Here is a 167,565-nt window from a genome sequence, read left to right as displayed (position 1 = left end):
TTCCCCGCTTACCTCCAGCAGTTGGACATGGAGTCCAACGGCAAGTCGGTGGACCGCGAGGGCCGGCCGGTGAGCTGGCAGACCGGCCCGGTCGTCTGGGGGACGCCCGGCACCAACGGGCAGCACGCCTACTACCAGCTGCTCCACCAGGGCACCAAGACGATCCCGGCCGATCTGATCGGCTTCGCCAACCCGGTGGCCGACCTGCCCCCGAAGCTCGCCGCCCACCACGACCTGCTGATGGCCAACCTCTTCGCCCAGGGCCAGGCGCTGGCGTTCGGCAAGACCTCGGAGGAGGTGGCCGCCGAGGGGGTGGCGCCGGAGCTGGTGCCGCACCGGACCTTCCCCGGCAACCGTCCCACCACCACCATCCTGGCCGCCGAGCTGAGCCCCTCGGTGCTCGGCCAGTTGATCGCGCTGTACGAGCACAAGGTGTTCGTCCAGGGCGCGATCTGGCACATCGACTCGTTCGACCAGTGGGGCGTGGAGCTGGGCAAGGTCCTGGCCAAGCGGGTGGAACCGGCGCTCACCGAGGGCGCCGCCGTGCCCGGCCTGGACGCCTCCACCGCCGCGCTCGTCGCCACCTACCGTTCGCTGCGCGGGCGCTGACCCGCCGTAGGGCGCTGACCCCCGTAGGGCGCTGAGACGCCGCGGGACGCCTCTCAACGCCGGACGGGCCGACCGGGGTTCTCCCAGTCGGCCCGTCCAGGTCGGTCTCATGGGTGCCGGTCAGGGTGACGCTGGCGGGTACAGCTCGCGCGGCAGGCCCGCCGCGGCGGCCCGGTCCAGCAGCCACAGCGTGCGCCGGCGGCCGTACGCGCCCGCCGCCGGGGCCTGGATCTCCCCGGCGCCCGAGAGCGCGATCGTCACCGCCTTGGCCTTGTCCTCGCCCGCCGCGAGCAGCCAGACTTCCTGCGCCGCGCGGATCGCGGGCAGGGTCAGGGAGACCCGGGTGGGCGGCGGCTTGGGCGCGCCGCGCACCGCCACCACCGTCCGCTCGGTCTCCCGCACCCCGGGCAGCTCCGGGAAGAGCGAGGCCACATGGGTGTCGGGGCCGACGCCCAGCAGCAGCACGTCGAAGGACGGCGCCTCACCGTGGTTCTCCGGCCGCGAGGCGCGGGCCAGCTCCTCGGCGTACGCCTCGGCGGCCGCCTCCACATCGCCGCCCCAGGGGCCGTCGGAGGCCGGCATCGGATGCACCCGGGCCGGGTCGAGACCGACCGCGTCCAGCAGCGCCTCCCGGGCCTGGGTGACATTGCGGTCCGCGTGCCCCTCCGGGAGGAACCGCTCGTCGCCCCACCACAGGTCGAGCCGCGACCAGTCCACGGCGTCCCGGGCCGGTGCCCCGGCGAGCGCGGCCAGCAGGCCGTTGCCGTTGCGACCGCCGGTCAGCACGACCGAGGCGGAGCCGCGGGCGGACTGGGCGTCCACGATCTTGGTGATCAGGCGGGCGGCGGCGGCCTGCGCCATCAGCTCCTTGTCGCGGTGGACGACCACCTGCGGAGCGGTCACGACGCCGCCTTGCCGGCGGTCCTGTCCCCCGCCTTGTCCGCTGCCTTGTCCCCCGTCTTCTCCGCTGCCTTGCGAGCCGCCTTGGCGCCGGTGTTGTCCCCGCTGTCGCTCTTCTCAGCGCTCTTGTCGGTGCTCTTGTCAGCGGTCTTCTCGGCGGTCTTGTCGGCGGGGGCCTTCGACGGGGCGGCCTTGCGGGCCCCGCCCGACCGGCTGTCCCCGCCGGACCCGGCCCGCGCCGTCGCGCGCTCCGCTCCGAGCACGCCCTTGCCGAGCCGGCTCACCCCGTACCGCACCGCCGAGGCGTAGGTCTCGTCCGGGTCGAGCCGGCGCAGCTCCTCCGCTATCAGCTCCGACTTCTCACGGCGCTGCAGCGCGACATGCCGGTCGGGCTGCCCCGGCATCGCCAGCTCGGCCAGCGACCCGTTGGCCCGGTCCAGGCAGATCTCGCCGTCGGCCGTCTCCAGCCGCACCGCGGTCAGCCCGGGGCCGTCCGAGACCTGCCGCTGGACCGGGACCCGCAGCCGCTCGGCGAGCCACAGCGCCAGCAGCTCGCTGCTCGGGTTGTACGCCTCACCCTCGACCACCGCGGAGGTGATCGCCGAGTGCTTCTGGTCCAGCGCCGCGGCCAGCACGCTGCGCCACGGGGTGATACGGGTCCAGGCCAGATCGGTGTCGCCCGGGGTGTACGTCCGGGCCCGCAGCCCGAGCGTGTCCACCGGGTCCTCGGTGGCCTGGGCGTCGGTGATCCGGCGGGTCGCCAGCTGGCCCAGCAGGTCCTCGCTGGGGTGCTCCGGCGCGTCCTCCGGCCACCACACCACCACCGGGGCGTCCGGCAGCAGCAGCGGCAGCACCACCGACTCGGCGTGGCCGGCGAGCTCGCCGTACAGCCGCAGCAGCACCGTCTCGCCGGTGCCGACGTCGCCGGCGATCCGCACCTCGGCGTCCAGCCGGGCGACCCTGCGGTCGCGCGGCGAGCGCCCCGGCCGCTTGATGACGACCAGGATGCGCGACGGGTGTTCCTTGGACGCCTCGCTCGCGGCCTTCAGCGCGTCGTAGTGATTGCCCTCGTCGGTGACGATGACAAGGGTGAGCACCATGCCCACGGCCGGTATCCCCGCCGCCCGCCGCGCCTGGACCAGAGCGGAGTTGATCTGGCTTGACGTGGTGTCGGTGAGATCGATGTTCATGGCCGGCGCCAGCTCCGTCCGTCTCGTGCGAGCATCTCGTCCGCCGCCTTCGGCCCCCAGGTGCCCGCCGTGTACTGCTCGGGCTTGCCGTGCTGCTCCCAGTACTCCTCGATCGGATCGAGGATCCGCCAGGACTCCTCCACCTCCTGGTGGCGCGGGAAGAGGTTGGCGTCGCCGAGCAGGACGTCGAGCAGCAGCCGCTCGTACGCCTCGGGGCTGGACTCGGTGAAGGACTCGCCGTAGGCGAAGTCCATCGTCACGTCCCGGATCTCCATGGAGGTGCCGGGCACCTTGGAGCCGAACCGGATGGTGACGCCCTCGTCCGGCTGCACCCGGATGACCAGGGCGTTCTCCCCGAGCTCCTGGGTGTCGGTGGCGTCGAAGGGGGAGTACGGGGCGCGTTGGAAGACCACCGCGATCTCCGTGACCCGCCGCCCGAGCCGCTTGCCCGTGCGCAGGTAGAAGGGGACGCCCGCCCAGCGGCGGTTGTCGATCTCCAGCTTGATCGCGGCGTAGGTGTCGGTCTTGGAGTTGGGGTCGATGCCCTCCTCCTCCAGATAGCCCGGCACCTCGCTGCCGCCCTGCCAGCCGTGGGCGTACTGGCCGCGCACGGTGTGCTTGCCCAGGTCCTTGGGCAGCTTGACGGCCTTGAGCGCCTTGAGCTTCTCGGTGACCAGGGCGTTCGCGTCGAAGGAGATGGGCTCCTCCATGGCGGTCAGCGCGAGGAGCTGGAGCAGGTGGTTCTGGATGACGTCGCGCGCCGCGCCGATGCCGTCGTAGTAGCCGGCCCGGCCGCCGATGCCGATGTCCTCCGCCATGGTGATCTGTACGTGGTCGACGTAACTGCGGTTCCACAGCGGCTCGAACATGGTGTTGGCGAAGCGCAGCGCCAGGATGTTCTGGACCGTCTCCTTGCCCAGGTAGTGATCGATCCGGAAGACGTCGCTCGGCCGGAAGACCTCGTGGACGACCTGGTTGAGCTCCTGGGCGCTGGCCAGGTCGTGGCCGAAGGGCTTCTCGATGACGGCGCGCCGCCAGGAGTCGCCGGACCCGGAGGACAGGCCGTGCTTCTTGAGCTGCTGGACGACGGTGGGGAAGAACTTCGGCGGGACCGACAGGTAGAAGGCGAAGTTGCCGCCCGTGCCGCGCGCCTTGTCGAGTTCCTCGATCGTCTCCCGCAGCTGGTCGAACGCCTCGTCGTCGGAGAACTCGCCGGGTACGAAGCGGAAGCCCTCGGCGAGCTGCTGCCAGACCTCCTCGCGGAAGGGGGTCCTGGCGTGTTCCTTGACCGCGTCGTGAACGACCTGGGCGAAGTCCTCGTCCTCCCAGTCGCGGCGGGCGAAGCCGACGAGCGAGAAGCCCGGCGGCAGCAGGCCGCGGTTGGCCAGGTCGTAGACGGCCGGCATCAGCTTCTTGCGGGACAAGTCGCCCGTGACGCCGAAGATGACCAGGCCGGACGGCCCCGCGATGCGCGGAAGCCGCCGGTCCCGGGGGTCACGCAGCGGATTGGCTCCGCTCGTGGAAAGTGACAAGGTCTCTCACGCCTCCGAAGGTGCGAGGCGGCCCAGCTCCGCCTCAGTGGACTTCAGCAGGTCGTTCCAGGACGCCTCGAACTTCTCGACGCCCTCGTCCTCGAGGAGCTGTACAACGTCATCGTACGAGATACCGAGGCGCTCCAGCGCGTCGAGATCGGCCCTGGCCTGCTCGTACGTGCCGTGGACCGCGTCGCCGGCGATCTGGCCGTGGTCGGCGACGGCCTCCAGGGTGGCCTCCGGCATGGTGTTCACCGTGCCCGGCGCGACCAGCTCGTCCACGTAGAGCGTGTCCTTGTAGTCCGGGTCCTTGACGCCGGTGGAGGCCCACAGCGGGCGCTGCTTGTTGGCGTTCGCCCGGTCCAGGGCGGCCCAGCGCTCCGACGGCGGGGTCGACTTGTCGTGGGAGCCGAACACCTCCTCGTACGCCTGGTACGCGAGGCGGGCGTTGGCCAGGGCGGCCCGGCCGCGCAGCGCCTTGGCCTCGTCGGTGCCGAGCTTGTCGAGGCGCTTGTCGATCTCGGTGTCCACGCGGGACACGAAGAAGGACGCGACCGAGTGGATCTTCTGGAGATCGAGACCCGCGGCCTTGGCCTTCTCCAGACCGGCCAGGTAGGCGTCCATCACCTCGCGGTAGCGCTCCAGCGAGAAGATCAGCGTGACGTTGACGCTGATGCCGAGGCCGATCGCCTCGGTGATCGCGGGCAGGCCGGCCCGGGTGGCCGGGATCTTGATGAAGGTGTTGGGCCGGTCCACCAGCCAGGCCAGCTGCTTGGCCTCGGCGACGGTGGCGTGGGTGTTGTGCGCCAGGCGCGGGTCCACCTCGATGGAGACCCGGCCGTCCTGGCCGCCGGTGGCGTCGTACACCGGCCGCAGGATGTCGGCGGCGTCCCGGACGTCCGCCGTGGTGATCATGCGAATGGCTTCCTCGACGGTGACCTTGCGGGCCGCGAGGTCGGCCAGCTGCTGGTCGTAGCCGTCGCCGCCGCTGATCGCCTTCTGGAAGATCGACGGGTTGGTGGTCACGCCCACCACGTGGCTCTGGTCGATCAGCTCGGCCAGGTTGCCGGACGTGATGCGCTTGCGCGAAAGATCGTCGAGCCAGACCGCGACGCCTTCGTCGGCCAGCCGCTTGAGTGCGTCTGTCATCGGGATTGCATCTCCTACTCGTCGCTACAAGGTCGTATACGGCGTCAGCGCTCGGCGGTCTCGAGCGACGCGCGGGCCGCGTCGAAGACGGCCTCCGCGGTCAGGCCGAACTCCCGGTAGAGCACCTTGTAGTCGGCGGAGGCGCCGAAGTGCTCCAGCGAGACGATGCGGCCGGCCTCGCCCACGAAGCGGTACCAGGTCAGGCCGATCCCCGCCTCGACGGCCACGCGGGCCTTCACCGACGGCGGCAGCACGCTGTCCCGGTACGCCTGGTCCTGCTCCTCGAACCACTCGACCGAGGGCATGGAGACCACGCGGGTCGGGATCCCCTCGGCCTCCAGCCGCTCGCGCGCCTCGACGGCGAGCTGCACCTCGGAGCCGGTGCCGATCAGGATCACCCGCGGGGTGCCGCCCTCGGCCTCGGCCAGGACGTAGCCGCCCTTGGCCGCGTTCTCGTTGGGCTCGTACGTCGGCACGTTCTGCCGGGTCAGCGCGATGCCGTGGGGAGCCGGCTTGGCGGTGTGGCGCCGGGTGATCTCCTGCCAGGCGATGGCGGTCTCGTTGGCGTCGGCCGGGCGGACCACGTTCAGGCCGGGGATGGCGCGCAGCGCGCTCAGGTGCTCGACCGGCTGGTGGGTCGGGCCGTCCTCGCCGAGGCCGATGGAGTCGTGCGTCCACACGTAGGTGACGGGGAGCTTCATCAGGGCGGCGAGGCGGACGGCGGGCCGCATGTAGTCGGAGAAGACCAGGAAGGTGCCGCCGTAGATACGGGTGTTGCCGTGGAGCGCGATGCCGTTCATGGTCGAGCCCATGGCGTGCTCGCGGATGCCGAAGTGGACCGTACGGCCGTACGGGTCGGCCTCCGGCAGCGGGTTGTCCTTCGGGAGGAAGGACGAGGACGCGTCGATGGTGGTGTTGTTCGAGCCGGCGAGGTCGGCGGAGCCGCCCCACAGCTCGGGCAGCACCCCGCCGAGCGCCTTGAGGACCTGGCCGGACGCCTTGCGGGTGGCCACGTCCTTGCCGGGCTCGAAGACCGGGATCGCCTTGTCCCAGCCCTCGGGCAGCTCACCGGCGATGATCCGGTCGAACTGGGCGGCGCGCTCGGGGTTGTTGTCCCGCCACTCCTGGAGCTTCTTGTCCCAGGCGGCGTGGGCCTCGCGGCCGCGGTCGGCCAGCGAGCGGGTGTGGGCCAGGACCGACTCCTCGACCTCGAAGTGCTTCTCCGGGTCGAAGCCGAGGACGCGCTTGGTGGCCGCGACCTCGTCGGCGCCGAGCGCCGAGCCGTGGGCGGCCTCGGTGTTCTGCGCGTTCGGGGCGGGCCAGGCGATGATGGTGCGGGCGGCGATGATCGAGGGGCGCTCGGTCTCCGCCTGCGCCGCCTTCAGCGCCGCGTACAGCGCGTGGACGTCGAAGTCGCCGTTGGCGCCCTGCTCGATGCGCTGGACGTGCCATCCGTACGCCTCGTAGCGCTTCAGCACGTCCTCGGAGAAGGCGGTCGCGGTGTCGCCCTCGATCGAGATGTGGTTGTCGTCGTACAGCGCGACCAGATTGCCGAGCTTCTGGTGGCCGGCGAGCGAGGAGGCCTCGGCGGAGATGCCCTCCTCCAGGTCGCCGTCCGAGACGATCGCCCAGATGGTGTGGTCGAAGGGGGAGGAGCCCTCGGGCGCCTCCGGGTCGAAGAGGCCGCGCTCGTAGCGGGCGGCCATCGCCATGCCCACCGCGTTGGCGATGCCCTGGCCCAGCGGACCGGTGGTGGTCTCGACGCCCGCCGTGTGGCCGTGCTCCGGGTGGCCCGGGGTCAGCGAGCCCCAGGTGCGGAACGACTTCAGATCCTCCAGCTCCAGACCGAAGCCGCCCAGGTACAGCTGCACGTACAGCGTCAGCGAGGTGTGACCGGGGGAGAGGACGAACCGGTCACGGCCCACCCATCCGGTGTCGGACGGGTCGTGCCGCATCAGCTTCTGGAAGAGCAGGTACGCGGCGGGGGCCAGGCTCATGGCGGTGCCGGGGTGGCCGTTGCCGACCTTCTGCACGGCATCCGCGGCCAGGACACGGGCCGTGTCCACGGCGCGCTGGTCCACATCGGTCCACTCGAGGTCTGTGGTAGTCGGCTTCGTGCTCACCCTGAGTCAGGGCTCCTCTCCACAATGTCGATATCCGGTGACGATGCGTACACCGGCTTTGTCGAGCCTACCCCTGGAAGAACGGTCATCTTTTCGGGCGAGTACCCGACATCAGGGGAACGAATGCCGGAGATGCGGCATTCCCTCGACCGCCGTGACCACCGTGAACACGAGCCGACCCCGGCGGCGGGCGGAGTATCGCGGGCGTCTAGAGTGGCGTGGTACGCGCAAGTCTTTACCGGCTCTTCATGTCCGGTGCTTGCTGGTTCTTGCTTCTACCAGGGGTGTGCGTGACGGCCGTCGATTCCCGTCCTGCGGGGGTGCTCGATACGAGCCAGAGCCACCGGCCGTTCGGTGCCCGCGTCAAGGCGTTCGTGGCACTGACCAAGCCGCGTGTCATCGAGCTGCTGCTCATGACCACGGTGCCGGTGATGTTCCTGGCCGCCGGGGGCGTACCGGATCTGTGGCTGGTGCTCGCCACCTGCGTCGGCGGCTATATGTCGGCCGGCGGCGCGGCCGCGTTCAACATGTATTACGACCGCGACATCGACGCGCTCATGGCCCGCACCTCGCAGCGGCCGCTGGTGACCGGCATGGTCTCGCCGGCCGAGTGCCTGGTCTTCGCCTCCGCCCTCACGGTGGGGTCCACGGCGTGGTTCTGGTTCCTGGTCAACCCGCTGTCCGCGATGTTGTCGCTCGGCGCGCTGGCTTTCTATGTCGTCGTCTACACGATGTGGCTCAAACGGCGTACCGCGCAGAACATCGTCTGGGGCGGCATCGCCGGTTGCATGCCGGTCTTCATCGGCTGGTCCGCGGTCACCGATTCGGTCTCCTGGGCCGCGGCGATCCTCTTCCTCGTCATCTTCTTCTGGACGCCGCCGCACTACTGGCCGCTGTCGATGAAGGTCAAGGACGACTACGAGCGCGTGGGCGTGCCGATGATGCCCGTGGTCGCGGGCAACAAGGCGGTCGCCCGGCAGATCGTCCTCTACAGCTGGGTGATGGTGATCGTCTCGCTGCTGCTGTGGCCGCTGGGCTACACCGGCTGGTTCTACCCCGTGGTGGCCGCGGCGCTGGGCGCGTTCTGGCTCAAGGAGGCGCACGCGCTGCAGGCGCGCGCCAAGGCCGGGGTCACCGGGCCTGGCCTCAAGGAGATGCGGCTGTTCCACTGGTCCATCACCTATGTGTCGCTGCTGTTCGTCGCCGTCGCCGTGGATCCCTTCCTGCGATGATTACCGGCCGGTAGCATCGGCCTCATGGCAGACACCACGCAGACGGACCCGGAGGACCGGGCAGGCGAGACCGCGTCGGGCGAGACCGCGTCGGGCGGGACCGCGTCGGGCACGGACAAGAAGGCCGACAAGGCGGCCAAGCGGCTCGCCCGCCAGATGACGGCCTTCGCCCAGCGCCACGGCGGCAGCGCCGAGGGCCAGCTGGCCCACATCGGCCGCGGCACCGTCCGCGTCGCCCTCGTCGGGGCCGGCGGCGACTGGGGCACCCTGGTCGCTCCCTCGTACGACACGGCGCGCCGCGCCGCGGAGGCCGCGGGGATCACCCTGCGCGAGGACTTCGACGGCGAGCTGGCCGCGAAGGTCCGCACCGGGCCGTACGAGTGGACCCGCATGGCCGGCATCCAGCTCGGCGGCCCCCGCAACGCGTAACCCGCACCACGGCCGAGGTCCCGCGCGCCGGGTCCCGCCCCGCTCCGCCCCTGGCCGCCGCCGGGGGCGGTCTTGCCGACGGCGGCCGGTGCGGGCCAGGCTCGGGGGCGGGCCCGGCGACACCTCATACCGTTTCGCCCGTTAAGCCCTTCGATGCCCGACGGCGAGGAGGCGGCGGTGAAGGACGAGGCGACGGGCACGTCGGCCGACCTGGTCCCCTCGGGCGTACCGGAGGAAACCGAAGGCGCGCTCGCCGCCGGGCGGGGGCGGCTCGCGCGGGAGGCCTGGGCGAACGCGCTGCCGCCCCTCGTGGACCAGCACAGCCACGGCACGCTCCACGGCGAGCTGGGCCTCGGCACGTTCGAGGCGCACCTCGCCGCCGCCGTCGGGTCCGGCACCCCCGCACCCCCGGGCACCACCTTCTTCGACAGCTGGACCGGCCTGGCGGTGCGCCGCTGGTGCCCCCCGCTGCTCGGCCTGGAGGCCCACTGCGCCCCCGTCCGCTATCTGGCCCGGCGGCGTGAGCTGGGCGCCTACCGCGCCTCGCGGCTGCTGCTGCGGGGCGCGGGCATCGGCACCTTCCTTCTGGAGTCGGGGCCGCCGGGAGAGCTGACCTCCGCCGCCGAGTTCGCCACGGCCGCGGACGGCCCGGTCCACGAGGTGGTCCGCCTGGAGCCGCTGGCCCGGGAGGCCGCGGAATCCTCCGGCTCGGTCGACTCGTTCATCCGCGACACCGCCGAGGCCCTGTACGCCGCGGCCGGGCACGCCACCGCCTTCGCCGTGGGCGTCACCTTCTGCGACGAGACCCCGCCGGACCCCCGGGAGGTGCGGCGGGCGGCCGACCGCTGGCTCGGCGGGTGCGTACGGGAACGGGCCCGGCTCGCCGAGCCCGCGCTGCTCCAGCACCTGCTGTGGTGCGCCGTCGCGACCGGCCTGCCCGTGCAGCTCCACTGTGGCGACCCGCAGGCGCTCGCGGGCTTTCTGCGCGCCACCGCGGGCGGCGGGACCGATCTGGTGCTGCTGCCCGCCCGGCCCCACCACCGCCGTGCCGCCCAGCTGGCCGCGGCCTTCGCGCACGTCTACGCGGACGCGGGGCCCCGGCCGGGGGAGACCCTCGCCGAGGCGCCGTTCGGCAAGCTGCTGTTCTCGACCGGGGCGCGGGCGCTGCCCGAGCTGTATGTGACCGGCGCCCGGCTGTTCGCGCGGGCGATGGCGCGGCTGGCGGCCGAGTGGGTCGCCGACGGCGTGTGCACCCGGCCCGAGGCGCGGCGCATCGCCGCGCTCGTCGCGGCCGGGACCGCGCGCCGGATCTACCGGCTGGACCCGGCGGGCTCGGCGACGGGCTGAGCCGGGGCGGGGGCGGGGACCGGCGCGGGCAGCTCGGCCCGCTCGCGCTGCGCGAAGAACACCCGCAGGACCGCGATCCACACCAGGCAGGACCCGAACATGTGGATGCCGACGACCACCTCGGGCAGGTGTGTGAAGTACTGGACGTATCCGATCGCACCCTGGAGGAGCAGCACGGCCAGCAGGTCGAGCACCGCACGGCGCTGGGCCGCCGGGGCATTCACGGCGCGCAGCGTGAACCACAGGGCGACGGTGAGGCCCAGCACGATGTAGACGAAGTCCACGTGAAGCTGGGTGATCTCCTGCCAGTCCAGCGGGATCCGGTGCACCTCACGGGCGTCACCGGCGTGCGGACCGGCTCCCGTGACCACGGTGCCGATCAGGATCAGCGCCAGGGTCGCGCCGACCAGCAGCCAGGTCATCTGGCGCACCGGGCGGGCCACCAGGTCGCGCGGCGCGCCGTCGCCCTCGCGGGAGCGCTGCCAGACGGCCATCGCGACCGTGAGGAGCGCGGTGGACAGCAGGAAGTGGGAGCTGACGATGTACGGGTTGAGGCCGGTGAGCACGATGATGCCGCCGATGACGGCATTGCCCATGATGAGCCAGAACTGGACCCAGCCCAACCGGGTGAGGGAGCGACGCACCGGAGTGCGGGCCCGGGCCGCGATGATCAGCAGGCCCACGAACACGCACAGCACGTACGTCAGCATGCGGTTACCGAACTCGATGGCGCCGTGCATGCCCATGTCGGCGGTGGGCGTCAGGCTCCCGGAGGTGCACCTGGGCCAGGTGTCACAACCCAGCCCGGACTCGGTCAGCCGCACCGCGCCGCCGGTGACGACGATGACCACGGCCATCACCACGGTGGCCAGCGCGGCCCGCTCCACAAAGCGCGCGGAGGGCTGCCAGCGTCGGGCGATCAGCTCGAACGGATTCAGCGAATTCGGCACGCGTCCCATCGTAGGCGGGTGCTTGTGCAGCTTTTCACGAGGGGGGTGTGGGGGGAGTCGCTCCCCCGGAATGTGGCAGCACGAGGGGGTGTGGGGGGCGTTGCCGAGCGACTCCCCCCACACCTCGCGAAGAAGGCGCGGACTAGTTCGTTCCGGCGGTGAGCTCGCTGAACAGCTTGTTCGCCGAGGCCGAGGCGAACTGGCGCTGGAGCTCGGCGCGGGCGATCTGCCTCTTGAACTCGCCCTCGAAGCCGGTGAATCCGGCGTTGTGCATGGTGTCCGTGATCCACGTGGCGAACGCCTGGTAGTTCCAGATGTGCGGCAGGCAGGTCTCCGAGTAGCCGGCGAGGAGGCTGGAGTCGCCTTCCTCGGCGTGGCGGATCACGGCGCGGGCGAAGACCTCCGCGTCGTGCAGGGCGAGGTGGATGCCCTTGGCGCTCATCGGCGGGACGATGTGGGCGGCGTCGCCGAGGAGGTACAGCCTGCCGTAGCTCATCGGGTCGAACACCACGCCGCGCAGCGGCACGATCTGCTTGGAAAGGATCTCGCCGCGCGAGGGAGGGGTTCCGAAGCGGGCTTCCAGCTCGCTCCAGACGCGCTCGTCGGGCCACTGTTCGGGGGTGTCGTCGACCGCGCACTGGAGGTAGATGCGGCTGGCCCCGGGGCCGCGGGGGATCATGCCGGCCAGGCCCAGTTCGTGGATCGCCATGCCGGACGGGCTGGTCGGGGCGGCGGCCAGGGCGCTGAGCCAGGAGTAGCCGTACTCGTGGGAGTACTCGGTCAGTGCCGTGGTGGGGATGCTACGGCGGGACACGCCGTGGAAGCCGTCGCAGCCGGCGATGTGGTCGCAGCCGATGGCCCGGGCCGATCCTTCGGCGTCCTGGTAGCGCACGACAGGGTGGCTTCCCGTGAGGTTCTCCAGGGTGACGTCGGCGGCTTCGTAGCGCAGGTCGCCGCCTTCGCGCAGGAAGACCTCGGTGAGGTTGCGTACAAGGACCTGCTGGGGGCAGTACAAGCTCTCGTCGGCGTCCTCGTCCATGTCGATCGGCATCGCGTGGCCGTCGATGTAGAAGCCGCCCTCGCTGTGCGAAATCGGGTCGCCCGCCAGGACCTCCTCCAGGCCCCACTCGCGGAACATGCGCACTCCGAACGTGTCGACGGTCCCGGCGCGCTGGCGCTGCTCGACGTAGGCGCGGGGATGCTTCTCCAGCACGTCGCAGTCGATGCCGTGGCGCAGCAGGAAATTGCCGACGGTCAGGCCGGCGACGCCGGCTCCGATGATGACGACTGCCGTGTCCTCGTGGGTCGTGGGCATGGGTGTGCGAGCCTCCGTAGCTCAGGGCGGTGGACCGGTTCGCCGCAGGGCCACCACCGGCGGCGTGGCCCGGGTGGTGCGGCGTCGTCACCACCCTCCGACGACCCCTGCCGTGCACACCACCGGTGAATGGACAGCGAATACCGGAAACCCGCCAACCTGGGGACGAGGCTGTCGCGGGGCGCCTGGGCCGCGCGGGCGCCGGCGGTCAGGAGAGGTGGTGGCGTAGTCCGGCCTGGTAGCGGCCGGGCGTCTGACCGACGACTTCGGTGAAGGCGTCGATGAAGCTGGAGGGGTTGGACCAGCCGCACGCCACCGAGGTCTCCGTCACCGACATCCCGTCGGTGAGGAAGGCCAGCGCGTGGTGGATGCGCAGGATGGTGCGCCAGCGGTGGAAGCTCATGCCCAGCTCGGTGTGGAACAGGCGGCTCAGCGTGCGTTCCCCGGCCCCCACCCTGCGGCCCAGTTCGGCAAGCGTCGTGAGCTGGGCCGGGTCCTCGTGCAGGAGCGCGGTGGCGGCGCGGAGCCGGTCGTCGTTGGCTTCCGGCAGGTGGAGGGAGTGCTCGGCGGCGTCGACGAGCTCGTCCACGACGACGGTGAGCAGCCGCCGGTGCGCACCGGGGCGCCGCTCGGGGCGGTCGGTGAGCGCGAGGAGCGCTTCGCGCAGCAGCGGGCTGACCGCGAAGACGCTGGGGTGGTCCACGAGGTGTGCGCACAGTTCGAGCGGGACGTGGACGAGGCGTGCGTCGGTCCGGCCGTAGAAGCGGTGGGAGTGCGCGAAGTGCGGGGGCGTCCAGGTGACGCGGTTGGCCGGAGCGACCCACGTTCCGCGTTCCGTGGCGGTGGCGAGCGCACCGGAGGCGGCATAGACGAGTTGCCCCTCGGCATGCGTGTGGGGAGCGAGCCGGTAGCCGTGGGGCAGCCACGCGGCGCCTTGGAGCGGTCTCGCATCCGGGGCGGACGGCGTCGGGTCCGCGGGGCGCTGGACGGTCATGAGGCCACGTGGAAGCCGCTACTCCCAGCGGAAGAAGCGCGCCGCCGCCCCGAGCCCGAGCACCGCCCACACCGCCAGGATCCCCAGGTCGCCCCACGGCACCCCGGCCCCGTCCCGCAGCACGTCCCGCAGGCCGTCCGAGAGGGCGGAGACGGGCAGCAGCTCCAGCACGCCGCGCGCCGCGTCCGGGAACTTGTCCAGGGAGACGATCACCCCGCCGCCGACGAGCAGCAGCAGGAAGACGAGGTTGGCGGCGGCGAGGGTCGCCTCGGCCTTGAGGGTGCCCGCCATCAGCAGGCCGAGGCCGGAGAACGCGGCCGTGCCGAGGAGCAGCAGCAGGGCCACGGTGAGCGGGTTGCCGTGCGGGGACCAGCCCAGGGCGAGCGCGATCACCGTCAGCAGGGCGACCTGCAGCACCTCGGTGACCAGCACCGAGCAGGTCTTGGCGGTCATCAGGGCCCAGCGGGGCAGCGGGGAGGCGCCGAGCCGCTTGAGGACGCCGTACCGCCGCTCGAAGCCGGTGGCGATGGCCTGGCCGGTGAAGGCCGTGGACAGCACGGCGAGGGCCAGGACGCCGGGGGTGAGGAAGTCCACGGCCTTGCCGCCGGAGCCGGTGTCGACGATGTCGACGGTGCTGAAGAGCACCAGCAGCAGGGACGGAATGATCACGGTCAGCAGCAGCTGCTCGCCGTTGCGCAGCAGCATCCGGGTCTCCAGGACCGCCTGGGAGCGGATCATGCGGGGCAGCGGGGCGGCTCCCGGCTGGGGGGTGAAGGTTCCCGTGGCGGTCACGCGCGCAGCTCCTTGCCAGTCAGCTCGAGGAAGACGTCCTCCAGGGTGTGCCGCTCGACCGAGATCCGGTCCGGCATGACGCCGTTCTGGGCGCACCACGAGGTGACGGTGGCCAGCAGCTGCGGATCGATCTTGCCGGTGACGCGGTACGAGCCGGACGTCAGCTCGTCGGCCGTGGAGTCGGCGGGCAGCGCCTTGAGCAGCGAGGCGAGGTCGAGCCCGGGGCGTCCGGTGAAGCGCAGGGTGTTCTCCGCCCCGCCGCGGCACAGCTGCTCGGGGCTGCCCTGGGCGATCACCTTGCCGCCGTCCACGATCGCGACGTCGTCGGCGAGCTGCTCGGCCTCGTCCATGTAGTGGGTGGTCAGTACGACGGTGACGCCGTCCCGGCGCAGGTCGCGCACGAGTTCCCAGGTGGCGCGCCGGGCCTGGGGGTCGAGTCCGGCGGTGGGCTCGTCGAGGAAGACCAGTTCGGGGCGGCCGACGACGGCCATGGCGAGCGCCAGGCGCTGCTGCTGGCCGCCGGAGAGCCGCCGGTAGGGCGTGCGGCCGCAGGAGCCGAGGCCGAGCCGCTCGATGAGGTGGTCGACGTTCACGGGGTGGGCGTGCAGGCCCGCGGTGTGGCGCAGCATCTCTTCTGCGCGCGCTCCGGAATAAACCCCTCCGGACTGCAGCATCACGCCGATCCGGGGGCGCAGCGCCGCCGCCTCGGTGACGGGGTCGAGGCCGAGGACGCGGACCGTGCCGGCGTCGGGCCGCCGGTATCCCTCGCAGACCTCGACGGTGGTGGTCTTGCCTGCCCCGTTGGGGCCGAGCACGGCGGTCACGGCGGCGCGCGCGACGGACAGGTCGAGCCCGTCCACGGCGGTCTTCGAGCCGTACCGCTTGACGAGGCCGACGATGTCGACCGCGGGCTCTTCTCGCATGTCCGGCAGTCTACGAAGCGCTCGGCGGCTGCCGGCGGGCAGGGCGGTGCCCGGACGTCTGCCTGGACGTCTCCAGGGACATCTTCCCGGCGTCTCCCGGGCCGTCTCCCGCACGTTTCCGCAGGTGGCCCCGGGGCTCCCGGGCAGGTGCTCGCACAGGTGCTCGGGCAGGCGCCCGGGCAGGTGTTCGCGCAGGCAGGCTTAGGTGTGCCTTAGTGACGCACTCCACCGGGGTCCGGGCGGGGCCTCGCTTGTGCCTCCCCGGAGAATTACGCAACAATGGCGTTGTGAAATACGCGAGCGAAGCTCCGGCGGGACGCGCGGTCGAGCAGACCGCGCGATCTGCCGTGCCGGTGCCCGCGCCCGACGAGCAGCACGGCACCCGTAACCGGGTGGCCCGCTCCATCCTCGACCACGGCCCGTCCACCGCGGCCGAGCTGGCCCTGCGGCTCGAGCTGACCCAGGCGGCCGTGCGCCGCCACCTCGACACCCTCGTCGCCGACGGCGTCGTCGAGCCCCGCGAGAAGAGGGTGTACGGGGCGCGGGGCCGCGGCCGCCCGGCCAAGGTCTTCGCGCTCACCGACTGCGGGCGGGACGCCTTCGACCAGGCGTACGACAAGCTGGCCGTGGACGCCCTGCGCTGGATCGAGCAGAGCGCCGGCGGCGGCGAGCCGGGCCGGGCGGCGGTCGCCGCCTTCGCGCGCGCCAGGCTGGCCGCCCAGGCCGCGGCGTACCGCGAGGCCGTCGAGGCCGCGGAGCCGCAGTCCCGGGCCCAAGCCCTCGCCCGCGCACTGTCCGCGGACGGGTACGCTGCTACGGCGCGAAGCGCACCGGTCGGCGAACAGCTCTGCCAGCACCACTGCCCGGTCGCCCACGCGGCCGAGCGGTTTCCGCAGCTGTGCGAGGCGGAGACCGAGGTCTTCTCCCAGCTGCTCGGGACTCATGTGCAGCGTCTGGCCACCATCGCCCATGGCGACGGGGTGTGCACGACCTTCATCCCCGGGACCGGCAGGGCCGAGAAGACGCCCCCCAGCAAGACTTCCAGCACAACGTCCAGCACGACCAAGACCACCACAGCATCTGCCAGCACGGCCGGGAGGAACCCCGAATGACTCTCCCCACGGAGACCGCTCACCCCGAGCTCGAGGGGCTGGGCAACTACGAGTACGGCTGGGCCGACTCCGATGTGGCCGGTGCCTCCGCCAAGCGCGGCCTCTCGGAGGACGTCGTCCGCGACATCTCGGCGAAGAAGTCCGAGCCGGAGTGGATGCTGAAGCTCCGCCTGAAGGGCCTCAAGCTCTTCGAGAAGAAGCCCATGCCGACCTGGGGCTCGGACCTGTCCGGCATCGACTTCGACAACATCAAGTACTTCGTGCGCTCGACGGAGCAGCAGGCCGCCTCCTGGGAAGAGCTGCCCGAGGACATCAAGAACACGTACGACAAGCTGGGCATCCCGGAGGCCGAGAAGCAGCGCCTCGTCGCGGGTGTCGCCGCGCAGTACGAGTCCGAGGTCGTCTACCACAAGATTCGTGAGGACCTCGAGGAGCAGGGTGTCATCTTCCTGGACACCGACACCGGCCTCAAGGAGCACCCGGAGCTCTTCAAGGAGTACTTCGGCTCGGTGATCCCGGCCGGCGACAACAAGTTCGCCTCGCTGAACACGGCGGTGTGGTCCGGCGGCTCCTTCATCTACGTGCCGAAGGGCGTGCACGTGGAGATCCCGCTCCAGGCCTACTTCCGGATCAACACGGAGAACATGGGCCAGTTCGAGCGGACGCTGATCATCGTCGACGAGGACGCGTACGTCCACTACGTCGAGGGCTGCACCGCGCCGATCTACAAGTCGGACTCGCTGCACTCCGCGGTCGTCGAGATCATCGTCAAGAAGGGCGCCCGCTGCCGCTACACGACCATCCAGAACTGGTCGAACAACGTGTACAACCTGGTCACCAAGCGCGCCGTGGCCTACGAGGGCGCGACCATGGAGTGGGTCGACGGCAACATCGGCTCCAAGGTGACCATGAAGTACCCGGCCGTCTACCTGATGGGCGAGCACGCCAAGGGCGAGACCCTGTCGATCGCCTTCGCGGGCGAGGGCCAGCACCAGGACGCCGGCGCCAAGATGGTCCACATGGCGCCCCGCACCTCGTCCAACATCGTCTCCAAGTCGGTGGCGCGCGGCGGCGGCCGCACCTCCTACCGGGGTCTGATCGAGATCGGCGAGGGCGCGGAGGGCTCCAAGTCCAATGTGCTGTGCGACGCGCTGCTGGTCGACACCATCTCCCGCTCGGACACCTACCCGTATGTGGACGTCCGCGAGGACGATGTGTCCATGGGCCACGAGGCGACCGTCTCCAAGGTCAGCGACGACCAGCTCTTCTACCTGATGAGCCGCGGCCTGTCCGAGGACGAGGCCATGGCGATGATCGTGCGCGGCTTCGTCGAGCCGATCGCGCGCGAGCTTCCCATGGAGTACGCGCTGGAGCTCAACCGGCTGATCGAGCTGCAGATGGAAGGCGCGGTCGGCTGACGCCGGCGCCTCCCCCGATACCCGCGGCGGCCGTCCCCAGGGAGGGCCGAGGTACGTCACGAGAAAGCGAGCTGTACAGCTGCCATGGCTGAAACCATTCCGGCCGGATCCACCACGGACGGTGCCATCCAGGTGGGCCAGCCCACCGACGCGAGGGTCGGCGCCATCGCGTCGTACGACGTGGCCGACTTCCCGGTGCCACACGGCCGTGAGGAGGAGTGGCGGTTCACCCCGCTGGAGCGCCTGCGCGGTCTGCACGACGGCACCGCCAAGGCCACCGGCGGGCTGCGGGTCGACGTGAGCGCCCCCGAGGGCGTCACCGTCGAGACCGTGGACCGCACGGACCCGCGTGTGGGCAAGGCGGGCAAGCCGGTCGACCGGGTCGCGGCTCAGGCGTACAGCTCCTTCGAGAAGGCCTCGGTGGTCTCCGTCGCCAAGGAGACCGTGCTCACCGAGCCCGTGCGGATCTCCGTGCACGGCGAGGGCGGCACCGCCTTCGGCCACCAGGTCGTGGAGGTCGGCGCCTTCGCCGAGGCCGTCGTGGTCATCGACCACACCGGCGACGCGACGCTCGCGGCCAACGTGGAGTTCCTGGTCGGCGACGGCGCCAAGCTCACCGTCGTCTCCATCCAGGACTGGGACGACACCGCCGTCCACGCCGGGCAGCACACCGCGCTCGTCGGCCGCGACGCCACGTTCAAGTCCGTGGTCGTCACCTTCGGCGGCACCCTGGTGCGCCTCCACCCGCGGGTCATCTACGGCGCCCCGGGCGGTGAGGCCGAGCTCTACGGCCTGTACTTCACCGACAACGGCCAGCACCAGGAGCACCGGCTCTTCATCGACCACGACACCCCGCACTGCCGCAGCAACGTGGCCTACAAGGGCGCGCTGCAGGGCAAGGACGCCCACGCGGTCTGGATCGGCGACGTGCTGATCCGCGCCGCCGCGGAGGGCACCGACACCTACGAGCTCAACCGCAACCTCGTCCTGACCGACGGCGCGCGCGTCGACTCCGTGCCGAACCTGGAGATCGAGACCGGCGAGATCGTGGGCGCCGGACACGCCAGCGCGACCGGCCGCTTCGAGGACGAGCAGCTGTTCTACCTGATGGCGCGCGGCATCCCCGCCGACGAGGCCCGCCGCCTGGTCGTCCGCGGCTTCTTCGCCGAGCTGGTCCAGCAGATCGGCCTCCCGGAGCTGGAGGAGCGCCTGATCGCCAAGATCGAGGCCGAGCTGGAGGCGTCCGTCGCATGAGCCAGACCTTCGTACGCGCCTGCGCGCTGAGCGAGCTGGAGGAGGACACCCCCAAGCGGGTGGAGCTCGACGGCGTGCCGGTCGCGCTGGTGCGCACCGAGGGCGAGGTCTTCGCGGTCAACGACATCTGCTCGCATGCGAACGTCTCGCTGTCCGAGGGCGAGGTGGAGGACTGCCAGATCGAGTGCTGGCTGCACGGCTCCAGCTTCGACCTGCGCACCGGCAAGCCGTCCGGCCTCCCCGCGACGCGCCCCGTCCCCGTATACCCCGTAAAGATCGAAGGGGACGACGTGCTCGTCTCCGTCACCCAGGAGTCCTGAGGCACCCATGGCAACGCTTGAGATCCACGACCTGCACGTCTCCGTCGAGGCCGAAGGCGGCCCCCGCGAGATCCTGCGCGGGGTCGACCTGACCGTGAAGCAGGGCGAGACCCACGCCATCATGGGCCCCAACGGCTCCGGCAAGTCCACGCTGGCGTACTCGCTCGCGGGCCACCCCAAGTACCAGGTCACCGGCGGCACGGTGACCCTGGACGGCGAGGACGTGCTGGCCATGTCCGTCGACGAGCGGGCCCGCGCGGGCGTCTTCCTCGCCATGCAGTACCCGGTGGAGGTCCCCGGCGTCTCCGTCTCCAACTTCCTGCGCACCTCGGCCACCGCCATCCGCGGCGAGGCGCCGAAGCTGCGCACCTGGGTGAAGGAGGTCAAGGAGGCCATGGAGCGCCTTTCGATCGACCCCTCCTTCGCCGAGCGCAACGTCAACGAGGGCTTCTCCGGCGGTGAGAAGAAGCGCCACGAGATCCTCCAGCTCGAGCTGCTGAAGCCCCGTATCGCGATCCTCGACGAGACGGACTCCGGTCTGGACGTCGACGCGCTGCGCGTGGTCTCCGAGGGCGTCAACCGCGTCCGGGAGAGCGGCGAGGTCGGCACCCTGCTGATCACCCACTACACGCGCATCCTGCGGTACATCAAGCCCGACCACGTCCATGTGTTCGCGGCCGGCCGGATCGCCGAGTCGGGCGGCCCGGAGCTCGCGGACAAGCTGGAGGAAGAGGGCTACGAGGCCTATGTGAAGGGCGGCTCCACGAGTGAGTGACGACGACCGCGGCCGCTTCGGCGGCGAGGGATTCGGAGGCGCAGGGACATGACACAGCTGCCGGGCCTCCTCGACACCGAGGCGATCCGCAAGGACTTCCCGATCCTGGACCGGCAGGTCCACGACGGCAAGAAGCTCGTCTACCTGGACAACGCGGCGACCTCGCAGACGCCGCGCCAGGTGCTCGACGTGCTCAGCGAGTACTACGAGCTGCACAACGCGAATGTGCACCGCGGGGTGCATGTGCTCGCCGAGGAGGCCACGGCGCTGTACGAGGGCGCCCGGGACAAGGTGGCCGCCTTCATCAACGCGCCGAGCCGGGACGAGGTGATCTTCACCAAGAACGCCTCGGAGTCCCTCAACCTCGTCGCCAACATGCTGGGCTGGGCCGATGAGCCCTACCGCGTGGACAGCGAGACCGAGATCGTCATCACGGAGATGGAGCACCACTCCAACATCGTCCCCTGGCAGCTGCTCTCGCAGCGCACGGGCGCGAAGCTGAAGTGGTTCGGCCTCACCGACGACGGCCGTCTGGACCTGTCGAACATCGAGCAGGTCATCACCGAGAAGACCAAGGTCGTCTCGTTCGTGCTGGTCTCCAACATCCTGGGCACGGTCAACCCGGTCGAGGCGATCATCCGCCGCGCCCAGCAGGTAGGCGCCCTCGTCGTCGTCGACGCCTCGCAGGCCGCCCCGCACATGACGCTGGACGTGCAGGCGCTTCAGGCCGACTTCGTGGCCTTCACCGGCCACAAGATGTGCGGCCCGACGGGCATCGGGGTGCTGTGGGGCCGCCAGGAGCTGCTGGAGGACCTGCCGCCCTTCCTCGGCGGCGGCGAGATGATCGAGACCGTCTCGATGCACTCCTCCACCTACGCCCCCGCGCCGCACAAGTTCGAGGCCGGTACGCCCCCGATCGCCCAGGCCGTCGGCCTCGGCGCGGCCGTGGACTATCTGACCTCGATCGGCATGGACAACATCGCCCGCCATGAGCACGTGGTCACCGAGTACGCGGTGCGCAGGCTCCTGGAGGTCCCCGGCCTGCGGATCATCGGCCCGACCACGGCCGAGGACCGCGGCGCCGCGATCTCCTTCACCCTCGGCGACATCCACCCCCACGACGTGGGCCAGGTGCTCGACGAGGAGGGCATCGCGGTCCGGGTCGGCCACCACTGCGCCCGGCCCGTCTGCCTGCGGTACGGAATTCCCGCCACCACGCGAGCGTCGTTCTATCTGTACTCCACCCCGGCCGAGGTCGACGCGCTGGTCGAGGGCCTGGAGCACGTACGGAACTTCTTCGGGTAGGGGCGTGCCGCGTGAAGCTTGATTCGATGTACCAGGACGTGATCCTGGATCACTACAAGCACCCGCACGGGCGGGGCCTGAGAGACGGGGACGTGGAGGTGCATCACGTCAATCCGACCTGCGGGGACGAGATCACTCTCCGGGTGCGGCTCGACGGGCAGAGGATCGAGGACGTCAGTTACGAGGGCCAGGGCTGTTCCATCAGCCAGGCCAGCGCGTCCGTGCTCAACGAGCTGCTGGTCGGCAAGGAGATCGCCGAGGCGCGCAAGATCCAGGAAACGTTTCTGGAGCTGATGCAGTCCAAGGGCAGGACCGAGCCGGACGACGCGATGGAGGAGGTGCTGGAGGACGCGGTCGCGTTCGCCGGCGTCTCCAAGTATCCGGCCCGGGTGAAGTGTGCCCTGCTGAGCTGGATGGCGTGGAAGGACGCGACCGCCCAGGCGCTGGGCGAGGGCGCCGAAGGGAAGATCGCATGAGTGACAACGTGGAAACGGCGACCAAGCCGGCCAGTGAGGAAGAGGTCCGCGAGGCGCTGTACGACGTCGTCGACCCGGAGCTGGGCATCGACGTGGTCAACCTGGGCCTCGTCTACGGCATCCACATCGACGACGCCAATATCGCCACCCTCGACATGACGCTGACGTCCGCGGCCTGCCCGCTGACCGATGTCATCGAGGACCAGGCGAAGTCGGCCACCGAGGGCATCGTCAACGAGCTGCGGATCAACTGGGTCTGGATGCCGCCATGGGGTCCGGACAAGATCACCGACGAGGGCCGCGAGCAGCTCCGCGCGCTCGGCTTCAACGTCTGACGACACCCCGGCCCGAGCCCCGAACGGCCCCCGCGCACCGCTTGAGTTCCAGCGGTGCGCGGGGGCCGTTCGCGTGCTCGCGGGATCCCGGGCGAGCGAGTTGTGTACGCTCGTACGCATCGTTGTGTACGCTCGTACGCATGGGATATCTGACGCTCGCCGGGGCCATCACCGCCGAGATCCTCGCCACCACCTCGATGAAGTACAGCGAGGGCTTCAGCAGACTCTGGCCCTCGCTGGCCACCGTGGCCGGCTATCTGGTCGCCTTCGCCCTGCTCGCGCAGACACTCAGGACGATGTCGGTGGGCACCGCCTACGCCATATGGTCCGGGGCCGGGACCGCCGTCGTCGCCGCGATCGGGATGCTCTTCCTCGGCGAGGCCGCCACCGCCGCCAAGGTGCTCGGGGTGCTGCTGGTGATCGCCGGAGTGGTCGTGCTCAACCTCGGCGGGGCCCACTGATGGCCCGCCGCTACGACCCCGGGCGGCGGCAGCGCATCATCGACGCCGCGGCCGCCGTGGTCCGCGCACGCGGCATCGCCGGGCTCAGCCACCGGGCCGTGGCCGCCGAGGCCGATGTGCCGCTCGGCTCCACGACCTACCACTTCGCGACCCTCGACGACCTGCTGGTCGCCGTGCTCCGGCAGATCAACGCGGAGTGGCTGGCGGACGTCGAGCGCTGGGCGGAAGGCGTCGATCCGGAGACGGAGCCGGCCGACGAGCTGGCCCGCTGGCTGGGGGAGCTGCTCACCGGGGAGCGGGCGCGGCTGGAGCTGGAGTACGAGCTGTACTTCGCCGCGCTGCGCCACGAGGCGGCGCGGCCGCTCGCCGCCGAGTGCCTGGACGAGATGGGCCGGATACTGACCCGGATCGTCCCGGACGCCGCCACGGCGCGCGCGGTGGTGGCCCTGATCGACGGGCTGACCCTCCAGGCGCTGCTGACCGACCGCCCGTACGACCCGGAGGGCGCGCGGACGGCGCTGGCCCGGATCATCGGCGGAAGCGGTCACTCCGGGGCGTGAACCTCACCGCCGCCGGGCCGTCCCGTCGCCGCCCGGTCGCCGTCCGGCCCGGACGCCGTCGGCCAGCCGCAGCCGAAGGCGGCCTCGATGAAGCACTGCTGGTACGCCGCCCGCGCGCCCTGGTGCAGGGCGCGCGCCAGGACCTCGGGGGGCAGGGAGACGCCCCGGGACCAGCCGTGGTGAAGCAGCGACACGACGAACCCGGCGAGGAAGGCGTCCCCGCAGCCCATCGTGTCGGACAGGGAAGCGGGGTCCGCGGCACGGGCCGGCGCGGCGGCCGTGGTCCGGCCGTCGTACGCGATCGCCCCGTTGAGCCCCCGGGTGGCGAGCGCCATTCCGGCCCCCCGCCGCACCGCCTCGGCGAGCAGCGCGCGGGTGGCGGCCTCGTCCAGGTGCGAGCAGGACAGCAGCGCCAGGTCCACATGGGGGCAGACGCGGTCGAGGTAGGCGGGGGTACGGAACTCGTCCTCGTCCGAGAAGTCGAAGCTGACCAGGGGACCGGCCGCGGCGAGCGGGGCGAGGTCGGCCTCGGTGTGGGAGTAGACGCTGGAGTGCACCAGGGAGAACGACGCGGCGTAGGCGAGCAGCTCGGGGGTGAGGGCGAGGGGTTCGCGGACCGCCTCGCCGCCGGGGTCGTAGCCGAGGAACACCCGGTCGCCGTCCCGCACATGCAGGGTGGAGACCGAGGTCTCGCCGTGGCGCACGACGCTGCGGTCCGTGGCGACACCCTGCGCGGCCAGGGCCGTGCGCAGGGAGGCGCCGAGGTCGTCGTCGCCGAACACCCCCAGGTAGGCGGCGTCCAGACCGAGTCGGCGGGCGTAGACGGCGACGTTGACACAGTTGCCGCCGGGGTAGTCGGTGCCGCGGTCCACGAAGCGGTCGATGGTGTTGTCGCCGAAGCCGAGGACGTTCATCAGGGTCTCCCGAGGTGCGGGCCCGGTGCGCGAGGACACGGCGCCCGCCATGGGCGCGCCGGTGCCGGGGCACCGGCGCGCTGGGCGGATGGACGAGGGGGAACCGGTCAGCGGGCTCAGTAGTCCATGACGCGGTAGTAGCGGCGCAGGTCGAGCGAGTGGTCGCGCACCCGCTCGAGGTGCTTGCTGACCCGGTCCATCACGGTGTCCATGACCAGGGGGGCGAGCAGACCGCGGAACTCCGGGCTGATGCCCTCCAGGGGGTAGTCGCGGGTGTCGAAGACGGTGACGTCCTTCGAGATGCGCTTGGCGAAGGCCTCGGCCCGGTCGGTCAGCGCCCGGGTCTCGTCCTCACCCTGGAAGACGACCACGCTGGTGTTCTCCTCCAGGAGTTCCAGCGAGCCGTGGAAGAACTCCGCGCTGTGCACCCGGGTGGTGCGCAGCCACTGCATCTCCTCGAGGATGCACATGGAGTACAGGTAGGTGAACCCCCACAGGTTTCCGCCGCCGATGAGGAAGTGGTAATCGGTGTCCTTGTGGGCCTCGGCGAAGTCCGCCGCCACCGGCTCGGCCCGCCGGGCGACGTCCACCAGGATCCGGGGCAGGCCGCCCAACTCGTCGGCGAGGCGCTCGTAGCCCTCGAACTCGCCTCGGCGGGCGAGCAGTCGGCCCATGAACAGCAGCATCTGGACGTCGAACGGCCAGGCCTTGGGCTCGGAGATCAGCGCGGTGTCGACGCTCTGGGCGATGGGGGAGTCCGGGTAGCCGGTGAAGCCGATCGTGTGGGCGCCGTGGGACTTGCAGTAGTCGATGGCGCGGAGGCTGTCGTCGGTGGTGCCGGAGACGGAGGTGAAGACGGCGACGGTGCGCTCGCCGAGGCGGGCGTCGCCGGAGACGACGAGTTCGGCGGCGATGGCGGCCCGGACCGGCAGCGTCGAGGTACGCCGGGCGAGGTGCTCATAGGGCCACATCTGCGCGTACGTGCCGCCGGCGCCCACGAGGAGGACGTTGTCGTAACCCTCGTCGAGCAGGCGGTCGACGACCTTCTCGATCTCGGGGCGCAGCGCCACAAGGCTTTCCGTCTGGGCGACGAACTCGGCTTCGTTGAACTTGAGCACGGTGATGACTTCCTCAAGGGTTGTTGCGAACCGGCCGGCGCGTGCCGCTGAGCCGGTGTTCGAGGGGCGCGGGACCGGATGGGGTCAGGACGCGCGACGCCGGGAGAACAGCACGTTCGATCCGGCGATGATCAGGCCGCCGACGAAGATCAGCGTTCCCATGACGTTGACCTGCGGGGGCACGCCGGTACGGCTGGCGCTGTACACCCACAGCGGGAAGGTGACCGTACGGCCGGCGTTGAAGCTGGTGATGACGTAGTCGTCGACGGACAGGGCGAAGCACAGCAGGGCGCCCGAGGCCACGCCGGGCAGCAGCATCGGCAGGGTGACCAGCCGGAACGCCGTCCAGGGTCCCGCCCCCAGGTCCCGGGCGGCCTCCTCGAGCGTCGGGTCGTGTCCCACCATGCGCGCCCGTACGGTGATGGCGACGTAGGGGATGCAGAACGCCACATGGGCGATGACGATCGTCCAGTAGCCACGGGGCACGCCCATCACGATGAACAGCGACAGCAGCGCGGCGCCGAGGGCGATCTCGGGGGCCGCGATGGCGGCGAACATCAGCAGGTCCACGGAGCCTTTGCCGCGGAAGCGGTAGCGGCCGAGCGCCATGCCGATCGGGGTGCCCAGGAGGGTGGCGACCACGGCGACCACCAGGGCGATGGTGAGGCTGTTGACCAGGGCGGAGGTCAGGTTGGGGATGGCGAACAGGTGCTCGTACCAGGTGAGGGTGAAGCCCTGCCAGGTGAAGTTCACCTTGCTGTGGGTGTCGTTGAACCCGAACAGGATCATGACGGCGATCGGCAGCAGCAGCCAGGCCAGCACCAGACCGGTGTACAGGGTCAGGGTGGGGCGGCGGCCGCGCCCGGCGCGGCGTGGCCGGGGCGTGGCGGGCGCTTCGGCCGCGGGGGCGACGGTGGTGGTCATCGCGCGGCCGCCTCCAGGACCTTCTCGGTGCCCAGGGTCCGGGCGTAGGTGAAGACGGCCAGCAGCAGCGCGCCCATGAGCACGAAGGACAGGGCGGAGGCGGCCGGGTAGTCCAGGTTGGTGAAGTACTCGGTCTGGATGATGTTGCCGATCATGGTCGTGGAGGGGCCGCCGAGGATGCCGGCGTTGACGTAGTCGGCGCAGGAGGGCACGAAGGTCAGCAGCACTCCGGCGAAGACGCCGGGCAGCGACAGCGGCAGCACCACCCGCAGGAAGGTCTGCGTCCGGGAGGCGTACAGGTCGGTGGAGGCCTCGATCACCTTGGGGTCCACCCGTTCCAGGGCGACGTACACGGGCAGCACCATGAAGGGCAGGAAGTTGTAGGTCAGGCCGCCGATCACCGCGTAGGGCGTGGCCAGCAGGTGGAAGTCGGCGGAGAGCAGCCCGATGTCCTTCAGCGGTCCGAGCACCACGCCGTGGTCGGCCAGCACCACGTTCCAGGACTGCGTCCGGATGACGAAGGAGACGAAGAACGGCAGCAGGAGCAGGAAGAGGAACACCGACTTGTGCCGGCCGGCCCGGAAGGCGATCCAGTAGGCCACCGGGTAGCCGATGAGGGCGCACGAGACGGTGGCTATGGCCCCGTAGGTCAGGGACCTGACCAGCTGCACATGGTAGGTGCGGACCACGTCGGCGTAGGTGCTGAAGTGGAACGTCTGGCGGAAGCCGTCGATGAAGTCGCCGGTCTGCAGCGACAGCGACACCATCACGATCACGGGGGTGATGAAGAAGGCGGCCAGCCACAGCCAGCCAGGGAGGATCATCAGATAGGGGGCCAGCGCGTCGCCGGGGCGGCGCCGCCGCCGGGTCACGCCTGGTAGATCGGTTCGAACAGCGCGTTCCACTGCTTCTCCTCCTCTTCGTCGAGCACCCGCAGACGGCGCAGCTTGGACTGGTCGGCCTTGGTCGGGAAGACCAGGGGGCTGGTGCTCAGGGCCTCGAGCACGGTGCGCCGCTTGCCGGTGGCGGCGGCCGCGTCGCGGGCGACGACCGGTTGCGCGGCGGGAACGGGGCTGACGAACTGCACGGTCTCGCTGATCTTCGCGGCGACCTCGGGCCGGAAGGCGTAGTCCATGTAGGCCAGCGCGTCGACGGGATGGGCGGCCGTCGAGGGGATGCAGAGGTTGTCGGTCCACAGCAGACCGCCCTCGTCGGGGATGACGAACTCCAGTTTCGAGCCGCTCTGGTTGGCCTGGAACACATCGCCCGAGTACACGAGCGAGGCCGCGAGGTCGCCGCGCTGGAGGGAGGACTGGTAGGTCGCGGTGGAGTAGGAGCGGACCATCCCGGCGTCGCGCTGCTTGCGCAGCCAGGCCGCCGCCTTGCGCCAGTCGGCATGGGTGGAGGTCTCCGGGTCCACGCCGACGGCCAGCAGGCCGATGTTGCCCATCTGCACCGCGTCGTTCCACATGCCGACCTTGCCGTGCAGCTTGGGGTCCAGCAGGTCCTGCCAGCTGGTGATCTTCCGGCCGACCAGGGCCGGGTCGTAGCCGATGCCGGTCATGCCGGACTGCCAGGGGACGGTGTAGACGTTGCCGTGGTCGTAGGCGGAGTTCTTGAACGCGGCGCCGCCGTACTTCGCGAAGTTGGGCAGCCGGGTGTGGTCGAGGGGGGCGAGGTAGCCGAGTTGGATGTACTTGCCGAGGTAGCTGTCGCCGCCGACGACCATCAGGTCGTAGCCGATGCCCTCACCGGAGGCGAATTCGGGCTGGATCTTGCCGAACCAGGAGGCGCTGTCGTCGATCAGCTCGTTGTAGCTGACCTTGATGCCGGTCTCGCGGGTGAAGGCGTCGAGGGTGGGGTGCCTGCCCTGATCGTCGGGGTCGACGTCGATGTACTGGGTGTAGTTGACGAAGTCCAGCTTTCCGGACCGCTTCTTCCCGGCCCAGAAGTCGGAGACGGCGGCGGCGATCTCCGCCTTGCCGGTGGGCACGTGGACGCGGGCGCCGGGGACGCTGCACGCGGTGAGCGGGGCCAGCGCGGCGGCGCCGAGCGCGGCGCGCAGCAGGCCGCGCCGGGTGCAGCCGCGCGGGGTCAGCCCGCGCGGCCGGGGCGCGAAGGGTGGGGAGTGCTCGGGCATGGTGGTCCGCCTGTCGTCAGCGCGAGGTGAGGGAAACCGGGTCCGCGGCGGTCGCCGCGGCGGCGGGGGCGGTGGTGAGCAGGTAGGAGTGGTCGGTGGCCCAGGAGAGCCAGACGATGTCGCCGCGGGCCGGGGTCGCGCAGGCGGAGCCGTCGTTGGGCTGGAAGACCGTCATCTCCGCGCCGGTGCTGGTGTCCACCGTGTAGCTGGTGGAGGTGCCGAGGTAGACCACCTCCCGGACGGTGCCGCGGATGCGGCTGGCGGTGTCGGTGGGCTCGGTGGTCAGCGTGATCTTCTCCGGCCGCACGGTGAGTTCGACGTCCTCTCCGGCGGCGTGGGAGCCGCGCAGCGGGACCGTGATGCGCTGGCCGTCGCCGAGGTCGAGCACCCCGGTCCCGGCTTCCGCGGCGGCCAGGCGGCCGCCGATCAGGTTGGAGGTGCCGATGAACCCGGCGACGAACGCGGTGGCGGGCCGTTCGTAGACCTCCTGCGGCGGGCCGACCTGCTCGACCAGCCCGCGGTGCATCACCGCGATCCGGTCGGACATGGTCAGCGCCTCGGCCTGGTCGTGCGTGACATAGATGAAGGTGATGCCGACCTCGCGCTGGATGCGCTTGAGTTCCAGCTGCATGGCCTGGCGGAGCTTGAGGTCGAGGGCGCCGAGGGGTTCGTCGAGGAGCAGCGCGCGGGGGCGGTTGACCAGGGCGCGGGCCAGGGCGACGCGCTGCTGCTGGCCGCCCGAGAGCTGGCGGGGGCGGCGGTCGGCCTTGTCGGCGAGTTCGACGGTGTGCAGGATCTTCTCGACCCGGTCGCGGATCTCGTCCTTGGGGACGCGCTTGCGGCGCAGTCCGAACGCCACGTTGTCGGCGACGCTCAGGTGCGGGAAGAGGGCGTAGGACTGGAAGACCATGTTGATGTCGCGCTTGTTGGCGGGCACCCCGACCATGTCGTGACCGTGCAGGAGGATCTGGCCGGAGGTCGGCTCCTCGAACCCGGCGATCATCCGCAGGGTGGTGGTCTTGCCGCAGCCGGAGGGGCCGAGGAGCGAGAAGAACTCGCCCTCGCCGATGGCGAGGTTGACGCCGCGGACGACCGCCGCGTCCCGGGCGCCGGCGCCGCCGAAGTCCTTGACCACGTCGACGAGCGTGATGGCGGGGCCGGCCGTCGGTGGCGGCGAGAGGGTGTCGGTTGCCATCCGTGATACCTCCGGTGTTCGGGGCGTGGGGTCGGGGCGGGCGAGGGCAGACGGGTGCCGTGGTCGCCGGGAAAGGCAGGGTTGTGGGGGCGTCGGTGGATCTTGATAACGTTACCAACGAGCCAGACCTTACCCACGGACCCGCGTCGTCCGTCAATGGTTGAATGGCCTCGAATTTCATCGGCCGGTTCCTCGGCGTCCGCCGAGCCGTCACCTACGAAAGATCGCCCATGCCGAATCCCCCACCACCGCCGCGCCGCGTCACCATCCCCGACGTCGCCCGGCACGCCGGCGTGGGACAGGCCACCGCCGCCCGGGTCCTGGGCGGATACGGCTCGTCCAGCGCGGCCACCCGGGAGCGGGTGCTGGCCGCCGCCGCGGAACTGGGCTACAGCACCAACGCGGTGGCCCGCAGCATGATCAGCGGACGCACCCACACGCTGGGCGTGGTCGTCGCCGACGTGGAGAACGCCTACTTCGCCCGCGCGGTGCGCGGCGTCACCGACGTCGCGGCCAAGGCCGGCCTGCACGTCGTCCTCGCCAACAGCGACGAGAAGGGCGAGACGGAGAAGTCCGCGGTGCAGATGTTCATCGAGCGGCGGGTGGACGGCCTGGTCGTGGCGCCCGCCGCGACCGATCACGAGCACCTGGACAAGGCCGTCGCCGCGGGCATTCCCGTCGTCCTCCTGGACCGCGCGCTGAGCGGCGCCGGGCTGGACACGGTCGTGGTGGACAACCGCGGGGCCGCCAAGGCGGCGGTGACCCGGTTCACCGAGGCGGGGCACACCCGCATCGCGGTGGTCACCTCGGCGTCCCCCGACGAGAACGCCACACAGCTCGCGCCCGGGGCGGACATCTGGACCACGACCGAGCGTCTCACCGGCTACCGGCAGGCCCTGCGGGCCGCCGGTATCCCGCGCGGGGCGGAGCTGATCCGGCACACCGGATACGACCGGACCTGGGCGCGCTCGGCCGTACTGGAGCTGATGAGCTCCCCCGACCGGCCCACCGCGCTGTTCACCACCGACAACGTGGCCACGCTCGGAACCCTCGACGCACTGCTCGACCTGGACGCCCACATCCCCGGCGACGTCTCGGTCATCGGCTTCGACGACGCCGAGTGGGCCACGCTCGTCCGGCCGAGGCTGAGCGTGGTCAGCCAGCCGGTGCAGGAACTGGGCGGCCTGGCGGCCGACATCCTGGTCCGCCGCATCAACGGCTCCACGGCCCGTCCGCGCAGGCACACCCTCCCCACCGCCTATGTCCCGCGCGAGTCCACCGGTCCCGCGCCCGCGCGCGTGCGGCCGCTGCGGGCGCCGGGGGAGTGAGGCGCCCGCCGGCGCGGTACCCCGCCCGGCTCATCGGCGGAGGCGGTCATTCCGGGGCGTGAACCCGTCCGGCCCCATCGGGGAACAGCGGGTGAACACCCGACCCCGAGGGGAGCTACGGAGACCCGTGACCGACCCGCCACCGCCGCACCAACCCGAGTCCGACGACGCGGCGCTCATCGTCCGGTCCCTGGATCACCCGGAGGCCTTCGCGCGGCTCTACGACCGGTACGCGCCGGACATACACCGCTATGTCACCCGCCGCCTCGGCGACGGTGTCGCCGACGACATCACGGCCGAGACCTTTCTGATCGCCTTCCGCTCCAGGTCCCGGTACGACGTGACGCGGACCGCCGCCCGCCCCTGGCTGTACGGCATAGCGGCGAACCTCATCGGCAGGCACCGCCGCTCCGAGGTGCGGGCCCTGCGCGCCCTGGCCCGCGGCGGCACCGACCCGGTCGCCGAGTCCTGGGTGGACCGCGCCGACAGCCGGGTGGCCGCCCAGGCGGCGCAGGGGCCGCTGGCCGGCGCGCTCGCCGGGCTGTCCGCCGGGGACCGGCACGTCCTGCTGCTGATCGCCTGGGCGGACCTGAGCTACCAGGAGGTCGCGGACGCGCTGCGCATTCCGCTCGGCACGGTCCGCTCCCGGCTCAACCGCGCCCGCCGCAAGGTGCGCGCCGCGCTCGGCGGCGCCGACCCCACCCTCGTACATGACGTCCAGGAGGAGGCTGTCTGCCATGGATGAGGTCACCGCCGTGCGTAACTTCCGGGCGAACGCGCCCACCCCCGACCGGGCCCGGCTGGCCCCCGGGCGGCAGACCGTGCTGGACGCCGCCGCGCGCGGCACCCGCGTCCGGCGGCTGCGGGCCGACTGGCGGCTCGCGTCGCTCGGCGTGGCCGCCGTCGTCGTCGCCGCCGCGCTGGTCGCCACCCAGCTCGGGCCGGCTACCGGTGGCCGCGTGCAGGCCGGGACGCCGCGGTCTTCGAAACTGGACAGGGTGATGGAGAAGGCCGCGTACACGGTCCAGGAGCACAGCAAGGTCCGCGAGCCGGGTCCGCACCAGTGGATCTACACCGAGTCGGCGCGCGAGAAGCTGCCCACCGGGCCGGGCCTGATGGCCGAGAGCATCGAGGGCGTGGGTACGAAGCGCGGCGCGCTGGTCTACACCGAGCGCTGGTACCGCTACGACGGCCGGAAGTCGGCGGGCTTGAGCAAGGAGGACAAGCAGTTCCGGATCAAGGACGTCGATCCGGACAGCGATGAGCGGACCCCGCGGGAGTGGTACCGGCTGTTGTCCTCGCTGCCGACCGATCCGGGCGAGCTGCTGAAGACCCTGCGGAAGGAAAAGATCGTGGACTCGGAGGGGGCGACCCAGGCGGAGCACGACTTCACCGAGGTGCGGGGACTGCTCGGAAGCGCCCCGCTGATCCCTCCGGACACCCAGGCCGCGCTGTATCGCGCGCTGGAGAAGATCCCGGGGACGAAGGTGAGCGACGGCCTGGTCAAGGACGCGGTCGGGCGCGATGCCATGGCCGTGACCTTCTCCAATCCCACAGGCATCGTCCTGTACCGGCACGAGCTGCTGCTCGACCCCGTGTCGTTCGACTACGCGGGGTACCGGAAGGTCGCGGTCACGGACTTCACCATGCGTCGCGGCGAGCGGATCACCTACCCCGACAAAGGCAAGGAGGCGAGCCGGCCGGAACGGGCCGAGGCCGACAAGGGCGGGAAACCGGCCGAGTTCAAGGTCGAGAAGGGCCAGCTGTTCGTCAACGAGGCGATGGTGAGCACCGCCGTCGTCGACCGGGCCGGCCAGAGGTGACCGGGGGAGGCGGACCGGGCGGGGAGGCCGGAGGGGCGGGCGGGATCGGGCCGGCGGGACCGGCCGATGAGACCGGTTCGCCTCCCGGGCCCGCCTCCGGTTAGCGTCTGACCATGACCGACGCAGCCATCACCACCAGCACCACCAGCACCACCGGCGCAGCCGCCGCCGGCCTCGCCACCCTCGCCGAGGACGGCACCGTCCTCGACACCTGGTTCCCGGCCCCCGAGCTGGTCGCCGAGCCCGGCCCGGCCGGGACCGAGCGGCTGAGCGACGAGCGCGCCGCCGAGCTGCTGGGCGCCACCGTCCTGAAGGCCGTCGGGCCGGACCCGCGCCGCGGGGTCGAGGTCGTGGCCGTCCGTACGGTCATCGGCTCACTGGAGGACAAGCCGCTCGACGCGCACGACGTCTACCTGCGGCTGCACCTGCTCAGCCACCGCCTCGTCAAGCCGCACGGCCTCAGCCTGGACGGCCAGTTCGGCCTGCTGGCCAATGTGGCCTGGACCTCGCTCGGCCCGGTCCCCGTCGACCAGGTCGAGCGGGCCCGCCTCGCGGCCCGCGCCGAGGGGCTGCAGCTGTCGGTGACCAGCGTGGACAAGTTCCCGCGGATGACCGACTACGTGATCCCCGCCGGGGTGCGGATCGGCGACGCCGACCGGGTCCGGCTCGGCGCCCACCTGGCCTCGGGGACCACGGTCATGCACGAGGGCTTCGTCAACTTCAACGCCGGGACGCTGGGCACCTCCATGGTCGAGGGCCGGATCAGCGCGGGTGTCGTGGTGGGCGACGGCTCGGACATCGGCGGCGGGGCGTCGATCATGGGCACGCTGTCGGGCGGCGGCAAGCAGACGATCTCCCTCGGCGAGCGCTGCCTGCTCGGCGCCGAGGCGGGCATCGGGATCTCGCTCGGCGACGACTGCATCGTGGAGGCGGGCCTGTATGTGACCGCGGGCACCCGGGTCACCCTGCCGGACGGCACGATCACCAAGGCGCTGGAGCTGTCCGGCGTCAACAACCTGCTCTTCCGCCGCAACTCCACCACCGGCACCGTCGAGGCGCTGCCGCGCAGCGGCTCGTGGGGCGGGCTCAACGAGGCGCTGCACAGCCACAACTGATCCGTACCGCCACAAGCACCGCCGCGAGCACGGCCAGAACTGAGCCGTACAGCCACAGCTGAGCCGTAACGAGTGAGCCCGGCGCGGGCGGCCCCGGTCATCGGGCGGGGGCCGCCCGCGCCGGTGCGTTAGGGCTTCAGCCGGACGACCTGCGGGTCGTGGTCGCTCGACTGGTCCGCGAACTCCGCGTTGACGTGCACGATGTCGTAGTCCGGGCGGCGCAGCGCGCGGCTGGTGAGGATGTGGTCGAGCACCTGCGAGTTGCCGTTGTAGACGTAGCCGTAGCGCTCGTCCTTCCGCGCCCCGGTGACCAGGTCGGTGAGCACCCCGCCCGCGGTGAGGTCGGCCAGGGCGGGCGAGAACTGGTAGTCGTTGAGGTCGCCCGCGACGACCACCCGGGCCCGCGCGTCCACGGCCAGCAGCTTCTTCGCGAAGGCGTTGACCGCCTGGGCCTGGCCGGTGCGCTGGGCCTCCGAGCCGCGGGCCGGGGGCTGGAAGCGGCTGTCCAGGCCCTGGTCGCCGCCCTTGGAGTTGAAGTGGTCGGCGATCACGAACACCGGGCGGCCGCGGAAGGAGAACTGCCCGACCAGCGGCTTGCGGCTGTCCTTCCAGACCGGGTTGCCGGGGTCGATGCGGCCGGGGGAGGCCGACAGCGCCGCCTCGCCGTCCTTGTCCGTGACCCGCACCGGCGTGGTGGCGTCGCCGCCCGCGACATCGGTGAAGGAGACCCGCTCGGGGTTGAAGAGGAAGGCGACGCGGATGTTGCCGCCCGGCTGTCCGCCGTCCTGGTCGTCGGCCGGGTCGATCTGCCGCCACTCGTACGCCGGGCCGCCGGCCGCCTTGATCGCGTCGGTGAGCTTCTTCAGCGTGGCTCCGGCGCTGGTGACCGCGTCGTTCGTCGGGCCGTTGTCGTCCTGGACCTCCTCCAGGGCGACGATGTCGGGCGTGGCCAGGTTGTGCACGAGACCCGAGGCGAGCCGGTCGAACTTGGCCTGCGCGGTCTTGGGGGAGAGGTTCTCCACGTTGTACGTGGCGATGGACAGCTCGTCGGCCTTCTGCGCGCGGGTGGTCTCCCGGGGCAGGTTCCCGTCCTCGAGGGAGCCGAGCGTGGTGGCCTGGATCTCGTAACCGCCGAAGTTGTCGTAGTCCAGCGGCCCCGCGGTGGTGCCGGTCAGCGCGTCGCCCACGTCGGCGACGGGGAAGGGGCGCTGGGCGAACGGGATGAGGGAAGCCACCTTGACCCGGCCGGAGTTGGGGTCGCGGTAGGAGCTGTAGAGCGCGCCGCCGCGCGCGGTCCGGGCGTGGCCGGGCTCGGCGGTGACCCACAGCTCGTTGTACGGGGTGGTCGCGCCGACGACCGGGGCGTCCTCGACCGAGACGCGCATGCCCTCCAGCGACTCGTAGCGGTCCAGGGCGTAGGAGTTCGGGCGCAGCCGCAGCCCCTCGATGGAGCCGCCCCCGGCGTCGGGGGCGTAGCGGTCGGGGACGGTGGCGGGCTTGAGGGGGAAGGCGGCGGGCAGCTCGTTGCCCGAGGACTCGACCGTCCAGGTCGCCTTGGTGAGCTCGGTGACCGACTGCAGCCCGGCGTCCGCGCCGCCCGGGTAGTACTCGCTGACCGTCCCGGAGACCCGCACCGCGTCCCCGACGGCGACCGAGGGGGTTTTCGAACCGGTGAAGACGAAGATCGCCTCGCTGGTGGCCCGGTCCCGGTCGGGCCGCGGGTCCTGGATCCAGAAGCCGCGGGACGAGCCGAAGGCGCGTACCGCGGTGACCGTGCCGGGCACCTCGGACACCTGGGTGCCCGCGAACGGGGATATTCGGGTGCTGCCCTGGATGTCGTGGATCCGGACCTCGGCGGCGGACGCGGACTGCGGGGCGGCGAGCAGCCCGGCCGCGAGGGCCGAGGCGACGACGGCGGTGACGGCGGCGGGCCCGCGCACGGCGCGTGGGGACATGGTGTTGCCTCCGATGTGGAGTGACCAGGGGGGAACAAGCCTCTACGCGCGTCAATTTCTTGCCTCGCCAGGGCCGTTGTCAAGGGATGGCCGGTGTACGGCCCGGGTCGGGGGAGTGAACCGGAGCGCCGTGGGGCACCCGGCGCGCTCCGGCGGCCGCGGCGCCGGCCGCCGGTGCCGGGCGCCGGGACGGTGGCCGAAAGCGTGGGGCGATGGCCGAAACAGCGGGCCGGTGCGCCCTCGGCGCCACATCGGGACGAAACCGGCCCCGCCTTCCGTCTAGGCTGGGACCGGTCGCGCCCGTGGCGCTGCGCCCTCCAGGCTCGCTCCACCCCCGTGCCTCTCGTTCATCCGTCTCGTCCGTCTCGTCCGCTCACCAGCTTGATCCGCTTCATTCGCTTCATTCGTTTCATCCCGCTCCCGAGGAGTTGACTCCGCCGATGCCCGGAGACCGCCCCACCATGCCGCCCGTGCGGCTCCGCTCCGAGGCCGAACTCGCCCGCGACGCGCTCACCGCCCCGCTGCTGGCCCGCGCGGTCCGGCTCGCCCGCTGGGCCGGGCCGAGCAGGCCGGTCGCCGCGGGCGGCGTGCTGACCGAGCCCGACCTGCGGGCGGCGGCCGAGCACCTGGGGCTCGGGGCCGAGGAGGAGGGCCCGGGGTATGTGGCGGAGGCCTGGCAGCTGGCCGTCGACACCGGGCTGATCGAGGTCCGGGAGCCCGCTGAGGAGGCGGCCGCCGGTCAGGAGGCGGACGGGGACGGGGACGCGGGCGGGGAGGAGACCACGGGCGTGGCCACCCCCGGCCAGGAGCTGCGGCTGATCACCGAGGGCAGCCCGCGGGACGTCCTGGACATCTGGCTCGGCGGCTTCGAGACCGTACTCGCCGACGCGGCGGCCCCCGACCTCGCCGAGATCGTCGACCAGATCGGCGACGACGGCGAGCTGGACCTCGACGGGATCGACTGGAACCCCGAGGAGGAGGCCGACTTCCTGGACGGGGTGCTGGGCAATCTGTATCTGCTGACCGCCCTGGACGAGCAGGACTCCGGCCGCGCCGTGCCGCTGCCCGCCCTCGCCGCCGCCATGATCGTCCCCGACGACATGGAGGAGCCCACCGACGACATCCTGGAAGAGATCTCCGAGGCGATGGTCCGCCTCGACGACCAGTTCCGGATGCTGGAGCCGACCGGCCTGGTGGAGTACCAGCCCGTGGACGAGGCGCTGATCGAGGAGGTCGACGGCGAGGGCCGCTTCCCCGAGACCGCCGAGTCGCCGCACGGCCCCGACGAGGAGGACTTCTCCCGGTACGGCATGGTCAGGCTCACCCCGCTCGGCGTCTTCGGCGTACGCACCCGCATGCTCGACGCCGGCATCGACGCCCCGGCCGTCGGAGACCTGGCAGGCAAGGGCGCCGAGGTCCTGCTGGACGCCCTGCCCGGACACCCGGAACCGGCCGCGCGCGCCGAGGCCGAGCAGTGGCTGGCCCGCCGTACGCCCGACGAGGCCGCCCGCGAGCTGCTCGCCGCCGCCCGCGGCGACGACCCGGGCGCGCCCCTGCGCCGCCTGGCCTGCCAGCAGACGCTCTCGCTGGTCGGGGCCGCCGCCGAGCCCGCGCTGCGCGAGGTGCTGGACGACCGGCACCTCGGCGGCCTCGCCCGGGTGTGGCTGGCCGAGCGGGCCATGCCCGACATCCCGGAGCCGTCCGAGGAGATGGTGTTCTGGCTGACGGTGGACACCATCGCGGCCCAGCTCGCCGCGGACGGCGACTCCGCGGAACTGCGGGACCTGGTGCGCGGCCTGGTCGAGCAGTCGGGGAGCTTCTTCGACTCGGCGTGGCGGGTGGACCACCCGGCGACCGCCGAGGTGCTGGAGGCGATGGGGCGGCTGCACCCGGACAAGAAGGCCGCGAAGCAGGCGCGGAAGGCGGCTTTCAAGGCGCGTTCGCGCGCCTGACACCTCCGCGGGGGCGATGGCCGCGGTGGTCACCGGCCCGGAGGACGGCGCCAGAGGTTCAGACCGACGGCGCCAATCGGTCCTTCGATGTCGCGTCCAGTTCAACTGCTGTTCGGTCAGGAGCGGGAGCGTAGGCCCGCAGTCGGTGGACAGATCTGGCCATTCAGGAGATGAAAGATGCCGCTCACCCGCAGAGACTTCGCGAAGAGTTCCGCGTACACCGGGGCCGGGGTCGCCCTCGTCGGCAGCGCCGGGGTGCTCGCCACCGCCCCCGGCGCGCTCGCCGCCGAGCCGACCGAGGCCGAGGCCACGGACGCGGCCCGGCACGGCGGCTCCCGGCTCGGCTACGGCCCGCTCGTCGCGGACCCGAAGGGCATCCTCGCTCTGCCCGCCGGATTCAGCTACCGGGTCATCACCCGCACCGGCCAGACCAAGCTGGAGTCGGGCGAGTCCACCCCCTCCAACCACGACGGCACCGCCACCTTCCGGGGCACCCGCGGCGCCACGCTGCTCGTCAACAACCACGAGCTGAAGGGCCCGCGGGCCGACTGGCCGCACCCCGTGCCGCTCATCGAGGGCCTGGTCTACGACCCGGCGGCCTCCGGCGGCTGCACCGTCGTCGAGGTCTCCAAGCACGGCGACCACGTCACCGAGTGGGTGGGCATCGCCGGCACCTCCACCAACTGCGCGGGCGGCAGCACCCCCTGGGGCACCTGGCTCACCTGCGAGGAGACCGAGGACAAGGCCGGGAAGAACGGCATGACCAAGGACCACGGCTACGTCTTCGAGGTCGACCCGCTGGACCGCCGGGCCAACCGCGACCCGAAGCCGATCAAGGCGCTGGGCCGCTACGCCCACGAGGCCGTCGTCGTCGACCCCAAGCGCGGCCACCTCTACCTGACCGAGGACGCCTCCGGCCCGAACGGCCTCTTCTACCGCTGGGTGCCGCCGCGCGGCTTCGAGCACGGCCGGGGCAGGCTGCGCACGCTCGCCGACGACGCGGGTGTGCTCCAGGCCCCCAAGTGCTTCGACGCCGGCGGCAACTTCGTCGACGACCTCTCGCGCGCCACCAGGACCGGCACGGTCTACGGCGTCGACTGGGTGGACGTGCCCGACCGCGACGCCAAGACGGTCTCCGTGCGCAAGCAGTTCACCGCCGGCCAGGTCACCCGCGCGCGCAAGCTGGAGGGCATGTGGTGGGGCGACGGGGGCGCGTACATCGTCTCCTCGTACGCCCGCGAGGAAAGCCCGGTGGCGCACGACGGCCAGGTCTGGTTCTACGACCCGAAGCGGCGCACCCTCACCCTCAAGGTGCTGCTGGGCGTCAACCCCGACCCGGCCGAGGACGGCGCCTTCGACGGCCCCGACAACATCACCGTCTCGCCCTACGGCGGCCTGGTCATCGCCGAGGACGGCGAGGGCGTCCAGCACCTCTTCGGCGCCACGGACGACGGCCGCACCTACCCGATCGCGCGCAACGAGCTGAACATCGGCACGAAGGAGGAGCCGGAGTACAGCGAGTTCACCGGCGTCTGCTTCTCGCCCGACGGCCACACCCTGTACGCCAACATCCAGACCCCGGGCATCATGCTCGCCATCACCGGCCCCTGGCGCCGCCAGCGCCCCCGCGGCTGACCCGCGGCCCGGTCCACTCCGGCCCCGCCCCGGCCCGCTGCGGCCCCGGTCCGGCCCCGCCCCGGCCCGCTCCCGTGTCCTGCGGGGGCGGGCCGCGTCACTTCCGGGGCCCTCGCTCGTTGTACGGGCTACGGGACGGCCCGGGCCGGAGCGCCGATCCTCCTCCCTCTTCGGCGCTCCGGCCCGGGCCCCCCGGTCTTCGGGTCGCCGGGTCTTCGGGTCGCCGGGGAAGTACGGAGCGTCAAAACGCGTAGCGGCTCACGGTCTCCGGGTGGATGACGAGACGGACCCAGTCCGCGGTCAGTATCTCGGAGAGGGCGTCGGCGCGGGCCGGGTCGCCGAGGTCCCAGTAGCGAGCGGCCAGACGGCCGCACAGGTCGTGTGCTCCGTCGGATTCCACCGTGGTGCGGCCGGCGACCGACAGCCAGCGCTCGGGTTCCCCCACCGGGGCGGCCACGACGATCGAGGCGCGGGGGTCGCGGCGCAGACGCCGCACCTTGAGCGAGTCGGGGGCGGTGAACAGCTGGATCGTGCCCTCGGCGGTGGCCTCGAACCACACCGGCCGGGGCTGTGGCGGCAGCGGCCCCGCGGCCACGGTCAGGAACCCGTGCAGGGGGCGTCGGAGGAACTCGAGGTCCTGGGCGGTCAGCGAACTGGCGTCGGTGCTCATCACAGCCCTTCCGTTTACGTCGAAGTTCTTTCAGACGCCGATTGAACACGGCCGACTTGGACGATCCCATGGGCAGGAAGCCGAATCGCCTGCGTATTCGTCTAACCTCGCTGAGGTGGACGTGTTCAGTGACCTGATCCGTGGGGTGCGAGCCCACGGTTCGTTGTTCGGCAGTTCGACCCTGTCCCCGCCCTGGGCACTCCACTTCGTGGACGGCGCGCCGCTGACCCTGTGCACCGTCCTCACCGGGGCGGGCTGGATCGTGCCGGAGCACCGTCCGCCCGAGCCGCTTCGCGCCCGCGAGACGCTCGTCGTGCGCGGCCCCGCGACGTTCACCTTCGTCGACGAGCCGGGCACCCTGGCCGAACCGATCGCGTGCGGCGAACACTGCGCGACGCCCGAGCAGGGTGGGATGCGGCACCGGCGCGGCTGGAACGACCCCGGCGGGGACGCCGGTGCCGGCGGCGATGCGACGACCCTGATCGTCGGCGCCTATCCCGTGCACGGCGAGATCAGCCGCCGACTGCTGGACGCGCTGCCCGTCGTGCTGCGCGTGGGCGGCGGGGGAACGGCTGACGCCGTGCTGGACCATCTCGCCGCCGAGGTCACCGTCGACACCCCGGGCCAGCAGGCAGTACTCGACCGCCTGCTGGACTGGATGCTGGTCTGCACGCTGCGCGAGTGGTTCGACCGGCCCGGCGGCGAGCCCCCGGCCTGGTGGGCCGCCCAGCGGGACCCGGTGGCCGGCGCCGCGCTGCGCCTGCTGCACGCCGAACCCGCGGCTCCATGGACGGTCGCCGCGCTGGCCGAGCGCATCGGAGTGTCGCGTTCGACGCTGGCCAAGCGGTTCGCCGACCTGGTCGGCGAACCGCCGCTGACCTACCTCACCCGCTGGCGCATGACGCTCGCGGCAGACCTCCTGATCGAACAGGAGGCCGCGACCCTCGCGGATGTCGCCCGCACGGTGGGTTACGCCGACCCGTTCGGTTTCAGCGCGGCGTTCAAACGGGTCCGAGGCGTCAGCCCCAGCGCATTCCGGCGCACCGCGACCACTGCCTCCCCGGCGGCCGACGGCATGCTCAGAGCGCCCGGCCGGCGGGCTTGACCATGCCACGGACCGTACGGGAGTCCACGTACTCGCCCATCGCGGTCATCTCCCACTCGCCCGAGAACTGCTTGATGAACTTCGCCATCATGACCCCCGTGCGCGGCTCGGAGTGGGTCAGGTCGAAGCGGACCAGCTCCTCGCCCGTCCCCGCGTCCAGCAGGCGGCAGTAGGCCTTGGCGACATCGGTGAACTTCTGGCCGGAGAAGGAGTTGACCGTGAAGACCAGGCCGGTGACCTCCGGCGGCAGCCCGCCGAGGTGGACCGTGATGGTCTCGTCGTCGCCGCCGCCCTCGCCGGTGAGATTGTCGCCGGAGTGCTGGATCGCGCCATTGAGGATCGCGAGCTTGCCGAAGAAGCAGGCGTCGATTTTCTTGCGGTCCGCGCCGAAGGCGATCACGGACGCGTCCAGGTCGATGTCCTTGCTGCGGAAGGCGGGCTCCCAGCCCAGGCCCATCTTCACCGAGGTCAGCAGCGGCCGGCCGCCCTTGACCAGCGACACGGTCTGGTTCTTCTGCAGATTGACGCGGCCCTTGTCGAGATTGATCTTCCCGGCGCCCGGCGCCGGAGCGGCGGCGGGAGGAGCGGCCGGGGAAGCGGGCGGCGGGGCGGTGGGCATGGGCGGGGGCTGGAAACCGGCGGGCGGGCCGGAGGGCGGCGGAGCCTGGACGGGCGCGGCGGCGGGGGCCGCGGGCGCGGCGGGCTCCTCCACCGTCACGCCGAAGTCCGTGGCGATGCCCGCCAGCCCGTTGGCATAGCCCTGCCCGACCGCGCGGACCTTCCACGCGCCATTGCGCCGGTACACCTCGACGACCACCAGCGCGGTCTCGGAGCCCAGCCGCGGCGGGGTGAAGGTGGCGATCACGGCGCCGTCGTCGGCGCCGCGCACGGTGGCGGTCGGCTCGGTGCCCGAGAACGTCGCCCCGGGCGCGTCCAGGCTCGCGGTCACTACGATCTTCTCGATGTCGCCCGGCACGGCGGCCGTATCGACGGTGATGGTGTCACCCGCCCCGCCGGACCCGGCCCGGTGGGTGACGCCGGGGCCGGCGGGCTGGTTGTAGAAGACGAAGTCGTCGTCGGAGCGCACCTTGCCGTTGGCGGTGAGCAGCAGGCCCGACACGTCCAGCCGCACCGGGGCGGTGACGTCCACCGCCACGCGCGCGACGGGCAGGGGGAGGTTCGAGCCGGGAGTCATAGCGGTCATGCCCGGGTAACGAACCTCCCCGCTTTACGGTTCCTTGACCTGCTCCTCGATCTGCTCCTCGATCTGTTCCCTGACCTGCTCCCCGGCCTGCCGCCCGACCCCGCGGGGGACGGCGCGCCGCACCCGGCATCATGGCCCGCATGACCACCGCGCCCGACCCGCTGCACACCCTGGCCCGCACCCACCTGCCCGCGGACCTCGCCGACCGCTGGACCGCGCTGCTGCGCCCGGCCGCGCACCTCCGGAAGGCCGGGCCCGCCGACCCGGTCGTCGGCCTGCTCGGCGGACTGCCCCGGCTGCCGGAGGGGGTGGACTGGCCGGTGTGGGAGGGGCACGGGCCGCTGGCGTTCGTGGCGGCGGTCGACTGCGCCGCGCTGCCCGGGGAGGCGCTGGACATACCGCTGCCCGCGGACGGCGTCCTCGCCTTCTTCTACTACGGCGACGAGGACGACGACGCCCTGGTCGACACCGCCGACCCGGACACCTGGCCCGGCGCCCGCGTCCTCCACCTCCCGCCCGGGTCCGCCGCCGCGCCCGAGCGGCCCGCGCCGGCGGGGATCACCCCCTGCCCGGCGGTGGACCTCACGGTCCGCACCGCCCCGAGCGCCCCCGACTTCGACTCGCTCGCGCTGACCGCCGCGTTCGGCGAGGGCGAGCTTCCGGACGCGTTCCAGAGGGCGGTGTGGCGGCACCAGAGCGGTGCCGCGCACCAGATCGGCGGCCACGCCCAGTCCGTCCAGACCGCCGTGGAGATCGTGGTGGCGCATGGCGCGCTGGGCGGCCGCGAGGTGTCGTGGGAGGACCCGAGGATCGAGAAGGAGGCGGAGGGCTGGGTGCTGCTCGCTCAGTTCGACTCCGACGAGGACGCGGACATGATGTGGGGCGACGCCGGGGCGCTGTACTGGCTGATCCGCCCCGACGACCTGGCCGCCGGCCGCTTCGAGCGGGCGATGTTCACCTGGCAGTGCTGCTGAGGCCCACGGGGCTCGGGCGGTCCCGGCGACCTCTGCCGGGAGAGACTGGCTCCGTCGTCGATCGCCCGCGTCGAGACCGCGTTGAGGGAGACTCATGGACCTGCCGCCGGTGCCCGCCCGTGTCACCGCAATGATCACCTCCGGAAAGCTGCCGCGGGAGTTCACCGCGTTCTTCACCCCCGCCGGAGAGCTGAACGACGCCACGTACTGGTCCGATCTCGCGTCGGCCGTGGAGGCGCACCTGGTGACCGGGGCCGTGGACGCTGTGGACGAGACCGCTCGGGGTGCCTTGGCGCTCGCCGGGGCGTACGCCTGCCTGGACTCCCTGGAGGACGGCACGGACCCGGACCAGATGGACGAGGACAGCGACCGGGCCATGGAGCTGCTGCGGGAAGCCGAGGCCCACGGCGTCGACGAGGACGAGACCGCCGAGCTGTGGGAGTACGCCGAACACATCCGGAGCCTCGCGGCCGAGCTCAGCGATGAGCTGGCGAAGTCGGAAGCCTATGTGGCCGAGCACGGGGCGACGCCGCGGGGCCGGCTGGACGCGAAGCTGGGGCAGGCGTACGAGCTCTACTCTGCCGGCGACCGGGCCGCGGCACTCGCGCTGTTCCGTGAGGTGGCCGAAATCAGCCCGTGGGACCGTGAGTTCAGCGGCTGTCTGGATCGCATCGACATCGGCTGGTGCCGTCTGCTCCACGACGCGGCCCGGGTCGAGGGCCCGGATGCGGCGCGGGCGATATGGCGGGAAGCAAGGGCGCATTACCGGGCGGCGAAGTTTCCCATCACCATGCACGCCTGGCCGTTGGTCGAGATGCTGTTGGGGCAGGGGGTGCCGGACATCATCGAGGTGATCATTCACGAGTGGCTGGAGGCCGCGAAGGAGAACGGAAGGTGGGAGGTGCCGGTGACCGAGGACGAGCAGCGGGTCTTCGAGCTGGCCCTGGCCGAGATCGAGGCAACTGCCCCCAAGGGCTGACGCGCCCCCCGCCCAGCGGAAACCGGTCACCGACCAAACCTTCGGCGAGTGCCGAAGTATTGAGGCATGATGGAGGCGTGACCGACGCCCCGCCCCCCGCCGCCCGCCTCGCCGCCTTCGCCGCCGCCTTCGCCGACGAGACCCGGGCCGCCATCTGCATGGCCCTGCTGGAGGGACGCGCCTGGAGCGCGGGTGAGCTGGCCCGGATCACCGGCGTGGCCCCCTCCACGGCGAGCGGGCATCTGGCCCGCCTGCTGGACACCGGGATCTGCGTGGCCGAGCGGCGGGGCCGCCACAGTTACGTACGGATCGCCGACGCCGAAACGGCGCGCCTCGTCGACTCGCTCGCCGCGCACGCGATCCCCGGCCGGGACGCGGCCCACGCGGCGCCGGTCGTCGCCGCCCCCGACCCGCTGGCCGGCGCGCGGACCTGCTACGACCACCTCGCCGGCCGGCTCGGCATGGCGGTCACCGACGCCATGGCCGAGCGCGGGCTGCTACGCACGGACGGGGTGTTCGAGCTGACCGAGGCGGGGCTGGAGTGGTGCGCCCGGGTGGGCGTCGACCTGGCCGACGGGGGCCGCCGGCCGACCGTGAACTCGCGCCTGGACTGGACCGAGCGGCGCGGTCGGCCGCTCGTCAGCTCGTGCCTGGACTGGACCGAGCGCCGCCGCCACCTGGGCGGGGTGGCCGGTGCGCGGCTGTGCGCCCTGGCGCTGCGCCGGGAGTGGGTGGAGCGGCGGGACGAGGGCGGGCGGGCCCTGCGGGTGACGGACGCGGGGGAGCGGGCGTTCGGCGAGCTTCTGGGGATAGGGCCGGACGCCTGGCGCTGAGCCGGCCGGCATGCGCCGGCCGTCGCGGCACGTGTCGCCACAGCCTGCACGGCACCCGTCGCGGGACCCGCCGCCACACCCCTCACGGCACCCGCGCCACACCCCTCACGTCACCCGTCGCGGCAGCCGTCACGAAAACCGTCACAGCAGCCGTCGCGACAGCCGAACATTTCGGTGGACACCAAAATGTCAGCCGCCTAGGCTCCCCCACATGAGTTCCCGTCTCCGCTCACCCGGCGTCCTCACGGCCGGCGCCGCCACCTTCTCCGTGTTCGCCTGGGCGTCCGCGTTCGTCTCCGTCCGCAGCGCGGGCGCCGTCTACTCTCCCGGCGCGCTCGCGCTCGGCCGATTGCTGGCCGCCTCGCTCGTGCTGTTCCTCCTCGTGGCGATACGCCGCGAGGGCCTGCCTCCCCGGGGCGCCTGGCGCGGCATTCTGGTGTCCGGGGTGGTCTGGTTCGGCGGCTACATGGTCGCGCTGAACTGGGGCGAACGCCTGGTCGACGCCGGGACGGCGGCCCTCCTGGTCAACGTCGGACCCATCCTGATGGCGCTGCTCGCGGCGCGGCTCCTCGGAGAGGCGCTGCCGCCCAGGCTGCTCGCCGGGATGGCGGTGTCCTTCGGCGGGGCGGTGGTGGTCGGCCTGTCGACCTCCTCCGGGCAGGGCGGCGGCACCTCGCTGCTCGGCGTGGTGCTGTGCCTCCTCGCGGCGGTGGCGTACGCGACCGGCGTGGTCGCCCAGAAGCCCGCGCTCGCGTACGGGACACCGCTCCAGGTCACGGCGTACAGCTGCCTGATCGGCACGGTGGCGTGCCTGCCCTTCGCCGGGCAACTGGCCACCGAACTCCCGAAGGCCCCGACCTCCGCGACGCTCAACATGCTGTACCTCGGCGTGGTGCCGACCGCCCTGGCCTTCACCACCTGGACCTACGCTCTGGCCCGCACCCCCGCCGGCAAGATGGGCGCGACCACCTACGCCGTCCCCGCCATCGTGGTCCTGCTGAGCTGGCTCTTCCTCGACGAGGTGCCCGCCTGGCTGACCCTCCTCGGCGGCGCGCTCTGTCTGGCCGGCGTGGCCGTCTCCCGCTCCCGCCCGTCCCGCGCGCCTGCCTCGCAGGCCGCAGCGTCCGAGCCCGCGCCGGAGTCCGCCGACGCGCCCTGACCCCCGCGTGGTCAGCTTTGCCGTGGGTGCACCCGGCAGTTGGTGTGGAGGTATTGGGCAGGGCCGTTCGCGAAGTCGTAGATCGCGACCGTCTGGGTGTCCTCCACCGGACCCGCCGGCGGCATCAGGAAATGGGTCTCGCTCACCGGGAGCAGCTCATACCTGATGCGGTCCGGCTTCCGGAGGAACTCCGCCTGCATAGGATCGAGGACCAGGGTCAGGTACAGCCTTCCGCCTTCCGCCGACACCTCGTACCGTGCGCCGGGGCGCCCGTAGACGCCCTGGTACCTGGTCGGGTCGAGGTTCAGCGCCGGGCCCGGTGCGGGCAGGTCCGGGATGGTGACCGTGCCGAGGCCGGTCAGGATCTCGTTGAACACCTCACGGTAGAAGCTGTCCCTCGGCCCGCCGTTGGTCAGCATCGTGAGGGCGGTGTTCGAGTCGGGCAGGAGCCGTAGCCGAGCGTTCTGGCCGATCGTGCTGCCGTCGGTCGCGTAGACGGTCTCGCCGTGCCAGTCGCACACGATGAGGCCGAGTGCCCATGCCGGCCCGAACACGTGGGGATCCGGTACGGGCACCCGCGACCGCAGCGTTTCCCGAACACTCTCGGCCGAGACAATGCGCTTTCCGCTGGGCGCCGTGCCGTCGTTGAGGAGGAGGTGTGCCATGGCGAGCACCTCCCGGGTGGTCGAGGTGATGTTTCCGCCGGGGCCGAACGCACGGGGCAGGTGGCGCACCGGTGTGAGGATGGGGCCCTCGTCCAGGGAACGGAGCAGGTGCCCGGTCGCGGCGCGGGCCTCGTCCACCTGCTCGTGCCAACTGTTCGTGCTGGTCAGGCCCATGGGTTCGAAGAGGCGGCGGCGCATGACGTCGTCCCAGCGCGCGCCGTCGCGCACCTCCAGGATCCGCGCGAGAATCGCGTACCCCAGCGCCGCGCTGTAACCGTGCGTGCGGCCCAGCGGAAAGACCTGGGGCGCGTCGGCGATGTTCTCGACCATGCGCGCGTAGACGTCGTCGCCTTCGCCGGGGTCGCCGTAGGCGTCCTCGATGCCGCTGGTGTGGTTCAGCAGGTGGCGAGGGGTGACTTTGGCGCTTGCCTCGGGATCGGCCACCACGAAGCCGGGCAGATAGGTGCGCACCGGCTCGTCGAGGTCGACTTTCCCCTCGTCGACGAGTTGCATGAAGGCCAGTGCGGTCCATGTCTTGGTCATGGAGCCGCATTGGTAGACGGTGTCCGTCGTCGCGGGTTCCCGCGTTTCCACGTCCTTGACGCCGACCGCGAGTTCGGTCAGCTCTCCGTCGTGGAGCACGCCGATCGCGGCGCTCGGGATCGCGTATTCCGCCAGGAGTTCGGCGACCCGGGCCCGGATCCTGGGTACGTCGAGCGTCATCGCGGGAGGCCGACCGCGTTCGCGGCGTCCGCTTCGCGGTACTCCGTCGTGGCGTAGGGGCCGGCGTATGCCTCGAAGAAGTCCCGGACACCGTCGAGGGAGTCGTGGGTGATGACGTTCACCGCCGTGGCCCCGTCCTTGCTCGCGATCGCCAGCTTCCATGTGGCGCCTTTGGGGAGGTTGGCGTGTGCCTTCTTCAGCCCGTTCCAGAACTTGCCGTCGTCCGAGACCGTCGACACGGCCATCACGTACATCATGGGGTCCTCCTCACTTTCCGAGCGAGGAAAAGCTACGTTGCGTTTCCGGCTGTGTCAACAAAATTGAGGGCCTAAGTCCCCTGTAGAGCAGCATCGTTGCAACAGCCATGCGAACGAATGCAACTACCTCAATCAAGTCGTTGCAATGTACTGTTGCTGAACGCAAGGAGAGGAGGCGCATCGGTGCCAGGAGGCAGGCTGACCCACGAGGACCGCCGGAGCATCGCGGCGTGGCTGGCCGAAGGGCTCGGATACGCCGAGATCGGCCGACGGCTCGGCCGGCCGACATCCACGATCAGTCGCGAGGTCGCACGCAACAGCGCCTCCGGCGACTATGCCGCCGACCACGCGCAGCGGGTCTCCGACCACCGTGCCCGCAGGCACAAGCCCGCCCGGTCCGCCGGACCGGCGATCGACGAGCAGCCGGCCGAGAGGGTGCGCGCATTCGTGGACCAGTTCGCCACACTGCTGGCCGCGACCGGCCTGCCCCGGATGACCTCCCGGGTGTTCGTCTGCCTGCTCACCGCTGACGCCGACGGCCTGACGGCGGCCGACCTGGTGCGCCGGCTACAGGTCAGCCCCGCGTCGGTGTCCAAGTCCATCGGCGCCCTCGAAACCATGGAACTGGTGGTGCGCCGACCGGATCCCGGCGGGCGCCGCGAGCGGTACATCGTCGACAACGACGCCTGGCTCCGGGCGTGGCAGGCCGACACCGGCGCGCACTCCGAGATCGCCACCGCCGCACGGCGTGGCATGGAGATATTCGGCGCCGACACCACCGCCGGCACCCGGCTCGACGCGATGGGCCGGTTCTTCGCCTGGCTCAGCGAGCAGATGAGCGGCAGCACCCTCACCGCGACCGCCGTGTACGACGCGCTCACCGTGCTGGCCGCCCTCGTGCATGCCGATCGACCACTCACCCTCGCTACGCTGGCCACCGCGCTCGGCTGGCCCGAAGACCGCGCCACCGCCGCCCTGGACGCCATCCGGCGGCAACCGGCCATCGCCGATCCCCTCGCCCTGAGGACCGTCGGCCCCCGGACGTACACCCTCGTCACGCGACCGGACCGCCTCAGCCCGGCGCAACGCGAAGCCCTCCACCGGGGTCTGTGATCCCGTGGCGCCGCTTGACCTTGACACAGTGGCAAGGGCTTCACTGCAGTCAAGGAAGCGGTCCCGAGGACCATGCCGAAAGGGGACAGGAACACGATGCGCGCTCTCCAGGGGCTGGAGAACAGCAGCCCGTCGGTGCGGCTCCAGGCGGCGCTGGCGGTCGGCACGAACCCGGATCCGCAGTTCATCGACAAGCTCATCGACCGATGCGCGATCGAGCCCGAGTTCTACGTGCGCGAAATGCTTACGTGGGCCCTCACCCGCCACGCGTCATCGCTGACCGTCCCCAAGCTCATCGACGAACTCCGCTCGGAGCGGGCGCAGGCACGAAGCCAGGCGTTGCACACCCTGTCCAAGATCGCGGACCGGCAGGCGTGGCCGGCCATCACACGGGCGCTCCTGACCGACCCCGACGACGAGGTGGCGCGGACCGCCTGGCGAACAGCGGTCGTCCTCGTGCTCGAGGGCGGAGAGGCCGAGTTGGCCGGGGTGCTGGCGACACAGCTCGGGCGCGGCGAGCGTGAGACGCAGTTGAGCCTCAGCCGGGCGCTGATCGCGCTCGGTGAGGCGATCATGCCGACCCTGCGCGCCGCGATGACGGATCCCGACCCTCGCGTGCGTCAGCATGCGATCGCCACGGAGCGGCTGTTGCGCGACCCGGACGCCGGATTCGAGTTCGCCATCGAGGAGGCGAAGCGCGTCGTGGCCCTCGGCGCGAGCGGCCAAGGGGGTGCTGGGCAGGGTGCGGATCGGTGAGGTGGCACAGCGGTCCGGGGTCAGCGCCCGCATGCTCAGACATTACGAGTCGCTCGGCCTGCTGCGGCCGACGGACCGTACCGAGGTCGGCTATCGGGAGTATTCCAGCGACGACATCCGGCGGATCTTCCACATCGAGAGCCTGCGGTCCTTGGGGCTTTCGCTGCGTGAAGTCGGGCGCGCGCTGGACGACCCCCATTTCACGCCCTCGCAGCTCGTGGACGACCTCATCCGCCAGACGCGAGAACGCCTCGCGCGTGAGACCGAACTGCTCACCCGCCTCGGCCGGATCGATGCCGCCGAACCCGCCGACTGGGAGGGCGTCCTCCGGATCGTCGCACTCCTCCAGGCCTTGCGTTCGGAGAGCGCCGGGATGCGCCAGCGCGCGGCCCTGGCCTCGGCCGGAGAGGTTCCGATGCCGGTGGAGGCCCTGGTCGAGGCAGCGCTGAACGAGACCGACCCGCATGTCGCCGGAGCCCTTCGATGGGCGCTGGCGCAAGCGGGCGAGGGCGGATTGGCGCTGCTGGCGGAGGGCCTCGACTCACCGGTGGCCGAGGTGCGGAAACGTGCCGTCCAGTCCATCGCCGAGATTCCGAACGACGAGGCGACGGCGCTTTTGAGGGCCGCACTCACGCACCCCGACATCGCGGTCCGCAGGTACGCCGCCCTTACGCTCGGACCGCGCGGAGCGGCCGACGCGGTCCCGACGCTCCTCGACATGATCGTCGAGGAGGCCAACGACGCCGACGCGGCCGACGCGCTGAGCGCGCTGGCGAGCGATCCCGCGCTGGCGGATCGCATCGCCGCCAGGCTCGTCGACCGCCTCGCCTCCGGCACGGTCGGAGCACCCGCACGCCAACGGCTGACCCAGGCGCTCGGGGACATCCCGGGCGCGGTGGCGTCAGGTGCGCTCGCGGATCTGGCCCATGACGAGGACCGCGTCGTCGCGCTGACCGCGACGTCCATTCTCAAGCGGCGCGACGCGGATTTGCGGTGAGTATGGGACAACGACACGCCATGGCGTCGGCGTGTCGTTGTCTCATACTCACCGCAAACCGGGCTGTCAGCGGGAGTCCGACGGTTTCGCGCCGACCGAGATCTCGGCCCACACGGTCTTCCCGGGCGCGCCGCCGGGGCGGGGCCCGACGGCCCAGCGCTCGGCGAGCAGCGATACGAGGTAGAGGCCCCGGCCGGTTTCGGCGTCCGGCCCGGCCGTGGTGAGGGTGGGCAGCTTCTCGGCCCGGGTGTCCGACACCTCGATGCGGATCACGGCGCCGGGGGCGGCGGGTGGCGCGATCAGCCGTACGTGGAAGTCCCGCCCGGGCACGCGGCCGTGGCGTACGGCGTTGGCGGCCAGCTCGCTCGCGATGAGCGTCGTGGTCTCGTTGGGGCCGGAATCGTACGGGTAGCCCCACGCGGCCAGCCGGTGCGACACGAGCCGCCGAGCGAGGCGCGCGCCGCGTGGGGTGGAGGTGAAGCGCATGGCGAACTCACGGGGCGATGGAGGGAACTCTTCCGGGCGTGTCGCTCGTGAGGGGGCATTTTCGGTCGTCATGGGCGTCAGCCTGGCGGGGGTGTGCCTAGCCTTTCCAGGAAGCGCGCGTGTACGGACAGTGCCTGTACGAACACGCGAAGTGCGACGGGAGGGGCGTGACATGGCAGGTACGGAGCGGTCCGCGTTCCTGAGGGGGTTCGGCAAGCAGCTCAAGCTGTTCCGGGAACGGGCCGGGCTCACCCGGGCGGAATTGGGCGCGCTGGTCGGATACAGCGTGGACCAGGTGGCGTCGGTCGAGTGCGGGCGGCGTATCCCCAAGCCGGAACTGGTCGACAAGGCGGACGAGGTGCTGGACGCCGGTGGCGTCCTGGCGGCGATGAAGGAGGAGCTGGCGCAGGCGCGGTATCCGGCGTTCTTCCGCGACGCGGCGCGGTTGGAGGCCGAAGCGGTTGAAGTTCAGGCGTACGACACCCATGTGATCAAGGGGCTGCTGCAGACGGAGGACTACGCGCGAGCCGTCTTCGGGATGGACCGTCCTCCGCTGAACGAAGAGGTTGTCGAACAACGGGTCGCCGCAAGGATGGAACGGCAGACGATTTTCGATGCGCGGCCTGCGCCCCTTTTGGGCTTTGTCATCGAGGAATCCGTCTTGCGACGTCCGCTTGGCGGGGTGCAGGTACTGCGCGGGCAGTTGGAGCACTTGCTCCTCGTCGGTGAGAAGCGCAATGTGGAGATCCAGGTGATGCCTCTGAGCAGGGAGGACAATGCCGGGGTCGATGGGCCGTTCACTCTGATGACTCCCAAAGGCGGCGAACAACTCGCGTACCTCGAAGGTCAGGGTCGGAGTGCCCTGGTCACCGACCGGGAAGAGGTCCGTGCCATCGCCGCGCGTTATGGGATCATCCGGGCCCAGGCTCTCACACCACGGGAGTCGTCCATCTTTATCGAGAAGTTGTTGGGGGAGCTATGAGCAACGACATACGCGAACTGGCGTGGTTCAAGAGCAGCCACAGCGGTGCACAGGGCGGCGATTGCGTCGAGGTCGCCGCCCGCCCCGACACCGTCCACGTCCGGGACAGCAAGAACACCACCGGCCCGATCCTCACCGTCGCCCCCGACGCATGGGCCGAGTTCATCGCGTTCGCCGCGCGCCGCTGAAACCGGCCACCAGAAGGCGCTGACCGCCGGAACGACAAATGGCGGGGAGAACACTCTCCCCGCCACTTTCAACCTATAGCGCACAGGGGGCCTTGCCGCAAGGCCCCCGTCGTGGCGCAGAATCCTCGGCCGGAGCCAGAACCTATGTGGCATGGGGGGATTCTCGTGATTGACGTGATCATCGCCGGTGGCGGGCCGACCGGCTTGATGTTGGCCTGTGAGTTGCGGCTGCACGGCGTGCGCGTGCTGGTGCTGGAGAAGGAGGCGGAGCCGGTCACGTATGTCCGGTCGCTCGGGCTGCACGTGCGCAGCATCGAGGTGATGGACCAGCGGGGGCTGCTGGAGCGGTTCCTCGCGCACGGCAAGCAGCACCCGCTCAGGGGTTTCTTCGCCGGTATCACCAAGCCGTCGCCCAGCCGACTGGACACCACGCATCCGTACGTCCTCGGGATCCGGCAGCCCGTGACCGAGCGGCTGCTGGCCGAGCGCGCCACCGAGCTGGGGGCCGAGATCCGGCGGGGGTGCGAGGTGGTGGGGCTGAGCCAGGACGAGGACGGGGTGACGGTCGAACTGGCCGATGGCGCGCCGCTGCGCTCGCGCTACCTCGTCGGGTGCGACGGTGGCCGCAGCGCGGTGCGGAGGCTGCTCGGCGTCGGCTTTCCCGGCGAGCCCTCCAGGGCCGACACGCTGGTGGGGGAGATGCAGGTGGCGGTGGCGCAGGAGACGGTGGCCGCCGTGGTGGCCGAAGTCCGCAAGACCCATCTGAGGTTCGGGGTCGGGCCGTTCGGGGACGATGTGTACCGCGTCGTGGTGCCCGCCGAGAAGGTGGCCGAGGACCGCTCGGTCCCGCCGACGCTTGAGGAGTTCAAGCGACAGTTGCGGGCGTACGCGGGCACCGATTTCGGTGTGCACTCACCGCGCTGGCTGTCCCGTTTCGGCGATGGCACCCGGCTGGCCGAGCGCTACCGGACCGGCCGGGTGCTGCTGGCCGGGGACGCGGCGCACATCCATCCGCCGATGGGCGGGCAGGGCCTCAATGTCGGCATCCAGGACGCGTTCAACCTCGGCTGGAAGCTGGCCGCCGAGGTGGGCGGCTGGGCGCCGGAGGGGCTGCTGGACAGCTACCACGACGAACGGCACCCGGTGGCCGCCGAGGTGCTGGACAACACCCGCGCGCAGGCGGAGCTGATGTCCACGGAGCCTGGGGCGCAGGCGGTACGGCGGCTGCTGGCCGAGCTGATGGACTTCGAGGAGGTGAACCGCCACCTGATCGAGAAGATCATCGCGATCGGGGTCCGTTACGACTTCGGTGAAGGGCATGAGCTGCTCGGCCGCCGGATGCGGGACGTGGCGCTGAAGGGCGGCGGTCGCCTCTACGAGCTGATGCACGGCGGCCGGGGACTGCTGCTCGACCAGACCGGCCGGCTGTCGGTGGAGGGTTGGGCGGACCGGATCGACCACGTCGTCGACCACGTCGTCGATGTCGGCGAGGAACTGGACGTGCCCGCCGTGCTGCTGCGGCCGGACGGCCACGTGGCGTGGGTAGGCGACGACCAGGGGGATCTGCTCGGCCACCTGCCCACGTGGTTCGGCGCCGCCGCCGGCTGAGCCACCGGCTCACCGTGGAGGCGCCCCGGGGCGCTATGTGTCCGTGGGTTCCTGCGGCTTCGACGTTTCGGACGGCAGGGTCCACACGGCGGCCCAGCAGCAGGCCCGCACCACGAAGGCCCCGGCCACCGCCCACCACAGGCTGTCCACGCGGACGTCGGACAGCCAGGCGATCAGGTACCACACCAGCGTGTCCTGGATCAGGCCGACGATCGCCAGGATGGGCAGCAGGATGCCCTGGTGCGGGTCCTTGGGCGTGGCCCAGATCGCGGTGCTGATGCCCGCGAAGAGGACGAACGCGAACAGGTAGCCGAACAGCGAGGAGGTGCCGGTCTCATCGAGGGTGATCCCGGGCAGCGTGGCGGCCAGCGCGACTCCGGGAATCAGCCCCACCTGCTGTCTTCGTATGTCTTTCATGATCGGGACTATGACAGACGGCGCTCCCCCTGGGAATCGGCCAGCGCGGCCGACATCCAGTCGGCGGTCCCGGGCAGCCAGTCCGCGAGGGCGTTGCCGAGGAGGTGTTCGCCGTGCGGGACGAACAGGTAGTCGCCGTGCGGGGCCAGGCGGGCCAGCGGCTCGCCGTTGGTGACTCCCGGGATGACGTCCCGGCCGCCGTCGACCACCAGGAGCGGGCAGGCGATACGGGGTGCCAGGGCGGTCAGGTCGACGCGGGCGGTGAAGCCGCGGGCCGCTTCGGTCCCTCCGGCGCGCCGGGCGAGGAGATCCTGGAGCGGGGGCGGGAAGGCCTGCCAGTCGAGGCGGAAGGGGCCGCTCACGGTGGCGACGGCGGCCACGCGGGGCTCGTGGGCGGCGCTTTCCACGACGTAATAGCCGCCCAGGCTGAGGCCGATGAGCCCGACCCGGTCGATCCCGAGGGCGTCCACGACCTGGCCGATCACCTCGTGGTAGTCGGGCCGGACCGTGGTGGTGGCCGTGAGGACGCCCTGTCCGGGGCCGTCCATGGTGAACACCGCCAGGCCCCGGCGCAGCAGCGCCGAGGTGACCAGGTGGAACTCCTCCTTGCCGGAGTCCAGGCCGGGCACGACGACGACGGTGGCCGGCGCGTCGACAGGGCCGCGAAGCCAGCCGGCGAAGGCGGGCCCCTCGAGCCGGCGGGCGCCGGGGTCCAGGAGTTCCAGGGCACGGCCCATGGCGGCGTCGGCCTCGGCGGCGGCCGAGGCCTGGTCCGGGTGCGGGGCCAGGGTGGCGAGGTGGAACCAGCGCGCCGCCGTCTCGTAGTGCTCGCCCGCCGAGACCGGGGAGGCGGCCCGTTCCGCGCGGGCGAGGTGTTGCCGGGCGGCCCGCGTGAACGCCGGTCCCCAGTCGTCCACCGAGGTCAACCCGTCGGTGACCCGCTGGTATTCGTGGAGGTCGAGACCGGCGCCGGCGGCGCGGGTCAGGTTCTCCGCAGAGAAGTCGGCGATGGTCATGACCGCACCCCCGTGGTGAGGACGGCCTTGCCCCGGATCCGGCGCTCCCGCAGGTCGACCAGGGTCTCGGCGGCCTTCGCCCAGTCCTCCGTACGGTCGATCTCGGGATGGAGCCGTCCGTCGCGCACCAGCCGCACGAGGGTGGCCAGGTCGCGGCCGTACGGCGCGCCGGCGTAGTGGAAGTGGCGGATCGTGGCGCCTTCCGGGCCGCTGAAGAAGTCGAAGAAGTCGAGCGTCGCCGGGGTGCGGCTGGCCTGGCCGAACCAGATCAGCGTGCCGCCGGGGGTCAGGTGGGACAGCGCGGCGGGCAGCCCGGCGCCGCCGGTGGACTCCAGCACCACGTCGAACGGGCCTTCCGCCTTCGCCACGTCGTGCACGGCCGCCGCCGCGCCCAGGGCGAGCAGCCGCTCGGCGCGCGGCTCGGTCGCGGTCACCACGGTGACCTCCGCGCCCGCGCCGGCGGCCAGCTCGGTGAGGTAGTGGCCGACACCGCCGGAGGCGCCGGTCAGCAGAACGCGCCTGCCGGCGACGCCGCCGGCGGTGCGCAGCAGCCGGAGGGCGGTGATGCCGGCCAGGGGCAGGGCCGCGGCGACGACGGAGCTGACGGCGTCGGGCAGTTCGGCGAGCGAGTGGGTGGGCACGGCCGCGTACTCGGCCCAGCCGCCCTTGGGCGGGTGTCCCACGACGCGGGTGCCGGCCTGGGGGCCGGAGCCGTCGGCGGCCGCCTGCACCACCAGGCCGGCGATGTCCTTGCCGGGTATCAGGCCGGGCTTCGGCCGCTCCAGGAGGAACGTCTCGCCTCGGTTCGGGGCGAACGCCTCGACGCGGATCAGCGCCTCGTCGGGGGCCGGAACGGGCGTGGTGTCCTCGGTGAACTCGACCGGGCGCGCCGGATCTCCCGTGGGGATGAGTCTCTTCATGCGGCTCAGGTAACCGGCGGGGGCGCGGGACGATCCAACAACCGACCGGCCGAGCCGACAACCGATGGTTGTCTCCTATGGTGAGGGGCATGGATCTCGATCTGGCACAGGTCCGCGCCTTTGTGCTCGCCGCCGAGGAGTCGCACTTCGGGCGGGCGGCCGAGGCGCTGTCCATCTCGCAGCAGGCGCTGTCCAAGCGGATCGCGCGCCTGGAGGCCGGGCTGGGCACCGCGCTGTTCCGGCGCACCGGCCACGGGGTCGAGCCGACCGGTGCCGGGGACCGCTTCCTGGAGCCGGCCCGGCGGGCGCTGGCCGCCGCCGACCGGGCGGTGGCCGCGGCCCTGGACGAGCGTCGGCCGCCGCGGGTCGATGTGTGGGGGCACCTCTACGCGCCGATGCGGACGCTGGCGCAGGTGGCGGCGGGCAGCGGGGCACCGCCGCTGGAGCTGGGACACGGGCGTGACCTGCCGTCGGTGGCGGCGGCGCTGCTGCGCGGCGACATCGATGCCGCGTTCGGCCGCGTCCATCCGCCCCTGCCCGCGGGGCTGACCCACCGGCTGGTGCGGCTGGAGCCGGTGGACGCCGTGCTGAGCGCGGACCATCCGCTCGCGGACGAGCCCGCGCTGAGGCCCGGGCAACTGCGGGACAGCGTGCTGTGGACCCCGGCGGCGCTGCACCGGCTGGACTTCCTGCACCGCTTCGCCGAGCGGTTCGGCATCCGGCACCATGCCGAGGGCACCAACCTGGGGCTGGACGGTTTCCTCGCCGACGTGGCCGCCGACCCGCGCCGCTTCTCGCTGATGCCGGCCGATGTGCCGCTGCCCGACGACCCCGGGATCCGGTCCGTGCCGCTGGTCGAGCCCACGCCGCTGTACGCCTGGTCGCTGCTGTGGTGCGGCGGGAACCCCCGGGTGGACGCCCTGCTGGGCGCCCTCGCGGCGGAGGCGGGGCGTAGCCGGTGGCTGGAGTACGACCCGGCCGAGGACTGGCTGCCCGAGCCCGCCGGCGAGCCTGCCTGACACCCCCTGCCCGACACCCCCTGGTGCCGGGCCCGGCACCGACCCTGCCTGACGCCGAGCCAGGCGCCCGACCCGGGGCTCAGCGCCGGTCGCGCGGGTGCCGGGTGCCGGGCCCGGCGCTCAGCGCCGGTTGCGCGGGTGGTCGCGGGCCGTGCGCTCGTTGCCCCTGCGGTAGTTGCCGGTCCAGCGGGCCATGACCTCCTGCGGGTCGCCCGCCTCGGCCTCGGTCTCCGCGAGGAAGCGCGCCGCGCGGGTGCCGCGCAGGGTGGCCGCCGCGCGGCCGTGGTGGGTGATGACCACGCTGCCGTCGCCGCGCTGTCGGTAGGCGAAGCCGGACGGTGCGGGCATCGGCGCTCCCTTCGGCCGTTGGAGAGTGGCCCGACCGTACCGGCCCAGGAGCGCTCAGGGCGACGGGATTTGGTCTCCGGCCAGGTGCAGGCCGGAGATCCGCTGGTGGAGCGCGGCCAGCGGGGCGGCGAGGTGGCCGGGGCCGGTGGCGGTGGAGCGCGGCGGGGGCGCGCCGGTGACGGTGAGGGCGTGGCGCCAATAGCGCAGGGGGAACGAACCGGGACGGGTGCCGTGGCGGAACCGGGCGCGCAGGTGGGCGCGGAAGGCCGGGGTGTCGTCGTGGCCGCCGACGCGGGCGTAGGCGCGTACGAAGTGGTCGAGCGCCTCGGCGTGGCGGGCCGGGCAGCCGGTGGCCAGGGCCTCGGTGGCCAGGGCGCAGGCGTCGACGACGCCGGCGTAGAACGAGGCGACGTCGCCGACCTGGTGGCGCTGCGGCTGTCTGCGCCGGCCGTCCCCGGTGGCCAGGGCGTGGAGTTCGGCGTAGCCGAGGACGGTGGCGGCCGTGGGGGTGTCCGGCGGGGCGGGCACCGCGCCCTCGACGACGGCTCGGGCCAGCCGGGGCGGCAGGTCGGCCGGGAGCGCCCAGTGCCAGTAGCGCACCAGGCTGTCGTGGGCCTCCTCGGGCCTGCCCACCCCGGCGAGCAGGGCGAGGCGGCGCAGCCGCTCCGGGCCGGGACAGTCGTCCAGGGCCCGCAGCATTCCCTGCCGCCATGTCGCCTCGCGCAGCCGCGCCTGGACGGCGTCCAGTTCGTGGGTGACGAGTTCGGCGAGCGAGCGTTCGCCGGTCATCACGGCGGCGATGGCGGCGATGGGGGTGTCCAGCGCGCGGAGGCGCTGGATCAGCCGGAGCCGGGACAACGCGTCGGCGGTGTAGCGGCGGTGGCCGCCGGGGCTGCGGCCGCTCTCGGGCAGCAGCCCGATGTCCGAGTAGTAGCGGATGGTCTTCACCGGCAGCCCGGTGCGCGCGGCCAGCTCGCCGATGCCCACCGTGTCCCCGCCTCGTGTGCCGTGTGTCACAACTGGTTGAACCTCCACCGCGTGGGAGCCGTTAGCGTCCGCGGCGACCGCCGTGCCCGGGGTGTGCCCGGGGCCCGTGCCCGGGATGTGCCCGGGGGTGTCCGGGGTGCGCCCGGGGCGGCACTCGCCGAGGAGGATCATCACATGCGCGTTCTGATCGTCACCGCCGGTTCGCGAGGGGATGTCGCGCCGTTCACGGGTCTGGGGCGGCGCCTTCTGGACGCCGGGCACGAGGTCGCCGTGGCGGCCCACCCGCCCTTCGCCGGGCTCGTCGCCGGCTGCGGTCTCGACCACCGGCCGCTGCCGGGTGACCCCCGGGAGCTGATCCGCGCCAGGGCCGGGGCGGCGTCGCCGGAGGAGGCGCGGGAGGTGACCCGCGCGTTCCTGGAGCGGCTCGCGGACGGGGTGGTGGCGGCCGTGGAGCGCGGCACCGATCTGGTGCTCACCGCGTTCGGCCCGGCGCCCTTCAGCCGGGCGGCCGGTGAGGCGTTCGAGGTGCCCGTGGTCGGCGCCTATCTCGCACCGGCCTTCCCGACGAGGGAGTTTCCGCTGCCCGGCGCGCCGGACGCCGGCGCCCCGGGGCCGGACGGCAACCTGGCGGCGGGGCGGGCGCTGCTGGCGGCTGCCGGGGCGCTCCAGGAGGGGGCCGTGGCCCGGCTGCGCGCCCGGCTGGGGCTGCCCGCCGCCCCGTCGGCGGCGCCGGGCGGGGACATCCGGCCGGTGTTCCACGGCTTCAGCCCGCTGGTGGTGCCGCGCCCGGCGGACTGGCCGGACCAGGTGGAGGTGGCGGGGTACTGGTGGCCCGCCCGGCCGCACGGCTGGCGGCCCCCGGCCGAGCTGACCGACTTCCTGCGGGCCGGTCCGCCGCCGGTGTTCATCGGGTTCGGCAGCATGGCGCCGGGGGAGGGGGAGCGGCTGGGCGAGCTGGTGGTGGCGGCGGTGGCCCGCGCGGGGGTGCGTGCGGTGGTGCAGGCGGGGTGGGCGGGGCTGAGCGCGGTCGGCGACGACGTGCTGGCGATCGGGGACGTGCCGCACGACTGGCTGTTCCCCCGCACGGCCGCCGTGGTCCACCACGCGGGAGCGGGCACCACCGCCGCCGGGCTGCGCGCGGGGGTGCCCGCGGTGCCGGTGCCCGTCATGGCCGACCAGCCGTTCTGGGCGGCCCGCCTGCACCGACTCGGGGCCGCGCCCGCCCCGCTGCCCTTCCAGGCGCTCACCGCCGGGTCCCTCGCCGTGGCGATCACGGCCTGCGTGGCCGAGCCGGCGCACCGGCGCCGGGCGGCCGCCCTTGCGCGTCGCGTCGCCGCGGAGGACGGTGCCGCGGCGGTGCTGGCGCGCGTCGGTGTGTTGCGCGAGGGGTGACGGCTGCGCGCGGGCGGCCGCCGTCCTGCGGTGGTGCTCTCCCCGTACGCCGCCCCCGTTGCGCTTCCAGGGGCTCATCGTCGGGTCCCTCGCCGCGGCGATCACGGCCTGCGTGGCCGAGCCGGCGCACCGGCGCCGGGCGGCCGCCCTTGCGCGTCGCGTCGCCGCGGAGGACGGTGCCGCGGCGGTGCTGGCGCGCGTCGGTGTGTTGCGCGAGGGGTGACGGCTGCGCGCGGGCGGCCGCCGTCCTGCGGTGGTGCTCTCCCCGTACGCCGCCCCCGTTGCGCTTCCAGGGGCTCATCGTCGGGTCCCTCGCCGCGGCGATCACGGCCTGCGTGGCCGAGCCGGCCCACCGGCACCGGGCGGGCGCCCTGGCGCGTCGCATCGCCGCGGAGGACGGCGCCGCGGCGGTGCTGGCGCGCGTCGGCGTGGCGCCCGGGTCGGCGCAGCACCCGCCCAGGCGCAGCGCCCGCCCAGGCGCAGCGCGCGCGACGGGTGACGGGTCCTCTCCCCGTACGCGTCAGCCGGGAAGCGGGGACGAGGTCGTGCGGCCGGGTTTCACGCCCTCCGGCGGGTAGTCGCAGTCGATGCTGGTCACCTCGCGGTCGCCGTCCTCCGAGTCCACGACCACCACTCCGGTGCAAGCCCTGCCGTGTTCATCGGTCCAGGTGAAGATCTCGCTCTTGTCCGGGTCGGCACATCCCGTGAGCACGGCCAGGGCCACCAGCGACCCGATGACCCCTGCCGACCAACGCACGCTCATACGTCCCCCTGTCGCCCATTCGTGGCCACCGGTCCCGAGGGTATGACACGTCAGTGCGGCCAGATGGGCGGATTGGTGCAGAAGTGGCCGCCGAGGTGGGCGTGGTCGGGGTTGCCGGGGTCCAGCTCGCCCTGTTCGGCGAGGAGCTTCGCGGCGTACGGCTCCGAGTCGTCCTGCGGTTCGTAGCCCAGGGCGCGGGCGGAGCCGAGGTCCCACCACAGGCGGGTGTTGGCCGAGCTGCCGTACACCACCGTGTAGCCGACGTCCTCGGCGGTGAGGGCGGCGTGGAGGAGCCGGGCGCCGTCGGCCGGGCTCATCCAGACCGAGAGCATGCGCACCGACGTGGGCTCGGGGAAGCAGGAGCCGATGCGGATGGCGACGGTCTCGATGCCGTGCTTGTCCCAGTAGAGGGACGCCAGGTCCTCGCCGAAGGACTTGGACAGGCCGTAGAAGGTGTCCGGGCGGCGCGGGGTGTCGATCGGGATGAGCGCTTCGGCGGGCACCGGGGTGGTGGCCGGGCGCGGGGTGAAGCCGACGGCGTGGTTGCTGGAGGCGAAGACGATCCGGCGGACCCCCGCCTCGCGGGCCGCCTCGTAGAGGTTGTAGGTGCCCTCGATGTTGGCCCGGAGGATCTTCTCGAACGGGGCTTCCAGGGAGATGCCCGCGAGGTGGATGATCGCGTCGACGCCCCGCACGGCCTCCCGCAGCGCCTCCTTGTCGGCGAGGTCCGCGGTGATGGCGTCCGGCTCCCCGTCGATGGGCAGGAGGTCGAGGAGGCGCAGCCGGTAGCCGTAGGTCGCGGGCAGCAGCTCCCGCATCAGGGTGCCCATGCCGCCGGCGGCGCCGGTGAGGAGAACGGTGCGGGGAGCGGGCATGTGGGGATCTCCTCCGTCAAGGATGGAAATTCATGCGGAGATGCTGTTCATAAACATGGACACGCTAGGGAGGGGGCGGGGGTGAGTCAAGGGGCGCGTGAGGCGGTGTCGGGCGGGTGTCCGACGCGTCTCCACGGGGGTGCGCGCGCCTTGACCGGCGCGGCCGGGCTGCCCTACCGTGGCAGCGTTCAAGAATATGGATGACGATCAGAAACGTGTATGCGCCGGTGAGTTGACGGCACGTCGGCACACAGGACAGGGAGAGCCCGTGACCTCAGCCTCACTCGCCGAGCGCCTTGACGGCCTGCTGTTCTTCCCCGTGACCGCCTACGGGCCCGACGGCGCCCTGGACCTCGACACCTACCGCGCGCATGTGCGCGGCGGGATCGAGGCGGGGGCGGCCGCCGTGTTCGCGTGCTGCGGCACCGGTGAGTTCCACGCGCTCACCCCCGAGGAGTTCCGCGCCGTCGTCGCCGCCGCCGTGGAGGAGGCCGCCGGGCGCGTACCGGTGGTCGCCGGGGCGGGCTACGGGACCGCGCTCGCCATCCGGTACGCGCGGCTCGCCGAGGAGGCCGGGGCCGACGGGCTGCTGGCCATGCCCCCGTACCTGGTCGTCGCCTCCCAGGAGGGGCTGCTGCGGCACTACACCGCGCTCGCGGGCGCGACGGATCTCGACGTCATCGTCTACCAGCGCGACAACGTCGTCCTCACCCCGCCGACCGTGGTCGAACTCGCCAAGGTGCCCGGCATCATCGGGCTCAAGGACGGCCTCGGCGACCTGGACCTGCTCCAGCGCATCGTCAGCGCGGTGCGCGCCGAGGATCCCGAGGGGAAGTTCCTCTACTTCAACGGGCTGCCCACCGCAGAGCTGACCGGCCTCGCCTACCGCGGCATCGGCGTGCTGCTCTACTCCTCCGCGGTCTTCTGCTTCGCCCCCGAGATCGCCCTCGCCTTCCACAAGGCCCTCACCACCGGCGACGACGCGATGTGCAACGCGCTGCTCGACGGCTTCTACCGGCCGCTGGTGGAGCTGCGCAACCAAGGGCGCGGCTATGCCGTCTCGCTGGTCAAGGCGGGGGTGCGGCTGCGTGGCCTGGACGTCGGCGAGGTGCGCCCGCCGCTGTCCGAGCCCAGCCCCGCCCACCTCAAGGAACTGGCCGAGCTGATCGAGCGCGGGCTGGCCCTGGTCCCCACCTCCGAAGCCTGACCACCCCGAGGGGAAAACCGCGTTGAAAGCCTCCGCCTTCGTCTACCCCTGGGACGTCGTCGGCGACCCGGACGCCGCCCGCCGCATCGCCGACCTCGGCGTCCAGCAGGTCACCCTCGCCTCCGCCTACCACTCCACCCGCGCGCTGACGCCGCGCCACCCGCGCCACCGCGTCGTCACCGCCCGGCACGCCGCAGTCCTCTACCCGCCGGACCCCGAGCGCTGGGCGGACCGCCCGCTGCGCCCGTACCGGCAGTCCTGGGTGGAGGGCGCCGACCCGTACGGCGAGGCGGCCCGCGCGCTGGCCGACGCCGGGCTCGAGGTGCACTCCTGGGTGGTCCTCGCGCACAACTCCCGCCTGGGCGACGAGCATCCGCGCACCTCCGTGCGCAACGCCTACGGCGACCACTACCCCTGGGCGCCGTGCGTCGCCCGCCCCGAGGTGCGCTCGTACGTGGTCGACCTGGCCGCCGAGGCGGCGGTGCGGCCCGGCACCCTCGGCACCGAGCTGGAGTCCTGCGGCTGGTACGGGGTCGCCCACCTGCACGCGCACGACAAGATCGGCGGGGTCCCGCTCGGCGGCGCGGCCCAGTACCTGATGTCGCTGTGCTTCTGCGACAGCTGCCACGCCGGCTACGCCTCGCTCGGCGCCGACCCGGAGGAGCTGCGGCGGGCCGTACTGCGGGCCCTGAGGCCGGTCTGGGCAGGGGAGGCGGGCCAGGGTGGCGGCGACCGGGCCGCCGAGTGGGCCGAGGTGGAGAAGCTGCTCGGCGGCGACCACGCGGCCACCTTCGCGGCCTGGCGCGACCGGGTCGCGGCCGAGTTGCAGCGGGACGCCGTCGCGGCCGTACGGGAGGCGGCAGGCGGCCCGTTCCAGGTGCTGCTGCACGCCGACCCGGCGCCCCACCGCCTCGGGGCCAACGCCGGGGTGGACCCGGCGGGCATCCTCCGCCACGCCGACGGGGTGGTGCTGCCCTGCACCGGGAGCGACGCGGCGCGGACCGATGTGCTCACCCCCTTCGCGCCGCACAGGACCGAACGCACCACCCTGGCCGCGAACTTCACCGTCGTGGCCGGCATGGGCGGCAGCCCCGCCACCCTGGAGGCCGACGCCACGCACGCGGCCGGGCTCGGCGCGGACGAAATCCGCCTCTACCACGCGGGACTGGCCTCCGACGCGGACCTCGCGGCGGTGCGCACCGCGCTCGAACGCCTTCCCTGACACGCCCCCAACTCACCAGGGCCGCTCGGGGAACCGCATCGCAGCAAGCGTTTTCTGTCAGAACCGTTGACGAACCCCCCGGGCGGCCCTAATTTCATCGCGTCGTACTCCGTACGTCATATATGAGACGCGATATGTGAGATCTGAGAGCCCCATGGACATGACGCCGAGCCCGGTCCCCTCCCGTACGCAGTATGTACTGGAGGCGGTCAAGCACGCGATCCTCACCGGACGGCTGCGGCCCGGCCAGCCCCTCGTCGAGACCGAGCTGGCCGCCCAGTTCGGCGTCTCCAAGACCCCGGTCCGGGAGGCCCTCAAGACCCTCGCCGGCCGGGGGCTCGTCGTGATGAGCGAGTACAAGGGCGCGACCGTGCGCACCGTCGACACCGCCATGGCGCAGGCCGTCTACGACGTCCGGCTGCTGCTGGAGCCCGAGGCGCTGCGCCGCACCGTCACCACGCGCGCCGACCTGGCCGGCGCGAGCGCCGCGCTGGAGCGCTCCGACGCCGCCGCCGACCCGGCCGGGCGCTCGCTGGCCAACCGCGACTTCCACCGCGCGCTCTACCTGCCCTGCGGCAACCCGCTGCTGACCGGGATCCTCGACGAGCTGCGCGACCAGGCCGCCCTGGTCTCCGCCGTCGCCTGGCAGGCGGTCCCGTCCTGGGAGCGGGAGGCGCGCGAGCACCGCGAGATCCTGGCCCGCGCGCTCGACGGCGACGCGGACGGCGCCGCCGAGGCGCTGCGCGACCACATCGCCTCCTTCGTCCGGCGCGCCTTCCCGGAGGCCGCGGGCGAGGGCCCGGTCGCGGGCGCCGGAAGCCGGGCCGCCGAGGCGGCCACCTAGACCGCGTGGGCGCGTGCGTCGAGGGGACGGTCCCGCACGCGCCCACGCGCCCCACCCCCGTACCGCCCCGTACCGCCCCCGTACCGCCCCCGTTCCACCCCGCACCGCCCCCGCACCGGCCCCGCTCCGCCCCCGCTCCGCCCCCGCTCCACCGACGACCGTCACCGGCCAGACCAGCCCCACCAGCCCGACCAGCCCCACCAGCCCGACCGGCCCGGCCAGCCCGGCCGGCTCGACCAGAAGGGAAAGGCTCCGTATGGACTACTCGCCACTGAGGGCGGCGCTCGCGGATGTCGTGGCGATCCCGGTGACTCCGTACGATGCCGAGGGCGCCGTGGACCAGGACACCTACCGGGCCCTGCTGCGCCGGCTCCTGGACGGCGGCGTCAAGGCCGTCACGCCCAACGGCAACACCGGCGAGTTCTACGCCCTCACCCTCGCCGAGCGCCGCCTGGTCACCGAGCTGACCGTGGCGGAGACCGGCGACCGGGCCGCCGTCCTCGTCGGCGTCGGGCACGACGTGACCACCGCCGTCGAGGCCGCGCGCCACGCCCGCGAGGCGGGCGCCGGGATGGTGATGGTGCACCAGCCGGTCCATCCGTACGTCTCCCAGGACGGCTGGGTCGACTACCACCGCGCCATCGCCGAGGCCGTGCCCGAGCTGGGGGTGGTGCCGTATCTGCGCAACCCGCTGATCGAGGGGTCCGCGATCGCCCGGCTCGGCGAGGCCTGCCCCAATGTGATCGGGGTCAAGTACGCGGTGCCCGACGCCGCGCGCTTCGCCGCCGTCGCCCGCGACGCGGGGCTCGACCGCTTCGTGTGGGTGGCCGGGCTGGCCGAGCTGTACGCGCCCTCGTACTGGGCCGTCGGCGCCACCGGCTTCACCTCCGGCCTGGTCAACGTCGCCCCGAAGGTCTCGCTCGACATGCTGGGCGCGCTGCGCGCCGGGGACTACCCGGCCGCCATGAAGGTGTGGGAGCAGATCCGGCGGTTCGAGGACCTGCGCGCCGCACAGCAGTCGGCCAACAACGTCAGCGTCGTGAAGGAAGCGCTTGCTGCGCTCGGCCTGTGCCGCCGCGACATCCGCCCGCCCGGCAGCGCGCTGCCCGAGCCGCAGCGCGCCGAAGTCGCCGCGCTGATCCAGGGGTGGGCGATATGACGCCCCCCGCGCCCCCCGCGACCCCCGAGCCCCCCGCGACCCCCGAGCCCCCCGAGCCCCCCGCGACCCCCCGGAGAAAGAAGCCGGAGGAGCTGCGCAGCCACCAGTGGTACGGCACCGAGGGGCTGCGCTCCTTCAGCCACCGGGCCCGCACCCGCCAGCTCGGCTACCTCCCCGAGGAGCACCTCGGCAAGCCGGTCATCGCGATCCTCAACACCTGGAGCGACATCAACCCCTGCCACGCGCACCTGCGGGACCGCGCCCAGGCGGTCAAACGCGGGGTGTGGCAGGCCGGCGGATTCCCGCTGGAATTCCCGGTGTCGACGCTCTCGGAGACCTTCCAGAAGCCGACGCCCATGCTCTACCGCAATCTGCTGGCCATGGAGACCGAGGAGTTGCTGCGCTCCTATCCGGTGGACGGCGCGGTCCTCATGGGCGGCTGCGACAAGAGCACCCCCGCGCTGCTGATGGGGGCCGCCACCGCCGACCTGCCGACGGTCTTCGTGCCGGCCGGGCCGATGCTGCCGGGCCACTGGCGCAACGAGGTCCTGGGCTCGGGCACCGACATGTGGAAGTACTGGGACGACAAGCGGGCCGGGCTCATCGGCGACTGCGAGATGTCCGAGCTGGAGAGCGGCCTGGCCCGTTCGCCCGGCCACTGCATGACCATGGGCACCGCCTCGACGCTGACGGCCGCCGCCGAGACGCTGGGGGTCACGGTCCCCGGCGCCTCCTCCATCCCGGCCGTCGACTCCGGGCACGACCGGATGGCCGCGGCCTCCGGGCTGCGTGTCGTCGAACTGGTCTGGCAGGACCTCACGTTATCCGAGATCCTCACCCGGGAGGCGTACGAGGACGCGGTCGCCACCGTGCTGGCGCTCGGCGGCTCCACCAACGCCGTGATCCACCTGATCGCGATGGCCGGGCGGTCCGGGGTGCCGCTCACCCTCGACGACTTCGACCGGATCGCCCGCACCGTGCCCGTGCTGGCCGACCTGCGCCCCGGCGGCCGCTACCTCATGGAGGACTTCCACTTCGCGGGCGGCCTGCCCGGCTTCCTGGCACGGCTGGGGGACACCCTGCACCTGGACCGCCCGACCGTCGCCCACGCGTCCCTGCGCGAGCAGCTCGACGGCGCCCTGGTCCACGACCCCGAGGTCATCCGCCCGCTCGACAACCCGCTGGCGAGCGAGGGGGGAGTGGCGGTGCTGCGCGGCAACCTGTGCCCCGACGGCGCGGTGATCAAGCACATCGCCTGCGAGCGCCACCTGCTCGAGCACACCGGCCCCGCCGTCGTCTTCGACGACTACAAGTCGATGCAGGCCACCATCAACGACCCCGCGCTCGGCATCACCGAGGACAGCGTGCTGGTGCTGCGCAACGCCGGCCCGCTCGGCGGCCCCGGGATGCCCGAGTACGGGATGCTGCCGATCCCCGACCACCTCCTCAAGAAGGGGGTGCGGGACATGGTGCGGATCTCCGACGCGCGGATGAGCGGCACCAGCTACGGCGCCTGTGTGCTGCACATCGCGCCCGAGTCGTACGTCGGCGGCCCGCTCGCCCTGGTCCGCACCGGCGACCTGATCACCCTTGACGTCGAGGCGCGCACGCTGCGCCTGGAGGTCGACGACGCCGAGCTGGAGCGGCGCCGGGCGGCCTGGACCCCGCCCCCGCCCCGGTACACCCGCGGCTACGGCGCCCTGTACCAGGAACAGATGACCCAGGCCGACACCGGCTGCGACTTCCGCTTCCTCGCCGCCCCCGGCGCGGACCCCGAGCCCTACGCGGGCTGACCACCTGTCGGCTCACCTTTTGCACGAGATGCCGAACGACATTCGGTAAGCGCTTCACCCGCCCGACCGCGCACCCCTCGCACCCACGCCCCACCGCGCACCCCGCGCAGCCCCGCACCCCCCGCACCCCTGAGAACGGAGAAGCAGTCATGGCCGACGCCGTGGCGAAACAACCCCGGGTCCCCCGGCCCCGTACGGGAGGCTCCACCCGCCGCCTCCCGTATCTGCTGATCGCCCCCGCCGGGCTGCTGATGCTGGGCTTCATCGCCTATCCGATGCTCAGCGTCCTCTACTACAGCCTGCAGAACTACAACGTCACCAAGCCCTGGCGGAACGGCTTCGCGGGCCTGGACAACTTCACCCGGATCTTCACCGACGACCCGCAGTTCTGGGACACCCTCGCCTTCAGCGGCAGATGGGTCGTCACCGAGGTGCTGCTGCAACTGGTCCTCGGCCTGGCCCTCGCCCTGCTGGTCAACCAGACCTTCATCGGCCGCGGCATCGCCCGCGCCCTGGTCTTCTCGCCGTGGGCCGTCTCCGGGGTGCTGACCACCACCATCTGGATGCTGCTCTACAACCCCTCCACCGGCATCAGCCGCTACCTGGCGGACGCGGGCATCGGCAGCTACGGCACCTCGGTGCTCTCCGACCCCGACACCGTCTTCTGGGCGGCCGTCCTCGCCGAACTGTGGCGCGGCGTCCCGTTCTTCGCCATCCTCATCCTCGCCGATCTGCAGTCCATCCCGAAGGACCTGTACGAGGCGGCCTCGGTCGACGGCGCGGGGCGGGCCCGGCAGTTCTTCCACATCACCCTGCCGCACCTGAAGGACGCGATCATCCTCTCCACGCTGCTGCGCGGGGTGTGGGAGTTCAACAACGTCGACCTGCTCTACACCCTCACCGGCGGCGGCCCGGCCGGACAGACCACCACCCTCCCGCTGTACGTCGCCAACACCGGCATCGACGGCCACGACTTCGGCTACGCGGCCGCGCTCACCACCGTCGCCTTCGTGATCCTTCTCTTCTGCTCGATCCTCTATCTGCGCCTGAGCAAGTTCGGAGGCGACAACAAGTGACCACCGCACTCGCGGAGAAGGGCCTCGCGCCCGCCCCCGCCGCCGCCCCCGACGCCGACCGGCGCGGGAAGCGCGGGCGCGGGCTCGACGACGGCGTGCCGCGCCGGCAGATCTACCTCCCGCTGGCCCTGTACCTGCTGTTCACCCTGATCCCGTTCTACTGGATGCTGCTGTTCGCGCTGCGCCCGGCCGGCTCCACCTCGCTGGTGCCCTGGCCGATGACCGGCGAGCACTTCGCCAAGGTCTGGAATGAGCGGAGCTTCGGCACGTTCTTCCAGAACAGCATGATCGTCGGGGTCTCCTCGCTGGTGATGACCACGGTGGTCGCCCTGGCCGGCGGCTACGCCCTGGCGCGCTTCGACTTCCGGATCAAAAAGGGCTTCATGCTCGCGCTGCTGGCCTCGCAGTTCATCCCCGGCGCGCTGATGCTGGTCCCGCTCTTCGAGATCTTCAAGAACCTCCAGATGATCAACTCGCTGGGGAGCGTGGTCATCGCGGAGACGGTCTTCCAGCTCCCGCTGTCCATGATCCTCATCAGCGGGTTCATCAGGAATGTGCCGGTGTCCCTGGAGGAACAGGCCTGGGTGGACGGCTGCGGACGCTTCCGCGCCTTCTGCGCCGTGGTGCTGCCGCTGCTGCGGCCCGGGCTGATCGCGGTGGGCTCCTTCGCCTTCGTCCACAGCTGGAACCACTTCCTGTTCGCCCTGATGTTCCTCAGCTCCCAGGACAAGCAGACCATCCCGGTCGGCCTCAACACGCTCATCGGGGCCGACAGCGTCGATCTGGGAGCCCTCGCGGCGGGCGGCGTGATCGCCGCCGTACCGGTCGTCATCGTGTTCGCCTTCATCCAGAAGTGGCTGATCACCGGCTTCAGCGCGGGCGCGGTCAAGGGCTAGCCATGGAACCCACACCCCTCGTCCTCGCCGGTGCCCGCGGCCACGGCCGCCGGCACCTGGAGAACATCCGGCGGCTCACCGCCCAGGGCCTGGTCCGGCTCGCCGGGGTCTGCGAACTGTCCCCGCTGACCGCCGAAGAGCTGGGCGACGGCCTCGGCACGCCCGAGCAGTCCACCGACCTCGCCGACCTCATCACCCGCAGCGGCGCCCGGATCGCCATCGTCTGCACCCCCATCCACACCCACGCCGACCTCGCCCTCGCCGCCGCCGGGCGCGGCGCCCACCTGCTGCTGGAGAAGCCGCCCGCCCCCTCCTACGCCGAGTTCACCCGCATGGCCGAGGGCCTGCGGGAGCGCGGCACCGCCTGCCAGATCGGCTTCCAGTCGCTCGGCTCCCACGCCCTGACCGCGATCGGGAAGCTCGTCTCCGAGGGGGCCATCGGTCAGGTCACGGGCATCGGCGCGGCCGGGGCCTGGGCGCGCGACGAGGCGTACTACACCCGCGCCCCCTGGGCCGGGCACCGCAGGCTCGACGGCCGCGACGTCATCGACGGGGTGCTCACCAACCCCCTCGCCCACGCCGTCGCCACCGCCCTGCGCATCGACGGCGCCGACCGCGCCGAGGACATCGCGTCCATCGAGCCGGAGCTGTTCCGGGCCAACGACATCGAGGCCGACGACACCTCCTGCGTACGGATCCGCACCACCCGCGCCACCACCGTCACCGTCGCCGCCACGCTGTGCGCCGAGCGGCCCGGCGAGCCGTACGTCCTGGTCCACGGCGACCGGGGCCGGATCACCTTCTGGTACAAGCAGGACCGGGTGCTCGTGGAGCGCCCGGGTCACGAGCCCGAGGCCACCGACCACCCCCGGACCGACCTCCTGGAGAACCTGGTCGCGCATCTGCGGGACGGCACCGAGCTGCTCGTCCCCCCACCCAGCGCCGGCGCGTTCATGCGCGTCGTCGAAGCCATCCGCACCGCCCCCGATCCGGTCCGGCTCCCCGCGGACGCCTGGCGCACCGAGCCGGGCGTCGGCGCGGCGCCCTCGGCGAAGCGCCGCGTGGTGCCGGGCATCGACCGCCTGGTCGCCGCCGGCGCGGAACGCCTCGCCCTCTACTCCGAACTGCGCGCCCCCTGGGCCGCACCCCCCGCGGAGGTCCCCCACCCATGAACCGTTCCCTGACCAACCGGCCCCCCTGCACCGTGCTGCGCTGCGACGGGCGGCCCGTCGGCACCTACACCCACCGCCCGCAGCTGCCCCGTACCCTCTCCCCCCGCCCTCACCTGCACCCCGTACGCACCCTGGCGGGCATCACCGTCACCGAGTCCCGCCCCGCCGACCACCCGCACCACCTGGGCGTCGGCGTGGCCGTCCCCGACGTGGCCGGGCGCAACTTCTGGGGCGGCCGCACCTACGTACGCGGCCAGGGCCCCACCGAGCTGGACAACCACGGCTCCCAGCGCCACCTGGGCTGGCTGCTGCGCGACCCGGACGGCTTCGTGGAGGAGCTGTCCTGGGCCGCGGGCGGCCGGCAGATCCTGCTGGAGCGGCGCACGGTCGCGGTGCGCACCGTCTCCCAGGTCGCCGACGGCTGCTGGGCGCTCGACTTCACCACCGCTCTCACCAATGTGACGGGGGAGACCGTCACCCTCGGCAGCCCGGCGACGGGCGGCCGCCCCGGCGCGGGCTACGGCGGCTTCTTCTGGCGCGCGCCGCGCCGCCCCGAGCCGCCCCGGGTCTTCAGCGCCGACGGCGAGGGCGAGGCCGCCGTGCACGGCCGGGCCTCCGACTGGCTGGCGCTCGCGGCCGAGGACTGGACGCTGGTGTTCGCCGGCGCCACGGGCGACACCCGGGCCGACCCCTGGTTCGTCCGCACCGGCGACTACCCCGGCGTCGGCTCGGCCCTCGCCTGGGACCGGCGGCTGGCCATCGCCCCCGCCGACACCGTCACCCGCCGCATCGTCACCGCGGTCGCCGACGGCCGCCTCGACCGCGAGGCGGCCGCCCGTATCGGGGCGCAACTGTCCGACAAGGGGGCGACCGTATGAGCCCGGCCGCGAGCGGGCCGGTGTGGCGGGCCGACCGGGGCGACGGCACCTACCGCAACCCCGTGCTGAACGCCGACTGGTCCGACCCCGACGTGATCCGGGTCGGCGACGACTACTACCTCACCGCCTCCAGCTTCGGCCGCGCCCCCGGGCTGCCCCTCCTCCACTCCCGCGACCTGGTCAACTGGCGGCTGATCGGGCACGCCCTGGAACGCCTCGAACCCGAGGAGGCCTTCGCCGCCCCACGCCACGACCGCGGGGTGTGGGCGCCCAGCATCCGCCACCACGACGGCCGCTTCTGGATCTTCTGGGGCGACCCCGACACCGGCGTGTACCAGGTCAACGCCGCCGACCCGCGCGGCCCGTGGACCAGGCCGCACCTGCTCAAGGCGGGCAAGGGCCTGATCGACCCCTGCCCGCTGTGGGACGAGGACGGCTCGGCCTACCTGGTCCACGCCTGGGCCAAGTCCCGCGCCGGGGTCAAGAACCGGCTCACCGGCCACCGGATGAGCCCCGACGGCACGGCTCTGCTGGACGAGGGCCGGCTGATCGTCGACGCGGACACCATCCCCGGCTGGTTCACCCTGGAGGGGCCCAAGCTCTACCGGCGGGACGGCTGGTACTGGATCCTCGCCCCGGCCGGGGGCGTGGAGACCGGCTGGCAGGGGGCGCTGCGCTCGCGGGACTTCTTCGGCCCGTACGAACACCGGATCGTGCTGGCCCAGGGCGCCACCGACGTCAACGGCCCGCACCAGGGCGGGTGGGTGGACACCCCGGCGGGCGAGGACTGGTTCCTCCACTTCCAGCAGCGGGGCGCGTACGGGCGCGTGGTGCATCTGCAACCCATGGAGTGGGCCGAGGACGGCTGGCCCGTCCTGGGCGACCGGGGCGAGCCCGTCGCCTCGTACCGCAAGCCCGAGGCGGAGCCGCAGCCCCCCGAGGCCCCGGCGACGGACGACGGCTTCCCCGGCGGGCGGTTCGGCCGCCAGTGGTCGTGGACCGCCAACCCCGCCCCGGGCTGGACCACCACCCACGGGGGCGACGGGCTGCGGCTGACCTGCCGCCGCACCGCCGACGCCCACGACCTGCGGCGGCTGCCCAATGTGCTGGTGCAGCGGCTGCCCGCCGAGGAGTTCACGGTGACGGTCGGGCTGTCCCTGCACAGCGAGGTGCCGGGCGCCAAGGCCGGACTGGCCGTCCTCGGCGACGCGTTCGGCTGGATCGGCCTGGAGCGGACGGTGGACGGCACCCGCCTCGTCCACCGCTTCGCCGACGTCGCCACCGAACGGGAGCGCGACGCCGAGCACCCGCGCGAGGCACCCGGCGGGCGGGCCCGGCTCCGGATCGAGGTCTCCCGGGGCGCCCGCTGCCGCTTCCTCGCCGACACCGGCGACGGCCGGCAGCCCTCGGGCCCCGTCTTCGCCGCCACGCCGTGGCGCTGGGTCGGCGCGCTCCTGGGCCTCTTCGCCACGGCCCCCGAGGGGCAGGGCCCGCCCGGGCACGCCGAGTTGACGGATTTCCGCACGGCTCACTAGGAGATGCGCACGATGAGAACACATGCGATACCAGCGATGTCCCGCAAGGGCGGCAAGGCCGTACGCGGCGCCGCGGCCGTGGCCGTGACGCTCGCCCTCGCCCTGTCCGCCACCGCGTGCGGGGGCGACGGGTCGGACTCCGGGTCGGAAGGGTCCGGCAAGGGCAAGATCGTCTTCTGGGACAACAACGGCGGCCCGCGCACCGCGATCTGGAAGCAGATCATCGCCAAGTTCGAGAAGAAGTACCCGGACATCGAGGTCGAGTACGTGCCGATCCCGATCGCCGACGTCCAGTCGAAGTACGACACGGCCATCCAGGGCGGCGGCGACAGCCTGCCCGACATGGGCGGCGTGGGCACCGCGTACCTGGCCAACCTCGTCGCCCAGGACGCCCTGGAGCCGGTCGCCGACCGCATCCAGGACAGCCCCCTCAAGGGCAAGCTGGTCAAGAACATGGTGGACAGCGTCCGGTCGGCAGGCGGCGACGACAAGGAGATGTTCTCCGTCCCGACCTCCGCCAACCAGGGCACCCTGTGGTACCGCACCGACCTGTTCCAGGCCAAGGGCCTGGACGCGCCGACCAGCTGGGACAACTTCTACAAGGCCGCCGAGGAGCTGACCGACAAGGGCGGGAACGAGTTCGGCTTCACCCTGCGCGGCGGGGCCGGGTCCATCGCCCAGGCGATGGAGATGATGTACGCCCAGTCCGGCATCACCACCTTCTGGGACGGCGACAAGACCACTCTCGACGACCCCAGGAACGTGGCCGCGCTGGAGAAGTACGTCGGCCTCTACAAGAAGGTCACCCCGGCCGCCGACCTGAACAACGACTTCACCAAGATGGTGGCCCAGTTCGACCAGGGCGACATCGGGATGCTCCAGCACAACCTGGGCAGCTACACCGACCATCTGAAGGCGTTCGGCAAGGACAAGATCGCGGGCGTGCCGATGCCGCCGTCCGCCGACGGACAGCCGCGCACCATCGTCTCCAACCCGGTCGACGGCCTCGGTCTGTTCAAGGCGAGCGAGAACAAGGCGGCGGCCTGGAAGTTCATCGAGTTCGCCGCCTCCGCGGAGATGAACAGCCTCTGGAACCAGGACGTCGGCGCCATCCCCGCCAACGTGGACGCCGCGGACGACGCCTGGATCAAGCAGGCCCCGCCGACCAAGGCGGCGCTGGAGTCGCTCAGCGACCCGCGGACCAAGGTGGTGCAGCTGCCGTACTACCTGCCGGACTGGAACACCATCAGCAAGGCGGACAACGAGCCCGACTTCCAGAAGGTGCTGCTCGGCAAGATGACCGCCAAGGAGTTCTGCGACAAGGTCGCGGACGAACTCGACAAGGCCCAGGCGGACTGGAAGAAGCACAACTGACGCGCGATCGCGCCGCGGGCCGGCCGCCGCGCCGGCGGCCGGCCCCCGCCCTGCCCCACCCGTCCCTCCCACGTCCGCAAGGAGCCGGAACATGCGCACACTCGGATGTCATGCTCGCGTCGCCTCGCTCGTCCCGGTGCTCTGCTGCGCCTCCCTGGCGCTCGCCGCCGCCCCCGCCACGGCGGCCCCCGCAGCCCCCTCGGCCCCCCTGCGGGGCACAACCCTCCCGGCGGGCGACGGCTGGGCCTCCGCCGACGGCGGCACGACCGGCGGCGCCAGGGCCGACCGGGCCCACACCTTCACCGTCACCAACCGGGCCCAGCTCGCCAAGGCGCTGGACGGCGCCGACGGCAGCCCCCGGACCATCTACGTCAAGGGCACCATCGACGCCAACACCGACGACTCCGGCAAGCCCCTGTCCTGCGCCGACTACGCCACCGACGGCTACACCCTGGACGCCTACCTCGCCGCCTACGACCCGGCCACCTGGGGCGACGCCCAGCCGTCGGGACCGCTGGAGGACGCCCGCGCCGCCTCGGCCGCGCAGCAGGCGAAGCGCGTCAAGCTGGCCGTGCCCTCCCACACCACCCTCGTCGGCGTCGGCCGGGACGCCCGGCTGCTGGGCGCCGGCCTCCAGGTCACCGGCGCGGACAACGTCATCATCCGCAACCTCACCTTCGAGGACGCCTTCGACTGCTTCCCGGCCTGGGACCCGACCGACGGCGCGGACGGCGCCTGGAACTCCGAGTACGACAACCTCGTCGTGTACGGCTCCACCCACGTCTGGGTCGACCACAACACCTTCACCGACGGCCGCCGCCCCGACAGCGCGCAGCCTCGCTACTACGGGCAGCTCTACCAGCAGCACGACGGCGAACTGGACGTGGTGCGCGGCTCCGACCTCGTCACCGCCTCCTGGAACGTCTTCGCCGACCACGACAAGACGCTGATGATCGGCAACAGCGACAGCGCGGGCGCCACCGACCGGGGCAGGCTCCGCGTCACCCTTCACCACAACGTCTTCAGGAACATCGTCGAGCGCGCCCCGCGCGTCCGCTTCGGCAAGGTCGACGTCTACGACAACCACTACATCGCCCCCGCCGACGGCTACTCCTACAGTTGGGGCGTCGGCGTCGAGTCCCAGCTGTACGCCGAGGCCAACGCCTTCACCCTGCCCGGCTCGGCCGACCCGGCCAAGGTCATCAAGAAGTGGAAGGGCACGGCGCTGACCGAGAAGAACAACTACGTCGGCGGCAAGCCGCTCGGCCTCCTCGCCGCCCACAACGCGGGCGTACCCGGCGAGCAGCTGGGCGACGACGCGGGCTGGACGCCCACGCTGCGCACCCGCGTCGACGCGCCGGGCGCGGTGCCCGGGGTCGTGGACCGGCGCGCGGGCGCGGGCCGCCTCTGAGGAACCGCCACCCCCCGAGCGGGGAGGTCGGGCGTCACCTGGCCCCGCCCGGCCTCCCCTCCTCGCGTCACCGGGATCGGGGGCGGGTCGCGGCGCGCAGGACGTGGGCCGTCGAGCGGCGTGGGCGCCCGTCCGGGGCGCCGCCGGTGTGGCTGTCGGCGCGCTCGCCGGTGTAACGGGCCAGCAGCCGGAGCGCGTCCACGTCCTCCAGCGCGGCGAAGCCCACCCGCCGCAGGTCCGCCGCCAGTTCCTCGGGCGCGAAGTAGCTCAGGAAGGGCTCGCCGACCGCGGCCACGCGCGCCGCGCGGGCGCGGTGGGCGGCTCGGGCGCGCGGCGTCATGGCGCTCGGCGGCTCGCTGTAGTCGAAGACCGCCTCCGCGCCGCCGGGCAGGCCGGCGAGGTATCCGAGCGTGCCGAACACCGCGTCGCGGGTCAGATACGGCACCACGCCCAGCCAGCTGAAGAACGCCGGTCGCGCGGGGTCGAATCCGGCCGCCGCCAGGCCGTCGCCCAGGCTCTCCCGTTCGAAGTCGACCGGCGCGAAGGTCAGCGACGGGGGCAGCGGGATGCCGGCGCGGGACAGGCGTTCGCGCTTCCACTGCTGGGTGGCCGGGTGGTCCACCTCGAAGACCGCGAGACCGGCCGCCTCGTGCGGATTGCGGTAGGCGAAGGTGTCCAGCCCGGCGCCCAGCACCACGAGTTGGCGCACGCCGCGCGCGACGGCGGCGGCCAGATGGTCCTCGGCGAAGCGCGAGCGGGCGGCGATGAACAGCCGGAAGGCCCGGCGCTCGGGCGCGGTGGGGCCTTGGTCCGGTTCGCCGAGCAGTTCCCCGGCGTCCGCGTCGAGCAGGCGGACGGCCAGCGGATCACGGAACAGGCAGCCGTGGTCCAGCGTCTGGTGGGCCGCGCGGAGCGCGGCGACCCGCCGGGCGGTGCGGCTGGGGCTGCGCGGCTGCATCTCGGGCCTCCCGTGGCCTCGATCGGAGAACTAGTTGCCTGAGGCTACCGCATTCGGATGTTGTCCGTGCCGTCCTGCGGTCCGGCGTGAGCCGTCCATGCGCAGTCCGACCGCGTGAGCCGTCCCATGCGCAGTCTGACCGCCTTCGACCGGCGAGGGGGCCTCTCCGGCCACGAAATGATCAAGGTTTGACCCGGGCCCTCCTGCGGCCATCCCGATTTCGTAATCTAAGAATTCGCGAGTGCGCGGCAACCTAAGCTGAGGTTGGCGGCAACTACGGCTTGGAATGGGTCGGACCAGGATCCCCCGGCCCATTCCCTGGACGCGGAACAGGAGTTGCCATGGGGCTGAGGCGCAAGCGCGGTCGCCACCGCCGCCGTAAGGACCGCACGCTGCCGCTGGGCAGCGCCGTCATCGTGGCGTCGGCGGTGGCAGGGGTCTATCTGACGGCCGCGCCCGAGGGCGCGAGCGCGGTGGTGTCGAGCGTGTACGTCTCGCCCCAGGGCGACGACCGGGACGCGGGCACCCTCGAATCCCCCTTCCGCACGCTGGAGAAGGCCTTCTCGGTCGCGAAGGCGGGCACGGTCATCGAGGTGCGCGGCGGCACCTACTACCCCGCCCGGACCCTCCACAGCTCGGTGGACGGCACCGCCCGCGACCGCGTCGAGCTGCGGCCGTACCGCGCCGAGCAGGTCCGGGTCGACGGCTCGCGGCTCAGGCCCGGCTCCGCGCTGCTCGCGCTCAGTGCCGACAACTGGACCGTCACCGGCATCGAGTTCCGCAACGCCCCCGGCGGCGGCCTGGTCTGCACCTCCTGCGCGGGCACCGTCTTCACCAACCTCTCCACCCACGGCAACGGCGACACCGGGCTCACCCTGCGCGGCAGCGGCAGCGACCACAACGTGATCCGCAACCTGGATTCGTACGACAACCACGACGACGCCACCGGCGGCAAGCAGGCGGACGGCATAGCCATCACCCACGGCTCCGGCCGGGGCAACCTGATCACCGGGGTCCGGGCGTTCAACAACAGCGACGACGGCGTGGACCTGTGGAGATGGGCCAGCCCGGTCACCATCGAGCACACCTGGTCCTTCGGGAACGGCGAGAACCGCTGGCACATCCCCCACTTCCGGGGCGACGGCAGCGGATTCCAGCTCGGCGGCGACGCCCCGACCCCGTCGCCCGCCCATGTCGTACGGAACTCCGCCGCCTGGGGCAACACCCAGTACGGCTTCGCGGCGCTGGGCAACACCGGCGCGATCCGGGTCCGGCGCACCACGGCGTACGGCAACCAGGCCGCGGGCTACTCCTTCCCCGGCGCCCACGCCCGGCTGGAGCGCAACCTCGCCGTCTCCAACGGCCGGGCCAAGGCCGACCCGGAGGCCACGGCCGTCTCCCGGGGCAGCCACTGGACCCCGGGCCGGAGCAGCGGCTGGAACCCCGGCGCGGCCACCCCGCCCTTCGTCACCACCGACCCCGTCACGGCCCGCGGCGCCCGGCGGCAGGACGGCTCACTGCCCGTGACCAGCTTCCTGGTCGTGGCCGACGGCTCCGAGGTCGGCTCGACGATGGAGTGACGCCGGCCCGTCCTCCGGGCGCGCACCGCTCCTGCCCGCGTCCCGTCAGTGGTGACCCATGATGGGGCGCGGGCGGTACGGTGCCTCCAGGCGGGCCACTTCCTCCTCGTCGAGGGCCACCTCGACCGCGGCGACCGCGTCCTCCACATGGCCGACCTTGGTCGCGCCCACGATCGGCGCGGTCACCGCGGGCTTGCCGAGCAGCCACGCGAGCGCGATCCGCGCGGGGGGCAGCCCGTGCTCCTCGGCCACGGCGCGGGTGGCGTCCACGATGTCGAACTCGGCCTCGCCGTACCAGGTCTCGACCAGCGGGTCGTCGCTCGCCCTGGCCGTCCGCCCGGTGCGGTTCCGGTCGCGGGTGCCGGTCAGCAGCCCGCGGGCCAGCGGGCTCCAGGGGATCACCCCCACCCCCTGGTCCAGGCAGAACGGGTTCATCTCCCGCTCCTCCTCCCGGTACAGCAGGTTGTAGTGGCTCTGCATCGACACGAACCGGGGCCGGCCCGCCGCCTCGGCCGTGTACTGCGCCTTGGCCAACTGCCAGGCGAACATGGACGACGCGCCGATGTAGCGGGCCTTGCCCGCCCGCACCACGTCGTGCAGCGCCTCCATGGTCTCCTCGACGGGCGTCTCCGGGTCCCACCGGTGGATCTGGTAGAGGTCCACGTGGTCGGTGCCCAGCCGGCGCAGCGAGGCGTCGATGCCCGCCATGATGTGCTTCCGGGACAGCCCGCGGTCGTTGGGGCCCGGCCCCATCGGCGAGTACACCTTGGTGGCCAGGACGTAGTCGTCACGGCTGGGGAAGAACTCCCGCAGCAGCTCGCCCGTGATCTCCTCGCTCCGGCCCTTGGAGTACATGTCGGCGGTGTCGAAGAACGTCACGCCGCCTTCGACCGCCCGCCGCACGATGGGCCGGGCGGCGTCGATGTCCAACTGCCACTTCCGGTGCTCGGGGTCGCCGTAGCTCATCATCCCCAGGCAGATCCGCGAGACCTTGATACCGGACCGCCCCAGGCGCGCGTACTCCATGCGTCCCACCTTTCACTCGACCGCTCACAGCAGACCACCGACGCGCCCGTGTGTCAGCCCGGCGTGACGAAACCGCACTCGTATGCCGCGATGACCGCCTGGGTGCGGTCGCGCACGCCGAGCTTGGCGAGCACCGCGGCCACATGGGTCTTGACCGTGGCGGCGCCCACCGTGAGCCGGCCGGCGATCTCCGCGTTGGACAGCCCCGCGGCCATCAGCCGCAGCACCTCCGCCTCACGCTCCGAGAGCCGGCCGCGCAGCGCCCGCGCCGAGGCGGCCTGTCGCCTCCCGTCCGCGTGGGCTGCGGCGAGCGCCCGTACCGCGGCGGGGAACAGCAGCGAGTCGCTGCGCGCCACCAGCCGCACCGCCTGCACCAGTTCGTCCGCCCCGGCCCGCTTGAGCAGGAAGCCGCTGGCCCCCGCGCGCAGCGCGTCGTACACATGGCTGTCGTTCTCGAAGGTCGTCACGACGATCACGCACGGCGGCTGGGGCAGGGTGGCCAGGATCTGCTCGGTGGCGCGGATGCCGTCGATCTCGGGCATGCGGACGTCCATCAGCACGATGTCCGGGCGCAGCTCGCGCACCAGCGGGACGGCCTCGGCTCCGGTGCCCGCCTCGCCGACGACCTCCAGGTCCGGCTCGGCGGTCAGGATGGCGCGCAGCGCGGTGCGCACCATCCGCTCGTCGTCGGCGATCACCACGCGCAGGGGAGGCGACGCCGGGACGGGAGCCGGCGCGCTCACCGGGCCGTCCCCAGGGGGAGCCGGACCGTCAGCCGCCACCGGTCACCGGCCGGGCCCCAGGCGCAGCTTCCGCGCAGCAGCGCCGCGCGCTCGGCGATCCCGCGCAGCCCGCGGCCGCCGCCGGTGCGACGCCACCGCGCGGCCCCGCGCACCGGGTTGTCCATCACGATCTCCAACTCGCCTTCTCCGTCGGCGCGTTCGGTGATCAGCAGATGTACCGGCACCCGGCCCGCGTGGCGCAGCACGTTGCTGAGCCCCTCCTGCACGATGCGGTACGCCTCGCGGGACACCACGGGCGGCAGCCGGTCCAGCGGGCCCGGGGCCGTCAGGTGGACGGCGACGCCCGCCGCCCGGGTCCGGGCCAGCAGCCCGTCCAGATCGGCGAGGGTGGGGGCCGGGGCGGGGCGGCTCCCGCCGGCCGCCGCTTCCTCGCCCTCCCGCAACAGGCCGAGCACGCTGTCGAGTTCCCCGACCGCCCCGCGCGTGGTCTCCTCGATGGCGGCCAGCGCCTGCCGGGCGAACTCCGGATCCGTGTCCAGGACCTTGCGCGCCGCGCTCGCCTGCAAGGTCACCGCGCTCAGCGCGTGCCCGACCGAGTCGTGCAGCTCGCGGGCCAGCCGGTTGCGGGAAGCGAGGCGGGCGGCCCGCTCCTCCGCGGCCGCGAGCCGGTCGGCGGGCGTGGGTCCGAGCAGCACGGGCGCGCAGCGGGTCAGCAGTGCCCCGGCGCCCGCGGCCACCGCTGCCAGGGCCGCCAGCAGCAGGACGCCGGCGGCGGGGGCGAGCGCGCGGGCGCCGTCGAAGAGGGCCGGCCAGCCCAGGCCCCTGGCGTACGAACCGTCGGTGAACGGCAGCGCGACCAGCAGCGCCGCGGCGGGCGGCAGGGCGAGAGTCATCCCGCTGACCAGGCCGCCGAGCGCCAGGTGCAGCCCGTACCACACGGCCGTGCGGCTGCGCGCGTCCCAGGAGGTGGCGGGGCCGGGCGCGAGTTCGGCGGAGGCGGGGAGCCCGCACAGCGAGCGGGCCGCGGTGGCCTCCAGGGGGCGTACGAGCGGGAAGAGTGCGGTCGGCACGGCCAGCGGCACGGCCAGGGCGTACGCGGCGAGCTGCCACCACAGCGACTCGAGGGGCCGGGCGCCCGGCACGACCGCCACCAGGACGGCGCCGGTCAGCAGGTAGTACGGCATCAGCAGCGCCCCGCCGAGCACCAGGTGCACCCAGCGCAGTCGGGCCCGCCGCCACCGCACCGGGGTCACGCCACCCGGCGCGGCGCGGCGCACTCGCCGAAGAAGCGGGCACCGGCCACCAGAACGAGCAACCCGACGATCACCTGGACAGCGTAAGTCACGTCCATCAGCCCGGTGGTCGCCCGCGCCGCCGGGGGAGCCGGGCCTCCGGCCGGTGAAGGGGGCAGGGGCGCGGGAGCCAGGGCGCGGGTCAGAGACGGCGGGTCGCGAGGGTGAGGCGGTCGCGGGCGTCGAACAGGGCGTCCTTGATCATCTGCTCATGGGTGGGGGTGAGCCGGGCCACAGGCACCGAGCAGCTGATCGCGTCCCGCGAGGGCGTGCGGTAGGGGATCGCGACGCCGAAGCAGCGCAGCCCCAGCGTGTTCTCCTCGCGGTCCACCGCGTAGCCCTGCTCGCGGATGACGTGCAGCTCCTCGATGAGCTTCTCGCGGTCGGTGATGGTGTGCTCGGTGAGCGCGCCGAGGGTCTCCGGCAGCATCTTGCGCACCTGCTCGTCGGGGTAGGTGGCCAGCAGGGCCTTGCCCAGCGAGGTGGAGTGGGCCGGCAGCCGGCGGCCGACGCGGGTGAAGGGGCGCAGATAGTGCTGGGACTGCCGGGTGGCGAGGTAGACCACGTTGGTGCCGTCGAGGCGGGCGAGGTGGATGGTCTCGGTGGTGTCGTCCGAGAGCCGGTCCAGGGTGGGCCGGGCGGCGGCCACGACCTCGTCGCCGTCGATGTAGGAGGTGCCCACCAGCAGGGCGCGCACCCCGATGCCGTAGCGGGTGCCGGTCGCGTCGGTCTCCACCCAGCCGAGCTCCACCAGGGTGCGCAGCAGCATGTAGAGAGAGGACTTGGGATAGCCCACGGCCTCCTGGACGGCGGCCAGGCTGTGCATGCCGGGCCGGCCGGCGAAGAATTCCAGCAGCTCGACCGTGCGGACCGCCGATTTGACCTGGGCCCCACCCGTCTCGGCAGTTGACATCGCCTTGACCCCTTTGTTCGAACAGCCATAGAGTCCCGACAGAATTCATCATCAGGGACAGCGTTCAGCATATCGAACAACAGTCGAGGTGCGGGACGCAAGCAGCGCCAACTCAGCAGGAGGAATCCCCGGTGTCAGCACCAGTGTGGAGCGTCGACCCCCGAACCGGGAAGCAGCGCGAGCAGGTCGCGGTCGAAGCCACCGCCGAGGAGATCGACCGCGTGGTGCGGGCTGCCCACGCGGCGCGCGAATCCCTGGCCGACCGGACGGTGCGCGCCGCCTTCCTGCGCACCGCCGCCGACCGCCTCGACGAGGCGAAGGACCGGCTCATCGAGGCGGCCGACGCCGAGACCGCGCTGGGCCCCGTCCGGCTCACCGGCGAGCTCGCCCGCACCACCTACCAGCTGCGGGCCTTCGCCGACATCGTGGACGAGGGCGCCTTCCTCGACGTACGCGTGGACCACGCCGACGCCACCCAGACCCCGCCCTGGCCCGACCTGCGCCGCTACAAGGTGCCGCTCGGCGTCGTCGCCGTCTACTCCGCGAGCAACTTCCCGCTCGCCTTCTCCGTGCCCGGCGGCGACACCGCCAGCGCGCTCGCCGCCGGCTGCCCGGTCGTCGTCAAGGCGCACCCCGACCACCCCGCCACCTCCGAGGTGGCCGCCTCCGCGCTGCGCCGCGCCGCCGAGGAGTCCGGGCTGCCCGCCGATGTGATCTCGGTGGTCCACGGCTTCCAGGCCGGCGTCGAGCTGGTCAAGCACCCGCTGGTGGCCGCCGCCGGCTTCACCGGCTCGATCCGGGGCGGCCGCGCCCTGTTCGACGCCGCGGCCGCCCGGCCGGTGCCGATCCCCTTCCACGGCGAGCTGGGCAGCCTCAACCCGGTCGTGGTCACCGAGGCCGCGGCCGCCGAGCGCGCCGAGCAGATCGGCTCGGGCCTCGGCGGGTCGATGACCCTGGGCATGGGCCAGTTCTGCACCAAGCCCGGCTTCGTCCTCGCGCCGGCGGGCGAGGCGGGCGACCGCCTGGTGAAGTCCCTCACCGAGGCGGTCAGCAACAGCGAGGCCGGCGTGCTGCTCGACCACCGCATGCGCGACAACTTCGTCGCCGGTGTCAAGGAGCGGGCCGAACTCCCCGAGGTGGACGCCCCGGTCACCCCCGGCTCCGGCGGCGAGCACACCGTCAGCGCCGGCTTCCTCACCGTCCCCGCCCGGCTGCTCGCCGAGGAGGGGCCGCACGACGTGCTGCTCGAGGAGTGCTTCGGCCCGGTGACCGTGCTCGCCCGCTACGAGAGCGACGAGGACATCAAGGCCGTGCTCGGGCGGCTGCCGGGCAACCTCACCGCCACCGTCCACCTCTCCGAGGCCGAGGGCGCGGGCGCCGAGGGCCGGGCCGGCGAGCTGCTCGCCGAGCTGACCCCGCTCGCGGGCCGCGTCCTGGTCAACGGCTGGCCGACCGGCGTCGCCGTCGCCCCGGCCCAGCACCACGGCGGCCCCTACCCGGCGACCACCTCCACCTCCACCTCGGTCGGCGGCACCGCCATCGAGCGCTGGCTGCGGCCGGTCACCTACCAGGACGCCCCGGCCGCGCTGCTGCCGCCGGAGCTGCGCGACGAGAACCCGCTGGGGCTGCCCCGCCGGGTGAACGGGCGCCGCGAGGCCTGAGCCCCGGAGCCTGTCGTACGACGCGCGCCGTACGACAGGGTCCGTACGACACGCGCCACGGCACACCGTGGGGCGGGACCGGCCGGTCCCGCCCCACGGTCGGTGCCCCACAGGTCGGCCCCCCCTGGGCGTACGCGCCCGGCGAGCGCGGCGCTCAGCCGGTCGCCGTCCCGTCCGTCATGCCGTCCGTCGTCCCGCCCGACGTGCCGTCCGCCGGCCCCTCCGCGGCGCCTTCCGCCGTCCCGTCCGCCGTCCCCTCCGTGGTCCAGGCGCGCAGCGCGCGGGCGATGTCGCGCAGCGGAATGCCCGGGCCCGCGATGTCGCGCATCAGCGCCAGGACCTCCGAGCCCTTGACGTCCCGGGCGAGGGTCAGGCCGTTTATCGTCAGCACCGCCCGGGTCGCGGCCCACGCCGCGTCGGCCTGGGAGTGCTCCAGCCAGGGATGGCGCAGCAGCGTGTCCAGGACCGCGGCCGCCTTCAGATGGGCGCCCCAGTACACGTCCTGGTTCAGCATGTGCGCGCCGTGCCGGTGGACCGCCGCCAGCGGCACGCCGTAGTCGTCTATGGCGGGCGAGCCGGGGATGTCCGCGGTCGCCTGGAGCAGGGTGGGGAAGTCGATCGGATGCCCCGGCGACGGGGTCAACACGCGTCCTTCAGGCACGTGGCCGGGTCGAACCCCATCTCCTTGCTGGTGCTGCGGGGCCGGGCCGCCAGCTCCTCGTTGAGCTCGTCGAACTCGCCCCTCCAGCGGTGCAGCGAATCCCGGAACGCGGCCAGGAAGGCCTCCCGCGTCTCGTCCCGGTCCAGCGCGAGCCGCGCCCGCCCGTACGCCTGCGGCGTCATACCGACGGCCGCCGCACGGCGCCGGATCTCCTCGTGTTCTTCTTCGGTGAGCCGGAGGATGAGGTTGGCCATGTTGGGGAGACAATCACCCCGAATCAGGTGATCGCAATCCCCGGGGGGAATGAACCGGGGCCCTCAGCGGTTGACCCGCTCCATGCGCGTAGAGATCTGGTCCGACATCGTCTGCCCCTGGTGTTACATCGGGAAGGCCCGTTTCGAGGAGGGCCTGGCCGCCTTCGACCACCGCGACCGGGTCGAGGTGGTCCACCGCTCCTTCGAACTCGACCCCGACCGCCCCAAGGGCGACACCGTGCCGGTGCTCGACATGCTGACGGCCAGGTACCGGGTCCCGCGCGAGCAGGCCCAGGCCATGGAGGCCCGGGTCGCCGAGGCCGCGGCCGACGCCGGCCTCGGCTACCGCGCGGACCGGGACCACGGCAACACCTTCGATCTCCACCGGCTGCTGCACCTCGCCAAGGCCCGCGGCCGCCAGGGCGACCTGCTCGACCTGCTCTACGCCGCGAACTTCGCCGAGGAACGATCCGTCTTCGACCCCGCGACGCTGGTCTCCCTCGCCGCCGAGGCCGGGCTCGACCCCGACGAGGCCCGCGCGGTGCTCGACGACGACAGCGCCTACGCCGACGCCGTGCGCGCCGACGAGCGCGAGGCCGCCGAGCTGGGCGCCACCGCCGTGCCCTTCTTCGTCCTCGACCGCCGCTTCGGCGTCTCGGGCGGCCAACCGGCTGAGATCTTCACCCAGGCGCTGCGCCAGGCCTGGGAGGCCACGCAGGTCAGCGCCGAGAAGTAGCCGACAAGCAGCCGAGAAGCGGGGCACGCCCGGGGACACCGGACGGACCTCCTTGATGGACGCGGGGGTGAACGCCTCCCATAGTGGATGGGCATGGAGCCCCTGGGAGGCGCGGAATTCGCGCCGCAGACGACGTACCTCAACAACGCCTCCACCGGTCTGACCCCCGCCCGGGCCGTGGCCGCGATGAAGGAAGCGCTCGACGCCACGGCCGGCGGAGGACCCGCCGCCGACCTGGCCTGGGAGGCGGTGGAGGAGGCGCGCGCCGCCTTCGCCCGGCTGACCGGGGTGCCGGCGCGGCGGGTCGCCGCGGGCGCCTCGGTCGCCGTGTACGCCGCGCTGGTGGCGGCCTCGCTGCCCGCCGGGGCCGAAGTCCTGTACGCCGAACGCGACTTCAGCTCGCTGGTGAACCCCTTCACCATGCGCCGCGACCTCAAGCCGCGCGCCGTGCCGCTGGAGGAGCTGGCGGACGCGGTGCGCCCCGGCACCGCCCTGGTCGCCGTCAGCGCCGTGCAGTCGGCGGACGGCCGGATCGCCGACCTGGACGCCATCCGCGCGGCCGCCCGCGCCCACGGCGCCCGGCTCCTGGTGGACGGCAGCCAGGGCGCCGGCTGGCTGCCGGTGGACGCCGACAAGGCCGACTACACCGTGTGCGTCGGCTACAAGTGGCTTCTGTGCCCGCGCGGGGTCGCGTTCCTGACCGTCCCCGAGGACCTCGGCGGGCTCACCCCGGTCTTCGCCGGCTGGGCGGCCGGCGAGAAACCCTGGGACAGCTGCTACGGGCCGGTCGAGGAACTCGCGCACTCCGCCCGCCGCTTCGACCAGAGCCCCGGCCTGCTGTCGTACGTGGGCGCCGCGCCCGCCCTCGCGCTCATCGAGGAGCTGGGCGTCGACGCCATCGGCGCCCACGACCGCGCGCTCGCCGACCGCTTCCGGGCCGGGCTCGCCCAGCTGGGACACCGGTGGGTGGACGCCCCGGGCTCGGCCATCGTGTCCGTGCCGGGGCTCGGCCACGCCGCGCCCCGCCTCGCCGAGGCCGGCGTCGTCGTCTCGGCCCGCGCGGGGAATCTGCGCGCCTCGTTCCACCTCTACAACTCCGCGGCCGATGTGGACCGGCTGCTCGACGTGGTCTCCGTCCTGTCGGCCACGGCGTAGCGGGAGACACCCTCTGACCACCCCTGGCCGGGGGCGGGCCCGGTGGTCCGGGCCCGCCCCCGGCCAGGGGGCCGGGTCACCGTACGGGGGTGAAGTCCCGCGCCCCGATGAACTCCGGCCGCCGGACGGGCGCCGCGAACGGCTCGACCGCCGTGTTCTCCACGCTGTTGAAGACGATGAAGACATTGCTGCGCGGGTACGGCGTGATGTTGTCGCCCGACCCGTGCATGCAGTTGCAGTCGAACCAGGTCGCCGACCCCGCCTTGCCGGTGAACAGCTTGATGCCGTGCGCGTCGGCGAGCTTGGTCAGCGCCTCGTCCGAGGGGGTGCCCGCGTCCTGCATCTGCAGCGACTTCTTGTAGTTGTCCTTGGGCGTCGCGCCCGCGCAGCCCAGGAACGTGCGGTGCGACCCCGGCATGATCATCAGGCCGCCGTTGGTGTCGTAGTTCTCGGTCAGCGCGATCGAGACGGACACCGTCCGCATGTTCGGCAGCCCGTCCTCGGCGTGCCAGGTCTCGAAGTCCGAGTGCCAGTAGAAGCCGGAGGCGCCGAAGCCCGGCTTCACGTTGATCCGGCTCTGGTGGACGTACACGTCGGAACCGAGGATCTGGCGGGCCCGGCCCACCACGCGCGGGTCGCGGACCAGGTTCGCGAAGACCTCGCTGATCCGGTGCACCTCGAACACCGACCGCACGTCCTGCGACTTCGGCTCGATGATCGAGCGCTCGTCGGCCCGCACCCCGGGATCGGAGATCAGCCGGTCCAGCTCGGCGCGGTAGACCGCGACCTCGTCCGGGGTGATCAGCTCCTCGATCGCCAGGAAGCCGTCGCGGTCGAAGTCGCTCAGCTCGGACGGCCGCATCGGGCCGGGCGCCCCGGGCTCCGACCACACCACCGGGTCCACCCGGGGGGTGACCGTCTCGGAGCTGCCTCGCGTCGGGTACAGGTCTGCGACCGTGGTGGTCATCCGGATCAAACCTCCTCCGGCTCGGTGATCAGGGGATACACGCCGTTCTCGTCGTGGTCCTCCCGCCCGGTGATCGGCGGGTTGAAGACGCAGACGCAACGGAAGTCGGTCTTCGGGCGCATCGTGTGCTTCTCGTGCCCGTCCAGCAGATACATGGTGCCGGGGGTGATCCAGTGCTTCTCGCCGGTCTCGTCGTTGGTGAGCTCGGCCTCACCCTCCACGCACAGCACGGCCTCGATGTGGTTGGCGTACCACATCGACGTCTCGGTGCCCGCGTAGAGCGTGGTCTCGTGCAGCGAGAAGCCCACCCGCTCCCTCGCGAGGACGATGCGCTTGCTCTCCCAGGTGCCCGATTTGGCCTTCACATGCCGTTCGGTGCCCTCGATGTCCTTGAAGGATCGGACGATCACGGTGGATGGTCGCCTTTCTGTTCGTGATCCGGTGTGGGATCCGGTGTGGGATGAGATGGATGGGATGTGGGGGTGCCGGGTGTGCCGGGGGTGACGCGGGCGCCCCGGGGAACGCCTCAGGCGGTCTCGCGCACCGCGCGGGCGAGGGTCCGCAGCCCCTCGTCCAGCTCCTCGGGGGAGACGGTCAGCGGCGGCAGCAGCTTGACGACCTCGCTCTCCGGGCCCGAGGTCTCCACCAGCAGGCCGAGCTCGAAGGCGCGGGCGCACACCGCCGAGGCGCGCGAGCGGTCGGTGAACTCCAGGCCCCAGACCAGCCCGCGGCCGCGGTACTCGGCGCCCAGCCGGACGTGCTCCTCGCAGATCGCGCGCAGCGCCTGCTCGACCTGCTCGCCGCGGGCCAGCGTCTGCTTCTCCATCTGGCCGTCCGCCCAGTACGTGTTCAGGGCCGCGGCGGCGGTGACGAAGGCCGGGTTGTTGCCACGGAAGGTGCCGTTGTGCTCGCCCGGCTCCCAGACGTCCAGCTCGGGGCGGAACAGCGCCAGCGACATGGGCAGCCCGTAGCCGCCGATGGACTTGGAGAGGGTGACGATGTCCGGGGTGATGCCCGCCTCCTCGAAGGAGAAGAACGGGCCGGTCCGGCCGCAGCCCATCTGGATGTCGTCGACGATCAGCAGCATGTCGCGGCGCTTGCACAGCTCGGCCAGGCCGCGCAGCCACTCGGCGCGCGCCACGTTGATGCCGCCCTCGCCCTGCACCGTCTCGACGATGACGGCGGCGGGCTGGTTGAGGCCGGAGCCCTGGTCCTCCAGCAGCCGCTCGAACCACAGGAAGTCGGGCACCCGCCCGTCCAGGTAGTTGTCGAACGGCATCGGGGTGCCGTGGACCAGCGGGATGCCCGCGCCGGCCCGCTTGAAGGCGTTGCCGGTCACGGCGAGCGCGCCCAGCGACATCCCGTGGAAGGCGTTGGTGAAGGACACGATGGACTCGCGCCCCTTGACCTTGCGGGCCAGCTTCAGGGCCGCCTCCACGGCGTTGGTGCCCGTCGGCCCCGGGAACATGACCTTGTACGGCAGGTCGCGCGGGCGCAGCACGTTGTTCTGGAAGGACTCCAGGAAGGCGCGCTTGGCGGTGGTGCCCATGTCCAGACCGTGGGTGACGCCGTCGCGCTCGATGTAGTCCAGCAGCGCGCGTTTGAGGACCGGATTGTTGTGGCCGTAGTTGAGCGCTCCGGCCCCGGCGAAGAAGTCGAGGTAGGTGTGGCCGTCCTCGTCGTACATGTAGCTGCCCTGTGCGCGGTCGAAGACGGCGGGCCAGCCGCGGCAGTAGCTGCGCACCTCCGACTCCAGGGCCTCGAAGACGCTCAGGGCGGGCGGGGTGATGGTCACAGCGATCTCCTGGGAGAGGGGTGTGAGGGGGGTGAAGAAGTCTTGGGCGAGGGCTCGGGACGAGGGGTGGGGCCTCAGGTGGAGGCGGCGAGCGGGCCGATGCGGTACAGCACCTCCGGCTCGTGGCCGCCGTCGGGGAACAGCCCGCCGTCGAACAGCACCTCGCGTTCGACGGGCGCGCCGTGCCGTTCGGCGAAGGAGGTGAACAGCCGGTTGGAGGCGGTGTTGTCCGGGGTGATCGTGGTCTCGACGTTGTGGATGTCCGACTGCTCGGCGACGCGCGCGGTCAGCCCGTCCAGCAGGGCGGCGGCCAGCCCCCGGCCACGCCACGCCCGGTCCACGGCGACCTGCCAGACCACCAGGGTCCGGGGGCGCTGCGGGCGGAGGTAACCGGTGACGAAGCCGACCGGTTTCCCCTGCGCGTTCCGGGCCACCACGGAGGTGGCGGCGAAGTCGCGACACCACAGCAGATAGCTGTAGGAGGAGTTCAGGTCCAACGTCCCCGAGTCGCGGGCGATGCGCCAGATAGCGGTTCCGTCCTCGATGCGGGGGGCCTCGAGTGTCAGTCCTTCCGGCATTTCTCTTCGGGCACCTGCAAGGTCTGCTTGTGCGGCGGTCATGCGGATTGAATTTACCCAGCACAATCTGAAATTGCATCGAGGTGAGGGGTTACCCGAAGAGGGGTGGGTGTGATATCGCGCGGGGACGCGCGTGCGCACGAGAGGGTTGTTGAAAAGTATTGTTTTGTCAGGGAGTTACCGGGGCGAAACGGTCGGCGTGTGGAGTGTGTCACATTCGCGTAACGGCCGGGTGACGCCCTCGAATTGCAGCGCTTCCGGGTTACGAAATCTCGGCGTTTAGGAGTCCGGAAAGCGGGCAAACGAAGATGGGAACCTGTATTCAAAAAGGTGCTCTCTTTATATCCCGACGAGCCATCGGGAATTCACCTGGGTTCCCCCGGATTGCCTCGCCTCACTTGGTTGGGCGGACTTTGTGGAATCCGTCCCGGACGGCGAAGGCGCCCGAGGGGCCGTAGCCGCTGGCCGAGTAGCGGTCCCCGGTGATCTCCCGCTCGCCCTCGGCGTGGTCGTACTGCCCGGCGAAGACATGCCGCCCCGCGGGCACCGTGGCCCCGTCCTTCAGCGTCCAGCGGTACACCAGCGCACCGCCCTCGTCGCGCACCGAGACCTCGAGGTCGTCCTTGGGCAGCGTGCTCCAGGAGCCGGTGGTGAGCACCCCTCCGGTGTGCGCGACCCGCAGCTCGACCGTCAGCGAGGTCAGCGGCTTGCCGTTCGTCACGATCACATCGCTCTGCGCCCAGTACGGATTGGACCCCGGGTCGATCTCGCCGCTCGACCGGACCACGGGGTCGGCGAGGTGGTTTGGACCGACCGCGGTGGGGGAGGCGGTCGGAGTGTGGCGCTGTGACCCGTCCTCCGTCTCCCGCCCCGTCCCGCCCCGCCCCGCGTGGGCCGGCGGCGCGGCGGGCTCGCTCGACGTCCGCACGGTCTGCGGCCGCTGCGCCGGCTCCGTGGCCAGCACCACGATCCCCGCGGCCGCGACGGCCGCCGCGAGCCCGGCGACCGGGCCCGCCACACGGGTCCACCCGCGCCCGGCCCCGCGCCCGGGGCGCCCCCGGCCACCCGGCGCCATCCCCGCGCTCACCCGGGCCAGCATGCGGGCCCGGTCCGGCCGGTGCGACCGGGCGGCGGCGCGCAGTTCGGCGGCGACATCGATCCGGCCGTGCCGCTCGCGGTGGTCGATCATCGACCGTTCCCTCCCGCATGACCAGGGTGGAGTTTCCGTACGGTCTCCTGCGGACCCGGGACGGGCGGCCGCTCGCCGCCGTGCGCCGAGCCCAGCAGCCGCTCCAGCTCCGCGATGCCCCGGGAGGTCTGGCTCTTGACCGTGCCCACCGAGATGCCGAGCGTACGCGCGGTCTCCCGCTCCGACAGATCGAAGGCGTGCCGCAGCACCACACAGGCGCGCTTGCGGAACGGCAGCCGCACCAGCGCCGCCTGCACGTCCACCACGGCGGAGACGTCCGGGTCGTCGACGTGGTCGGCGCGCTGGGAGGAGAAGAGCGCCACCCGGCGGCGCTCGCGGACCAGGCTGCGGATCCTGGAGCGCGCCAGATTGGCCACCACGCCCCGGGCGTACGCGGCCGGGTGCTCGGCGGCCCGCACCCGGTCCCACTGGTGCCACACCGCGACCAGCGCGTCGGCGGCGAGGTCGTCCGCGCCGTCCGAGCTGCCGAGCAGCAGATGCGCGAGGCGGGCCAGTTCGGCGTGGTGCCGTTCGAAGAACTCCCGGAACTCCGCCTGTGCGTCCTGGGCGTCCCGGGCGTCCGCCGGCGCGACGGGGGCCGATCCGGGCGGGAGGCCGGCCGCGGGCGGGGGATCGGCAGCGGAAGGGGGGCCGGCCGCGGGCGGGGGTTCCGGATCGGCCGCCGGTAAGTCCGGCGGGGGGCGGCTCCCAGCGGCAGCCGGGGGCGTGTTCTCCGCCGACTCGGGCAGGGCCGCCGGTGCAGGGCGTACGGCGGCCGGGTCATCGGTGGGAGCGCTCACACGGGCCTCCTCACTTCCCCTCGTCCGGTGGGTTGCGTGAGCGTAGCAGCGCTCTTCGTGTTGTACGAGTGGCGCCGTTTTCGCCCTGGGGAATTGGCCGGTCAGGGCGTCGGCGAAGTCTCGTACAGTGCGAGGCATGAGGGATAGCGCGGTGCTGCACATCAAGGGCAGGGTGCTCGTCGGGCCGGACGCCGGGGGGCTCGCCGAGGACATCCGGGACGAGTTGTGGGTCGTGGACGGGAGGATCACCTACGAGCGGCCGGTCGCCGCCCGGGACGTCAGGACCATCGAGGGGTGGGTGCTGCCAGGGCTCGTGGACGCGCACTGCCACGTGGGGCTCGACACCCACGGCGCCGTCGACGACTCGACCAGCGAGAAGCAGGCGCTGACCGAGCGGGAGGCCGGTGCGCTGCTGCTGCGGGACGCCGGGTCGCCCGCCGACACGCGCTGGATCGACGACCGCGAGGACCTGCCCCGGATCATCCGGGCGGGCCGCCACATCGCCCGGACCAAGCGCTACATCCGCAACTACGCCCACGAGATCGAGCCCGAGGAGCTGGTGGCGTACGTGGCGCGGGAGGCGCGGCGCGGGGACGGCTGGGTCAAGCTGGTCGGCGACTGGATCGACCGGGAGGTCGGGGACCTGGCGGCCTGCTGGCCGCGCGCGGAGGCCGAGGCGGCCATCGCCGAGGCCCACCGTCTCGGCGCGCGGGTCACCGCGCACTGCTTCGCGGAGGAGACCCTGGCCCCGCTGGTGGAGGCGGGGATCGACTGCGTCGAGCACGCCACGGGACTGACCGAGGAGACCATCCCGCTCTTCGCGGAGCGCGGTGTCGCGATCGTCCCGACCCTGGTCAACATCGCCACCTTCCCCGACCTGGCGAAGGGCGGGGAGAAGAAGTTCCCGCGCTGGGCGGACCACATGCGGCGGCTGCACGAGCGCCGCTACGACACCGTGCGCGCGGCCTACGACGCGGGCGTGCCCATCTACACCGGCACGGACGCGGGCGGTTCGCTCCCGCACGGCCTGGTCGGCCTCGAGGTCGCCGAGCTGGTCAAGGCCGGCATCCCGGCGACGGCCGCGCTGTCGGCGGCGACCTGGGGCGCGCGGGCCTGGCTCGGGCGGCCCGGGCTCACCGAGGGCGCGCCCGCGGACCTGGTCGTGTACGAGTCCGACCCGCGGGCGGATGTGCGTGTGCTGACGGCGCCGCGGCGGGTGGTGCTGCGCGGGCGGGTGGTCGGCTGAGCGGGGGCCTGCGGGGGTCTTCTGCGCGGCGGTACCCCGGGATTTCGCAGGACCGAACACACCGGCGAATTGCACTCGTTGGGATGAACTGATCCCGCAAACCTGCGAGTTGGCCTTGCATGCCGCAAATATTGCGGGGTCGATGCCGTCGGCGCCCGTGATGTCCCCCCGTGGCGGGTCGCCGATGGCTCCATGTTCTCCTGTGGGGGTCAACTCACGTGTCCTGTTCCACCAACACCTACTCCGGCATGCCCGCCCGCCGTCTGGCGGCCGCCACGGCCGCTGCCGCCGTCACCGTCCTCGGCCTGCTGCCCGCGAGCGCGGCGCACGCCACCGACGGCGACGGCAAGGCGGGCGAGGCAGCCAAGACGAGCACGCACCAGACGGGCGGAGCCGGCGCGGCCGTGCTCCGCGCCGATCTGACCGTCTCGACGCTCAACAAGACGGTCAAGGCGCCGCTGGCGCTCGCCCTCAACGAGGTGCGCGCGCCGGCCTCCGCCAACAAGACCGCGCTCAGCGCGACACTGGACGGCGTCGAGGGGGGCAAGCCGTTCAACGTCCTGCGCGCGGACGTGGCCACCGCGCGTGGCACCGTCGACAAGTCCCGCGCCGAGGGCTACGCCAACCTCGCGCACGCCAAGGTGCACCTCCCCGGGCTGCCGGCCGTGCCGCTGATCGAGGTCCAGCAGGTCACCTCGAAGGCGGTCTGCAAGGCGGGCAAGCGGCCCACCGCCCAGTCCAACGTGCTGGGTGACGTGGTCGTGCTCGGCAAGAAGGCCACCCTCTCCTCCAGCGGCACCACCACGGTGGACGTGCCCGCGGTCGGCACCGTCCGGCTGGACCTGTCGCGCACCGCGACCACGTCCCGCACCGCCGCGGCCACGGCACTCGAGCTGAACGTCTCGGTGAACCCGCTCAAGCTGAACGTCTCCGAGGTCGAGGGGAAGGTCACCCTGGCCGAGGCGACCTGTGAGGCCCCGGGCGCCCCGGGCTCCGGGATCGGCTCCCAGGCCGCCCCCGGTCCGAAGAAGCCGGAACACCTCGCCGAGACCGGCGGCAGCTCGGCCACGCCGTACCTGGTGGCCGGCGGCGCGGCCCTGCTGGCCCTGGGCGGCGGCGCCGTCGTCCTGGGCCGCCGGCGTCGCGGCGCCGGGGCGGGCGACGGGGTCTGACCCGGCGCGGTCCAGCCGTGCACCGGTCCTGACCGGTGCACGGCTGGCCCTGACCGGTCCTGACCGGCCTTGACCGGCCGCGCGTCACCGCTCGGCGAGAGCCTTCGCCAGGGCGGTGACGAAGCGGTCGGTCGTGGCCGGGTCGCGGACCGCGAGCCGCAGCCACTCCGGGCCGAGACCCGGAAACGTGTCACCGCGCCGCACCGCGAAACCGAACTCGCGCAGGCGGGCGCGGACCGCGGTGGCCTCAGGCAGCCGGACCAGCAGGAAGGGTCCGGCCGCCGGGGCACACACCCGGACCTCCTCGAACTCCGCCAGCCGGGCGGCCAGATGGGCCCGGTCGGCGGCGATGGCGTCCGCCGCCCGCGCCGCCTCGGCGAGCGCCGCGGGCTCGCAGCAGGCCTCCGCCGCCACCAGCGCCGGGGAGGACACCGGCCACAGCGGCTGCGCCCGCTCGAGCGCCGCGACCGTCTCCGGCCCGGCCAGCACATAGCCGATCCGCAGCCCCGCCAGCCCCCAGGTCTTGGTGAGGCTGCGCAGCACGACGAGACCCGGCACATCGGTGCGGGCGGCGAGCGACTCCCGCTCGCCGGGCACGGCGTCCATGAACGCCTCGTCCACCACCAGCGTCCGCCCGGGGCGGGCCAGGGCGGCCACCGCGTCCGCCGGGTGCAGCACGGACGTCGGGTTGGTGGGATTCCCGACCACCACCAGATCCGCCTCGTCCGGCACCGCGCCCGGATCCAGCCGGAAGCCGTCCCGCTCGTCGAGCACCACCCGCTCCACCCGGTGCCCGGCGTCCCGCAGCGCGGCCTCCGGCTCGGTGAACTGCGGGTGCACCACGACCGGGCGCCGCACCGGAAGGGCGCGCGCCAGCAGGACGAACGCCTCCGCCGCCCCCGCGGTCAGCAGCACCCGTGCCTCCGGCACGCCATGCCGCGCGGCGACCGCGCGCCGCGCCGGACCGCCGTCCGGGTAGGCGGCCAGGGTGTCGAGCGCGGCGGCCAGCCGGGCCTTGAGCCAGCCGGGAGGCGTGCCGGCCCGGACATTGACCGCCAGATCCGTCAGCCCCGCGCCCGGGCCCCGCACCTCAGCGTCACCGTGGTGATGCAGATGGCGCGGGTCGAACCCGGCGGCCGGACCGGCGGACGTGTCGCCGGACATGCCGCGGGCCGGCCCGGCGGTCGCCTCGGCGGGCCGTTCAGCCGACATGCGCGGGCGAGCCGGGGTGTCCGGACACCACCGGGGAGACGGCGACCGGATCGCCCGCCCCGCTGCCGGCCTCACCGCTGCCGGTCTTACCGGTGTCAGCCTTACCGTTGTCGGCCTCACCGGTGTCAGCCTTACCGTTGTCGGCCCCGCCCCCGGCCGCCTCCCGGTAGCGCTCCAGGACCAGCTCCAGCAACTCCTCCGCCGGACCCGGCACCTCGGCGGTCAGCACCTCGACCTCCGGGCGGGCCAGCGCCCACCCCTCCGCCTGCTGCAGCGCCCGGTCCAGCGCCGCCCCCGCGAAGAGGAAGTACGGCAGCACCACGATCCGCCGCGCCCCCAGCAGCGCGCAGCGGTCAAGACCGGAGGCCACGTCGGGCGCGGCCAGCGAGACGAAGGCCGTCTCCACCCCGGCGAAGCCGCGGCCCTCCCACAGCAGCCGGGCGGCCCGGTGCACCTCCGCGTTGGCGTCCGGGCCGGTCGAGCCCGGGCCCACCAGCAGGACGGTGGTCTCGGCCCGGTCGTAGGGGGAGCGCGGGCGGCCGCCCAGGGCCTCGTCCAGGCGGCGCTCCAGCACGGTCAGCAGCCGCGGGTGCGGGCCCAGCGGGCGGGCGCGGAGGAACGACGCCCCGGGGCGCAGCTCCAGCTCCCGGTCCAGCGCGGCGGTGAGGTCCCGCTCCGCGCGCTCGGAAGGGATCAGCGTCAGCGGTACGACGGCGAAGCGGGTCACGCCCTCGTCGGCGAGTCGGGCCACCGCGTCGGCCAGCGGAAGAGGGCTCTCGTCGGTGAAGCCGCCCGCGACGGGCAGGCCGGGGTTGCGGGCGCCCAACTCCCGTACGAAGTCGCGGAAGGCGTCGGCGCGCTTTTCGTCTCGGGTGCCGATGCCTGCGATGAGCAGCGCGGGCGGGGTCGTCACAAAGTCTCCTTGGTGCTGGTGGTGCGGGTGCACGGTGCGATGCGGGGTCGGGTCCCGCCCCGAGACGTTACTGAGGGCGGTCGGGCGGCGTGCAGGCAGGTCATCCCTGCCCGACCTGCCCGCCTTTGGCGGGTGCCGGGCGGCGCGCGACGGCACAGGTGGCCCGCGCGGGACGGCCGGGCGGCGCCGACTTCCGTTTGCCCACGAGCAGTTCGCCCCCCGGCCCGGCGGCCAGCAGGGCGGCCGCCTCGGCGACACTGGGCGTCCCCACGGCGGCCAGCGCGGCGCCGCCGGACGGGCCCGGCACCGCGACGCGGGCCAGCACCGCCGCCCCGTAGCCCCGCAGCGGCACACCGAACCGGGCCGCCGCCGCCACCAGCCCCGGCTCGGCGGCCTTCGCCTCGACCGTGGCCAACTCCACGACCCCGCCCGCCGAAAGCCCCGCGGCGGCCAGCGTCCGCCCGATGAGCCCGGCGACCTCCTCCATGTCCACCCCGTGCCTGGCCCCGACGCCGACGACGAGCCCCGGAGGCGCCGCGGACGGTATGTCCGCGGCAGGCATCGGCGCTGGCGGCACCGTGGTACCCGCCGCCGACACCGGCACCCCCGACACTGCCGCCGTCGGCACCGGCACCGGCGCACCGGCCACCTGCGGCGCCGCTCCGGGTGGCACCGCCCTCGACGACACCGGCGCCGAGCGCGCTGGCGCCGAGGGCACCGGCACCATCGGCACCGGCGCACCCGTCACCGTCGACACTGACACAGTGGACACCGCCGCCGTCGGCACCGGCACCGTCCGCACCGCCGCCGACGGGCCCGTCGCGCAGCGCACCGCCGCCATTGATGCCCGCGCCGATGACACGGGCGCCCACCGCGCCGACAGCTCGGGACGCGCCGGAAGCTCTCCCGGCGTCTTCACCGCCCGCCGCCCCCTGAACCGCTCCGCGGAGGGGCGCAGGCCCCGATGAACCGGACCGCCGCCTCCGGCATCGCCGCCCAGTGGACATGCAGATACGAGGCATGCACCCCGCCCCGCACGAACCCCTCCGCGCGGCGCTCGGGCCGTACCAGCCCCCACGCGGGCTCCGGGCCCGCGCCCGGCTCCACGACGGTGCGGTGGAACTCATGCCCGCGCACCCGGGTGCCCGCGGCGGCGAGCGGGCTGTCGCCGACCGCCACCGCCTCCCGGTAGCCCAGCGTCAGCCGCTCCGACATCCGCGCCTCGGCGGGCAGCACCCCGCACATCGGCTCGCCGTCCAGCGAGCGCGCCAGATACAGCAGCCCCGCGCACTCGGCGGCGATCGGCGCGCCGGCCGCCGCGAGGCCGGCCACCTCCGCGCGCAGCGGGCCGTTCGCCGACAGCTCCGGCGCGTAGACCTCCGGGAAGCCGCCGCCGATCACCAGCCCGGCGGTGCCGGGCGGCAGACGCTCCTCCCGCAGCGGGTCGAAGGGCACTACCTCGGCCCCCGCGGCGGTGAGCAACTCGGCCTGCTCCGCGTACGAGAAGGTGAAGGCCGCCCCGCCGGCCAGCGCCACGACCGGCCGCGCTCCACCTGGCGCCACGGCCGGCCGCGCGCCGCCCGGCGCCGGCCCGGCCCCACCGCGCGCGGACGCGGTCTCCCGCTCCGGGTCCCAGGGCTGGTCCGGCAGCGGCGGCGCGCTGCGCGCCAGGGCGAGCAGGCCCTCCAGGTCACAGCCCGCGCGCACCCGCTCGGCCAGCGCGGCCACGGACCCGACCGCCTCCGCCCGCCGCTCGGCCACCGGCACCAGGCCGAGGTGGCGGCTCGGCGCGCGCACTGCGCGCACCCGGCGCAGCGCCCCGAACACCGGCACCCCCGACCCGTCCAGCGCCTCGCGGAGCAGCTCTTCATGCCGGTCCGAGCCGACCTTGTTGAGGATCACCCCGGCCACCCGCACCTCCGGGTCCCAGGACGCGAAGCCGTGGACCAGAGCCGCCACCGAGCGGGACTGCGAGGAGGCGTCCACGACCAGCACCACCGGCGCGCGCAGCAGCTTCGCCACATGCGCCGTGGACGCCAGCTCGCCCTGCCCGGCCGCCCCGTCGTACAGCCCCATCACGCCCTCGACCACCGCCAGGTCGGAGCCGGCCGCACCGTGCAGGAACAGCGGGGCGACCCGCTCCGGCCCGCACAGAAAGGCGTCCAGATTCCGGCCCGGGCGCGGCGCCCGCCCGGAGCGGGCCGGGGACGAGGACACGGCCAGCGCGTGATAGCCCGGGTCGATGTAGTCGGGGCCGACCTTGTGCGGCGACACGTCGAGACCGCGCTCCGCGAAGGCGGCCATCAGGCCCGTGGCGACCGTGGTCTTGCCGCTGCCGGACGCGGGCGCGGCGATGACCAGGCGCGCCACGCTCACCACTGCTGACTCACCACTCGATGCCCCGCTGCCCCTTCTGACCGGCGTCCATCGGGTGCTTGACCTTGGACATGTCGGTGACCAGGTCCGCGAAGTCCAGCAAGCCCTGCGGCGCGTTACGCCCCGTGATGACCACGTGCTGGCTCCCGGGCCGGTCGCGCAGCACCGACACCACCTCCTCGGTGTCCACCCAGCCCCAGTGCAGCGGATACGCGAACTCGTCCAGCACATACAGCCGGTATGTCTCCGCCGCGAGATCGCGCTTGACCTGCTCCCAGCCCTCGCGCGCCGCCTCCTCGCTGGAGATGGCGTCCTGCCGGGAGCGCTGGAGCCACGACCAGCCCTCGCCCATCTTGTGCCATGCGACGGTCCCCCCTTCCCCCGAGTCGCCGAGGACGCGCAGCGCCCGCTCCTCGCCGACCCGCCATTTCGCGGACTTCACAAACTGGAATACACCGACCGGCCAGTTCTGGTTCCACGCCCGCAGCGCCAGCCCGAACGCGGCGGTCGACTTGCCCTTGCCGACGCCCGTGTGCACGAGCACCAGCGGCCGGTTGCGGCGCTGCCGGGTGGTCAGCCCGTCGTCGGGTACGACGGTCGGTTGTCCTTGCGGCATCAGGCGGCCCTCCGTGTCTTCCGTACGATCCGTGGGGTGTTTGTCGCGCGCGCGTCGCGCACCAGCGCGGTCACGCTGTCCGCGCGCAGTTCGTCGAGGGTCACCGGGGTGCCCCGCAAGTCCTGGGCCAGCGCGCCCGCCAGGCCGAGCCGGACGGGCCCCGACTCGCAGTCCACCACCACCGAGGCGACCTTGTCGTCCGCCAGCAGCCGGGCCGCGCGCCCCGCCCGGCCCACCGGGTCCACTCCGCCCGTGGCCCGCCCGTCCGTCACCACGACCAGCAGCGGACGGCGCGACGGGTCCCGGAGCCGCTCGATCCGCAGCACCTCACGAGCCTTCAGCAGCCCGGCGGCCAGCGGGGTGCGCCCGCCGGTGGGCAGCCTCTCCAGCCGGGCGGCGCCCGCGTCCACCGACGAGGTGGGCGGCAGCGCCACGGCGGCCTCCGACCCCCGGAAGGTGATCAGACCGACCTTGTCCCGCCGCTGGTAGGCGTCCAGCAGCAGCGACAGCACGGCGCCCTTGACGGCGCTCATGCGCTTGCGCGCGGCCATCGACCCCGACGCGTCCACCACGAACAGCACGAGATTGCCCTCACGGCCCTCGCGCACCGCCTCGCGCAGGTCGTCACGGCGCACCACGAGCCCGGGGCCCCGGCGGCCGCGGTCGCGCTGGTGCGGGGCGGCCGCCCGTACGGTCGCTGCCAGGTGCAGCTTGGTGAGGGCCCCTTGGGGGCGGCGGGCGCCGGTGGTACGGCCGTGGGCCGTGCGGGCGCGCGACCGCCGCCCCGCCGCGCCCTCGCCGAGCCCCGGCACATCGAGCCGCCGGGCCCGGAACGGCTCGGCCGCGCCCACCGCGCCGCGCTCGCCTCCGGCCCCGCCCGCCGCGCCCCCGTCGGCGGGAGCGGCCTCGCGCGGGTCGCCGGGGCCGTGGGGCGCGTCGGTGCCGGGGGAGGCGTCGGAGTCCGGGCGTTGCTCCGGGACGCGCTGGCCCGGTGCGTCGGGACCGGCCGGCGGCGCCTGCTCCGGCGCGCCGGGAGCGCCCTGCGGCGGCCGCCCGCCCCCCGGTCCGTCGGGCCCGCCCGGCCCGTCCGGGCCCTCCTGCCCGTCCTGTCCGTCCCGCCCCTCCGGGCCCGGGCCCGGATCCGGGTCGTCGTCCCCGCCGCCGGCGTCGCGCAGCACCTCGTCGAGCTTGTCCTCGTCGAGGCCCGGCGCGTCGAACGGAGCCCGCCGGCGCCGATGGGGCAGCGACAGCAGAGCGGCCTGCCGCACGTCCTCCGTGGTCACCTCCGTACGCCCCGCCCACGCCGCGAGCGCCGTCGAGGTGCGCGCCGTCACGATGTCCGCGCGCATCCCGTCCACCTCGAACGCCGCGCACACCGCCGCGATCTGCCGCAGCGCGCCATCGCCCAAGCGCACCCGCGGCAGCAGGGCGCGCGCCGCCGCGACGCGCTCCCGCAGCGCGCCCTCCTCGTCCGCCCACCGCACGGCGAACCCGGCCGGGTCCTCGTCGTACGCCAGGCGCCGCCGCACCACCTCGACCCGCTCGTCGGTGTCCCGCGACGCCGCGACCTCCACGGTCAGGCCGAAGCGGTCCAGCAACTGGGGCCGCAGCTCGCCCTCTTCGGGGTTCATGGTGCCCACCAGCAGGAAGCGCGCCGCGTGCCGTACGGACACCCCCTCGCGCTCCACATAGGAGGCGCCCATGGCGGCCGCGTCCAGCAGCAGGTCGATCAGGTGGTCGTGCAGCAGATTGACCTCGTCGACGTACAGCACGCCGCGGTGCGCGTCGGCCAGCAGCCCCGGCTCGAACGCCTTCACCCCGTCCGCCAGCGCCCGCTCGATGTCCAGCGCGCCTACCAGCCGGTCCTCGGAGGCGCCGACCGGCAGTTCGACCATCCGCGCGGGCCGTACGGCGCCGGCGCCCGGCTCGTGCGGGCCGTCCGGGCAGCCGGGGTCGGGCGCGGCCGGGTCGCAGGAGAACCGGCAGCCCGCGACGACGTCGATGCCCGGCAGCAGCGCGGCGAGCGCCCGTACCGCCGTCGACTTCGCGGTGCCCTTCTCACCGCGCACCAGCACCCCGCCCACGGCCGGTGACACGGCGTTGAGCAACAGCGCCAGCCGCAGGTCGGCCATCCCGACGAGCGCGGTGAACGGGTAGGGGGCGGTCATGCGGGGTTACCTCCTGCGGGGTGGACGCGGTGGGGTGCCGGACGGAGCGACGGCGGGAGCACCGGGCCCCCGCCCCCGCCGCGCCGGTCGTCCCCGCCGCGCCGGGCGGACGGTGCGGGCCGGGAGGCGCCCCCGCGCGGGCGCCCGGCGCCTTCGGCGTGGCTCGCGCCTCGCGCAGGCCGGTCGGTGGCTGTGACGGGGTGCGCGGCGCCCCCGGCGGGCCGGGTGGCGTCGCGGCGCGTGAACGTGACGGGTGTCGCGGGCCTCATGGTGTGCCGGGCGGACGGGGCGGCGGCTGTCGGGGCGTGCGCGGCGCTTCCGGCCGGGCGGGCAGCGCCCCCGCGCGGGTGCGCGCCTCCGGCGGGCCGCATGGCGCCTCCGGCGGGCCTCATGGAGCCCCCGCGCGTGCGCCGGGCGCCTTCGGCGGGGCTCATCGCGCCCCCTGCGGCCGCGGGATCCGGGGCGCCCCCGGTGGTACGAAGGGCAGCCCTTCCGGAACGCCGTTCTCGATCAGCCGCAGCAGCGCGTCCGTGTCCGCGTGCTCCTCGATCAGGTCGCCCAGCCGGTCGAGCTGCTCCTCACGCAGCTCACCGAAGCTGGTGTCGGGGGCGGGGACGAACGCCCGGCCCGCCGCGGCCGCGACCCGGCGCAGGAAGGCGCGGCGGAAGCCGTCGCTCTCCAGCGAGCCGTGCCAGTGGGTGCCCCAGACCGAGCCGACCCGGCAGCCGTCCAGGAACGGCTCGTCCGCCCCGTCCAGCAGCTCGGCGACCCCGTGGTGGATCTCGTAGCCCTCCACCCGCTCGCCGAGCGCCTCCCCGACCGGCCGCGCCAGCGTCTTGTGCGCCGCGAAGCGGACCCGCACCGGCAGCAGGCCGAGCCCCTCGACCGTTCCGGCCCGCGACTCGACCTCGTCCTCGATGCGCTCGCCGAGCATCTGGAAGCCCCCGCAGATGCCCAGCACCGGGCGGCCCTCCGCCGCCCGCCGCGCGACCGCCTCGGCCAGCCCCCGCGTCCGCAGCCACTCCAGCGCCCGTACCGTCCCACGGGTGCCGGGCAGCACGACCAGGTCGGCGTCGGCCAGCTCCTCCGGGCGGTCCACGAACCGCACGACCACGCCGGGCTCGGCGGCCAGCGCGTCCACGTCCGTGAAGTTCGACATGAGCGGCACGGCGGCGACCGCCACCCGCAGGATGTCCGCGCCGTGCGGCGGCGCGACCACGCTCTCGCGCACCGCCCCGCGCAGCGACACCCGCAGTCCGTCCTCCTCGTCGATGCCGAGGCCGTGGGCGTACGGCAGCACGCCGAGGGTCGGGCGGCCGGTCAGGCCGCGCAGCATCTCCAGGCCCGGTTCGAGCAGGGTCACATCGCCGCGGAACTTGTTCACCAGATAGCCCGCGACGAGCCGTTGGTCGGCCTCCGACAACAGCGCGGTCGTGCCGAAGAACGACGCGAAGACGCCGCCGCGGTCGATGTCCCCGACCACGACGACCGGCAGCCGGGCCGCCCGGGCCAGGCCCAGGTTGACGATGTCGGTGCGGCGCAGGTTGATCTCCGCGGGGCTTCCGGCGCCCTCGCAGATCACCGCGTCATGGGTGCGCCGCAGTTCGGCCAGACACTCGGTGACGGTTCCGAGCAGCGCCTCCTGGCGCCCCGCGTGGTAGCCACGCGCGCTCAGCTCGCCCACCGGCTTGCCCAGCAGCACCACCTGGCTGCTGCGGTCGCTGCCCGGCTTGAGCAGCACGGGGTTCATCAGCGCGCTCGGCTCGACGCGGGCGGCCGCGGCCTGCATCGCCTGGGCGCGGCCGATCTCCGCCCCCTCGCGGGTGACGAAGGAGTTGAGCGACATGTTCTGCGCCTTGAAGGGCGCGACCTTGACGCCCTTACGGCTGAGCCACCGGCAGATCCCGGCCGTGACCACGCTCTTGCCCGCGTCCGAGGTCGTGCCCGCGACGAGCAGCCCGCCGCCCGGCCCGCTCCCGCCGCCCGTGCCATCCATCCCGCTCATCCTCGATCCCTCCCCGCGGCCGAGGGCCGCGCTGTCGCCTGGCCGTACGCGCCGCCCGCGGCCCCGGCAGCCCCCCAGGACCGTGCCCGGCGGGCGAGCGCGCCATGTGGGGCGCGGGCGGCGCGTACGGGCACGCCGGGCCGCGCGGCCGGGAAGAGCCCCGTACGGGCGGGCCGCAGCGCGCCGACGGCCAGCCGGGCCGCGACGGACACGCCGAGCGCCAGCGCTCCGACGCGCCGCGACAGCCGGACCGCGCGCTCGATGTCGGCCGCTTCCACCGGCCGCCCGCCGGAGTTGAGCACCGGCCGGTGCTCGACGCGCCCGCCGTAGGCCAGGGTGCCGCCCAGCCGTACGCCGAGCGCGCCCGCGAACGAGGCCTCCACCGGGCCCGCGTTGGGGCTCGGGTGGCGGTGGCCGTCCCGCCGCCAGGCGCGCCGGGCGCCGCGCGGATCCGGCCCGGCCAGGGCGGCGAGCACGGCGGTGAGCCGTGCGCCGGGCCAGCCGGCGAGGTCGTCGAGCCGGGCCGAGGCCCATCCGAAGCGCCGGTAGCGTGGGGACCGGTGACCCACCATCGCGTCCAGGGTGTTGACGGCCCGGAAGCCCACCAGACCCGGCACCCCGGCCACGGCGCCCCACACCAGCGCGCCCACGACGGCGTCCGAGGTGTTCTCGGCGACCGATTCGACGACCGCGCGCGCGATCTGTTGCTCGTCGAGCGCCTGCGGGTCGCGCCCGCACAGGTGCGGCAGCCGCCGCCGGGCGGCGTCCAGGTCCCCGGCGGCCAGCGCGCCGCCGACGGCCCGCGCCTCCCGGCCCAGCGTGGTGCCGCCGAGCACGGCCCAGGTGGCGGCGGCGGTCAGCGCGGTGTGCGCGGCACGTGAGGGGCCAAGGGCGCGTACGGCACGCACCGTCAGGGCGGCACCCGCGGCCGCGCCGCCCGCGCACAGCGCGGTGTACAGGGCCCCGGCTCCGCGGTGGTCGCGCCACAGCAGCCGCTCGGCGGCCAGCGCGGCGGTCCCGAACGCGGCCACGGGGTGGCCGCGGCGCGGATCGCCCGTGGCGAGGTCGCCGAGGAAGCCGAGGGCGGCGCCGCACGCGTACGAGGCGTGGTCGGCACGCATCCTCAGCCCGCCGTCCCGCCCTGCCGCGTCCGGTCGTGGGGGAGGGGCCTCGTGGGAGGGGGCGGCATGGCGGTGCCGGGCATGGCGGTATGTCCTCACTCAGGGTCCGCGCCCTGGTTCGACGTGACCGGCGGTGAGAGTCTCCTGGCTCCCGGATCCGCGGTTCTCCCGGTCTTCCAGCCTCCGCGCGGGCGGCCGTGACTCGTAGGGCGATGGGAGAGCGCTCCCCGGTGACAGTGGCGGGACCGCGCCGGATTCTCACCGGCTTCCTCTCCTGCCGCCGTTTGGCTCCGGAAGTCCACCATGGGCCGCGAATGGCCGTCAACTCGCGAATGCCCCACCCTGCGCGAGTGTGCCGAGGCCCACACACCTCCCCGACGCGGCACCCCTTCAACGCCACGGCCGCCGGGCCGGACCACGCCGTGCGGCGCGGCCCGGCCCGGCGGCCGGTGGTGCCTCTCCGGATCAGGGCAGGATCAGGTCAGGATCAGGCCAGGGTCAGGTCAGCTCAGTCATCGATCAGACCGGTGTCAGGCGGGGATCAGGCCACGATCAGATTGATGCCGTATGCCACGGCCGCCGCGCACAGCGCGAAGCAGGCGTACGCGCCGAGACGCGCGGGCCCGAGGGCCGCGCCCGCCGTGGCCGAGGCGCCGGGGGTGGTGGAGGTGGCGCCCGGGCCCGCCTCCGCCGGCTGGGCCTTGCGGGAGGTGCCGAGGATGCCGAGGGTGAAGACGCCCACGAAGCCGACGGTCACCGCGAGACTGACGCCGAAGACCTGGCCGAGGGCCGCCCAGTCGATGCTCATCGCGTTACTTCCTTAGCTGGTGCTGCCGGTGGCCGCGGATGCGCCTGCCGGGGTGGCGGAGGGAGTGGAGGAGACGGCGGCCACCGGTCCGGCGGCGGCGGCCACCGGCCCGGCGGGCGGCGGGGCCACAGCCTGGATGGCGGCCGTGACGACGCCCACCGGCTCAGCCGGCACGGTCTCGACCTCGTTGACGTTGGTGTGGTCCACGGGCTTGCGGCGCGAGGCCGCCCAGATCGCGGCGCAGGCGGCGACCGCGATCACGGCGACGGCGGTGACGCCCCAGTTGCCCTGGTCCGCGAGGAGCGCCGCGCCGCCCGCGACGAGACCCGCGGCGGGCAGCGTGAGCACCCAGGCGAGGACCATGCGGCCCGCGGTCGACCAGCGCACCACCCCGCCCTTGCGGCCGAGGCCCGCGCCCATCACGGAGCCGGAGCAGACCTGGGTGGTGGACAGCGCGAAGCCGATGTGGGAGGAGGCGAGGATGACGGTCGCGGCGCCGGTCTGGGCGGCGAAGCCCTGCGGCGGCTGGATGTCGGTGATGCCCTTGCCCATGGTGCGGATGATCCGCCAGCCGCCCAGGTACGTGCCGAGGGCGATGGCCAGACCCGCGGAGACGATGACCCACAGCGGCGGGTCGGAGTCGGGGGCGAGCGCGCCGCCGGTGATCAGCGCCAGGGTGATCACACCCATGGTCTTCTGGGCGTCATTGGTGCCGTGGGCGAGGGAGACCAGCGCGGCCGAGGCGATCTGCCCGGCGCGGTAGCCCTTCGCGGTCTCCTGGTCGTCGCGGCCGCGCGCCAGTCGGTAGGTGAGCCGGGTGGCGACCATCGCCGCGACACCGGCCACGATCGGCGCGGCCACGGCCGGGATCAGGACCTTCATGACGATCTTGTCGCTGTTGACCCCGTCCATCCCGACGGAGACCAGGGTGGCGCCGATGAGGCCGCCGAAGAGGGCGTGCGAGGAGCTGGAGGGCAGTCCGGCCAGCCAGGTCAGCAGATTCCAGAGGATGGCTCCGACCAGACCCGCGAAGATCACTTCGGGGCGGATTCCGGAGCCCTCGTCGATGATCCCCCCGGAGATCGTCTTGGCGACCTCCACCGAGAGGAACGCGCCGACGAGATTGAGGACCGCCGACATCGCCACCGCGGTCCGCGGGCCGAGCGCTCCCGTGGAGATGGTGGTGGCCATGGCGTTGGCGGTGTCATGGAAGCCGTTCGTGAAGTCGAACACCAAGGCCGTGATGATCACGATCCCGATGAGAAGCGTGATGTGTTCCATCGAACTCCTTCGGGGGAGTGCGATCCCCGCACTTCGTGGCACGGAGCGCCACTGGGTCGCTACAGTTTGTGGTGCACCGCGAGGTGCCGGTCAGGGCTTGGCCGTCGTGCGGTCGCCGAGGTGACCGCACGAGAAGCCCCCTCCTGTAGGAGGGGGAGGAGTCACACACCCGGGCAATCCGTGCGACGGCCAACGGGTGCGCCACGACCGTAAGGACGTGGGGTGAACGGAAGGTGAACTGAGGTGGGCTCAGGGGTGACACGTCTGTCGGGAAGGCGGACCGGTGATCCCCTGGCCCCTCCCTGATGCGTACACGGCTGCTCGCCTGCCATGATCGGCGCCCGGAGGTGAGGGGCCATGACGAAGCCGAAGCCCAAGCCGGGACCGGAGCCGGAGACTACGCGATCGCCGGGGCCCGCCGGGCGGCGGGACCTGGCACAGGCCTGGGAGCGGGTGGTCGAGACGGCCCGCAGGACCGTCGCCGACGGCCTGGTCGTCGGCACCTCGGGCAATGTCTCGGCCCGGGTCGGCGACACGGTGCTGGTGACCCCCAGCGGCGTCCCGTACGACCGGCTCGGCCCGGGCGACGCGGTCGGCGTCGATCTCGACGGCCGCCAGGTCATCGGCGAGCTGGCCCCCACCAGCGAGCTGCCCATGCACCTCGCGGTCTACCGCCATACCGACGCCGCGGCCGTGGTCCACACCCACGCCGTGCACGCCACGGCGGTCTCCACGCTGGTCGACGAGGTCCCGGCGGTCCACTACATGACCGGCGCGCTCGGCGGCCCGGTGCGCGTCGCCGGATACGCCCTGTACGGCACCGACGCCCTGGCCCGCGAGATGCTCGCCGCGCTGCGCGACCGCACCGGCTGTCTGCTGCGCAACCACGGCACGGTGGTCCACGGCGCCACGCTCGACCAGGCGTACGACCGGACCGCCCAGCTGGAGTGGATGTGCCGGGTGTGGCTCACCGCCGCGGCCGTCCCCGGCCACACCCCGGCCCTGCTGTCCCCCGACGAGCTGCGGGCGGCGGCGGACAAGCTGAGCGGCTACGGCCAGCCCCGCTGAACCCGGCCCCGGCCCGCTCGGGGAGGCGGGCGGCTCACCCGGCCGGGCCCGCCCGCTGGCCCCCGGCGCCCCGGACGACCACACTAGGAGGGATGCGCCTGCGGACGAAGGCGGTTGCGGCCGCCACGACGATGATCGGTGTCAGCGCGGCCGCGGTGGCGGCCGGGCGGTACGCCAGCGACGCTGCCCTGAAACCGAGGCCCGACCGGCCCCTGCCGCACGACCCGCCGCTCACCGTGCACGCCACCGCGGCCGGCCAGATCACCCTCACCCGCAGCCTCGCCTCGCTGCGCCCCGGCACCTACGGCCTCACCGGCGCCGGATGCCACGCCGTGGTCGGGCCGGTCCTGGAGGACGCCCCGCACCCCGCGGACTGCGTGGTCCGCCGCCTGGAGCGGGTGAGCCGAGGCACCCTCGCCCCCGGCACCCGCGTCCGGTTCACCCCGCAGGTGTACACCGGCGACCCCCGGGACGCCCTCGGGCTCGACCACACCGACGTGGACGTGCCCGGCGAACTGGGCCCGCTGCCCGCCTGGTTCATACCCGCCGACCGCTCCGCCTGGGTGATCACCGTGCACGGCCTCGGCACCACCCGCGAGCACCCCATGGTGGTCCTGCCGTTCCTGCACAAGCGGCAGTTCCCCGTGCTCGACCTCGGCTACCGCGGCGACCCCGACGCCCCCCGCCCCGAGGACGGCCTCGGGCACTTCGGCCGCACCGAGTGGCACGACCTGGACGCCGCCATCCGCTACGCGGTGCGCCACGGCGCGCAGAGCGTCATCCTCTACGGCTGGTCCACCGGCGCGACGATGGCCCTCCTCGCCGCCGCGAACTCCGCGGTGCGGGACCGGGTCAGCGGCCTGGTCCTGGACTCCCCGGTCCTCGACTGGCGGGCCACCCTGCGGGCCCTCGCCTCGGCCCGGCGGATCCCCTCCGCGCTGCTGCCCCTGGCGATACGGGCCGCGGAGGGCCGGGCCGCGCTGCCCGAGGGACGGCTGGTGGACGCGGTGGCCGCCGACCTGGACGGACTGAAGGTGCCGACCCTGATCCTCCACGGCCCGGACGACACGGTCGCCCCCTGGGCCCCCTCCCGCGAACTCGCCGCCCGCCACTCCGAGCTGGTCACCCTTCACCAGGTCCGCCAGGCCCCGCACGCCGCGATGTGGAACGCGAACCCCGAGGGGTACGAGGACATGCTGGGCCGCTTCCTGACACCGCTGATGTAGAGCGAAGAGCCCCGGGAAGCGTGCCCCGGCAACCGCCGGACGGGTGCCGATTGGGCTTTCGGGCCGTCACCGGCGAGACTGCTCCCGTGACGTCCCGTACTCCGCGCGACTCCCGGCTCCGACTCGTCCGCCACCGGCCGATGGCCACGGCCCGCCGGGCCGTGCCGAACCGCGGCTCCCGACCGGCGCCCCGCCCGCCCGAGGGCACACCGCCGCCCTCGGAGCTGGCGAGACAGGCCAGGTCGGGACTCGCCGGTGCCGTACGGATCGCCCGCTGGGCCGCGAGCCGGCACGGTGTGCCGGGCGTGCTCTCCGCCGAGGCCCTGGCCGAGGCGGCCGCCGAGCTGGGGGTCTCTCCCGACCAGGCCCGGGCCGACTGGGACCGGGCCCGTCTGGTGGGCCTGATCGAGCTGCACGGCGGCACCGCCCGCCCCGGCTGGCGGCTGCGCGCCTGGGACCGCGACGACAGCGCGGTGCTGCGCGGCTGGGTCGCGCTGCTCGACGCCTGGTCCCTGGCCCGCCCGGCCCCGGCGACGGCCGAGCCCGCCGCCGTGGCGGAGGTCGTCGAGGCGCTGCCGCAGCTGCTGTCCCTGCTCCAGCTGTCGGCCGGTCCGGTGCCGGTCGCCACGCTGCTCGACATGCTCGGGCAGCGCGTCGTCGAGCTGCGCACCGAGCGGTGCGAGGTGCCGTACGGCCCGGCGGCCGCCCCCGGCCCCGAGGACCCCTCGCCCCCCGGGGAGCCGGGCGCCCCGGACTCCCCAGCCTCCCAGGACTCCCCGGGCTCCCCGGGCACCTCAGGCTCCCTGGACTCCCCGGGCTCCCTGGAACCGCTGCTCGACTGGGCCCTGGACGCGCTCGCGTCCGTCGGCGCGCTCGTGATGCTGGACGGCTCCGGGGAAGCCGGGGACCAAGGCCGCGAGGCCGTGCTCACGGCGCTCGGCAACTGGGCGGTGTGGGTCAAGCTGGAGCAGATCTGCGTCGCCGCCCAGAGCCCCGCCGGGAACATCGAGCAGCCCGCCGCCGACATGCTGCGCGGCTGCGCGGGCCTGACCCCCGGGCCGGCCCGCGCCGAGTACCGGGCCTGGCTCGCCGCCCGCCCCGTCGGTAGCGCCGTCAGCGAGCTGATCGAGGCGGCGCGCGGGGACGACGCCCTGTTGCGCGGGCTCGCCTTCGAGGCGCTGCGCGTGGTGGGGGCGCCCGCCGAGCCCGCGGTGCGGGCCGTGGTCGACGAGTCCGCGCTGCGCCCGTACGCGCTGCTGTGGCTGGCCGAGCACGAGGGGGTGGACCCGGAGGACGCCCTGGACGTGCTCACCCGCGAGGAGGCCACCTGGCTGTGGGTGGACACGGCCGCTGCCATCGCCGACCACGGCGAGAGCCCGCTGCTGGTGCGCCACCTGGAGTCCGCCGTGCAGGGCACGGTCCCGGCGCTGCTGGAGGAGGTGCGGGCCGTGGGCCACCCGCGTACCGTGCAGGTCCTGGTCGCGCTGGCCGCCGCCCACCCCGACCCGGCGCTCGCCAAGGCGGTGCGGCGCGCGGCCTTCCAGGTGCACACGGGCGGCGTCTGAAGCGGCTCCCGCGGGGAGGCGCCCCCGGTCGCCCGGGCGGAAAAACGCTTGCGCGCCCCGCTAAACTAATCGCATGGCAATTCTCCTCGCGCATTAGACGGCGTCGGCCTCCTCACGCCCGCCCGTCCCGCCGTCCACCCTGCCCTGGAGTAATTTCCGTGATCACCGCCTCCGGCATCGAGTTGCGCGCCGGCGCCCGTGTCCTGATCGAGTCCGCTTCCTTCCGCGTCGCCAAGGGCGACCGCATCGGCCTGGTCGGCCGTAACGGGGCGGGCAAGACCACGCTCACCAAGTGCCTGGCCGGCGAGGGCATCCCGGCCGCCGGCACGATCACCCGCTCCGGCCAGGTCGGCTATCTGCCGCAGGACCCGCGCACCGGCGACCTCGACGTCCTCGCCCGCGACCGCATCCTCTCCGCGCGCGACCTGGACTCCGTGCTCCGCAAGATGCGCGAGAACGAGGACCGGATGGCCAACGGCAAGGGCGCCACCCGCGAGCGCGCGATGAAGAAGTACGAGCGGCTGGAGACCGAGTTCCTCACCAAGGGCGGGTACGCCGCCGAGGCGGAGGCCGCGACCATCGCCGCGAGCCTGGGCCTGCCCGACCGCGTCCTCGGCCAGCCCCTGCACACGCTCTCCGGCGGTCAGCGCCGCCGGGTCGAGCTGGCCCGCATCCTGTTCTCGGACTCCGACGTCCTGCTGCTGGACGAGCCGACCAACCACCTCGACGCCGACTCGATCATCTGGCTGCGCGACTACCTGAAGACCTACCGCGGCGGCTTCATCGTCATCTCCCACGACGTGGACCTGGTCGAGACGGTCGTCAACAAGGTCTTCTACCTGGACGCCAACCGCTCGGTCATCGACATCTACAACATGGGCTGGAAGCTCTACCAGGCCCAGCGCGAGGCCGACGAGAAGCGCCGCAAGCGGGAGCGGGCCAACGCGGAGAAGAAGGCCGCGGCCCTCAACTCCCAGGCGGACAAGATGCGCGCCAAGGCCACCAAGACGGTGGCCGCGCAGAACATGGCCCGCCGCGCCGAGAAGCTGCTGTCCGGCCTCGAAGCGGTCCGGCAGGCCGACAAGGTCGCCAAGCTCCGCTTCCCGGACCCCGCCCCCTGCGGCAAGACCCCGCTGTCGGCCGAGGGCCTGTCCAAGTCGTACGGGTCGCTGGAGATCTTCACCGATGTCGGCCTGGCCGTCGACCGGGGCTCGCGGGTGGTCATCCTGGGGCTCAACGGCGCGGGCAAGACGACCCTGCTGCGGCTGCTGGCCGGGGTCGAGAAGCCGGACACCGGGCAGGTCACCCACGGCCACGGCCTGAAGCTCGGCTACTACGCGCAGGAGCACGAGACGCTGGACCCGGACCGCACGGTCCTGGAGAACATGCGCTCGGCCGCCCCCGACCTGGACCTGGTGGACATCCGCAAGACACTGGGGTCCTTCCTGTTCTCCGGCGACGACGTCGACAAGCCGGCCGGGGTGCTCTCCGGCGGCGAGAAGACCCGGCTCGCGCTGGCCACCCTCGTGGTCTCCTCGGCCAATGTGCTGCTCCTCGACGAGCCCACCAACAACCTCGACCCGGCCAGCCGCGAGGAGATCCTCGGCGCGCTGCGCACCTTCACGGGCGCGGTGGTGCTGGTGACCCACGACGAGGGCGCGGTGGACGCCCTCCAGCCGGAGCGCATCATTCTGCTGCCCGACGGCGTGGAGGACCTGTGGGGCGAGGACTACGCGGATCTGGTCGCGCTCGCCTGACCCGCTCCCCCGTAGATCGTTCGCTCTGGATCATTCGGCCTAGGCGTGATCCTTCATCTGAGTGAGAACGGCTCGTACCGCGGCGCGCCGCCGCCGAGCGGCGCGTGACGCGTGCCGCGCGCCGGAGCGCGGTGGCCCGCTCACGCCCACCCGCGGCCTGACCTGCCGATTCGTCCACGATGTGGACCGCTCCTCGGCGCGGCTGCCTGCGGAATCTCTGATTCCGGGGGCGGTCGCCCCATGAATTCGGGGAATCCTTCCTCCGCGGACCTTGCCGAATGGGTGGCCAGGAAGCCGCGTAGGGGTGATCATGAGAGTCCAGAGCGCACTTCCCATGAGGAGGCACGGGTGGCCGAGACTCTGAAGAAGGGCAGCCGGGTGACCGGCGCCGCGCGCGAAAAGCTCGCGGCAGACCTGAAGAAAAAGTACGACTCCGGTGCGAGCATCCGGGCGCTGGCCGAAGAGACCGGTCGCTCCTACGGATTCGTCCACCGGATGCTCAGTGAGTCGGGCGTGGCCCTGCGTGGTCGCGGTGGAGCGACGCGGGGCAAGAAGGCCACAACATCGGCCTGAGGCCCCAAGCGCTTCGTATCGGTGGGTGTGAGCGGTGCCACCCGGTTGATCGGACCGTCGGCCGGGTGGTTACTGTTCAGTCACTTAGTCGTGTGACCGCACCCCCGGAGGCTTCTGTGACCCTGCTGGACAAGGACGGCGTTCACCTCACCGTGGACGACTCGGTCGCCACGGTGACCCTGACCAACCCCGATAAGCGCAACGCCCAGTCGTTCGCGACCTGGCGGGCGCTGACCGAGGCCGGCCGGGCGCTGCCGGGCAGCGTCCGGGTGGTGGTGCTGCGCGCCCAGGGCAAGTCCTTCTCCGCCGGGCTCGACCGGCGGGCGTTCACCCCGGAGGGGTTCGACGGCGAACCGTCCTTCCCCGAGCTGGCGCGCCGCTCCGACGCGGAGCTGGACGCGGTCATCGCCGGGTACCAGGAGGCGTTCACCTGGTGGCGGCGGCCCGACCTCGTCTCCGTCGCCGCCGTCCAGGGGCATGCCATCGGCGCGGGCTTTCAGCTGGCCCTCGCCTGTGACCTGCGCGTCTGCGCGGACGACGCGCAGTTCGCCATGCGCGAGACCAGCCTCGGGCTGGTCCCCGACCTCACCGGCACCCATCCGCTGGTCTCCCTGGTCGGCTACGGCCGGGCGCTGGAGATCTGCCTGACCGGCCGCTTCGTCCACGCCGAGGAGGCCGAGCGCATCGGCCTGGCCAACCTGGTCGTGCCCGCCGCGGAGCTCGACGCCGCGGCCCGTGATCTGACGGCGGCCCTGCTCGCCGCGCCGCGGGACGCCGTGATCGAGACCAAGGCGCTGCTGCGCGGGGCGGGGGAGCGGACGTACGAGGAGCAGCGCGCCGCCGAGCGCGCCGCCCAGGCCCGCCGGCTGCGCGACCTGACGGGCGTCGCCGAGTAGGAGCGAGGGGGCCCGGGCGCCCTGCGCGCCCGGCCCGCCACAGCACACACCGCCACAGCACACACCGCCACCGCACACACCGCCACGGCACACACCGGTCCCGCACACACCGGTCCCGCGCCGCTACGCCCGCACCGCTTCGAGCACGAGCACCGCGAGGTCGTCGTCGATCGGCTCGGGGCCGAAGTCGTGGGCGGCGCGCCGGACCCGCTCCGCCACCGCCCTGGCGCCCAGGCCCGTACACCCTCGCAGGATGTCGGCGAGGCCGTCGTCGTCGTCCAGCTGCCGGTTGCCGCTGCGGCGCTCGGTCACCCCGTCGGTGACGCACAGCAGCGTCTCGCCGAGCGCCAGGTCGAAGGTGTCGGCGTGGAACTCGGCGTCCTCGTCGATGCCCAGCAGCATCTGGGAGCTGCCCGTGGTGACCACCGACCCGTCGGCGGTGAGCCGCAGCGGCAGCGGATGCCCGGCGCTGGCCAGGGTGCAGTGGGCGCCGCCGGTGGCCGGGTCGGGCTCCAACTCCCCGTACAGCAGGCTCAGGAAGCGCGGCCGGGCCTGCTCCCCGCCGACGGCCACGGCCTCCGCGCCCTCCTCCAGCAGCGCCTGGTTCAGCCGGGAGAGCACCGACTCGGCGCCGTGGCCCTCGCGGGCCAGCAGCCGGACGAGATGGCGGGCCAGCCCGGTCACCGACATCGCCTCCGGGTCGCTGCCGCACACATCGCCGAGCAGGAAGCACCAGCGGCGGCGGCCCATCGGGAACAGGTCGTAGAAGTCGCCGCCGACGGTCTGGCCCTCGCCGTGCGGCTCGTACACGATCGCCGTGTCGACGCCGGGGATGTGGGCGAGGGAGGTGGGCAGCTGCCGACGCTGGAGCGCGCGGCTGATGGTCGCCTGCCGGGTGTACCGCCGGGCGGTGGCCACCGCCTGGGCGACCCGACGGGCCACGTCGCCCGACAGCCGCGCCACGCCCTCGTTCAGCTGGGGCACGCCCGCGCGGCCCAGCAGCAGCACGCCGTGGCTGCGGCCCTGGGCGAACAGCGGGAACGCCACCGCGGCCCCGCCCGCGCCGCGGCTGTCCGCGGGCTCGGGCCAGGGCCAGGGGGTGCCCGAGGCGTCCAGTCCGGTCGGCGGCGGATGGCTCTCCAGCGCCAGCCGCAGCGCGTCGTTGCGGCGCTCGTCGCTGTGCCACACACGGCACAGCCGCAGCCTTCGGCCCTCGGCGCTCAGCCACACCGCGCACCAGTCGGCGAGCCGGGGCACCAGGAGCTGCCCGGCGAGGGCGGCGACCATGTTCTCGTCGAGCTGCCCGGCGAGGAGGTCGCTGGCCTCCGCGAGGAACGACGGCCCGCCGCGGTCCACCCACCCGGCTGCCCCGTCGCGGTGCCGCGCCGGGGCGGCCGGGGCGAGGGTCTTGGCGAAGCGCGCCTCGCCGCCCACCGTGTCGCCCGGGACGGCCTCGGCCCCGGCCCCCTTCCGCGCGGCGTCCAGCCGGAACCACACCGCCTTCCGGGTGCGGTGGTAGGTCACCCCCCAGGACTCCGCGAGCGCGCCCATCAGCTGGAGCCCGCGCCCGCGGCGCCGGGTGCCCTGGCCGCCGTAGACCGCGCTGGCGGGGTGGAGGTCCATCACCTCGACCACGACGCCCGGGGGCGTGGCCCGCAGCCGGCAGACGACCTCGACCTCGGTGCCCGCGTGCAGGACGGCGTTGGTGACCAGCTCGCTCACCAGGAGCACGGCGTCCTCGGTCAGCCGGTCGCCGAGCGGGCGGGGGCCGAGGACCGCCGTCGCGCCCGGGCCGGTGAGCGCGGTGCGGACGAACGCGCGCGCCGCCGCGGGCGCCCCCAAGGTCCCGGGCAGCGTGGTGCGTGCGACGGACTCCCGCGAGAGAGGAAGCAAGGCTCCCACCTGCTGCTCCTGGCACTGTGGGCGATGAGGTGATTTAGCTGCCATGTTATGACACGCACCGTGGCGTACCAGGAGAGATCCGGGGCGTGCGAACCGGGCCCTGAGGGCCTCAGAAGCCGTGCAGCGCGCCGCCGTCCACCGGGAGCATGAGGCCGGTCAGGTAGGACGCGGCCGGCGACAGCAGGAACGCCGCCGTCCGGCCGAACTCCTCCGGCTTGCCGTAGCGCCGCAGCGGGATCTGCTCGCTGTGGCGGGCGCGGGCCGCCTCCGCGTCGCCGGACAGCGCGTCCAGCTCGCGGACCCGGTCGGTGTCGATACGGGCCGGCAGCAGGCCGACGACCCGGATGCCGCGCGGGCCCACCTCCTGCGAGAGGGACTTCGCGAAACCCGCCAGGCCCGGCCGCAGCCCGTTGGAGACCGTCAGGCCCGGGATCGGCTCGTGGACGGAGCCGGAGAGGACGAAGCCGATCACACCGCCGGCGGGGAGCTCCGCGGCGGCGCCGCGGGCCAGGCGGACCGCGCCGAGGAAGACCGAGTCGAAGGCCGCCTGCCACTGGGCGTCGGTGATGTCCGCCGTCGGGCCCGCCGGGGGCCCGCCGACGCTGATGAGCACGCCGTCGAAGCCGCCGAAGCGGTCGCGGGCCGTGGCGATAAGGCGCTCGGCCGTGGCCGGGTCGGCGTTGTCCGCCGCGACGCCGACGGCGCCCGGGCCCAGCTCGGCCGCGACCTCCGCCGTGGTTTTCTCGTCGCGTCCCGTGATCACGACCTTCGCGCCGTCGGCGACCAGCTCCCGGGCGGCCGCGAGGCCCAGCCCTCGGCTGGCCCCGGTGAGGACGTACACCCGGTCTTTGAGTCCAAGATCCATGGGCTCAGTCTGCCCTGCGGTCCTCGGCGAGCGTAAGGGCGGTCCGCACCAGGCCGATGTGGCTGAACGCCTGGGGGAAGTTGCCGAGCAGCCGGCCCGATTTCGGGTCGTACTCCTCGGACAGCAGACCCACGTCGTTGCGCAGCGACAGCAGGCGCTGGAACAGGGTCTCGGCCTCCTGCCGGCGGCCGGCCAGCATGAGGGCGTCGGCCAGCCAGAACGAGCAGACGAGGAAGGCGCCCTCGGAGCCGGGGAGGCCGTCGACATTGCCGCCGTCGTCGCCCCCGTGGTCCCCGTCGGTGGTGTAGCGGCGGATGAGGCCGTCGTGGCTGAGCTCCCGGCGGACCGCGTCGATGGTGCCGATCACCCGGGGGTCGTCCGCGGGCAGGAACCCGACGCGCGGGATGAGCAGGGTGGCCGCGTCCAGCTCGGCGGAGCCGTAGGACTGGGTGAAGGTGGAGCGGGTGTCGTCGTAGCCCTTCTCGCAGACCTCCCGGTGGACGGTCTCCCGCATGACGCGCCAGCGGTCGATGTCGCCGGGCAGCTCGGGGTGGGCCTCCAGGGCGCGCACCGCCCGGTCGGCGGCGACCCAGGCCATCACCTTGGAGTGCACGAAGTGGCGGCGCGGGCCGCGGATCTCCCACAGGCCCTCGTCGGGGTCCTGCCAGGCGGACTCCAGGAAGTCCATCATGGCGCGCTGGATCTGCCAGGCGTGCGGCTCGGCGGGCAGGCCGGAGCCCCGGGCCAGGTGGAAGGAGTCCATCACCTCGCCGTAGACGTCGAGCTGGCGCTGGCCGACCGCGCCGTTGCCGACCCGTACGGGAGCGGAGTCCGCGTAACCCGGCAGCCAGGGCAGCTCGTACTCATGGATCCGGCGCTCGCCCCCGAGGCCGTACATGATCTGCAGCTCGGCGGGGTCGCCGGCGATCGCGCGCAGCAGCCAGTCGCGCCAGGCGGCCGCCTCCTCGCGGTAGCCGGCCAGCAGCAGGGCGCTCAGGGTGAGGGTGGAGTCGCGCAGCCAGCAGTAGCGGTAGTCCCAGTTGCGGACCCCGCCCAGGCGCTCGGGCAGCGAGGTGGTGGGGGCGGCGACGATGCCGCCGGTGGGCGCGTAGGTCAGCGCCTTGAGGGTGATCAGGGAGCGGACCACGGCGTCCCGGTGGGGGCCCTGGTAGCGGCATCGCGCGGCCCAGGCGCGCCAGCCCTTCAGGCTGTGGTCGAGGGCTTCGTACGGGTCGATCTGGCGCGGCCGGGGCTCGTGGGAGGGGTGCCAGGTCAGCACGAAGGCGACCTTGTCCCCGGCGGAGACGGTGAACTCGGAGCGGGTGCTGAAGTCCTGGCCGTAGGTGTGCACGGCCGGGTCGGAGCGCAGCCACACCGAGTCGGGGCCGGCGACGGCGACGTGGTGGCTGTCGCTGCGGCGCACCCACGGCACCACCCGGCCGTAGTCGAAGCGCAGCCGCAGGACGCCGAGCATCTCGACCCGGCCGCGGACGCCCTCGACGATGCGGACGACATCGGGGGCCCGGTCGCGCTGTGGCATGAAGTCGATGACCTTGACCGTGCCGCCGGCCGTCTCCCACACGGACTCCAGGATGAGGGAGTCCTCCAGGTAGGCGCGGCGGGTGCACGCGCCCGCGCCCGCCGGGGCGAGCCGCCAGTGGCCCTGGTCGAGGCCGCCGAGGAGGGCGGCGAAGCAGGCGGGGGAGTCGAAGCGCGGCAGGCACAGCCAGTCGAGGGAGCCGTCACGGCCGATCAGGGCGGCCGTCTGGTGGTCCCCGATGAGTGCGTAGTCCTCGAGTGCCGAAGTCACATCGGGCATCTTCCCGGCGCGTCGGCGATTAGTCGCTACTCGGCGTCGGCCCCGGCGCGGGCCGGCTGGGCCCCGGATCCGCCCCTGGCCTGCGACGCGCCGCCGCCCGGCCCGGCGTCCTGCCCGGCTTCCGGCTCGGTGTCCGGCCCGGCGCCCGGCTTCGGGTCCGGCCCGTCCCCCGAGCCGGCCTCGGCCTCGGCGGCCCGCGCGGCCGCCCGGTCCTTCAGCTCGCGGCGGACCAGGATCACCCAGCCGATGGGCACACCGGCGGAGAACAGCCACCACTGGATGGCGTACGCCATGTGCGGGCCGATGCCGCTGTGATCCGGCGCCGGGACCGGCTCCGGCTGGCCGGCGCCCTTCGGGGAGGACGTGGTCAGCTCGATGTAGCCGCCGAGGACGGGCCGGGGCAGGGACTTCGCCTGCCGCTCGCTGTTGATCAGCATGACCTGGCGGGCGGGCAGCCCCGGCTTGTCCTTGATGCCGCTGTTCCCGGTCGTCTCGTCGGCCTTGAGCCGCCCGGTGACGGTGACCTCGCCGGAGGGGGCGGCGGGCACCTTGGGGAAGCGGGTGAGGTCGTTGCCCGCCGGGATCCAGCCGCGGTTGACGAGGACGGCCCGGCCGTCGTCCATGACCAGCGGGGTGATCACGTAGTAGCCGATGGACTGCTCGTCGGCGGCGGTCCGCTGGCGCACGACCACCTCGTGCCGGGTGTCGTACCGGCCCTTGGCGGTCACCGTGCGCCACATGTCGTCGTGGGCGACGGTGCGCCCCGGGGCGGTGAGCCGGTCGACGGGGACCGCGGGCGCGGCCAGGCTCTTCGCGATCAGCTCGTTCTGCGCGACCCGGTGCTCATGACGGTGGAGCTGCCAGAAGCCCAGTCGGATCATGACCGGGATCAGGACGAGGCCCACCAGAGTGAGGATCACCCACTGCCGGGACAACAGGAAGCGGTACACGTCCTTGACAGTACTCGCCGTGGGTCGCCCCCCGGCCGCTGGGGGCACCGAGGGGCGGTCCCGCGCCGCCGGCGGGCGGGCTCACACGCGGTCGATGATCCCCACCCTCCCTTCGGCCCGGGAGCAGTGGGCGCCGCAGTAGAAGTGGCCGTCCACCTCCACGCCCTGGCCGATGATCTGGCACCGGCAGTGCTCACAGATGGGCGCCATGCGGTGGATGGCGCAGGAGAAGCAGTCGAAGACGTGCACCGCGCCCTGCGCGTGCACCTCGAACGTCATGTGGTAGTCGTTTCCGCAGACCTCGCAACGTGCCATGGGGCACAGGGTGCGGGCTGCGGCCGCGGTGGGGGAGCGGCGGGCGGGCGTGTTGGTCCGACTTCACCTGTTTGGTGCGGGGGCCACGTCCCGCAGCAGCTGGGTGAAGGCCGCCTCGTCGATGACCGGGGTGCCGAACGAACGCGCCTTGGTGATCTTGGAGGTCGCGGCATCCGGGTCATTGGTGACCAGCAGGCTGGTGAGCCGGGAGACGCTGGTGGCCACATGCAGCCCGGCCTCGACGGCCTGGTCCTCCAGCAGCTCGCGGTCGATCGAGGTGTCGCCGGAGAACGCCACCCGCATGCCCTGCACCAGCCGGCCGCCCGGCTCGTAGCGCCCCGGGTTGGGGTAGGGGCAGGCCGGGCGCTTGCGGCTGGGGCGCCAGCCGGCGGAGCGGTACGAGCGCTGGTAGCCGATCGGGCGGGGGGCGTCGGACCACTCGGTCAGCGGCTGGCAGGCGAGCAGGGGCAGCCGCAGCCCGGTCGAGGCGGCCGCGTGCAGGCTCGGCCGGAAGGTCTCGGCGAGCACCCGGGCGTCGTCCAGGGCGTGGTGGGCGCGCCGCTGGACGACCCCGTAGTGCGCGGCGAGGGACTCCAGCTTGTGGTTGGGCAGCGGCAGGCCCAGCTCCTTGGAGAGCGCGATGGTGCACAGCCGCTGCCGCACCGGCGCGGCGCTGCCCGCGCGCGCGTACTCCCGGGCGAGCATCGACCAGTCGAAGACCGCGTTGTGCGCGACCAGCACCCGGCCGTCCAGGCGCGCGGCCAGCTCCTCGGCGATCTGGCCGAACAGCGGGGCGTCGGCCAGCACCTCGCTGGTCAGGCCGTGGATCCACACCGGCCCCGGGTCGCGCTGCGGATTGACCAGGGTGTACCAGTGGTCCTGCACCGCGCCGCGCCCGTCCAGTTGGTAGACGGCGGCGGAGACGATCCGGTCGTCGCGGGCGAGCCCGGTCGTCTCCACGTCGACGACCGCGTACCCCTCGGGATAGCCGTCCGGCCACGGGTCGGGCGGCGGGGTGAGCTGGGGGGCGAGCCGTGGTGCGGCCGCCGTGCGGTCTTCGAGCATGGTCCATGAGGATACGGGCCCCCGCCGACAGTCCGCCGCCACCACCCCAAGGGGCGGCCCGCCCGGCTCCTCTGACGCGGCGTCGGAGCATGCGTACGGGCCGCCGGGCGAACCCGCCCGACGGCCCGTGCATGGCGCCAGTTCTACTGGGTGACCTACTGGGTGACCGCGTCCAGGGCGTCCGCGATCCCCGCCCCGTAGAAGCCGTTGTACGCGGCGTTGCCCTCGCACACCGCGTCCGCCTTGCCGTCCCCGTTGATGTCGTACGGGTCGGGGCAGGCGGTGTCGTCGGCCTGGGCCTTGAGCAGCGCCTTGACCTGCCACGCGGAGGCGTGCGGGTGGGTGCTCTTGATGAGCGCCGCGACCCCGGCCACGTGCGGGGAGGCCATGGAGGTGCCCGCCATGTAGCCGTACTTGCCGCCGGGGAGGGTGTTGTAGATGAGCCCGCTCTCCGCCGGGGGCGCCGGCTTCTGGTAGGCGGTGCTGTCGCCGCCGGGGGCCGCGATGTCAATCACGCCGAGGCCGTAGTTGGAGAAGGAGGACTTGAGCCCCTTGGCCCCGGTCGAGGCCACGGTGACCACACCCGGCAGCTGGGTGGGGATGTCCAGGCAGGTGCGGGGGTCGATCTCCCGGTCGCCGGGGGTGGTGTCGTTGGGGCTGGAGGGGTCGGTGATGGAGTCCGCGGCCAGGTCGTAGTTCTCGTTGCCCGCCGCGGCCACGTTGACCACGCCCTTGCCCTCCGCGTACCGCGAGGCGCGGGTGACGGCCTCGACCAGGGCCTTCTGGTCCGGGTCGGTGGTGCAGTTGAAGTACCAGGGGTCGGTGTAATAGCTGTTGTTGGTGACGTCCACGCCGTGGTCGGCGGCCCACACGAAGCCGCACACCACGGCCTCGGTGTAGAAGAAGCCGTCCGGGTTGGACACCTTGATGCCGGAGACCTTGACGCCCGGGGCCACCCCGGTGACGCCGATGCCGTTCTTCGCGGCGGCGATCTCCCCGGCGACATGGGTGCCGTGCGGGCTCTCGGAGGCCGAGGGCCGCCAGGCTCCGTCGGCGGTGTTCGGCTTGCCGCTGACGCAGTTGACCGACGCCTTGCGGTCGAAGTTGGGGGCCAGGTCGGGGTGGGTGTCGTCCACGCCGGTGTCGATGACGCCCACGGTGACGTCCCGGCTGCCCAGGCTCTTCTCATGGGCCTTGTCCGCCTTGATCGCGGGCAGGTCCCACTGCAGCGGCTCCAGCGGGTCCTGCCCCGCGGTGGCCCGCGCGGCCACGGCCTTCTGCTGCTTCTCGGTCAGCATCCGCGGCGCGCCGGTGTCGGTGGTGGACTGGGCGGGCAGCGGGGCGGTGCGGGTGGCGCCCGCCGAGGAGACGCCGCGCACGGTGCGGATGGTCTTGGCGAAGTCGGGGTTCGCGGAGTGGACCACGATGACGCCGATCCGGTCGTACGACACGACGACGCTGCCGCCGGCCTTGGCGATGGCCTCCTTGACCCGGGCCGTCTGCTTGGCGCCGGGCCGGGTGTTGACGACGTAGCTCAGCGACGGGCCGTCGGCCGCGGCGGCGGTGGCCTGGGCGCCGCCGTCCGCCGAGTGGCCGGCGGCGGTGGCGCTCGTGGGCAGGAAGGCCAGGGCGGAGGTGAGCGCCAGGGCCGCGGGTATCGCGGCGGCGCGCACGGGCAGGGAGAGGGAGCGCGACGTCATGGGTACTCCGGTTCTTCCGGTCTTCAGGGATGGGCGGGCGTGGGGGACGTGAGGGGTCACCGGGCGACCGCGTCCAGCGCGTCGACGATGCCGTAGCCGTAGAAGCTGTTGATGTGCTTGGTGCCGGTGCAGGTGGCGTCCGTGTCGCCGTCACCGTCGGGGTCGTACGCACCGGTGGGGCAGCCCGGGTTGTCCGCCTGGGCCTTCAGCAGCCACTGGATCTCCTGCGGGCTGGAGCTGGGGTGCGCGCTCTTCAGCAGCGCCGCGACCCCCGCCACATGGGGCGAGGCCATCGAAGTGCCCTGGAGGTAGGCGTAGTCGCCGCCGGGCATCGTGGACAGGATGCGGCCGTCCTTGGCGGGCAGCTCGGGCACCTGGTACTTGTCGCCGCCCGGGCCCGCCACGTCGATCTGGCCCAGGCCGTAGTTGGAGTAGTACGACTTCGCGGAGGTGACGCCGGTCGCCGCGACCGTGACCACGCCCGGGAGCTGGGCGGGCACGTCCGGGCAGGCCGACGGGTCCACGGTGCGCTCCACCGGGGTGGTGTCGTTGGGGCTCGTGGTGTCGGTGAGCGAGCCGGCCGCGAGGTCATGGCCGGAGTTGCCCGCCGAGGCGACGTTGACCACGCCCTTGCGCTGCGCGTACGCCGAGGCCCGGCCGACCGCGTCGGCGATGGCCTTCTGGTCCGGGTCGGCCGCGCAGTTGTACTTCCAGGGGTCGACGTAATAGCTGTTGTTCGTCACCTCGACGCCGTGGTCGGCCGCGAAGACGAAGGCGCACACCACGCTCTCCGCGTAGAACAGGCTCGTCGTCGGCTCGCTGACCTTGATGGCGGAGACCTTCACGCCGGGGGCCACACCGGCCACGCCCACGCCGTTGCGGGCGGCGGCGATCTCCCCGGCCACATGGGTGCCGTGGTAGTCCTCGGCCGGGTCGAACGGGCGCCAGGCGCCGGGGCTGGTGTCGGCGACGCCGCCCACGCAGCTGGCCGACTGGGCGCGGGAGAAGTTGGGGGCGAGGTCGGGGTGGGTGTCGTCCACGCCGGTGTCGATGACGGCGACGGTCACCTTGCGGCTGCCCGGGTCCACCTTGGCGGCCCGGTCGGCCTTGATGGCCGGGAGGTCCCACTGCAGGGGCTCCAGCGGCTCCTGGCCGGCGGTGGCCCGCGCGGCGACGGCCTTCCGCTGCTTCTCCGTCACCTTCTCGGGCCGGCCGACCTCGGTGGTGGCCGCGGCGGTCAGCGGCGCGGTGCGGGTGGCGCCCGCCGACTGGACGCCGCGCACCTGGCGGATCGTCTTCGCGAAGTCGGGATCGGCCGAACGGGCGACGATGACGCCTATGGGTTCGTAGGCGGTCACCACCGTGCCATGGGACGCGGTGATCGCCTTCTTCACCGCGCCGACGGTGCCGCGGTCGGTGGCGGTGTTGACCACGTACGACAGCGTGGGGCCGTCGGCCGTGGCCGCGGAAGCGGGCGCGCCCCGGGGGATGGCCGAGGCCGCCTGGGGGAGCAGGACGAGGGACGCGGTGAGCGCCAGCCCGGCCGGCACCGCCGCCAGGGCGCGCCGTCGTCTGATGCCTGGTCGTCCGGTACCTGGGTGTGCCGGTCTGTGATGAGCCATGGGGTCTCCACATCATCCGTGCAGACCGCCCGGCGCGAGTCGCGCGTGGGCGGGTACATGACGAGCGAAACTATCGTCGATCAAGGACCCTCTCAAGGCATTCCGGAGGAAATCCCGCCACAGCACCCGGAGTCAATCGCTCCGCCGACTTATTCGCCCCTTTCAACTACCAGCCCCTGTCGCGCGCCCCCCGGTCGCCCTACGATGCGTGATCCGGATCACTACAACCGCCGTATCACGTCCCCGTCAGACGCCACCTCACCAGGAGAGACCGTGGACACCGCGCCGGCCAGCGATCGCCCCGACGATCAGCGACAGCAAGAACCACCCCCCTACGCCGAGGTGCAAGCGAGTGCGGAGTTCGGTGAACTGCGCCGCGCCCACCGCTCGTTCGCCTTCCCGCTCACCATCGCGTTCGTCAGCTGGTACCTGCTGTACGTCCTGCTCTCCAACTACGCGGACGACTTCATGGGCACCAAGCTGGTCGGCAACATCAACGTCGCTCTGGTGTTCGGCCTCGCCCAGTTCCTGACCACCTTCCTCATCGCCTGGTGGTACTCCCGCCACGCCGCGGCCAAGCTCGACCCGCGGTCGGCGGCGATCAAGTCAACCCTGGACGGTGGAGCATGAACCTGCATCAGCTCGCGGTCGACAGCGCCTCGGACCACCGGCCGCTGATCATCACCCTCTTCTCGGTCTTCGTCCTCGCGACCCTCGGCATCACCGTATGGGCCGGCCGCCAGACCAAGGACGCCACCGACTTCTACGCCGGCGGCCGCTCCTTCAGCGGCTTCCAGAACGGCCTGGCCATCTCCGGCGACTACATGTCCGCCGCGTCCTTCCTCGGCATCGCCGGCGCCATCGCGCTCGCCGGCTACGACGGGTTCCTCTACTCGATCGGCTTCCTCGTCGCCTGGCTGGTCGCCCTGCTGCTGGTCGCCGAGCCGCTGCGCAACACCGGCCGCTACACGATGGGCGACGTGCTCGCCTTCCGGATGCGCCAGCGCCCGGTCCGCACCGCCGCCGGCGTCTCCACCATCGTCGTGTCGATCTTCTACCTGCTGGCCCAGATGGCGGGCGCCGGCGTGCTGGTCTCCCTGCTGCTGGGCATCACCAGCGAGGCCGGGAAGATCCTCATCGTCGTCCTCGTGGGCGTGGTGATGATTCTCTACGTGTCCATCGGCGGCATGAAGGGCACCACCTGGGTACAGATGGTCAAGGCCGTCATGCTGATCGCGGGCGCCCTGCTGATGACCTTCCTGGTGCTGCTCAAGTTCGACTTCAACGTCTCCGACCTGCTGGGGAAGGCGGCGGAGAACACCAAGCTCGGCCACGCGTTCCTGGAGCCCGGCCTGAAGTACGGGGTCACGGGCACCACCAAGCTGGACTTCATCTCGCTCGGCCTCGCCCTCGTGCTCGGCACCGCGGGCCTGCCGCACATCCTCATCCGCTTCTACACCGTCCCCACCGCCAAGGCCGCCCGTAACTCGGTGAACTGGGCGATCGGCATCATCGGCGCGTTCTACCTGATGACCATCGCACTGGGCTTCGGCGCCGCCGCGCTGCTGAACAAGACCGACATCACCACATCGAACAAGGCCGGCAACACGGCCGCACCGCTGCTCGCCGAGGAACTCGGCGGCCCGGTCCTGCTCGCCGTGATCTCCGCGGTCGCCTTCGCGACGATCCTCGCCGTCGTCGCCGGACTCACCCTCGCCTCCTCGTCCTCCTTCGCCCACGACCTGTACGCCAACGTCATCCGCAAGGGCGAGGCGACCCAGGAGGAAGAGATCAAGGCCGCGCGCTGGGCGACCGTCGGCATCGGCGCCGTCGCGGTCGTGCTCGGGGTCTTCTCCCGCGACCTCAACGTCGCCGGGCTCGTCGCTCTCGCCTTCGCGGTCGCCGCCTCCGCAAACCTCCCGACGATCCTCTACAGCCTGTTCTGGAAGCGCTTCACCACCCAGGGCGCGCTGTGGTCCATCTACGGCGGACTGATCTCCTCCGTCGTTCTGGTGCTCTTCTCGCCGGTCGTCTCCGGCAAGGAGAGCTCCATGTTCAAGCACGCCGACTTCGACTGGTTCCCGCTGGAGAACCCCGGCCTGATCTCCATCCCGCTCGGCTTCCTGCTCGGCTGGGTGGGCTCCCTGCTGTCCAAGGAGAAGCCGGACAAGGACAAGTACGCGGAGCTGGAGGTCCGCTCGCTCACCGGCTACGGCGCCCACTGACGGAGCGCCCCGGCACCCCCGGCGGCGGCCCGCCACGGACCCGCCCGACCGCGCCATCGGACCCGTGCGACCTCGAATGTCACAGGCGTCGCGTACGCTGCGAGACAATTGAGTGAAGCGTGAAGAAGGCGCGAAGCCGAGCACCAACGAGTCCGTGGAGGGGCCGCCGCCATGCTGATCGACACCTACGGTCGCGTCGCGACGGATCTGCGCGTCTCCCTCACCGACCGCTGCAATCTGCGCTGCACCTACTGCATGCCCGAAGAGGGCCTCCAGTGGCTCGCCAAGCCCGACCTGCTCACCGACGACGAGATCGTCCGGCTGATCCGGATAGCCGTCACCGACCTCGGCGTCACCGAGGTCCGCTTCACCGGCGGCGAGCCGCTGCTGCGCCCCGGGCTCGTCGGCATCGTCGAGCGCTGCGCCGCCCTCACCCCCCGCCCCCGGATGTCGCTCACCACCAACGGCATCGGCCTGGAGCGCACCGCCCGGGCCCTGCGCGACGCCGGCCTGGACCGGGTCAACGTCTCGCTGGACACCCTGCGCCCCGAGGTCTTCCAGGCCATGACGCGGCGCAAGCGCCACGCCGACGTCCTGCGCGGCCTCGCGGCGGCCCACGCCGCCGGGCTCACCCCCGTCAAGGTCAACGCGGTGCTGATGCCGGGGCTCAACGACGACGAGGCCCCCGACCTGCTCGCCTGGGCCCTCGAGTGCGGCTACGAGCTGCGGTTCATCGAGCAGATGCCGCTGGACGCCCAGCACGGCTGGAAGCGCGAGGGCATGATCACCGCCGGGGACATCCTGGCCGCCCTGCGCACCCGCTTCACCCTCACCCCCGAAGGGGACGACGAGCGCGGGTCCGCGCCCGCCGAGCGCTGGCTGGTCGACGGCGGCCCCGCCCGCGTCGGGGTCATCGCCTCCGTCACCCGCCCCTTCTGCCGCGCCTGCGACCGCACCCGGCTCACCGCCGACGGACAGGTGCGCACCTGCCTGTTCGCCCGCGAGGAGTCCGACCTGCGCGGCGCCCTGCGCTCCGGCGCGCCCGACGCGGAGATCGCCCGGCTCTGGCGCCTCGCCATGTGGGGCAAGAAGGCCGGCTCCGGCCTGGACGACCCCTCGTTCCTGCAGCCCGACCGCCCGATGTCAGCGATCGGCGGCTGAGGCCCACTCCTCCAGGGTCACCACGTCCTTCAGGAAGCCCCGCACCCCGAGGAACTCGGAGAGATGGCCGCGGTGCTCCTCACAGGCCAGCCAGGTCTTGCGCCGCTCCGGCGTGTGGATCTTCGGGTTGTTCCAGGCCAGCACCCAGACGGCGGGGGCCCGGCAGCCCTTCGCTGAGCAGATGACGGCGTCGGTCTCGGAGGCGGACTCGGCAGTGTTCACACCGCAGACTCTACGGAAGCCGCGCCGGACATGGCGACGCCGGGCAGCCACGGGGGGAGCCGCCCGGCGTCGGTCCATCGCTCCGACGGGGGATGCGGAGCGCGTACGAAGTATGTCACGAGCGATGGGGCACAGTGCAGCGGAACCGCGCAATTGATCTGAGGTTTTCCTGAGCTTACGGAATCGGCCCAGGTCAGCCGCGCTCGGCGCGTCCATGCTCGGAGGACGCCGCGGCGTCTTCCGCGTCCGATTCCGCCCCGGCCGCCCCCGAATCCCCCTTCTCCTGGCCCGAGATGAGCATCGGGCGGTGCGGCACGGGGATGAAGGTGGAGGGGAGCGAGGGGGCGTTCTCCCGGCCCGCGTTCGCTATCACCACGGCGATGTACGGGAGCACCGCACCCAGCACCAGGGCCACCACGGCCACATGCCGCTCCACGTTCCACAGCACCGCGGCCAGAATCACGGACACGGTCCGGATCGACATGGAGATGATGTACCGCCGCTGCCGGCCGCGCACATCGTCGGCCAGCCCCTGCCGGGCCCCGGTGATCCGGAAGACCTCGGTTTCACTGTGCTTCCGCATCACGTTCCACCACCCGATCGCCACGCCGGAACTCCCCGCTTCCGGACGTACCCCACGTTACGCCCGAAGTCCTGGGGGTACGCGAGTGGGGCACCCTGGAGGGTGGTGACGTCGCTACGCCGTACCGCCTACGGCCGACTACGGCGTGCGTCGCATCACGCCCGCCCGAAAACTGAACCCATACGAACACGCGCGCCGCGCGGGGCCTGCGCCCGCCGCGCGGCGCGTCGGGAGGCGATCATGAACTGGCTGTGGGCGATCATCGTAGGTCTGATCCTCGGTGTGCTCGCCAGGGCCATCCTGCCGGGCAGACAGCCCATCCCGCTCTGGCTGACGACGATCTTCGGAATCCTCGGCGCCATCGTGGGCAACGCGGTGGCGAGCTGGGTGGGGGTCCGGCACACCTCGGGCATCGACTGGTGGCGCCATCTGCTCCAGGTGGCCGGAGCGGTGGTCATCGTCGCGCTGGGCACGCCCCTGTACGCCTCGATCCGCGGCGGACGGCGCAGGGAACGGGCCTGAGCCGAGCCCGAGCCTGAGCCCGACCGGGTGGACGCCCGGTCGGGCTCAGGCTCCGGCCTCGGGCTCAGGCTCCTGCCTCGGCCTCGGGGGCGGCCTGACCGGCTACAGCCCCCGCAGCCGGGCGATCTTCCGCCCCGCCTTGAGGTACACACTCCCCGAGTCGGCCGCGAGCCCGGCACCCGCCAGGGCCTCCGCCACCACCTCGGCCAGCGGCCGCACCGCCTGCGCCTCGGTGAGCACCGCCGACTCCTGCCCGCCCTCGGTCTCGACGACCAGGCGCAGACCGTTCTGCTTGGCCACCCGACGGGCCGCCGAGGCGCTCGGCTGGAACTCCAGCACCTTGCTCAGCACGGCCGCGACCGACTCGCCGCCGTGCTCCGCCACATCGACCTCCGGCAGCGTCTCGACGTCCGTGAAGGACTTCTTCGAGAACTGCGCCACGAACCCCGCGCGCGCCGCCATCGCCGCCGCCACGCCGTACAGGGCCGTCACCACCTCGCCCGCCAGGACCTTCTTCAGGTCCATCGGGTGCAGCGACCGGTCCTCCAGGCGCGCCTTGACCACGTCGATCTCGCTGTCGGTCCACTCCGTCCAGGCCCGCAGATACGGGGCCATCAGCCGGTCCGGGATCGACATGATCTTGCCGAAGACGTCATCCGCCGGCGCGGACAGCGGAATGTAGTTGCCCTTGGACTTGGACATCTTGGCGCCGGTGCCGTCCGTGCCCTCGATCAGCGGCATGGTGACGACCAGCTGCGGCCGCTGCCCGCGCAGCTCCATCAGCTTGCGGCCCATCTGCAGATTCAGCAGCTGGTCCGCGCCGCCCAGCTCCACGTCGCACTCCAGCGCGACCGAGTCCAGCCCCTGGGCGACCGGGTAGAGCAGCTCCGACATGGTCAGGCCGTGGCCCTCGGCCAGCCGCTTGCGGAAGTCCTCGCGCTGTAGCAGATGCGAGGCCGGGACCTGGGCGAGCAGCCCCAGCAGCTCCGGGAAGGTGTACGGCGCCAGCCACTCGCTGTTGCGCCGGAAGCTGACCTTCTCGAAGTCGAAGAACGGCCGGACCTGGTCCTGGTAGCCCGCCAGATTCGCGGCGATGTCCTCGTCGGTGAGCGGCGGCCGCTCCGCCGTACGCCCGCTGGGGTCGCCGATCTTCGCGGTGAAGTCGCCGATGAGCAGGGTGACGTCGTGCCCCATCCGCTGGAAGCGGCTGAGGACGATCATCGGCACGGTGTGGCCGAGGTGCACATCGGCGGCCGTCGGGTCGATGCCCAGCTTGATGCGCAGGCCCCGGCCCGCCGTCCGGCACTCCTCGATCCGCTCGGCCAGCTGGTCCACGCCCGGCAGGACCTCGACCGTACGCGCCGCGATCAGCTCGGCCTGCTCCTTCGCCGACAGGTCCGTCAGGTCCAGATAGCGCCGGGAGCCCGTCTCCTCGAGCAGCTTCTCCACGGTCGTGTCGGAGGAGAGGTCTGCGGTGAGCAGTGCGCTGGCGCGGGCGACGGATTCGCCGAGGCGTGTCATGGCGTTCCTGGTTTCCTGGTGGTGGTCGGGACTGGTGGTGGTCGGGACTGGTGGTGGTCGGGAATCGACGGTGACGGATGGGCGTGGACCAGTCTATTCGCCCCGTTCAGACGCCCTTGCTGACGGAGCTCATGTTGAAGTCCGGGATCCGCAGCGCGGGCATCGCGGCCCGGGTGAACCAGTCGCCCCACTCGCGCGGCAGCGTCCGCTCCGTACGGCCCGCCTCGGTGGCCCGGGACAGCAGGCTCACCGGCGACTCGTTGAACCGGAAGTTGTTCACCTCGCCGACGACCTCACCGCCCTCCACCAGATAGACCCCGTCCCGGGTCAGCCCGGTGAGCAGCAGCGTCGCCGGATCGACCTCGCGGATGTACCACAGGCAGGTCAGCAGCAGACAGGGCCCGCCGCCCTCCGTCGCCGCCACCATCTCCTCCAGCGAGCGCGGCCCGCCGCCCTCCAGGATCAGATTGTCGACCCCCGGGGCCACCGGCAGATCCGTCAGACCCGCCGTGTGGCGCGTGGTGATCAGCTGGTTCAGCACCCCGTCCCGGATCCAGTCGGTGGCGGTCAGCGGCAGCCCGTTGTCGAACACCGACGCGTCGTCCCCCGACGAGTGCGCGATCACGAACGGAGCCGCCTCCAGACCCGGCTCCGCCGGGTCGCTGCGCAGCGTCAGCGGCAGCTCCGTCAGTTTTTCCCCGACGCGCGTGCCACCGCCCGGCTTGGAGAAGACCGTGCGGCCCTCCGCCGCGTCCCGCGCCGCCGAGGACCAGAACTGGTAGATCAGCAGATCCGCGACCGCCGTCGGGGGCAGCAGCGTCTCGTACCGCCCGGCCGGCAGCTCCACCTTCCGCTGCGCCCACACCAGCCGCCGGGCCAGCTCGGCGTCGATCGCGGCCGGGTCCACGTCCGTGAAGTCGCGCGTCGCCTGCCCCGCCCAGGCCGAGCGGGTGCGGTCCGGGGACTTGGCGTTGATCTCCAGGCTGCCGGTCGGCTGGTCGTGGCGCAGCCGCAGCCCCGTGGAGGTGCCCAGATAGCTGGTCACCACCTCGTGGTTGGCGAACCCGTACAGCTCCCGCCCGCCCGCGCGGGCCTGCGCGAAGGACTCGCCGAGAGCGGGCGCGAAGGCCGCGAACACCTCCGAGGACGTCTCGTCCGGCGCGTCGGTGAACCCCGCCGAGGCCGCCGCCCCGCCGCCGGCCTCCACCAGCGGCTGGGCGTCCTCCGCCGGCCCCGCCTCCCGCGCCGCCGCCTCGGCGGCTCGCACCAGCGGCTCCAGGTCCTCCGCGGTGACCGCCGACCGCGACACCACGCCGGAGGCGGTGCCCCGGCCGCCGTCCACCGTGGCCACGACCGTGAGCGTCCGGCCGCGGGTCACCCCGTTGGTCGTCAGGGCGTTGCCCGCCCAGCGCAGATTGGCGGTGGAGGTCTCGTTGGCGATCACCACACAGCCGTCCGCCCGGGACAGCTCCAGGGCCCGCTCGACGATCTCGTGAGGCTTGTTCACGCCGCTCATCCTTCTCCCTTGTTCGCCCCGCCGCGGTAGCGGCTGATGTCACGGTCGCCCGCGCGGCGCAGAGGCGCGGGAATCGTCGTCGGCAGCGACCCGGCGGCCGCGCGTGCGTCGCTCACGAGCTACCCGCCTCCTGCGTGGTGTTCAGAATGTTGATGTTCCGGAACAGGGCGGACGGGCAGCCGTGCGAGACCGCGGCGATCTGGCCCGGCTGGGCCTTGCCGCAGTTGAACGCCCCGCCCAGGACATACGTCTGCGGGCCGCCGACCGCGCTCATCGAACCCCAGAAGTCGGTGGTGGTGGCCTGGTACGCGAAGTCCCGCACCTGGCCCGCCAGCCGCCCGTTCTCGATCCGGAACGCCCGCTGCGCGGTGAACTGGAAGTTGTAGCGCTGCATGTCGATCGACCAGGAGCGGTCGCCCACGAGATACAGCCCCCGCTCGACCCCGCCGATCAGCTCCTCGGTCGAGGGCCCGTCCGGCGCCGGCCGCAGCGACACGTTCGCCATCCGCTGGACCGGCACATGGCCGGGGGAGTCGGCGAAGGCGCACCCGTTGGACCGCTCGAACCCGGTCAGCCTGGCGATCCTGCGGTCCAGCTGGTAGCCGACCAGCGTGCCGTCGCGCACCAGGTCCCAGGACTGCGCGGCCACCCCCTCGTCGTCGTACCCGATCGTGGCCAGCCCGTGCTCGGCGGTGCGGTCACCGGTGACGTTCATGATCTCGGAGCCGTACTTCAACTTGCCGAGCTGGTCGAAGGTGGCGAACGAGGTGCCCGCGTACGCCGCCTCGTAGCCCAGCGCCCGGTCCAGCTCGGTCGCGTGCCCGATCGATTCGTGAATCGTCAGCCACAGGTTCGACGGATCGATCACCAGGTCGTACGCCCCCGCCTCGACCGACGGCGCGCGCATCTTCTCCGCCAGCAGCTCCGGGATCTCGGCCAGCTCCGCGTCCCAGTCCCAGCCCCCCGCCCCGGCCAGGTACTCCCACCCGCGCCCCACCGGCGGCGCCAGGGTGCGCATCGACTCGAACTCACCGCTGTCCGGATCCACCGCCACCGCGGTGAGCTGCGGATGCAGCCGGACCCGCTGCTGGGTGGTCGTGGTGCCCGCCGTGTCCGCGTAGAACTTGTTCTCCTGCACCGTCAGCAGCGACGCGTCCGCGTGCGCCACGCCGTCGGCCGCCAGCAGCCGCTCACTCCAGTCCGTGAGCAGCCCCGTCTTGTCCGCGTCCGGCACATCGAAGGGGTTGATCTCGTACGACGAGACCCAGGTCCGGTCCGCGTGCACCGGCTCCGCGGCCAGCTCCACGCGCTCGTCCGACCCCGAGGCCTGGATCACCTGCGCGGACAGCTTCGCCATCGCCACCGCCTGCGAGGCCACCCGCGCCGCCGCGTCCATCGTCAGGTCCACCCCCGACGCGAACCCCCAACTCCCGCCGTGCACCACCCGCACCGCGTACCCCAGGTCGGTGGTGTCCGACGACCCCGCCGGCTTGCCATCCCGCAACCGCCACGCGGCGCTGCGCACCCGCTCGAGCCTGAAGTCGGCATGCTCGGCCCCCAGCGCACGGGCGCGCGCGAGCGCCGCGTCGGCGAGGGCGCGCAGCGGCAGTGCGAGGAAAGACGGATCGATCTCATGCGGCACGGGCGACTCCCCTTCGGTCGGTGGTTCCCTCTGTGTCCGGTGCGTCCGGTCGATATGTGTCCGTCGGAAGTGAACCATGCCGCTACGGCCCAGGTGCGGCTATTTCCCGCCGAGCCCGGGGGCGGGGCCGGGGGCCCGGGGCCGAGCCGGGGGACAGCGGGCGGCCGTAGCGAGGGCCGTACCGGCCGTTGGACCGGGGCGCACGCAGCACGGTCGTGGCGGCGTCGATGCTGGTACCGGTGGTGGGCGTGGCCCTGCTGCTGGCCACCCCTGCGGGCCACGTCTGGCCGTTCGCGACGGCGGCGCTCTTCCTCGGCATCGGCAACCAGGCATGGCCGGCCGCCCACGCGGCCCTCGTGGCCACGGTCGCCCACGGCCGCGAACGCGACGCCGCCCTCGCGGCAGGCCGCGCCCTGCGCAACGCCGCCCTGGGCATCGGCGCGCTCCTCGCCACCGCCTGCCTGGCGGGCGGCACCACCGCCTTGCGGTCCCTGGCAGCCGCCACCGGCCTCGCCTATCTCGCCGCGGCCGCCTTGGCCTGTTCGGTCCACCTCCACGCGCGTCCGACCGCTGCCTCGGCCGAGGACGGGGCCGACAGGGTCGATGGGGTCGACGGAGCCGAGGGGCCCGCGCCCCGGATGCGCGTGCTGCTGGCCGCCAACGTGATCTACGTCTTCTGCCTTAACGTCCCGGAAATCGCGCTCCCCCTGGTCCTGGTGACCCAGTTGCACGCGTCTCCGGTGTGGTCGGCGGCCATCTTCGCGTCCAGAGAATGCACAACCTCCGCCCACTGAGTAAGTTCGCGAGCCGAGATGTCACCCGCGATAAACTTGTCGAGAACCCGGATTGCGCCATCCGGGTGGAGGTAGACGGCTTCGTCGCTCTGGCCACGAGTCGCCAACTTTCCGGCGTAGGCCAGATCGTCGACATGTCCGTTCAGGTCGAGCAGATCAAGGAGTGTTTGGATATCCCGTTCATTCATGTCATGTCTCTGCCCCTCAGGATGCGTCGGCTGTGCGCTGAGCTGGCTCCGACAGCGAAAGAATCAATCCACAGCCATCGCGCCTGAGGTCACTCAATCTCAACGTCTGAGGCTGTTGATGGATCGAAGTAAGAGACGCACCATGTTTCGTCGAGCTCGTCGCGTAGGCGGCGAGCCAGTCTAAGTCCCCGCTCGGCGAAGCTCTGCTCTGCCCCTTCGGAAGGGAATCCAGAGGCTACGGGATCGTCCCTGTTATATGTCGTCTCATACTCATCGCCCCAACGATCCAAGTCCTCAACGAGCTGCATCGTGAGGGGAAGTGAGTCAGGTGCCACATTATCCACTTCCTGTTCCGTTATCACCCACACGGGGTAGCATTCATAATCTGCGGCAAGGCGCACGGTGCGTTTCATGACGTCATTATCCCACGCTCTTCAGGTTTGCTCCGACTATGAACCCGTTGCTTCCCACGGTGACCGCCACCCGTCGCGTCTCGCCCTGGAACTGCACTTCATAAATCGGCCTTCCTGTCCCCTTTCCTTGATATCCCACTATCTCGCCACGTGTAGCTGCGGCCATGACGAGGTTGGGTATCTCGCTGCGAGAGATTCCTTTTTCTTCGAACTGGCTGCCGTGTTCCTCAAGGATATGCTGTAGTCCTGCTTTGCTGTTCCCTTCTTCGAGAAATATGATCTTCCCGCTCTGGTCGCGTTGTGCGGCTACAAGCTTGTCCGGAGTGAACTTGACCCCTTCCTCTTCGAGCTGTTTAACGGCGGTCGAGTCGATCTTGCAATGCTGTAGCCCTAGCGGGTCGAGCCAGGCGAAGGGATTCCTGACATAAGCATGGTGATTGGGCGCGGGTTCGAGGCCGAGCGGATCGGGCGAGACGTAATGGGCGGTTTCGGGGTCGTAGTGGCGGAAGTAGTTGTAGTGGAGGCCGGTTTCGGGGTCGGCGTATTGGCCGGGGTAGCGGAGGGGGCAGTCGACGGTGCCAGGCGGGGTGGGGAGTGGGGTGCCCCAGAGGGTGGTGCGGTGTTGCCAGGCGAGGGTGCCGTCGGGGGTGACCAGTTCGGTGGGGGTGCCGACGAGGTCGGTGATGATGGCGTGGAAGCGGGCGTCGTATTCCGATTGGGGTGTCGTATCAGTCAGGCGGAGGATGGATGATGTCTCCTCCACCTGCTCCTGTGGAGCATGACGCTCGGTCTGGGATATGGGGCGGTGGGTCCCCGGGGCGTAGTCCCAGGTTGTCACCGAGCCGCCGGACGTGGTTTGTTCCGCCAGGCGGGTGCCGTCCCAGGCGAAGAGGATCTGGTCGGCGACCGTGCCGTCCTCGGCGAGTCGCTGTTTCGCGGTGCGGCGGCCCAGCGGGTCGTACGTGTAGTGCCAGCGTTCCCCGTCGGGGGTCGTGGCGTCGGTGAGGCGGTCTTCCGCGTTCCAGGTGTAGGTCCAGGTGCGGATCTGGCCGTTCAGCAGCTTGCGGGTACGGCGGACCAGGCGGCCCTGGGCGTCGTGTTCGTAGGTGGTGCGGCCGGCGCGGTGGAGGATCGTGCCGGTGAACTGGCGATCGCCGGGCGAGGAATGGTCGGGGGCGGTGGCGTGGGTGAGGTTGCCCGCGCTGTCGTAGGCGTAGGTCTCCGTCCAGCCGTGGGCGTGGACTGCCGTTACGCGGCCGACCGGGTCGAGGTCGAAGCGGCGGGTGCCGGAGGTCAGTTCGCGGATCTCGGTGAGGTGATCGTCCGGGCGGTAGGCGTAGGCGCGGTGTTGGAGCAGCGCGGAAGCGTTGCCGTGGGTGAGGGCCTGGGTGGTCAGGCGGTCCAGGGAGTCCCAGGTCTGGGCGAGCGAAACGTCGTCCCCGAAGGTGCGCGACGTCTCGCGGCCCGCCGCGTCGTAGGCGAAGTGGAGGGAGTTGTCCGCCGTGGTGAGGGCGGTGGGGCGGCCGGTCGCGTCGTAGGTCCACGCCGAGCGCAGGCCGCTCGGGGTGATGCGTTCGGTGCGGTTGCTCGCCTGGTCGTAGGCGTAGGCGGTGGTCTTGTCGTTGACCGTCTCGGTCAGGACCCCGCCTCGCGCGTCATACGTGCGGCGCAGGTCCGTGTCCGGGTTCGTCGCCCCTGTCAGGCGGCCGGAGGCGTCGTACGCGAACGTCGTCTCCGTGCCGTCCGCCGTGCGGCACGCGACCGTGCGGCCGAGCGCGTCGCGCGTGTAGGTGAGCGTTTCGCCTGCGCCGTTGGTGCGCGAGGTCAGGCGGCCCGCCTCGTCGTGCGTGTAGGTGAGGGTGCGGCCGTTGAAGTCCTTTTCGGAGGTGAGGCGACCTGCGCCGTCATAGGTGTACGTCCAGGTCAGGCCCTGCGGGTTCGTGACTGTTGTCAGACGCAGTTCGGTGTCGTACGCGAAGGCGTACGTCGCCCCGTCCGGCTCCGTCCGGGTCGCGGGCAGGTCGAAGTGGGTGTGGGTGTGGCGGGTGGTGTTGCCGGCCGGGTCGGTGTGTTCGACCAGGTTGCCCTCGGCGTCCCAGGTCCACGTCTCGCGGGAGCCGTCGGGGCGGACGCGCCAGGAGGGCTTGCCCTCGATGGTCCAGCCCTGGCGGGTGACATGGCCCAAGGGGTCAGTGATACGGGTGATGCGGCCGTGGGTGCCCCGGCGGACGGTGGTCGTGTGGCCCAGGGCGTCGGTGACCTCGACCGGCAGGCCCGCCTCGTTGCACACGACGTGAGTGGTGTGGCCGAGCGGGTCGGTGACCGAGGTGAGGTTGCCGGAGTCGTCGTACGTGTAGTGGGTGGTGGCGCCCGTCGGGTCCGTGGCCTGGATGCGGTTGCCCCGGTCGTCGTACGCGTGGCGCCACACAGCGCCATCGGGCTCGCGGACTTCCAGCGGCTGGCCGTACTCGTTGTACACGGCTGTGGCCGCCGTGCCGTCCGGGCGTTCGACGCGTATGAGGTTGTGGGAGTCGTCGTAGGCGTAGCGGGTGGTGTGGCCCAGCGGGTCGGTCACCGACAGCGGCAGGCGTCCTGTCTGCGGGTCCCATTCGGTGCGGGTGGTGTGGCCCAGGGCGTCGGTGCGGGCCACTGCCCGGTACGCGTCGTCGAAGACGTAGGTGATGCGGTGGCCGAGCGAGTTGGTGTAGACCGTGGTGCGGGACGCCTCGTCGTAGTGGAAGCGGCCGGTCATCATGTTGTCCGAGCCGATGGTGCGCAGCACGCGGCCCCGGTGGTCGTAGACGTACCCGAAGCTGGTGCCGTTGCGGTCGGTCCAGGACGTGATGCGGTGCTGGTCGTCGTAGGTGAACCGCAGCGGCTCGTCGGCCGAGTTGAAGACCTCGGTGAGGTCGCCCGCGTCGTTGTAGCCGAAGGAGACCAGCGTGGTGCCCGTTTCGCTGTCGCCGACGCCCAGCAGGCGCAGCGCGGTGATGCGCAGCAGCTCCGGGTCGGTCTCGATGGCGATGCGGTAGCCGCCGGAGTGGACCACCTCGAGCGGGGTGCCCTCGGCGTCGTAGACGAAGGTGATGGACCGGCCGTTGCGGTCCTCGATCATCTGGAGGGGGAGTTCGTTCCCGTCGGCGTCCAGCGGCGTGAAGTGGAGGGTGCGGCCCTGCTCGGGGATCTCGATCCGCATCGTGCCGCCCGCCGTGCCGTCCCAGCGCAGCGGCCAGCGCGGTCCCCGCACCGGGAACGTGTCCTCTTCGGGGCGAGGGACCCCGTAGCGCAGCACCATGCCCTCGGTCGAGACGAACACGATCCCGTCGGCGTCCAGCTCCAACCGCTGGTCAAGGCTGGCGGACCAGGTGCGGCCGAACCAGCCGCCGCAGGTGTGGCCGGAGACGAAGGTGCGCTCGAGGACCAGCGGCAGCGCCCCGGGGAGGGAGACGTCCGTGGCGGACATGAGCATCTCGCCGGTCGCGACATCGACCGGGTCGTCCTCGCAGTTCTTTTCGTCTTCGTGCTGGTCGTGCGTGCCCTTGCTGTCCGCTCGCTCCTGCGCCTCGCCGTCCCGACCCAGCGCCTTCTTGCGGGCGGCCAGCCGCTCGGCCGCGGTGCTGCCCGTCTTCAGCTCCTTGCGCAGCACGCTCGCGCCGCCCGTGGCCAGGGCGAGCAGCAGCGACGGGGTGATCTCGCCTGCCGCGCGCAGCGGGTCCTTGGACCACATGTCCCAGTTGGTGACCGCCTTCGCGAACTCCTTCGGGTGCTGGGCCGCGTACGCCGCGCCGTCCACGATGCCGGCCAGCTGCATCGCGAACCCTTCCGGGCCGTCGTCAATGAGTGAGGCGGGCAGCTCGGCCAGTCCGAGGATGCCGTAATGGGCCTTCCACAGGCCGTCCTTGAGGCTGCTTCCGAGCTTCTGCCAGTTGCTCGGCTTGTCCGGGGCCTTCTCCGCCGCCTTGTCGACCTTCTTCTTCGACGCTTCGGCGACCAGCCGCAGCTCCTCGATCAGCTTGTCCAGCCGCCCGACACAGTTCTCCATCGCGGCGATGCCCGGATCGGTCTCCGAGGGCTTTTCCGGCAACTGATCGTCGCCACGCGTCACCGCGTCGTTGTACGCCTCGACCTTCTTGTTGTGCGCCTTGGACGCCGAGCGCGCCGCGTCCGCGTCCTCGATGATCGGCTCACAGCGCTTCTGCACCGAGCGCAGCTTGGTGGCGTACGCGGCCAGCGCGTTCGCCGCATGCGTGAACTGGTCGTGACCCGAGGCCAGCTCCTTCGGCAGCCGGTCGACGGCCTTCCGGAATTCGCCTGCTCCCTTGCCCTGCCAATCCGCCAGGTCCAGCGGCCTCAGCTTGTCCTTGCCGTCCTGGAACGCGCCCGCGTACGCGCGTAACTCCACCACCAGGTCGTCGACGTCATCCGGGTTGCCGGGGATCAGGTCCTTCGGCTTGGCGCCCGCCGGTATGCGTATCTGCGGGGCCCGCCCCGCGTCAGGGTCCGCCATCAGGACTCGTCCTCGTATTCAGCCAGCGCTTTACGCGTGAACTTCGCCAACCCGGATTCCTCCGGACGCTTCTCCATCTCAGGCGCCCCCACGTGCTCCCAAGACCACCGGCCCGCCGCGCCCGAGGGGAGCTTGGCCATGTTCTCGTCGGAGGGCCAGAAGTCCTTGACCCGCATCAGATCCGCCAGCATGTACCCGGCCACCGCCTCGTACAGCCGCTCCACCACCACATCCGCGTGGTCCGCCAGCTCCCCCATGCCGAAGCCCCATGCCTTGACGAACCCCTTGCCCGACTCCAGAAGTTCGGGGGAGCCGCAGTGCTGGAGGTAGGCCGTCAGCTTCTCCTGGCCGTTCTTGACCGCCCGGGCGCCGATCACCGACTCCTCCAGCGGGCTTATCAGCGCCTTCACCGAAGCGATCTCGATCTTGTAGCCGTCGGCGCCTTCGTTCCCGCCGTACTTGCCGTCCGGGCCGCCCTCGCTGGGGGCGCGGTTCGCGTTCCTCGCGTCAGGATCCGCCATCGTCTGTCCCCTCCGTGCCGCTCTCCTGGCCGTCCGCTTCGCGCAGCGTCCGCGCGTCGAGCAGGAACGGACGCTCACCCAGCGGATCCACCAACGCCCGCACGCCCTCCGGCAGCAGCTCCACCAGGTCCTCGACCGTCGTGGACGCCCACCCGCACGCCCCCGCGAAGCGCGCCAGCCCTTCCAGCGAGGTGAAGACGGGCACCAGCGGGCCGGCCTCCTCGGTCTCCGAGACGAGGAAGCCCGGGTTCTCCGGGCGCTGGAAGTACATCCGCGCCTTCCGCAGCGCGGCCCGCTTCTCCTGCTCCGACATCTGCGCGGCGGTTTCCTGGCGTACGAGGTCCGCCAGCCTCTGACTGCCGCCCTGACCAGGCGGTCGGCCGTTCCCTCCCCCAAACATGAGGGCTATCTTCACACAGGCGACCGACACCACGAGTAACCGACGCGCCGCGCTTCGCAGCCGAGCGCTGACCGTCGGCTCGACGAGCCCATGACAGGCGATGATGAGGGTATGACCGCCAGCTCACGCGCCCAGTCGTTCGATGCAGCCGCTGAGCAGTACGCGGCGAACCGGCCCTCGTACCCAGCCGAACTCTTCGACCACATCGAGGAGTTCGCAGGCTGTCGGTTGGCGGGTGCTCGGGTCGCCGACGTCGGTGCGGGGACCGGCATCGCCACCGTCCTGCTGCGGGAGCGGGGGGCCGATGTGATCGCCGTCGAGCCGGGGGAGGCCATGGCCGGTGTGTTTCACCAGGCGCTCCCGGGCGTGCCGATCGTGCGGGGTGATGGCAACGCTCTGCCGCTGGCCGGGGCTTCCTGCGATCTCATCACGTATGCGCAGTCCTGGCAGTGGACCGACCCCGGCCGGTCCGTTCCGGAGGCGTTGCGTGTGCTGCGAGCGGACGGTGCCCTGGCGATCTGGTGGAACACCACGGCCTTCGACGTACCGTGGATCCGCGAGCAGCACGAGCGCATCGCGCACCACTGCGGGGCGAAGCCGAGGTCCGCGGTGCGTCCTTCGGACGGCGACGCGATCCGGCTGGCCGGCCTGACGGGTCTCCGGGTTGCGCGCCGTCAAGTGCGGTGGAGCCGCACCGTCTCCCTGGATACGCATCTGGCCAACATCGGCAGCCGCTCGGCGTTCCTCGTCCTTGAAGAGACCGACCGTCGCGCGTTCGTCGTCGACGAACGTGAGCGGCTGGGCAGGACTTTTCCCGGCGGGAAGGTGGAAGAGACCTACGTGGTCGATCTCCTGGTCGCACTCCGCCCCTGATGCTGTGGGGCAGCGGGGTGGGGCGGCGCGCTCATGCTGCCGGGGCGAGGGGGCGGGCGCGGTCAGGCGTTCAGCTGCTGCCGGGGGATGGAAGGGCGGCGTCCGGCTCAGGGTTCGGCTCCGCCAGCATGTCGTCGATGATCTGCATACGGATCTCCGGAAAGCGCTCCTCGACCGCCTCCCGCATCATGGCCAGGCCCTCGGGGTCGACTGTCCCGGATCGGTCGCGGGTCGCCGCGTCGGGCCAGCGGGCGTAGGCGACCCACGTACCGTCGTCCGCCTGGTGCAGCCTCGACCCGTAGCTGCCGCACTGCTGGTGGATCGCCGCGGTCACCCGGTGCCACCCGTCGACGAACTGTTGTTCCCTGCCCGGTTGGAGCCGCCACCGGTAGATCACTGCGAACATTCTCGGGGTCCTCTCGTCGTATGGCCCGCTCAGCGGGTCTTGAAGGCCTTGCGGAGGGCGGCCCTGTCCTCCCAGGAATCCGCTGCCGGGCCCTTGGTCATGTCGGTGAAGAAGCTGTCGTGGCGGAGGAAGAAGTCGGCCCGCTCCTGATCGGCCATCCCGCCAAGGTGCTCGAGACCTTCGAAGTAGCCTTCGCGGGCTCCTCCGGGGGCGAAGAGGATCAGGAATTCCGTCGGCTCGCCGGAGATGTTGCCGAACGAGTGCACGCCGCCCGGCGGGACGTAGAGGTAGTCACCCCGCGTCGCGTCCCTCCAGCGCTCGCCGTCGAAAACGTGGATCTCGCCCGACAGGACGTAGAACGCCTCGGACATGGTCCTGTGGAAGTGGGGGCTGGTGCCTCCGACCGCCGGGCCGAGGCGGTTCCGGTAGAGGCCGAAGAGCCCGTCCGTGGTCAGCCGGGTGGAAAGGTAGTGGTAGGTGGCTCCCCCGGGCGATGTGTAGTCGGGCGGGGTGTCGGCAGGGCGGAAGGTGGCGGAGGTCTCGCCCTCGTCGCCGGAGTAGATGATCTCGGGATAGTCGGGGGAGAGGAAGGACACGCGGAACCCTCAGTTCTGTTGATGGGGGGCGGCCGACGGCGGGGCGTAGAGGCGCAGGAACGCCTGTACGCCTTCGGTGATGGTTTCTTCGACTACCGGTTCGGGCAGGGGAACGGCTCCGTAGAAGGAGCGGATCAGTACGTCGTTCGTGGTGAGCGTGTTCAGCCGGTTCGCCGCCTTCTCCGCGTCGTCGAACTCCAGCAGCCCGCGGTCGGCGATCTTCTGGAGGTACGGGGCGAGCCGCTTGTGGGCGGAGGGCGGTCCGTGGGCCGTCCACCTCTCCAGGACGGCGTCGGGCAGCCGGGTCACCTCGGCGTGAATCGTGCGGACGAGCGCGAAGTGGTCGGGGAACTCGGTCACCGCCTTGGCCCGGTCCAGACAGAAGGCGATCAGGTCCTCCTCCAGGTCCACGATCTTCCGCAGGTGCCGCTCCATCAGGACGCGCACGGCCTCGGTGACCGCGTCGGCGCCCTCGATCGCGACCGAGAGGAACAGCTGCTCCTTGCCGGCGTAGTGGTTGTAGATGGTGCGCTTGGCGACATTGGCTTCGGCGGCGATCACGTCGAGGCTGGCCCGGGCGTACCCCTCGCGCCCGAAGACCCGACGCGCGGCTTGGGAGATCGCCCGGCGCTTGTCGGGCAGTCCGCCGGACGCGCTTGGTACCGCACCGGGCATGGCGGGAGTCCCCTTCCGTGGCGCATGGCGTGGCGCATGGCGTGGGCTCGTGATGTGGGCCCGTGATGTGGGCCCGGTGCAACAATTGCACTCACCAGTGCATCCCGTGAGCCCATGTAACATCCGTTCCCGGTATTGACCTCTTACATAAGAAGAGATGGGGGCGGTTTCGGATGGACGCGGAGCTGGTGCGCTCGTGGGTCGAGGGCTGGGCGGTGTCGCGCGGTGCGGCGCTACCCGTGGAGGAGCCCTGGGGGTTCACCATCGATGTGGGGCTGGCCGGGCAGGTGACCCGGCACGTACTCCCCGATGCCGACGCGCCGCTGATACGCAAGCTCACCGGGACGGCCACCGCCCCCGGCACCTGGCTGAAGTTCTTCCTGCCGCCGGAGTCGGTGGCGTCATGCGTGGCCCCCGGCTGGCGCTTCGACATCGACGGCTTTCTCATGTCGGCGCGGCTGCGCACGGCCGAGGCGGTGGCTCCCCGTGGCTACCGGGTGCGCACCTGGGCCCGGGGCGGCACCACCCGGGTGCTCGTCCTGACGGAGGACGGCGCGTTCGCCGCGCGGGGGCAGATCGCCGTGCCCGCCCCCGGGCGCCCCGCCGTCGTCGACCAGGTCGAGACCTCTCCCGCCCACCGCCGCAGGGGGCTCGGCAGCCTGGTCATGCGCACGCTCGTCAACGCCGCCGTCGAGGCGGGCTCCTCGGCGGCGGTGCTCGGCGCGACGATCGAGGGGAGGGCGCTGTACGAGTCCCTCGGCTGGCGCACCGACGGCCCGCTGACCGGCCTGATCCGCGAAGCCTTGCCGGACATGCCCGGGTGAGCGTTCTGTAGGAAGTCAACAGTGACCGGGGAGTGCCCCTGTGCGTGCTCGATTCCCCGGCCCGGGGGTTTGCCCGATAGTTTGCGTACACAAGGGTCGCCACACATAGTGACGCCCGGCACGACATCCAACAGAGAGGGTGGTCCCTTGAGCCGCTCGGTTCTCGTCACCGGAGGAAACCGCGGTATCGGCCTCGCCGTCGCCCGTGCCTTCGCCGACGCAGGCGACAAGGTCGCCATCACCTACCGGTCCGGGGAGCCGCCGGCCGGCTTTCTCGCGGTGAAGTGCGACATCACGGAGCCGGAGCAGGTCGAGCAGGCGTACAAGGAGATCGAGGAGAAGCACGGCCCGGTCGAGGTGCTGGTGGCCAACGCCGGCATCACCCGGGACCAGCTGCTGATGCGGATGACGGAGGAGGACTTCTCCACCGTTCTGGAGACGAACCTCACCGGTACGTTCCGTGTCGTCAAGCGCGCCAACCGCGGGATGCTGCGGGCCCGCAAGGGCCGTATCGTGCTGATCTCGTCCGTGGTGGGTCTGCTGGGCTCCGCGGGGCAGGCGAACTACGCCGCGTCCAAGGCCGGTCTGGTGGGCTTCGCCCGCTCCCTCGCCCGTGAACTCGGCTCCCGGAACATCACGGTCAACGTGGTCGCGCCCGGTTTCGTGGACACCGACATGACCCGCGCGCTCGACGAGCAGCAGCGGGAGAACATCGTCAAGCAGGTGCCGCTCGCGCGCTACGCGCAGCCCGAGGAGATCGCCGCCTCGGTCCGCTTCCTGGCCTCCGATGAGGCCGCGTACATCACTGGAGCCGTCATCCCTGTCGACGGCGGATTGGGCATGGGTCACTGAACGTCATGAGTGGAATTCTCGCCGGCAAGCGCATCCTGGTCACGGGCGTCATCACCGAGTCCTCCATCGCCTTCCACGCCGCCAAGCTCGCCCAGGACGAGGGCGCCGAGGTCATCCTCACCGGCTTCGGCCGGGTCTCCCTCGTCGAGCGGATCGCCAAGCGGCTGCCCAAGCCCGCCCCGGTCATCGAGCTGGACGTGCAGAACCAGGAGCACCTGGACGGGCTGGCCGACAAGGTCCGCGAACACCTCGGCGAGGGCGTCGACCTGGACGGCGTCGTGCACTCGATCGCCTTCGGCCCGCAGGGCGCCTTCAACTTCCTGGAGGGCTCCTGGGAGGACGTGTCCACCGCCGTGCACGTCTCGGCGTACTCGCTCAAGGCGCTGACCATGGCCTGCCTGCCGGTCATGCCGCGGGGCGGCTCGATCGTCGGCCTGACCTTCGACGCCCAGTTCGCCTGGCCGAAGTACGACTGGATGGGTGTCGCCAAGGCGGCGCTGGAGTCCACCAGCCGCTACCTCGCCCGGGACCTGGGGAAGAAGAACATCCGCTGCAACCTGGTCTCCGCCGGCCCCATCAAGTCGATGGCCGCCAAGTCCATCCCGGGCTTCGAGGAGCTGGCGACCGTGTGGGACAACCGCGCGCCCATCGGCTGGGACCTGAGCGACCCGGAGCCGGCCGGCCGTGGCGTGGTCGCCCTGCTGTCGGACTGGTTCCCGCGTACCACCGGCGAGATCGTGCACGTCGACGGCGGGGTGCACATGATGGGCGCCTGAGCCCGTCCCGGCTGGTCTGGGCCTGGCTGGTCTGGTCCTGGACGGTTTCGTCCCGCCCGGTCCCGTCCCGCCCGGTCTCGTCCTGGCTGTTTCCGGCCGCCGCCCCGGTTCCCGCGCTCCGCGGGCCGGGGCGGCGGCCGTTCGCCCGTTCGGAGCAGTGCGCCGCGCGCGGCGGCCGTCGGCACGGGCACTGTGGAGTATCGGGCGCTGCGGCGGTTCGGCACGGTGGAGAGCACGGTCGAGGAGGTCCTGCCATGCGTAGGTCCCGTTGCGTCGCGGCCGCGGTGCTGGTCGCGGCCGTGGTCGGGTTCATCGCCGTCGCCTCGAACTCGGCCGCCCAGGAGCGTACCCGGCCGCGTGAGGCGGCGTGCAGCACCTGGGTGCGCGGGTCGCACGCCACGGCCAGCTGCTTCAACCCGAACCCGCAGACGGACCGGGTCCAGCTGCATGTCGAGTGCGCGCGATGGTGGGACCCGGACATGGACGGCCGCTCCATCGAGGTCGGCCCGGCCCAGCACGTACGGCTCGCCGAGCGCTGCTGGAAGGAGATACGGAAGGCCTGGGTGAGCCACCACCGCTGACCGGGCGCGGTCAGCCGGCGGTCCGGTACGGGGGTCGGCCGGCGGTCCGGTACGGGGGTCGGCCGGCGGTCCGGTACGGGTCAGCCGGCGTCCGCCAGTCCGGGGCAGCCAGGGTTCCGGTCCGGGTCGGCCTGCGGTCGGGTCCGGGTCAGCCGGCGGTCCGGTTCGCCCGGTCGGCGTACCGGCAGCTGAAGGGGTGGGTGCCGGCCTCCGCCGCGGCGCGCTCGCCGTCCCCGGCCCGGATGGCCTCCACCAGCCGCGCGTGGTCCACATGGTCCTCGGGGCGCAGCCCGCCCTCGACGTCCCCGTGCAGGAACTGCCGGATCACCCCGCCCAGATCCGCGTACAGCTCGGCCAGCACCTCGTTGTGCGAGGCCGCGACGACGGCCATGTGCAAGGTCGCGTCCGCCTCGACGAACGCCTCGGCGTCCCCGGAGGCGAATGCCTGCTCGCGCCGGTCGAGCAGCGCGTCGATCTGCTTGAGGTCCTGCGCGGTGCGGCGCTCAGCGGCCAGCCGCGCCGCCTTCGTCTCCAGGGCACTGCGCAACTCGGCGACGTGCAGCGGGTCGGCGTCCGCGAAGCGGCGGTGCATCACCCCGGCCAGCTCGCTGGTCGCCAGCACATAGGTGCCCGAGCCCTGCCGGATGTCCAGCAGGCCGTTGTGCGCGAGCGCGCGCACCGCCTCGCGCACGGTGTTGCGCGCCACCCCGAGCTGCTCGACCAGCTCCGGCTCGGTGGGGATCCGGGATCCCACCGGCCACTCTCCTGAGGTGATCTGGGCGCGCAGCTGGGCGATCACCTGGTCGGCGAGCGCGGAGCGCCGGGGTGAGGTCAGCGGCATGACTCTCCTGTGCCTGGGCCGGGATGCGGGTGCTCTCATGATGCCGTCCGCCCGTCGTCGAGCGGTGGGGAACCACTGGACACCCATTCATCCCATCATTCTATGATGGCGGGCATGGCCGACCAGGAACTCGCGACACCCGACACCGACGCACCGACAGGACAGCCACGCCGGGCCGGCGCGCCGGAGCCCGCCGGTGGCCCATGGCGGCGCCGCCTGCTGGTCCTCGCCCTGGTCCTCGCCGCGGTCAATCTCCGCCCCACCGTCACCAGCCTCGGCCCGCTCCTCGAAGAGGCGCGGGCCGACCTCGGCATGAGCGGCACCGTCGCCGGGCTGCTCACCTCGGTGCCCCCGGCCTGCTTCGCCCTCTTCGGCCTCGCCGCGCCCCGGCTGGCCCGCCGCTGGGGGCCGGGCGCCGTCGTCTGCGCCGGGCTCGCCGCCATCACCGCGGGCCTGGCCGTACGCCCCCTGGTGGGCGGAACCGCCGCCTTCCTCGCCGCCAGCGCGCTCGCGCTGGCCGGGATCGCCGTGGGCAACGTCCTCATGCCGGTGCTCGTCAAGCGCTGGTTCCCCGACCGGGTGGGCCCGATGACCGGCGGCTACTCCATGGCCCTGTCGCTGGGCGGGGCGGGCGCGGCCGCCGTCACGGTCCCCATGACCGATGCCCTGGGCGGCGGCTGGCGGGTCGGGCTCGGGGTGTGGGCGGTGCTCGCGGCGGTCGCCGTGCTGCCCTGGCCGCTGCTCGCCCGCGACCGCACGGGCGGCGCCGCCGCACCCGAGACGGGCCCGGCCCCCGCCCCCGACACGGCCACTGCCAAGGCCTCGGCCCCGGCCGCCGCCCGGACCCGGATCACCAAGAGCCCCACGGCCTGGGCGCTGGCCGTCTTCTTCGGCCTCCAGGCCACCGCCGCCTACATCACCATGGGCTGGATGCCGCAGGTCTTCCGGGACGCCGGGGTCTCCGCCTCCACGGCCGGGCTGCTGTTCGCGGTCACCATGGTGATGGGCGTGCCGCTGGCCTTCGTACTGCCCTCGCTCGCGGCTCGGCTGAGCAGCCAGGGTCCGCTGGTGGTGGTCCTGGGGGCCTTCGGGCTCGCCGGGTACGCCGGGCTGTGGCTCGCGCCGGCCCAGGGCGCCTGGGTGTGGGCGCTGCTGCTCGGCGTCTCCAACTGCTCCTTCCCGCTCGCCCTGACCATGATCGGCATGCGGGCCAGGACCGCCGCGGGCGTGGTGCGGCTGTCCGCCTTCGCCCAGAGCACCGGCTATCTGCTGTCCATCCCCGGGCCGCTGCTGGTCGGCGCGCTCTACCAGCACACCGGCGGCTGGGACCTGCCCATCGCGCTGATGGCCGGGCTGATGCTGCCGCAGATCGCCGCCGGGCTCGTCGCCGGGCGCGACCGTACCGTCGAGGACGAGATCTGAGCGGACGGCCGGGGCGGTGACGGGGCGGGCCCGGGGCGGTGGGACACTGGGGCCATGCCAGTGCTCGACGAGAACCCGCCGAACGGTCAGAAGAAGCTGCTCATCATCCTGGGCGTGATGCTCGGCATCACCGTGGTCATCGGCGTGGTCGCGACCATCGCCTCGCCCTGAGCGCGGCGCCCCGAACGCGTACCCGCGAGCGCGCGTCCGTGGGCGCCCGCCCGCGTACGAGAGGGTGCGGCGGGCCCCACCGTCCCCTAGGGGGTGTCTCCCCGATCTCTGCGGGTCCGCGACGCCTGGCACGCGCCCCCAGCTACCGCTGGGCGGTGCCCCCGCGAGGGCGACCCTCCGCCTTGCGATCGCACGCGCCCCCAGCTACCGCTGGGCGGTGCCCCCTGACGCCGCGGGCTGATCCACAGAGATCGAGGAGACACCCCCTAGGGGGCCGGGGTCAGGGGGAATTGGGTGGTTCACCGGATGGGACCGGCCCCCGGCGCTCCGTACATTCGACGTGTCGGAACGCGAAGGCGGGGCCGAAGGCACGGCGCCCGTCGCCGGCCCCCCGTCACCCACCGCATCGCACCCCGGAGGCGATCCCCATGTCCGCGCGCACCCAGCCTGAACAAGCTGTCAGCCGGCTGCCGTGGTGGGCCATCGCCCTCCCGTCCCTGGCCTTCGCCGCCCTGCTGCTGCTCGCCGGCTCCGCCGACGCGCACGCCGCCGGCGGTTCCGGCACGCTCTCGCAGCTCTTCGGGCTGGTCCGGGACGCCCTCGCCCACCAGCCGTGACACGGGCGGCCCGCTCGCCGCGGCGGTGGGCGCCGCCGTTGCTCACCTGAGGACGAGGTCCGGCCAACCCCCTGCGCCGAGCCCCCGGTTTCATGCGAAGCTGGGAAACATGAGCGTCGATGTGCCCCGCAGGATCGTCCTTCTCCGACACGCCAAGGCCGACTGGCCCCAGGTATCCGACCATGAACGGCCGCTCGCGGAGCGCGGCCGCAAAGACGCCCCAGTCGCCGGACGCCGGCTCGTCGAAGCCGGGATCAATCCCGAGCTGACCCTCTGCTCCACCGCCGTCCGCACCCGCGAGACCTGGAAGCTCGTGGTGCACGAGCTGCCGCAGCGGCCCAAGACGGTGTACGAGGAGCGGCTGTACGAGGCCTCGCTCGGCGAACTCCTCGCGCTGCTCAACGAGACGCCCGACGACGTGAGCGATCTGCTGCTGGTCGGCCACAACCCCGGCATGCACGCCCTGGCGGACGCGCTCGCGGGCGAGGCCGAGGAGGGCACGCGAGAGCGGATGGCCCGGAGCGGATTTCCGACCTCCGCGTTCGCGGTGGTGACCTTCAGCGGCTCCTGGAAGTCGGTCGAGCACGGCGTCGGTCGCCTCAGCTCCTTCTGGGCGCCCCACGAGTGATCTAGATACGTGTCGGGCCCGGACGGCCTCGCCGCCCGGGCCCGGCGCCGTACGGCGACCCCGCTCACGCGACCTGGCATCGCGCGGCTCAGCTCACGAGTCGGCGCTCAGCCGTCGACGGTGTCCGCCGCCTCCACCTCTTCGCGGGTGATGCCCAGCAGATACAGCACGGTGTCCAGGAACGGCACGTTCACCGCGGTGTGCGCGGCCTCCCGCACCACCGGCTTGGCGTTGAAGGCGACACCGAGCCCGGCCGCGTTGAGCATGTCCAGGTCGTTGGCCCCGTCCCCGATCGCCACGGTCTGCGCCAGCGGCACCCCCGCCTCGGCCGCGAATCGCCGCAGCAGCCGGGCCTTGCCCGCGCGGTCCACGACCTCCCCGACCACGCGCCCGGTCAGCTTGCCGTCGGCCACCTCCAGGGTGTTGGCAGAGGCGAAGTCCAGCCCCAGCCGCTCCCTGAGGTCGTCGGTCACCTGCGTGAAGCCGCCGGAGACCACGCCCACCTGGTAGCCGAGCCGCTTGAGGGTGCGGATCAGCGTACGGGCGCCGGGGGTGAGCCGCACCTCCGCGCGCACCTTCTCCACCACGGACTCGTCGATCCCCGCCAGCAGCGCGACCCGCGCGTGCAACGACTGCTCGAAGTCCAGCTCACCGCGCATCGCCCGGGCCGTGACCTCGGCGACCTCAGCCTCGCACCCGGCGTGCGCCGCGAAGAGTTCGATCACCTCGTCCTGGATCAGGGTCGAGTCCACGTCCATGACCACCAGGCGCTGCGCCCGGCGCTGCAGCCCCGACGCCACGACGGCCACGTCCACCCCGATCCCGGCGGCCTCGGTGACCAGCGCGGTGCGCAGCGTGCCGGTCTCGGCGCCGGACACCTCGAACTCCACGGCCGTCACGGGATACTTCGCGAGCCGGAAGATCCGGTCGATGTTGCCGCCGCTGCCGGTGATGCTGGCCGCGATGCGCGCCGTCGACTCGGCGGTCAGCGGATGGCCGAGCACGGTGACATGGGACCGGCCCGTGCCACGTGGGCGGTTGTCGCCCCGACCGGAGATGATCTCGGCCTGGAGCCGCATCGACTCGGCCCAGCTGTGCACGGTCGCCCGCAGGTCGCCCTCCGAGGTCCAGCCGCCCGTGGGGGCCGTCACCAGCACGCACAGCACGATGCGGCCTCGGGTGACCACCTGCTCTATGTCGACTATGTTCACGCCGTAGGCGGCGAGGGTGTCGCAGAGCCCGGCGGTGATGCCGGGGCGGTCCTTGCCGAAGATCTTGACGAGGAGGGTGGGAACGTCATCGCCCGGGACGGCGGTGGCAGGAGGGGTCTGCGGTGTGCTCATGGTCTTCCCACCGTATCCGGCCCCTCGGACCGATCGCGCGCCAGTCCGCGCTACGGACGGCTGTCCGGTACAAAACGTTCATTTCGCCGTCGCCGGGGCGTCACCCGGCTCTGAGCGGAGCGCCGCGTACCGGGACGCCCGCCCGCCCGCGGCCCCCGTCGCCCGCGCGGCCAGCGCCCCGGCGGCGCCCGCCGCCGCACCCCAGCCCGCGCCCAGCGCCGCCGCCGCCGGAGCGGAGCCGTACAGCTCGATCCCGGCGCCGAAGGCGTCGAAGCCCAGCACGGACAGGCTCGCCCCGGCCGACACCCCGGTGAGGCGGACCAGCAGCGGCAGCGCGAGCGCCGTGAGGATCCCCAGCCACAGCGCGCACCGCCCCGTGAAGCCGGCCGTCCCGGCCCGGCCGACCGGCGTACGGACCGCCGTCAGCACCCCGGCCGCCAGCACCATCAGCACACAGGCGACCGTCAGCAGCCACACCCGGCCGTCCAGCTCCGCCAGGCGCGCGACCGTGATCGGCTGGTCCTCACGGCCGTCCAGCAGCTTGTCCAGCGGGTCGGGCAACACCCGCACCAGCGCCCCGATCGCCCCGCCGTGCCAGGGCACGAACAGCCCCAGCGGCACCCCCAGCCACACCCCGTTCGGCGCGCCGAGCAGCGCCGCGCCCAGCACCAGCCGGGGGTGGTCGTCGCCGATCGCCGCGTACACCGCCGCCGCGAGCCCCGCCCCGACCGCCAGCACCAGCACTCCGTACAGGGCCGAGGCGGCCGGCCGGACGGTGCGGTGCGCCGCCTCCAGGCCGCGCGGCACCGGCGCGCGGCGCGCCACGAGCAGCGCGATGAGCAGCACCGCGACGACCCAGACCGCGCCGCCGAGCAGCGAGCGGCCCGCCTCGACGGTGAACCCGACCGCCGCCTTGGCGTCGATGAGCCGCTCGATCCGGTCCGGCAGCAGTCCGCTGCCGATGTCCGCGATGTCCCCCAGTTCACGGGGGAGTTTCTCGAGCAGCCCGCCCGGCCGCTCCGGTCTGCCCGTCAGACCGAGCGTGGCGGCGTCGATTGTGACGGTATCGTTGCCCGCCCAGGTGAGCCCGGCGAGGACGAGCAGGAAGAGCAGCACCACCGCGCCCGCCCGGGCGGCCAGTTCGGCCCGTCCGATCACCGCTCCCGCCCCGCGCAGCGACCGTACGAACAGCCGGCCCAGCAGCAGCGCGCCCACCAGGCCGACGCCCAGTGGCGCGATGTCGACGGCCGAGTGGGCCTGGGCGCCCTTGAGTCCGAACGCCTCCACGTCCCCGGCGGGGGTGACGGAACCGCCGACCGCGAGCACCACAGCGGCCGCCGTCATGGGGCCGAGCGCGCCCGCGCCGTCCGCGCCGACCAGGTGCAGCCCGAGCGCGGCGACCCCGGCCATGGCCAGAAAGGCCCAGCTCACCGTCGCCACCGCGGACAGCAGCAGCTCTCCCGGGCGCACCCGTCCGCTGCCACTCGCGCTCATGGCGTCGGCCCCCCGATCGGTATGAGTTGCCCGGTTGGTCCATGTTCCGTCCCATCCTTAGGCGCTTACCACTTTCCGGGGGCCTTTCGGATGAGTCAACGGCGCGCGGGCCCGGTCTTGTCAATGCCCGACTTCCGGTTCGGCGACTGAGCCTGAAATAGTTCCTCACGATGTTCGCCATCCCTAGACTCCCCGAGCAGGGGGTCCATCGGGGGACAAGTAGTGGGGCGTGGAGTGCCGGAACTCGTACTGGAATTGAACGGACAGACCTGGACGCTTGATCCTTCCAGGTCATACAGGATCGGACGCGATCCGCAGGGCGACATGGTGCTGGACGACGCCAGGGTGTCCTGGCGGCATGCCACCGTGCGCTGGGGCGGGCGCAGTTGGATCATCGAGGACCACGGCAGTACCAATGGCACGTATGTGCAGGGCCGGCGGATCCAGCAGATGGAGATCGGCCCCGGGTCGACCGTGCATCTGGGGAACGCGAGCGACGGTCCCCGGCTGGCCCTCTCCGGGAGCGCCGCGGGCACCGGCGCCGCCCCCGGGGTCGGCGCGGGCGCCTACAGCGCGCCGTCGGCGATGGGCGCGGCGCCGCAGGCCCCCCACCAGCAGCCCCCGTATCAGCAGCCCGCGCCCGCCTGGCCCCAGCCGGGACAGCAGCCCCAGCCCCAGGGCTGGCCGCAGCCTCAGGGCGCGCCCCAGCAGATACCCCACCAGCAGCCCTTCGTACCGCAGCAGCAGAACCCGCAGCAGCAGGTCCCCTCGCACCAGGCCCCGCAGCAGCAGGTCCCCCCGCACCAGGCACCCCACCCCCACGTCCCGCAGCACCACGCACCCCAGCACCAGGCTCCGCAGGCGCACGCCCCGCAGCAGAACCCGGTGCAGAAGGTCCCCGGCGCCGGCGCCGGGGCCCCGCCGGCCCACGGCGGCGACCGCAGCCCGACCACCTTCCACCAGCTCGCCGTCGGCCGGGTGATGCGCATCGGCCGTGCGCTGGAGAACGAGCTGGTCGTCTCGGACCTCCAGGTCTCCCGCCACCACGCGGAGTTCCGCGCCCTGCCCGACGGCCGCTTCGAGATCCGCGACCTGGGCAGCCACAATGGCACCTACGTCAACGGCCAGCCGGTCCGCCAGCAGATCATCGGGCCGAACGACATCGTCGGCGTCGGCCACTCCACCTTCCGGCTCGTCGGCGACCGCCTTGAGGAGTTCGTCGACACCGGCGCGGTGTCCTTCTCGGCCCGCCATCTGACGGTGACGGTCGACGGCGGCAAGCAGATCCTCAAGGACGTCTCCTTCGGCGTCCCCGAGAAGTCCCTCGTCGCGGTCATCGGCCCCTCGGGCTCCGGCAAGTCCACGCTGCTCAAGGCGCTCACCGGCTACCGCCCGGCCAACCAGGGCGACGTCCTCTACGACAACCGGAACCTCTACAAGCAGTTCGCCGAGCTGCGCCAGCGCATCGGCCTGGTCCCGCAGGACGACATCCTGCACAAGGAGCTGTCCGTCCGGAAGGCGCTGCGCTACGCCGCCAAGCTCCGGTTCCCCGGCGACACCGCCGAGGCCGAGCGCGAGGCCCGGATCGGCGAGGTGCTGCGCGAGCTCAAGCTGGACATCCACGCCGACAAGAAGGTCACCTCACTCTCCGGCGGCCAGCGCAAGCGCGTCTCCGTCGCGCTGGAGCTGCTCACGAAGCCGTCGCTGATCTTCCTGGACGAGCCGACCTCCGGCCTCGACCCGGGCATGGACCGCGATGTGATGCAGCTGCTGCGCGGTCTGGCCGACGACGGCCGCACCGTGCTGGTGGTCACCCACTCGGTGGCCGAGCTGGCGCTGTGCGACAAGCTGCTGGTCATGGCGCCGGGCGGCGCGGTCGCCTACTTCGGCCCCCCGGAGGAGGCGCTCAACTTCTTCGGGTACGAGACCTGGGCCGATGTCTTCTCGGCCTTCGAGAACTACCGCGACTACGACTGGGCGGGCCGCTGGCGCGGTTCGCAGCACTACCAGATGTACGCCGCGGACCTCGACGCCGTCGCGCCCCAGTCCGTCCACGTTCAGCCGCCCCCGGCGCGCATGCAGAAGCCGCAGAGCTGGGGCTCCCAGCTGTGGACCCTGATGCGCCGCTACCTCTCGGTGATCGCCTCGGACAAGGGCTTCATGGGCCTGATGGTGATCCTGCCCGCCGTCCTCGGCGCGGTGAGCATCGTCATCCCGTCCGACTTCGGGCTCACCATGGCACCGAAGGGCCAGTTCAACCAGGACGCGGGCACCATCACGCTGATCCTCGTGGTCGGCATGTGCTTCTCCGGCGCGGCCAACTCCGTACGAGAGCTGATCAAGGAGCGGGTGATCTACGAACGGGAACGGGCGGTCGGCCTGTCCCGCTCGGCCTATCTGATGTCCAAGGTGATCGTGCTCGGCGTGATCACCGCCTTCCAGGCCGTGATCATCTGCGCCATCGGCTTCTCCACCCGGGAACTGCCGGAGGAGGGCCTGGTCCTGCCCCCGGCCCTGGAGCTGTGCGTCGCCATCATCGCGATCGGCTTCACCTCCATGATGGTCGGCCTGGTGATCTCCGCGCTGGTGAAGACCGCCGAGAAGACCATGCCGCTGCTGGTCATGTTCGCGATCGTCCAGGTCGTGTTCACCGGCATCCTGTTCAAGATCTACGGATCGCCGGGCATCGAGCAGTTCGCCTATCTGATGCCGTCCCGCTGGGCGGTCGGCGCCGCCGGGGCGACCCTGGACCTCGGCCCCGGCCCGGGCCACATGATGGCGCCCTGGGACCGCAAGAAGCCCAATGACACCGACCCCCTGTGGGAGCACGCCACCTCGCAGTGGAGCATCGACATCCTGGTGCTGCTCGCGCTCGGCGTCGTCTGCGCCTTCGCGGTCGCGCGGCTGCTGCGCCGCCACGAGCCGGAGGTCATGCGCAAGTAGCGGCTGCCCGCGGTCTGCCCCGCGCCGGAACGCCGAAGGGCGGCGGCACCCCTCGACACGGAGGGTGCCGCCGCCCTTCGGCGTCAGGCGTCCGGATGCTCAAGATGCTCCGGAAAGTCCGAATTAGCCGGAATCAGGCCGAATCGGTTGGATCAGTACGGGCCGTTGACGTTGTCCATCGAGCCGTACCGGTGGTACGCGTAGTTGCACGCGGCGGTGATGTTGGCGACCGGGTCGTAGATGTCCCAGGAGGTGCCCTCGACGTGGTAGGCCTTGAAGGTCGGGTCTATCACCTGGAGCAGACCCTTGGAGGGAATGCCGTTCTGGGCGTTGATGTCCCAGAGGTTGATGGCGCGCGGGTTACCGCTCGACTCCCGCATGAGGTTCCGGTAGATCCCGTTGTAGCTGCCCGGGATGCCCTTCTCCTTCATGATGGCGAGCGATTCCTTGATCCAGCCGTCGAGGTTGTTCGCGTAGACGGGCTTGCGCGCGGCGGCCCGGCTCGCGGCCTCCCTGGCGGCCCGCTCCTTGTCCGCCTTCTCCTTGGCGGCCTTCTCCTCCGCGGCCTTCTTGGCGGCGGCCTCCTCGGCCGCCTTCTTCTTCGCGGCTTCCTCGGCGGCCTTCTTCTTGGCGGCCTCCTCGGCGGCCTTCTTCTTCGCCGCCTCCTCGGCCGCCTTCTTCGCGGCGGCCTCCTCCTTCGCCTGCTGCGAGGCGAGCGCGGACTGCTGGACGAGGCTCTCGCGCTGCGCCTGGTGGTCGAGGACCTGGTGGCTCCACGCCACGGGCTTGGCGGGCAGCTCCTTGACGGCGGTCGTCTGGCCCTCGGCCTGGCCCGGGACGACGGCGAACGCGAGGGCGGCGGCGCCCGCGGCGGCGATGCCGGCGGCGGAGAACTTGTGCGTCTTGGTCAAGCGGCTGTAACCGGGAATGCGGGGGACGGGCATGGCGGACTGAACCTCTTCCAATCGCTCGTGTCGCAGGCCAAATCGGCGCTCGGGAACGCCGTGTTCTGAGCTACGGCGCGGTGCGACTGGGAAATTCTTAGCGTCCGCAAAATGTTGTGGCAAAGGTGTGACATACGACCCTGCTTAGTGGACACCTGGGCCGCTCCCACCTGTGCGAGCGGCTGTTCTCCCCGCTCACCACTGTTTTAAAACGTCCACTAACCGTGGTCGTACGTGATTTAGGTCCTGTGTCAGGGGTCACAGCACTGAGGCTTCCGTATCGCGTGATGTGCCTGCGCAAATACATACTGTGGTCGTCATTCCAGGTCATGGCGACGCGCCGTCAATGCGCGATTGACTCCCCCCTCAGGCCTAGGTCCCAGGTCCCGGAGAACGCCGCCCACCGGCGGATATGTCCGAGTCCGCGCCCCCGGTACCGTGTCGGCCATGACAAAGGGACCGGGCAGCGGGGCCGGAGCGGGCCTGGCCAATGTGAGCGGCGCACTCCTCGCCATGAGCCGACACCTGGAAGTCCGGGATGTCCTAAAGACGATCGTTGTGTCGGCCCGTGAGTTGCTTGATGCGGAGTACGCCGCATTGGGGGTTCCGGACGACCATGGGGGCTTCGCCCAGTTCGTAGTAGATGGGGTCAGTGAGGAGCAGTGGAAGGCCATCGGCCCGCTGCCCCGCCAGCACGGCATCCTGGCCGCGATGCTGCGGGATGCCACCCCCCAGCGGCTGGCCGACGTCCGCCGGGATCCGCGTTTCGAGGGATGGCCCGACGCACACCCGGATATGTCCGACTTTATTGGACTTCCCATTGCCGATGGCGACGAAGTACTCGGCGCCGTCTTCCTCGCCAACAAGCGCTGCCCCAAGCCCAGCGGCGGCTGCGGATTCACCGCCGAGGACGAGGAACTGCTGGGCATCCTCGCCCAGCACGCCGCCATCGCCCTCACCAACGCCCGGCTCTACGAGCGCAGCCGCGAGCTGACCATCGCCGGGGAGCGCGCCCGGCTCGCCCACGAGCTGCACGACGCCGTCTCCCAGAAGCTGTTCTCGCTGCGGCTCACCGCCCAGGCCGCCGCCGCCCTCGTGGACCGCGACCCCGCCCGGGCCAAGGGGGAGCTGCAGCAGATAGCCGCCCTCGCCGCCGAGGCGGCCGACGAGCTGCGCTCCGCCGTCGTGGAGCTGCGCCCGGCCGCCCTCGACGAGGACGGCCTGGTGGCCACCCTGCGCACCCAGATCCAGGTCCTCGACCGCGCCCACAGCGCCCGCGTCACCTTCTGCGCCCACGGGGTGCGGGCGCTGCCCGCCGCCCAGGAGGAGGCGCTGCTGCGGGTGGCCCAGGAGGCCCTGCACAACGCGCTGCGCCACGCGGACGCCGAGCGGGTCGAGGTCACCCTGAGCCGCCGTGGCCAGGGCGCGCTGCTGCGCGTGGCCGACGACGGCGCGGGCTTCGACCCCTCGGCCGTCCGTCGGGCGGGGCGCCACCTCGGCCTGGTCTCGATGCGCGACCGGGCGGGCGGCGTGGGCGGGAGTCTGACCGTGGAGTCGGCGCCCGGCAAGGGCACCGTGATCGAAATGGAGGTGCCCGGTGGCTGAGCGAGAAGGCGCGGGGCGGCGAATCCGGGTGTTGCTCGTGGACGACCACCAGGTGGTGCGGCGCGGGCTGCGGACGTTCCTGGAGGTGCAGGACGACATCGACGTGGTGGGGGAGGCGGCCGACGGCGAGGAGGGCGTGGCCCGCGCCGAGGAGCTGCGGCCCGACGTCATCCTGATGGACGTGAAGATGCCCGGCACCGACGGCGTCGAGGCGCTGCGCCGGCTGCGCGGCCTCGACAACCCCGCCCGTGTGCTGGTCGTCACCAGCTTCACCGAGCAGCGCACGGTCGTCCCCGCGCTGCGCGCCGGCGCGGCGGGATACGTCTACAAGGACGTGGACCCCGAGGCCCTCGCGGGCGCCATCAGGTCCGTACACGCCGGGCACGTACTGCTTCAGCCCGAGGTGGCCCTGGCGCTGCTCTCCCAGGAGGAGTCGGGCGGCGGCCAGGGGCGTGGCGGCTCGCTCACCGAGCGGGAGCGCGAGGTGCTGGCCCTGATCGCGGACGGCAGGTCCAACCGGGAGATCGCCCGGGCCCTGGTCCTGTCCGAGAAGACCGTGAAGACCCATGTGTCCAACATCCTCATGAAGCTCGACCTCGCCGACCGGACGCAGGCGGCGCTGTGGGCCGTACGGCACGGAATCGGAGCCTGAGCCGGGCGATATGCGCTGATTGCCCCATTGGGTGGTGATCTGTTGCTGATACAGGAGTGCCGTCGGTCGATCCGAGATTCATACCGTCGGGTGTAAGTCACCCGGACAGCGCAACCGGGCCCGCGCCCGACCGTTCTTCAGGGCGGCTGCGGCGGCCTGCCGCAGTGTTGCGCTAGAAGGGTCTTACCAAGTGAAGAACATCAAGAAGTTCGCGGCCGTCACCATCGCGGCGGGCGGCCTCGCCGTCGCGGGTGCCGGCGCCGCCTCCGCCCAGGGCTCGCAGGCTCAGGGCCAGGCCGTGAACTCCCCGGGCATCGCCTCCGGCAACCACGTCCAGGCGCCCGTGTTCGTTCCGGTCAACGCCTGCGACAACAGCGTCCGTGCCATCGGCGCGCTGAACCAGTCCTTCGGCACCTCCTGCGGCAACCACTGAGCGTCCCCACGCCAAGGCACCCCGGCACCCCGGCGACCCCACCGCCGGGGTGCCCGCCTGTAGGCGGCCCTCAGAACCCGCCCCGCTCCAGCTCCTCCACATACGCGTTGTACGCCGCCACCTGCGCCCGCCGCGCCGTGCGCTCCACCGGCCGCAGCGCCTCCGCCCGCGCCGCGATCTCCGACGCGCTCACCGCCGCGCCGTGCTCCCCGGCACCCCCGCCCGGCCCCTGCGCGATCCCGATCAGCGCGCCCACCCGCTGGGCCAGCTCCAGTACCCGCAGCGCCCGCGGCGGATAACCCGGCGCGAGCACCTCACGCCCCCGCCCCGCCCGCGCCCGGTACGCCTCCAGCGCCGCCTGCGCGGCCGGCCCGGCCCCGGCGACATTCAGCCGCGCCAGCACCTCGGTGGCCTCCCGCAGCGCCTCCGCCAGCTCCCGCTCGGCCTCGCCCAGCGACGGCACATCGGCCGGCGGCGCCTCCCGCACCGGCAGACAGCGCCACACCACCTCGACATGGACATCCCCCTCGGGCCCCGCCTCCAGCACCTCCGGCACCAGGCCCAGGGCCACCCCCGTCACGATCACCGCCTCGCCCGCCTCCAGCGCCCGCGCGTTGAACTCCGGCGGGCCGCTCAGCCCCAGCGGATGCCCCGCCACGGGCAGCGCCACCCGCAGCCCCTTGGCCCCCATCGCCCGCAGCCGCCCGAGCGCCAGCGTGAGCCCCACGGGGGCGGACTCCCCCGGCAGGTCGGCCACGCGGTGCGAAGCGTCATCGGCCGCGATGCGATGCGCGGCCTCATCGGGAGAGACAAGTCCGGCGAGAAGGGCATTTCCCCAGGCGGCAAGGCGCCCTGAGCGCGGTTCATCGAGCATGGCCCCAGCCTAAGGACTGGCGCTGACAAGACGTGGCGTAGGTTTTCCCCTGGGGGCTGCGCCTACAGGCGCCGCGATACTCGAGACTGCAATGGGAGACAACGCGCTCATGAGCGATGTTCTGGAGCTGGTGGACGTATCCGTGGTCCGCGACGGTCGGGCTCTGGTGGACGAGGTCTCCTGGTCGATCAAAGAAGGGGAGCGGTGGGTGATCCTCGGCCCCAACGGCGCCGGCAAGACCACCCTCCTCAATGTGGCCTCCAGCTATCTCTTCCCGACCACCGGGAGCGTCCGGATCCTCGGCGAGAAGCTCGGCGCCGTCGACGTCTTCGAACTGCGCCCCCGCATCGGCATGGCGGGCATCGCCATGGCCGACAAGCTGCCCCGCCGCCAGACCGTACTCCAGACCGTGCTCACCGCCGCCTACGGCATGACCGCCCACTGGCACGAGGACTACGAGGCCGTCGACGAGCAGCGCGCCCGCGCCTTCCTCGACCGCCTGGGCATGACCGACCACCTCGAGCGGAAGTTCGGCACCCTCTCCGAGGGCGAGCGCAAGCGCACCCTCATCGCCCGGGCCATGATGACCGACCCCGAGCTGCTGCTCCTCGACGAGCCCGCGGCCGGCCTGGACCTCGGCGGCCGCGAGGACCTCGTACGCCGCCTGGGCCGGCTCGCCCGCGACCCGCTGGCCCCCTCGATGATCATGGTGACCCACCACGTCGAGGAGATCGCCCCCGGCTTCACCCACGTCCTGATGATCCGGCAGGGCAAGGTGCTGGCCGCCGGCCCGGTCGAGACCGAGCTGACCTCGCGCAACCTCTCGCACTGCTTCGGCCTCCCGCTGGTCGTGGAGCGCAACGGCGACCGCTGGACCGCCCAGGGCCTCCCGCTCAGCTGACACGCCAGCCCCCCCTTTTTTTGGGGCTCGGTTCGCCTCCGGGGCGCCAAAGCCGCTGTCGACGGTCGACCGTGCTCGGCTGCTCGTTCCTCGCAGCCTCCGCGCGCTCTCCCTTTCGACAGCGGCGCGCCCCTTCGGCTCACTCGCCGCGGGATCCCTCCCGCGGATGATCCGCGCCCTGTTCCCGGACACACCCCGAGAACTACCATGACCTTGTGGATCCTTGGGTGTGGTGGCTGATCGCCGCCGTAGGGCTGGGCATTCCGCTCGTGCTGACCGCGATGCCGGAATTCGGCATGGTCGCGGTCGGCGCCGTCGCCGCCGCGATCACCGACGCGCTCGGCGGCGGAGCCGTGCTCCAGGTCGTGGTCTTCTCTGCCGTCTCCGTCGCGCTGGTCGCCGCCGTGCGGCCCATCGCGGTCCGCAGCCGCACCCAGCGCCCCGAGCTGGTCAGCGGCGTGGAGGCGCTGAAGGGCCGCCAGGCCGTCGTCCTGGAGCGGGTGGACGGGAGCGGCGGCGGGCGGATCAAACTCGCCGGGGAGGTCTGGTCGGCCCGCGCGCTCGACCCCGACCAGTCCTACGAGCCCGGCCAGCAGGTCGACGTCGTGGACATCGACGGCGCCACGGCCGTGGTCATGTGAACCAGCGAGCCGTCATACGCGGATACCAACCGGATACCAGCGGTGGGCGGTCCGGCTGTCAACTGCCCCTCAGATCTGAAAGACTTGACCCGAGATCGACATCGAGACTGGCATCAAGACCGGTACCGGGATCGACATCGAGATCGACGACCAGACCTGATCATCCAGATCAACGAAAGCATGAAGGGCACGGGAAGCCGCTGTGGACGCGATCATCATTGTCCTGATCATCCTGGTGGTGCTCGTCTTCGTCGCACTCATCAAGACGATCCAGGTCATCCCGCAGGCGAGCGCGGCCATCGTCGAGCGCTTCGGCCGCTACACCCGCACCCTCAACGCGGGCCTCAACATCGTCGTGCCGTTCATCGACACGATCCGCAACCGCGTCGACCTCCGTGAGCAGGTCGTGCCGTTCCCGCCGCAGCCGGTGATCACCCAGGACAACCTGGTGGTCAACATCGACACCGTCATCTACTACCAGGTCACCGACGCCCGCGCCGCCACCTACGAGGTCGCCAGCTACATCCAGGCGATCGAGCAGCTCACCGTCACCACCCTGCGCAACATCATCGGCGGCATGGACCTGGAGCGCACCCTGACCTCCCGCGAGGAGATCAACGCGGCGCTGCGCGGCGTGCTCGACGAGGCCACCGGCAAGTGGGGCATCCGCGTCAACCGCGTCGAGCTCAAGGCGATCGAGCCGCCGACCTCCATCCAGGACTCGATGGAGAAGCAGATGCGCGCCGACCGTGACAAGCGCGCGGCGATCCTCCAGGCCGAAGGTGTCCGGCAGTCCGAGATCCTGCGCGCCGAGGGTGAGAAGCAGTCCTCGATCCTGCGGGCCGAGGGTGACGCCAAGGCCGCCGCGCTGCGCGCCGAGGGTGAGGCTCAGGCGATCCGTACGGTCTTCGAGTCCATCCACGCCGGGGACCCCGACCAGAAGCTGCTCTCGTACCAGTACCTCCAGATGCTCCCGAAGATCGCCGAGGGCGACGCCAACAAGCTCTGGATCGTGCCCAGCGAGATCGGCGACGCCCTCAAGGGACTCGGCGGCGCCATCGGCAACTTCGGCCCGATGGCCGGTGGGAACGGCGGCGGTCCCGCCGCCACCGGCAAGGAGGCCGCACCGCGCCGCGAGCAGCCCACGATCGACTGACGCCACACCCACAACGCCGAACCCCCGCGCACCGCGCGGGGGTTCATGCGTGTCGGGCCCGGCCCTCGGCTCTCAGCTCTCAGTGCGTCACGCGGGCAGCGCCAGCCACTCCGGCAGGTCCTCGCGCCCCGCCGCCCCCAGCGCCAGCAGCAGCGCGTCCGAGGGCGTCGGCTCGAACGGCGTGCTCAGCAGCCGCATCCCGGCCTGCTCCGGAGTCCGGTCCGCCTTGCGGTGGTTGTCCTCGGCGCAGGAGGCCACCGTGTTGAGCCAGGTGTCCCCGCCGCCGTGCGACCGCGGCACCACGTGGTCCACGGTCGTCGCCCGGCGGCCGCAGTAGGCGCACCGGTGCCGGTCCCGTACCAGCACCCCGCGCCGCGACCACGGAGCGCGTCTTCGGAACGGCACGCGTACGTACCGGCGCAGCCGGATCACCCGGGGCAGCGGCAGATCGACCTCCGCGGCCCGCACCCGGAGCCCGGGATGGGCGTGTTCGATGACTGCCTTGTTCTGCAGGACCAGCACCACCGCACGGCGCAGCGACACCGCAGACAGCGGCTCGAAGCTCGCGTTGAGAACCAGCGTCTCCCGCATCCCGACCACCTCCCGCATCCGGCGAACCCCCGGCCCGCGAGAGCGGGCGGGCCGGGGTCCATCTTTCGCCGGGAGCGAGGCCGGGACAACGCAATTTAGACCCGGGGCAGGGTCAGTTCAGGCCGCGCACAAGGCCCGGCACCAAGGACCGGGGAGGAGGACCCTGCCCTGCCCGGGCGCGCCGGCCCGGTGGCGCGGGCCGGTCAGCCGGCGGCCGGGTTCTCGTACTCGCCGATCAGCTGGGCGCGGGCCAGCGTGTGGAAGCGCAGATTGAAGCCGACGACCGCGGGCGAGGCGTCGGCGTCCGGGCCGAGCTTCTCGGTGTCCACCGCGTAGACGGTGAACACATAGCGGTGCGAGCCGTCCCCGGGCGGCGGCGCGGCCCCGCCGAAGTCGCGGGAGCCGTAGTCGTTCCGGGCGTGCACCGCCCCCTCGGGAAGCCCCTCGAAGGAGCCGCTGCCCGCGCCGGCCGGCAACTCGGTGACATCGGCGGGGATGTCGAACAGCACCCAGTGCCAGAACCCGCTGCCCGTGGGCGCGTCCGGGTCGTAGCAGGTGACGGCGAAGCTCTTGGTCTCCGCCGGGAAACCCTCCCAGCGCAGCTGCGGCGAGGTGTTCCCCTCGGCGTGGACCTGGGCGGACTTCAGGGTGCCCCCGGGTTCGACATCGTCGCTCACCACGGTGAACGACGGCACCGGCGGATGGAAATCGTGGGGGAGCGGGCGCCGGTTCTGCTCGGACACGTCGAAACCTCCTGCTGCTCGCGCTGGTCTGTCGGGGTCGTATCGGCGGCCAGCCTAACGAGATCGCCGCCGCGCGGGCTGACACCATGCCCCCATGACCGGAGCCAAGCCCGCGCCCCCGCCCGGCCCCCGCCGGCACACCGCCGCACTGCACCTGGACGGGGTCCGGGACAAGGCGGGCTTTCTCGACCGCTGTGCCCGGGACCTCGGGTTCCCCGCCTGGTTCGGCCGTAACTGGGACGCGCTCGCCGACTGCCTCGGCGACCTGTCCTGGTGGGGCCGGCCGGCCGAAGGCTTCGTCCTGCGCGTCCACGGCTGGGAGGCCTTCCGTACGGCGGCGCCCGAGGCCGCCGCGACGGCGGCCGAGGTGTTCGCCGAGGCCACCGCCCGCTGGGCCGAGCGCGGAACCCCGCTGACGGTGCGGTACGAGTAACGCGGGCGGGGCGTGCACCGCGTGAACACGGTGCACGCCCCGCGTGCGAGCTGTCGACGGGCCAGGACCGCCGGCGGTCAGAACCAGTTGCGCTTGCCGCCGACCTCGGCGAGCCACTGGTTCAGGTACGCGGCCCAGTCGGTGTCCTGGTAGGACGCAAGGTTGACGGTGAAGGAGCGGTAGGAGTCGCCGCCTTCGGAGAACAGGCCGGGCTTCTTGTCCATCTCCAGGACGACGTCCATCTCCCGGTCGTCCGAGACGAAGCTCAGCTCGACCTGGTTGAGCCCGCGGTACTGCTGCGGCGCGTAGAACTCGATCTCCTGGTAGAACGGCAGCCGCTGCCGGGTCCCACGGATGTGGCCGCGCTCCAGGTCGGCGCTCTTGAACCGGAAGCCGAGCTGGCCGAAGGCGTCGAGAATGGCCTGCTGGGCCGGGAGCGGGTGCACATTCACCGGGTCCAGGTCGCCCGAGTCCACCGCGCGCGCGATCTGCAGCTCCGTCGTCACACCCACGTTCATCCCGGTGAGGTGGCGGCCCAGGAACATCGTGATGGGCGTCTCCCAGGGGATCTCGAGACCGAACTGCACCGCGTGCACCGCCCCGGCCTGCACCTCGAACGCGCCGCCCAGCTGCTGCTTGGTGAACTGGATGTCCTGCTTGTACTCCTGGTCGTTGCCCTCCACCTCGACCCGCGCCTGCAGACCGACCGAGAGGCCCTCGATCTGCTGCGCCACCGAGCCGCCCTGGATCCGGACCTCACCCTGGACGATGCCGCCCGGGACGACGTTCTCCTCCGTCAGCACCGTCTCCACCGAAGCGCCACCGGCACCCAGACTCGCGAGCAGCTTCTTGAAGCCCATGTTCTCCCTCTCAAGGACGCGCCTGCGTCGTGTTCCGATCGCACGGCGACCACTGTTGAACCCTAGGAACGCGGAACGGCGGGGAGCGGTTCCGCGCCGCCCACCCTGTCAGCGGACGGGGCCCGCTCCAACCACCCGTTCGTATCCCTTGCACTACGCTCGGGCGGCGTGATCGCAGGACCTGACCGTACGCCGCTGCCCCGCACCTTCTTCGACCGCCCCGTCCTGGAGGTGGCCCCCGACCTCCTCGGGCGCACCCTGGTCCGCCGCACACCGGACGGACCGATCGAACTGCGCCTGACCGAAGTGGAGGCGTACGCGGGGCCGGCCGACCCGGGATCGCATGCCTACCGGGGCCGCACCGAGCGCAACGCCGTCATGTTCGGGCCCCCGGGCCATGCGTATGTCTACTTCACCTACGGCATGTGGCACTGCCTGAACCTGGTGTGCGGCCCGGAGGGCTTTCCCAGCGGGGTGCTGCTGCGCGCGGGGGAGATTCTGAGCGGCCAGGAGTGGGCGCACAAGCACCGCCCCACCGCCCGCAACGACCAGGAGCTGGCCAAGGGCCCCGCGCGGCTCGCCACGGCCCTCGGCGTCGACCGCCGGCTGAACGGCAGCGATGTCTGCTCCGGCCCGCAGGCCCCGATGTGGATACTCACCGGCACCCCCGTCCCGCCCGACCGGGTGCTGAGCGGCCCGCGCACGGGCGTCGGCGGTGAGGGCGCAACGCACCCCTGGCGCTTCTGGATCGACGGCGACCCGACGGTGAGCCCGTACCGCGCCCACACTCCCCGCCGCCGCAAGTCCGACGCGCCGTCAGACCGAACTTGACTCGGGCCATGCCGACGCCTAACGTAGCCCGAGCCGCTTGAGACGGGCAGCGCTGTCGGTACGACCACGGTCGGGCCACGGCACCCCGGAGCCGCAGGCGGCAAACCACTACCGAAGATTCCCGAACAGGGTCTATTTCCGCTGCGCGGAAATTCGATCCGAAGGCTCGATTAGGAGCCGGGCCGGAAATCAGCTAAAGTAGTGGACACACCGAAGGGAAGCGCCCGGAGAAACCGGTGAAACGGTTTCGAAGGAAGCGTCCGTTCCTTGAGAACTCAACAGCGTGCTAAAAGTCAACGCCAGATATGTTGATACCCCGTACGGTCGGCCCAGTGTGGCTGATCGGACGAGGTTCCTTTGAAGAAACACACACAGCGAGGACGCTGTGAGCGGGCTGGATTATTCCTCCGGTCTGCTCCGCTCTCGTGGTGTTGCCGGGATAGCCCGGAAGCATTCACGGAGAGTTTGATCCTGGCTCAGGACGAACGCTGG

162 protein-coding genes, 1 rRNA gene, 1 pseudogene and 1 riboswitch (1 of these 165 running past the window's edge) are annotated in these 167,565 nt (G+C 72.5%); of the genes and pseudogenes, 84 read left to right on the top strand and 80 right to left on the bottom strand.

Annotation, left to right across the window (positions count from 1 at the left end; all coding sequences use genetic code 11):
* The coding region (locus BBH68_RS01790) for a glucose-6-phosphate isomerase (protein WP_483855349.1) at positions 1-609 on the top strand (609 nt) is incomplete at its 5' end.
* A 120-nt stretch (positions 610-729) separates the two neighbouring features.
* Here BBH68_RS01790 and pgl read toward each other — a convergent pair.
* Genes pgl through tkt form a run of 5 tightly spaced genes read right to left on the bottom strand, consistent with a single transcriptional unit; the run spans position 730 to position 7,503 of the window.
* Positions 730-1,512, bottom strand: a complete 783-nt coding sequence (pgl, locus tag BBH68_RS01785) for a 6-phosphogluconolactonase (RefSeq protein ID WP_076971062.1) — start codon at positions 1,510-1,512, stop codon at positions 730-732.
* Positions 1,509-2,699 (bottom strand): glucose-6-phosphate dehydrogenase assembly protein OpcA, encoded by a 1,191-nt coding sequence (opcA, locus tag BBH68_RS01780; RefSeq protein WP_065958416.1) that lies wholly within the window; start codon positions 2,697-2,699, stop codon positions 1,509-1,511. The genes pgl and opcA overlap by 4 nt, the downstream gene beginning before the upstream one ends.
* Complete coding sequence (gene zwf / locus BBH68_RS01775) at positions 2,696-4,231, bottom strand: glucose-6-phosphate dehydrogenase (RefSeq protein WP_065958415.1); 1,536 nt, start codon at positions 4,229-4,231, stop codon at positions 2,696-2,698. The genes opcA and zwf overlap by 4 nt, the downstream gene beginning before the upstream one ends.
* Before the next feature lie 6 nt (positions 4,232-4,237).
* On the bottom strand, positions 4,238-5,380 hold the full coding sequence (gene tal, locus BBH68_RS01770) for a transaldolase (RefSeq protein ID WP_065958414.1): 1,143 nt from the start codon (positions 5,378-5,380) through the stop codon (positions 4,238-4,240).
* 44 nt (positions 5,381-5,424) lie between these two features.
* Entirely contained in the window at positions 5,425-7,503 is a 2,079-nt protein-coding gene (tkt, locus tag BBH68_RS01765; RefSeq protein WP_065958413.1) for a transketolase, read from the bottom strand.
* A 290-nt stretch (positions 7,504-7,793) separates the two neighbouring features.
* Here tkt and BBH68_RS01760 point away from each other — a divergent pair, with 290 nt between their 5' ends.
* The 3 genes from BBH68_RS01760 to BBH68_RS01750 all read left to right on the top strand — a co-directional run bounded on the left by BBH68_RS01760 (position 7,794) and on the right by BBH68_RS01750 (position 10,511).
* Positions 7,794-8,735, top strand: coding sequence for a heme o synthase (locus BBH68_RS01760; protein ID WP_065958412.1), 942 nt, complete (start codon positions 7,794-7,796; stop codon positions 8,733-8,735).
* A 24-nt stretch (positions 8,736-8,759) separates the two neighbouring features.
* Positions 8,760-9,164, top strand: coding sequence for a hypothetical protein (locus tag BBH68_RS01755; protein WP_065958411.1), 405 nt, complete (start codon positions 8,760-8,762; stop codon positions 9,162-9,164).
* A gap of 153 nt (positions 9,165-9,317) precedes the next feature.
* Positions 9,318-10,511: an amidohydrolase gene (locus BBH68_RS01750; protein WP_079150734.1), complete on the top strand. Its 1,194-nt coding sequence runs from the start codon at positions 9,318-9,320 to the stop codon at positions 10,509-10,511.
* On the opposite strand, the gene BBH68_RS01745 is transcribed toward BBH68_RS01750, so the two are convergent.
* The 5 genes from BBH68_RS01745 to BBH68_RS01725 form a co-directional block, all read right to left on the bottom strand.
* Positions 10,475-11,461 carry a COX15/CtaA family protein gene (locus BBH68_RS01745; RefSeq protein ID WP_065958410.1) on the bottom strand — a complete coding sequence of 329 codons (987 nt, stop codon included), beginning with the start codon at positions 11,459-11,461 and terminating at the stop codon, positions 10,475-10,477. The genes BBH68_RS01750 and BBH68_RS01745 overlap by 37 nt on opposite strands.
* Before the next feature lie 142 nt (positions 11,462-11,603).
* Positions 11,604-12,776 carry a 4-hydroxybenzoate 3-monooxygenase gene (locus BBH68_RS01740; protein WP_065958409.1) on the bottom strand — a complete coding sequence of 391 codons (1,173 nt, stop codon included), beginning with the start codon at positions 12,774-12,776 and terminating at the stop codon, positions 11,604-11,606.
* A gap of 208 nt (positions 12,777-12,984) precedes the next feature.
* A complete protein-coding gene (locus tag BBH68_RS01735; protein WP_065958408.1) occupies positions 12,985-13,770 on the bottom strand; it encodes an AraC family transcriptional regulator in 786 nt (261 codons plus the stop codon).
* An 18-nt stretch (positions 13,771-13,788) separates the two neighbouring features.
* Positions 13,789-14,562 (bottom strand): ABC transporter permease, encoded by a 774-nt coding sequence (locus BBH68_RS01730; RefSeq protein ID WP_065958407.1) that lies wholly within the window; start codon positions 14,560-14,562, stop codon positions 13,789-13,791.
* Positions 14,559-15,485: an ABC transporter ATP-binding protein gene (locus BBH68_RS01725; RefSeq protein WP_065958406.1), complete on the bottom strand. Its 927-nt coding sequence runs from the start codon at positions 15,483-15,485 to the stop codon at positions 14,559-14,561. The genes BBH68_RS01730 and BBH68_RS01725 overlap by 4 nt, the downstream gene beginning before the upstream one ends.
* Positions 15,486-15,772: 287 nt before the next feature.
* On the opposite strand from BBH68_RS01725, the gene BBH68_RS01720 reads away from it, so the two are divergent.
* The 10 genes from BBH68_RS01720 (at position 15,773) to BBH68_RS01675 (ending at position 23,501) form a co-directional block, all read left to right on the top strand.
* Entirely contained in the window at positions 15,773-16,597 is an 825-nt protein-coding gene (locus BBH68_RS01720; protein ID WP_079150733.1) for a helix-turn-helix transcriptional regulator, read from the top strand.
* Positions 16,594-18,015 (top strand): Fe-S cluster assembly protein SufB, encoded by a 1,422-nt coding sequence (sufB, locus tag BBH68_RS01715; protein WP_065958404.1) that lies wholly within the window; start codon positions 16,594-16,596, stop codon positions 18,013-18,015. The genes BBH68_RS01720 and sufB overlap by 4 nt, the downstream gene beginning before the upstream one ends.
* An 84-nt stretch (positions 18,016-18,099) precedes the next feature.
* On the top strand, positions 18,100-19,269 hold the full coding sequence (sufD, locus tag BBH68_RS01710) for a Fe-S cluster assembly protein SufD (RefSeq protein WP_065958403.1): 1,170 nt from the start codon (positions 18,100-18,102) through the stop codon (positions 19,267-19,269).
* Positions 19,266-19,589 (top strand): bifunctional 3-phenylpropionate/cinnamic acid dioxygenase ferredoxin subunit, encoded by a 324-nt coding sequence (locus tag BBH68_RS01705; protein ID WP_065958402.1) that lies wholly within the window; start codon positions 19,266-19,268, stop codon positions 19,587-19,589. Before sufD ends, BBH68_RS01705 begins: the two co-directional genes overlap by 4 nt.
* Positions 19,590-19,596: 7 nt before the next feature.
* Positions 19,597-20,364 (top strand): Fe-S cluster assembly ATPase SufC, encoded by a 768-nt coding sequence (gene sufC, locus BBH68_RS01700; protein ID WP_065958401.1) that lies wholly within the window; start codon positions 19,597-19,599, stop codon positions 20,362-20,364.
* Positions 20,365-20,412: 48 nt separating this feature from the next.
* On the top strand, positions 20,413-21,669 hold the full coding sequence (locus BBH68_RS01695) for a cysteine desulfurase (RefSeq protein WP_065958400.1): 1,257 nt from the start codon (positions 20,413-20,415) through the stop codon (positions 21,667-21,669).
* A gap of 11 nt (positions 21,670-21,680) precedes the next feature.
* Positions 21,681-22,145, top strand: coding sequence for a Fe-S cluster assembly sulfur transfer protein SufU (gene sufU / locus BBH68_RS01690; protein ID WP_065958399.1), 465 nt, complete (start codon positions 21,681-21,683; stop codon positions 22,143-22,145).
* Positions 22,142-22,480, top strand: a complete 339-nt coding sequence (locus BBH68_RS01685; RefSeq protein WP_065958398.1) for a metal-sulfur cluster assembly factor — start codon at positions 22,142-22,144, stop codon at positions 22,478-22,480. The genes sufU and BBH68_RS01685 overlap by 4 nt, the downstream gene beginning before the upstream one ends.
* Positions 22,481-22,620: 140 nt before the next feature.
* Positions 22,621-22,941 carry a DMT family transporter gene (locus tag BBH68_RS01680; RefSeq protein ID WP_065958397.1) on the top strand — a complete coding sequence of 107 codons (321 nt, stop codon included), beginning with the start codon at positions 22,621-22,623 and terminating at the stop codon, positions 22,939-22,941.
* On the top strand, positions 22,941-23,501 hold the full coding sequence (locus BBH68_RS01675; RefSeq protein ID WP_065958396.1) for a TetR/AcrR family transcriptional regulator: 561 nt from the start codon (positions 22,941-22,943) through the stop codon (positions 23,499-23,501). The genes BBH68_RS01680 and BBH68_RS01675 overlap by 1 nt, the downstream gene beginning before the upstream one ends.
* On the opposite strand, the gene BBH68_RS01670 is transcribed toward BBH68_RS01675, so the two are convergent.
* From BBH68_RS01670 to BBH68_RS01645, 6 genes are all read right to left on the bottom strand, one after another.
* The gene (locus BBH68_RS01670; protein WP_065958395.1) at positions 23,486-24,415 is read right to left on the bottom strand and encodes a PfkB family carbohydrate kinase; all 930 of its coding nucleotides are present in this window, start codon (positions 24,413-24,415) and stop codon (positions 23,486-23,488) included. The two genes, BBH68_RS01675 and BBH68_RS01670, sit on opposite strands and share 16 nt — an antisense overlap.
* 116 nt (positions 24,416-24,531) lie before the next feature.
* The gene (locus BBH68_RS01665) at positions 24,532-25,533 is read right to left on the bottom strand and encodes an SIS domain-containing protein (protein ID WP_065958394.1); all 1,002 of its coding nucleotides are present in this window, start codon (positions 25,531-25,533) and stop codon (positions 24,532-24,534) included.
* 84 nt (positions 25,534-25,617) lie between these two features.
* The gene (locus tag BBH68_RS01660) at positions 25,618-26,457 is read right to left on the bottom strand and encodes an ABC transporter permease (protein ID WP_065958393.1); all 840 of its coding nucleotides are present in this window, start codon (positions 26,455-26,457) and stop codon (positions 25,618-25,620) included.
* Positions 26,454-27,281, bottom strand: coding sequence for an ABC transporter permease (locus BBH68_RS01655; protein ID WP_065958436.1), 828 nt, complete (start codon positions 27,279-27,281; stop codon positions 26,454-26,456). Before BBH68_RS01655 ends, BBH68_RS01660 begins: the two co-directional genes overlap by 4 nt.
* Before the next feature lie 44 nt (positions 27,282-27,325).
* Complete coding sequence (locus tag BBH68_RS01650) at positions 27,326-28,597, bottom strand: polyamine ABC transporter substrate-binding protein (protein WP_065958392.1); 1,272 nt, start codon at positions 28,595-28,597, stop codon at positions 27,326-27,328.
* A 16-nt stretch (positions 28,598-28,613) separates the two neighbouring features.
* Positions 28,614-29,792, bottom strand: coding sequence for an ABC transporter ATP-binding protein (locus BBH68_RS01645; RefSeq protein ID WP_174588971.1), 1,179 nt, complete (start codon positions 29,790-29,792; stop codon positions 28,614-28,616).
* Positions 29,793-29,956: 164 nt separating this feature from the next.
* Between BBH68_RS01645 and BBH68_RS01640 the strand changes: the two genes are divergently transcribed.
* From BBH68_RS01640 to dapD, 4 genes are all read left to right on the top strand, one after another.
* Positions 29,957-31,120, top strand: coding sequence for a LacI family DNA-binding transcriptional regulator (locus BBH68_RS01640; protein WP_245737848.1), 1,164 nt, complete (start codon positions 29,957-29,959; stop codon positions 31,118-31,120).
* Between the two features lie 127 nt (positions 31,121-31,247).
* On the top strand, positions 31,248-31,865 hold the full coding sequence (locus BBH68_RS01635; RefSeq protein WP_065958391.1) for an RNA polymerase sigma factor: 618 nt from the start codon (positions 31,248-31,250) through the stop codon (positions 31,863-31,865).
* On the top strand, positions 31,858-32,943 hold the full coding sequence (locus BBH68_RS01630) for a CU044_5270 family protein (protein ID WP_065958390.1): 1,086 nt from the start codon (positions 31,858-31,860) through the stop codon (positions 32,941-32,943). Before BBH68_RS01635 ends, BBH68_RS01630 begins: the two co-directional genes overlap by 8 nt.
* Positions 32,944-33,056: 113 nt before the next feature.
* Positions 33,057-34,058 (top strand): 2,3,4,5-tetrahydropyridine-2,6-dicarboxylate N-succinyltransferase, encoded by a 1,002-nt coding sequence (dapD, locus tag BBH68_RS01625; RefSeq protein ID WP_065958389.1) that lies wholly within the window; start codon positions 33,057-33,059, stop codon positions 34,056-34,058.
* Between the two features lie 128 nt (positions 34,059-34,186).
* On the opposite strand, the gene BBH68_RS01620 is transcribed toward dapD, so the two are convergent.
* Positions 34,187-36,013, bottom strand: coding sequence for an endonuclease/exonuclease/phosphatase family protein (locus BBH68_RS01620; protein ID WP_065958388.1), 1,827 nt, complete (start codon positions 36,011-36,013; stop codon positions 34,187-34,189).
* A gap of 440 nt (positions 36,014-36,453) precedes the next feature.
* Here BBH68_RS01620 and BBH68_RS01615 point away from each other — a divergent pair, with 440 nt between their 5' ends.
* Both BBH68_RS01615 and BBH68_RS01610 read left to right on the top strand, forming a co-directional pair.
* Positions 36,454-37,965: a hypothetical protein gene (locus BBH68_RS01615; protein WP_065958387.1), complete on the top strand. Its 1,512-nt coding sequence runs from the start codon at positions 36,454-36,456 to the stop codon at positions 37,963-37,965.
* 177 nt (positions 37,966-38,142) lie between these two features.
* Positions 38,143-39,600: an alkaline phosphatase PhoX gene (locus tag BBH68_RS01610; RefSeq protein WP_065958386.1), complete on the top strand. Its 1,458-nt coding sequence runs from the start codon at positions 38,143-38,145 to the stop codon at positions 39,598-39,600.
* Positions 39,601-39,841: 241 nt separating this feature from the next.
* Here the strand turns inward: BBH68_RS01610 and BBH68_RS01605 are convergent, their stop codons facing one another.
* Entirely contained in the window at positions 39,842-40,270 is a 429-nt protein-coding gene (locus BBH68_RS01605; RefSeq protein ID WP_065958385.1) for a pyridoxamine 5'-phosphate oxidase family protein, read from the bottom strand.
* A gap of 115 nt (positions 40,271-40,385) precedes the next feature.
* Here BBH68_RS01605 and BBH68_RS01600 point away from each other — a divergent pair, with 115 nt between their 5' ends.
* Entirely contained in the window at positions 40,386-41,375 is a 990-nt protein-coding gene (locus BBH68_RS01600) for a cupin domain-containing protein (RefSeq protein WP_065958384.1), read from the top strand.
* Here the strand turns inward: BBH68_RS01600 and BBH68_RS01595 are convergent.
* Positions 41,350-42,570, bottom strand: coding sequence for a TerD family protein (locus tag BBH68_RS01595; RefSeq protein ID WP_065958383.1), 1,221 nt, complete (start codon positions 42,568-42,570; stop codon positions 41,350-41,352). The two genes, BBH68_RS01600 and BBH68_RS01595, sit on opposite strands and share 26 nt — an antisense overlap.
* 149 nt (positions 42,571-42,719) lie before the next feature.
* On the opposite strand from BBH68_RS01595, the gene BBH68_RS01590 reads away from it, so the two are divergent.
* The 4 genes from BBH68_RS01590 to BBH68_RS01575 all read left to right on the top strand — a co-directional run bounded on the left by BBH68_RS01590 (position 42,720) and on the right by BBH68_RS01575 (position 46,524).
* Positions 42,720-43,553: a YwqG family protein gene (locus tag BBH68_RS01590; RefSeq protein ID WP_065958433.1), complete on the top strand. Its 834-nt coding sequence runs from the start codon at positions 42,720-42,722 to the stop codon at positions 43,551-43,553.
* A gap of 94 nt (positions 43,554-43,647) precedes the next feature.
* A complete protein-coding gene (locus BBH68_RS01585) occupies positions 43,648-44,532 on the top strand; it encodes a hypothetical protein (RefSeq protein WP_065958382.1) in 885 nt (294 codons plus the stop codon).
* Positions 44,533-44,609: 77 nt separating this feature from the next.
* The gene (locus BBH68_RS01580; protein WP_065958381.1) at positions 44,610-45,365 is read left to right on the top strand and encodes an ArsR/SmtB family transcription factor; all 756 of its coding nucleotides are present in this window, start codon (positions 44,610-44,612) and stop codon (positions 45,363-45,365) included.
* 211 nt (positions 45,366-45,576) lie between these two features.
* Positions 45,577-46,524, top strand: a complete 948-nt coding sequence (locus BBH68_RS01575; RefSeq protein ID WP_065958380.1) for a DMT family transporter — start codon at positions 45,577-45,579, stop codon at positions 46,522-46,524.
* An 11-nt stretch (positions 46,525-46,535) separates the two neighbouring features.
* Here the strand turns inward: BBH68_RS01575 and BBH68_RS01570 are convergent, their stop codons facing one another.
* Positions 46,536-47,912: a serine hydrolase domain-containing protein gene (locus tag BBH68_RS01570; RefSeq protein ID WP_065958379.1), complete on the bottom strand. Its 1,377-nt coding sequence runs from the start codon at positions 47,910-47,912 to the stop codon at positions 46,536-46,538.
* On the bottom strand, positions 47,909-48,169 hold the full coding sequence (locus tag BBH68_RS01565; RefSeq protein WP_245737847.1) for a hypothetical protein: 261 nt from the start codon (positions 48,167-48,169) through the stop codon (positions 47,909-47,911). Before BBH68_RS01565 ends, BBH68_RS01570 begins: the two co-directional genes overlap by 4 nt.
* A 183-nt stretch (positions 48,170-48,352) precedes the next feature.
* Between BBH68_RS01565 and BBH68_RS01560 the strand changes: the two genes are divergently transcribed.
* The 3 genes from BBH68_RS01560 (at position 48,353) to BBH68_RS01550 (ending at position 51,035) form a co-directional block, all read left to right on the top strand.
* A complete protein-coding gene (locus BBH68_RS01560) occupies positions 48,353-49,282 on the top strand; it encodes a GbsR/MarR family transcriptional regulator (RefSeq protein WP_065958378.1) in 930 nt (309 codons plus the stop codon).
* Positions 49,283-49,378: 96 nt separating this feature from the next.
* Positions 49,379-50,038 (top strand): HEAT repeat domain-containing protein, encoded by a 660-nt coding sequence (locus BBH68_RS01555; protein ID WP_245737846.1) that lies wholly within the window; start codon positions 49,379-49,381, stop codon positions 50,036-50,038.
* Positions 50,025-51,035 carry a MerR family transcriptional regulator gene (locus BBH68_RS01550; RefSeq protein ID WP_065958431.1) on the top strand — a complete coding sequence of 337 codons (1,011 nt, stop codon included), beginning with the start codon at positions 50,025-50,027 and terminating at the stop codon, positions 51,033-51,035. Before BBH68_RS01555 ends, BBH68_RS01550 begins: the two co-directional genes overlap by 14 nt.
* A 66-nt stretch (positions 51,036-51,101) precedes the next feature.
* Here the strand turns inward: BBH68_RS01550 and BBH68_RS01545 are convergent, their stop codons facing one another.
* Positions 51,102-51,521 carry an ATP-binding protein gene (locus BBH68_RS01545; RefSeq protein ID WP_065958376.1) on the bottom strand — a complete coding sequence of 140 codons (420 nt, stop codon included), beginning with the start codon at positions 51,519-51,521 and terminating at the stop codon, positions 51,102-51,104.
* 172 nt (positions 51,522-51,693) lie between these two features.
* Here BBH68_RS01545 and BBH68_RS01540 point away from each other — a divergent pair, with 172 nt between their 5' ends.
* From BBH68_RS01540 to rox, 3 genes are all read left to right on the top strand, one after another.
* On the top strand, positions 51,694-52,503 hold the full coding sequence (locus BBH68_RS01540; protein WP_065958375.1) for a helix-turn-helix domain-containing protein: 810 nt from the start codon (positions 51,694-51,696) through the stop codon (positions 52,501-52,503).
* Positions 52,500-52,691, top strand: a complete 192-nt coding sequence (locus BBH68_RS01535; RefSeq protein WP_065958374.1) for a DUF397 domain-containing protein — start codon at positions 52,500-52,502, stop codon at positions 52,689-52,691. Before BBH68_RS01540 ends, BBH68_RS01535 begins: the two co-directional genes overlap by 4 nt.
* 165 nt (positions 52,692-52,856) lie before the next feature.
* Positions 52,857-54,299, top strand: coding sequence for a rifampin monooxygenase (gene rox, locus BBH68_RS01530; protein WP_065958373.1), 1,443 nt, complete (start codon positions 52,857-52,859; stop codon positions 54,297-54,299).
* A 33-nt stretch (positions 54,300-54,332) separates the two neighbouring features.
* On the opposite strand, the gene BBH68_RS01525 is transcribed toward rox, so the two are convergent.
* Genes BBH68_RS01525 through BBH68_RS01515 form a run of 3 tightly spaced genes read right to left on the bottom strand, consistent with a single transcriptional unit; the run spans position 54,333 to position 56,652 of the window.
* Complete coding sequence (locus tag BBH68_RS01525) at positions 54,333-54,716, bottom strand: hypothetical protein (protein ID WP_065958372.1); 384 nt, start codon at positions 54,714-54,716, stop codon at positions 54,333-54,335.
* An 8-nt stretch (positions 54,717-54,724) separates the two neighbouring features.
* Positions 54,725-55,732 carry an alpha/beta hydrolase family protein gene (locus BBH68_RS01520; protein WP_065958371.1) on the bottom strand — a complete coding sequence of 336 codons (1,008 nt, stop codon included), beginning with the start codon at positions 55,730-55,732 and terminating at the stop codon, positions 54,725-54,727.
* The gene (locus tag BBH68_RS01515) at positions 55,729-56,652 is read right to left on the bottom strand and encodes a zinc-binding dehydrogenase (protein WP_065958370.1); all 924 of its coding nucleotides are present in this window, start codon (positions 56,650-56,652) and stop codon (positions 55,729-55,731) included. Before BBH68_RS01515 ends, BBH68_RS01520 begins: the two co-directional genes overlap by 4 nt.
* 89 nt (positions 56,653-56,741) lie before the next feature.
* Here BBH68_RS01515 and BBH68_RS01510 point away from each other — a divergent pair, with 89 nt between their 5' ends.
* Positions 56,742-57,671: a LysR family transcriptional regulator gene (locus tag BBH68_RS01510; RefSeq protein ID WP_065958369.1), complete on the top strand. Its 930-nt coding sequence runs from the start codon at positions 56,742-56,744 to the stop codon at positions 57,669-57,671.
* A gap of 120 nt (positions 57,672-57,791) precedes the next feature.
* Here BBH68_RS01510 and BBH68_RS01505 read toward each other — a convergent pair whose 3' ends face one another.
* Together BBH68_RS01505 and BBH68_RS01500 are read right to left on the bottom strand one after the other, a co-directional pair.
* Complete coding sequence (locus tag BBH68_RS01505) at positions 57,792-58,019, bottom strand: hypothetical protein (protein ID WP_065958368.1); 228 nt, start codon at positions 58,017-58,019, stop codon at positions 57,792-57,794.
* 54 nt (positions 58,020-58,073) lie between these two features.
* Positions 58,074-59,177, bottom strand: coding sequence for a helix-turn-helix domain-containing protein (locus tag BBH68_RS01500; protein WP_079150738.1), 1,104 nt, complete (start codon positions 59,175-59,177; stop codon positions 58,074-58,076).
* A gap of 3 nt (positions 59,178-59,180) precedes the next feature.
* Here BBH68_RS01500 and BBH68_RS01495 point away from each other — a divergent pair, with 3 nt between their 5' ends.
* Both BBH68_RS01495 and BBH68_RS41735 read left to right on the top strand, forming a co-directional pair.
* On the top strand, positions 59,181-60,398 hold the full coding sequence (locus BBH68_RS01495; RefSeq protein ID WP_065958367.1) for a glycosyltransferase: 1,218 nt from the start codon (positions 59,181-59,183) through the stop codon (positions 60,396-60,398).
* 58 nt (positions 60,399-60,456) lie between these two features.
* On the top strand, positions 60,457-60,621 hold the full coding sequence (locus BBH68_RS41735; protein ID WP_170066520.1) for a hypothetical protein: 165 nt from the start codon (positions 60,457-60,459) through the stop codon (positions 60,619-60,621).
* A gap of 297 nt (positions 60,622-60,918) precedes the next feature.
* On the opposite strand, the gene BBH68_RS01490 is transcribed toward BBH68_RS41735, so the two are convergent.
* Positions 60,919-61,161: a hypothetical protein gene (locus BBH68_RS01490; protein ID WP_065958366.1), complete on the bottom strand. Its 243-nt coding sequence runs from the start codon at positions 61,159-61,161 to the stop codon at positions 60,919-60,921.
* 50 nt (positions 61,162-61,211) lie between these two features.
* Entirely contained in the window at positions 61,212-62,036 is an 825-nt protein-coding gene (locus BBH68_RS01485; protein WP_065958365.1) for an NAD-dependent epimerase/dehydratase family protein, read from the bottom strand.
* Positions 62,037-62,304: 268 nt separating this feature from the next.
* Here BBH68_RS01485 and BBH68_RS01480 point away from each other — a divergent pair, with 268 nt between their 5' ends.
* The 12 genes from BBH68_RS01480 to BBH68_RS01425 all read left to right on the top strand — a co-directional run bounded on the left by BBH68_RS01480 (position 62,305) and on the right by BBH68_RS01425 (position 76,603).
* Entirely contained in the window at positions 62,305-63,243 is a 939-nt protein-coding gene (locus tag BBH68_RS01480; protein WP_065958364.1) for a 5-dehydro-4-deoxyglucarate dehydratase, read from the top strand.
* Between the two features lie 22 nt (positions 63,244-63,265).
* Complete coding sequence (locus BBH68_RS01475; RefSeq protein ID WP_065958363.1) at positions 63,266-64,465, top strand: hypothetical protein; 1,200 nt, start codon at positions 63,266-63,268, stop codon at positions 64,463-64,465.
* Positions 64,466-64,619: 154 nt separating this feature from the next.
* Positions 64,620-65,309: a GntR family transcriptional regulator gene (locus BBH68_RS01470; protein ID WP_065958362.1), complete on the top strand. Its 690-nt coding sequence runs from the start codon at positions 64,620-64,622 to the stop codon at positions 65,307-65,309.
* A 256-nt stretch (positions 65,310-65,565) separates the two neighbouring features.
* Positions 65,566-66,468, top strand: coding sequence for a dihydrodipicolinate synthase family protein (locus BBH68_RS01465; protein WP_065958361.1), 903 nt, complete (start codon positions 65,566-65,568; stop codon positions 66,466-66,468).
* A complete protein-coding gene (gene araD / locus BBH68_RS01460; protein ID WP_076971065.1) occupies positions 66,465-68,261 on the top strand; it encodes an L-arabinonate dehydratase in 1,797 nt (598 codons plus the stop codon). Before BBH68_RS01465 ends, araD begins: the two co-directional genes overlap by 4 nt.
* Before the next feature lie 149 nt (positions 68,262-68,410).
* Positions 68,411-69,337, top strand: a complete 927-nt coding sequence (locus BBH68_RS01455) for a carbohydrate ABC transporter permease (RefSeq protein WP_065958360.1) — start codon at positions 68,411-68,413, stop codon at positions 69,335-69,337.
* Positions 69,334-70,233, top strand: a complete 900-nt coding sequence (locus BBH68_RS01450) for a carbohydrate ABC transporter permease (RefSeq protein ID WP_065958359.1) — start codon at positions 69,334-69,336, stop codon at positions 70,231-70,233. The genes BBH68_RS01455 and BBH68_RS01450 overlap by 4 nt, the downstream gene beginning before the upstream one ends.
* A gap of 2 nt (positions 70,234-70,235) precedes the next feature.
* Positions 70,236-71,405 (top strand): Gfo/Idh/MocA family protein, encoded by a 1,170-nt coding sequence (locus tag BBH68_RS01445; RefSeq protein WP_065958358.1) that lies wholly within the window; start codon positions 70,236-70,238, stop codon positions 71,403-71,405.
* A complete protein-coding gene (locus BBH68_RS01440) occupies positions 71,402-72,283 on the top strand; it encodes a DUF6807 domain-containing protein (protein ID WP_065958357.1) in 882 nt (293 codons plus the stop codon). The genes BBH68_RS01445 and BBH68_RS01440 overlap by 4 nt, the downstream gene beginning before the upstream one ends.
* Positions 72,280-73,818: a glycoside hydrolase family 43 protein gene (locus BBH68_RS01435; RefSeq protein WP_065958356.1), complete on the top strand. Its 1,539-nt coding sequence runs from the start codon at positions 72,280-72,282 to the stop codon at positions 73,816-73,818. The genes BBH68_RS01440 and BBH68_RS01435 overlap by 4 nt, the downstream gene beginning before the upstream one ends.
* 36 nt (positions 73,819-73,854) lie before the next feature.
* Entirely contained in the window at positions 73,855-75,192 is a 1,338-nt protein-coding gene (locus BBH68_RS01430; RefSeq protein ID WP_065958355.1) for an ABC transporter substrate-binding protein, read from the top strand.
* A 91-nt stretch (positions 75,193-75,283) separates the two neighbouring features.
* Positions 75,284-76,603 carry a pectate lyase family protein gene (locus BBH68_RS01425; RefSeq protein ID WP_065958354.1) on the top strand — a complete coding sequence of 440 codons (1,320 nt, stop codon included), beginning with the start codon at positions 75,284-75,286 and terminating at the stop codon, positions 76,601-76,603.
* Positions 76,604-76,670: 67 nt separating this feature from the next.
* On the opposite strand, the gene BBH68_RS01420 is transcribed toward BBH68_RS01425, so the two are convergent.
* On the bottom strand, positions 76,671-77,561 hold the full coding sequence (locus BBH68_RS01420) for a class I SAM-dependent methyltransferase (RefSeq protein WP_065958353.1): 891 nt from the start codon (positions 77,559-77,561) through the stop codon (positions 76,671-76,673).
* A gap of 341 nt (positions 77,562-77,902) precedes the next feature.
* Here BBH68_RS01420 and BBH68_RS01415 point away from each other — a divergent pair, with 341 nt between their 5' ends.
* Positions 77,903-79,141, top strand: coding sequence for a right-handed parallel beta-helix repeat-containing protein (locus tag BBH68_RS01415; protein WP_079150731.1), 1,239 nt, complete (start codon positions 77,903-77,905; stop codon positions 79,139-79,141).
* A gap of 45 nt (positions 79,142-79,186) precedes the next feature.
* Here the strand turns inward: BBH68_RS01415 and BBH68_RS01410 are convergent, their stop codons facing one another.
* From BBH68_RS01410 to BBH68_RS01395, 4 genes are all read right to left on the bottom strand, one after another.
* The gene (locus BBH68_RS01410; protein ID WP_065958352.1) at positions 79,187-80,167 is read right to left on the bottom strand and encodes an aldo/keto reductase; all 981 of its coding nucleotides are present in this window, start codon (positions 80,165-80,167) and stop codon (positions 79,187-79,189) included.
* 53 nt (positions 80,168-80,220) lie between these two features.
* The gene (locus BBH68_RS01405; RefSeq protein ID WP_281182457.1) at positions 80,221-80,910 is read right to left on the bottom strand and encodes a response regulator transcription factor; all 690 of its coding nucleotides are present in this window, start codon (positions 80,908-80,910) and stop codon (positions 80,221-80,223) included.
* Entirely contained in the window at positions 80,907-82,094 is a 1,188-nt protein-coding gene (locus BBH68_RS01400; protein ID WP_079150737.1) for a sensor histidine kinase, read from the bottom strand. The genes BBH68_RS01405 and BBH68_RS01400 overlap by 4 nt, the downstream gene beginning before the upstream one ends.
* A 250-nt stretch (positions 82,095-82,344) precedes the next feature.
* On the bottom strand, positions 82,345-83,115 hold the full coding sequence (locus BBH68_RS01395) for an IclR family transcriptional regulator (protein WP_065958349.1): 771 nt from the start codon (positions 83,113-83,115) through the stop codon (positions 82,345-82,347).
* A 131-nt stretch (positions 83,116-83,246) separates the two neighbouring features.
* Here BBH68_RS01395 and BBH68_RS01390 point away from each other — a divergent pair, with 131 nt between their 5' ends.
* Positions 83,247-84,776 carry an aldehyde dehydrogenase (NADP(+)) gene (locus tag BBH68_RS01390; RefSeq protein ID WP_065958348.1) on the top strand — a complete coding sequence of 510 codons (1,530 nt, stop codon included), beginning with the start codon at positions 83,247-83,249 and terminating at the stop codon, positions 84,774-84,776.
* A gap of 154 nt (positions 84,777-84,930) precedes the next feature.
* On the opposite strand, the gene BBH68_RS01385 is transcribed toward BBH68_RS01390, so the two are convergent.
* Complete coding sequence (locus BBH68_RS01385) at positions 84,931-85,419, bottom strand: hypothetical protein (RefSeq protein WP_065958347.1); 489 nt, start codon at positions 85,417-85,419, stop codon at positions 84,931-84,933.
* Positions 85,416-85,691 (bottom strand): plasmid mobilization protein, encoded by a 276-nt coding sequence (locus BBH68_RS01380; RefSeq protein WP_065958345.1) that lies wholly within the window; start codon positions 85,689-85,691, stop codon positions 85,416-85,418. Before BBH68_RS01380 ends, BBH68_RS01385 begins: the two co-directional genes overlap by 4 nt.
* 82 nt (positions 85,692-85,773) lie before the next feature.
* Here BBH68_RS01380 and BBH68_RS01375 point away from each other — a divergent pair, with 82 nt between their 5' ends.
* The gene (locus tag BBH68_RS01375; RefSeq protein WP_065958344.1) at positions 85,774-86,427 is read left to right on the top strand and encodes a DsbA family oxidoreductase; all 654 of its coding nucleotides are present in this window, start codon (positions 85,774-85,776) and stop codon (positions 86,425-86,427) included.
* Between the two features lie 93 nt (positions 86,428-86,520).
* Complete coding sequence (locus BBH68_RS01370) at positions 86,521-87,582, top strand: aminotransferase class V-fold PLP-dependent enzyme (RefSeq protein WP_065958427.1); 1,062 nt, start codon at positions 86,521-86,523, stop codon at positions 87,580-87,582.
* 76 nt (positions 87,583-87,658) lie between these two features.
* On the opposite strand, the gene thpD is transcribed toward BBH68_RS01370, so the two are convergent.
* From thpD to BBH68_RS42865, 6 genes are all read right to left on the bottom strand, one after another.
* Complete coding sequence (gene thpD, locus BBH68_RS01365) at positions 87,659-88,549, bottom strand: ectoine hydroxylase (RefSeq protein ID WP_065958342.1); 891 nt, start codon at positions 88,547-88,549, stop codon at positions 87,659-87,661.
* 5 nt (positions 88,550-88,554) lie between these two features.
* Positions 88,555-88,959, bottom strand: a complete 405-nt coding sequence (locus tag BBH68_RS01360; RefSeq protein WP_065958339.1) for an ectoine synthase — start codon at positions 88,957-88,959, stop codon at positions 88,555-88,557.
* 116 nt (positions 88,960-89,075) lie between these two features.
* Positions 89,076-90,344 carry a diaminobutyrate--2-oxoglutarate transaminase gene (gene ectB / locus BBH68_RS01355; RefSeq protein ID WP_065958337.1) on the bottom strand — a complete coding sequence of 423 codons (1,269 nt, stop codon included), beginning with the start codon at positions 90,342-90,344 and terminating at the stop codon, positions 89,076-89,078.
* Positions 90,345-90,418: 74 nt separating this feature from the next.
* A complete protein-coding gene (gene ectA / locus BBH68_RS01350) occupies positions 90,419-90,964 on the bottom strand; it encodes a diaminobutyrate acetyltransferase (protein ID WP_174588969.1) in 546 nt (181 codons plus the stop codon).
* A gap of 352 nt (positions 90,965-91,316) precedes the next feature.
* Positions 91,317-92,111 carry a hypothetical protein gene (locus tag BBH68_RS01345; protein WP_065958332.1) on the bottom strand — a complete coding sequence of 265 codons (795 nt, stop codon included), beginning with the start codon at positions 92,109-92,111 and terminating at the stop codon, positions 91,317-91,319.
* A complete protein-coding gene (locus BBH68_RS42865; RefSeq protein ID WP_065958426.1) occupies positions 92,108-92,626 on the bottom strand; it encodes a SigE family RNA polymerase sigma factor in 519 nt (172 codons plus the stop codon). The genes BBH68_RS01345 and BBH68_RS42865 overlap by 4 nt, the downstream gene beginning before the upstream one ends.
* A 421-nt stretch (positions 92,627-93,047) precedes the next feature.
* Between BBH68_RS42865 and BBH68_RS01335 the strand changes: the two genes are divergently transcribed.
* Both BBH68_RS01335 and BBH68_RS01330 read left to right on the top strand, forming a co-directional pair.
* A complete protein-coding gene (locus tag BBH68_RS01335) occupies positions 93,048-94,157 on the top strand; it encodes an amidohydrolase family protein (protein ID WP_174588968.1) in 1,110 nt (369 codons plus the stop codon).
* Between the two features lie 248 nt (positions 94,158-94,405).
* Entirely contained in the window at positions 94,406-95,329 is a 924-nt protein-coding gene (locus tag BBH68_RS01330) for an SCO1860 family LAETG-anchored protein (protein ID WP_065958425.1), read from the top strand.
* An 84-nt stretch (positions 95,330-95,413) separates the two neighbouring features.
* On the opposite strand, the gene cobC is transcribed toward BBH68_RS01330, so the two are convergent.
* The 3 genes from cobC to BBH68_RS42675 all read right to left on the bottom strand — a co-directional run bounded on the left by cobC (position 95,414) and on the right by BBH68_RS42675 (position 98,016).
* A complete protein-coding gene (gene cobC / locus BBH68_RS01325) occupies positions 95,414-96,493 on the bottom strand; it encodes an Rv2231c family histidinol phosphate aminotransferase CobC (RefSeq protein ID WP_065958424.1) in 1,080 nt (359 codons plus the stop codon).
* A gap of 37 nt (positions 96,494-96,530) precedes the next feature.
* Positions 96,531-97,454, bottom strand: a complete 924-nt coding sequence (locus tag BBH68_RS01320; protein WP_079150730.1) for a sirohydrochlorin chelatase — start codon at positions 97,452-97,454, stop codon at positions 96,531-96,533.
* A 100-nt stretch (positions 97,455-97,554) separates the two neighbouring features.
* Entirely contained in the window at positions 97,555-98,016 is a 462-nt protein-coding gene (locus tag BBH68_RS42675; protein WP_065958329.1) for a cobalamin biosynthesis protein, read from the bottom strand.
* Between BBH68_RS42675 and BBH68_RS42670 the strand changes: the two genes are divergently transcribed.
* On the top strand, positions 98,000-98,422 hold the full coding sequence (locus BBH68_RS42670; protein WP_065958328.1) for a hypothetical protein: 423 nt from the start codon (positions 98,000-98,002) through the stop codon (positions 98,420-98,422). The genes BBH68_RS42675 and BBH68_RS42670 overlap by 17 nt on opposite strands.
* Here BBH68_RS42670 and BBH68_RS01305 read toward each other — a convergent pair.
* The 7 genes from BBH68_RS01305 to BBH68_RS01275 all read right to left on the bottom strand — a co-directional run bounded on the left by BBH68_RS01305 (position 98,370) and on the right by BBH68_RS01275 (position 107,829).
* Positions 98,370-99,833, bottom strand: a complete 1,464-nt coding sequence (locus tag BBH68_RS01305) for a cobyrinic acid a,c-diamide synthase CobB (protein WP_065958326.1) — start codon at positions 99,831-99,833, stop codon at positions 98,370-98,372. The two genes, BBH68_RS42670 and BBH68_RS01305, sit on opposite strands and share 53 nt — an antisense overlap.
* 7 nt (positions 99,834-99,840) lie before the next feature.
* Positions 99,841-100,446 (bottom strand): cob(I)yrinic acid a,c-diamide adenosyltransferase, encoded by a 606-nt coding sequence (gene cobO, locus BBH68_RS01300; RefSeq protein ID WP_065958324.1) that lies wholly within the window; start codon positions 100,444-100,446, stop codon positions 99,841-99,843.
* Positions 100,446-102,614, bottom strand: a complete 2,169-nt coding sequence (locus BBH68_RS01295) for a putative cobaltochelatase (protein WP_065958318.1) — start codon at positions 102,612-102,614, stop codon at positions 100,446-100,448. The genes cobO and BBH68_RS01295 overlap by 1 nt, the downstream gene beginning before the upstream one ends.
* 430 nt (positions 102,615-103,044) lie before the next feature.
* The gene (locus tag BBH68_RS01290) at positions 103,045-104,619 is read right to left on the bottom strand and encodes a cobyric acid synthase (RefSeq protein ID WP_065958317.1); all 1,575 of its coding nucleotides are present in this window, start codon (positions 104,617-104,619) and stop codon (positions 103,045-103,047) included.
* Positions 104,616-105,740, bottom strand: a complete 1,125-nt coding sequence (locus BBH68_RS01285; protein WP_065958315.1) for a cobalamin biosynthesis protein — start codon at positions 105,738-105,740, stop codon at positions 104,616-104,618. Before BBH68_RS01285 ends, BBH68_RS01290 begins: the two co-directional genes overlap by 4 nt.
* A gap of 118 nt (positions 105,741-105,858) precedes the next feature.
* Positions 105,859-106,058: riboswitch (cobalamin riboswitch) on the bottom strand.
* A 223-nt stretch (positions 106,059-106,281) separates the two neighbouring features.
* Positions 106,282-106,548, bottom strand: coding sequence for a hypothetical protein (locus tag BBH68_RS01280; protein ID WP_065958313.1), 267 nt, complete (start codon positions 106,546-106,548; stop codon positions 106,282-106,284).
* A 12-nt stretch (positions 106,549-106,560) separates the two neighbouring features.
* Positions 106,561-107,829 (bottom strand): inorganic phosphate transporter, encoded by a 1,269-nt coding sequence (locus BBH68_RS01275; protein ID WP_065958312.1) that lies wholly within the window; start codon positions 107,827-107,829, stop codon positions 106,561-106,563.
* 357 nt (positions 107,830-108,186) lie between these two features.
* Between BBH68_RS01275 and BBH68_RS01270 the strand changes: the two genes are divergently transcribed.
* The 6 genes from BBH68_RS01270 (at position 108,187) to BBH68_RS01245 (ending at position 114,914) form a co-directional block, all read left to right on the top strand.
* Positions 108,187-108,897: a class II aldolase/adducin family protein gene (locus tag BBH68_RS01270; protein ID WP_079150729.1), complete on the top strand. Its 711-nt coding sequence runs from the start codon at positions 108,187-108,189 to the stop codon at positions 108,895-108,897.
* A 92-nt stretch (positions 108,898-108,989) separates the two neighbouring features.
* Positions 108,990-110,123, top strand: a complete 1,134-nt coding sequence (locus BBH68_RS01265) for an alpha/beta hydrolase family protein (protein WP_065958311.1) — start codon at positions 108,990-108,992, stop codon at positions 110,121-110,123.
* Positions 110,124-110,209: 86 nt separating this feature from the next.
* A complete protein-coding gene (locus BBH68_RS01260; protein WP_079150728.1) occupies positions 110,210-111,688 on the top strand; it encodes a hypothetical protein in 1,479 nt (492 codons plus the stop codon).
* Between the two features lie 158 nt (positions 111,689-111,846).
* Positions 111,847-113,445, top strand: a complete 1,599-nt coding sequence (abc-f, locus tag BBH68_RS01255; RefSeq protein WP_065958309.1) for a ribosomal protection-like ABC-F family protein — start codon at positions 111,847-111,849, stop codon at positions 113,443-113,445.
* 348 nt (positions 113,446-113,793) lie between these two features.
* Positions 113,794-114,018 carry a helix-turn-helix domain-containing protein gene (locus BBH68_RS01250; RefSeq protein WP_065958307.1) on the top strand — a complete coding sequence of 75 codons (225 nt, stop codon included), beginning with the start codon at positions 113,794-113,796 and terminating at the stop codon, positions 114,016-114,018.
* Between the two features lie 116 nt (positions 114,019-114,134).
* Positions 114,135-114,914, top strand: coding sequence for an enoyl-CoA hydratase/isomerase family protein (locus BBH68_RS01245; RefSeq protein WP_065958305.1), 780 nt, complete (start codon positions 114,135-114,137; stop codon positions 114,912-114,914).
* Between the two features lie 123 nt (positions 114,915-115,037).
* Here the strand turns inward: BBH68_RS01245 and BBH68_RS01240 are convergent, their stop codons facing one another.
* The 8 genes from BBH68_RS01240 to BBH68_RS01205 form a co-directional block, all read right to left on the bottom strand.
* The gene (locus BBH68_RS01240) at positions 115,038-116,861 is read right to left on the bottom strand and encodes a SpoIIE family protein phosphatase (RefSeq protein ID WP_076971071.1); all 1,824 of its coding nucleotides are present in this window, start codon (positions 116,859-116,861) and stop codon (positions 115,038-115,040) included.
* Between the two features lie 64 nt (positions 116,862-116,925).
* On the bottom strand, positions 116,926-117,681 hold the full coding sequence (locus BBH68_RS01235; RefSeq protein WP_065958298.1) for an SDR family oxidoreductase: 756 nt from the start codon (positions 117,679-117,681) through the stop codon (positions 116,926-116,928).
* Positions 117,682-117,685: 4 nt separating this feature from the next.
* Positions 117,686-119,491 carry a glycoside hydrolase family 15 protein gene (locus BBH68_RS01230; RefSeq protein WP_104531194.1) on the bottom strand — a complete coding sequence of 602 codons (1,806 nt, stop codon included), beginning with the start codon at positions 119,489-119,491 and terminating at the stop codon, positions 117,686-117,688.
* 35 nt (positions 119,492-119,526) lie between these two features.
* Positions 119,527-120,450 (bottom strand): SURF1 family cytochrome oxidase biogenesis protein, encoded by a 924-nt coding sequence (locus tag BBH68_RS01225; protein ID WP_065958293.1) that lies wholly within the window; start codon positions 120,448-120,450, stop codon positions 119,527-119,529.
* An 81-nt stretch (positions 120,451-120,531) separates the two neighbouring features.
* Positions 120,532-120,765, bottom strand: a complete 234-nt coding sequence (locus BBH68_RS01220; RefSeq protein ID WP_076971072.1) for a hypothetical protein — start codon at positions 120,763-120,765, stop codon at positions 120,532-120,534.
* A gap of 63 nt (positions 120,766-120,828) precedes the next feature.
* Entirely contained in the window at positions 120,829-121,830 is a 1,002-nt protein-coding gene (locus BBH68_RS01215) for a DEDDh family exonuclease (protein WP_065958288.1), read from the bottom strand.
* A 155-nt stretch (positions 121,831-121,985) separates the two neighbouring features.
* Positions 121,986-123,530: a S8 family peptidase gene (locus BBH68_RS01210; protein WP_065958286.1), complete on the bottom strand. Its 1,545-nt coding sequence runs from the start codon at positions 123,528-123,530 to the stop codon at positions 121,986-121,988.
* Between the two features lie 56 nt (positions 123,531-123,586).
* Complete coding sequence (locus BBH68_RS01205) at positions 123,587-125,152, bottom strand: S8 family serine peptidase (protein ID WP_065958283.1); 1,566 nt, start codon at positions 125,150-125,152, stop codon at positions 123,587-123,589.
* Between the two features lie 273 nt (positions 125,153-125,425).
* Here BBH68_RS01205 and BBH68_RS01200 point away from each other — a divergent pair, with 273 nt between their 5' ends.
* The 3 genes from BBH68_RS01200 to moaA all read left to right on the top strand — a co-directional run bounded on the left by BBH68_RS01200 (position 125,426) and on the right by moaA (position 128,538).
* Positions 125,426-125,782, top strand: coding sequence for a DUF485 domain-containing protein (locus BBH68_RS01200; protein WP_065958281.1), 357 nt, complete (start codon positions 125,426-125,428; stop codon positions 125,780-125,782).
* Positions 125,779-127,377, top strand: a complete 1,599-nt coding sequence (locus BBH68_RS01195) for a solute symporter family protein (RefSeq protein ID WP_065958279.1) — start codon at positions 125,779-125,781, stop codon at positions 127,375-127,377. The genes BBH68_RS01200 and BBH68_RS01195 overlap by 4 nt, the downstream gene beginning before the upstream one ends.
* A gap of 171 nt (positions 127,378-127,548) precedes the next feature.
* On the top strand, positions 127,549-128,538 hold the full coding sequence (gene moaA, locus BBH68_RS01190; RefSeq protein ID WP_065958277.1) for a GTP 3',8-cyclase MoaA: 990 nt from the start codon (positions 127,549-127,551) through the stop codon (positions 128,536-128,538).
* Here the strand turns inward: moaA and BBH68_RS01185 are convergent.
* Together BBH68_RS01185 and BBH68_RS01180 are read right to left on the bottom strand one after the other, a co-directional pair.
* Positions 128,521-128,760 carry a hypothetical protein gene (locus BBH68_RS01185; protein WP_065958275.1) on the bottom strand — a complete coding sequence of 80 codons (240 nt, stop codon included), beginning with the start codon at positions 128,758-128,760 and terminating at the stop codon, positions 128,521-128,523. The two genes, moaA and BBH68_RS01185, sit on opposite strands and share 18 nt — an antisense overlap.
* Positions 128,761-128,953: 193 nt before the next feature.
* Positions 128,954-129,343 carry a DUF3099 domain-containing protein gene (locus BBH68_RS01180; protein ID WP_065958421.1) on the bottom strand — a complete coding sequence of 130 codons (390 nt, stop codon included), beginning with the start codon at positions 129,341-129,343 and terminating at the stop codon, positions 128,954-128,956.
* Positions 129,344-129,583: 240 nt separating this feature from the next.
* Between BBH68_RS01180 and BBH68_RS01175 the strand changes: the two genes are divergently transcribed.
* A complete protein-coding gene (locus tag BBH68_RS01175) occupies positions 129,584-129,865 on the top strand; it encodes a GlsB/YeaQ/YmgE family stress response membrane protein (RefSeq protein WP_065958273.1) in 282 nt (93 codons plus the stop codon).
* A 102-nt stretch (positions 129,866-129,967) separates the two neighbouring features.
* On the opposite strand, the gene tyrS is transcribed toward BBH68_RS01175, so the two are convergent.
* From tyrS to BBH68_RS01160, 3 genes are all read right to left on the bottom strand, one after another.
* A complete protein-coding gene (gene tyrS / locus BBH68_RS01170; protein WP_065958271.1) occupies positions 129,968-131,386 on the bottom strand; it encodes a tyrosine--tRNA ligase in 1,419 nt (472 codons plus the stop codon).
* A gap of 106 nt (positions 131,387-131,492) precedes the next feature.
* Positions 131,493-132,902, bottom strand: a complete 1,410-nt coding sequence (locus BBH68_RS01165; protein ID WP_065958268.1) for a metallopeptidase TldD-related protein — start codon at positions 132,900-132,902, stop codon at positions 131,493-131,495.
* 112 nt (positions 132,903-133,014) lie between these two features.
* Positions 133,015-134,544, bottom strand: a complete 1,530-nt coding sequence (locus tag BBH68_RS01160) for a TldD/PmbA family protein (protein WP_065958266.1) — start codon at positions 134,542-134,544, stop codon at positions 133,015-133,017.
* Between the two features lie 182 nt (positions 134,545-134,726).
* On the opposite strand from BBH68_RS01160, the pseudogene BBH68_RS01155 reads away from it, so the two are divergent.
* Positions 134,727-135,311 (top strand): annotated as a pseudogene (locus BBH68_RS01155) (MFS transporter); the annotation flags it as partial.
* A 5-nt stretch (positions 135,312-135,316) separates the two neighbouring features.
* Positions 135,317-135,613 (top strand): hypothetical protein, encoded by a 297-nt coding sequence (locus BBH68_RS01150; protein ID WP_141712945.1) that lies wholly within the window; start codon positions 135,317-135,319, stop codon positions 135,611-135,613.
* 2 nt (positions 135,614-135,615) lie between these two features.
* On the opposite strand, the gene BBH68_RS41335 is transcribed toward BBH68_RS01150, so the two are convergent.
* From BBH68_RS41335 to BBH68_RS01135, 4 genes are read right to left on the bottom strand one after another with little or no spacing between them, the layout of a single operon-like run.
* Entirely contained in the window at positions 135,616-135,939 is a 324-nt protein-coding gene (locus BBH68_RS41335; protein WP_141712944.1) for a hypothetical protein, read from the bottom strand.
* A 7-nt stretch (positions 135,940-135,946) separates the two neighbouring features.
* A complete protein-coding gene (locus BBH68_RS01145; protein WP_245737844.1) occupies positions 135,947-140,446 on the bottom strand; it encodes a putative T7SS-secreted protein in 4,500 nt (1,499 codons plus the stop codon).
* Positions 140,446-140,967, bottom strand: a complete 522-nt coding sequence (locus BBH68_RS01140) for a hypothetical protein (protein WP_065958264.1) — start codon at positions 140,965-140,967, stop codon at positions 140,446-140,448. The genes BBH68_RS01145 and BBH68_RS01140 overlap by 1 nt, the downstream gene beginning before the upstream one ends.
* Positions 140,954-141,280, bottom strand: a complete 327-nt coding sequence (locus BBH68_RS01135) for an SseB family protein (RefSeq protein ID WP_065958262.1) — start codon at positions 141,278-141,280, stop codon at positions 140,954-140,956. The genes BBH68_RS01140 and BBH68_RS01135 overlap by 14 nt, the downstream gene beginning before the upstream one ends.
* A 198-nt stretch (positions 141,281-141,478) precedes the next feature.
* Here BBH68_RS01135 and BBH68_RS01130 point away from each other — a divergent pair, with 198 nt between their 5' ends.
* On the top strand, positions 141,479-142,240 hold the full coding sequence (locus BBH68_RS01130) for a class I SAM-dependent methyltransferase (protein WP_174588967.1): 762 nt from the start codon (positions 141,479-141,481) through the stop codon (positions 142,238-142,240).
* Positions 142,241-142,310: 70 nt separating this feature from the next.
* On the opposite strand, the gene BBH68_RS01125 is transcribed toward BBH68_RS01130, so the two are convergent.
* From BBH68_RS01125 to BBH68_RS01115, 3 genes are read right to left on the bottom strand one after another with little or no spacing between them, the layout of a single operon-like run.
* A complete protein-coding gene (locus BBH68_RS01125; protein ID WP_065958261.1) occupies positions 142,311-142,646 on the bottom strand; it encodes an antibiotic biosynthesis monooxygenase in 336 nt (111 codons plus the stop codon).
* A gap of 29 nt (positions 142,647-142,675) precedes the next feature.
* Entirely contained in the window at positions 142,676-143,242 is a 567-nt protein-coding gene (locus BBH68_RS01120; protein ID WP_065958260.1) for a cupin domain-containing protein, read from the bottom strand.
* A 9-nt stretch (positions 143,243-143,251) separates the two neighbouring features.
* Positions 143,252-143,917, bottom strand: coding sequence for a TetR/AcrR family transcriptional regulator (locus tag BBH68_RS01115; protein WP_065958258.1), 666 nt, complete (start codon positions 143,915-143,917; stop codon positions 143,252-143,254).
* A gap of 173 nt (positions 143,918-144,090) precedes the next feature.
* Here BBH68_RS01115 and BBH68_RS01110 point away from each other — a divergent pair, with 173 nt between their 5' ends.
* From BBH68_RS01110 to BBH68_RS01095, 4 genes are all read left to right on the top strand, one after another.
* Entirely contained in the window at positions 144,091-144,741 is a 651-nt protein-coding gene (locus BBH68_RS01110; RefSeq protein ID WP_065958255.1) for a GNAT family N-acetyltransferase, read from the top strand.
* A 147-nt stretch (positions 144,742-144,888) separates the two neighbouring features.
* Positions 144,889-145,593, top strand: a complete 705-nt coding sequence (gene fabG, locus BBH68_RS01105; protein ID WP_065958253.1) for a 3-oxoacyl-[acyl-carrier-protein] reductase — start codon at positions 144,889-144,891, stop codon at positions 145,591-145,593.
* A 5-nt stretch (positions 145,594-145,598) separates the two neighbouring features.
* Positions 145,599-146,369 (top strand): enoyl-ACP reductase FabI, encoded by a 771-nt coding sequence (gene fabI / locus BBH68_RS01100; RefSeq protein WP_065958252.1) that lies wholly within the window; start codon positions 145,599-145,601, stop codon positions 146,367-146,369.
* Positions 146,370-146,623: 254 nt separating this feature from the next.
* Positions 146,624-146,950 carry a hypothetical protein gene (locus tag BBH68_RS01095; protein WP_065958251.1) on the top strand — a complete coding sequence of 109 codons (327 nt, stop codon included), beginning with the start codon at positions 146,624-146,626 and terminating at the stop codon, positions 146,948-146,950.
* Between the two features lie 148 nt (positions 146,951-147,098).
* Here the strand turns inward: BBH68_RS01095 and BBH68_RS01090 are convergent, their stop codons facing one another.
* On the bottom strand, positions 147,099-147,791 hold the full coding sequence (locus BBH68_RS01090) for a FadR/GntR family transcriptional regulator (RefSeq protein WP_065958249.1): 693 nt from the start codon (positions 147,789-147,791) through the stop codon (positions 147,099-147,101).
* Between the two features lie 114 nt (positions 147,792-147,905).
* On the opposite strand from BBH68_RS01090, the gene BBH68_RS01085 reads away from it, so the two are divergent.
* The 4 genes from BBH68_RS01085 (at position 147,906) to BBH68_RS01075 (ending at position 150,629) form a co-directional block, all read left to right on the top strand.
* On the top strand, positions 147,906-149,213 hold the full coding sequence (locus BBH68_RS01085) for a CynX/NimT family MFS transporter (protein WP_245737843.1): 1,308 nt from the start codon (positions 147,906-147,908) through the stop codon (positions 149,211-149,213).
* 54 nt (positions 149,214-149,267) lie between these two features.
* Entirely contained in the window at positions 149,268-149,384 is a 117-nt protein-coding gene (locus tag BBH68_RS43945; RefSeq protein ID WP_281182456.1) for an SGM_5486 family transporter-associated protein, read from the top strand.
* A gap of 428 nt (positions 149,385-149,812) precedes the next feature.
* Complete coding sequence (locus BBH68_RS01080) at positions 149,813-150,001, top strand: hypothetical protein (protein WP_065958245.1); 189 nt, start codon at positions 149,813-149,815, stop codon at positions 149,999-150,001.
* Between the two features lie 109 nt (positions 150,002-150,110).
* A complete protein-coding gene (locus BBH68_RS01075) occupies positions 150,111-150,629 on the top strand; it encodes a SixA phosphatase family protein (protein ID WP_065958243.1) in 519 nt (172 codons plus the stop codon).
* Between the two features lie 107 nt (positions 150,630-150,736).
* Here BBH68_RS01075 and serB read toward each other — a convergent pair whose 3' ends face one another.
* Together serB and BBH68_RS01065 are read right to left on the bottom strand one after the other, a co-directional pair.
* Positions 150,737-151,972 carry a phosphoserine phosphatase SerB gene (gene serB, locus BBH68_RS01070; RefSeq protein ID WP_065958242.1) on the bottom strand — a complete coding sequence of 412 codons (1,236 nt, stop codon included), beginning with the start codon at positions 151,970-151,972 and terminating at the stop codon, positions 150,737-150,739.
* Positions 151,973-152,050: 78 nt separating this feature from the next.
* On the bottom strand, positions 152,051-153,466 hold the full coding sequence (locus BBH68_RS01065) for a streptophobe family protein (RefSeq protein WP_065958240.1): 1,416 nt from the start codon (positions 153,464-153,466) through the stop codon (positions 152,051-152,053).
* A gap of 222 nt (positions 153,467-153,688) precedes the next feature.
* On the opposite strand from BBH68_RS01065, the gene BBH68_RS01060 reads away from it, so the two are divergent.
* Positions 153,689-156,409: an FHA domain-containing protein gene (locus BBH68_RS01060; protein ID WP_065958238.1), complete on the top strand. Its 2,721-nt coding sequence runs from the start codon at positions 153,689-153,691 to the stop codon at positions 156,407-156,409.
* Between the two features lie 152 nt (positions 156,410-156,561).
* On the opposite strand, the gene BBH68_RS01055 is transcribed toward BBH68_RS01060, so the two are convergent.
* Positions 156,562-157,353: a transglycosylase SLT domain-containing protein gene (locus BBH68_RS01055; RefSeq protein WP_065958237.1), complete on the bottom strand. Its 792-nt coding sequence runs from the start codon at positions 157,351-157,353 to the stop codon at positions 156,562-156,564.
* A 447-nt stretch (positions 157,354-157,800) separates the two neighbouring features.
* On the opposite strand from BBH68_RS01055, the gene BBH68_RS01050 reads away from it, so the two are divergent.
* From BBH68_RS01050 to BBH68_RS01040, 3 genes are all read left to right on the top strand, one after another.
* The gene (locus BBH68_RS01050; protein ID WP_065958234.1) at positions 157,801-158,958 is read left to right on the top strand and encodes a GAF domain-containing sensor histidine kinase; all 1,158 of its coding nucleotides are present in this window, start codon (positions 157,801-157,803) and stop codon (positions 158,956-158,958) included.
* The gene (locus BBH68_RS01045; RefSeq protein ID WP_076971075.1) at positions 158,951-159,610 is read left to right on the top strand and encodes a response regulator; all 660 of its coding nucleotides are present in this window, start codon (positions 158,951-158,953) and stop codon (positions 159,608-159,610) included. Before BBH68_RS01050 ends, BBH68_RS01045 begins: the two co-directional genes overlap by 8 nt.
* Positions 159,611-159,800: 190 nt before the next feature.
* Entirely contained in the window at positions 159,801-160,043 is a 243-nt protein-coding gene (locus BBH68_RS01040) for a chaplin (RefSeq protein WP_065958232.1), read from the top strand.
* Positions 160,044-160,113: 70 nt separating this feature from the next.
* Here BBH68_RS01040 and BBH68_RS01035 read toward each other — a convergent pair whose 3' ends face one another.
* Complete coding sequence (locus tag BBH68_RS01035; RefSeq protein ID WP_065958230.1) at positions 160,114-160,917, bottom strand: hypothetical protein; 804 nt, start codon at positions 160,915-160,917, stop codon at positions 160,114-160,116.
* Between the two features lie 109 nt (positions 160,918-161,026).
* On the opposite strand from BBH68_RS01035, the gene BBH68_RS01030 reads away from it, so the two are divergent.
* The 3 genes from BBH68_RS01030 to BBH68_RS01020 all read left to right on the top strand — a co-directional run bounded on the left by BBH68_RS01030 (position 161,027) and on the right by BBH68_RS01020 (position 163,615).
* Complete coding sequence (locus BBH68_RS01030) at positions 161,027-161,818, top strand: ABC transporter ATP-binding protein (RefSeq protein WP_065958418.1); 792 nt, start codon at positions 161,027-161,029, stop codon at positions 161,816-161,818.
* Positions 161,819-162,033: 215 nt separating this feature from the next.
* Entirely contained in the window at positions 162,034-162,459 is a 426-nt protein-coding gene (locus BBH68_RS01025) for an NfeD family protein (RefSeq protein ID WP_076971076.1), read from the top strand.
* 202 nt (positions 162,460-162,661) lie between these two features.
* Complete coding sequence (locus tag BBH68_RS01020; RefSeq protein ID WP_065958227.1) at positions 162,662-163,615, top strand: SPFH domain-containing protein; 954 nt, start codon at positions 162,662-162,664, stop codon at positions 163,613-163,615.
* An 87-nt stretch (positions 163,616-163,702) separates the two neighbouring features.
* Here BBH68_RS01020 and BBH68_RS01015 read toward each other — a convergent pair whose 3' ends face one another.
* Together BBH68_RS01015 and BBH68_RS01010 are read right to left on the bottom strand one after the other, a co-directional pair.
* Positions 163,703-164,206: an HNH endonuclease gene (locus tag BBH68_RS01015; RefSeq protein ID WP_065958417.1), complete on the bottom strand. Its 504-nt coding sequence runs from the start codon at positions 164,204-164,206 to the stop codon at positions 163,703-163,705.
* A 203-nt stretch (positions 164,207-164,409) separates the two neighbouring features.
* Complete coding sequence (locus tag BBH68_RS01010) at positions 164,410-164,949, bottom strand: YbhB/YbcL family Raf kinase inhibitor-like protein (protein WP_065958225.1); 540 nt, start codon at positions 164,947-164,949, stop codon at positions 164,410-164,412.
* 94 nt (positions 164,950-165,043) lie between these two features.
* On the opposite strand from BBH68_RS01010, the gene BBH68_RS01005 reads away from it, so the two are divergent.
* Positions 165,044-165,382, top strand: a complete 339-nt coding sequence (locus BBH68_RS01005; RefSeq protein ID WP_065958224.1) for a barstar family protein — start codon at positions 165,044-165,046, stop codon at positions 165,380-165,382.
* Between the two features lie 77 nt (positions 165,383-165,459).
* Here the strand turns inward: BBH68_RS01005 and BBH68_RS01000 are convergent, their stop codons facing one another.
* Positions 165,460-166,242, bottom strand: a complete 783-nt coding sequence (locus BBH68_RS01000) for a sporulation protein (protein ID WP_065958223.1) — start codon at positions 166,240-166,242, stop codon at positions 165,460-165,462.
* A gap of 168 nt (positions 166,243-166,410) precedes the next feature.
* Between BBH68_RS01000 and BBH68_RS00995 the strand changes: the two genes are divergently transcribed.
* Together BBH68_RS00995 and BBH68_RS00990 are read left to right on the top strand one after the other, a co-directional pair.
* On the top strand, positions 166,411-167,073 hold the full coding sequence (locus BBH68_RS00995; protein WP_065958221.1) for a DNA-3-methyladenine glycosylase: 663 nt from the start codon (positions 166,411-166,413) through the stop codon (positions 167,071-167,073).
* Positions 167,074-167,526: 453 nt separating this feature from the next.
* Positions 167,527-167,565: ribosomal RNA gene (locus BBH68_RS00990) — 16S ribosomal RNA — on the top strand; it runs 1,486 nt beyond the window's last position.

It is taken from the genome of Streptomyces sparsogenes, assembly GCF_001704635.1.
In the GTDB taxonomy this organism is placed as follows: Bacteria; Actinomycetota; Actinomycetes; order Streptomycetales; family Streptomycetaceae; genus Streptomyces; species Streptomyces sparsogenes.
Note: the sequence above shows the minus strand (reverse complement) of the source record. Positions and strands in the feature narration are given on the sequence as shown.

What these genes read in the sequence shown, in the direction of transcription:
- opcA (WP_065958416.1), bottom strand. Translation starts at nt 2,699, where the DNA reads ATGAACATCGATCTCACCGACACCACGTCAAGCCAGATCAACTCCGCT.
- tal (WP_065958414.1), bottom strand. Translation starts at nt 5,380, where the DNA reads ATGACAGACGCACTCAAGCGGCTGGCCGACGAAGGCGTCGCGGTCTGG.
- BBH68_RS01755 (WP_065958411.1), top strand. Translation starts at nt 8,760, where the DNA reads ATGGCAGACACCACGCAGACGGACCCGGAGGACCGGGCAGGCGAGACC.
- BBH68_RS01750 (WP_079150734.1), top strand. Translation starts at nt 9,318, where the DNA reads ATGCCCGACGGCGAGGAGGCGGCGGTGAAGGACGAGGCGACGGGCACG.
- BBH68_RS01740 (WP_065958409.1), bottom strand. Translation starts at nt 12,776, where the DNA reads ATGCCCACGACCCACGAGGACACGGCAGTCGTCATCATCGGAGCCGGC.
- BBH68_RS01735 (WP_065958408.1), bottom strand. Translation starts at nt 13,770, where the DNA reads ATGACCGTCCAGCGCCCCGCGGACCCGACGCCGTCCGCCCCGGATGCG.
- BBH68_RS01725 (WP_065958406.1), bottom strand. Translation starts at nt 15,485, where the DNA reads ATGCGAGAAGAGCCCGCGGTCGACATCGTCGGCCTCGTCAAGCGGTAC.
- sufB (WP_065958404.1), top strand. Translation starts at nt 16,594, where the DNA reads ATGACTCTCCCCACGGAGACCGCTCACCCCGAGCTCGAGGGGCTGGGC.
- sufD (WP_065958403.1), top strand. Translation starts at nt 18,100, where the DNA reads ATGGCTGAAACCATTCCGGCCGGATCCACCACGGACGGTGCCATCCAG.
- BBH68_RS01705 (WP_065958402.1), top strand. Translation starts at nt 19,266, where the DNA reads ATGAGCCAGACCTTCGTACGCGCCTGCGCGCTGAGCGAGCTGGAGGAG.
- sufC (WP_065958401.1), top strand. Translation starts at nt 19,597, where the DNA reads ATGGCAACGCTTGAGATCCACGACCTGCACGTCTCCGTCGAGGCCGAA.
- BBH68_RS01695 (WP_065958400.1), top strand. Translation starts at nt 20,413, where the DNA reads ATGACACAGCTGCCGGGCCTCCTCGACACCGAGGCGATCCGCAAGGAC.
- BBH68_RS01685 (WP_065958398.1), top strand. Translation starts at nt 22,142, where the DNA reads ATGAGTGACAACGTGGAAACGGCGACCAAGCCGGCCAGTGAGGAAGAG.
- BBH68_RS01680 (WP_065958397.1), top strand. Translation starts at nt 22,621, where the DNA reads ATGGGATATCTGACGCTCGCCGGGGCCATCACCGCCGAGATCCTCGCC.
- BBH68_RS01675 (WP_065958396.1), top strand. Translation starts at nt 22,941, where the DNA reads ATGGCCCGCCGCTACGACCCCGGGCGGCGGCAGCGCATCATCGACGCC.
- BBH68_RS01670 (WP_065958395.1), bottom strand. Translation starts at nt 24,415, where the DNA reads ATGAACGTCCTCGGCTTCGGCGACAACACCATCGACCGCTTCGTGGAC.
- BBH68_RS01660 (WP_065958393.1), bottom strand. Translation starts at nt 26,457, where the DNA reads ATGACCACCACCGTCGCCCCCGCGGCCGAAGCGCCCGCCACGCCCCGG.
- BBH68_RS01655 (WP_065958436.1), bottom strand. Translation starts at nt 27,281, where the DNA reads ATGATCCTCCCTGGCTGGCTGTGGCTGGCCGCCTTCTTCATCACCCCC.
- BBH68_RS01650 (WP_065958392.1), bottom strand. Translation starts at nt 28,597, where the DNA reads ATGCCCGAGCACTCCCCACCCTTCGCGCCCCGGCCGCGCGGGCTGACC.
- BBH68_RS01645 (WP_174588971.1), bottom strand. Translation starts at nt 29,792, where the DNA reads ATGGCAACCGACACCCTCTCGCCGCCACCGACGGCCGGCCCCGCCATC.
- BBH68_RS01640 (WP_245737848.1), top strand. Translation starts at nt 29,957, where the DNA reads ATGGCCTCGAATTTCATCGGCCGGTTCCTCGGCGTCCGCCGAGCCGTC.
- BBH68_RS01630 (WP_065958390.1), top strand. Translation starts at nt 31,858, where the DNA reads ATGGATGAGGTCACCGCCGTGCGTAACTTCCGGGCGAACGCGCCCACC.
- dapD (WP_065958389.1), top strand. Translation starts at nt 33,057, where the DNA reads ATGACCGACGCAGCCATCACCACCAGCACCACCAGCACCACCGGCGCA.
- BBH68_RS01620 (WP_065958388.1), bottom strand. Translation starts at nt 36,013, where the DNA reads ATGTCCCCACGCGCCGTGCGCGGGCCCGCCGCCGTCACCGCCGTCGTC.
- BBH68_RS01615 (WP_065958387.1), top strand. Translation starts at nt 36,454, where the DNA reads ATGCCCGGAGACCGCCCCACCATGCCGCCCGTGCGGCTCCGCTCCGAG.
- BBH68_RS01610 (WP_065958386.1), top strand. Translation starts at nt 38,143, where the DNA reads ATGCCGCTCACCCGCAGAGACTTCGCGAAGAGTTCCGCGTACACCGGG.
- BBH68_RS01605 (WP_065958385.1), bottom strand. Translation starts at nt 40,270, where the DNA reads ATGAGCACCGACGCCAGTTCGCTGACCGCCCAGGACCTCGAGTTCCTC.
- BBH68_RS01595 (WP_065958383.1), bottom strand. Translation starts at nt 42,570, where the DNA reads ATGACTCCCGGCTCGAACCTCCCCCTGCCCGTCGCGCGCGTGGCGGTG.
- BBH68_RS01590 (WP_065958433.1), top strand. Translation starts at nt 42,720, where the DNA reads ATGACCACCGCGCCCGACCCGCTGCACACCCTGGCCCGCACCCACCTG.
- BBH68_RS01585 (WP_065958382.1), top strand. Translation starts at nt 43,648, where the DNA reads ATGGACCTGCCGCCGGTGCCCGCCCGTGTCACCGCAATGATCACCTCC.
- BBH68_RS01575 (WP_065958380.1), top strand. Translation starts at nt 45,577, where the DNA reads ATGAGTTCCCGTCTCCGCTCACCCGGCGTCCTCACGGCCGGCGCCGCC.
- BBH68_RS01570 (WP_065958379.1), bottom strand. Translation starts at nt 47,912, where the DNA reads ATGACGCTCGACGTACCCAGGATCCGGGCCCGGGTCGCCGAACTCCTG.
- BBH68_RS01565 (WP_245737847.1), bottom strand. Translation starts at nt 48,169, where the DNA reads ATGATGTACGTGATGGCCGTGTCGACGGTCTCGGACGACGGCAAGTTC.
- BBH68_RS01555 (WP_245737846.1), top strand. Translation starts at nt 49,379, where the DNA reads ATGCGCGCTCTCCAGGGGCTGGAGAACAGCAGCCCGTCGGTGCGGCTC.
- BBH68_RS01545 (WP_065958376.1), bottom strand. Translation starts at nt 51,521, where the DNA reads ATGCGCTTCACCTCCACCCCACGCGGCGCGCGCCTCGCTCGGCGGCTC.
- BBH68_RS01540 (WP_065958375.1), top strand. Translation starts at nt 51,694, where the DNA reads ATGGCAGGTACGGAGCGGTCCGCGTTCCTGAGGGGGTTCGGCAAGCAG.
- BBH68_RS01535 (WP_065958374.1), top strand. Translation starts at nt 52,500, where the DNA reads ATGAGCAACGACATACGCGAACTGGCGTGGTTCAAGAGCAGCCACAGC.
- BBH68_RS01525 (WP_065958372.1), bottom strand. Translation starts at nt 54,716, where the DNA reads ATGAAAGACATACGAAGACAGCAGGTGGGGCTGATTCCCGGAGTCGCG.
- BBH68_RS01520 (WP_065958371.1), bottom strand. Translation starts at nt 55,732, where the DNA reads ATGACCATCGCCGACTTCTCTGCGGAGAACCTGACCCGCGCCGCCGGC.
- BBH68_RS01515 (WP_065958370.1), bottom strand. Translation starts at nt 56,652, where the DNA reads ATGAAGAGACTCATCCCCACGGGAGATCCGGCGCGCCCGGTCGAGTTC.
- BBH68_RS01510 (WP_065958369.1), top strand. Translation starts at nt 56,742, where the DNA reads ATGGATCTCGATCTGGCACAGGTCCGCGCCTTTGTGCTCGCCGCCGAG.
- BBH68_RS01505 (WP_065958368.1), bottom strand. Translation starts at nt 58,019, where the DNA reads ATGCCCGCACCGTCCGGCTTCGCCTACCGACAGCGCGGCGACGGCAGC.
- BBH68_RS01500 (WP_079150738.1), bottom strand. Translation starts at nt 59,177, where the DNA reads ATGATCCTCCTCGGCGAGTGCCGCCCCGGGCGCACCCCGGACACCCCC.
- BBH68_RS01495 (WP_065958367.1), top strand. Translation starts at nt 59,181, where the DNA reads ATGCGCGTTCTGATCGTCACCGCCGGTTCGCGAGGGGATGTCGCGCCG.
- BBH68_RS01490 (WP_065958366.1), bottom strand. Translation starts at nt 61,161, where the DNA reads ATGAGCGTGCGTTGGTCGGCAGGGGTCATCGGGTCGCTGGTGGCCCTG.
- BBH68_RS01485 (WP_065958365.1), bottom strand. Translation starts at nt 62,036, where the DNA reads ATGCCCGCTCCCCGCACCGTTCTCCTCACCGGCGCCGCCGGCGGCATG.
- BBH68_RS01470 (WP_065958362.1), top strand. Translation starts at nt 64,620, where the DNA reads ATGGACATGACGCCGAGCCCGGTCCCCTCCCGTACGCAGTATGTACTG.
- BBH68_RS01465 (WP_065958361.1), top strand. Translation starts at nt 65,566, where the DNA reads ATGGACTACTCGCCACTGAGGGCGGCGCTCGCGGATGTCGTGGCGATC.
- araD (WP_076971065.1), top strand. Translation starts at nt 66,465, where the DNA reads ATGACGCCCCCCGCGCCCCCCGCGACCCCCGAGCCCCCCGCGACCCCC.
- BBH68_RS01455 (WP_065958360.1), top strand. Translation starts at nt 68,411, where the DNA reads ATGGCCGACGCCGTGGCGAAACAACCCCGGGTCCCCCGGCCCCGTACG.
- BBH68_RS01445 (WP_065958358.1), top strand. Translation starts at nt 70,236, where the DNA reads ATGGAACCCACACCCCTCGTCCTCGCCGGTGCCCGCGGCCACGGCCGC.
- BBH68_RS01440 (WP_065958357.1), top strand. Translation starts at nt 71,402, where the DNA reads ATGAACCGTTCCCTGACCAACCGGCCCCCCTGCACCGTGCTGCGCTGC.
- BBH68_RS01435 (WP_065958356.1), top strand. Translation starts at nt 72,280, where the DNA reads ATGAGCCCGGCCGCGAGCGGGCCGGTGTGGCGGGCCGACCGGGGCGAC.
- BBH68_RS01430 (WP_065958355.1), top strand. Translation starts at nt 73,855, where the DNA reads ATGTCCCGCAAGGGCGGCAAGGCCGTACGCGGCGCCGCGGCCGTGGCC.
- BBH68_RS01425 (WP_065958354.1), top strand. Translation starts at nt 75,284, where the DNA reads ATGCGCACACTCGGATGTCATGCTCGCGTCGCCTCGCTCGTCCCGGTG.
- BBH68_RS01420 (WP_065958353.1), bottom strand. Translation starts at nt 77,561, where the DNA reads ATGCAGCCGCGCAGCCCCAGCCGCACCGCCCGGCGGGTCGCCGCGCTC.
- BBH68_RS01415 (WP_079150731.1), top strand. Translation starts at nt 77,903, where the DNA reads ATGGGGCTGAGGCGCAAGCGCGGTCGCCACCGCCGCCGTAAGGACCGC.
- BBH68_RS01410 (WP_065958352.1), bottom strand. Translation starts at nt 80,167, where the DNA reads ATGGAGTACGCGCGCCTGGGGCGGTCCGGTATCAAGGTCTCGCGGATC.
- BBH68_RS01400 (WP_079150737.1), bottom strand. Translation starts at nt 82,094, where the DNA reads ATGCCGTACTACCTGCTGACCGGCGCCGTCCTGGTGGCGGTCGTGCCG.
- BBH68_RS01395 (WP_065958349.1), bottom strand. Translation starts at nt 83,115, where the DNA reads ATGTCAACTGCCGAGACGGGTGGGGCCCAGGTCAAATCGGCGGTCCGC.
- BBH68_RS01380 (WP_065958345.1), bottom strand. Translation starts at nt 85,691, where the DNA reads ATGGCCAACCTCATCCTCCGGCTCACCGAAGAAGAACACGAGGAGATC.
- BBH68_RS01375 (WP_065958344.1), top strand. Translation starts at nt 85,774, where the DNA reads ATGCGCGTAGAGATCTGGTCCGACATCGTCTGCCCCTGGTGTTACATC.
- BBH68_RS01370 (WP_065958427.1), top strand. Translation starts at nt 86,521, where the DNA reads ATGGAGCCCCTGGGAGGCGCGGAATTCGCGCCGCAGACGACGTACCTC.
- thpD (WP_065958342.1), bottom strand. Translation starts at nt 88,549, where the DNA reads ATGACCACCACGGTCGCAGACCTGTACCCGACGCGAGGCAGCTCCGAG.
- ectA (WP_174588969.1), bottom strand. Translation starts at nt 90,964, where the DNA reads ATGACCGCCGCACAAGCAGACCTTGCAGGTGCCCGAAGAGAAATGCCG.
- BBH68_RS01345 (WP_065958332.1), bottom strand. Translation starts at nt 92,111, where the DNA reads ATGATCGACCACCGCGAGCGGCACGGCCGGATCGATGTCGCCGCCGAA.
- BBH68_RS01335 (WP_174588968.1), top strand. Translation starts at nt 93,048, where the DNA reads ATGAGGGATAGCGCGGTGCTGCACATCAAGGGCAGGGTGCTCGTCGGG.
- BBH68_RS01330 (WP_065958425.1), top strand. Translation starts at nt 94,406, where the DNA reads ATGCCCGCCCGCCGTCTGGCGGCCGCCACGGCCGCTGCCGCCGTCACC.
- cobC (WP_065958424.1), bottom strand. Translation starts at nt 96,493, where the DNA reads ATGTCCGGCGACACGTCCGCCGGTCCGGCCGCCGGGTTCGACCCGCGC.
- BBH68_RS42670 (WP_065958328.1), top strand. Translation starts at nt 98,000, where the DNA reads ATGTCCGCGGCAGGCATCGGCGCTGGCGGCACCGTGGTACCCGCCGCC.
- BBH68_RS42675 (WP_065958329.1), bottom strand. Translation starts at nt 98,016, where the DNA reads ATGCCTGCCGCGGACATACCGTCCGCGGCGCCTCCGGGGCTCGTCGTC.
- cobO (WP_065958324.1), bottom strand. Translation starts at nt 100,446, where the DNA reads ATGCCGCAAGGACAACCGACCGTCGTACCCGACGACGGGCTGACCACC.
- BBH68_RS01295 (WP_065958318.1), bottom strand. Translation starts at nt 102,614, where the DNA reads ATGACCGCCCCCTACCCGTTCACCGCGCTCGTCGGGATGGCCGACCTG.
- BBH68_RS01290 (WP_065958317.1), bottom strand. Translation starts at nt 104,619, where the DNA reads ATGAGCGGGATGGATGGCACGGGCGGCGGGAGCGGGCCGGGCGGCGGG.
- BBH68_RS01285 (WP_065958315.1), bottom strand. Translation starts at nt 105,740, where the DNA reads ATGCGTGCCGACCACGCCTCGTACGCGTGCGGCGCCGCCCTCGGCTTC.
- BBH68_RS01280 (WP_065958313.1), bottom strand. Translation starts at nt 106,548, where the DNA reads ATGAGCATCGACTGGGCGGCCCTCGGCCAGGTCTTCGGCGTCAGTCTC.
- BBH68_RS01275 (WP_065958312.1), bottom strand. Translation starts at nt 107,829, where the DNA reads ATGGAACACATCACGCTTCTCATCGGGATCGTGATCATCACGGCCTTG.
- BBH68_RS01270 (WP_079150729.1), top strand. Translation starts at nt 108,187, where the DNA reads ATGACGAAGCCGAAGCCCAAGCCGGGACCGGAGCCGGAGACTACGCGA.
- BBH68_RS01265 (WP_065958311.1), top strand. Translation starts at nt 108,990, where the DNA reads ATGCGCCTGCGGACGAAGGCGGTTGCGGCCGCCACGACGATGATCGGT.
- BBH68_RS01240 (WP_076971071.1), bottom strand. Translation starts at nt 116,861, where the DNA reads ATGGCAGCTAAATCACCTCATCGCCCACAGTGCCAGGAGCAGCAGGTG.
- BBH68_RS01235 (WP_065958298.1), bottom strand. Translation starts at nt 117,681, where the DNA reads ATGGATCTTGGACTCAAAGACCGGGTGTACGTCCTCACCGGGGCCAGC.
- BBH68_RS01220 (WP_076971072.1), bottom strand. Translation starts at nt 120,765, where the DNA reads ATGGCACGTTGCGAGGTCTGCGGAAACGACTACCACATGACGTTCGAG.
- BBH68_RS01215 (WP_065958288.1), bottom strand. Translation starts at nt 121,830, where the DNA reads ATGCTCGAAGACCGCACGGCGGCCGCACCACGGCTCGCCCCCCAGCTC.
- BBH68_RS01210 (WP_065958286.1), bottom strand. Translation starts at nt 123,530, where the DNA reads ATGACGTCGCGCTCCCTCTCCCTGCCCGTGCGCGCCGCCGCGATACCC.
- BBH68_RS01205 (WP_065958283.1), bottom strand. Translation starts at nt 125,152, where the DNA reads ATGGCTCATCACAGACCGGCACACCCAGGTACCGGACGACCAGGCATC.
- BBH68_RS01195 (WP_065958279.1), top strand. Translation starts at nt 125,779, where the DNA reads ATGAACCTGCATCAGCTCGCGGTCGACAGCGCCTCGGACCACCGGCCG.
- moaA (WP_065958277.1), top strand. Translation starts at nt 127,549, where the DNA reads ATGCTGATCGACACCTACGGTCGCGTCGCGACGGATCTGCGCGTCTCC.
- BBH68_RS01180 (WP_065958421.1), bottom strand. Translation starts at nt 129,343, where the DNA reads ATGCGGAAGCACAGTGAAACCGAGGTCTTCCGGATCACCGGGGCCCGG.
- BBH68_RS01175 (WP_065958273.1), top strand. Translation starts at nt 129,584, where the DNA reads ATGAACTGGCTGTGGGCGATCATCGTAGGTCTGATCCTCGGTGTGCTC.
- tyrS (WP_065958271.1), bottom strand. Translation starts at nt 131,386, where the DNA reads ATGACACGCCTCGGCGAATCCGTCGCCCGCGCCAGCGCACTGCTCACC.
- BBH68_RS01165 (WP_065958268.1), bottom strand. Translation starts at nt 132,902, where the DNA reads ATGAGCGGCGTGAACAAGCCTCACGAGATCGTCGAGCGGGCCCTGGAG.
- BBH68_RS01150 (WP_141712945.1), top strand. Translation starts at nt 135,317, where the DNA reads ATGCACAACCTCCGCCCACTGAGTAAGTTCGCGAGCCGAGATGTCACC.
- BBH68_RS41335 (WP_141712944.1), bottom strand. Translation starts at nt 135,939, where the DNA reads ATGAAACGCACCGTGCGCCTTGCCGCAGATTATGAATGCTACCCCGTG.
- BBH68_RS01145 (WP_245737844.1), bottom strand. Translation starts at nt 140,446, where the DNA reads ATGGCGGACCCTGACGCGGGGCGGGCCCCGCAGATACGCATACCGGCG.
- BBH68_RS01140 (WP_065958264.1), bottom strand. Translation starts at nt 140,967, where the DNA reads ATGGCGGATCCTGACGCGAGGAACGCGAACCGCGCCCCCAGCGAGGGC.
- BBH68_RS01135 (WP_065958262.1), bottom strand. Translation starts at nt 141,280, where the DNA reads ATGTCGGAGCAGGAGAAGCGGGCCGCGCTGCGGAAGGCGCGGATGTAC.
- BBH68_RS01130 (WP_174588967.1), top strand. Translation starts at nt 141,479, where the DNA reads ATGACCGCCAGCTCACGCGCCCAGTCGTTCGATGCAGCCGCTGAGCAG.
- BBH68_RS01125 (WP_065958261.1), bottom strand. Translation starts at nt 142,646, where the DNA reads ATGTTCGCAGTGATCTACCGGTGGCGGCTCCAACCGGGCAGGGAACAA.
- BBH68_RS01115 (WP_065958258.1), bottom strand. Translation starts at nt 143,917, where the DNA reads ATGCCCGGTGCGGTACCAAGCGCGTCCGGCGGACTGCCCGACAAGCGC.
- BBH68_RS01110 (WP_065958255.1), top strand. Translation starts at nt 144,091, where the DNA reads ATGGACGCGGAGCTGGTGCGCTCGTGGGTCGAGGGCTGGGCGGTGTCG.
- fabI (WP_065958252.1), top strand. Translation starts at nt 145,599, where the DNA reads ATGAGTGGAATTCTCGCCGGCAAGCGCATCCTGGTCACGGGCGTCATC.
- BBH68_RS01095 (WP_065958251.1), top strand. Translation starts at nt 146,624, where the DNA reads ATGCGTAGGTCCCGTTGCGTCGCGGCCGCGGTGCTGGTCGCGGCCGTG.
- BBH68_RS01090 (WP_065958249.1), bottom strand. Translation starts at nt 147,791, where the DNA reads ATGCCGCTGACCTCACCCCGGCGCTCCGCGCTCGCCGACCAGGTGATC.
- BBH68_RS01085 (WP_245737843.1), top strand. Translation starts at nt 147,906, where the DNA reads ATGGCCGACCAGGAACTCGCGACACCCGACACCGACGCACCGACAGGA.
- BBH68_RS43945 (WP_281182456.1), top strand. Translation starts at nt 149,268, where the DNA reads ATGCCAGTGCTCGACGAGAACCCGCCGAACGGTCAGAAGAAGCTGCTC.
- BBH68_RS01080 (WP_065958245.1), top strand. Translation starts at nt 149,813, where the DNA reads ATGTCCGCGCGCACCCAGCCTGAACAAGCTGTCAGCCGGCTGCCGTGG.
- BBH68_RS01075 (WP_065958243.1), top strand. Translation starts at nt 150,111, where the DNA reads ATGAGCGTCGATGTGCCCCGCAGGATCGTCCTTCTCCGACACGCCAAG.
- serB (WP_065958242.1), bottom strand. Translation starts at nt 151,972, where the DNA reads ATGAGCACACCGCAGACCCCTCCTGCCACCGCCGTCCCGGGCGATGAC.
- BBH68_RS01065 (WP_065958240.1), bottom strand. Translation starts at nt 153,466, where the DNA reads ATGAGCGCGAGTGGCAGCGGACGGGTGCGCCCGGGAGAGCTGCTGCTG.
- BBH68_RS01055 (WP_065958237.1), bottom strand. Translation starts at nt 157,353, where the DNA reads ATGCCCGTCCCCCGCATTCCCGGTTACAGCCGCTTGACCAAGACGCAC.
- BBH68_RS01050 (WP_065958234.1), top strand. Translation starts at nt 157,801, where the DNA reads ATGACAAAGGGACCGGGCAGCGGGGCCGGAGCGGGCCTGGCCAATGTG.
- BBH68_RS01035 (WP_065958230.1), bottom strand. Translation starts at nt 160,917, where the DNA reads ATGCTCGATGAACCGCGCTCAGGGCGCCTTGCCGCCTGGGGAAATGCC.
- BBH68_RS01030 (WP_065958418.1), top strand. Translation starts at nt 161,027, where the DNA reads ATGAGCGATGTTCTGGAGCTGGTGGACGTATCCGTGGTCCGCGACGGT.
- BBH68_RS01015 (WP_065958417.1), bottom strand. Translation starts at nt 164,206, where the DNA reads ATGCGGGAGACGCTGGTTCTCAACGCGAGCTTCGAGCCGCTGTCTGCG.
- BBH68_RS01005 (WP_065958224.1), top strand. Translation starts at nt 165,044, where the DNA reads ATGACCGGAGCCAAGCCCGCGCCCCCGCCCGGCCCCCGCCGGCACACC.
- BBH68_RS01000 (WP_065958223.1), bottom strand. Translation starts at nt 166,242, where the DNA reads ATGGGCTTCAAGAAGCTGCTCGCGAGTCTGGGTGCCGGTGGCGCTTCG.